We start from the raw sequence: 228924 nt of genomic DNA on the forward strand, positions 1-228924 counted from the left end.
CACCGGGATCCCGGTGAAGATCGAGTGCACGTCGGTACTCCGCGCGTCGGGCGACGTCACCGTCCTGGATGTCGCCGGAGCGGTGCAGGTCAAGATTCCGCTCGTCGGCGGGCAGATCGAGTCCCTCGTCAGGAAGCTGGTCGGCGACATGGTCGGACAGGACCGCGACGCGATCGAGAAGTGGCTCGGCGACAGCTGACACTCACGTCCCGGACGCCGGGCCGTCGAGTTCGACGTCCAATGTGCGGGCGCCCGGCCCTGCCGTGCCCAGCCGGTCGTGGCTGTTGACGATCGCGCAACTCCCGAGCGAGAGGCACCCGCAGCCGATGCAGCCGGTCAGGTTGTCGCGGAGCCGGATCAGCTGCTCGATCCGCTGATCCAGATCCGCATGCCACCGCGTCGAGAGCTTCTCCCAGTCCTTCCGGTTCGGCGTCCGGCCCTCGGGAAGGGTCGCGAGGGCGTCCCGGATCTCGGCCAGCGGAATCCCGACCCGCTGGGCGATGCGGATGAACGCGACCCGCCGCAACGTGTCCCTGCGGTAGCGACGCTGATTGCCGGACGTCCGCCTGCTGGTGATCAGCCCCTCGCGCTCGTAGAAGTGCAACGCCGACACCGCCACGCCACTGCGCTCCGACAGCTGCCCCGGCGTCAGTTCCTTGGCTCTCCATTCGGGCATCTCCACGACAGGCAACCTTTCCGCGGTTACCTGAACAATACTCGAGGTCAGTCGCGGCGGAGATGTCCGTGCAGGTGGTGCGTGAGCGGAGTCAGGTCATGCGCCATCCACAGGTCGTACGTGAGGTCGCCGCCGCGCACCGACAACTGTCGCCGGATGCTGTGCACCGGTTTCGCGTCCGGGGACGCGCTCAGCACCACCATCGACAATTCGATGGTCCCCTCCCGGACCTGACCACGGTGGATCTCGGTGAATCCGGTCGGCTGGGCCACGAGCAGTTCCGCCTCGTCCTCGCCGACGAGCCGCAGAAACCCGGACTCCGAGTGCAACGGCCGACCGCTGCCCGCCTCCCTCGTCCGAGACCGGTACGCCAGGAACGGTTTACCGGTGGGAGCGAATTCGATCTCCTCGGTGTACGCGAAGTCGTCGATCGTCGGGTACGCGCCCTCGCCCTCGCCGCGCCACAGACCGGCGAACGGTGCCAGGGCGGAAGGAACGTACGGAAGTGGCGGCGTGTTCGCAGACGAACTCGCCGCCGCATCCGAGTGCGCCGGCGAGAGAGTCGAGTTCTCGTCCATGAGATACCTCCGCCGTTTCACGGTACTCGCCTGCGGCGCCGAGGGACACGGGCGGCGACGGAGTGTTTGAGCGTGCCTGCCGGGCCCGCCGGCATTACCGTCTAGACATGAACGCGTCCGGTTCTGCACCGCTGGGGGCCAACTCCGAAGTCGGGCAGCTGCGTGCCGTCCTCCTGCACCGGCCCGGGGACGAACTGAAGCGGCTCACGCCCCGCAACAACGACCAACTGCTCTTCGACGGACTGCCCTGGGTCGACCGCGCGCAGGAAGAGCACGACGCGTTCGCGGACCTCCTGCGCAGCCGCGGTGTCGAGGTCCTGCTGCTGTCCGACCTGCTCACCGAGACGCTCGGCGCCAGCGGCGCCGCCCGCATACAGGGCATCGGCGCGGCCGTCGACGCCCGCAAACTCGGGCACACCCTGGCCCAGGAATTGGCCGCACACCTCCGCGGTGTCCCGGCCCCCGACCTGTCCACCATCCTCACCGCGGGCATGACCTTCGACGAACTTCCCGTCGCCGCCAACACGGCGTCGCTGGTCCGGCGCATGCACCACGGCGGCGACTTCGTCATCGACCCGCTGCCCAACCTGCTGTTCACCCGGGACTCGTCGTTCTGGATCGGACCCCGCGTCGCGATCACGTCCCTCGCCCTGCCCGCCCGCGTCCGCGAAACGTCCCTCACCGACATCATCTACGCCCACCACCCGCGTTTCCGCGGCGCCCGGCGCGCCTACGAATCCCACACGGCCCCCGTCGAAGGCGGCGACGTCCTGCTCCTCGCACCGGGAGTCGTCGCCGTCGGGGTGGGGGAGCGCACTACACCGGCAGGCGCCGAGGCGTTGGCGCGCAGCGTCTTCGAGGACGAACTGGCGCACACCGTGCTGGTGGTGCCCATCGCGCAGGCCCGGGCGTCGATGCACCTCGACACCGTGTGCACGATGGTCGACCACGACGCCGTCGTGATGTACCCGATCATCCAGGACACGCTGTCGGCGTTCACCATTCACCGCGAAGACAAGGGTGTGTCGATCCGCGGAGCCGATCCGTTCCTGACCGCCGCCGCCGAGGCCATGGGCATCGGCAAGCTGCGCGTCATCGACACCGGACTCGACAACGTCACCGCCGAACGCGAACAGTGGGACGACGGAAACAACACGCTCGCACTCGCACCAGGCGTCGTCGTCGCATACGAACGGAACGTCGAGACCAACGCCCGGCTCGAGGCGTCGGGCATTGAGGTACTGCGGATCGCCGGTTCCGAACTCGGCTCCGGCCGCGGCGGGCCCCGCTGCATGTCCTGTCCGGTTGCTCGCGACCCGCTATAGGCGCCCGGAGGGCCTAGAGGACCTCGCGGACCTTCTCGGCAGGGCGGGCGAGGACGGTGCCCTTGTCCGTCACGACGATGGGTCGCTCGATGAGGATGGGGTTGTCCACCATCGCTTCCAGCAGTTCGTCCTCGGATGCTTCGGCGAGCCCGAGTTCCTTGAAGACAGTCTCCTTCGTGCGTATCGCCTCGCTCGGCTTCAGCCCGGCGTCGTCGAGAAGTTTGCGCAACCCGTCCCGTGAGGGCGGGGTCTCGAGGTACTTCACGACGGTCGGCTCGATGCCCGCGTCACGGATCAGTCCGAGGACGGTGCGGGACGTGTTGCATCGCTGGTTGTGGTAGATGGTCGCGGTGTTCGCCATACCCGACATTCTGCACCGGGGAACAAACCCGCCCGCAGGGAGCGCTGAACCAGGGGTAGTAACTCGTGAATAGTCGACGAAAGAGGGAGATCGATCATGGCCGAGCACAGGGACGCAACTCCGCGGCGCATCGTCATCGCGGGTGGACACGGGAAGATCGCCCGTCACCTCATCAAGATTCTCACCGCACGCGGTGATCGCGCGGTCGCGCTGATCCGCAACCCCGATCACGAGCACGACGTGGCGGCGCTCGGCGCCGAACCGGTGGTGATCGATCTGGAGACGGCGAGCCCGGACGACGTGGCGAAGACGCTCGTCGGTGCGGACGCCGCGGTGTTCGCCGCGGGCGCAGGCCCGGGCAGCGGTATCGCACGCAAGGACACCGTCGATCGCGGGGCCGCGGTTCTCCTCGCGGACGCCGCCGAGAAGGCGGGAACGCGGCGATTCGTCCAGATCAGTTCGTTCGGGGCGGGGGAGCCGATCCCCGAGGGCACCGACGAGGTGTTCGCGGCCTACCTCGTCGCGAAGACGGCCGCCGAGGAAGACCTGCGCGCCCGCACCCACCTCGATTGGACGATTCTCCGTCCGGGCGGTCTGCTCGACGACGACCCGACGGGTCACGTCACGCTCACCGCGCCTCCTCTCGAGCCCGGCACCGTCCCGCGCGCCGACGTGGCCGCAGTGGTCGCGGCGCTCCTGGACCACCCGGAGACTGCCAAGAAGACGCTGATGCTGACATCCGGCCCGACGCCGATCGAGGAGGCCGTCGCCGCGGTGTAAGCATTGCGGCGCCGCAACCGCGCAACTACGGTCTGATACAACGCGTGGAACAACGGAGGTGGCGCCGGCCGTGGACATCGACATCGATCCGGATTCGTCGACCGCCCCGTTCGATCAGTTGCGATTGCAGATCATCGAGCAGGTGCGCAGTGGGCAGCTGATCGCGGGAACCAAGATTCCCACGGTCCGCGCACTCGCCGTCGAGGTGGGTCTGGCTCCGAACACGGTGGCCAAGGCGTACCGGGAACTCGGCGAGCAGGGTGTCATCGAAACCCGTGGCAAGCAGGGCACGTTCATCGCGAGCGGCGGCGACCCCATTCGCGCCGGGGCCGAGAAGGCCGCAACACGGTATGTGCAGGACCTGCGGAAGCTGGGGGTGTCCGACGAGGAGATCCTCGGCTTCGTGCAGTCCGCTCTCCGCGGCGCCGAATGAGGACGGCGCCGCATCCAGAAGGTGTGACCCCAGAAAGGTAGACACTCGGTATGGCTTCCGCACTCTTCCGCGACCTCGCACTACTGATTGCCCGGATCGGACTCGGCGTCGTCTTCGTCGCGCACGGCTGGCAGAAGTTCTTCGACTACGGAGTGAAGGCCACACAGGCGTCGTTCGCAGACATGGGCGTCCCGCTTCCCGACATTTCGGCTGTTGCGGCCGCCACTATCGAACTCGCGGGTGGATTTGCTCTCATCGTGGGAGTGGCCACGCCGATCGCCGGAATCCTGCTGTTCCTCGACATGCTCGGAGCGCTGATTCTGGTACACGCGGACAAGGGCGTCTTCGTCGCGAACGGCGGGTACGAACTCGTTGTCGCACTCGGCGTCGGGTCACTTCTTCTCGCCGTGATCGGTGCCGGACGCCTCAGCATCGACGGGCTTCTCGGAAGAGGCTCGGGATGGGGAAAAACCGCAGCGTGACGATGCCGTAGGCTGGGTCTCGATTCGGTGTGAAGCGATGGGCTAGCTTGCTTTTACCATCGAAAATGACCAACGTAGTTGTTCATGGCAATGAATACTGATCTGCCTGATCAAGGTTCCGAGACCGCCGACGCGAGCGTCGGCGGAGGGCTCAAACGGGTCGGTGTTCGCACCGACCAAGTCGTGTTCTCCGCCGCTGCCGCCGCGGTCTCGGCAATCGTCGTCTGGGGGCTCGTGGCCCCCGACAATCTCGACTCCACGACCGGCAAGGCACTCGACTGGCTGGTCACCGACATGGGCTGGTTGTTCGTCCTGTCGGCGTCCGGATTCGTCCTCTTCTCACTGTGGCTCGCGTTCAGCAAGTTCGGTCACATCCCGCTCGGCAAGGACGGCGAGAAGCCCGAGTTCCGGACGGTCAGCTGGATCGCGATGATGTTCAGCGCCGGCATGGGCATCGGACTGATGTTCTTCGGTGTCGCCGAACCTCTCGCGCACTACGTGACACCCCCTCCGGGTTCCAACGGTGGCATCGGAACTGCGATGGCCACCACCATGTTCCACTGGAGCCTGCACCCCTGGGCGATGTACGCGGTTGTCGGACTGTCGATCGCGTACGGCTCGTACCGCAAGGGTCGCAAGCAGCTGTTCAGCTCCGCCTTCATCCCGCTGCTCGGCCGTCGCGCCGAGGGGCCGATCGGCAAGTTCATCGACGTTCTCGCGATCTTCGCGACGCTGTTCGGCACCGCCGCTTCGCTGGGCCTCGGCGCACTGCAGATCGGGTCCGGTTTCCAGGTCGTCGGGTGGATGTCGGAGGTCAGCACGTTCCTGCTGGTCGCCATTGTCGCCCTGCTGACCCTCGCGTTCGTGGCATCCGCCGTGTCGGGTGTCGCGAAGGGAATTCAGTGGCTCTCCAACACCAACATGGTGCTCGCCGTCATCCTGGCCCTCTTCGTGTTCGTCGTGGGGCCGACGGTCCTGATCCTCAACCTGCTGCCCACCACGATCGGCGCCTACGCCGCGCAGCTCGCGCAGATGTCGGCCCGCACCGGAGCGTCGTCCGATCCGGCGACCGGCGAATGGTTGTCCTCGTGGACCATCTTCTACTGGGCGTGGTGGATCTCCTGGACCCCGTTCGTCGGCATGTTCCTGGCACGCATCAGCCGCGGCCGGACCATCCGCCAGTTCGTGGTCGGCGTGATCGTGGTGCCGAGCGCCGTGAGCCTCGTGTGGTTCGCGATCTTCGGTGGTGCCGGAATCAGCGAGCAGCGTGACGGAATCGACCTCGCCGGACAGGACACCCAGGAGGGTCAGCTGTTCGGCATGCTCAACCACCTGCCGCTCACCGGCATCACGACCGTCCTGGTGATGATCCTCGTCGGTATCTTCTTCGTCTCCGGGGCCGACGCCGCATCGATGGTGATGGGCACCCTGTCGCAGCGCGGTTCGCTGGAACCGCAGCGCTGGGTGGTCGTGTTCTGGGGTGTGCTCACCGGTGGCGTCGCCGCGCTCATCCTGTGGACCGGCGGCGACACCGCGCTGGACGGACTGCAGACGATGACGATCATCGCCGCGGCGCCGTTCGTCCTCGTGATGATCGGGTTGTGTTTCTCGCTCTACAAGGATCTGTCCCGCGACCAGATGATCGTCGACGGCCGGGAAATGCGGAGAGAGATGCGGAGAGTGGCGGCCAAACGTCGTCGCGACCGGATTTCGTCCCGCTAGAGAAACAGTCTGCGAGCCGCTCGGTGTCCCACGGGACCCGGGCGGCTCGACTCATTCCGGGGTCAGCGCCAGCTGGGATAATTCCGGGGTCAGCGCCAGCTGGGATAATTCCGCGGTCAGCGCCAGCTGGGGAGCCACAGTTGGTGCTGCCACGTGTCCGCGGTGATCGGGACGGCCGTGAGGATCGGCCACAACCAGATGAAGTTGGCGACCACGAGCCCCACATAGAGGCAGACGGCGAGCAGGCCCGTGGTGCGCCGTTCGAACGACGCCTTCGCGCTACCCAGGATGTCGCCGAGGACCAGCGCGAGACCCATCACCATGAACGGCGCCAGGGCCACCGCATAGAAGTAGTACATCTGGCGGTCCAGGGTGGTCAGCCACGGCAGGAACGCGGCGCCGTAGGCGGTGAGGACGGTGGCGTACCGCCAGTCCTTCCGCACCACGGTCTGCCACAGCGCCCACACGAGCATCGGCAGTGCCAGCCACCACATCGCGGGCGTCCCGATGAGCATCACGGCCTTGACGCAACTCGACGCTCCGCAGCCGGTGACGTGATCACCCTCGGCGAAGTAGTACAGCATCGGGCGCAGACCCATCGGCCACGTCCACGGCTTCGACTCCCACGGGTGATGATTGCCCGCCGAATTGGTGAGGCCTTCGTGGAACTCGAGGACGTTGCCGCTGTAGTACCACAGCGACCGGAGCGCGCCCGGCACGAACGACCAGGTGCCGCCCGTCCCGATCTCGTTGCCCACGGCATGCCGGTCCACACCCGTCTCGCTGGCGAACCACGCCCAGTAGCTGGCGAGGTACACGAACAGCGGCACGACGACCAGCGCGTACAGCGCCGGGCCCACATCGCGGACGCCGGCACCGAACCACGGTCGACGCACCCCGTAGGCGCGCCGGGCCGACACGTCGAATGCGACGCTGAGAAGCCCGAAGAACACGATGAAGTAGACGCCCGACCATTTGGTGCCGCACGCCAGACCCAGCATGATCCCGGCGCCGAACCGCCACCAGCGCACCCCGAGTCGCGGACCCCAGTCGCTGTCGCCGATCCGGCCCTCGTCGTACACGCGGGCCATTCGCTCACGGACCTGGTCGCGGTCCACCACCAGGCAGCCCAGAGCGGCGACCGCGAATACTGCCAGGAAGATGTCGAGCATGCCGAGCCGGGACGAGACGAACGTGACGCCGTCCGCGACCAGCAGGATCCCGGCGAGGCCGCCGATCAGAGTGGATCGGGTGAGCCGGCGGACGATGCGGATCACCAGCAGAACCATGATCGTGCCGGCCACGGCGGAGGCGAAACGCCAACCCCAGCCGTTGTAGCCGAAGATCGCCTCGCCCACCGCGATCAGCTGTTTGCCGATCGGCGGATGCACCACCAGTCCGTAACCGGGGTTGTCCTCGAGCCAGCCGCCGGTGAGCACCTGCCAGCCCTGCGGCGCGTAGTGCTTCTCGTCGAACACGGGAGTGCCCGCGTCGGTCGGGTAACCGAGCATCGTGAACCGGGTGATCGCCGCGATCGCCGTGACGAACAGGGTGACCACCCAGCCGCGGGCGCGGTCGACGGGACCGAAGTCGGGGGGCGGCACGAGGGGCGCCGGTCCGACCATGGACGGCTGTCGTGCGGAGGGCGTCGGTCGCTCGTCCGTCAGCATCGTCACGCCGCAATCGTAGGCTGTGGGTCATGACTGGTCGCCTAGTGCTCGCCGCAACACCGATGGGGGACGTGGGTGACGCCTCGCCGAGGCTGCGTACGGCGCTCGGGACGGCCGACGTCGTCGCCGCCGAGGACACCCGCCGCACCAAAGCTCTCGCCTCTGCTCTCGACGTGACGATCACCGGCAAGGTCGTCAGCTTCTACGACCAGGTCGAGACGGCCCGGCTGCCCGCCCTCGTCGCCGACGTCGCGTCCGGCAAGACCGTTCTCCTCGTCACCGACGCCGGCATGCCCTCCGTCAGCGACCCCGGGTACCGGCTGGTGTCGGCGTGCGTGGCCGAGGATCTGGCGGTGACGTGCCTGCCCGGACCGTCGGCGGTGACGACGGCGCTCGCGCTGTCCGGGTTGCCCGTCGAACGGTTCTGCTTCGACGGCTTCCCGCCCCGGAAGCAAGGCCAGCGCAAGACGTGGTTGCGGGCCCTGGTCGCCGAGCAACGCGCGTGTGTGTTCTTCGAGGCACCGCACCGGCTCGCCGACTGCCTGGCAGACGCGGTCGAGGTGCTCGGCGGAACCCGCCGCGCCGCCGTCTGCCGGGAACTGACCAAGACGTACGAGGAGGTTCGCCGCGGCACCCTCGCCGAACTCGCCGAGTGGGCCGCCGACGGTGTCCGCGGCGAGATCACGGTGGTGGTGGAAGGCGCCACTCTCGTCGCGTCCGACCCCGCCGACCTCGTCGACGAGGTGGAGCGACTCGTCGCGGACGGCACCCGGCTCAAGGATGCGTGCGCGCTCGTCGCCACCACCGGCGTGTCGAAGCGGGAACTCTACGAGACGGTGCTGGCCTCCCGGAAGGACTAGGTGCCCTCCGGCGAGCGCTACCGCCGGAGGGCACGCTCTCCGGGAGCCAGCGACGCGTCGTCGGCGGCGGCCTGTCCGGCGTACCAGCCGTTGGCGTCGACAGCCCTGCCGCGCGCCTTCTTGGTACGCGGAAACAGACGGTCGAACTCGGCGTCGACGGCCTCGGATTTGGTGGCCAGAATCGGCAGCAGATCGTCGACAGCGATCGACGCCTCGTCGGCGGCCTCGGCCGTGGCCCGGCTGTCGGCGTCGCGCAACCGCTGGCCGATGCGGCTGGCGAAGCCCGCGAGGAAACCCTTCCGGAACGACGTGGTGCGTGAACCACTGCGACTGTCGGCGTCCGCGAATTGCATTGCGCGCGTTGCCTGCACGAGCAGCGAGGTGAACAGCATGTCTACCTGTTGCAGGTCGAGGGGGGTTCCGACCACGGTCGCGATGGCGAGAGAGCTGAACCACACGGTGCGTACCCGGTTGGAGTCACCGATCTCGGTGAGGAGGTGCACCTTCTCCTTGACATACGGATTCTCCAGGTGGATGCGGCGACTGTGCACCGCCGTGTTGCCCACCCCGTTCTGGGTGTGGAGGAGAGCGGCGTTGATCGCGTAACGCGTCATCAACTCCTGCGCCTTCGCGGTGAAGATCTCGGCCTCCTCCGCGAAATCGGTGGCCTCGGCCTTTGCGAGCAGCCCGCGGATCCTGTTGAGCACCTTCGCGTCGGCCTCGGTCTCGCCCGGCACGGCCGCGGCCGGGTCGGCGACCCGCACGACGGGCCACGTCGACGGCGGGGGAGCGAGCACCGTCCAGCCGGGCAGATTCGTCCACGTCAGTGACAGGTCGGTGAGCTGGTAGACGGAGTGGTACGGGTCTTCGAACAGCAGTCCGGCGGCCAGCGCCCGAACGTCGGGACCGTCGACCGGAACCCGCCCGGCCAGGTGCGACGCACCGGGGTACTGCTCGCCGATGGTGCGGAGTTGCTCCACCCAGTCCCGCGGCGCCCGGTGCGCGGCCCGCGTGCGCTCCGCCTCGTGCAGCACCAGGGCCGCCGCCAGCGCCGCGTCGGACGGCTCCTTCGATCTCCGCGCAAGATGCACGACGTCGGCGGGCTGCCACCCACGCTCGTACGCGGCCGACAACTCACCCATCAGGGTGTGGACCGCCGCGGCGGCCTGGGGGCTCACTTCGTCGTCGAACACGCGCGCTCCGTTCCCGAATCCACCGTGATGAGATCGAATGTATGTTCTATTCGGCGTCATGGGGAGAGTGTGCATGCGGGGTCCGACAAGAACGGACCCCGCACGGATCAGTCCTCCACGTAACGCGGGAACACGCCCGACGGCGCCGGCAACGGGGTGCCCGCCACGATGCGTGTCGAGAGGTCGCTGAACTGCCGGGCATCGGCCTTCTGGCCCAGGAGGTCGAGGATCTTCTCCGCGGCGTCCGGCATCACCGGCTGCACGAGGATGCCGACGATCCGCACCACCTCGAGCGTCACGTACAGCACCGTCGCCATCCGCTCCGGATCCGTCTTCCGCAGAACCCACGGCTCCTGCTTGGAGAAGTACCGGTTGGTCTCGCCGAGAACCGACCAGATCGCCTCCAGCGCGAGATGCAGTGCCTGGACGTCGTATTCGGCGCGAACCCGCCCGAGCAGCGCATCCGCCTGCGCGAGCATCGCCGTGTCGTCCTCGGTCAGCTCGCCGGGGGTCGGGACCTGGGCGTCGCAGTTCTTCGCGACCATCGACAGCGACCGCTGCGCGAGGTTGCCGAGCTCGTTCGCCAGGTCGGCGTTGATCCGGGTGACGATGGCCTCGTGGCTGTAGCTGCCGTCCTGGCCGTAGGAGATTTCGCGGAGCAGGAAGAAGCGCACGGCGTCGAGGCCGTACTGCTCCACCATGGCGACGGGGTCGACGACGTTGCCGACCGACTTCGACATCTTCTCGCCCTTGTTGTAGAGGAATCCATGCACGAAGACGCGCTTCGGCAGTTCGATTCCCGCCGACATCAGGAACGCCGGCCAGTACACGGTGTGGAACCGGGTGATGTCCTTGCCGATGATGTGCAGGTTCGCCGGCCAGAACTTGCCGAACTGCTCGGAGTCGGTGTCCGGGTATCCGGCGCCGGTCAGGTAGTTGGTGAGCGCGTCCACCCACACGTACATCACGTGCTCGGGATGGTCGGGGACCGGAACGCCCCAGTCGAACGTCGTGCGGGAGATCGACAGGTCCTTCAGTCCGCCCTTGACGAAGCTGACGATCTCGTTGCGGCGAGTCGCGGGTGCGATGAAGTCGGGATTCTCCTCGTACAGCCGGAGCAGCTTGTCCTGGTACTCGGACAGCTTGAAGAAGTACGTGGACTCCTCCGTCCACTCGACCGGGGTGCCCGTCTCGGTGGACAGGCGTGAACCGTCGTCCTGCAGGGTGGTCTCGGCCTCGGTGTAGAACGCCTCGTCGCGGACCGAGTACCAGCCCGAGTACGTGTCGAGGTAGATGTCGCCGTTGTCGAGCATCCTCCGCCAGATCGCCTTGCTGGCTTCTTCGTGATCGGCATCCGTGGTGCGGATGAACCGGTCGAAGGAGATGTTCAACGTCTTGTCCATGGCCTCGAACACGTCCGAGTTCCGCGCGGCGAGCTCACGGACGTCGATGCCTTCCTTGGCCGCCGTCTGCTGCATCTTCAGGCCGTGCTCGTCGGTTCCCGTCATGAAGTAGACGTCGAACCCGTCCAGACGCTTGAAGCGTGCGAGGGCGTCCGAGGAGATGTACTCGTAGGCGTGGCCGATGTGCGGGACGCCGTTCGGGTACGCGATCGCCGTCGTCAGATAGAAAGGTGGCCGCGAGGCGGTGGAATCAGCAGCATTCATGGTGCGACCACTCTATCTGCGCGCCGCCGTTTCGTGACGCGCAGATTCGGGTTCTAGGCCTGCCCGGCGCCGTCCTCGTCGGTGACGGTGCGTGACTCGTACGCCGCGCGGGCCGACTTGTTCGTGGACCTGACCTGGTCGGGGACCATGCGGCGGATCGCGAAGTCGCGGGCGAACTGCGGAAAGACGGTGACCAGGCGCGCAAGCGGGCCGACGTACCGGGGGATGGTGACCTCGAACCGGGGGCGGTGGATCACCGCGACGACGGTCTTCGCGACGTCGGCCGGCGTCAGCAGTTTTGCCGCGCCCGTCGCCGTGCCGGCCGCGAGTTCGGTGTCGACGACAGCGGGCATGATCACCGAGATCTGCACGCCCGACCCGCGGAGTTCCTCGCGGACACCGGTCAGGTAACCGAGCACGCCGTGTTTCGTCGCGGCATACGTCGACTCGCCGGGGGGTGCGACCTTCGACGCCAGCGACGCCACCGTGACGATCTGGCCGCGGCCGCGCGCACGCATCGCCGGCGCCGCCAGTCTCACCCCGCGGATGACGCCGTGCAGGTTCACGGCGAGCTGCCGATCCGTCGCGGACTCGGGTTCCTCGTCGAACCTGCCGACCCACATCACGCCCGCGTTGTTGACGAGTACGTCGATCAGGCCCCAGTGGTCCTCGACGGCCGTGAGGAATGCCGCGAACGACGCGGTGTCGGTGACGTCCAGCTCGAGACCCTCCACCGTCCCGCCCGCCCGGCCGAGTTCGTCCGCCGTCCTGCGGGCGGCGGCGCCGTCGACGTCGCCGATCGCGACCCGGGCGCCGGCCAGTGCCAGCTGTCGGGCGACCTCCCTCCCGATTCCCCTCGCGCCACCGGTCACCGCGATCACGCGGCCGTTCATCGAGCTCGAAGTCATGGACACGGCTCCCTCCCCGTCCGGGAGAAAGTACCGCATGTGACACGTGCGGCGGCGGCGTCGACAATGTCCGCATGAGCAAAGACCGTCCCGCCCCGGAAGCCCCCGCGCCGCTGTTCCCGCTCGTCGACTCGCACACCCACCTCGACGCGTGTGGTGCCTCGGACGCCGCGAGCGTCACGGCGATCGTCGACCGGGCCGCCGCGGTCGGGGTGGAGCGGGTGGTCACGGTGGCCGACGACCTGGCGGCCGCGCAGTTCGCCGTCGATGCGGCCCACTGGGATCCCCGCGTCTACGCGGCCGTGGCCATCCACCCCACCCGGGCGAACGTGCTCGACGACGCGACCCGGGCGGAGATCGAGCGACTTGCCGGTGATCCTCGGGTGGTCGCGGTGGGAGAGACGGGACTCGACTTCTACTGGCCCGGGAAACTCGACGGCTGCGCCACGGTCCCCGAGCAGACCGAGGGCTTCCGCTGGCACATCGACCTCGCGAAGCGGCTCGGCAAGACGCTGATGATCCACAACCGGGAGGCCGATCAGGCGCTGCTGCAGGTGCTGCGTGAGGAGGGTGCGCCGGAGACGGTGATCTTTCACTGCTTCTCCTCGGACGCCGAGATGGCGCGCGAGTGCGTCGACGCCGGTTACGTCCTCAGCTTCTCCGGCACCGTCAGCTTCAAGAACGCGAAGGCCCTGCGGGAAGCGGCCCCGCTGGTGCCATCGGATCAGTTGATCGTCGAGACGGATGCGCCGTTCCTCACTCCGCACCCGTTCCGGGGCGCTCCCAACGAGCCGTACTGCCTCCCGTACACGGTCCGGGCGCTCGCCGAGATCCGTGGCGAGGATCCGGACGACCTGGCGAAGGCGTCCACCGCGACCGCCGAGCGCGTGTACGGCCTCCGGCCCGTGAGTGGTTGACGAGTCCCTGGACTCGTCAACCACTCACGGGGCCGAAGGCCCTATGTTGAAGTTTCAAGTTAGAGAACTTAGGATCGCTGCTTGTTCAACTAACGGTCGTCCCGGTCGCGCGGGGACACCACGATGAAAGGCACATCCATGAACAACCCCGCAGTTCGAAGCCTGGGAATCCTCGTCGCCCGCGTGGGCATCGGCGTCATCTTCCTCGCCCACGGCTGGCAGAAGGCCTTCACCAACGGACTCGACGGCACGACCGCCGGCTTCGAGGCCATGGGAGTTCCGCTTCCCGGCGTCTCGGCGTTCCTCGCGACGTGGATCGAGCTGATCGGCGGAATCGCGCTCATCGTCGGGGCGGCCGTCCCGATCTTCGGCATCCTGCTCTTCCTCGACATGGTCGGCGCCTTCTTCCTCGTGCACGTCGACAAGGGAATCTTCGCCAGCGAGGGCGGCTACGAGCTGGTGCTGGCTCTGGGAGTCGGCTCGCTGCTGCTCGCCGTCGTCGGATCGGGCCGGTTCGGCGTCGACGGACTGCTCGGCCACAAGGTTCCGTGGGTTGCGAAGGAACGCGCCACCGTCTGACCCCATGTAAGTGGCGAAGCGTGCCCCGGCACGCTTCGCCACTCACGTGTCAGAGGACCTTGTTCAGGAAGTCCTGGGTGCGGGACTGCTGCGGGTCGCCGAAGATCTGCTCCGGAGTGCCCTCCTCCACCACGTAACCGTCGGCCATGAAGATCACCCGGTCGGACACCTCGCGGGCGAAGCCCATCTCGTGCGTGACCACGACCATCGTCATGCCACCCTTCGCGAGGTCGCGCAGAACCTGCAGCACCTCGCCCACCATCTCGGGGTCCAGGGCGCTGGTCGCCTCGTCGAACAGCATGATGTCCGGGTTCATCGCCAGGGCCCGCGCGATCGCGACGCGCTGCTTCTGCCCACCGGACAGGTTCGCCGGCTTCGCGTCCGCCTTCTCCGCCAACCCGACCTGCTCGAGCAGCCGGACCGCCGTCGCCCGCGCCTCCTCCTTGGAGGCCCGCTTGGTCTGCACGGGCGCGAGCATCACGTTCTCGATCGCCGTCATATGCGGGAACAAGTTGAAGTGCTGGAAGACCATGCCGATGTGCTGACGCACCCGGTCGATGTCGATCTTCTTGTCGCTCACGTCGAACCCGTCGACCACGACCTTGCCGTCCGTGATGTCCTCGAGCCGGTTGAGGCAGCGCAGGAACGTGCTCTTGCCGGAGCCCGACGGCCCGATCACGCAGACCACTTCACCGCTCGCGATGTCGACGTCGAGGCCCTTGAGGACCTCGTTGTCGCCGAACGACTTCTTCAGACCCTTCACCCGGATCTTCGGGTCGGCGGTCTCGGCCTTGTTCTCTGTCACCGGTGTCTCGGTCACTTGTTGATCCTCTTCTCGAGCCGGTTCGACAGCTTCGTCAACGCCATGATGATGATGAAATACATCACGCCGATGATCAGCCACATGTTGAAGGACTGGAAGTTGCGGGCGATGATGATCCGCCCGGTCTGAGTGAGCTCGGCGAGCCCGATCACGGACAGGATCGACGTGTCCTTCAGCGTGATCACGAACTGGTTGATGTACGACGGGATCATCGTCCGCACGGCCTGCGGCATCACGACCTTCTGCATCGACTTCAGGTAGCTGATGCCGAGGCTCCGCGACGCTTCCATCTGGCCCTTGTCGACGGACAGGATGCCGCCGCGCACGATCTCGGCCATGTACGCGCCGGCGTTGAGGCTCAGCGTGATGATGCCCGCCGTGAACGCCGACATCTGGAAGTCCAGGGCCGCCGGGATGCCGAAGTAGATGAAGAACGCCTGCACCAGCAGCGGGGTGCCGCGGAACACGTCGACGTAGGTGGTGCCGATGCCGCGCAGGACGATGTTGGTCGACACCCGGAACAGGCCGAAGATCGCGCCGAGGACGAGCGCGATGGCGATCGATACCACGGTCAGGACGATCGTGAGCCACAGGCCCTCTAGCAGCAGCGGGTAGGTGCTCTTGATCAGGCCCAGGATCGAGTTGTCGTCGTCGGATGCGTCCGAGTTGAGGTAGGTGTCGAGGATCTCGTCGTACTGGCCGCTGGCCTTCAGGTTGGCGAGCCCGGTGTTGAATTCCTGCAGGAGCTGCGCGTTCTGGCCCTTCGCGACGGCGAACCCGTAGCTGGCGCCGGGGACCTTGTCGGTGACCGTCTTGAACCCGTTGCCCTGCTTGATGCCGTAGGCGAGGACGGGGTAGTCCTCGAACACGGCCGCCGAGTTACCCGTGCGGACCTCGTCGAACATGCTCGACGAGTCGGCGAAGTACTTGGTGGTGAATCCGTACTGGTCCTTGATGGACTCCGCGTACGTGGCGCCCTCGGTGCCGTTCTTGACCGCGACGGATTTGCCGCGCAGGTCCTCGTACGAGGTGACCGAGTCGTTGCTCTCGAGCACGCCCATCTGGACGCCCGACTCGAAGTACGGATCGGAGAAGTCGAACGTCGCCTTGCGGGCGTCGGTGATCGACATGCCGGCGATCATGCCGTTGGCCTGACCGCCCGTGACCGCCTGGAGTGCGGCGTCGAATCCGACGGCGTTGACCTGGTAGGTGAACCCCTGGTCCTCGGCGATGGCGGCGAGGAGATCCATGTCGATTCCGACGAGCTTGCCGCTCTCGTCCTGGAACTCGAACGGGGCGAACGTGATGTCGGTGGCGATGGTGTAGTTGTTGCCCGGTGCGGGCTCTTGTGCGCCGGCAAGGCCGGGCGCGACGAGTGTGACGAGCAGCGTCAGCGCGGCGATCACCGCGGGCACTCTCGGACGTCTGACGAGTCTCAGAAGTCGATCGGATCTGCTGCGCACGGAACCCCAGCTTTCTCAGTCAGTAGTGCCCGGTCGCTTCCGGGCTTCTTGGTGCATGTCGCAAGATACTGCGTTTCGCACGTGGTCCGGACCAGAAGCGATCCTTCGCGGTGAAGTGAAAACTGTCCCCGATCTCAACCTTTTCGTGATCTCGCACGCAGGTCGTAGCGGCAAAGTTGCCAGACCATCGCCGATTCGTTACCGTACCGTGATCAAACCTTCGCCAGCCTTGGGAATTCATGTGTCGCCTTTAGCCAGAATCAACAACGCCAAATCGCCCCTTCTCTACGTAGTCGTCGCGGCACTGCTCGCGACGCTCGTCGTGGGCGGTGCGCTGGCAGTGGCGCGGCACAAGACCATCACGCTCGACGTCGACGGCGAGACCATCTCGCTCGGGACGATGGCCTCCGACGTCGGCGGCGCGCTCGACGACGCCGGGTACGCCGTCAGCGAGCGTGACGCGGTCGCTCCCGCGGCCGACGCGTCGCTCTCCGACGGCGACACCGTGGTGCTGCGGCGTGCTCGTGAGATCGACCTCACGGTCGACGGGCAGCCGAAGACCGTGTGGACCACCGCCCTCACCGTCGACGACGCACTGAAGCAGTTCGAACTCGCCGACGACGTCCACGTCTCGGCGTCTCGCGCCGAGCGCCTGCCGCTGGAAGGTACCGCGCTCGAGGTCGTCAACGCCAAGCTCGTCAAGGTCGCCGATGGCGGCGCACCGCTCACGGACGTCCGACTGGCAGCCCCCACCGTGGGTGAGCTCCTCGCGGCCAACGGCGCCCCGCTCGAGCAGGCCGACACCGTCGTTCCGCCCGCCGACGCCCCCGTCGTCGAAGGCGCCGAGATCCACGTGACCCGCGATCGCACCGAGACGCGCACCGAGACGCTGCCCATCGCGCCTCCCGAGAACCGCGTCGAGGATCCCGCGCTCGACAAGGGCAAGACCGTCGTCGCGAACCCCGGAGTTCCCGGCGAGCGCACCGTCACCGCATCCGTGAAGACCGTCAACGGTGTCGAGGCCGGACGCCAGGAGCTCAGCTCTCAGGTGCTCCGCGAGCCCGCGCCGGCACTGGTCAAGGTCGGTGTGAAGGAACTCGCCATCTCCAACGCCTCCACCTGGGATTCGATCGCGCACTGCGAGGCCACCGGCAACTGGGCCATCAACACCGGCAACGGGTTCTTCGGCGGACTGCAGTTCACCCAGAGCACCTGGGAGGCGTTCGGCGGCAGCCAGTACGCCGCCCGCGCCGACCTCGCATCCCGCGAACAGCAGATCTCCGTCGCCGAGAAGGTCCAGGCGGCACAGGGCTGGGGCGCATGGCCCGCCTGCACCAGCAAGCTCGGACTCCGCTGACGGTCTGAAGTAAAGGAACACGATGTCGCCCTTCGCGAAGATCAACTCGGCTCGCTCGCCGCTGCTCTACACCGTGGTGGCCCTGCTTCTCGCCACACTGATCGCAGGCGGAGTGATGGCCGTGGTCCGGCACAAGACCGTCACACTCGACGTGGACGGCGAGAAGATCTCGCTGAGCACCATGACCACGAGCGTCGACGCCGCCCTGTCCGACGCCGGGTACTCGATCAACGACCGCGACGCCGTGGCACCGGAACGTGACGCGAGCCTGTCCGACGGGGACACCGTGGTGCTGCGCCGCGCGCGTGAAGTGACGCTGACGGTGGACGGTCAGCCCAAGACGGTGTGGACTACCGCGCTCACCGTCGAGGACGCGCTGAAGCAATTCGAACTCGGCGAGGACGTCCACGTGTCCGCGTCCCGTTCGCAGCGACTTCCGCTCGACGGTGCAGCGCTCGAGGTGCTCAATCCGCTCGTCGTCACGCTCGCCGACGGCGCGCTCCCGGTTACCGATGTGCGCATGGCCGCGCCGACGGTCGGGGAGTTCCTCGCCGCGCACGGCGCGCCGCTCGAGCAGGCCGACACCGTCGTCCCGGCCGCGGACACCCCGCTGACCGAGGGCATGGCCGTGACCGTCACCCGCGACCGCACCGAGACGAAGGTCGAGACGTTGCCGCTGGCTCCGGAGGAGCAGCGCATCGAGGACCCGACGATGAACAAGAGTCGCACCGTGCTCGAGAATCCGGGCGTGCCCGGCGTCCAGGACATCACGTTCGCGGTCAACACCGTCAACGGCAGGGAAGTCGGACGCAACCAGGTGTCCGCGACGGTCACGACGCCGGCGCAGCCGAAGGTGATCCGCGTCGGCGCGAAGCCGGGTACCGAGGTGCCGCCCGTCGAGAACGGTTCGGTCTGGGACGCGCTCGCGCAGTGCGAGGCCACCGGTAACTGGGCCATCAACACCGGCAACGGATTCTTCGGCGGCGTCCAGTTCGACCAGAACACGTGGGAGCGTCAGGGCGGCCTCAAGTATGCGCCGCGTGCCGACCTCGCCACCCGCGAGGAGCAGATCGCCGTCGCGTCGCAGACGCAGAAGACGCAGGGCTGGGGAGCGTGGCCGTCGTGCTCGGGCAGGCTCGGCGTGCGTTAAAGTTCGGCTGGTGTCCGAAGCCGAAGTACCCCCCGTCGCTCGAGGTCAGGCCGCACTGCTCGGCCCCGCCGAGGTGCGTGCGCTAGCCGAGGAGTTCGGCGTGCGCCCCACCAAGCAGCTGGGGCAGAACTTCGTGCACGACGCGAACACGGTCCGCCGCATCGTCGCCACCGCGGGCGTGGGACGCGAGGACACCGTCCTCGAGGTCGGGCCGGGGCTCGGTTCGCTCACGTTGGCGCTGCTCGATGTCGTCGACAAGGTGATCGCCGTCGAGATCGACCCCAACCTCGCGGCGCGACTCCCGGTCACGGTCGCCGACCGGGCTCCGGAACTCGCGGACCGGCTGACCGTGGTCGGCGCGGACGCGATGCGGGTCAAGCCGTCCGAGATCCCCGGTGAGCCCACGGCTCTCGTCGCGAATCTGCCGTACAACGTTGCGGTGCCGGTGCTGCTGCACCTGTTCTCCGAACTTCCCAGTCTCCGAACCGCTCTGGTGATGGTGCAGGCCGAGGTCGCCGACCGGCTGGCGGCGTCCCCGGGCAGCAAGATCTACGGTGTGCCGAGCGTGAAGGCCAATTTCTTCGGCGCCGTGCGGCGCGCGGGCGCCGTCGGGCGCGCGGTGTTCTGGCCCGTGCCGAAGGTCGAGTCGGGTCTCGTGCGCATTGATCGGTACGCCGAACCGCCGTGGCCCGTCGACGACGCACACCGCCGCCGTGTGTTCGCCGTCATCGATGCGGCTTTCGCTCAGCGCCGCAAGACTTTACGCGCCGCGCTCGGCGGTTGGGCCGGTTCACCCGCGGAGGCGGAGCGGCGACTGCTCGAGGCCGGCATCGCACCGTCCGCCCGCGGTGAGACCCTCGACGCGGCGGCCTTCGTGCGTCTCGCCGCCACCCAGCCGTGAGTACTTATTAACCGCGGGACGTTGATAAGTACTCACAGGGGGGTATCCCACGGTCATCGGCATCCCGCCGTTTTCGACGGTGCAGGGTCAGGCGTGGCCGGTTCCGGGACGACCGGGGTCGGCGCTCGTCCGCTGGAATGCCTACGCGGGGCTGACAGTGGGCGCCGGACGGGATCGTGGCACCCGTTGCGCCCGGTGTGTACGCCAATTTCATCCCCTGACCTGCGCGAGTTCGGCCCGGGGGAGACAACCGGCCGGATGTGTGGTTCACTATTGGAGGTCGTAAGTTTTGTGTTTGTGTTTCCCACGCTCGCAAATCGATGGTTGCGAGCGTTTGGACGTCCTCCACAGGAATTGTCATAGACGGTCGTGTTCAATGACCCAGGTAACCGAGCCGGTTGCTTGAAGAAGTTACTGTGTTAGAGGAGATTTACATGGCAGAGGGCATCGTGAAGTGGTTCAACTCCGAGAAGGGGTTCGGCTTCATCGCCCCCGAGGATGGCAGCGCTGACGTGTTCGTCCATTACTCGGAGATTCAGAGCGGCGGCTTCCGCACGCTCGAGGAGAATCAGCGCGTTTCGTTCGAGATCGGCCAGGGCAACAAGGGCCCGCAGGCCACCGGCGTCACCCTGATCTGAGAACGGCCATGACTTCCCGGTTCGCCGGGACATGACGTTCGAGCAAGGCCCCACTCGTCAGAGTGGGGCCTTGACTCGTTTCCGACCGGCTACGCCGACCGCAGGTGAGCGGCCTGATACCCGAGATTCATGGCGCAGACCAGCCAGAGTTGCAGTGCGGAATTCTCCGACGGACCGAACAGCCCGATCACCGCAGCGGCTCCGAGCGCCGCGGCGACGAAGAACGTGGCCGTGCCGAGCGCCCGCCGGGGCCTCGACGTGAAGATCACCACACCCGTCACGAAGAGCGCCCACAGTGTGGTGGCGAGGATGGTCGCGGTGACGAACCAAGCCGTCGAGTACCTGCTCGGCCACGTCCACGGCTGGGTTCCGTTGTCGAGGGTGCACACGAACGCCAGCGAGAACGCCATAGTCACCACCGTCGCGCCCGCGAGCGCCAGATGGCCCCCGACGAGCACCTTCCCGACTGTTCCCGTCCCCGCAGGCGCCCGCGCGCGCCCCTCCTCGACAATCGTGTGCTGCATCCCCGACTACCCCGCCCTTTCTGTCGTCACCTGGTTGGACGCCGCGCAGGAGCGTTCGGTTCCCACAGATTTTCGGTCCGCGGTGACGGCTGAACGGCGTCTCGGTCAGGCGTTACCGTAGCGGTCGGCGAAGAGGCGGTGGCGCTCACCCACCCGCCGGCACTCTTCGCGCAGCTCAGGAGGGTCGAGGACGGTGAAGTCGACGCCGAATGCGCTGAGCCAGTTGGCTATCGACGGCACGGAGTCGCCGCCGAGCGCGACCGCGCATCGTCCGTCGGGCATTTCTTCGAGGGTTCCCCAGTCTTCGTGCACCAGGGTCGCCATCTCGTCGATCGACGCGTGCAGCAGCACCCGTGCGCGGATCCGGGTGACGGCGCGGTTGATGCCGCGTGCGACGAATTCGGCGGCGCCGCCGGGCGGTAGTTCGCGGGGCGCGAACCGCGGTCCTGTCGGGATCTTGGGTGTCAGGCGATCCATGCGGAACGACCGCCAGTCGGCGCGCGTGAGGTCCCAGGCGACGAGGTACCAGCGCAGCCCGGATCGGACGAGACGGTACGGCTCCACTTCACGCCGGCTCTCGGTGCCGTCGTGGGTGCGGTAGTCGAACCGGAGTCGCTCGTGGTTGTGGCACACGGAGGCGACGGCGGACAGGATCTGCGCGTCGACGGCGCTCTTCGCGGGCTCGCGGTGGACCACGTCGACCTGCAGCGCCTCGAGGCGGTGCCGCAGACGGGACGGCATCACCTGCCGGAGTTTGGTGAGCGCTCGCATCGACGCCTCCCCGATGCCCACCACGGACCCGGTCGCACCGGATTGCAGGCCGAGTGCGACGGCCAGGACTTCCTCGTCGTCGAGGAGCAGGGGCGGCATTTCCGCGCCCGCGCCGAGTTGGTAGCCACCGCCCACCCCGACCGTCGCGTCGACGGGGTACCCGAGGTCGCGGAGTTTCTCCACGTCTCGCCGGACCGTGCGTGGGGTGATGCCGAGCCGGTCGGCGAGTTCTGCCCCGGACCAGTCCTTTCGGGTCTGGAGCAGCGACAGTAGCCGGAGGAGTCGTGCCGAAGTTTCCCGCATGCGTCCCAGAATGCCATCGATAGAGGACATCTTCGGTCCTCTATCGACTGCGGGTAACGGTAAGTAACGATTTTCCCACCAGCCCCACGAGTGTCACTACACTGGCGCCGACGCTCCACGGACCATCGCATGTGTACTTCGTGAAAATCCGACGGAAAGGTCTCAGCGTGACGCAGTTTCGTGTTCGGCCCATTTCTTCAGCAGTCAGGGCGCTGCTCGCCACCGTCATGACCACCGCCTTCTGCCTGGCTCTGGCGGTCTCGACCACCGCGACGGCATCCGCCTCGGCCGCCGACCTCTTCAACAGCGCGCAGGGCAGATTCGCCGCGGGTGACACCCGTGGCGCCCTGGCGGACATCGGTGGCGCCGTCGCCGGCGAACCCGGCGACACCAATGCGCTGGCGTTGCAGGCCATCTACGCCGACGCCGCGGGCGACCTGGTCACCCGGGAGACCGCGCTCGCCCGGCTCGGCGCGATGGACGGTGGGATGCGCGCCGGCGTCGACGGGATGCTGAACGCGATCAGAATTGCGTCGTTCACGCCCCCGAACCCACTTCCGGCCATCCAGGGTCCGTCCACCGCGATCATCGTCCTCGGTTACGGACTGCTACCCGACGGCGCGATGCGACCGGAATTGATCAACCGCCTGCAGGCCGCGCTCGTCCAGTCGTGGGCCTCGCCGATGTCGCCGATCATCGTCACCGGCGGCAACCCGCAGAACGGCATCACCGAGGCGGCCGCGATGCAGGGATGGTTGCAGTCGCACGGTGTCCCGGCGCAACGCATCCACCCCGAGCATCGTGCCGGATCGACGGTGGGCAACGCGCTCAACTCCGTTCCGCTCGCGCGCTCGCTCGGCGCGGGGGGTGCGATCATCGTGACGTCGGCCAACCACATCCGCAGGGCAACGGTCGATTTCAACGTCGCCGGACTGCCGGTGGTCGGGGCGATGAGCGCGATCACCAGTGCCGGTCAGCTGATCGCCGAAGTCATGCCGCTGACCAAGGACCAGCAACTCGGCATGTACCGCGACGCGATCAGGGTCTTCGGCATTCCCGCCGGCTACTGACGCGACTCGTACTCGGCCACGACCGGCGGCTGCGCGACGGGATCCGCGCCGCCGGGGCTGAGCCTTCCGTTTACGGCGTCCTGCATCTTCTGCTTGTCGAGCTGGCCTTCCCAGTTCGAGACGACGAACGTGGCGACACAGTTGCCGAGGAGGTTCACGAACACCCGCATCGAGTCCATGATCCGGTCGGCGCCGAGCAGCACCGCTACCGCCGCGACGGGGAAGATTCCGAGCGCGGTCGCGGTCGCCGACAGCGCGAGGAACGACGACCCGGGTACGCCTGCCATGCCTTTCGACGTGAGGAGCAGGATGAACAGCGCGCCGAGCTGGTCGGCGACGGACAGGTCGTGGCCGGTGGCCTGGGCGAGGAACAGTGTCGAGATGGACAGGTAGATCGCGGCCCCGTCGAGGTTGAACGAGTATCCGGTCGGCACCACGAGCCCGGTCGCGGCCTGTGAGTTCCCGGCGCCGACGAGCTTGGTCATGATGCGGGGAAGCACTGCCTCGGACGATGCGGTTCCCAGCGCGAGACCGAACTCCTCCTTGGTGTAGCGGATGAACGTGAAGATGTTCAGTCCCACGGCGACCTTCGCGATCAGCGCGAGGACGAGGACGAACAGCGCTCCGGCGAGGTAGCAGCAGGCGATGAGCTTGGCGAAGCTGCCGAGTGTGGAGATTCCGTACTGGCCGATGATGAACGCCATCGCGCCGAACGCGCCGATCGGGGCGAGCCGCATGATCCAGCCGATGATCATGAAGATGATGTGGCTGAGGTGGTCGACGAATTCGAGGACCATCGGGGAACCGTGCTCGCCGTACTTGGCCAGCGCGATGCCGAAGAGCACCGCGAAGAAGAGGACCTGCAGAAGTATGTTGTCGGCGAACGCGCCCACCACACTGGTGGGGACGATGTCCATGAGGAATTCGACGGCGCCGGGGAGTTCGCCACCGCCTGTCTTCTCCGAGATCTGCTCGGTGCCGTCGACGAGGGTGGCCGGGTCGATGTCGAATCCGGCGCCGGGCTTGACGATGTTGCCCATGACCAGTCCGAAGAGCAGCGCGAACCCGGTGACGGCGGTGAAGTAGATCAGTGCCTTCACGCCGATGCGTCCGACGGCCTTGACGTCGCCCACCTTGGCGATTCCCGTGACGACCACCGTGAAGATCAACGGCGCAATGAGCATCTTGATCAGCTTGACGAACGTGTCGCCGATCGGTTTGAGCTCCGACCCTACCGTCGGCCACAACCAGCCGAGAGTGATGCCGCCGACGATTCCGACGAGAAGCTGGACGAACAGGTTGGTGTACCAGGGCGATCGCGTCCCGGTTGTCGACACGTCGCCGCCGGGTGGGGGATGGGCGTCAGTGGAGATGGCCATTGGGGGAACGCTAGGAAGGTGCTGTGACGGGTTCGTGTCACGAATGTTTCCGCGGTGAGAACGGCGGCCGTTCCGGGCGTGGGCGGTGCCACACTGCAGTTCGTGGCAGTATTGCGACGCACCGACCGCAGGAGGACATATGCGCTTGTCGCCCCACGAGCAGGAGCGTCTGCTCCTGAGCTACGCCGCGGAACTCGCGCGCAGGCGCCGGCAACGCGGCCTCGTGTTGAACCATCCGGAGGCGGTGGCCCTCATCACGGATCACATCCTGGAGGGGGCCCGCGACGGCCGGTCGGTGGCGGAGTTGATGGTGTCCGGTCGTGAGGTGCTCACCCGGTCCGACGTGATGGAAGGCGTCCCGGAGATGCTGCACGACGTGCAGGTGGAGGCCACGTTCCCGGACGGAACCAAGCTCGTCACCGTCCACGATCCGATTGCGTAGGGGTGACCGTGATTCCAGGTGAAGTCGTGTGCGCCGAGGGCGTGATCGAGCTCAACGAGGGTTCTCCCCGCACCGAACTCGAGGTGGTCAACACCGGTGACCGCCCGGTCCAGGTCGGGAGTCACGTTCATTTCCCGCAGTCCAATCACGCCCTGCAGTTCGACCGTTCCGCCGCCCACGGGCTGCGGCTGGACATTCCCGCCGGCACCGCGGTGCGCTTCGAACCGGGTATCGCGCAGACGATTTCACTCGTCCCCCTGCGCGGGACCCGTGAGGTGCACGGGCTGAGCCTCACTCCTCCCGGAAAGCTGGACGCGTCATGACCGAACTCAGCCGCGCACGTTACGCCGAGCTGTTCGGTCCCACGACCGGTGACCGCATCCGGCTCGCCGACACCGACCTTCTGATCGAGATCACCGAGGACCGCAGCGGTGGGCCGGGGCTGGCCGGCGACGAGGCGGTGTTCGGTGGCGGAAAAGTGTTGCGCGAGTCCATGGGTCAGGGTCGCGCGACCCGCGCCGAGGGTGCCCCCGACACGGTGATCACCGGCGTGGTGGTCGTCGACCATTGGGGAATCATCAAAGCGGACGTCGGTATTCGGGACGGACGCATCGTCGCGCTCGGCAAGGCAGGCAACCCCGACACGATGTCGGGGGTCCACCCCGATCTGGTGGTGGGTCCGTCCACCGAGATCATCGCCGGGAACGGCAAGATCCTGACGGCAGGCGGTATCGACTGCCACGTGCACTTCATCTGCCCGCAGATCATGGACGAGGCGCTGGGTGGCGGCATCACGACGATGATCGGCGGCGGCACCGGCCCCGCCGAGGGCAGCAAGGCCACCACCGTCACCCCTGGTTCGTGGCACACCGCCCGGATGCTGGAGGCACTCGACGGCTGGCCGATGAACATCGCGCTGCTCGGCAAGGGCAACACGGTCAGCTCCGAGTCGATGTGGGAGCAGTTGCGCGGCGGCGTCTCCGGGTTCAAGCTGCACGAGGACTGGGGTTCGACTCCGGCCGCCATCGACGCGTGCCTCACCGTCGCGGACGCCGCAGGAGTGCAGGTGGCCCTCCACTCGGATACGTTGAACGAGGCCGGTTTCGTCGAGGATACTCTCGCGGCCATCGCCGGACGGGCGATCCACGCCTATCACACGGAGGGGGCGGGCGGCGGCCACGCGCCGGACATCATCACGGTGGCCGCGCACGCGAACGTTCTGCCGAGTTCGACCAATCCGACCCGGCCACACACGGTCAACACACTCGACGAGCATCTCGACATGCTCATGGTGTGCCATCATCTGAGCCCGAAGATCCCGGAGGATCTGGCGTTCGCGGAGAGCCGCATCCGGCCCTCCACCATCGCGGCGGAGGATCTGCTCCACGACCTCGGCGCCATCTCCATGATCGGCAGCGACTCGCAGGCGATGGGACGCATCGGCGAGGTCGTGTTGCGCACGTGGCAGACGGCGCACGTGATGAAACGCAGACGGGGATTCCTGGCCGGCGACAACGGCGCCGACAATCAGCGCGTCCAGCGGTACGTGGCGAAGTACACGATCTGCCCTGCCGTCGCGCACGGGTTGGAAGCCGAGATCGGATCGGTCGAGGTCGGCAAGCTTGCCGACCTGGTGCTGTGGGATCCGGCCTTCTTCGGCGTCCGGCCGCACGCGGTGATCAAGGGCGGGATGATCGCGTGGGCTGCGATGGGTGATGCCAACGCGTCCATACCGACTCCGCAACCGGTGCTTCCGCGTCCGATGTTCGGGGCGGCGCCCAAGGCTGCGGCCGCCACGTCCGTGCACTTCGTCGCTCCGCATGCCCTCGAGGACGGACTGGCCGATCGGCTGGACCTGAGCCGTCGACTGGTGCCGGTCGCGAACGTGCGGTCGCGGGGCAAGTCGGACATGCCCCGCAACGACGCGCAGCCGCGGATCGAGGTGGACCCGGACACGTTCACGGTCCGCATCGACGGCGACGTGTGGGAAGAGCAACCGGCGGCGGAACTGCCGATGGCCCAGCGATACTTCCTGTTCTGATGCGCCTCGCTCACCTGATGTCTCTCGCCGACTCGCGGCTGCCCACGGGCGGCCACGTGCATTCGGGCGGCATCGAGGAGGCCGTCGCCAGCGGTGTCGTCCGCGACGTCGCCACGATGGAGGCGTTCCTGCGTCGCCGGATACGGACCGCCGGGCTCGTCGGGGGATCGATCACCGCGGCGGTGTGCGCCGGCCGGCTCAACGCCGAACACGCCGACGCCGAGATGGATGCGCGCACCCCGTCCCCGGCGGCGCGGTCGTCGTCGCGGGCGCAGGGGAGAGGTCTGCTGCGGCTGGCCCGCACCACGTGGCCGGGGCACGACTGGTCGCCGCTGGGCACACGCCCGCACCTGCCCGTGGTGTCGGGGGTGGTCGGATCCGTCACCGCGGTCGAACCGCGGGAGGCGGCGCTGGTCGTCGTGTACACCACCATGACCGGGTCCGCGATCGCCGCGCAGCGTCTGCTCGCTCTCGATCCCGCGCAGGTCGCCGCGTGCACGTTCGCACTGTCCGACCTGTGCGACGACGTCGCAGGCCGGTGCGTGACCGGACTGTCCAGCGTGTCCGACCCCTTCATGGATGTCGTCGCCGAGCGGCACGTTCTGCGGAATCGCCCCCTGTTCGTGTCGTGACACTCAGCTGTATCCCAGTAAGGAGAGATCAACCATGCCACCGCATTTCATCGATGGTGAACCCCACGACCACCAGCACGACCGTCCCCGGCGGGTCCGGGTGGCGGGGGAGCCGGTCCGGATCGGGATCGGTGGGCCCGTCGGATCGGGCAAGACGGCGCTCGTCGCCGCGCTGTGCAGGCAACTGCGCGAGGAGTTGTCGCTGGCCGTGCTCACCAATGACATCTACACCACCGAGGACGCGGACTTCCTGCGACGCCACGCCGTGCTGCCGGACGAGCGGATCGCCGCCGTGCAGACCGGTGGGTGCCCCCACACGGCGATCCGCGACGACATCACCGCCAACCTCGACGCCATCGACGACCTGATCGCGGCCAACCCCCCGCTCGATCTGATCCTGGTGGAGTCCGGTGGCGACAACCTCACCGCGACGTTCTCCTCGGGCCTGATCGACGTGCAGATCTTCGTCGTCGACGTCGCGGGTGGTGACAAGGTTCCCCGCAAGGGTGGCCCCGGTGTGACGTTCTCGGATCTCCTCGTCATCAACAAGACCGACCTCGCACCCATGGTCGGAGCCGATCTCGGGGTGATGCGCCGTGACGCCGAGCGGGTCCGCGAGGGACGGCCCACGGCGTTGATCTCGTTGACGGAGGACCCGTCGTCCGGACCGGCTCTGGAGTGGGTGCGCGAGCAGGTGCGCACCCTCGCCGACGTGCACCAGTAGTGCGCACCGAACTGACGATCGTCGCGTCCCCCGACCGCAGTCCGCGGATCTCCGCGGTCGGGGGACTGGCGGCGCGGATCACCGGCCGCGACACGGTCCACGTGATCGGCACCGCCGCGACCCCGCTCGGCGGCGATCACTGGGAGATCACCGTCCGGGTCCTGCCGGGTGCCCGGCTGACGCTGCGCAGCGTCGCCGCGTCGCTTGCCTTGCCCGGCCGGGGTCGTGTGCTGTCCACTGCGCAGTGGTCGGTGGAGGTCGCGGACGACGCCGTGCTCGACTGCGCGCTCGAACCCACGGTGATCGCGGGCGGCGCGGAGCATCGCGTCGAGACGACGGTGTCCCTCACCGAGTCGTCGACGTTGCTGCTGCGTGAGCGGGTGCAGATCGGCCGGGCGGGGGAGAGCGCGGGACGCTGGGTCGGGGTCACCAACGCCGACCTCGGCGCCCTGCCGTTGCTCCGTCACCAGCTGGAACTCGGCGTCGGCACCGTTTCGCACGACGTTCTGGACGGCCCCGCGGCCGTCACGAGTGAACTGCGGTACCCGGACGACCGGGTCGCGGACGTCACCGGTGACATCCGGTCGGCGCGGACCCGTCTGCCCCTCGCCCGCGGCGGCAGCCTCACCACCCGGCTCGGCCCGCGCCTGTGACGCGGTGAGCGGCAAAGTGCGTGATGGTGCGCATTTCCGCACCCGTACCGGGAGCGCCTAAGCTCTACCCTTGTGCTTTCCGTCGTTCCTCGCCCCGTCGTAGTCAGGGCCCCGTCCAAGGTCAATCTGCATCTGGCCGTCGGGGACTTGCGTGACGACGGCTATCACGAGCTGAACACGGTGTTCCAGGCGCTCTCGCTCAGCGACACGGTGTCGGTGGCCCCCGCGGAGACGCTGTCGGTGACGGTCCGCGGTGAGGACGCCCGCGTCGTGCCGACCGACAGCAGCAACCTCGTGTGGCAGGCCGCCGAGATGCTCGCGGCCGAGTCGGGGCGGCGCCCGGACGTCGAGATCGCCATCGACAAGGGCATCCCGGTGGCCGGGGGCATGGCCGGCGGCAGCGCGGACGCCGCGGCGACGCTGGTCGGGCTGAACGCGCTGTGGCAACTCGACCTGTCGCGGGAGGAACTCGACGGGTTCGCCGCGAAGCTCGGCAGCGACGTTCCGTTCTCCCTCCACGGTGGCACCGCGGTCGGCACGGGACGCGGCGAGCGACTTCTGCCGGTGCTCTCCCGCAGCACGTTCCACTGGGTGCTCGCGCTCGCGAAGGTCGGCTTGAGCACACCGACCGTGTTCCGGGAGCTGGACCGGTTGCGTGCCGACGGGAATCCGCCGCGACTCGGCGGACCCGAAGACCTGATGCACGCGCTAACGACGGGCGACGCCGCGACGCTGGCCCCGTTGCTGGGCAACGATTTGCAGTCGGCCGCGCTGTCGCTGAATCCGGGCCTGCGGCGGACGCTGCGAGCCGGGGTCGCGGCGGGCGCACTGGCCGGAATCGTCTCCGGGTCCGGTCCGACCTGTGCCTTTCTTTGTGCTGAAGCGGATGCCGCGGTCCGGGTCAGCGCAGAACTCGCAGGTGCGGGGGTGTGTCGCACGGTGCGGGTCGCCAGCGGACCCGTACCGGGCGCCCGAATAATCAACGACGCGGCGGAGGGATCGCACTGATGGCGAATCTGATCAATCTCGAGCAGGTATCGAAGTCCTTCGGCATCAAGCCGCTGCTCGATTCGGTATCGCTCGGAGTACAGGAAGGCGAACGCATCGGCGTCGTCGGCCTCAACGGTGGTGGCAAGACCACCTTGCTCGAGGTGCTGGCCGGCGTGGAGGCGCCCGATTCCGGGCGTGTCAGCCGGGTCGGCGGCCTGCGCATGGCGGTCGTGACCCAGCGTGGCGTACTGCCGCCTGGCTCGAGCGTCGGCGACGTGGTGCTCGGACCGCTCGGGGTGGCCGACCACGAGTGGGCGGGCGACGCCCGCATCCGGTCGATCCTGGCCGGCATCGGCATCGACAACCTGGGGCTCGAGGTGTCGGTCGACGGGCTGTCCGGTGGTGAGCGGCGACGCGTCGCACTGGCCGCCGCGCTCGTCCAGGACCTCGACCTGCTGGTGCTCGACGAGCCGACCAACCACCTCGACGTCGAAGGTGTGCAGTGGCTGGCGGAACATCTCGTCGGCCGTCGCAGCGCGCTGGTGGTCGTGACCCACGACCGGTGGTTCCTCGACACCGTAGCCAACCGCACGTGGGAAGTGGTGGGCGGCAAGGTCGAAAGCTACGAGGGCGGATACAACGACTGGATCTTCGCCCGCGCGGAGCGTTCCCGGCAGGCCGACGCGTCCGAGGAACGTCGCCGCAACCTCGCCCGCAAGGAACTGGCCTGGCTGCGGCGCGGTGCACCCGCCCGCACGTCCAAGCCCAAGTACCGGATCGAGGCCGCCGAGGCGTTGATCGCGGACGTCCCACCGCCCCGCGACAACGTCGCGCTGGCGTCGTTCGCGCAGCGCCGGCTCGGCAAGGTCGTCATCGAACTCGAGGATGCGCGCCTGGAGACGCCGGACGGCCGGGTGCTCGTCGACGACCTCACGTGGCGGTTGGCGCCGGGGGAGCGGGTCGGCCTGGTCGGCGTCAACGGCTCCGGCAAGACGACCCTCCTGCGCACGCTCGCCGGGGAGATCTCGCCGGCGTCGGGCAAGCGCATCCAGGGACAGACGGTGCACATCGGCTGGCTTCGTCAGGAACTCGACGATCTGCCGACGAACATGCGGGTGCTCGAAGCAGTCAAGGACGTCGCCGAGCGGATCACGTTGGGCGACAAGGAGGTGTCGGCCGGGCAGCTCGCCGAACGGCTGGGCTTCACGCCGGCGCGGCAGCGGACACCGGTCGGTGACCTGTCCGGTGGCGAGCGTCGCCGGCTGCAGCTGACCCGTGTGCTGATGTCGGAGCCGAACGTACTGCTGCTCGACGAGCCGACCAACGACCTCGACATCGACACGCTGCAGCAACTCGAGGACATCCTCGACGGCTGGGCGGGCACGATGGTCGTCATCAGCCACGACCGGTACCTGATCGAACGCATCTGTGACTCCACGTGGGCGTTGTTCGGCGACGGTAAGCTGACCAACCTGCCTGGTGGGATCGAGGACTACCTGCGTCGCCGGGCGAAGATGGTCGACACCGGTGCGCCGTCGGTGGCGTCGACGGCAACCGGTGCGTCGGCCCCCAAGCAGGTGCGGGACGGGGCCGCCGAACGCGCCGCGCGCAAGGAATTGTCGCGTCTCGAGCGGGCCGTGGCGAAGCTGGACGACCGGGAACGGAAGCTGCACGAGAAGCTGGCGGAGGCGGCCACCGATCCGGACAAGCTGCAGAAGCTCGACACCGAACTCAGGCAGGTCGTCGCGGAGAAGGAAGCCACCGAGGAACAGTGGATGGCGCTGGCCGCCGAACTGGATTAGCGTCCCCGGCCGGTCAGAACCGCAGCGACAGGATGCCGTCGCGGTCCGTGACGTCAACGGACCGCCCGATCACCGACCGCGCCGGGGTCTGCGCGAACGCGGACAGTGCGAGCGCCTCCTCGGAGCCGGTGTGTCCGGCCAGGCGCCGGCCGTCGGGGGTGTGCGCGACGACGAAGCCGGTCGCGGGGGCGCCGTCCCGCCCGTGCTCCACCGTGGATGTGACGATGTCGGCTCGTCCTTCGTAGCTGGTGACGAGTTCCGGCGCCTCCGACGCGAGCTGCACCGGCTCCGGATCGCCGACGTATCCACCCGGGTGCGGGGCGCCTGCCAGCAACACGACGTGCTGGTACGTCAGATAGCCGCCGTTGCCGTGGACCAGGGCCGGTCCCGCGCCTTCCCGAAGTCGGCGGGTGACCTCGGCGATCGAGTGCAGGGTGTAGCTGTTGAGGGGACCGCCGAAGAACGAGTGGCCGCCCGTCACGCTCGGCACGATGCTTTCGGGCAGGCCGAGCGTGCGGGTGAGTAGCTTCGGTACCACCGGGAAGCAGCTGTACGCGTCGACGATGTCGAGTGCCGAGGCGTCGATCGATGCCCGCGACAGTGCCCGGTGCACCGCGTTCGTCATCGCCGCGGACGTGCCGAAACCGTTGCGGCTCAGTACGTCCACGGGGTCGGCGGCTCCCGCGCCGCCCCACAGGTACACCGTGCGCTCCTCCGGAACGCCGTGGTCCCGCGCGACGGCCAGCGAGCACACCAGCACCGCGGCGGCCTGATCGACGAACGGCATGGCGTTGAGCATCAACGGGTACGGCTCGCACACCATCCGGTTGCCCGGACCCACCGTGGCGATCTCCTGAACGGAGTACACCTCTGACGTCCACGACGCCGGGTTCTTCGCCGCCAGTTCGGAGAACGCCGAATACATCCGGGCCGACTCGGCCAGCGACTGATCGGGTCCCACACCCGACTCGTGCGCCACCCGGTTCTCGAACAACGGGTACACCCGGGTCGGAACGATCAGGCCGGCGCGCTGCATCGCGGGACTCCCGAGATCCGCCGGGTCGAACGCGGGGGGACCGCCCGGCGCCGACGCCCAGCCCAGTGACGCGGGATCGGTGCCCGACTTCCGGAGCGCCGTCATGGTCGCCTGCGCCTCGCCTCCGACGAGGAGCGCCGCCGACGACCGGCCCGCGGCGATGTCGTCGCCGATGCGGTCGAGGAACGCCGCGGGCCAGTGGCCGCCGATCGGGGACGTGCTCGATCGTGGTGACGGCAGATTCAACCGGGCGGCCAGCAGTCCGGGGAGGTCGTCGTACGACCAGCTGACGGTCTTCACCGCATGGATAGCGTCGATCCGGGAGCCCAGGGTCGCGGAGCCGCTGTCGGCGAGAGCGGCACGCGCGGCGTCGGTGATCAGGTCGAGCGGTTCACGCGGGGCTGCCGGATCGCCTGCTCGGCCGGAGCGGATGTCGCCGACTCCGACGATCACCGGTATGCGGGTCGGATCCATGGATTCCCCTCTCGCGTGACCACATCAGCGTCACCATAGCGCCGGACGAGATACCTGTGGATCCGGGGTCACAGCAATCCTGACCAGATTCCGAAAGATTTTGTGTAGCAGCCGAATTGGAATGCCGATGCTCGGGGGTGCGAAATCTTCGGGCCCGCGGAGCCCGGCGGTCCCGGGCCTCGTCAGGTGAGGGTAGCCTAAGGCAGTGTGACTGGTGTGCGGGTGCGCAGGCCATGCAGTCATTTCGTAACCGTTTCGTGTCCCGGATCACGGCCTGAATATGCATGATCCGGGCAAAACGGGGGAAACCAAGGCGAACCTGCAGATTATCCGACTAATCTGCAGTCCAGGGCTTGCATGTTCGCTGCACAGGAGGCGGGGGTCATGGATCTCGAAGCAATCAAACAGATCGAGCAGCTCAAGCACCGTTACTCACGTGCTCTCGACACGAAGTCGTGGGTGGAGTTCGCCGACACGATGGTCCCGGACGTCACGGCGACGTACAGCGAATACCTCACGTTCGATTCCCGTGACTCGTTCGTGTCCTTCCTCGAGAACACTCTCGGGACCCACGTCATCACCGAGCATCAGTGCGGCCAACCCGAGATCACCGTCACCGGTGACACCGCGGTAGGGGTGTGGTTTCTCGCGGACACCACGCTGATTCCCGAGGACGGCATGCTGCTGCGCGGGTCTGCCTATTATCACGATCGTTATCTTCGGTGCCCCGACGGCAACTGGCGGATCACGCACACCGGCTACGAACGCACCTGGGAATCGGTTGCGGCGCTCTCCGACTTCCCGAGCTTCCGGCTCACCTCCAACAAGTGGGCGATGTTGCAACCTCCGGCGTCAGCCTGAGGGAGCACACTGGGACTCGACGCACCGCGGACACTGGGAGGTGACGATGGCTCCGGACGTCCCTGTTCCCGGCGCGCTGCCGTACCTGACCGTGCGGCGGGGTGTCGAGGCGATCGAGTGGTATTCCAAGGTATTCGGCGCCGAGGTGGTGGGTGAGCCGATCGTCATGGACGACGGCCGGGTCGGTCATGCGGAACTGCGGTTGCCGACCGGCATGATCTATCTCGCCGAGGAATTCCCCGAGATGGGCCTGACCGCGCCGGAATCCGGTTCGACGTCGGTGAGTCTGATGTTGTCCGTCGATGACCCCGATGCCGTCCTGGTGGGTGCCCGCGACGCCGGCGGCACGGTGGAGCGGTGGATCTCGGAGGGGCACGGACACCGCAACGCGACACTCATCGATCCGTTCGGCCACCGTTGGATGCTGGTGGGGCCGACCGATCCGGCCGCGTCGGCCTGAGGGTCCGGGCGCAGCTACTGTCGGCGCATGCCGACAACACCCGACCGATCGTCGTTTCCGGACACCCGCGCATGGATTCGCGCCCTGCCCGCACTCGGCGGCGAGACACCTCCGCCCGTCGACGCGCTTCCGGATGCGCCGACCACACTGTTTCTCGACTGGATCACGCAGGCTGCGGCGGCCGGTGTTCCGGAACCGCACGCGGCTGCGTTGTCGACCGTCGATGCCGACGGCAATCCTGACGCGCGTTTCCTGCTCCTCAAGGACGTCACGGAGCAGGGCTTCTGGTTCTCGGGTGACACTCGCTCACCGAAGGGTCGTGAACTTGCTACGAATGCCGTTGCGGCACTGTCGTTCTACTGGCGCGAACAGGGTCGGCAGGTGCGGGTGCGCGGTTCCGTCGTCGAGGGCGATCCGGCACTGTCCGCCCGCGACTTCCGCGAACGGTCGGTCACCGCGCGGGCCGTGGCAGCCGCCAGTCGTCAGAGCGAGGTCCTGGACGATCCCGCCGACTACGAACGGGCCGTCGCGGCGGCGGTGGCCCGCATCGAGGCCGACCCCGACTTCGTGTCGGGCACCTGGCGGGCATGGTGCATCGTCCCCGACAGTGTCGAGTTCTGGCAGGCGGACGCCGGGCGCAGGCACGTGCGCCAGCTCTACCGCCGCGAGTCCGGCCGGTGGATCCGCGAGGTGCTGTGGCCCTGACCGCGCCCGGCGGCGGGGTCAGCGTGCGGTCGCGGACGGCGAGCGCAGGTCGACGACGATCGACTGGCCGTTCAGCTTCGCGTGGATCTCGGGGCGCTCGAACCCGGCCGCGACGAGGTACTCGCCGAGCAGCGCCAGCAGTTCGTCGGCGTCCACCGTGGGATCGGCGGAGTGACTGCTCGCCGAAGCCTGGTGCTCCTCGAGCAGTTCGGTGTGTGCAAGACGGCCCGCGACTCGCACGGCTGCCACTCCCATCGCGTTGCGTCGCATGACGGTGCGTCCACGAGGTGCGGGCGACGCCGTCGTGTCGGAGGCCTCGGCCGGCTGCTCGGTGCTGTGCGAACCCGAGCTGCGCGTCGGCAGCGGGAAGGTGAACTTCTCGGCGGAGCTGGCCGTGGACTTGCCGTTGCCATTGCTGCCGGTCAGCCCGCCCGTGCTCGGTTCGGCGAAGGGGGACTCCGACGCCGAACCCGTGCCGGCGGAGCCGTTGCTGCCCGATCCGTTGGTGGAAATGCCGTTCTCCATCGTGTCGCTTCCTGCTCGTGGCCAAACGGGTACCGCGCAAAGCCCGTCAGTGTGCTCGATTCGACCTGAAAGCTACCAGGAGGGTCCGGCGGGCCGCACACCTCTACGGCTCACCGGACCCCCTCGGCCCTCAATTCCCGGGCCCAGGCGGACGCGTGCTTCGTGAGCACGCCGGCGATCCGCTCCAGCTCACCCGGGTACGACGCGACCTCGGCGGGCATGGACACGCTGAGGGTGTCGGTGGCGGGGATCCGGTAGGGCACGACGGTCGCGATACACACCACGCCGACCGTCCCCTGTTCCCGTTCCAGGCCCACCCGCGGTTGCGCACCTCGCCCAGTTCGGTGACGAGTCGTCGATGTCGGGGGATCGCCCCGGTGATGTGGTGCGCCGGGTCCGCCGCAGCCTGCCCACCGTGACACCGCAGATGGAGGTGACTCCGAAACAGCATGTTCCTGCACCACGAGCGTCGGTGTGGGACACGGTCAAACCCGCACCACCGCACGGTGATACAGGTAGCCGTGACACACATCCATCTCAACTATCCGTTGCGCCAGTGGCGGAGAGTGTGAGATCTATGTAGACGCTGTAGTAGAAGACGCTAGTCGGCGGCGGCCACGAGCGGCTCGAGCGTGAGGTCGGGCAGCTCCTTCTGGATGTACTGCAGGCGCCACTTGTCGCTGACCAGAGCGAGCATCACCCCGTCCGAGCGGGTGAACACCTCGACGCCGCGCTGACGGTTCAGCTCGTCGGCCGACTCGGCGTCGGTGCGCCGCGCCAACGCGTAGCCCAGGGGTTCCATCCGGGCCTCGACGTTGAACTCGGCCTTCATCCGCGCCGCGACCACCTCGAACTGCATCGGGCCGACGGCCGCCATGACCGGGGAGGCGTCGCCACGCAGGTCGTTGCGGAGGATCTGCACGACACCCTCGGAATCGAGCTGATCCACGGCCCGCCGGAACTGCTTGTACTTGCCCGCGCTCTCGGCCCGCAGGATGGAGAAGTGCTCCGGCGCGAACGACGGGATCGGCGGGAACTCCACCTTCTTCTCGAAGAACAGGGTGTGGCCGGGGGCGAGCGCGGTGGCGTTGACCAGTCCGACCACGTCGCCGGGGTACGCCGATTCCACGGTCGAACGCTCGCGACCGAACACGGTCTGCGCGTACTTCGTCGTGAACGGTTTGCCGGTCTGGGCGTGGGTGACCACCATGCCGCGCTCGAACACGCCCGACACGATGCGCATGAACGCCAGCCGGTCGCGGTGCGCGGTGTCCATGCCTGCCTGGACCTTGAAGACGACCGCGCTGAACGGGTCGGTGACCTCGCGAGGGGCGCCGGCGACGTCCTCCCGGGCGCGCGGCGGCGGCGCCAGCTCGACCAGCGTGTCGAGGATCTGGCGGACACCAAAGTTGAGCATCGCCGACGCGAAGATCACCGGCGACGTCTGGCCGCCGAGGAACAGCTCCTGGTCGTGGTCCTGACCGGTGGCCGACAGCAGCTCGCTCTCCTCCGCGGCGGTCTCCCATTCGGAGCCCTCCTTCGCGAGAGCGGCGTCGGCATCCATGACCTCTTCGGGGGCGATCTTCGCGCCACCCGCGGTACGCGTGAACCGGATGTACTCCCGCGGGGCACCGTCCTCGCCGCGCCGCAGCAGGCCCCGGAAGTCGCCGGCGATCCCGACGGGCCAGTACAGGGGAGTGGGGGTGAGACCGATGCGTTCCTGGATCTCGTCGAGAAGCTCGAGCGGCGTCTGGCCCGGCCGGTCCCACTTGTTGATGACCGTGATCACCGGGATTCCGCGGTGACGGCACACCTGGAACAGCTTCAGCGTCTGCGGTTCGAGACCCTTCGCGGCGTCGATCAGCATGACGGCGGCGTCCACCGCCGTCAGGACGCGGTACGTGTCCTCCGAGAAGTCGGAGTGACCGGGAGTGTCCACCAGGTTGATCACGTTGTCGACCGGCTCGTCCGCCGACGCCTCGGTGGAGCGGTAGTTGAACTGCAGGGCAGTGGAGCTGACCGAGATGCCGCGGGCCTTCTCCATCTCCATCCAGTCGGACACCGTCGACTTGCGGCCCGCCTTGCCGTGGACCGCGCCCGCTTCGGAGATGACCTTCGCGTGGAGCGCGAGAGCCTCCGTCAGCGTCGACTTACCGGCGTCGGGATGCGAGATCACGGCGAACGTGCGGCGGCGCGACGCCTCCGCCCGGACACCCTTCTCGGATTTCCCCTCCGGTGAGCCGGATGTGGCGACAGGCGCCGCCTCGGCTGGAATGGTGTCGGCCGAGTCGGACGGGGTAGTCAACGAAGAACCTCTCGGGGGACGGGGTGCGTGCAGGAAGACCGTGTGGCCGCATACCAGGTTACTCGGGTACCGAACACGAACTCGCAGCACAGTCACATCCAGGGAGGAGTAACGATCGGAGGCCGGTGAGGGATTTATATGGGTGAGTCGTCGGGGCGCTCCGGAGTTCACCGTTTCTGCGTTCGGACACCCGTATGTGCAGGAGGAAGACTGTGAGCAAGTTCACCGACGAGATGTACGCGACCGCGGCGAGCAGCACCCGTGGCCTCAACACGGGTGAGCCCGACGCGCCGCTGCGGCAGCCGTGGGGCGAGATCCACAAGGCCGCGCGCCGCATGGCGGGTGCGCTCGCCGAGGCAGGTATCGGTCACGGCGACGCCATCGGCATCCTCGCCGGTCAGCCCGTCGACATCGCACCCTCCTGCCAGGGCACCTGGATGCGCGGGGCGTCCGTCACCATGCTGCATCAGCCGACGCCGCGCACCGACCTGGCCGTGTGGGCCAAGGACACCGAGACCGTCATCAACATGATTCAGGCGAAAGCCGTCATCCTCGGTGCGCCGTTCGACGCCGCCAAGCCGCTGCTGGAGGAGCGTGGCATCACCGTGGTGACGGTGGCCGAGCTGAACGAGGGCACGGAGACCGACCCGGTCGAGACGTTCGAGAGCGACATCGCACTGCAGCAGCTCACGTCCGGTTCCACCGGTTCGCCCAAGGCCGTGCAGGTCACGCACGAGAACTTCTACACCAACGCCTACGCCATGATCGACCGGATCAAGTTCTCCATCGAGGACGACGTGATGATCAGCTGGCTGCCCCTGTTCCACGACATGGGGATGGTCGGGTTCCTCAGCGTTCCGATGCAGGTCGGCGCGGAGGTCGTGAGCATCACCCCGATGGACTTCCTCCGCACGCCGCTGCTGTGGGCGGAGCTGATGGGCAAGTACAAGGGCACGGTGACCGCCGCCCCCAATTTCGCGTACTCGTTGCTCGCCCGCCGCCTCAAGCAGGCGGAGGACGGCGCCGTCGACCTCAGCACCGTCCGGTACATGTGGAACGGTGCCGAGCCCGTCGACCCCGAGACGATGAACAAGCTCGCCGAGGCGGGCGCCCGCTTCGGCCTGAACCCGTCGGCACTCGCACCCGTCTACGGCATGGCCGAGACCACCCTCGCCGTCTCCATTCCGGATCCGGATCAGGGCCAGGTCCTCGACCTCGTCGACCCGGATCTCCTCGAGGCGATGCAGCGTGCCGTCCCGTCGAGCAAGCCGAACGCGCGTGCCCTCGCCACCCTCGGAAAGATGGTGCCGAACCTCGAGGGTCGCGTCGTCGACAGCGAGGGTGAGCTGCTCCCGACCCGCGGCGTCGGCATCATCGAGGTCCGCGGCAAGGCGGTCACACCCGGTTACATCACGGTCGACGGGCACAAGCCCGCGCAGGACGCGGACGGCTGGCTGAACACCGGCGACGTCGGCTACTTCACCGAAGAGGGCCTCGTCGTCGTGTGCGGTCGCGTCAAGGACGTCATCATCATGGGCGGCCGCAACATCTACCCGACCGATATCGAGCGGGCCGCGGGCACCGTCGCCGGCGTGCGTCCCGGCAACGCGGTGGCCGTGCGCCTCGACGCGGGGCAGAAGCGGGAAAGTTTCGCCGTCGCGGTGGAGACCAACGACTACCAGGACCCCGAAGTGGTCAAGCGCATCGAGCACGAGGTAGTGCACGCCGTGTTCTCCGAGGTCGGTGTGCGGCCCCGCACCGTCGCCGTCCTCGGCCCCGGCAGCATTCCCAAGACGTCGTCGGGCAAACTCCGCCGCGCCACGTCGGCGAATCTGGTCAGCTAGGCGCTTCGCGCCCGTGCGTGGTTGGAGAGTCCAGAGACTCGTTAACCACTCACGGGCGCGAAGCGCCTAATGCAGGCGGTTCTGCGCGGCCTCGAGCCCGACGCGCAGGACCAGTTCGACGGCGTCGGCCGACTCTTCGCAGACCAGGTCGAGTTCCTTGCGTTCCACCGAGGAGAATGGCTTCAGCACGTACGACGCCGGATCCATCCGTCCGGGGGGACGGCCGATCCCGACGCGGGTGCGCAGATAGTCCTTGGTGCCGAGCGCGCTCGAGATGGACCGCAGTCCGTTGTGTCCGCCCTCGCCGCCGCCCTGCTTGAGGCGAATGGTCCCGAAGTCGAGGTCGAGTTCGTCGTGGATGACCACGATGTTGCCCGGATCGACGGAGAAGAACCGGGCCAGGCCGGCAACGGCGGAACCGGACAGGTTCATGAACGACCGGGGCTTGGCGAGGATCGTCGGACGGCCCTCGAATCGGCCCTGGACGATCTCGGCGCCGCTCTTCTTGTGCGCGCTGAACTTGCCACCCATGCGAGCGGACAGCACGCCGGCCACCATGAAGCCGACGTTGTGCCGGGTCTTCTCGTACTGCGGTCCTGGGTTGCCCAGGCCCACCACCAGAGCGGTGTCTTCACTCACCGACAGGGTCCTTCCATGCGTGAGGGGGTCGTGTCAGACGACAGCGGCGCGTCACCCCGGGACAATCCGGGACGACGCGCCGCCGACATCAGTGCGGTTGCGAGAGGATCAGCTCTCGGCGCCCTCTTCGGCCGGAGCCTCGGCCTCGGCCGCGGCCTCGCCGGTCTCCTCTTCGAGGTCGGCAGCGGTCGGGGCTGCGACGACGTTGACGATGAGCAGTTCCTCGTCGGCCTGCAGGGTGGAACCCTTGGGCAGCTCGAGCTGGTTGGCCAGGATCTGGGTGCCGACCTCGAGGCCCTCGACCGAGACCTCGATCTGCTCGGGGATGTGCAGCGCGTCGGCCTCGAGGGAGATGGTGGCGGCGTCCTGCGCGACCAGGGTGCCGGCAGCGGCCTCACCGGTGACGACGACGGGAACGTCGACGGTGACCTTCTCGCCCTTCTTGATGACGAGGAGGTCGGCGTGCTCGATGTAGTTGCGGATCGGGTGAACCACGACCGACTTGGTGAGCGCGACCTGCTCCTTGCCCTCGATGTCGAGGGTCAGGATGGCGTTGGTGCCGTGCGCGCGCAGGATGGCGGCGAAGTCGCGGGAGGGGACGTTCAGGTGGCGGGGGTCCTCACCGTGGCCGTACAGGACTGCGGGGACCTGGCCGTCGCGGCGCGCGCGGCGGGCGGCGCCCTTGCCGAACTCGGTGCGCACGGCGGCTACGAGGCGATTTTCGTCAGACATGGTGAAACGGCTCCTACAACTCACGGTGGTAACTGGCGGGCGGTTCGAGTCGACGAGGGACGAACACGCGACGGCCAGGAGCGAAACGCTCGAGCAGAGCCGTCGCCGCGTCGATCACGGTGAGCCAGCCAATTGGAACTTCTGGTTCACCCTCGCCGAGACAACTTATGGAACTCTACCGGATGGCCCGCTGACCTGCTAATCGGGTGTCCTCGGGAGGCTGCGCGGCGCCGAGGTGAGGTCGGTGCAATCCGATGCAACCCTGCCGCACCGTCCTTGTGACCCGTATCACAGAGGTATCGAACTTCTCGATTGCCGACGACGGAGGACACCATGACCGCCACACTCGACGCACCCGTCGACACCAACATCCCGCAGCCGGGTGACATCGCCCGGCGCTGGCTGGCCGGATTCGGTGCCACCCTCGAACGAGGCGACGCGCGCGGGGCCGCCCAGCACTTCCTGGTCGATGGTTGGTGGCGCGACCTGCTGTCGTTCACCTGGGATCTGCACACCACACACGGTCGCGCGGACATCGAGTCGCGCCTCGCGGATTCGGTTCCGGTGCACGAGCCGCGCCACCTCGTCCTGTCACCCGCGCACCCCGCCGAGGCGGTGGCTGATCCGGAGGGCGACTGGATACAGGCCTTCTTCACATTCGAGACGACCCTGGCCCGCAGCCGCGGTTTCGTTCGGCTGAGGCGCGACGACGACGGAGAGTGGCGCGCCTGGACGTTGATCAGCGCGATGGAGGAGATCAAGGGCCACGAGGAGAAGAAGGGGCATCGGCGGGTTCAGGGCACGAATCACGGCGCCCACCGCGGCAAGATCAACTGGCTCGACCGGCGAACCGCCAAGGGCGAGTTCGAGACCGAGCAGCCGGCCGTCGTGATCGTCGGCGCCGGCCAGGGTGGTCTCGCCCTCGCCGCCCGTCTGGGGCAGCTCGGAGTCGACACCCTGCTGGTGGAGCGAAACGACCGGATCGGTGACAGCTGGCGAAAGCGCTACCACTCGCTGGTCCTGCACGACCCGGTCTGGTACGACCACCTGCCGTACCTGAACTTCCCCGACCACTGGCCGGTGTTCACGCCCAAGGACAAGCTCGCGAACTGGTTCGAGTTCTACGCCGACGCAATGGAACTCAACGTGTGGACGGGAACCGAGTTCACCGGCGGCAGCTATGACGACGCCACCGGCGAATGGACCGTGACCGTCGCCCGCGACGACGGCTCCACCCGCACGCTGCACCCCCGGCACGTCGTCCTCGCCACGGGAATGAGTGGGGTGCCGAACATTCCGCGGATCGCTGGTGCCGACACGTTCGAGGGAACCATCGAGCATTCGAGCTGGTTCGTCGGCGGCCGGGAGATGCAGGGCAAGAAGGCCCTCGTCGTCGGCTGCTGCAACTCGGGCCACGACATCGCCCAGGAACTCAACGAGCAGGGTGCGGACGTGACCATCCTGCAGCGCTCGTCCACGTATGTGATGAGCAGCAAGCACGGCATCCCCGGACTGTTCGGCGGCGTGTACGAGGAGGGCGGGCCCGCGGTGCAGGACGCCGACCTGATCTTCGCGTCGCTGCCGTACCCGTTGCTCGCGGGAATTCACGCCGGGGCGACGGAGGCCATCGCCGAGAAGGACGCGGAGATGCTCGACGGTCTGCGGAAGGCCGGATTCAAGGTCGATTTCGGCGAGGACGGCAGTGGCCTGTTCATGAAGTACCTGCGACGCGGCGGCGGCTACTACATCGACGTCGGCGCATCCGAGCTGATCGCGAGCGGCGAGGTGTCGGTGAAGCAGGGAACCGAGATCGATCACTTCACCCCGGACGGGGTCGTGTTCGCCGACGGCACCGAGATGCCGGTGGACGTGGTGGTTCTCGCGACCGGATACAAGAACATGCGTGAGAGCGCCCGCAAGTTCCTCGGCGACGCGGTCGCGGACCGCTGCCAGGACGTCTGGGGCCTCGACGCCGAGGGCGAGCTGCGCACGGTGTGGCGCCGGTCCGGTCATCCGGGTTTCTGGTTCATGGCAGGCAACCTGCATCAGTCCCGGCATTACTCGAAGTATCTGGCCTTCCAGATCAAGGCCCAGGAGGAAGGGTTGCAGCCGATCCGATGACGGACAGTGGTGTGGCTCACAACGCCGGGGGTAGCCTCGGCGTTGTGAGCGCTGAACGTCCGACCGCAGACCGGCTGACCGCAGTGGCAAGCGGTGTGGATCTGCCGCGACATGCCCGGCTGCTCAGCCAGGTGCACGACGCCGTGCTGTCCGGGCAGCAGCCGCCCGCCCTTCCACGGGACGTGGTGGCGCGGTCGTGGTCCCGTCTGCAGGCCGGCGGTGTCAGCCCGGACCACTGCGCGGACGTGGAGCCCGCCGACTTCTCCGAGATCGAGGCGCGGCGCACCCGGACGGCGCTGCGAACCGTGCTCCCGGAACTGCGCAGCACGTTGACGCAGGTCGCGGACGATGCGAACTTCATCGTGGTCATCGCCGACGCCGACGGTGTCCTGTTGTGGCGGGAAGGTTCCCGCGGGGTCCGGAAAGCGGCTGATGCCCTGGGGTTCACAGAGGGTGCGCGCTGGGCGGAGCAGGCGGTCGGCACCAACGCGATCGGCACGGCGCTGATCGAAGATGCTGCGGTGCAACTGTTCTCGGCCGAGCACTATGCCCCCTCGCATCACGGCTGGTCGTGCACCGGGTCGCCGGTTCACGATCCGCGCACCGGTGAGATTCTCGGCGTGGTCGACATCAGTGGGTCGGCGATGTCGATCCACCCGACCACGGTCGCGCTCGTCCGCACCGCGGTGCGTCTGGCCGAGGCGACGCTGTGGCGTGAGCACACGGCGCAACTGGACAAGCTGCGCGGCAGGGCGGCACCGTTGCTGGCGTCGGCGGGCGGTCCGGCGCTGGTCGTCGACAAGCACGGGTGGGTCGCGGAGTCGAGTGGCATCGCGGCCCCGGAGCGGGTCTCGCCGCCGAGCCTGGACCGGCCACTGCTCGTCCCGGGGCTCGGGCTGTGCGTACCCGAACCGCTCGGCGACGGCTGGCTGGTGCGCAGGCGCGTCGACGGGACGGCCATCGAACTGGAACTCGACCTCGGCGACGCACCGCACGTGACGGTCCGGGGCGACGTCAACTGGACGCGGGCCCTCTCGCCCCGGCACGCCCAGATCCTGCGGGTGCTGTCGGTCGCGGGACCGGCGGGCGTCGACGCCGCCTCGCTCAGCGAATCGTTGTTCGGCGACCGCGACCACGTGGTGGCGGTCCGCGCCGAGGTCTCGCGTCTGCGCAAGAGTCTCGGCGCGGTCCTGAGCACCCAGCCGTACCGATTCGCGGCCGGCGTGACGGTCCGGCTCGTCGGGTAGGCCCGGTCAGGCCTGCTTCGCGGCACTGATGCCGGCGCGGCGGCCGTAGAAGCTGCCGTCGCCGAGCGAGGTGCCGCTGGCGTAGCCGCCCGCGCACACGCCGGACGTGCACCGTCCCGCCGCGAAGAGGCCGGGGATCGGTTCGCCGGAGACGTGCAGTACCTCGGAGTTCACGGTCGTCCGCAGGCCGCCGAGAGTGAAACCGAGGGTGAACCCGCGCAGGTCGAGTGCCGCGACGGGGGTGCCGATCGGCTTCACCCACTCGGACTTCTTGTGCAGCAGCGGGTCCGATCCTTCGGCGGCGTGCTTGTTGTACACCTCGACGGTCGACTGCAGTGCGCCGGCGGGTAGGCCCATGTCGGATTCGAGTTCCTCGACAGTCTCCGCCGCCCACTTCGGCTGGACGCGCAGGAACGGCGTGGCCGTGGTGGCGGCCGCGCCTTCCTCGTACGACGCCTCGTCAATGATGAGGAATGCCTGGTTGTCCTGGTGGAACAGGGTCATCTGGCCGATCCGCCCGGAGTAGGTGTCCTCCGGAACGTAGCGCTGCCCCCGGCCGTTGACGAGGATGCCGCGGACGATCAACTGGGGGTCGCAGACGAACGCGACCTCGGTGGCGTCCATGTGGGCGAGATCGGCGCCGAGGGCCTGCGCCATGAGGATCGACCGTCCGTCGTGCTCCTCGATGGCGGCACCGGGGCGGCCGATGAGTCGCGGCGCGTGGGCCTCGATCATCTTGTCGTTGTAGGCGAAGCTGCCGGTGGCGAGGACGACGCCGCGGCGCGCCCGGACCGCCACCTCCTTGCCGTACTGCTTGGCGACGATCCCGACGACGCGACCGGTGTCGTCCGTGACGAGAGTCTGGACGCGCATGTCGTATTCGGCTCGGACCCCGAGCTTTTCGGCGGTCTCGACGAGCGGCTTCATCAGCATGTAGCCGCCGCCCTTCTCGCCGGTCCTCTTGCCGTCCATCTGCGGAACGTGGCCGCGCGGTGCGGGGGTCGCGATCTCGTTGAAAGGCGCCGCGTTCTCGCCGCCGGAGTACATGAGTCCGTCGTCGAACGGGGGTTCCCATCCGGGTTCGCCCCAGAAGCTCTCCTTGAACGGGACACCGCAGTCGACGAGCCAGTTGTAGTGCTCGACGCTGCCTTCGCAGTAGTCGGTGATCTTCTCCTCGTCGGCGCCCGGGCCGAGCGCCGCCATCATGAACGTCTTCATGTTTTCGGGGGAGTCGTCGAACCCGCACGCCTTCTGTAGCGGCGTTCCTCCGCCGAGGTAGATGAAGCCGCCGGCGAGAGCGGCGGCACCGCCCCAGCCACTGGTGCGTTCGAGGACCAGGACGTCGGCGCCGGCGCGCGCGGCCTCGATGGAGGCGGCCACACCGGCGATGCCGTAACCGGCGACCACGACGTCGGCCTCGTAGTCCCACTCGGTGACCGTTGTTGCGGACCGGGGGCGGATCGGTGTGGCGTCGACCATGGGTGGAAGTCCTCTCGGGCGGTCACGGGTGTGGTGTGACGTGGGTTACCCTCAAACTGTAACCTGTTACAAAACCCGAATCGGTGGATCTCCCGGTCAGTGGGACGTCGCGTCCGGAGGTCGGCGAGCGCCCGCAGCCCGCGCCTCCTCGCCGGACAGCAGTCGCGCCGTGGCCTGCGCCTGCGGGCCCGTCGGCTTGCCGGACCACGTGCACGGACGGATCCGGACGTCGGGGAAAGTGCGCAGCCGCGTGTGCTCGGCCGCCCGGCCCGGGGGGAGTTCGCGCTTACTGCGCTAGTTCGCGAGCGTCCGCACCTCCGCGAGGAACCGGTCGAGGTCGTCCGGGGAGCAGAAATAGTGCGGCGATGCCCGCACCACGGCGTCCAGTCCGCGGGCGCTCATGTCCAGCAGTGTCGATCCGCGCAGGCTGGCTGTGACGGTGACGTTGCGGGCAGCCAGCTGTTTCCGGACGTCGCCGGGATCGAACCCGTCGACGGTGAACGAGACGATTCCGCAGCGGCGGGCGCCGAGGTCGCGCACGGTGACACCGGGGATCGCCGCGAGCCCCGACCGGAGGTGCTCGGCCCCGGCCGCAACGGCCTCCTCGACCTCGGCCACACCGAGGTCGAGGAGATAGTCGGCCGCCACCCCGAGTCCGAGGCGTGCGGCGACGTCGCATTCCCAGAATTCGAACCGGCTGGCATCGGTGGCGAGCCGGTACGCATCGGCCGCGGTCCACTCCGCGCTGTGCAGGTCGAGGGCGGCCGGCTCGAGGGTCGCGGCCAGTTCCGGCCGGACGTACAGGAAGCCGGTGCCCCGAGGTGCACGAAGCCATTTGCGGCCCGTGGCCGAGAGTGCGTCGACGCCCAGCTCGCTCACGTCGAGGGCGATCTGGCCGACGGACTGACACGCGTCGAGCAGCACCAGCGCGCCGTGCGAGTGTGCCAGCTCCGTCACCTCACGGACGGGATTGACCAGGCCGCCGTTGGTGGGCACGTGCACGAGGGACACGAGACGGACCCGGTCGTCGAGAAGCGTTTCGAGGGCGGCGACGTCGATCTGGCCTGCGGGGTCGCTGGGGATCACGTCGACCGTCGCGCCCACGGATCGGGCCCGCTGCAGGACGGCGATGGCGTTGCTGGCGTACTCGACCTCCGAGATCAGCACACGGTCCCCGGCCTCGAGCGGAACGGCATGGAAGAAGTCGTTCCAGGCGGTGGTGGCGCTGTCCACCAGGGCGATGCTGTCGGCGCTCGCCCCGATCAGCCGGCCAAGGGACGACTTCACGGCGGCGAGGTCGTCGGCCCGTTCGGCGGCCGCGACGTAGCCGCCCACGTCGGCCTCCCGGCGCAGGTGCGCGAACACGGCGTCCAGGACCGGGGTCGGCGGAAGCGAGGAGCCCGCGCTGTCGAGGAACACCTTGTCGAGGCAGCCCGGGGTGTCCCGTCGCGCCTGCTCGAGGTCGAGCATGTCCGATACCTCCCTTTTCGCGGTGACTGGACTCGAACGTACCCGTGCAGGTTCCTCGAAAAGTATGCCGATGGGGCGTGCATCGACGGCCGAGGCGCTCTAATGTCGATAACGACGTTCAGGCGGCGCCCGAAGGGGAGGGTCGAATGGCTACTGCAGTTCAGTCCGTCGAGGCAACGTGTTTCACGTCGCGGCCGGCGGCGGAGGCGTACCTGGGTGGTGTCTGCTTCAAACTGGGGCCACCGCAGCTGATCGGCGCGGAATTGGAGTGGCTGACCGCGCAATTGCCGGAATACGTGCGACCCGACCTCGCCGCTCTCGCCGAAGCTCTCGGGCCGCACACCCCCAGAACCATCGATCCTACTTCTCCTGCTCAGCCCCTTCCCGGTGGCAGCGCCGTCACGGTCGAACCCGGCGGACAGATCGAACTGTCCAGCGCCCCCTATTACTCCGCACGCGAATTGTGCGACTATCTCGCCGCCGATCAGGCGGTTCTCACGGACCTGTTGTCTTCCCGATCGATCCTCATGTCGTCCGAGGCCGCGGACACCCGCCGGCCCGCGCAACGTCTCCTCCAATCGCCGCGCTACTGCGCCATGGAATCCCGTTTCACCGGCATCGGGCCCTTCGGGAAGCTGATGATGTGCAACACCGCCGCAACGCAGATCAGCGTGGACGCCGGGGCCGATCCGGTTGCGGTGGAGAAGCGGTGGCACCTGCTTCATGCCATCGGTCCCGCATTGATCGCGGCCTTCGCGTGTTCGCCGCGGCTCTACGGGGTACCCGACGGGCAATGGGCGTCGCAGCGGATGCGAACGTGGCTCGAACTCGATTCGCCGCGCACCATCGGAACCCCGCACGTCGCGGACTATGCGGGGTGGGTGCTGGACGTGCCGTTGCTGTGCATCCGCAACGACGGAACGGACTGGACAGCGCCCGACGGTGCAACTTTCGCGGACTGGGTCGAGGGCGCACTGGACGACGTGATCGGTCGCCCGACGCCCGCCGACCTCGACTACCACCTCACCACCCTGTTTCCGCCCGTGCGCGCGGCCGGTCATCTCGAGGTGCGGTACCTCGACGCGCAACCGGGCGACCAGTGGCGGGTTCCCATCGCGGCGATCGACGCGCTGCTGTCGGGCCCGGGCGCCATGGCCGAGGCGCTCGACGCGGCGCTGCCCACCGCCGAACGCTGGCGGGACGCGGCCGAGTTCGGCCTGGCCGAACTCGAACTGCGCGCTGCGGCAACAGCTCTGCTGTCGCTGGCGGCGGCCTACTCGCCCGACCCTGAATTCGTCAGACTGCTCGATGCCGCCGCCGAACGATGTTGCCGGGGCCAGGCACCGAGCGAGGAACGCTGATGGGTACCCGCGAGAAGATCGAGACGGTGTTGACGCGGGCACGGGAGCGCACCGCGGGGTTGACGGACTGTGTGGACGGGGAGGACCTCGTTGCACAGCATTCCCCGTTGATGAGCCCGCTCGTGTGGGATCTCGCGCACATCGGCAATCAGGAAGAGCTGTGGCTCGTGCGGGACGTCGGAGGCCGGGAACCGGTCCGCCGCGACATCGACGAGTTGTACGACGCATTCAAACATTCGAGGAACTCCAGGCCGTCCCTGCCGCTGCTGAACCCGGACGAGGCCAGGGAATACGTACGTACCGTTCGAGACAAGTCGTGGGATGTTCTCGACCGCAGCACGTTCCGGGGCCGGCCGCTCGAGGAGAACGGATTCGCGTTCGGCATGATCGCGCAGCACGAGCAGCAGCATGCCGAAACGATGCTCGCCACCCATCAACTGCGCACCGGCCCGGCTGTGCTGGCCGCGGAGAGCGCACCGCGTGTCGGCGGGGCGATCGACGAGGACGAAGTGGTCATTCCCTCCGGCGAATTCACGATGGGAACGTCGGACGATCCGTGGGCGCTCGACAACGAGAGGTCCGCGCACCGCGTGCACGTTCCGGCGTTCGTGATCGACGCCGTCCCCGTCACCAACGGCCGCTACCTCGAGTTCATGGACGACGGAGGTTACGCGCGGCCCGAGTTTTGGAGTGAGCGGGGATGGGCGCACCGCCTCGAAGCCGGGTTGGATGCTCCCCAGTTCTGGGAGAACGACGGCTGCGGAACCTGGTGGCGACGGAGGTTCGGGGTGACCGAGCCGATCCATCTCCAGGAACCGGTCGTGCACGTCTGCTACTTCGAGGCCGAGGCGTTCGCACGCTGGGACGGCAAGAGACTTCCGACCGAAGCCGAATGGGAGAAGGCCGCGCGGTGGGATCCGTTCACCGGCCGGTCGCGCCGATTCCCCTGGGGCGACGCCGAACCCGACTCCTCGCTCGCCAACCTCGGGCAACGTCACCTCGGTCCCGCGGTGGTCGGGGCCTATCCGTCGGGGGCATCCCCGCTCGGCGTCCATCAGCTGATCGGCGACGTGTGGGAGTGGACGTCGTCGCCGTTCGAGCCCTATCCCGGGTTCTCGGCGTTTCCGTACCGCGAGTACTCGGAGGTGTTCTACGGCGGCGACTACCGCGTGCTGCGCGGCGGTTCGTTCGGCACAGATCCGGTAGCGTGCCGTGGGACGTTCCGCAACTGGGACCACCCGATCCGGAGGCAGATCTTCTCCGGATTCCGCTGTGCTCGGGACCTTCCGGGGGACGACCGCTGAGATGTGCCGACACCTGGGCTATCTGGGACCGGAACAGTCGGTGGGCGACCTCTTGAGTCGCGGCGAGAACTCGCTCCTGCGCCAGTCCTACGCGCCACGCGACATGAGAGGTGGCGGGACCGTCAACGCCGACGGATTCGGTGTGGGCTGGTGGGGATCGGGCGGTTTCTCCCGCTACCGCAGTGCCCAGCCGCTCTGGTCCGACCCCGTCGTGCGAGAGACGTTGCCGAACATCCGCTCCCGCGCCGTGGTGGCCGCCGCACGGTCGGCGACGGTCGGGATGCCCGTGCAACACACGGCCTGTGCGCCGTTCTCCGACGAGACCTGGGCCTTCAGCCACAACGGGGTGGTCCGCGGGTGGCCGGAGTCGCTTGGCGCGCTCGCCGCGGAGCTCCCCGTGAACGATCTGCTGCAACTCGAGGCACCGACCGACTCGGCCGCGTTGTGGCTGCTCCTACGCCGGGCGCTCGGCGAGCAGGACCCCGAGAAGGCGATGAGTGCGCTCGTACAGGACGTCGTCGCTGCGGCGCCGAACTCGCGATTGAATCTGCTGCTGGGCAACGGCAGTGAACTGTGGGCCACCACCTGGCATCACTCGCTGTCGGCGCTCGTCGACGACGAGCGGGCCATCGTGATGTCCGAACCCTACGACGACAACCCCGCATGGCAATCGATTCCGGACCGTCACTTCGTCAGCGCACGTCCCGGACACCTGATCGTCACCCCGCTCGAGATGGGAGCACGATGACCACCACACCGACCCTCGAGGTGTACCTGCAACCCGAGCAGCTGAAGGCCGCTCTGCGCAAGGACGCCACCGTCGGGCTCACGTCGAACCCGAAATGGCTGCCTCCCAAATACTTCTACGACGCCCGCGGGAGCGAGCTGTTCGAGCAGATCACCGCGTTGCCCGAATACTTCCCGACGCGTACGGAACGGGAACTGCTCAGACGATATTCGGGGGAGATCGCCGAGGTCACGGCGCCGGAGATTCTCGTGGAACTCGGATCCGGGTCGTCGGAGAAGACACGGCTCCTGCTGGGCGCCGCTACGCGGCACGGAAGTCTCCATACGTACGTACCGCAGGACGTGTCGGTGTCCGCTCTCGAGGGTGCGGCAGAGCAGATCGGCGTGGAGTTCCCGCATCTGACCGTGCGCGGCGTCGTCAGCGACTTCACCGAGTCGCTGCACCACCTTCCACGCGGTGGCCGCCGCACGATCGCGTTCCTCGGGGGAACCCTCGGGAACATGGTGCCGGCCGAGCGGGCGGAGTTCCTCTCCGGAATCGCCGACGTCCTCGAACCGGGGGAGCACCTCCTCCTCGGTGTCGGACTGGTGATCGATCCCGCCGTCCTCGTCCCCGCATACGACGACGCCGCCGGGGTGACGGCCCAGTTCAACCGCAACGTCCTGCAGGTACTCAACACGCAGCTCGACGCCGACTTCCCGGTGGACGAGTTCCGGCACGTCGCGCTGTGGGACGCCGACAACGAGTGGATCGAGATGCGGCTCGAGGCCGAGCGTGCGATGTCGATCCGCGTGGGCGAGCTGGATCTGGACGTGGAGTTCACCGCGGGTGAGCAGCTGCGGACGGAGATCTCGGCCAAGTTCACCCTCGACGGGATCCGACGGGAGCTGGCGGAGGCGGGATTCGACGTTGAACGCACCTGGACCGATCCCGACGACCGCTTCGCGCTGGTGTGCGCCGCGCGGAACTGACCGGCAAGATCAACTTCGGGCACGATCGCGCTTATAGTGACCGCGTAGTGCGCAATCGACCCGAGGAGAACTTGTGCGTCCTTCGAAGCTCGCTGTCCTCGCTCTCGCCACCGCGTCCGTGATCGGACTCCCCGCCGCACAGGTCTCCGCTCAGCCGCTGCCCTTCCCGTTCGACACGGGAAGCCTCGGTTCGGGTAGCGACGGCCCGGGAATTCCCACGGAGGACACCCTTCCGGCGCTGACGGTCACTCCGGTTCTCGACGGGCTCGACCATCCGTGGGACGCGGTGCAGGCCCCGGACGGCGCCGTCCTCACCGGTCAACGGTCGGGCGGGTTCTTCGTCCGGCGTGCGAACGGAAGCACCGGCCCGGTCACCGCCGATCTCTCGGACCTGTACGCGCAGTCCGAGACCGGGTTGATGGGTATCGCCCTCGCGAGCAATTTCGCGAACACGCGCACCCTGTACACGTGCCAGGGATTCCAGGGAGGTGGCGTCACCGACATCCGGATCCAGTCGTGGACCGTCGACGCCGGCTGGACGACGCTGACCCGCGGTTCCGCAATTCTGACCGGAATCCCCGTCAACGAGGGACGTCACGGCGGTTGCCGGATACTGACGGCCGCCGACGGCACCCTGTTCATCGGCACCGGCGACACGGCGCAGCCGACCGTGTCACAGGATCCGAACTCGCTGGGCGGCAAGACCCTCCACATCAATACGGACGGCACCCCCGCGGCCGGAAATCCGGACCCGGCGAGCCCCGTCTACACCCTGGGGCACCGGAACGCGCAGGGTCTCGCGCAGCAGCCCGGCACGGGCCGCATCTACGCCGTGGACCAGGGAACGACCCGCGACGACGAGGTGAACCTCCTGGTCGCGGGAGGGAATTACGGCTACAAGCCCGATCGGATCCCCGGCATCTACGACGAATCCGTGCCGATGACGGATCCGTCGCGCGTCCCCGGAGCTGTTGCCGCGGCGTGGAGTTCGGGCAGCACGACCCTCGCAACCGGAAGTGCCGCCTTCGTGACCGGCCCCGGCTGGGGACCGTGGGACGGCGCACTCGTCATGGGCGGCCTCAAGACGAAGCAACTGATCTTCCTGCGTCTCGCCGCGGACGGGCAGTCGGTGACGGCGCAGACGTTCGGCCTGCAGAACCAGTACGGTCGACTCCGGTCGGTCACCCCGACCGCCGACGGTTCGCTGCTCGTCACCACGGACAACGGTTCCACCGACCAGGTTCTCCGCGTCACCCCGCACGGCTGACCTTCACACGTCAGAACCACGCGAGGGTCCGGCAGGGGCCGCCGGATCCTCCTGCGTGGGTGGGGGCGCCGACCATGACGGTTGCGCCGGACGGCGGAATCTGTGACAGATTCGCGAGAGCTTCCACCGCGTACTTCCCGGCGCCGAGTGCCGCGAGATGCGCTCCGTACGTGGTGCTACGCCCCGCGTCGACACTGAGGGTGTCCGATCCCAACGCGACGATGTCGCGTTCCCGGACGAGGAACTCGACGGCGTCCGGGTCGAATCCGGGTGTGTGCTGCACACCCGTGGTGTCCTGATTGGTGAACGTCGCGGGCTGAGCGGCGCGGCTGTCCCATCCCGAGTTCATCGCCACCATGCAGCGGTCGGGGAGTGGACCGTGATCGGACTCCCAGTCGAGGAGGTCCTGCCGGGTGAGCAGCGTGTCGTTGTCGGCTCGGGCCCGCACCGAAATGTCCACGACGGCGAGCGGTACCACCAGGTCGCGGGGCGGAATCTGTTCGACGGTGAGGCCGTTCACGCTCGCATGCGCCGGCGCGTCGACGTGCGTGCCGGTGTGCTCGTCGTAGCGGAGTTCGTTCTTGTAGAACACACTGGGAGCGCCGATTGCGACGGAGCCGAGCAGAATCGGAGCGCCACCGATCCGCGCCACCGCTCGCATCGCGAACTGCTGGGCGTCGGGCCACACGGGAAAGCTGGGAGTGAGCACATGGGTGAGGTCGACGATCGACGCCTCCGATGTCGGGGCAGCTGATGCCGTCGCCGGTGCGACCGCTGCCGCCAGTGCTGCCGCGCCCACCGCTCCGAACAACGACCGTCGACTCATCGGGGCGCCGCGTTTCTCGATGGTTCCGTAGACGTGAGTCATGATACGGGGCGAGCACATACGCGGCTCCTTCGCTGGTCGGTCGCGGTTCGCTACATCATAAGGTTCGCCGCGCCGGTATCTCGGAGTGCGCACGTGCGACGTGGTCGATCGATACAGTCGAAGAGCCGGAACATGATTCCACGACGTGACGAAGGGTTGACCATGGCAACGAGGACCAGACGTCTCGGCACGATCGTCGGCACCTGCGCCGCAGCGGTGGCGCTCACCACCGCGTCCGCCGGTATCGCCGCCGCTGTACCGGATCCGGTGTCGGTGACCACGACGGCGTTCCAGGTCCCGTTCACCGGGGTCATCGGTGACCCGTTTCCCTTCGCCACGGTGTCGCTCGCCGCATCCACCGGCGCGAGTCCGGGACCGGGCGTCGCGCGGCTGTCGGCGACGAGCATGTGCCCGGCGTTCACCCCGGGAGCGAACTGCACGACGTACACCTCCGCCACCACGGTGCGGTGGCTCAATCTCAGCACGGGGGCGACCGGAACAGTGACCGTTCCGTCGGGCAGTTTCGGAATGCCGGGCAGAGAACCGGTCGTCGACGTGCCCACAGGGTCGGGGCACGTGACGGCGACCGTCCTCGGCGAATCCTTGGCGACGATCGTTCCGGGCCTGGGGTACTTCTTCGTCCCCTGAGCGTCCTCGCGGATCCCCGCGCTGCTCCGCCCCGCACGAACGGGACGCTCGTTGCGTCAGATCGAACGAGCGTCCCGTTCGTTCAGTGGGACAGTTGCTTCCGGATCTCCTCGGCAGCGCGCGCCCCGGAGGAGATTGCGCCGTCGATGTAGCCGTTCCAGATGCTCGCGGTCTCCGAGCCCGCCCAGTGGATGCGGTCCGCGGGAGCACGCCAGCCGTCGTGCCCGTGTGCGAACCACGTTCCGGGGGTAGGGCTCGCCGCGTATCCTCCTCGCGCCCACACGTCTTGCGGCCAGATCTTCTCGGTGTAGTCGATCGGTGACGCGGCGCGGTCGCCGAAGAGTTCGACGAGAGTCTCGATGATCGCGGCTCGGCGGTCGTCGTCGGAGAGCGCCGACCAGGACCGCTGGCGGTCACCGTAGACGAAGCACACGAGCACACCGTGTTCGGCATCTGCGGGGGAGTTGTCGAACACGACGCCGACGGCGCGGTCGCCGTAGATCGTGGCCTGGCCGGACAGTCCGTCGGCGCGCCAGAACGGGGTGTCGAAGACGGCGTGCACCTTCGCGACGTCGCCCATCGGGCTGCGTTCGACCCATCGTGTGCGCGAGACCGGCAGCGGGGGAGTGAACGTGACTCGCTGGGTGGCCGACGGCGGCAGTGCCATGACGACGGTGTCGGCGAGAATCGTTCCCCGAGTGGTCTCGATCCGAACGCCGTCGCTGGTGTGCTCGACGTGGCGCACAGCCGTATCCATGTGGACCCGGTCGCCGAGATGATCTGCGACGGCCAGCGCCGTCGACTGTGCTCCGTCCCTGAATCGGCGCTCCTGCGCGCAACCCTCGGTTTCCATCAGCTGGTCGAATCCGCCGGCCGATGCGACGTAGAACAGCAGATGGAACAGCGACAGATCGCGGGGCTCGATCGACCACACCCCCTCGACGGCGAGCGCGAGTCGCCGACGGGCGTCTTCGTTCGCGACGGTCCGCTCGAAGTAGGAGTGGACGGTCTCGCTGTCCCACCCCTCGATGTCCGGAGTGGCCGTGGGATCGTCGAGGTCGACGGTCCGCGCGAGTTCGTCGATGCGATCGGCGGCAGCCAGATATTCGGCCATGCCGGGGCCGTCGACGGGACCGGCACCGGTGTACCGCCGCTGCACACCGTCGGGCCACAGTTCGAGGTGCTCGCCCGTGTTGTACGTGGGGAAGGTCGGGCAGGCGAAGCGTTCGGCGAGGGCGAGCAGATGTTTCTGGGTGGGGCCGACCCACTGCCCGCCGTGGTCGACGACCACACCGTCCCTCGTCCGTTCGGAGCACACCCTTCCGCCGACGCGGCCGGATCCCTCGAGGATCACGGTGTCGATGCCGTCGTCGTGCAGCGAGAGTGCGGCGGACAGGCCTGCGTATCCCGCGCCGACGACGACGGTCCGAACGCGGGCCGGTAGTGCAGTCGGGTGATCCTTCGTGTTCGTCATGACGAGCATCCTGTTCTTGATTGGCTCGCCAGTCAATACTCAATTCCGCTTTCCTGCGGGAGGATTCGAGGGTTGACACGATGTGACCCGTGCCACAAACTATTGATAACTGGCCCACCAATCAGAAATGGGGATCGCGTGGACGACGCATTCGAACAGGAACTCGAGAGACGACTACTCCTCCTGGAATCCCCCGACGGTGGCGGGATGATCCTGCCCGACCTTCCGTGGCGGGACGTCGCGGCGGCGATCGCCGGGATCGTCGTCACGATCACCGTCATGTCGTGGTGGGCGTACTGATGCTGGACGGGCAGCGGCTGGACCGCACCACGGAACCGGGAAGTGCCGGCGGTACCGGCGACGACGGCACGGACGCCACGATGAACGAACTGCCGTTGTTGCCGGCGGAGCGGATCTGGGGCTTCTGGGACTACTCGGCGGTCAACATCGGCTTGGCCGTGGCCACCTGGGCGTTTCTGCAGGGCGCCGCCGTCGCGTACTACGTCGGCGCGGTACAGGCGATCGCCAGCATCGTCATCGGCTACGCGATCAGCGTCTTCCTCGTCTCGCTCGCGCCATGCCTGCCGTCGGCGAAGTACGGCATCGAGCAGTTCGTCGGACTGCGCAGCGTATTCGGCAGCAACGGCGCCCGAATCGTGATGGTCGTGATGTCCACGCTCTTCGCGGCGGCGTGGTCGGCTGTCCTGGCCATCATGTTCGGGCACGGCCTGGTGAACGTCATCGACAACGTCTTCGGGGTCGAGATCTCCCAGACCGGTGCGGCAGTGAGCCTGTTGGGGCTGGTGGCGGTGGTCCTGTCCTGGCTCGTGCTTGCCCGGGGACCGGTCTCGGTCGAGTCCGTGTGCCGGGTGATCGCACCCGTCCTCGTCCTCATCATCGTCGGAATTCTCGTCATGGTGTTCACCAAGCGATCCTGGTCCGAGTTGGCCAGTCTCCCGCCGCTCGACCCGGAGAGCGATCCGCACACCAGTTTCATGGTCGCGATCGAACTGAACATCGCCGGCGGGTTCGCGTGGTGGCCGAACGTCGGAAACCTGGCGCGGCTCACCCGGGGCCCGCGTGCGGCGTTCTGGCCGAACTGGCTCGGACTCTTCGCCGCGTCCGTGGCCGCGGCGGTCGTCGGTGTCTTCGCGGCGCTGGCGCTGAACCTCGAAGATCCGACGGAGTGGATGATCCCGCTCGCCGGCGTCGTGCTGGGCGTCCTGGCCCTGATCGTCATCGGCCTCGCCAACGTCACCGCCATCCTCTCCCAGGGATACGCCTCCATGGTGGCGCTCAAAGGCGGTGGCGGGAAGCTGCTCCGCGGCACGCCCTGGCCCGTACTGGTGGCATTCATCCTCGGACCCGCGGCGATCCTCGTCTTCTTCCCCTCGGCCGTCTACGACAACTACGGTCGCTTCCTGTCCTGGGGTGCGATCCTCGTGGCACCGCTGTGCGCAGTGCAGATAGTCGACTTCTTCCTGTTGCGGCGGGGTGTCCTGCGGATCCGCGACCTGTACCTGCCCAGTGCGTGCTCCTGCTACGGGTACTGGGGTGGTGTCAACGCCTTCGCGTTCGCCTCCGTGGCTGCCGGCGCGGCCACGTACGCACTGCTGCTCAATCCGGTCACCTACATCCCGTCCGCGATCTTTCCGTACACCACCGCGTCGATTCCGGCGTTCCTCGTCGCAGGCACGCTCCACGCCGTGTTGACCAAGACGTTCGTGCAGCCGCTCGGACTCGGCGGCTACGACCGTCGGCCCCGCGTCGCCGCCGGTGCCGAAAGGTGAAAGCTATGACGTCACAGCTCTTTCCCCACCTGTTCTCCCCGCTCCGCATCGGGAACGTGACGCTCGCGAACCGTATCGTGTCCTCCGGGCACGACACCGTTCTCGTGCAGCAGGGGAAGGTGACCGCCGAACTGGTCGCCTACCACGAAGCCCGCGCCGCCGGTGGTGCCGGCATGATCGTGGTCCAGGTCGCAGGTGTTCACGAGACCGCCCGCTACACGTCCCACGTGCTGATGGCGACGGACGACGACTGCATCCCGGGGTACCGGCGCATCGCCGACGTCTGTCACCGCCACGAGTGTGTCGTCGTCGGGCAGATCTTCCATCCCGGCCGGGAGATCCTGGAGTCGCAGGACGGGTCCACTCCCGTCGCGCTGGCACCGTCCGCCGTGCCGAGTGAACGCTTCCACGTGATGCCGAGAGCGATGACGGCGGGCGAGATCGACGCGGTCGTGCAGGGGTACGGCGACGCTGCACGGAGACTGCAGCGCGCCGGACTCGACGGCGTCGAGATCGTCGCGAGCCACGGCTATCTACCGGCGCAGTTCCTCAACCCCCGCACCAACCTCCGCACGGACGAGTACGGCGGGTCGGCGGAGAATCGCCAGCGGTTCCTCCGTGCCGCACTCGCGGCCGTCCGTGCGGCGGTCGGCCGCGACTTCGTGGTCGGGATGAGGATTTCCGGCGACGAGATGGGCAGCGACGGACTGCGGCCGGACGAATCGCAGGCGGTGTGCGCGTCGCTGGACGCGGACAGACTGCTCGATTACGTCAGTGTGTGCGCCGGGAGTTCGTCGAGTCTGTCGGGCGCGGTGCACATCGCCGCCCCGATGACCGAGTCCGCCGCCTACACCGCTCCGCTGGCCGCGGCCGTCAAATCGGTGGTCCGGGTTCCGGTGATCGTGGCGGGCAGGATCAATCAACCGCACGAGGGAGACGCGGTGATCGCGCAGGGGCAGGCCGACGCGTGCGCGATGACCCGCGCCCTCATCTGCGACCCCGCGATGCCGGCGAAAGCCGAACGCAGCGAAGTCGATTCGATTCGCGCGTGCATCGGCTGCAATCAGGCGTGCATGGGGCATTTCCAGCGAGGGTGCGCGATCTCGTGCATCCAGCATCCGGAGACCGGCCGCGAAGTGCGCTTCGGAACTCTGCAGATCACACGCCGGCCGAAGAGCGTCATGGTGATCGGCGGCGGACCAGGTGGGCTGAAAGCGGCCGCGGTGGCCGCGGAACGTGGGCACCGGGTGACCCTGTACGAGGCGGCATCCCGGGTGGGAGGCCAGGTGCTGCTGGCCGAACTGCTACCGGGCAGGAGCGAGTTCGGTGGCGCCGTGACCAACCTGGAGGGGGAGGCGCGCCGGGCGGGTGTGCGGTTCGTGACCGGAACGACGGTCGACCCCGGACTGGTCAGGTCGGAGCAACCCGACGAGCTGATCGTCGCGACCGGTGGGAGGCCGTTCCGCCCCGGGATCGAGACCCTCGACGAGCCTCATATGGTGGAGGCGTGGGACGTGATCCGCGGGCACACATTCCCCGCAGGCAGGGTCCTCGTCGCCGATTGGCGCGGCGACTGGATCGGGCTGGGTGTCGCGAACCACCTCGCCCGGCTCGGCCACCGCGTCACGCTCGCGGTCACCGGATACGCTGCGGGCGAACACCTCCAGCAGTACGTGCGGAACGCGATGGTGGCCGCGGCGGTGGAGGCGAAGGTCGAGATCCTGCCCAACGTCCGCTTGCGCGGCGCGGACGACGACACGGCCTATCTGCAGCACACGCTCACCGAACGGCCCGTGCTGGTCGACGGTGTCAGCGCAGTCGTTCTCGCCCAGGGACACGCGTCGGTCACCGACCTGCTGGAGGTCGACGGGTTCCCGCGGGAGCGGATCCATGCCGTCGGCGACTGCTTGTCGCCGCGCACCGTGGAAGAAGCTGTGCTGGAAGGGCTCACCGTCGCATCGGCGCTCTGACGGTTACTTCGTGGTGCGTTTGCGGGCGGACGACGCGACCCGGTGCTTGTCGACGGTGATGGCGTCGATGAAGTCGTCGCACACCGCCCGCATCCGCGTCGGAGTCATCAGGGTGGAGCCGGTGAGCACCTGGATCGCGAGGCCGTCGAGAAGGCCGAGGAGCATGTCGGTGGCGGCCCCGGGATCCTTCACCCGCAGAGCGCCCTGCTCGACACCTGCCTCGACGGTCTCCCGAACCACCCCGCGCCACTCTCCGTACACGGTGTCGTTGAGCTCTTGGAGTTCGACGTTGCCGAGTGCGGACGCCCACAGCTCCACCCACACCCGCCAGGCCGTGATCGTCTCCGGCCCGGCGGGCAGATACGACTCCACGAGCCGGTGGAGCCGCACGAGCGGGACGTCGCTCTTCTCCATGATCCATCGCCGTCGTTCCAGCGAGTGCTCGAAGTTGAACTGGAACGCCGCATGCAGCAGCGCATCCTTGGAATCGAAGTAGTAGTGGATCGTCCCGTTGCTCACCCCGGCCCGTGTCGCGACGTCGGCGATCCGGACTGCGCGGAAGCCGAGTTCGGCGATGGCTTCACACGTCGCTTGAAGGATCTGTTCTCGACGTTCCGCTTCAACGCTGGGGCGTGGCATCGCGCTCTCAACTCCTAGGATGTGACGTCTCGTCTACAGAGACCGTAGTCGAGAGTTCGGCCGAACCAGCGTAGCCGTCACCCCTGCTGCGTTGCCCTGCTGTTCTCACGGATGTGCAGGAGGGTCGGGCGATCCGCGTCGAAGGCCGCCGTGATCGCGTCCGTCAGCGCCGCGGGGGACTCGACGGCTCGTCCGTGACATCCCATCGCCCGCGCCACGGCGGGGAAGTCGATGCCGCCGAGCGCGACCGAGTGGACGGTGTCGCCGCGGTCCGCCATCTCGTTGCGGATCTCGCCGTAACCGCCGTTGTCGACGACGACGATGGGCAGCGGCAATCGGAGCTGTGCCGCAGTCGCGAGCTCGGGAAGCGTGAACATCACCCCGCCGTCCCCGAGGATCGCCAGGATCCGCGCGTCCGGGTCGGCGACTGACGCGCCGATCGCAGCGGGCAGACCGTATCCCAGCGTTCCCTGTCCCGTCGGGTACAGGAATCCGCCGGGGCGGTGCACGGTGAGGTTCGACAGCGCACCGTAATAGCAGGCCATCGTGCTGTCCCCGGCGATCACCGTGGATTCGTCGACGACCGGTGCGATGGCGGCCATCATGTCCAGCCACGGAGCGCCCTCGGCGGCGGCATCGGCACGCAGCCCCCGTCGGAGCGACGCGGCCCGCTCGCAGGCGCCGGGATCCTCGCGCATCTTCGTGACGTCGAGCAATTGCGACACCGTGGTCCCGGCATCACCCAGCAGGCGGATGGCGGGATCGGCGTTCGTGGTCATCGACGTCGGGTCGACGTCGATGCGAATCAGCTTGTGGTCCAGTTCGACCGGGCCGTACCAGAAGTCGGAGGGTGCGAACTCCGTCCCGATCGCGAGAACGCAGTCGGCGGCCTCGAGCACGGCGCGGACCGACGGATGGTGAACGCCGGCTCCCACCGACAGAGGGTGGTCCTCGTCGAGGACTCCCTTCCCGTTGGTCGTCGTGACCACGGGAGCGGACAGACGTTCGGCGAGGGCGCGGACCTGCGGTGCCGCCGAGCGGGCCCCGCCGCCCACGATCAGCACGGGAGACTGTGCGGCGGCGAGACGCTGTGCCGCGTCGGTCACCGCGTGCAGGGGAGCGGCGAGCGGAGCGGACCGGACCGGTGCCACGATCCGGACGTCGGCTTCCGCGTCGAGGATGTCGACGGGGATCTCGATGTGCACCGGTCGTGGTCTGCCGGAGCTCATGGCGGCGAAAGCGTAGGTGATCGCGCGGGGGATCTCGGCGACGCTGGTGACCCGGTGGCTGTAGGACACGATCGCCTCGAGCGCGGCCTGCTGGTTCTTCACCTCGTGGAGGTAGCCGTTTCCCCTCCCCGGGTGGGTGAGCGGCAGGGCCGGTGAGATGAAGAGAACCGGGACCGAATCCGACCACGCCTGCGCCGCCGCGGCAGCGGCATTGAGGATGGCGGGGCCGGTGGTGGTCAGGCACACGCCGGGTTTGCCCGTCACGCGGGCATATCCGTCGGCGGCGTAACCGGCCCCCTGCTCGTGCCGGGTCAGGACGGAGCGGATCGGCGAGTCGGCCAAGGCGGCGTAGACGGCGAGGTTGTGGGTGCCCGGAATTCCGAAGACCGTGTCGACTCCGTGTGCGGCGAGAGCCGCGACGAGTGCCTGGCCGCCGTTCTGGCTTGTCATCGATGCCCTCCCATGGGCTGTGCGTGTTCGTGTGCGGATGGTGCGCGGGTACCCGGACGGGTGCGGGGCGAAGGCGTCTCTCCGCCCCGCACCCGCGGGGATCAGTCCAGGTTCCGGGAAATGACGAGCTTCATGATGTCGGACGTGCCTTCCTCGATCTCCTCCAGTTTCACGTCGCGCATCCACTGCTCGACGGGGTACTCGCGGGAATAGCCCCAACCGCCGAGCGTCTGCACCGCGGCGTGCGTGACGAACATGGCGGTTTCGGACGCCGTCAGTTTCGCCATGGCGGCGATGCCCCGGGCGTTGCCGCCGCTGTCGATGATGCGGGCGGCGTGATGGACCAGCAGCCGGGCGGATTCGATCCGCGTCGCCATGTCTGCCAGCCGGAATGCGACGGCCTGATGCTCGATGATCGGCACCCCGAACTGCTTCCGTGTCTTGGCGTAGTCGAGGGCGTACTCGTAGGCGGCGCGCGCAGCGCCGACGGCGGCCGCCCCGAGGACGACCCGGGAGATGTCGAAAGTGCCCATCAGACCGTAGAAACCCTGTCCTTCCTCGCCGAGACGATTCTCCTCGGGGACGAACACGTTGTCGAAGAAGATCTCCCGGCACACGATGGCGCGCTGTCCCATCTTCTTCATCGGCTCACCGAAGGTCATTCCCTCGGCGCCCTTCTCGAGGAGGAACGCGGAGACGCCACCGGACCGCTGCGTGCGGTCGGTCTTGGCGAACACGACGTAGAACTGGGCGGCGCCGGCGTTGGAGATCCACGCCTTCTGCCCGCTCAGCCGGTAGCCGCCGTCGACACGCTCGGCCGTGGTGACGATCGACGCCGCATCCGAGCCGGATCCCGGTTCGGTGGTGGCCAGCGAGGTCATCGGAGCTTTCGGACCGGTGAGGGGGCCGAGCCACTGCTTCTTCTGTTCCTCGGTGCCGAGGACCATGATCGGATCGGAGAAGAAGCCGTTGGAGCACAAGAGGTTTCCGATGCCGGGGTCGCCCCAGCACAGTTCCTCCTGCACCAGGCACTGGGTGAAGACGTCGCCCATGCCGCCTCCGCCGAACTCCTCGGGGATCATGAAGTCGGTGATGCCGACCGCGGCGGCCTTGGCGAAGATGTCGACGGGCGTCACGACATCCGCCTCGTCGACCTCCCGGCCGCGGGGCCGGATCTCCTTCTGCGCGAAGTCCCGGCACAGCTCTATGATCTGCTTCTGCTCGTCGGTCAGGGGCCAGGCGGGGATGTTGGTGGTGGTCATATCTCGGTTCCTTCGCTTCGAATACGGTTGTGTCGGTGCGGGACTGGGGCGTGTGGGGTGCGTCGGGTCAGTGCTGCACCGCCGTCAGCTCGGTGAACTCCTCGACGCCGAACCGGCCGAGCTCCCGGCCCAGGCCGGAGGACTTCCAGCCGCCGAACGGGGCCTCGGGGTTGAACGGGGCGCCGTTGATGTCGACCTGACCGGTGTCCATCCGGGCCGCGACGCCCAGTGCGCGTTCCGGGTCGGCCGACCACACGGCGCCGCCGAGCCCGTAGTCGCTGTCGTTGGCGAGCCGGATAGCGTCCTCGTCGCCGTCGTGCGGAAGGACGACCAGCACCGGCCCGAAGATCTCGTCACGCACGATCGGGTCGTGCGGTCCGACTTCGGCGAGCACCGTCGGCCGCAGGTAGTGGCCCGTTTCCAGGCCGGCGGGCACACCGGAACCTCCCGCTGCCAGGCGGGCCCCGCCGGCGACCGCCGCGTCGACCGCCTCCGCGATCGAGCGTCGCTGCGCAGCCGAGATCACCGGGCCGAGTTGCGTCGCGCGATCCCGGGGATCACCCACGCGCAACGTGTCGGCGTGGTCGGCGGCGAGTTCGACCGCCTCCTCGTACCGTGCGCGCGGCACGAGCAGGCGAGTCCACGCGCTGCACGTCTGACCCGAGTTGAGCATGGCGGCGTCGACGGTCGCGGTGACCGCCGCCGGCAGTGGGGCATCGCCGAGCACCACGGAGGCCGATTTGCCGCCGAGTTCGAGGCACGCGCGTTTCAGGGATTCGGCGGCGGCGTGCGCGACGCCCCTGCCGACGGCGGTGGAGCCGGTGAAGGACACCACGTCGACCCCGGGATGCGCGGCCAGCGCGGCCCCTACCGTTCGACCGCTGCCCGGAACCAGGTTCAGGACCCCGGGCGGAACGCCGGCATCGAGTGCGGCGTCGGCGAACAGGTAGGTGGACAGCGGAGTGAGTTCGGCCGGCTTGACGACGGTGGTGCATCCCGCCGCGAGAGCCGCTCCCACCTTGGCTGCGAGCTGGTAGAAGGGGTAGTTCCACGGCGTGATGCAGGCGACGACACCCGCGGGACGGCGCAGCAGCACCGTCCGGCCCAGCCGTTCCCGGAACGGAAGGTCCCTCGCGAGCCGCGCATACGATGCGAGGATCTCGATACCGAGGTCGATGTGCGCTTCCTCGGCCACGGTCACCGGGGCTCCCACTTCCGCGACGGTGGTGTCGACGAGGAGCTGCCTCCGCGCGCGCAGGTGGGTGCACAGGTCGTCGAGGATGTCGGCGCGATCCCCGGGAGCGCCTGCACCCCAAGCTGTTCCGGCGGAACGTGCCTCCGCGACGGCGGCATCGACGTGGTCGGCTCCGGCCGACGCCGACCGGCCGATCACGGCCTCGGTGGCCGGGTCGTGCACCTGCGTGCAGTCGGTGACGGGAATCCAGTCCCCGCCGACGAGGATCGAGCTGCGGTCCCAGGTGGTGTGAATCGTGGTGGTCATCGGGCCGCCGCTTGCGAATCCGTGTACACGGACTTGCCGAGCCATTGGCCGCCGTCGGTGACGAGGACCTCGCCGGTGATGTAGCCGGAGCGGTCGCTGAGCAAGAAGGCCGCGGATTCGGCGACTTCCTCCGGCGTCGTGAATCGAGCAGCCGGGACACTCGACAGCACGCGGGCGCGATCCTGCTCGGTGGGCCACAGGGCCGCCCCGGCTCCCTCGGTTTCGGTCGGTCCCGGTGCGATGCAGTTGATCCGGACGCCGCGTCCGCCCCATTCCACGGCCAGCGTGCGCGTCATCGCGACGACACCCGCCTTGGCTGCCGCACTGTGGACGGTGCCGGGATGACCGTGCCACGCGTAGCTGGCGATGGTGTTGAGGATGGTGCCGCGACCGGTCGCCAGCATGTGGCGGCCCGCTGCGCGGGTGCAGTAGAACGTGCCGTTCAGGACGATGTCCACGACGGCCTTCCACCCGCCCGGCGAGAGGTCCTCGCTGGGAACCACGAAGTTGCCTGCGGCGTTGTTGACGAGGGCGTCGAGGCGGCCGTAGCGATCGACCACCCCGTCGATTGCGGCGTCCACGGCGTCGGAATCCCGCACGTCGCACACCACTGCCTGGGCTTTCCCGCCGACCCCCTCGGCCGCCCGGACGGTGTCCTCGAGCGTGTTCTGCCTGCGGCCGAAGACGACGACGGTGCCGCCCGCGGCCGCCCACCGCATCGCGACGGCGCGCCCGATTCCGGAGCCGCCACCCGTGACGACGGCGACGCGGCCTTCGAATTCGTCGGCGGTGTTCGGGACGAGGCCGGGGGAGTGGGTGTCGGTCATCGCATGGTTCTCCTGTGCTGTCTCGGGATGTGGACTCACGGGGCGGGGGCCGGTTCGGCGGCCACGACGAGCGCGTCGACGGTGAGCGCTCCGTCCGGGGCGACGCGGACCGGATTCAATTCGATCTCGGCGATGTCGGGCCGTTCCGCGATCAACCGGGACACCCGTGTGATCACGTCGACCACGCCGTCGACGGACACCGCGGGGCGTCCCCGCCACCCGCGGAGAAGCGGCATGCAGCGGAGGCGTTCGAGCATCGCGAGGGCATCGCCGGGTCCGACCGGGGCAGATTCGAGACAGATGTCCTGGAGCACTTCGGTTTCGGTTCCGCCGGCGCCCACTACGATCACCGGACCGAGGTCGGGATCACGGCGCGCGCCGACCAGGATCTCCACGGTGCCCGCCCGGGTGTCCTGCTCCTCGAGCACGTAGTCGCCGTCGCCGAGCCGTGAGTGCATGTCCTCGAAGGTGCGCGCCAGCTGTTCGGGACCGTCGATGCCGACCGCGACGCCGCCCGCCTCGCTCTTGTGCTCGAGCCAACTCGCCTTGAGGACGAACGGGGCCCGCAAACGGCCGGCCAGTTCGACCGCCTCCTCGTGGGTGTGCACGACTCCGCCGTCGGGGAAGGCGACTCCGAGTTCGGTGAGGAGTTCGCGCGCGGCCCAGTATCCGGGCCGGAGTCCGTCCCGCGGAACGGGCTCGGAGAGGGCGTGGTTCGACGGTTGCGGCGGTCGCAGGCGGGACAGCCCGGACAGGGCGCGGACCGCGGAGTCGACCGTGTCGAACACGGGGACGCCGTGCCGCCACAACGCCTGTGCGGTGCTCGATTCCGGAGCCATGGTGTGGACGACGACGGGTTTGCCGGTCTCCGCGGACGCCCGGCCGATCCGTTCGGCCACGGCCGCTTCGTGTTCGGCGAGAGTGGGAGCGTCCCGCGCGTAGCAGCCGAAATACCCGGTGAGCACCACGGCGTCCGACTCGTCGGCACGGAGGAGACGGCCGACGACGCTCGCGTAACTTCCCAGATCTTGCTCGCCCGCCCCGGCGAGGTCCACCGGGTTGTTGCTGGCTGCACCGGCCGGCAGTTGCAGGGCAACGGATTCGGCGAGCGCCGGGGAGAAGTCGGGAACGGTCAATGCGCTCGCGCTCGTCACGTCCGCGGCGATCGCGCACTGCCCGCCGCTGTCGCCGACGATGGCGACGCGGTTGCCGGCAGGAACGGTGGTGGAGAGGAATGCCCGGGCGACGGTGATCAACTCGTCGGGGCTGCTCACGCGGAGCACTCCCGCTGCGCGGCACGCGGCGTCGACGACGTCTAGGGCAGAGGTGAGCGAGCCCGTGTGGGAACGCGCCAGACGCGTGCTCGCGGCGCTGGCGCCGACCGTCAGCAGCAGGGTCGGTCGTCCGGTGTCGCGCAGGGCGCGCAACGTCCGGAACAGGGATTCACCGTCGCTGAAGCTTTCGAGGTACAGGGCGATCACGCGCGTCGGGTCGTGGCCGCCGAGCTCGGCGAGCAGTTCGGCGGCGGTGACGTCGGACTGGTTACCGATGGAGACGAACCGGGAGACGCCCACACCGTGCCGGGCGCCGAGCGCGGCGAGTTCGGAGCCGAGTTGCCCGCTCTGCGAGATGATCGCGAGCGGCCCGGGTGTGAACCGTCCCCATGCCAGCGAGAGGTCGGTGGCGCTGTCGTAGATGCCGAGACTGTTGGTGCCGACGAGTCGCGCTCCGGCACTGCGGATCCGGGCCGCGAGTTCGGCTTCGCCGGGGACGCCCGCGGTGACGCCGAGGAATCCGCGGACGCCGAGTGTGAGGGCCTCGTCCACCACGTCCGAGACGAACGGCGCCGGCACGCAGAGCGCCACGAGGTCGGGGACCTCGGGGAGGGCAGACAGGTTCGGGTGGCACGGGTGTTCGAGGAGGGTGTCGGTTCTCCTGTTGACCAGATGAACTCGGCGGCGGTGTTCGCCCATCAGGGCGCCGCTCGCCAGCCAGTAACCCCACTTCGCGGGATCGGCGGAGGCGCCGACGACGGCTACCGAGGCAGGGTCGGAGAAGGCGCTCAGGTGTGTGACGGACTCGGCCACCACAGTGGTCATAGGGGACTCTCCTCGATCTCGTGTTGCTGTCGATCGGAAAATAGATAACTGGCGCATCAGTCAATTTAGATTGTGGCGGCACTCACAGGGGCTGTCAACCCACTCGTCGCGGTCGCGGCGGGTGCCGCTCGGGAGGCGATGCGCTCTTGACATCGAGTGTGATCGCCCTCACGATGATTCATAACTGGCCCACCAGCCAACTATTCGACACCCTCTGTCCTGTCATCCGCGAGGAGCGTTCATGAAGACTGTGCACGATGGATCGACCACGGAGGACACGATGATGTCCTCGGCGGAAAGCACCGACGCCGAGGCACAGCTGCCGCGCGGAATCCTCCCGACGTGGGCAGTGTTCGGAGTGTCGCTCGGCATCCTGGCGCCCGCATCCACGCTGGCCCTCGCGATCGGTGTCGTCGTCACGATCGCAGGCAACCTCAGCTGGATCACCTGGGCCGTGACCTCGGTGCTGGTCCTCGGGTTCGCCGGGGGCATCGGCTGGCTGGCCAAACGCTTCACCACCACCGGCGGAACGTACGGACTCGCGGCTCGCGCGGCAGGCAAGCCGGCCGGATTCTTCGTGATGGTCACCCACCTCGCGTCGTCACTCGTCGCGGGACCCGCGTGCGTGATCGGCTCGGCGATCTACCTCGACGCATTCCTCCAGAAGGTGGGTCTGCCTGCGAGCACGTGGACGCTCGGCATCTGCGCCGGGGCCGTCGCAGTCGCCGTGACCGCCCTGAACCTTCGTGAAGTGAAGCTGTCCGCGAAGCTGCTGCTGGTGATCGAATTCTTCACGGTGGCAGTGATCGTCGTGCTCCTGATCGTGGTTCTCGCGAATTCGGACACCGGTCCGATCGACAGTAGGCAGTTCGACTTCCACGGCTTCAGTGCCACAGCGATTCTCGCGACCGCGGGCTTCTCCGTGTTCTCCCTCGCCGGATTCGACCACGCCGCCACCTTGGGGCGGGAGGCGCGTCATCCCAAGCGGGCCATCAGCTTCGCCGTCGTCGGGTCGGTCCTGGCCTGCGGGGTGCTCTACATCGTCGCCACCTACATCATCGTGCTCGGCTTCCGCGGGGTGCCGATCGACAACATGAACGCACCCCTCGACACCCTCGCCGAGCACAACGGCGTCGGGTGGCTCGGCTACCTGATCGACATCGGTGTCGCCATCAGCTTCTTCGGATCCACGCTCGGAGTCATGGCAGGCACCAGCCGGACCGTGTACACCCTGGCCCGCGACGGTCTGCTGCCCGCTCGCCTCGGCAAGGTCAGTGCCCGCCACGGCACCCCCGTCGGTGCGGTGACGACCCTCGGCGTCATCTACCTCGTGGCCGGGCTCCTCGGCGTGGTGGTGACGGCGGCGGAGACGTCGTACGGCCTGCTCGGGACGTACGCCGGCTACATGCTGATCGCCGCCTACGGACTCACCGCACTGGCGGCCGGCTATTGCGCGGTCCGGTCGCGGTCGCTGCGCCTGGGCATCGGACTCGCAACCGTCCTCGCCGCGATCGGGTCCGTGCTCGTCTACTGGTACAGCTTCAACCCGTTCCCGTCCGGGGCGCGGGGCGTGGTCGCGTGGATCTTCTTCGCGACCGTGCTCGGCTACATCGCCCTGTACTGCTACCTGCGGCTCCGCAAGCCGCTCGTCTTCGCGCGGATCGGTGAGTCCGACCGGAAGACAACCCTCGAAGTCGATGCCGACGAGCAGGCGGGCGCGGTGCGCTGACGGTCACCTCCCCGGTGGCAGGTGTCAGGCGCATCCGGAGTCGTGCTCGGCGAGTGCCGGTGCGACGAACTGCTCGAGCATCGTGCGTTCGTCGGTGTCGTCGACGCCAGGGACGGTGAGCAGGGAGACGATGATCCGGACGAGCCACCGTGCCTTCCGGGACGTCTCCTCGCCGGAGAACCCCGCCTGCCCCAGGAAGGCGGAGCCCAGCGATTCGATGACGTCCGACGAGTGCGCGATCTGCGCGGCGAGGCCGGAGTCGCCGAGCTGGAACCAGGCGGCCAGAGTCGGGTCGGCGCGCACCAGCCGGATCGCGGCCAGCATCGCCTCCACGATCACATCCTTCGGATCACCGGCCGCGGACACCTCCTCCGCGACCAGCGCGCCGATGCGCCGGGCCTCGCGGTGAACGAACGCCAGCTGCAGCGACTGCCTGCTGTCGAAGTAGCGGTACAACGTGGCCCGGGAACATCCGGCCGCCCGGGCGACCTCGGCCATCCCGACGGCCGCGATGCCGTTCTCGACATACAGCTGGGCCGCGACGTCGAGGATCCGCTCGGCGGCGAGGCGGGGGCGTTCGTCCCGCATCCAGTCGGCGGTCATGCTTCACGCACCCGGAACGGGACGCTCGTCGGGCGGCGCACGTAATTGCCGTCCGCATAGACGACGGCGTCGATGTCGACGGTGAAATCGGGGCAGCGCGCCAGCAGTTCCTCGAGCGCGATCCGCGCCTGCATCCGTGCCGCGGCCGCACCGAGGCAGTGGTGGGCCCCATGGCTGAAGGTGAGGATCTGCTTCGGACTGCGACGCACGTCCAGGACCTCGGCATCCGGTCCGAACCGGCGCGGATCGCGGTTAGCGGAGCCGTACAGCAGGAGTACCTTCCGTCCCTCGGGAACGACGGTGCCTTCGATCTCGACGTCGCGGGTCACCGTGCGAGCGAGGCCCTGGACGGGGGCGGTGAGCCGGAGCAATTCCTCGACGGCGTCACGAACGAGCTCCGGATGTTCGATCAGGTCGCGTCGCTGATCCCGGTGCTCGGTGAGCAACTGGACTGCGCCGCCGAGCATCCCGGTGGTGGTGTCGTTGCCGCCGGTGACCATCGTGAACGCGAAACCGAGGATGGATAGCAGCCCGGTGATGTCGCCGTCGGCTCCCATCCCGCCCGCGACGAGGTGCGAGATCGTGTCGTCTCCGGGGTCGGTGCGCCGCCGCTCGATCAGTCCGGTGAAGTAGCCCATCAGTTCGGTGACCGCACCCGTCGCCTGCAGCGTGTCGCCCTGCGCATTGGCCGCGACGATGGCCTCGGTCCACCCGTCGAACTGCGCCCGGTCCTCGTCGGGGACACCGAGGTAGTGGGCAACGACCATGCTCGGCAGCGGCTTGAACAGTTCCTTCACCACATCGCCCGCACCTGCCTCCCGCAGTCGTTCGATGCGCTCCACCACGAACGCCCGGACGTTCGGCTCGACGGCGGTGACCTGCCGTGGGGTGAATCCCTTCGACACGAGACGGCGGAACGCGGTGTGGTCGGGCGGGTCGAGCATCACCAGCGGCGGATTGTCCTGCAGGCCGATCTTCTCCAGCTCGCCGTATGTCGTGGTGAGGCCGGCGGCGGAGGAGAACGTCTCGGGGTCCCGGGCCGCCGCGTAGACGTCGGCGTGCCGGGACAACACCCAGTAGTCGTTGCCGGGTGCGTCCTCGGGGACGACGTGATGGACGGGGTCGTGGTCGCGCAGGCCTGCGTACATCTGCCACGGGGCACGCCACGACTGTCCGGACCTCGGTACGAACGAAACGCTCGACACATGTGCGGTCATGTATCGATAGTGAGACACATTGCCCATTGTGTCAATGGTGCGGATGCGGCCTCTCTAGCCGAACAGGGCGAACGCCACGACAGCGAGGATCAGGACGAGTACCGGTGTGAGGATGAGCAGCAACCCGAACAGTCCGGGATTCTTCACCGGCCGATGGTCGATCGCGCCCTTGCTGAAACTGCTGAACGGCGACGCGTAGTACACCGGGGGAGCCGGGTGGTACCGGTTGTCGACGGTGATCTGCGCCCTGCCCTGCTCCCAGATCCACGGGACCGAGATCTGGATGTGGTGCACGCCCGGCGGTGCCGGAATTTCGTTGTGTCCCCATCGAAGCGGCACGGGATGGCCGTTGATGCGGGCATTAGGGGTCACCAGCATCGGGCCCATCGGCGGCTTCTTCGCGTCGATGACGAGCGCGGTGGGTGAGGAGGCGGGCTGCATGAAGGGCGAGAGTATCACCCGGACGCAGCCCGAAAAGTACGGCCTACTGGCCGGCCGCGATCCGGGCCTTCTCCAGCGCCGCGAGGGTGCGGAGCACGGTGGCACGCTGCTTCTCGAGGTCGCTGATTCGAGCACGCGCGGCGAGGCCGGCGGGCTCGCCGATCAGGTTCATCTGGGCGTCGATGGCCGAGAGCTGATCGAGCAGGCCCGTGACGCGCGATTCGAGTGCGGCGACGTCGACGGCATCGGTGCGCACCGGTGCCACCGGCGGGGTGGCCGACGTGCGGGACGCACTCGGGCGGGTCGACGCGGAGGCCGACGACGTTCCGGAATGAGCGGTGCTGCGCGGCTCCGACACCACACTGGCCGCCCGGGGGCGCAGGGCCTTGCGGACGGCCGCCGGGTCCGGGAGTTCCGCAAGCTTCATCTCGTTGAGTTCGCGGCGGGCGTCGCGGGCGTTGACCCGGTGCTCACGCTCTTCGTCGTCGTCCGACTGCAATGTTCCGCCGAGCGGCCGCAGACCGTACATGCCCAGGAAGCGGCGGGCCTCGTCGATGACCGATTCCTTCTCGCGGCAAGTGCCACAGCGAGGTTCGTTACGGAACATCTCGACGGCGTTGTCGTCTCCGCACCACACGCACGCCCCCGGCGACCAACGCCGGACGTTTCGAATTGCAGCGATATCGATAGGGCCGGAGAGAGTCTGCGCGTCGATCACGACGAGCCACAGTAGGGGATTTCGGGCGTGCGGGTCACATCGCCGTAAGTACGACCTGCGGTTCTGCGCCCGAGCGTGACGAAGATCATGCCGAGGCGCGCAAACTGCTCCGCAAACGCTGTGTGCCACACGTGTTTTCCCGACCGGTAAGTTTCATTCTCCGGCACCGATGACGGTGGTCAGCCACTCGACGAGCGGCCGCATCGAACGCCAGGCGATGCGCACTTCGTCAGCGGCGCGGGGAGTTTCGATCCAGTCGGGGGAGAGGTAGCTCCGGCTGGCCGTGAGCGACCTGTGACGCATCAGGTCCAGCCGCGGGTGGTCCTCGGCGACGCCGCGAGGACGGGTCTTGAGTGTGTCGCCGCCGATCTCGAATCCCGACGACCGGACCTTCTTCACGAGCCGGACGAGTTCGCGGCCCTTGCGGTCGTCGTCGACGGCGTCACGGAAACGCCCGACCTGGAGCGGGGTATGCGAATAGAAGCCGCCCGCGACGAACAGTCCGGCGGCATCGATCTGCACGTAGTAGCCCACGCCGGGACGGGTCTCGACGAATCCGCCCTGATGGGTCTTGTAGGGCGTCTTGTCCTTCGAGAACCGGACATCGCGGTAGGGGCGAAACACCTTGCCCGCGCCGAACTCCGATTCGAGTTCCGCGAGCAGGGCGGTCATGGGTGCGCGCACGGAGTCGTCGTAGACGGATTTGTGCGCGGTCCAGAAGCTCTTGCTGTTGTCTGCCTCGAGGTCCTCGTAGAAGTCGAGAGCAGCGGTGGGGATCCCGGTGAACACAGGGAAAGGCTACGCCTGTGAGTGGTTGGCGAGTCTCTGGACTCGTCAACCACTCACAGGCGCGGAGCTCCTAGGCGTTGCCGTTGAACAGCGACGTGACCGAGCCGTTCTCGAAAACTTCCTTGATGGTGCGAGCAAGCAGCGGCGCGATGGACAGCACCGTGAGGGTCGGGAACTTCTTCGACTCGTCGATCGGGAGCGTGTTGGTGACGATGACTTCCTTGGCACCACACGCGGCGAGACGCTCGGCCGCCGGATCGGACAGGACACCGTGGGTGGCGGCGATGATCACGTCGCCCGCGCCGGCCTCCTTGAGGATCTTCACGGCGCCGGCGATGGTTCCACCGGTGTCGATCATGTCGTCGATCAGGATGCAGGTGTGGCCTTCGACGTCACCGACGACGCGGTTGGACTTCACCTGGTTGGGCACCAGCGGGTCGCGCGTCTTGTGGATGAATGCCAGCGGCGCGCCACCGAGGGTGTCGGCCCACTTCTCGGCGACCCGGACGCGACCGGAGTCGGGGGAGACGACGGCGATGTTGTCGGTGCCGTAGTTGCCGCGGATGTACTCGGCGAGCTGACCCTGGGCGTGCATGTGGTCGACGGGGCCGTCGAAGAAGCCCTGGATCTGGTCGGTGTGGAGATCGACCGTGATGATGCGGTCGGCGCCTGCCGTCTTGAGGAGGTCGGCGATCAGGCGAGCCGAGATGGGCTCACGGCCGCGGTGCTTCTTGTCCTGGCGTGCGTACGGGTAGAACGGCAGGATCGCGGTGATGCGCTTGGCCGATCCGCGCTTGAGCGCGTCGATCATGATCAGCTGTTCCATCACCCACGTGTTCAGCGGGGCCGGGTGGCTCTGCAGCACGAAGGCGTCGGAGCCGCGGACCGACTCCTCGAAACGGACGAAGATCTCGCCGTTCGCGAAGTCACGGGCAGTCTGCGGGGTGACCCGCACGTCGAGTTCCTTTGCTACCTGTTCGGCCAGCTCCGGATGCGCGCGACCAGAAAAAAGCATGAGGTTCTTCTGGTTGTCGATCCAATTCGCGGTCACTGCTCTATGCCATCCTTTAAATCTTGCTTCTCGGTTTCGTGCAGATCTGAACTGTGGTGCAGTCCCGCGGCGGCTGCCGCCTCGGCGGCGGCGGTACCGGGGCGATTTCGTTGCACCCAGCCGTCAATATTGCGCTGCTTCCCGCCGGAGACCGCGAGTGCCCCCGGTGGAACGTCGAAACGCAGCACCGTGCCGGCGCCGGTGTAAGCACCGTCACCGACCTGTACCGGAGCGACGAACATGGTGTCCGATCCGGTCCGGACGTGTGACCCCACCACCGTACGGCTCTTGGCGACGCCGTCGTAATTGACGAACACGCTCGACGCACCGATGTTGCTGTACTCGCCGATCGTGGCGTCGCCCACGTAGGTCAGGTGAGGAACTTTGGTGTGCGCCCCGATGTCGGCGTTCTTCGTCTCGACGAAGGCGCCGAGCTTGCCGGACGCACCGAGGACGGTGCCGGGACGCAGGTAGGAGAACGGCCCGACGGTGGCGCCCGCGCCGATCGTCGATTCCGAGCCGTGGGTACGCACCACGCTGGCGCCTTCGCCGACCGTCACGTCGGTGAGGGTGGTGTCGGGACCGATCACGGCGTCCTCGCCGACGGCGGTGGTGCCGAGCAGTTGCACTCCCGGATGGATGGTGACGTCGCGAGCGAGTGTGACGCCGACGTCGATCCAGGTGGTCGACGGATCGACGACGGTGACCCCGGCCCGCATCCAGTTCTCGACGGTGCGGCGATTGAGTTCGGCAGCCAGCCTCGACAGCTGGACGCGATCGTTGGCGCCTGCGACCTTCGCGGAGTCGGCCAGGTGGGCGGCGAAAACGGGTGCGCCGGCCTCGCGGGCGATCTTGACGACGTCGGTCAGGTACAGCTCGCCCTGCGCGTTGTTCGCATTGAGCTGCCCGAGCGCGGAGCGCAGGAACTCGGCGTCGAACGCGTACACGCCGGCGTTGACCTCGGTGATGGCCGCCTGCTCCTCGGTGGCGTCGGCCTCTTCCACGATCTCGGCGATCTCACCGTCGTGGGGCAGTCTGACGATCCGCCCGTAGCCGCGGGGCTCGGGAGCGGTGAACGTCAGCACGGTGACCGCCGAGGGGGTCGGCTCGCTGTGGTGCTCGTCGACGAGAGCGTGCAGGGTGCGGCCGTCGAGCAGCGGGACGTCCGCGGCGGTGACCAGCACGGTCCCGCGGAAGTCGGCGGGCAGGGCGGACAGGCCGCATTCGACGGCGTGTCCGGTGCCGTTCTGCTCGTCCTGGACGGCGATCGCGATCGGGCGGCCCAGTTCGGCCTCGAGGGCGCTGACGGCGACCCCGACGCGTTCCTTGTCGTGCCCGACGACGGTGACGAGGTGCGTCGGATCGACCTCGGCGGCGGCGTACAGGGAGTGCGCCAGCATCGTGCGTCCGCCCAGAGTGTGCAACACCTTGGGGGTCTTCGACCGCATCCGAGTTCCCGCGCCGGCGGCGAGGACGACCACGGCGGTCTGCACTGGCATGAAGCTCCCTCTGAGTCGTTCCGCTCTTGCTGTTCTCGACAGCTCCACCTGCAGGAATGTGCTCCGCAGGCTCCGCTCCGCCGCCAGGACTCGAACCTGAACTATCTGAACCAAAATCAGAGGTGCTGCCATTACACTACGGCGGATTGCCACGCACACGGGGTGTCGCGCCCGTTTGCGCGAGAGAATCCTCGCATGCCGACCCGCCGCCCGTCGAACCGCTGCGGAAATTTGTCTCGATCGTCCCGATAGAGTGGGTGCTACCTGCAGTGTTTCCGCGCTGCCCGCGGCACTTCGTCGTCGCGAGTGTCAGGAAAGGAAGGTGCCTCGGTGCCCCGACCCACGGAGTTGGACGCGACCCCCGAGAGGGCGGTCCGCACCCGGATGACCGGTACGCAACGGCGGGAGCAGTTGATCGAGATCGGCCGTGCCCTGTTTGCCGAGCGAGGGTACGAGGCGACGTCGATCGAGGAGATCGCACAGCGGGCCCACGTCTCCAAGCCTGTCGTCTACGAACACTTCGGCGGCAAGGAGGGCCTCTATGCCGTCGTCGTGGATCGGGAGATGTCGCGACTGCTGGAGATGGTGACGTCCTCGCTGAAGCAGAATCGCTCCCGGGTCCGGGTCGAGCGGGTGGCGCTTGCGCTGCTCACCTATGTGGAGGAGCACACCGACGGGTTCCGCATCCTCGTCCGCGACTCTCCGGTGGCGGCACCGGACGGTACGTACTCGAGCCTGCTGAACGAGGCCATCGGTCAGGTCGGGCACATCCTGGCCGGCGACTTCTCGCGGCGTGGTTTCAATCCCGATCTGGCCCTGCTGTACGCGCAGGCGCTGGTCGGGATGGTGTCCACCACCGCCACGTGGTGGCTGGACGAGCGGACGCCGCCGAAGGAGGTCGTCGCCGCGCATCTCGTCAACCTGTGCTGGAACGGGTTGACCAATCTCGAGGCGGATCCGCAGCTGGGCACCGATCGGCCCCGTACGACACCTCAGTGAACGTGTTCTCGTTTCCCGACTCGCGGTTCAACTTCACTAGGGCTGCGCCTGTCAAGTGCTAGGGTTCGCTGGAGTTTGCGCGCCCCGTCGGGGGGGTTGTTCGGGAGGCAGTCGATGGCGAGACAGGTTCGAGCAGAGGTAACTCGGGCGTCGGTCCTCATGGCGGCGGCCGACGTATTCTTACGTCTCGGTTACGCCAACGCGGGTCTCAACGAAATCATCGAGCAGTCCGGTGTGACCAAAGGTGCGTTGTACTTCCACTTCAGTTCCAAGGACGACCTGGCGCGCGGCGTCATCGACGAGGGGCAGATCCGTCTGACCGCCGGAATGACGTCCGTCAGCGACGGGCCGACGCCGGCTCTGGAAGCGCTCGTCGCCCTGTCCTACGTGGCGATCGAGGCGGCGAGTTCCGATCCGATCGTCGCGGCCATGCTGCGACTGCAGCACGAGATCGGCGACTACCAGGGGACGCACGGCAACGTGGTGGCCTCATGGCAGCAGGGCTTCGAGCGACTCGTCGCACGTGCGGTCGAGGAGGGCGACATCCTCACGGAAGACGACGTCTCCGCGGGAACTCTGTCCACGTTCCTGCTCGGGTCGCTGCTCGGTGCCCACGTGGTCGCGACCGCGACCGGCGCCTTCGACGATCTTCCGCGTCGCATGGAACGGGTCTGGTACTTCATTCTTCCCGGACTGGTCGAGCCGTCGAAGCTCGTGTACTTCCGCCAGTTCGCCTCGCGGCGCTTGCTGCGCTGAGCGATCCCTGCGGCTGCACGATCAGTCCGATGTATCGGTCCGGCGGGGTGCCGCATAACGGCGCAGAGCAGGGGCGACGGGGCGGCCACGGAGAAATCCGGCCACGCCACCGGATTCGATTGCCCTACTGTAGATTTCGAGAGCGCGATGGATCACTTCCAGAGTGAGGTCGACGTCGGCCGAGCGGTGCGCCGCAGACGTGACAAACGATTGGCACAGAACGCCACCTGACAAGAGTTCTTGCAGGAAGAGCGTCCGGAATTCCTGTGATGGCTGATAGTTCAGGTCACGCGTGACGAAAATCAGGCATGAAGGCCGGCCTATCACCTGGACGTAATCCGCAATCCCCATATCTGCAGCGGTTGCGCCGACTCCTTCGGCGATGCGCCTGCCGGACTGCTCCATGCGCGAAATCGGATCCTCGGTGGCGTAGGCGTGTACGACTGCGCGGAAAGCCGCGAGCGCTCCGCACTCGGGTCCGTGGGTCGTGGACAGGAGGAAGACCCGGTCGTGGTCCGTGTTCAGCCCGCCGAACTCCATGTACTCGCGTTTGCCCGCCAGGGCTGAAATCGGGAAGCCGTTACCCATCGCCTTACCCCAGCACGACAAGTCGGGTGTGACCGCGTACTCCGTTTGTGCGCCGCCTTGTGACCATCGGAATCCTGTGATCATCTCGTCGAAGATGAGAAGGGCTCCGCGCTCGTCGCAGAGCGACCGAACGGCGTCGAGGTATCCGGGTGTCGGCTCAGCTGTAGCGGTGGCTGCCTCCATGACAACACAGGCCACCCGGTGTGGATTCTCGTCGAACACCGAGACAAGTGAATTGAGGTCATTGAATCGGAAGCTGCGTGTCTTGGCGGCGACATCGGAGGGAACACCGCTGTTCATTGCGGTTGTGCCGATGAACCAGTCGTCCACGGAGAAGAACGGTTGATTGCAGACCGCCACCAGCTCGCGTCCCGTCACAGCTCGGGCGAGGCGGACCGCCGCAGTGGTGGCGTCGGACCCGTTCTTGGCAAACTTCACCATGTCTGCACCGGGAACGAGTTGGAGAAAGTCCTCGGCCGCGTGCAATTCGAGTTCCGTCGGACGGCTGAAGTTCGTACCACGGGAGATGGCCGCACACACGGCGTCGACCACGGGGGCGTACCCGTGTCCCAGTGTCACGGACCGGAGACCCATGCCGTATTCGACGAAACTGTTCCCGTCCACATCCCATACGCGGGCTCCCTTCCCGCCGACAAGTACCGGCGCCATGTAATCCGGGTACTGGTCGGGACCGCGCGCATAGGTATGCGCTCCGCCCGGCACAAGTTTGTTCAGCCGTGCCTGCAGCTCGTTCGAGCGAGAAAAGGAGCGACTGACCGCGTCGTCCTCGAGGGGCATGGCGACCTCCATGGCTCGGAGATGCATCGCGACGCAATTGTGTCACCTGGTCGGTCGACTGTTGTGCTGAACGGGAGAAACCGGTCGACGACACGCCGGATGTGGATGTCGAGGTCGGGGAGCGGACCGTGGTGTGGAGGAAAGGGTTGCGGTATCGTCGAATCGACCTCTACCTGTCCCTTTCGGACTGGGCTGACATAGTGTGCTACCCGCTCGGGGGTCGCTGCCGTCCTCTCGCGAATGAGTGTCCGAAGGGGCCGATATGGAGAATCGCGAGTCCCGCGCAACGCCGACCGGCGGATCGAGCATCCGTGTTCTTCTGGAAAACGGCGAGTACTGGCTGAACAACAAGGGTGACCTGGCGATTCTCAACGTCACGGTGCGCAGGATTGCAGAGCGATGGCCCAACGCCACAATCGGTGTCCTCACCAGCAGATCGTCGCTGTTGAAGGCCTATGAGCCGAACGCGGAGCCGATTCGGTATCAGCAAGGCGGCGATTGGCCGAGACGGCGTGGTTGGGGAGGGCTGGCCGGCCGTTTCGGTCCCGAGGCGGCGGGACCCTTCCTCGAGGGGTGGGAAGCCGCGGCGGCCGCACCCGCGTCTCTCGTGCGGCGGGCACGTCGGGTCGTCCTTCGCGGGAGCGGGGGTAAAGGTACGAACGGTGAGTCCGGCGCGATGACAACGAATTCGGAACGGTTGCTACTGAGTCGTGACGGTGGGCGGCTGCCGAATGCCATCGACGGCGCATCTTTGGTGCTCGCGATCGGCGGTGGGTACCTTACCGATATCGATCGGTTCCAGACCGAGCGCACACTCGATTTACTCGAGTATGCAACGAATCATCGAATCCCTACCGCGATGGTCGGGCAGGGGATAGGCCCGATTCACGATCCCGCGCTGCTGGAACAGGCCGCTCGAGTGCTTCCGCAGGTCGATTTCATCGCGCTTCGCGAAGGACGGCGGGGCCCTGAACTATTGCATTCTCTCGGTGTTCCGGCCGAACGTGTCGTAGTTACCGGTGACGACGCGGTGGAACTCGGTTACTCGACTCGGCGCGGGGACCTCGGCACGGACATCGGCGTGTGTCTCAGAGTTGCGGATTACTCTCCGGTCGGAGCCGAGGTGCAGGAAGTGTTGGGTCGCGTCGTTCGGGACGTGGCCGCCGAATCCGGTGCTCGACTGGTTCCGCTGATCGTGTCCGAGTACGACGCCGAAGACCGTCGCTCGACGATGCCACTCCTCACCGGGTTCCCCGCCGTTGTACCGCCCCTAGGTCGTTTCGCCAGTGCGCAATCACTCTCGCGGCGGATCGCCCGATGCCGGATAATCGTCACGGGTGCTTACCACGTAGCGGTCTTCGCCCTGTCTCAAGGAATTCCTGTTGTCGGGCTGTCGACCTCACGGTATTACAACGACAAGTTCGAGGGCTTGGCCGCGATGTTCGAAGCCGGAGTCGAGTTGGTAAGGCTCGACGGGGAAGAGGTCGACGACCGACTTCGCTGCGCGATGCGCAGCACATGGTCGCGCGCTCCGGAACTGAGGGCTGGATTGCTGGGTCGGGCGGTAAGCCAGATCGAAGCGAGCAGAGCCGCTTTCGACCGTGCCGCGCAGCTTGTCAAGGGTGACATCACGACGCGGTCGAATTCGAATCCCGGGCCGACTTGGCCGCCCACATCGTCGACGTGATTGCCCACAGGTCGTGATCCTTGCGTCGACCGCCGACGTCGAGATAACTCGTCATCGTGCCCTCTCGCTGCATCCCGACCTGTCGTACGAGCCGGGTGGCAGGCTGGTTGTCGACGCATACCGGAGCAGTGACCCGGCGCAATCCGAGTATGTCGAACACATACTGCGCGAGGAGGTTCGCAGCTGCCAGCGCGATGCCCTGTCCTGCGAGAGTGGAATCGATCCACACGCCGACCTCTGCGCTCTGCGCTCCACAGTCGATGTGCTCGACGTTGAACTGACCGGCGAATCGGCCTTCAACCTCTATTACCAGCGGCAATGCGCGGCCTGCGCGGGCCTCCTTGCGCATGTGTAGAAGTTCGTCTATCCAGGCGCCCTCGGTGTGGCGCCGAGACCAGGATTTCGAAGACGACACCCAGAACGGCTCGATCAGATGCTGATCCCGTATCCGCAGGGTTTGCCACGCCGAGGCGTCCGAAAGCCTGGGCGAGCGAAGAGCAACGCGATGCTCGGCAGCCATCACAGGGCCAAGCCGGATTCCAGCGCTGGGTACACGGTGCGATCCGATCCGATGCCTGAGGGGCCTCGAATAAAGCTTGCCAGCCGCGACGAGGACCACCAATGATCGTGGAGGCTTCATGCTTTCACCTCTGGCCAGCAAGCCTGACTGAAGCAGTCGATCTGCCACGCCAGACGACGACGGTGGAGAGCTTGGAGTAAGCCTACCCGAACCGAGGTCCCGAAAACATGGGGGACGGCAGAGAAGGCGAACCTGGATAGGTGTCGCGACCTGCAGGAATGCGACTTTCGCTGAAGCCGGGCTGGTATTGTCGGCGGTGTTGGTCGACGGGTCGCCCGCGCAGATCCGAAAGGAAGGTGTGTAGCGTGACTCCCTCCGCCGCAGGCAACGCCCGACGGGATTCTCGATGACCTCTCCCCGCGTCGCGCTCGTTCATGAGCGATTTACCGAAGTCGCCGGTTCGGAGCATGTTGTCGAACAATTGTCAGCACAATGGCCGGATGCGCGCGTGCATGTGCCGATCGCGCGTCCGACGGGGATCCCCTCGGGACTGCGGAGGGCGCCGGAGACCACTTGGCTCAATCAGTTGTATCGACTCGGTGGTGAGCGGTCCTATGCGCCACTGATGCCGTTGATGCCGAATGCCTTCCGACGAATGGATATCGGAAATGCTGCCGCGGTGATCATCAGTCATCACGCATTTGCGACCCAAGCCGTTTTCGCGACTTCCGCCGCCACAATCGCCTATGTGCACAGCCCGGCCCGCTGGGCATGGGACAAATCACTCCGTGAGGGTGAAGCAGGCGGGAGAGCGGGCGCTGCCGCATTGATGATGCTCGCGTCGACAGCGCGACGTGCCGAGCTTGCTGCGGCTCCGTTGTTGAATCAATTGGTGGCGAATTCGACGACCGTTGCGCAGCGCATCAAACAGTGGTGGGGCCGCGATGCGGTTGTGGTTCATCCGCCTGTCGACACCGATGCATTCACGCCTGACCCCGCTACCCGCCGCGATAATTTCTTCTTGGTCGCAGGGCGCCTCGTGCCCTACAAGAGGCCCGACCTGGCAATTCTCGCCGCGAACGCCGCGGGGGTGCCCCTCGTGGTTACGGGGGACGGCCGCAGCCTCGAGTATTGCCGCAGTATTGCGGGTCCCACGGTTGTCTTCCTGGGGCATGTATCGCATGCGCAGCTGTTAGAGCTGCTGCGCCGAACTCGTGCGCTACTCATGCCTGGCGTAGAAGATTTCGGAATAGTCCCGGTGGAGGCCATGGCCTGCGGAACGCCGGTGATTGCGCTCGGCAGAGGTGGTGCAGTCGACAGCGTGGTGCCGCATGTTACGGGCCAATTCGTCTCCGGCGTTCTCGACGAAGAGATAGTGGCTGGTTTCGTGACCTCGATGCGCGCGTTCGACGGCTCGATCTATGACGCGGCTGCAATCCGTCAACACGCCGAGCTGTTTTCTCGTAGCATCTTTCGGCGCAGAATGCAGCAAGTTGTCGATGGCGTGCTGGCATTGTGACCGAGTTACACCGTGATTGGTATTTCAACACCCTCGATCGGTGAAGGCATTGAGGTATCCGGCGGATTGGCGGATGTACATTCCTGCCCAGAAGGGCAGCCCGGACGGGGTAGGGCTTGCGACCATTGTCACTTCGCCGTCGAAGCACTTTTCGACGATGTACCTCGCCCGAGAGATGTGGGGCGTGAATGTCACGACGATGATGTGATGCCACCCTTGCTGGGCGGCGCGGCGCCCAATCTCCTGGGCTTCTCCCTTTGTCGTCCACGGATCGGGCTCGAAGCAACTCACCACGAAGTCGAAGTGGCTATGGCAGTACTTGTCCATCGTCCTGTCGCCACTCCCGACGGAGTTCGAGATGACGAGTTGTGGTGCGTATCCGCGCTCGGCCAATTCGACGCCGATGTCGAAACGCTCGTACGGAGTCCCACCGAGAACCACAATGGCATCCGCTGTTCTCAACGGGTCGATCTGCGGACGTACGTAGACAGGCCAGCCCGCCGCCGTAATCGCGGCAGCAGTGGTGAAGAGGATGATGATCATCCAGAGTGCACGCTTGAACAGGGCCGGTGCCTTTGGAGAATGCGCACATTCAGGTTGTCGGCCCGACCGTGATTCGGGGTCGCGAGGCGAGCGGCGCATGCCTAGCCAGTCGGTCGGCGCCTACCGAGCGGGGCGGTCTTCACGCTGCCATCGGTCGAGACCGTCAGTCTCCAGTAGTTGTCGGCCGAATCCTTCAGCACGACTCCACTGTCGGCTCGGTCGACGAGCCACTCTCCGGTCGGCAGAACCGCGGAAAGTACTTCACCATCGGGGGATTGCGCCTGCAGGAGGTCAGCACTGTCAATGCCTGCGCGAGTAATCACGGTTCCTACGAAGGTAACTCCACTTACCTGCCCGCGACCAGTCACGCTCCACCCTTCAGGAAACGATTTCGGATCGATGTCGGAAGTTGTGCTGGAGAGCAGATTGACAGCGGTGCCGTCCGGACACCCCTCGGGATCGACGCGGACTTCGATTGCCGGGCGCTGGATATCCGAATCGAACTGGACGTTGGCAAGGTAGGGCTGTCGGCAATACACCATGTCCATACACACCGAGCGTGCTGCGACCTTGCAGTTGACCAGGCCGAACTGTGCAGGCCCACCACGATCGCGATTCCCGATCGACAGGGCGATGTCGGCGCCCTCGAACCATACATTTGTCAACCACCAATCGTTTGCCGCTCCGTCGATCAACACGTGCTTGTCCGTAGTGTTCGGATCGGTGTCGGATACGAATTCGACGTTGACCATTGACAGCCCGGCACTATGATCATTTCCCGTCCCCAGGACTCCGACGTAATTGCTCGTAAACTTCGAGGAGGTGACGTAGTTCTGAATGCATCTGGTCGTGAGCCCGATTCCGAAGTTGTTGACATCGCAATTGATGAACGCAGTGCCACCCGTGTTCTGGTCGAGTATGACCCCTCGCTGCTGTGCAAACTCGGGATAGTTGCTACTGACGTGTCCGCCGCGGAATACGACGGAATCGAACGAGCATCTGAAGCATTCGGACAGGGACACCGCCGCGCCGGTTGCGCCGGTCACGTAGATCCCCAGGCGCTTGAAACTCACCCGATGCTTTCCTCGAAGTGTGATCAATGGTCCGTCCCCGGCGTAACCGATGGTCGTGACGTCGCTGCCGTCCCCGATGACAGCGGCGTAGTCGGGCAGGTCAGGCCATGCAGTGACGCGGTAAGCACCGGCGGGCAGGTAGAGAACCAGGGGGCCCTCGCCGACCGCACAAGCGGTGGCGATCGCCGTCGTGTCGTCGGCCTTGCCATCGCCGACAGCCCCGAAATCCCGGACGTTGCGCGCGGAGGGGACATCGGAGACGTGTGGCGAGGTGAACTCGACAGTCGGTTCCTCGGCTGATGACGTACACGCGGCAGCCGCCAGTGGTAGTGCTGCAGCGACACCCAGTGAACGAGCCAGCAACCGCCGCCGATTCAGGACATCGTCTGTCACCGGTCCGCCTCGAGTGTGTCTGCCGTTGCATCGAGGACGATCGCGGGTTCCTCCTTCTGCGGTTCCGTGCCGGTGTTCCATGTTCGGATTGGTCCGCTGTTCTGCCGGCGGAAGATCTTGCGGAGCCAGTTGGCGTGCTTCTTCGATATTGCTACGGCTCCGATCAGCCGGGATCCACCTTGATCGAACGTCGCCAGTGCGCCGAGTACCTGCGGCGACGTGGATCTTCCCATTTCGACGACAGCGACTGTGCCGTCGCAACGCCCGGAGAGCGTCAATGCGTCGGCGGCAGATCCGACCGGGGCGGCGTCGATGACGACGTAGTCGAAGTCGAAACGGAGTGCGGATACGATCTGGGTGAGGCGCTCGGATGCGAGCAGATCACTGGTTCGATCGTCGACAGATCCGATGGCCAGCACGCTGATCCCGGAGTCAGCGCATGTAGACAACTCGTCGACGGGGGACGAAGTCGTGCGCAGGAGGTCTGCGAGGCCCGAGTCGGACACGGGAAGATGGTTGGAGATGCCACCTCCCGTGGTATCGGCATCGATCAACACGACCCGCCGACCGCTGTCTGCGAATGCCTTCGCGAGCATGACCGAGACATCCGGTTGTGAACGTGCCGAGAGACTTGTGAGCAACACTGTCATCCCGCTGTCGCCACCACCCGCCTGGATCAATCGAGTGCGCAGTCGCCGAGCCTCCCCGATGGCACCGGGTTCCCCGACATCGAGAATGGCGAGAACGGGGATCGGCAGAATTTCACCGAGCTCATGCGATGTCCGGATCGTGCGGTCCATGCGGTCCTTCACAAGCGCCGCCAGACAACCGAGCGCCAATCCGGCGAGCAGGCCGATACCGAGCAGCCGCCGCGAGTTGGGTCCATTGATCGCGACGGGATCTGTGGCCGGATCGACGACCGAAACTCTTGCAGCAGGAGCCGCGTCGGTCTGGATGGTCTCCAATTCGTCTACCAGTCTTCGAAACTGAGCTACCACGGCGTCGGTCAACATGACGGCACCCTCGGCCGTCGAATCGGTGACCGTGACGTCCAGCAGCGCGGTGGCCGGGGGGAATGAGGCCGAGATCTTGCCCTGCAGCTCGCCGGCAGACATCGGCAACCCGAGTTGGTCGACGACGCGTTGAGCGACGTTGGAACTCGCGGCGAGGTTTACGTATGACGTCACTCGCTGCTGGGCGGCTAGACCACCCTGGTAGACGTCGTTCACCGACGTTCCGGTTGCCATCGTCACATACAGTCGGCTGGTCGATTGATATGTGGTCGGTTGCATGGAGCTGTAGCCGACGGCGCCCGCCACACAGAGAATTGTGATCGCCGAGATGAGAATCCAGCGGCGGCGAGCTATGTGCAAATAATCGATCAATCGCATGTCCTTCAACCTTTCGACCCCGCCGCGTCGACGAGTGTGTGTGGCGGCTCTTGCGGGTTCTGTTTCGACGACGCTTCAGTGCGCCTTCGGTATTCTCCGGCGAGCAGGTAGACAATCCAGACGAGAATGGCCACCTGAAGTGACTTTCCGAGGAGGTCGATTCTGCCCAGAATTCCCCGCTCGAAGGAGACGGGAGCTTCGCGCGTTCTCGGTGGACCGACCGTGGAGGGCGGGGTGATCGCCGACTGCGCGGGCCGGGCGATCGGCGAGATCGGCAGGCCAGTCCAATCTTTCGACCCCGCCGCGTCGACGAGTGCGTGTGGCGGTTTCTGCGGCTTCCGTTTCGACGAGGCTTCAGTGCGCCTTCGGTACTCTCCGACGAGCAGATAGACAATCCAGACCAGAATGGCCACCTGAAGTGACTTTCCGATGAGTTCCATGCTGCCCAGAATTCCTCGCTCGAAGAAGACGGGTACCTCGATCAGCATGAGACCCATAGAGATCGGAATGATGTGCCGTGAATGCAGCGCACGTACACCCGCCAGCACCAGTACGAAGGTGAAGACCACGCCGAGGACGACTCCGGGATACCCGCCGACTACGAAACCCTCGTTGATGTTTCCCTCTGCCAGTGAGACGGACACCCTGGTCATGTCGACAGACGACCCGCGAACTTCGATTGCCCACGCGGTCCCGGACTGGAACTTCGCGGTCCCGAGGAGCTGTTCCGGCACCATGCTGATGAGCGCATGGTGTGCGACGTCCGACAAGGTGAGCCAAGGCCGTCCGCCGAGGTAGTAGCTGTCCGTCGCAGCCTCGAGGAGATCGAATCTGCGCAGGATGCTGAGGAATGGCTGCATGGCTACGGGATAGTTCGCATCAAGCATCTCGGACTGTGCTCGCGCGAGAGCGGAAGCCTTGATGGCCTGCAACCAGCCGAACGCGGCTATTCCCAGAACCGAGATCGCCGCGATCGCGGCGACCTTGACCCTGGACCATCCGGTGAGAGCGAAGCGCACCGCAATCGCGAGCGCGGCGCCCATGATCGGTGTCTTCGATTCGATTGCGACGGTCCACATCAACTCCATGACGGTCAGCGCACCGATCACCGCGAGAGCAACTCTGCGATTGGCCGGTCGGTAGAAGACGATCAACCCCAGGGCACCGATTACCGCCATCAGCGTCACGAAGCTGAGTAGCGGGTTCGGGCTTTGTGTTTGGCCCGCGGAGGCGGTGGAACCTGCTGCGTACGATACAACTCGCCCGAGAACACCGATTGCGTAGATGGTCCACAGTGTGGGAATCAGATTCCCGTCGTCGGCGGATCGCACGGAATTCCTTGCGGCACGGTCACGTCCTGCGCGATGCCGGCTCCAGACCGCGTAGGCCACAACGACGATCGCGTACACCCACAGGCCGAACGCAACGGGCCGCAGCACCATCGCGATCCCGTGGTCGTAGCCGATTGTGACCAGTCGTGGATCGGCGATGCTGTCACCGAACCGTGGTTGAGGTCGCACCCATAGGAGGACCATCGGACGCGCAACGTAGGACAGGCTCCAGTACGCCGCCTGCGCGACGAGGAAGACGCGTGCGATACCGTGAACGTACGCAGCGGCGACGACTATTGTCGCCAGTGCGCCTATGACGAGCAGTATCTCGAAGTCGGGGTTGCTCATAATTCGCGTTCCGATACTCGATGGTCAGCAGATTTCATCGACGATCTCTCGGGCACGATCCACATATCTGTGCCTACCCTCCACGATCCGCCGGAAACCCGACTCTGCAATCTTCTCTGCCTGCCCGGGACTCATCACGCACCATTCCAGGATCTCGTCCAACTCGTTCTCGTTCGAAAACAGGAGACATTCCGTGCCCTCCTCCAGAAGTTCCGCATGTTCGCTCGTCCTCTCGCCCACGAAGAGTCCGCCGGACGCGGGCACTTCAAAAGTTCTGCAGGTATGTGTGTCCCGGTTGTCGGAGTTGAGCAGAACGAGGTTCGCCGTCACGGACGCGATTTCCGAGGCGAAATGCTCTCCGTACACCGGACCCGCGACTTCGGCACTGGTGACCCGCAACTCGGGCACACGGCACCAGCCGGGCCCGCGAACGAGCAAATTCTTGCCGTACTTTCGTGCCAGTGAGATCAAGCGATCGCGACGGTCGGGACGGCAGGCTCCGATGAAGCCGACGACGTATCGTCGGGAGTCTCGTCGTGCCGAGAGGTGGTGCCACGCAGGGTCATATGCGCTGAGCACGAACTTGACGGCGCGCGCACCACGTTCGAGTAGCTCAGGGACGTTGTGGCGCTTGGTCGTGACGACGAGGTCCCATTCGCTCTCCAGTTCCAGGTAGCCGGGCGATGTGTTGTAGGGGTTGGAGGTGTCGTCGGGGCTGTAGTGAACATGGAACTGCGCCGGGACGTCGAGGAGACGCCGTTGGTCGAGGAAGACGGCCTTGAATCCGAACACCATGTCGGGTTTGAATTCGGCAGCGATGGCATCGATGCGCGATTGAACGGCTTCGATACTCCAGCGCGCCCGCCGGTGAGTGGCCTTCGCGTAGATCCACGGGGGTGACATCCGCGGAGGAAGTGACACCGACGTCGAGTCGACGACGACAACGTCGTGTCCCGCCTGCCGGAACCCGTTGGCGAGCGATCGAGCGTTGCTTCCGACCCAGTCGTCGCCGACATACAGGATCTTCATAGCCGATTCTCCTTGTGAACCAGCGCGACCTCTGTGGCGGTGCCGCCGGCATTGCGTTCTTTTCGCTCGCGACCGGCGAGTCGCCGCATCCGGACGACGTACCACAGCGCCACGGAGAACTCGCAGCACAATGTGCCGTAGACGAGGGCCCACACCGATTGTGTCAGTGCAGCGACGAGTAGTGACGCGGCTGCGACGAAGGTTCCGATGGTTGCGCCGATCAAGACGCCGCTCGTGTCCTGCTTGACGGGTAGGACCGCGGTGGTGACAAATGACGTCAAGGCGGTCGCGGGCAGTATGAGCACCTCGACTCGCAGGAGCGGAATGGCCTCGGAAAAATCGCTTCCGAAGACGAGGTTGATCAGGGCCGGCGCCGCAATCCATACCGCGACCGTCGCAACTCCGGCCGCGCAAAGACATACGATAAGCGCCTGGGTTGCGCGTCGCCAGAACTGATCGTCGGTGCTGTGGCGGGCCATGCGTGGCAGTAGCGCAAAGCCTATTGGATCGAGCAAGGACTGTATGGCTCGCACCAGCCGATCTCCGGCAGAATACAGGCCGATGGACACCGCGTCGAGCACCGAGGAGTACACCGCAACAGCGCCCTGCCCGTAGCTTGCTACGAGCAGACGTGAGGTGAGGACGGGTGCTCCCATTCGGAGAATTGTCGTCACCTCGCGTGGACGACATGGGCGGCCGAACTTCTTGAGAGAGTCCCTCCAGGTCAGTGCGACGGTCAGTGTGGACGACACGAGTAAGCAGAGGATGGCGACAGAGGGATGGGGCAGGCGCGGGAGCAACGACATCAGGAGTGCGAGGTACGCGATTCGGCCGACGCCCTGATATGCCATCGACGCTCCGAATCGGCCTTGCCCTATGAGAACCCAGTCTTCGGAGATGGACCAGAAGCCGCCGGCGAACAACCCGAGCAGAATCATGTGAAGGTGGATATCGACGCCGTAGACGAGGCTGGCGAGTAAGGCGGCACCTATGGTCCCGAGAATTGCCGCACGGATTACGAGATAGTTTCCGCGGAGCTGATTGATGTCTGCGCTGTGGACCATCGCGGCGAGAAACTGGGTGATCCCGAGATCGACGAGCAGGGATCCGATGAAGTAGGAAGACATTCCGATCGCGAGAAGCCCGAGTCCTTCGGTTCCGAGAACTCGCGCTATCAACGGAAGCGTTACCACCGTGATCACATACTGGCCGTACTTCCCGAAGCTCACGAAAGCGATGTCACGCACGACAGTGACGATGTGGTTTTCTCGTCGGTCGTCAGCCATGCGCTGCTCGCTTACGTTCCGGCGTGGCAGACACGGTGTCGAGAAATGACGCTATATCGCGAGCGGACTCGGCAATATCGAAATAAGTTGCGCGTCGTCGGCCCGCTGCCGAAAGACGTCGACGAAGCTCACGATCGCCGATCAATGTATTCAGCGCCGCTGTCAGTTGCTCCTGATCACCGCCGTCGACGAGTAACCCGTTGATCCCCGACTCGACGATCTCGGTCGGGCCGCCTGGGCCCGAGGCGATTACCGCGCAGCCCGCGTTCATCCCCTCCACAACGACCTGACCGAACGGTTCCGGGATGACGGAACAGTGCACCAGAATGTCTGCATGCCGCATGTAGGCGTCAGGGTGGTCGACGTGTCCCGTAAAGATCACTGGAAGGTCGAGTTCGTGTCCGAGACGCTCCAGGCTTTCACGAAAAGCTTCCTCGCCGAAGAATGTCCCTCCGACGAGATAGACGCACTGAGGTCGAACAGTCGTATCGGCCAGCGCGCGCAGGAAAACGTCCTGCCCTTTCCAGGGCGTCAAGCGCCCAACGGCGACGACAACAGTTTCGGATGGGCGACGTTGGCTCACGTGATCGGGAAGCCTGCTCGGTTCGACGCCGGGGTAGGCGACGAGCGTTGCCCTGTGCCAGGCGAACAGCGTACTCATCGTCGATCTGCTGTTGGCGATGTAGCCTCGGCTGAACACCCAGCCGAGCCCGCGAACTACGCTGGCGAGGAGACCCCCGAAGTATTCGGCGGATATCCGGTCGTGCACCTGCCATACAAGTGGGATCCCGGCGCGTCGCGCAGCGACTGCGCCGATGACCAATGCCTTGGTACTTTCTGCGACGAGAACTGTCGCCCCTGTCGCCCTCGCGGTCGCACCGGCCGACCATCCGATCTTGGCGAGTCCGAAGAATCCCAGGATCAGTCGGCGCAAGCTCCTGCTTCGGACGGTCACGGCGCGGCTGTCGAAAGTGTTTGGCAAAATGATGGTTTCCAGACCGGCCTCGCGCATGCGATCGACGACTGGCCCGCCCTGAGCACAGGCCACCGAGACATCGACGCGTCGCCCCGTGTCGCCTGATCCGTTGTCGCGAAGAGCGATTGCCAATCGAAGTGTCGCCAACTCGGCACCAGAGGGTGCGGCTGTGTGTGTGATGAACAGGGCCTTGGTCATGAGACCAGTTCCTCGTACATCGAGATGTGTTGCTGCGAGGCGGCGTCCCAGGAGAACGATTCGGCGTGAGTGCGACACTGCCCGGGACCGGGCATGTGTCCGTCCAGAGCCCGGACGATGCGCTCTCCGAGCGCATCGGCGTCGCCGGGGGGAACGATCAAGGAAGGGTCGAGTTCCTGCACGGAGTCAGGTAATCCGCCGCACTCGGTCACGATCGGGGCGCGCCCGGCGGCCAGGGATTCCAGCGCAATGAGCCCGAACCCTTCCAACGCAACGGATGGCACGACGGTCAGAGCCGCCTGCCCGTACAACTGAGCCAGTCGTCCGTCGGTGGCAGTTCCCTCGAATGTGATCGAGTCCAGGTAGCCAGCCTCGGCAGCTTGTCCTCGGAGGGCCGATTCTTCGGTACCTGTACCGACTATCACCAGGCGGGCGTCGGGATGGGCAGCGATGACGGCTCGCCACGACCGGAGCAGAACATGGATACCCATCCTCCGCTCGAGGCGTCGAACACAGAGGATGGTGCATGACGCCGAGGGAGAGTCCGATGGGCGAAAGCGGGCGAGATCGACACCAGGAGGAATAACCCTGATCTTGCGTTCCGGAACCCGATAGCACTCGACGAGCAGATTCCGGAAGTGCTTGGACAGCACGACGAAGCGGTCTGCGCCGGCGTAGCGGAGCCGTTCGATCCAGTACTTCGACCGCGCAGTGATCTCACTGGCCCCAACGATGCGACTTTCGGCTGCCCAGGGCCCGTGAAAGTGGACAACGAGGGGATGTTTGCCATGCGCGCCGATCGCCGAGCGCCCATATAGGCAGAAATGGCGGTCGATGACCGCGTCCGGCGGTAGAGCGCTGGTGTCGCGAAAAGCGGTATATGCGCGGCGCAGTGTCGATGCACCGACCGGGCCCCACGAATGCCCGCCCTGTTCGGGCTTACCGAACGCTGCAGCGGAAACATCGACGCCCGGGCGTTCATTCAGTGTGGAATACAGGTCGGTGAAGTATCGGTTCAATCCACCATGTCCCGACGTGAACCACTCCGCCCCCGTCATATGGAGCCGCAGAGACCGAGTGTTGTCGAGTTGTGGACTACCCACCGTAAAGTTCATGTCGCGCCGGCTGTCGTTGCTATTGCGCTGTCACGCCGGTCCATTCGGTACCGGATTACTAAACTCTACATTGCTGTGCACGGACGCGCGATGTCGTTGCCGGACTTTCGCAATGCTCGTTCGGCCCGATGTCTCGAGCCGCTCCGCGTGATAGAATCGAAGGCAGTCCTGTCACCAGGAAGCATTGGTGCACAACGAGATCATGATTGTCGCTCGCGTCGAGGGTTTGGTGGAGAATAGCGATGGCTGCTGCCACGGTTTCCGTCTGCGTTCCGGCATACAACGCCGCCAGCACTCTCGAAGAGACGGTGCGATCGGTCCTCGACCAGGACGTCGAAATCGATCTGGTAATTCTCGACAATGCGAGCGAAGACGCCACACAATCTATTGCGCGCTCGTTCAGCGACCCACGGGTGCGAGTCTTTTGCAACGACGTAGTTCTGCCGATCGGCGCCAACTGGAACAGGGTAGTGGGATTCTCGACCGGCCGATTGGTGAAGGTCGTCTGTGCGGACGATGTCCTGATGCCCGGATCGCTCGAAATGCAAATTCGTGTAATGGACGATCCGGCAATAGCTCTCAGCTCCGCCAAGTTCGACGTGATCGACGAGGGTGGGGCGCTGCGTGAGTCGCGATTGGGGATTCCCGGCTTGGAGGGGCTCCATACTCCGCGCACTCTGATGAGGACAATTGTCCGACGAGGGCCGGCCGACTTCGGACCGACAGCGGCCGCGATGTTCAGGCGAGAGCATTTTGATCGTGTGGGCGGATTCCGCGGTGATCTCGTTTTCCCCATGGACGTTGATCTGTTCGCGCGAGTGACAGCCTTCGGGATGTTCTTCGGGATGTCCGAGCTCGTGGCTGCGTGGCGGGACTCCACGTTCAACATGTGCAGTCGGACATCGACGGTCAGCAAGTTGTCGGATATGCTTCGCTTCCATCACCGAATTGCTCGTGACTATCCCGAGTTCGTCTGTCCTGCAGATGTTCTTGCTGGTGATATGCGGCTGATGAGAGCGGCGGTTCAGCGGCTCGCCGTGCGATCCCGCACCGTTGTGGCGCGAAGGACTCGGTTGCAAGTCGACTGCTGAGTCGCCCTGGGTGCCGTAGCCATGGGTGCCGTACTGTGTGCCCACTTTCCGGCGGAATTTCGCCATTGCACATCTGTCGCTGGCTACTTTCCTCCGAGTTTGATCACCGCCACTGCCGTCAGGAGTAGTACCTTGACATCGAACCACATGCTCCAATTCTCGATGTAGTAGTTGTCGAAGCGGGTGCGATTCCCGATCGACGTGTCGCCGCGTAGGCCGTTGACTGCGGCCCATCCCGTTATTCCCGTCGGTACGCGGTGGCGCGCTGCATAATTGGGAACCGTGGCCCGGAACTTGTCGACGAAGTGGGGACGTTCAGGCCTCGGACCGACGAGTGTCATGTCTCCCCGAATTACATTCCACAGTTGCGGCAATTCGTCGAGCGAGGTCGCTCGTAGGATCCGACCGAGGCGCCCGATCCTGGCGTCATGTGCAATGCACCAGTGGGTAGCGGATTCGTGGTCGCTTGCCGGGTTCATTGTTCGGAACTTGAGAAGTTCGAATATCCGGTCGTCCAAGCCGACTCGCTTCTGTCTGAACAACACCGGTGCCGATCGGTCCGAAAAATACACCGCGACGGCGATCGCGAGAAGTGTCGGGGCCAACGCTACAAGCATCGCCGCGCTGAGGACTCGGCCCATCCATAACTTCACCCGCCACAGGAACGATCGGTGTGCCGCTCGCCGAAACTTCTTCAGTGGGACGGCACCGATGTGTTCCATGTCGCCGGTGACCGCCGTGAGCTCCCACAGTCGGGGAACTGCGAATATTTCGCAGTCGATGCGGTCGCATTCACGCAACGCGTGGATGATCGCGCCGTCGACGGCGTGGGGAAAGGCGAGTACCGCCGTGTCGATGTGGTGGGTCGTAAGGTACTCACACAGGTTCCCTCGCAGTGGGGTGATCGGTACGTTCCCATTGTGCGCGGTCTCGGCGAGTAGGGAGTCGTCGAGAAGTCCGATCAACTGCAGTCCACATGACGGCTCAGCGACCATACTGTTCGCCAGTATCTTCGCGACAGGTCCTCCACCGATGATCACCGTTCGACGACCACCGCGGAGCCTCCGTCTGAAGTAGCGTTCGACCGCGTTGGTGGCGTTGCGGGACAGTACGAGGGCAAAGAGGGTTACTGCTGCCAGCTTGACGGCGCCCACCAATGTGCCGTTCGGGGTCAAGATCACTGCCGTGCCCATTGCTGCCAGTGTGCTTGCGAGTGCAAGTCGGGGCAGGGTGTCGAGTACTGAGAGCGTCAGGTGGGGGTGGTACGCACCTGTGAGCGCCAGGATCGCCACAATTATCGCTGCGAACTGCGCGGGACGATCGATCCGTGTCACTGAACAGACGATCGACAGCACGATGAAGTCGGTCGCGATCGGTAACAGGTAGGTTCGTGCACGCTTGCTCGACAAGGGTCGGCTGGGAGCCGGCAGCGAATCCGGAACGATGTCTGCGGAGTGGCGGACCGCGCGCGTCAGGGTAGGTCGTGGATACAAGGGTCCGATTCGCAATATCCGACGGGTGCTGGTGGTCATGGCTGTACTTCATCTCGGTTGCTGGCGGTTGAACGCGAATCGAGCAGGCCGTCTCGGGCCATCTGCGTGCCCGCGTATGTATCAGGGTGTCTCGGCGCCGGGTGCTCCCGACTCCGAGGTCCGACGAGCGCTGGAGCCGGGACGCGTTGCGTCTCAGATGGCAGGACCCACCGTCCGGAGAGTTCCGGATAGCGCTGCGACACTTCGGGAAGTAGATCCGGCAGCGTGAGCGCAACCTTGTCCGGCTGAGCGCGAAGTAGTTGCTCAGGCGAAATGATCGGCACATCGGTGCCGGGCATTCGCCGCCCTTGTTTGGCGGTGGATGCGTCGGCTACGGCCGCGACAAGGCCTCGGTCGACGCCCGCGTGGGCGAACAGTGGTACGGCCCGAGATGCGGCGCCATAGGCAAACACTCGACAATGCCGCTGTGACATCGCTGTCAGCCAGTCGCGAAAGGCTGTCGCATTCGTGTCCGCGGCGAGTTGCAAGGATTGCACGGTGACGGGGTTCGTGACTCCGATCATGCGCTCATCGGCGAGTATGCGATGAACACGGGGTGTCGGGGGTGCGCACGGCGAACGGCGTGCGGCGGCCAAGACCGTGCCGCCATAGAGGTCGAAGACCCAGGCGTGTGTGAGGTGTAGTCCTTCGTCGGTCAGTAACCGGCGCAGTGAGGTCAAGGAATAGTATGCGAAATGACCGTGCCGGAGTGCCGTCCACTGCTGATGCTTCACAATCGTAGTGAGAGAATGAAATTGGATGAGCAGGGTGCCGTCTGGGTCGAGTGCCGCTGCCCGCGCCGACAAGGCCACCCGCTGGTCGGGTTCGTGCATCATCCCGAAGCAATCGATCACCACAGAGGCTGTCCGGCGGTCTGTCGCGACACGGAACCCCCGCGAGGTGAGCAGTGGTAACCATGTTCCGCCGTGTGGGCTGCCGAACTCGGTGACGGTGTCGCCCGTGAGGTATCCGGCATCGGCGACGGCACGGACAGCTGTGCATGCTTGCGTTCTCAAAGCCTCTGGTTCGACGCCACGTGGCTCCTCCGGAACGGTGTCGTCGTCGACGAGCTGAGCAAGGCCGCACTCTCGACACAACGCCATTGTCAGGCGGTGCGCCGATTCGGCCGCGGTGATCGGACTACCGACAGGAGGGAAGAAGTCGGCCGCGGGCATCGAACCGAGATCGAGTACCCGATCGAACACGGCAACCCCACAGCCCCGACAGGCCATCATGTCGGAACCTCGGTGCGATGGAATCGGTGACCGACCCGGCCCTTGTGCGCAAGAATTGCAGCGTGCATGTTGAAACCACCGAATTGACGGATGTCCGGGTATTCCGGCCCGTGCCCTATCGCGACGACAGAGGTCTCTTCACGCGTACGTTCGAGGCCGGCCAGTTCGATGAACATATGAGCGAGACCGGAATTCTGGCCGCTGATTTCCTGCAGGATTCGCAGTCCCGGTCGTGGCGCGGCGTGGTGCGGGGCATGCATGGACGCGCAAATCCCGGTGAGGCGAAACTTGTCCGGTGTGCTCATGGCGCAATTTACGACGTCCTGGTCGATATCCGCAGGGGGTCGCCGACGTTCGGGCAGAAGGAGGCATTCCGACTCGACGACGTGGACTTCGCGCATCTTTATGTCCCGCCCGGATTCCTGCACGGATTCCAGGCACTCACCGAGGTCGCGGATGTGTGCTATCGAATCGATCGTGAGCACGATCCGACGGCTGACATCGCGGTGGCCCACGACGACCCGTCTCTTGCGATAACGTGGCCGCTTCCGGTCTCGCTGATCAGTGACCGCGACGCCGCGGCGGGGAGTTGGACGGCCTTGCTCGAACGGTTGTGATGGTTTCTGGGAGTTCGCGTCATTCATGGCCGGCCCCAACTCGCTGGAACCGCAGGGACTCATCGAGTTCACCGGCGCGCTCGAGTTGCTGAAGATGGGCGAGTCGGGTGAAGCGCTGCGTGAAGAGCACGTCCGTGAGGCCCCAGCGGGTACACCGGTCGTACAATTCGGCCGCTCCGTCGACGATGCTCCATCGCGGCACGAAGTCTTCGAATGCCGTGCGGATGGCCGAGAAGTCGACGCGGTAGGACCGCGGGTCCGCGCCGGTCTCTCCCGTAATCAGCACTTGTGAGCCGGGGACCGCCGCGGCGGCGGCCTCGGCGATCTGTGCCACCGTCACATTGTTGGTCTCGGTCCCGACGTTATAGGCGGCGCAGTGGATCCGATCGACCGGCGCGGTGAGTGCACACGCGAACGCGGTGGCGATGTCCTGGGCATGTACCAGCGGGCGCCACGGCGTGCCGTCCGACGAGACTCGCACTGTGCCCGTCAGCATCGCGATACCGACCAGGTTGTTGAGGACGATGTCGGCGCGGAGCCGGGGGGAGAATCCGAAGGCGGTCGCGTTGCGCAGGAAAACCGGAGAGAACCCGGAGTCGGCGAGTTCGGCTACGTCTTCCTCGACGCGCACCTTGCTCTCGGCGTATGGCGTGAGTGGACGCAGTGGTGCGGACTCCGTCACCAACTCGTTACCGGCCGAACCGTATACGGAGCATGTCGAGGCATACAAAAATCGCCGCACACCGGCTTGCTTCGCCAGGCGAGCCAGCCGGACGGACGCGCGATGGTTGATTTCGTACGTGATGTCCGGCGCGAGAGACCCCAGCGGGTCGTTCGACAGGGCAGCGAGGTGAATTACGGCATCGAAGCCGCACAGATGCTGCTCTGTCACGTCCCGCAGGTCTACCCGGAAAGAGGGAGGGTCGGCGGGTGCAGGACCGAGTACGCATCCGGCGAAGAGTCCGGAATCGAGACCCACGACGTCGTGCCCGCGCGTCTGCAATACCGGAACCATGACCGAGCCCAGGTATCCCTGGTGGCCGGTAAGGAGCACTCGCATGTCAGGTCCTTCCGAATCGGATGGTTGCCTTTTCGAGGACGAACGCCTCCGCGTGGGGTTGTCTGCACTGCACACCCCGCAGCCGTGACAGCCCGAGGAAGGAGTCTTCGTCGAACCAATCGTGGTTGGTTTGGGAGGGGTAGTGCTTCAGCAGTATCCGCGCCTTTTCCGTCGCCACAGCGCGGGTGAGCGGGTGGTAGATCGACGGCCGAGGTGTGTCGGTTTCCCACTTGAGGATTTCGTACCCCAGGATCAGGTGGTCACGGAACACCGTCGGAACCAGCTCCGCCAACATACGGTGGTCCTGGTGTGCGTCGGCTCGGTGCGGAGCGAATACCACATCGGGATGACAATCGCGCCCGAACGCCTCGACTGCCTTCTTGATCGGCTCCCAATATGCCGGTGCGTACCCGTCCGGAACGTCGAGAACCGTGAGCTCGAGGTCGGCGGCGGGACACAATGCCGCCAACGCATGACGCTCCTCTATTTCGCGCCGGGCGTCGGCGCCGGCCAGCACGAGCGCCCGGACGCGAAGGCCGGGAGTGCTGGAAGCAACTGTGAGAAGGGTGCCTCCGAGCCCGATCGCAACGTCGTCACAGTGCGCACCGAGCACCGCTACTTCGCGCAGCCCTCGTGTGTCGAGGCTGATCATCACGCGCTGTGTGCGGGCTGCGACGGCTCCCACACCATCCACGGATGGATGCCTTGCGAGTAGTTCGAATCGAGTTCGGCGCGCTCCTTGAAGGTGTCCGCCGGCTTCCAGAATCCCTCATGGCGATACCCGAACAAGCGGCCTTCACCGGCAAGGCGTTCACACACATCAGCCACGAGATCGCCGCCAGGGGGAAGAAGATCGAAGATCTCCCGGCTGAGGACGAAGTATCCGCCGTTCTCCCAGATGGGCAGCCGGCTGACCGGGATGATCTCCTTGACTTCGCCATTCTCGGCCACGTTGACGCAGTGGAACGAGGACTGGGGCGTGACGACGAGCATGGATGCAGCCGCGCCCGACTCGTGGAACTTCGTGATGACATCGTCGAGGGGGGCGTCGGTGAGTACGTCTGCATAGTTCGCGAGAAAGTACTCGTCTTCGCCGAGGTGCCGTCGAACACGTCGCAGACGCTCGCCGATCGCGGACTCCAGACCAGTATCGACGAACGTGATCGACCAGTCGCTGATGTCGGAGTTCAGCAGCTCGATCTTGCTCGCGCGCAAAACGAAGTCGTTGGATTCCGCTTCGCGGTAGTCGAGGAAGTAGTCTTTGATGGCCTCCGCACCGTACCCGAGGCACAGAATGAACTCCGTGTGGCCGAAATGAGCGTAGTAGTGCATGACATGCCATAGCAGCGGACGTGGTCCGACCATCTGCATGGGTTTCGGGATCACGTCGTTGTGGTCGTTGCGCATGCGTAGGCCGTATCCGCCGCAGAACAGGACAACTTTCATGTCGTGAGCCTCCTTGCCACGCTCTCGGGTTGGAATGTCGCTCTGTGCAGGGAGGGGAGCGGGTACACGAGCTCTCCGCCCCACTCGGTGATGTAGTGCAGTTGTTCGGTCAGCTCCGTCTCGAGGTTCCACGGCAGCGCGAGGACGACGTCCGGCCGATCCTTCTCGATCTGCCGGGGATCGAGAATCGGGATCCGGGTGCCCGGCGTGTACCGGCCGTGCTTGTACGGATTACGGTCGACCGTGTATTCGAGTAGGTCGGGGCGAATTCCGCAGTAGTTCAGCAGGGTGTTTCCCTTGCCGGGAGCGCCGTAGCCGACGACGGTCCTGTTCTGGGCTCGGCAGTCGAGGAGGAACCCGAGCAGTTCTTGTCGAGCAACTCTCGCCTGAGTTTCGAGTCGGCTGTATCCGTCGACGGTGTGCAGTCCGGCGTCTTCTTCCGCCTTCAATACGTCGGTGACGCGCGGGGTGGGCACCTCGCCGGCAGTGCCGGGACGTGCCCAGATCCGGATCGAGCCGCCGTGTGTCTCCAGAAGTTCCACATCGACGACCGAGAGGCCGGCCGTGGCAAGCGCACGCATGGCGGAGAGGAGCGTGTAGTACTGAAAGTGCTCGTGATAGACCGTGTCGAATTGCCCGAGGACGATCAGATTCAGGGCGTGGTGCACCTCGATACTCAGCTGGCCGTCGTCGGCGACGAGGGTACGCAGCGCGCGAGTGAACCCGCGGAGGTCGGGGATGTGCGCATACACGTTGTTCGCAACCACGAGGTCTGCCGGACCGTGCTCGGCGCGGATGTCGGCGGCGAGTTCCTCGTCGAGAAATGCGGTGAGAGTGGGAACACCTCGTTCACGTGCGGCCGCGCCGACGTTGTGCGACGGTTCGATTCCGACGCAGCGGATCCCGGCGTCGACCGCGTGCTGCAGCAGGTAACCGTCATTACTCGCGACCTCGACGATCAATGATCTCGAGTCGAGGCCGAGCCGCGTCACCGAGGAGCCGACGAACTGCCGTGCGTGTTCCACCCATGAATCCGAGTAGGAGGAGTAGTAGGCATAGTCGGTGAAAGTGTCCTCCGGGGAGATCAGGGCCGGAACCTGAAGTAGGAGGCAGTCCTCGCAGATGCGCAGGTGCAGCGGATAGTTCGTCTCGGGGGCGTCCAGGCCTTGCTCGGTCAAGAAGAGCTCGCACGGCGGCGTCGCCCCCAGATCCAGGACGCTTCGCAAGCGATCGGAGTCGCACAGTCGGCAGCGCACGGGCAGTCTCCCCTCGTCATCGAGACCTGGAGGTCGCTCTGTGTGTTAGTTGCGTCACACCCAAGGTCTCGATCCGTCCAATAAACCACACTCCAAGTCGTCTTGCAAGGCCTGAAACCAACTTCAAGTATGTTAATCCTCGGGAATAATGGCTGGTTGCCCTTTTGTTTGACGTCTCGCGGAGACTTGATCAAATAAGTGATGACTTAGCCATGTAGGTTTTTCGCGACTAAGGACGCAGACCGCGGATCCTGGACGAGGTATGGTGATATCTCGTCCTCCGAATTAAAGGCGGGCGAGCAATAATTGCCATTGAAGCCAATGTGCCGATGACATCGGAGGGTGCCCGATGCCGTTCGTCATAGTCGAACGCGAAGAGACACTGGTCGCCGGACTGGCCGTCCGCAGTCCGAAGAGGGCGCTGGGAAAAGCGCGCGACAAGGACCTCGAAAAGACGTGGTCGACCCTTCTCGCGCAAAACGTGGACAGGCCGTTGGCTTCTGCGTATGTCGACCACGCTCCCGAGATCAACTCGTATTACACGCAAATCGTGGGCTACGAGTGCTCTTCGATCGATCAGGTCGGACGCGGGCATCTGGTATCGCGGATTCCTGCGGGGACCTATGCGAAGTTCTCCTCCGTGGGAACCTTCCCCGACCTCTTCGACGCGCTCTGGGGGCAGATTCGTGATGCGGAGGAATCGCGGCAGATTCAACGCTCCTACACCGGTGACTTCGAGTTCTACCCGCACGCCTTCGGGATCGATTTGTATGTGGCGATAGTGCCACCCGCCACGAGGTAGGGGCCACAATGAGTTTCGAGATCGTCAAGCGTGAGTCCGCCGACTTCGGCGGGCTGGTTCTGCCGCGCATGGAGCTGGGTTCGTCGGCGCACGCGAGCGATCTGATGAAGTTCACTCGGGAGCGCGTCCAGCAGCGTGGTGTCGAGGAACTGACCACCGTTTACGTCGCCGTCCCGGATCTGGGGTGGACCGCGGTGATCGGATACCGGTGCATCGATGTCGGTCATCTCGAGATCGGTGACGTGCTGGTGCGTGTCCCGGCCGGCTTTTTCGCCAAGTTCACACCTGACGGGCGGTCATCCGACCCGATCGAAGACGTGTGGATTCAGGCCGAGCTGGCTGAGAAGGAAGGGCGCATCGAGCGCGCCTACGCGGAGGAGATCGAGGTCTTCCGCGCGCCGAACAGCGTTGAGCTGTTCATTTCCCTCGCCTAATTCCGGGTCGCCAATTACCGACCTGAAGTTTGTTTTTGGGCCCATTCATGGCATCACAGGTGACAAATCTGGTGTAAACGCGGAAAATAGGTAGCCGCGGGGCTGTGACCGGGTTCGTCTGTCCAGTTCTTGGGGTCTTTACGTAACCCGTGAGTCCCCGGAATTGCCGCACCGACGCCCGATGGGAATACCAATGTCTGTTGAACAGCTGACGAATCCGCAGATAGACGTCTGGTCGACGGAGACCATACTCGATCGAACTCTGAGTGTGTGGGATCCGCGGTCGGAGTGTCGCTTCGTCGTCGCCCGGCCCTCCGACGAGCCGACGCTCTGGGAAGAGTATCTCGAGGGAGCACTCGCCGGCTATCGCAAGTACGGCGCCGAGAAGGCGCTCGAGTACCAGCGGATTCAGGCCGGCGACACCACCGCACTGTTCTTCGTCGCCATCGCACCGGACGGTTCGGTCGCAGCCGGCGTCCGCGCCCAGGGTCCGTATCTTGTCGCTGATCAGGCGCATGCGATCACGGAATGGGGAACAGATCCCGGAGCTCCCGCCGTCCGCCGGATGATCGAGGACCGGCTTCCGTTCGGTGTCGTGGAAGCGAAGGGCGCGTGGGTGGCGGACACGGCCGCCAGGCGGGGTGAACTCGTCGGCGCATTGGGTCGCATAGCCACCTTCTCGATGGATCTGCTCGACGTCCAGTTCATGCTTGCGACCGCCGCATCCCACGTCCTGGACACGTGGCGAACCACCGGTGGCGTGGTGGCCGACCACATTGCTCCCGTGCCCTATCCGGATGACCGCTACGAGACGCGGCTGATGTGGTGGGATCGGAGTAGGCGCAGGGGCCGCGCCGAATCCATGCAGCTGGCCCAACTGTTACTCACGACGTCCCGACCGACGCCGTCGGCAGGCATCGCGACGGGGACGGGAGGAAACGTCGTCCGGCCGATGCGGAGCGTCTCGTGAACGAATCCCGCGGTGACTACACCGCCCTGCTGCTCGACGAGGACCACTCCGAGGACGCGGCGGTACTCGACCGCCTCCGCCGCGACCCCGCGGTGGTCTTCGTCGACCGGCTCGGCCAACAGATCGACAGCCTCCGTTCTCTCGTGCCCACACCGGGACCCGGCGTGCTGGACGAGACTCCGGTGTGGGCGTACTACTCGTGGCGACGGACCGTGGTGCGTCTGCTCGGCCCCGCATCGTTCCGGCTGCTGCGGCTGGACCGGAATCGGAACAAGATCACCGCGCAGGAACAGGAACGCCTCAGAGACGTGACCGTGGGGATCGTCGGTCTGAGCGTCGGTCACGCGGTCGCGTTGGCTCTCACGCTGGAAGGTGCGTGTGGCGGTCTGCGGCTCGCGGACTTCGACACCCTCGAACTGTCCAACCTGAACCGGGTTCCCGGAACGGTTCTCGATCTCGGTGTGAACAAGTCCGTGGTCGCTGCCCGCCGTATCGCGGAGATCGACCCTTACGTCACGGTGACGTTGTGGGAGGACGGTCTCGACGTCGGGTCGGTGGCCGAATTCCTGGACGGCACGGACGTGGTGATCGACGAATGCGATTCCCTGGACGTGAAGGTATCCCTGCGGCGGGAGGCCCGCCGCAGGGGATTGCCGGTGCTGATGGCGACCAGTGACCGGGGGTTGCTGGACGTCGAGCGATACGACCTCGAACCCGATCGGCCCGTCTTCCACGGAGTGATCGGCGACGTCGACGTGGAGTCGCTGGCGGGGCTCGGCTCGCGGGACAAGATTCCGCTCGTCCTTCGGATTCTCGACGCCGGACAGCTGTCGGCGACGATGGCGGCGTCGTTGGTGGAGGTGGACGAAACCATCTCCACGTGGCCTCAGCTCGGGGGCGAGGTGCTGCTCGGCGGTGCGCAGGTCGCGGCGGCGGTGCGGCGCATCGGGCTCGGACAGCCGCTCGCATCGGGTCGGTGCCGCATGGATCTGGACGAGCGTCTCGATTCCCTCGCCGATCCACCGCCACCGCACGACCTGCCGGAGGAGCCCGAAGATCGTGCGGTGCCCGCAGCAGTCTCGGACGACGCCGTCGACGCCGTCGTGCATGCCGCGTCCCGCGCGCCGTCCGGCGGCAACGTCCAGCCGTGGACGATCGCGGCGGACAACACGAGGCTGACCATTTCAGTGGCCCCTGAGTACACGACGGCCATGGACGTCGGTTACCGCGGCAGTTGTGTCGCGGTCGGCGCCGCGCTGCACAACGCCCGGATCGCCGCGTCGGCCGCCGGACTGCTCGGCGCCGTGACGGTCCACGACGGCGATGCCGGACTTCCCGCCGCCACGATGACGTTCGGCAGCGGGAACGACCGGGAACTCACCGACCGCTACGAACACATGCTCGACCGGACCACCAACCGCAGGCTGGGCGTGCCCCAGCCGTTGGACGACACGCAGGCGGGACTTCTCGCGGAGGCGGTCTCGCGCGAGGGCGCACGCCTCTGCCTGGTGACCGACCGGGACGACATCTCGACGATCGGCGCCATTCTGGCGGAGTCGGACCGAATCCGATTCCTCACGCCGACCCTGCACCGCGAGATGATCGGCGAGTTGCGGTGGCCGCCGCTGGATTCGGTCGAGACCGGCATCGACGTTCGTGCACTGGAACTCGATTCGGCGGAACTGTCGACCCTCGCGCTGCTGCGGAGACCCGAGGTAATGGAACGACTCGGCGCACTGGACGAGGGACGCGCGCTGGGCAAGTCCACCGCGGACCGTGTGGCGTCGAGCTCGGCTGTCGCGGTCGTCGCCATACCGGGCAGCACCCCTCGGGACTACGTGCGCGGCGGTGAGGCGACCGAGAGCGTGTGGATCCACGCCCAGGCGCTCGGGCTCGCCGTCCAGCCGATTTCACCTGTGTTTCTCTACGGTGTGGAAAGTGCGGAACTCGAACAAGTCTCACCACGGTATGCGGCACCATTGGAGAGGCTGCGGGAGGAACTGTTCGACGTCGTCGGTGCGAAGGCGGGTGAAGCGCTCGCCATGGTGTTACGGCTCAGCCATGCGCCGGGCCCGTCGGTTCGGAGCGAGCGGCTCGCCGACCGGGTTCGCAGGCGGATATCGTAAGGACAGGAGGGCCCGTGAACACCGAGAAGCAAACCGAAAAGCTCGAGACCCTGGTGACGACCGTGGCGTCCCGGCTCACGCCTGTCGATGCGGTCTCGTTCAAGCCCGTGGCCACCCGCGTGTTGCAGGATCTCGTGGAGCACTTCGAGGTCGACACCAGCTTCCTCCGGTTCACAGACCACGAGATCGCGGCGACGGTCCTGGTCGCGGAATACCCGCTCCGGCCCTTCATCCCAGACCCCGACCCGCTCGGCATCGTCTACTTCAAGGACGCCGACTCGACGTTCGCCCAGATCGAGCACCAGAAGGAAGTGGCCATCTTCCGGCCGGAGGTGTCCGGTCCGGATTACAACGAGCGGGTTCGCGAGGCGTCCGGGGTGCCGCAGGTGTCGCTCGCAGCCGTTCCGCTGCTGTCCGGTGACACGACGACGGGCACGCTCGGATTCATCAAGTTCGGCGACCGCGACTGGACGCCGCCGGAGCTCGACGTCCTCAAGGCGATCGCCGCCCTGCTCGCCCAGGTTCAGGCGCGCATCGTCGTCGAGGAGCAGTTGCGCTACTCGGCCGACCACGATTCCCTCACCGGTCTCAGCAACCGGCGCGCGCTCTACCACCACCTGGACACTCGTCTCGCCGAGTCCGAAGCCGGGCCGGTCGCGATCCTGTTCCTCGACCTGGACCGGTTGAAGCCTCTCAACGACTTCTTCGGTCACGGAGCCGGTGACGGATTCATCTCGACGATCGCGGACCGGCTCAGATCGACCAGCCAGACCGACGACCTCGTTTCCCGGCTGGGCGGCGATGAATTCGTGCTCGTGCTCGGCGGATCGGTGGGGCTGGAGGAGGCGGAGGTGCGGGCGCAGCACATCCGCGACGTCGTGACCGAGCGGGTGCGTCTCGGCCGCGAGGTGGTCAGCCGCAGCGTCAGTATCGGCGTCGCGGTCGGAATTCCGGGCAAGGCCACCACCAGTTCGCTCCTCAGCCAGGCCGACCAGGCCGTCATGGTCGCGAAGACCAAGGGTGGGAACGCGATCAGCGTCTTCACCGACGAGATGCAGGAGGAGAGCGAGAAACGCAACATGATCGAGCTCAGTCTGCGTGCGGCCATCGCGGACGAGTCGCTGTTCCTCGAGTACCAGCCCGAGGTCGATTTGCGGACCGGCCGGATCATCGGGGTGGAGGCCCTGGTGCGGTGGAATCACCCGCTGCTCGGGTTGCTGCAGCCGGCGTCGTTCATCGACGTCGCCGAGGCGACGAATGTTGCGGGGGAGCTCGGGCGCTGGGTGATCCGGAAGGCCTGCCGGCAGTGGGCCGACTGGCGGTCGCAGGTGCCCGAGCTGGATCTGGATCTTCGCGTCAACGTCTCGCCGGGGCAGTTGGCCGGTCTGGATTTTCTCGACGTCGTCGCGAACGCGTTGACGGAATTCGACCTTCGGAAGGGCGCGCTGTGCCTGGAGATCACCGAGAACGCAGTGCTCAGTGATCTGACCTGGACGCGTGAAGCGCTCGAAGGTTTGCACGCGATGGACGTGGAGGTCGCGATCGACGACTTCGGCACCGGGTTCAGCTCCCTCAGCCACCTCAAGGCGCTGCCGGTGGGGACGCTGAAGATCGACAAAGGTTTCGTGATGAACCTGGATACCAACCCCGAGGATCGGGCGATCGTGAAGTCCATCATCGGTCTCGCCGAATCGTTCGGCCTGGAGCTGGTCGCGGAGGGCGTCGAGAACGTCGAGTCGGCCCGGCAACTCCTCGACATGGGATGCCATCGGGCGCAGGGCTTCCTGTTCAGCCGGCCGGTCTCGGCGGAGAAGATCGGTAAGTTGCTGGCGGCCGGAGCCATCGAGGTCGGGCTGTAGCTCGACTACCAGCCCGGTGCGTCGGTGAGTTCCAGACGAGTCGCGTGCGTCGGAGTTGCTGCTTGATCGCGTTGCCAGGACAGCGTTACAGACCCAGGGTATGTTTATGCCCACACCGCAGTACCTCTTGTCTTGAATTGCCGGTGTGCGGTAACTTCTCGAAGGGTTTGCTGGAGAGTCGCTGAGGGCGACTGTCGAAGACTGGAGCAGGGGGATCGATGTCTGGTGGTTCTGTCTTGTCGATCCCCGAATCCCGTATCGGGTGCGACGTGATGACGGTCGGGCACGTGCGAAGCAGCGTCGAGCGGTTCGGCGACCGCTACCTGACGAGAATCTTCACACCCCACGAACTGGAAACCTGCGAAGGACCTGCGCGGGCCCAACGGCTGGCCGCCCGGTTCGCGGCCAAGGAGGCCGTGGTCAAGGTGTTGCGACCCGGGGACGTCGCCTTGCCGTGGCAGTCCATCGAGATCCGGCGCGAGAGCTGGGGCGGATGCGGAGTGCGCCTGTCCGGCAACGCATCGGACCTCGCCGAGCGGCAGGGGCTCGGTGGATTCGACGTTTCGATCTCGCACGAGGCCGACGTCGCGATCGCGATGGTCACCGCGTCCCGGCTCGGCACCCCACCCCATCACCAAGGAGAACGCCACCCATGAGCGAGCAGACCATCCGCAAGGTTCTCGGCGACCACGCCCGGCTGTCCGTCGATGCCGCGAGCATCGCCGTCGGCGCCGATCTCTACGAACTGGGTTTGACGTCGCACGCGAGCGTCAACGTCATGCTGGCGCTGGAGGATTCGTTCGACGTCGAGTTCCCCGACGAGCTGCTGCGCAAGAGCACGTTCGCGAGTGTGGATTCCATTCGGGGCGCACTCGTCGAACTCGGAGTGGCATGAGCATCGCCCTGGGGAGCGACACCGGGATCGAGTCCGCGCAGTCGTGGGGACCGGCGGCGCGAGCCGAGAGGGTCGTGGCCGAGGTGGCTGCGCGCTGGGCCGTCGACGTCGATCGGGACGCGCGTTTTCCGCAGGAAGCGATCGACGCGCTCCGGGACCAGCGGTTGCTCTCGTGTGCCGTTCCCCCGGAACTGGGTGGCGAAGGCGCGACGCTTCGCGAACTGTGCACGATCGCCCGGACCCTCGGGCGCCACTGCGCCGCGACGGCGATGGTGTTCGCGATGCACCAGACCCAGATCCTCTCGCTCGTACGACATCCGGGTGGCGACGGCGTTTCCGGCGTCCTGCGTGACGTGGTCGCCGGGCAGTTCCTGCTGGCATCGGCCACGACGGAACTGGGCATCGGGGGCGACGTCCGGCGCAGCACGTGCGCGGTGGAGCAGTCCGGCGGGGTGGTGACGCTGGTCAAGAATGCCCCCGTGATCTCCTACGGCGAGTACGCCGACGCGATCCTCGCGACCGCGCGGCGCACCCCCGACAGCCCGCCGAGCGACCAGGTGCTCGTCGTCTGCCGGCGTGCCGACGTGACGCTCGAGCGCACCGGTGACTGGAACACGCTGGGACTGCGCGGAACCTGCAGTCCCGGATTCGTGCTGCGTGCCACCACGACACCCGATCTCGTCGTCGCCGATCCCTATGCGGAGATCTCGGCGGCGACGATGCTCCCGGTGTCGCACTCGGTGTGGTCGGCCGTGTGGCTCGGCATCGCCGACGCGGCGGTGGAGAAGGCGCGGCGGTGCGTGCGAGCGGCCGCGCGTAAGCAGCCGGGCGTGGCCTCGCCCGCGGCATCGCGTCTCGCCGAGGCGGCCGCTGTGCACCAGCAGTTCTCGGACATCGTGTTCGCGGCGGCCCGCCGGTTCGACGACGCCGATGCGGCGCCCCCCGGTTCGCCGGAGGCCGAAATCGCGGGTGGAGTGGGCTATTCGCTGGCGATGAACAACCTGAAGGTGACGGCGTCGACGCTGGTTGTCGACCTGGTCGGCAGAGCCCTGCTGATCTGCGGGATCGCCGGCTACCGGGAAGACACGGAGTACTCGCTCGGCCGGCACCTGCGCGATGCGCACGGAGCGGCCGTCATGGTCAACAACGATCGAATCATGGCTAACTCGGCGCAGATGGCCACGGCATACCGGGGGACGATATGAGTACGGATACAGCAGTGGAACGGGAAGAGACGAGCGAACTCGAGCGGGCCCGGCGTGCCTTCCGGGCGGAACTGCTGGACGCCGGACTCCTGGTGGACACGTCCGTCGCCGGCCTATACGGACGGTCGGGGTTGTTCGAGGACATCGTCGACGGCATCGACGCGGTCGTGCGAGCAGCAGGGCCGGGCGCGTCCGCTGCCCGATTCCGGTTTCCTCCGGTGTTCCCGCGCACCAGTTTCGAGCGCACCGACTACATCGCGTCGTTCCCCAACCTGACCGGGGCGATCAACACGTTCACCGGCACCAACGCCGAGCACGCCCAACTGCTGGCGGCGCGAGCCGACGGTGAGAGCTGGGACAAGTGGCTCGAACCGACCGATACGGTGCTGGTGTCGGCGGCGTGCCACCCCGCGTACCCGATGTTCACGGGTGTGTTGCCGGACGGCGGTGCGCTGCTCGACGTGTACGGCTACTGCTTCCGGCACGAGCCGGCGTTCGATCCCGCCCGCATGCAGGCGTTCCGGATGCACGAGTTCGTGCAGATCGGCACGGCGGACCAGGCCGCGACCCACCGTGATTCGTGGATCGAGCGCGGGCTCGAGGTGCTGTCCGACCTGTGGCTGGACGCCACGCCGGTGGTCGCCAATGACCCGTTCTTCGGCAGGGTCGGACGCATGCTCGCCGCCAACCAGCGCGAGGAGAACCTCAAGACCGAGCTCACGGTGCGCCTGTACGGCGATCTCGACGAGGGGACCGCCGTCGTCTCGTGCAACTGCCATCAGGACCACTTCGGTGTCACGTTCGACATCGCCACCGCGGACGGCGGCGTCGCCCACAGTGCGTGCGTGGGATTCGGGATGGAACGCATCGCGCTCGCGATGCTGCGGACCCACGGCATGGACCCGTCGCGCTGGCCGAGTGCGGTGAAATCCCGGATGTCGCTGTGATGTCCCGGCTGATCGACATCTCGCCGGACGGATACGAGCCGCACTCCATCCACTCCGACGAGCGGACGTGGACCGAGACCAACTGCTACCTCGACCTGTGGGTGGAGGTGCTCCACTCGCTCGGGCTCGATCCGGTGCCCGCCGCCGCGTGCGCGTTCGGCGCCCGGTTCGACGGATCACAGTGGACGTTCCTGAAGTTCAAGCCGGAGGATCTGTTCGCGCTGTACGGGATCGACGTGGGGGAGATGAACGTCTGGCGCCGGGTCCTCGACCACGTCGAGGACAACCTCGCTGCGGGAATGCTGTCGACCGTCGAGGTGGATGCGCACTGGCTCCCGGACACGGTGGGCACCGGGTACCGCGAGAGTCACACCAAGACGACGATCGTCGCGAACTACATCGACCGGGAGGCCGGTGCGCTCGAGTATTTCCACAACAGCGGGTATCACCGGTTGGCCGGTGACGACTTTCGCGGGTTGTTCGGGCTCGACGTCGCCGGGTCGGTGACCTTCACCCCCTACGTGGAGCAGGTCCGGTTCGACGGGGACCCGGGGTACCGTCCGGCGCGCTTCGAGGCGGTGCTGCGTCATCATCTCGCCACCCGGCCGGACGGGAATCCGGTGCGCGAACTCGGCGAACGAGTGGTCGCCGACGTGCCCTGGATCCGCGACGCCGGCATCGACACGTTCCACCTGTGGACGTTCGGGGTGTTGCGGCAGTGCGGTGCCACCGCGGAACTGGCCGCCGACGTCTGCGAGTACCTCGAGCGCAACGGGTTCGCGGGGGCAGCGGCGTTCGCGCCGGGCTTCCGGGCGGTGGCGCAGGGCGCGAAGAGCGTGCAGTTCCAGATGGCGCGGGCCGCTCGCGGACGCAGTGTCGACCCGTCGGCGCAACTCGACGGCATGGCCGAGGCGTGGGAACGGTCGGTGGGTGGCGTGGCGCGAATGGTCGGACGCGCGTAATGGATCTTCTCGCCGGCGCGCGGTGGCGTTGCGTGGCAACGGAACCGGGCTCGGTCACCGATCCGTCGGGCCTGGCTTGTGTGCCGGGTCCGTGGTATCCCGCGCAGGTGCCGGGTACCGCGGCAGGCGCGATCCGGGCGACCCACGGCGTTGCGGCGGCGCGGGCGACGAAGACCGATGCGGTGGACTGGTGGTTCGTCACCGACGTGTCCGGCGGCGGCCCGGGGCCGTGGCGGCTCGAGTTCGACGGCCTCGCCTCGCACGCGCAGGTGTGGGCCGGCGAGGACCTCGTCCTGTCTTCGGAGTCGATGTTCGTGCCTGCCTCGGTCGAACTCGCCTCCCGCCCCGGCACGGTCACGCTGGCGATCCGGTTTCCGTCGCTCGATGCCGCGCTCCGCCGCCGGCGGCCACGCGGACGCTGGCGGTCGTCGCTGGTGAGCGCGCAGGGCCTGCGCTGGGTTCGCACGAGCCTGCTCGGCCGCGCCCCGGTCTTCGGTGGTGTGCCGGCCCCGGTGGGTCCGTGGCGGGCGGTGCGACTGCGCGACCGCGCCGCGCCTGTCCTGTCGGACCGTCACGTGGTCACCGCCGTCGAGGACTGCACGGGCGTGCTGGACCTCGCCGTGCGTGTGCATCGTTCGGCCGGAGCTGCCCCCGTCGTGCGGCTCGGCGACCTCACCGTGGACGCGGAAATCGTGGACTTTGGGCGGGGCGCGCAGGAGATCCGCGCCCACGTGCGCGTCCCCGACGTCCGGTTGTGGTGGCCCCACACCCACGGCGCCCCCGCGACGTATCCGCTGAGCATCGTCCTGGGGGAGCACGTCGTCGACCTGGGTGCGGTCGGATTCCGCACGGTGCGCGCGGCGTGCGGCGACGGCGGATTCCGGCTGTCGGTCAACGGCGTCGACGTGTACTGCCGCGGCGCCGTCTGGACGCCCGTGGATCCGGTGGGGCTGGGCGGCCGGGATCAGGCTCGGGCCACCCTCGAGCGGGTGGTCGAGGCCGGCCTGAACATGGTCCGCGTGCCGGGCACGACGGTGTACGAGGACGCCGCGTTCTGGGACGACTGTGCCGAACTCGGTGTCATGGTGTGGCAGGACGTCATGCTGTCGACGTTCGACCCGCCCGACGACCAGCCGTTCCTGGACCTGCTGACCGCCGAGGTCGAGTCGGTGCTGCGGCCGCTGTCCGGGAACCCCGCGCTCACCATGTTCAGTGGAGGCAGCGAGACCGAACAGCAACCGGCGATGCTCGGACTTCCGTGGTCGCACATGACGGCGGTGCACGACGTGATTCCGGCGGTGGTCGGTCGGACGGCGCCGGGGTTGGTGCGGGTGTCGTCGTCACCGACCTCGCCGCCGGGCGACGACGCGCTCGCGACCCATGTGGGGACGGGTATCGCGCACTACTTCGGGGTCGGGGGATATCGGCTTCCGCTGTCCGACGTCCGCCAGGCCCGGGTGCGGTTCGCCGCCGAATGCCTCGCGTTCTCGATCCCCCCGTCGGACGCGGCGATCGAGGCCGAATTCGGCAGCCTCGCGGTCGCGGGCCACCACCCACGGTGGAAGGCGGCCGTGCCGCGGGACAACGGGGCCCCCTGGGACTTCGAGGACGTCCGCGATCACTACGTGCGGACGCTGTTCGGCGAGGAGCCGTCGACGGTCCGGTGGAGCGACCCCCAGCGGTACCTCGCCCTCGGCCGGGCCGCCGTCTGCGAGGCGTTCGCGGCGACACTGGGATACTGGCGGCGGCCCGATTCGGGATGCGACGGCGCGCTGGTGCTCGCGCTCCGCGACCTCGAACCCGGCGCCGGGTGGGGGCTGCTCGACTCCGACGGCAGGCCGAAGGCGCCGTGGTTCGTGATGCGGCGGATGTCGCTGCCGGTCGCAGTCCTCCTCGCCGAGGACGGATTGGACGGCCTGCGGATCGACGCGGTCAACGACTCCGACCACGAGGTCGTGGGGGAGTTGCGGGTGCAGGTGCACACCCGCACGGGTGCCCGGGCGTTCGACGTCACCGAACCGGTGACCGTCGCCGCGCACGCGGCCCGCCGGTGGTCGCTCGACACGGTGCTCGGGCGTTTCACCGACGCGACCCACGTCTACCGCTTCGGTCCCCGCGGCTACGAGAGCGTGACCGTCCTTCTGTCGAGTGAGGACGGTGTCGTCGCCGAGTCCGTTCACCTCGTCGGCGGACCGGCGCGCGCCCTCGAACGGACCGTCGGCCTGACGGCGGTGGCGCGGCAGACGGCGTCCGGCGACTGGGTCGTCGACGTCGGTACCGACGGCGCTGCGCAGTACGTCCACCTCGAACTCCGCGGCTTCGAACCGGAGGACTCCTGGTTCCATCTGCCGCCGGGCGGAGCACGGACGTGCCGGTGCGCAGGACCGGGACAGCGGACGCGGTGACCGGGCACGTGCGGGCGCTGAACTCGATGACCGTCGCACCGGTCGTGCAGGCCTCCACCTGATACGGACCCCGGTCCGTCCGTGTGCGATATCGACTAGGCTGGCTCAGTCCGCAACTGGCCGCTCGTCCCGGCCCGAGCTGTTCGCCGGCAGTTCGTCATCACTGCTCAGGAGTGCGTCGTTGTCTTCCCCGCTCATCGCTGCCGAGCCCTCGTCCGACACCCCGCTCGCCGGTCTGGCGAAGATCGCGCTGGGCGACGCAGTCATCGCGCAGGTGACCGAGGCTCTCGGACGCCATCACCTCGACATCGTCGCGCCCGGACCCGCCCGGCCGTTCGTGGCCGCGGCCCTCGCCGAGCGCACCCATCTGCTGCTGGTCACCGCGACCGGCCGCGAGGCCGACGACCTCACCGCCGAACTGCGGGAGATGATCGGCGACGCCGTCGCGCAGTTCCCGTCGTGGGAGACGCTGCCGCACGAACGGCTGTCGCCGAGCGCCGACACGGTCGGTCGCCGGGTGGAGGTGCTCCGCAGACTCGCGCGGCCGGACGACCGCTCGTACGGGGCGCCGCTCCAGGTCATCGTCACCACCGTCCGGTCGCTGGTGCAGCCCATGGCGCCGGGACTCGGTGAGATCGAACCCGTCACGCTGCGCGTGGGCGTCGAGCACGACTTCGACGGGCTGATCCAGCGGCTCGTCGAAATGGCGTACACGCGCGTCGACATGGTGGGCAAGCGCGGCGAGTTCGCCGTCCGCGGCGGCATCCTGGACCTGTTCTCGCCCACCGCGGATCATCCCGTGCGCGTCGAGTTCTGGGGCGACGAGGTCACCGAACTGCGCGCGTTCTCCGTCGCGGACCAGAGGTCGCTGCCCGAACTCGACATCGACGCGGTGATCGCCCCGCCGTGCCGCGAACTGCTCCTCACCGAGGACGTCCGCGACCGGGCCGCGCAGCTCGCGGTCGACAACCAGGCCGACGCCGCGCTCGTCGAGATGCTCGACAAGATGTCGGCCGGCATCCCGGTGGAAGGCATGGAGGCACTGCTGCCCGTGCTGCGGCCGGGGCAACTGCAGTTGCTCACCGACGTGCTGCCCGAGAGCGCACACGTGCTGCTGTGCGATCCGGAGAAGATCCGGACGCGCGCCACCGACCTGGTGCGCACCGGTCAGGAGTTCCTCGAGGCGTCGTGGACGGCGGCCTCGATCGGCGGCGCCGCCCCGCTCGACACCTCGGTGCTGAGGGGTGACGGAATCGATCTCGGCGCCTCCGCCTACCGCTCGCTCAGCCAGGTCCGTGAATCCGCGGAGGCCAGGGGCCTGCCGTGGTGGACGCTGAGCCCGCTCGCGTCGGGCAACGGCGAGGAACTGGAGCTGGCGGTCACGCCGGCACCGCAGGTCCGTGGGTCCGACGACCTGCTGTCGGAACTGTTCGTGAGTCTGCGCGCCCACGTCACCACCGGCGGGCGCGCCGTCATCGTGGTCGCGGGCGCCGGCACCGCGCATCGCGTGCTCGAGCGTCTGCGCGAGGCCGAGGTGCCCGCGGCTGAACTCGCGCCCGGCACCGAGCCCCCGCGGGGCCAGGTCGGGGTGCTGCGCGGTTCGCTCCACGACGGCCTGGTCTTCCCCGGCGACGACTCCACTGCCGGACTCGTCATCGTCACGGAGGCCGATCTCACCGGCAACCGGGTGGCCGCGGTCGGCGACGGCAAGAGGCTGCCGGCGAAGCGCCGCAACCAGGTGGACCCGCTGGCCCTGACCGCCGGGGACATGGTGGTGCACGACCAGCACGGCATCGGACGATTCGTCGAGATGGTCGAACGCACCATCGGCGGCGCCCGCCGCGAGTACCTGGTGATCGAGTACGCCGCCAGCAAGCGCGGACACCCGGGCGACCGTCTGTTCGTTCCGATGGAGTCGCTCGACCAGTTGTCGCGGTACGTCGGCGGCGAGTTGCCCGCGCTCAGCAAGCTCGGCGGTTCCGACTGGGCCAACACCAAACGCAAGGCGCGCAAGGCGGTTCGTGAGATCGCCGGTGAGCTCGTCCAGCTGTACGCGGCGCGGCAGGCCGCACCCGGACATGCGTTCGGCCCGGACACCCCGTGGCAGAAGGAGATGGAGGACGCGTTCGCGTTCACCGAGACCCACGACCAGCTGACGGTCATCAGCGAGGTCAAGGCCGACATGGAGAAGGCGGTCCCGATGGACCGCGTCGTCATCGGGGACGTCGGCTACGGCAAGACCGAGATCGCGGTGCGGGCGGCGTTCAAGGCGGTGCAGGACGGCAAGCAGGTGGCCGTCCTGGTGCCGACGACGCTGCTCGCTCAGCAGCACCTGCAGACGTTCACCGAGCGCATGGCCGCGTTCCCGGTGACGGTGCGCGGGCTCTCCCGCTTCACGGATGCGGGAGACTCCAAGGAGACCATCGCCGGCATGGCCGACGGCGAGATCGACGTCGTGGTCGGCACGCACCGGCTGCTGCAGACCGGGATCCGGTGGAAGGACCTGGGCCTCGTCATCGTCGACGAGGAACAGCGCTTCGGTGTGGAACACAAGGAGCACATCAAGGCCCTGCGCACCCACGTGGACGTTCTCACGATGTCGGCCACGCCGATCCCGCGAACGCTGGAGATGAGCATGGCGGGCATCCGCGAGATGTCCACGATCCTCACGCCGCCGGAGGAACGGCACCCCATCCTCACCTACGTCGGCGCGTACGCCGACAAGCAGGTGGCGGCGGCCATCCGACGGGAACTGCTCCGCGACGGGCAGGTGTTCTACGTCCACAACCGGGTCAGCTCGATCGACAAGTCGGCCCAGCGGATCCGCGAACTCGTCCCCGAGGCGCGGGTCGTGGTGGCACACGGGCAGATGAACGAGGACACCCTGGAACGGACCGTGCAGGGCTTCTGGGAACGCGACTACGACGTGCTGGTGTGTACCACCATCATCGAGACGGGTCTCGACATCTCCAACGCCAACACGCTCATCGTCGAACGCGCCGATTCCCTCGGCCTGTCGCAGCTGCACCAGTTGCGCGGGCGCGTCGGGCGGAGCCGGGAACGCGGCTACGCGTACTTCCTGTACCCGCCGGAGAAGCCGCTCACCGAGACTGCCTACGACCGCCTCGCGACCATCTCACAGAACTCCGACCTCGGTGCCGGCATGGCGGTCGCGATGAAGGACCTCGAGATCCGCGGCGCCGGAAACGTGCTGGGCGCCGAGCAGTCCGGTCACGTCGCGGGTGTCGGGTTCGACCTGTACGTGCGGCTGGTAGGGGAGGCGGTCGAGGCGTTCCGGGCGGCGGCCGACGGCAGGCCGATCACGACGGAGGACGCCCCGAAGGAGGTCCGTATCGACCTGCCCGTCGACGCGCACATCCCTCCCGACTACGTCACCAGCGACCGCCTCCGGCTCGAGGGCTACCGCAAGCTCGCGGCGGCCACCGAACTCGACGGCATCACGGCCGTGGTCGACGAACTCGCCGACCGGTACGGACCGCTGCCCGAAGAGGTCCGCCGACTGGTCTCGGTGGCCAAGCTGCGCCTGCTGGCCCGCGAGTACGGACTCGAGGAGATCGCCGTGGTCGGGACGCAGCTGAAGATCGCACCGATGGCCCTGCCCGACTCGAAGCAGTTGCGCCTCAAGCGGATCTACCCGAGCGCCCAGTACCGTGCCACCACCGGAATGGTGCAGCTGCCGCTGCCCCGGGCGGGGTCGGGCGGAATCGGCGCGGAGCGGGTGCGTGACGTGGAGTTGTTGCAGTACATCGCCGACTTCGTGGTCGCGCTGGACGGCAAGGCCGCCGGGTCCGTGGTGATGGAGGCCTGACCCGATGACGGTGGTCCTGCTCGACCCGTTGCGGCCGACGACGATCCCGATGGAGGCCGTCGGGGTGGTCGGTGACGGGGTGGAGTTCACCGACGAGGTACCCCAGGGCGTGCGGACCCTGCTGACCGAAGCACCCGGGGCCGCCGTCCTCGTCAGTACCGACCCCGACCACCCCACCGTGCGCGAGTGGGTCGCATCGGGGTCACGCGTCATCGCGGCACCGAAGGTCCCGGGCGACAACCTCGTCGAGGCCGCCGAGGTGATGGACCGACTGTGGAGTTACGGCGGCTGGGAAGTGACGCAGACGCACCGCACCCTGTCGCACTACCTCGTCGAGGAGACGTACGAGGTTCTCGACGCGATCGAGTCGTCCGAACGCGCTGACCTGCGTGAAGAACTCGGAGACCTGCTGCTGCAGGTCCTGTTCCACTCACGCATCGCCTCGGCGTCGGGCCATTTCGACGTCGACGACGTGGCCGCGACCCTGGTGGCCAAACTCGTCCACCGCAGTCCCCACCTCGGGGAGGACGTCGTCGGACCGATCGACATCGCGGAGCAGGAACGGGCATGGGAGATCCGGAAGGCGGCGGAGAAGGCGCGGAGTTCCTGCCTCGACGGCGTCGCGATGAGTCAGCCCGCGGCGTCCCTCGCGGCGAAGGTGATCGCCCGCGCGAGCAAGGCCGGCCTGCCGCCGGAGCTCGTGCCCGTGGAGATCGAGTCCGGTCTGGTAGCCGAGGCGGAAGCCGAGACGAGACTCCGGGCTGCGACGCACGCGTTCATCACCCGGATCCGGGCAGCCGAGAATGGGGCGCGTGCACAGGGCAAGTCCGCGCTCGGAGCAGCGGACTGGGCGTGTCACTGGCCGTCGTGAGAACGACCGGTCCGCGCGACCGCTCCGGTTTGCCGAAATGTAACTGAGTTGTAAGTCACTCCGCGTTAACTGGTGCACAAGAAACAAACTTGAGATAGGTTTATCCCTGCAAAGAAGACTGATAGTCGAAAACATTGATGTTTTCTGAACTGCGGGGGTTCGAACGGTCTCTGCTTCCTTTGCACGCTGCACGTGGTGAGGACATCACTCCAGACACGGGGTGGTCAGTGCTCGCATGGGACGACTGTGATGCTGCCGGGCCATTCGCCCGACGAGGAAAGACGGACAAATGAGCCTCTACACGCCTGATCGCCTGGAACCCTCCGACGGTACCGACGTCGTGGGCGTCGACCAACGCAAAGGCGAAGATAACGGTCGCAACGACGGGGACGGGTCGCAGCGGCCGACGGTCACGGTCGTCGTGCCTGCCATGAACGAAGCCAAGAACCTCCCGCACGTTGCCGCGCGGATGCCGGCCGACATCGACGAGATCGTCTTCGTCGACGGACATTCCGTCGACGACACGGTCGAGGTGGCCAGGAGTCTCTGGCCCGACGCCACGGTCGTGACACAAAGCCGAAAAGGCAAGGGCAATGCCTTGGCCTGCGGTTTCCTCGCCTCCACGTCGGACATCATCGTCATGATCGACGCCGACGGATCCACGGACCCGGCCGAGATCCCGCTGTTCGTCGGGGCACTCGTGGCAGGCGCGGACTTCGCGAAGGGAACGCGCTTCGCCGCCGGCGGCGGAAGCTCGGACATCACGTTCAGCAGGAAGCTCGGAAACAAGGCGTTGAACGCAATCGTCAACCTCAAGTTCGGGGCGTCGTTCAGCGATTTGTGCTACGGCTACAACGCATTCTGGCGTCACCACGTCCCGGTGATGGCGCTGCCATCGGTCGACGCGACAGAGGCGCAGTGGGGCGACGGCTTCGAGATCGAGACGCTCATCAACGTGCGAGTCGCCAACGCGGGTCTGAAGATCACCGAGGTCCCGAGTTTCGAACAGGACCGCATCCACGGCGAGAGCAATCTCAACGCGGTACGTGACGGGCTCCGGGTGCTGCGCACCATCAGGAGCGAACAGCGCACCCCCGCAGCGGACGTGTCCCCGGCCCCCGTCTCGCGAGGCTGAGCAACCATGACGGTGTCCACCCTCGTGTCCTGCTCCGTCGTGATCTGCGCCTACACCACCGAACGGTGGACCGACCTGTGCGCCGCAGTCGACTCGGTGCTCACCCAGAACGTGCCCGTGCTCGAGGTGCTGGTGGTGATCGACCACTCCGAGGAACTGTTCTCGCGTGCCGAACGGCACTTCGCCGGGCAGACCCGGGTGACCGTGCTGCGTAACTCCGGGTCGAAGGGGCTCTCCGGAGCCCGCAACACGGGCGTGCGCGCGGCCCGCGGTGACGTGATCGCGTTCCTCGACGACGATGCGCGCGCCGAACCCGACTGGTATCGCGTGTCCGCCGCCCACTATTCCGACCCCGACGTGCTCGGCGTGGGGGGATTCGCCAGTCCCGTGTGGCCCGCGGACCGCCCCGTGTGGATGCCCGCCGAGTTCGACTGGGTGGTCGGCTGCAGCTACGTCGGCCAGCCGACACGTATCGAGCCGGTGCGGAACTTCATCGGCTGCAACATGTCTCTGCGGCGCACGGTGTTCGACGCCGTCGACGGGTTCAGCGACGGGATCGGCCGGGTCGGGAAGACACCGGTCGGGTGCGAGGAGACCGAACTCTGCATCCGGATCCGCGCCCACCAGCCCTGTGCGCAGCTGCTGTTCGACCCCGCGATGAGGGTGGCGCACCGCGTCTGCGACGACCGCACCACGTTCCGCTACTTCCTCTCGCGCTGCTTCCACGAGGGCGTGTCGAAAGCCCTGGTCGCCGATCTCGTCGGGGCCGGCGACGCGCTCAGCAGCGAGCGGGCGTACACCGCACGCGTTCTCCCGCGAGCTGTCGTCACGGGGATCGCATCCCCGCGGCACGGCGGGCTGGCCCGGGCCGGTGCCGTGGTCGCGGGGCTCACGGCGACCACTGCCGGCTACGTCCGCGGTCTCGTCGGTCTGCGATCGAAGCGGGTGACGGCATGACCGGAACACTCGATCGCCGGATCGACCTCGTGCCTGCTCTCGTGAGCGATCACGCGCCGACGTGGGACGGGGCCGTCTGGGTCGGCGAACTACGCGGACCCGTGCAAGACGACACCGAATACCGGCTGGAGCGCGCCGAGGGGTATCGGCGTGCCCGGCTGCTCGTGCGAGAAGACCGCACCCTGCTGGGATTCGTCGAGATGGACATCGAGGACGGCCGACTCGAGGCCGGTGCACTGCAGCGTGCACTGGACGGGCTGCTGCCGGAAGCGGTGGCCGAAAGCATCGCCACCACCGACGCATCCGGCCCCTCCGTCACCGTGGTGGTCTGCACCCGGGATCGGGTCGACAGCCTGAAGGTCGCCCTCGAATCGATCCTGTCGCTCGACCATTCCGACTACGAGGTGATCGTGGTCGACAACGCATCCCGCACCGATGCCACGCGGCGGTACGTCGCCGAACTCGGTGACCCCCGTGTGCGCGTCGTGACCGAGCCCCGCCCGGGCCTGTCCCGGGCGCGCAATGCGGGCGTTCGCGCGGCGAACACGGAGATCGTCGCGTTCACCGACGACGACGTCGTCGTCGACCCGCACTGGCTCACCGAACTCGTCGCCGGCTTCGGCGCCGGGAAGGCAGTGGGGTGCGTGTGCGGAATCGTCCCGAGCGGGGAGATCCGCACACCCGCGCAGGCGTACTTCGATCAGCGGGTGGGATGGGCGAGTTCCTGTGTCCCACGGTTGTTCGACCTCGCGCACCCACCCGCCGACGTGCCGCTCTTCCCGTTCCAGGTAGGCGTCTACGGGACCGGTGCGAATTTCGCGGTCGATCGGCAGGCCGTGTTCGCGCTGGGGGGTTTCGACGAGGCGCTCGGGGCGGGAGCCCCCACCGACGGTGGCGAAGACCTCGACATGTTCTTCCGTGTGCTGCACTCCGGGCGGCAGCTGGCGTACCGGCCCGGGGCGGTCGTGTGGCATCGGCACCGGGCGGACAACGAGGCGCTCGCCGTCCAGGCGCGCGGCTACGGCCTCGGGCTCGGCGCGTGGCTGGCGAAGATCGCCGTCGACCCCCGCACCGCCTGGCTCGCAGTGCGCATCGCCGTGCGGCAGGCGCCGGCGTTTCTTCGTCTGTCGCGGAAGATGTCCCGCGTCGCCACCCCTCCGGACGGTCTCGCCGACGACCTTCCCGTGGGGATCGGGGCCACCGAACTGCGGTCCATCGCGCGTGGCCCGCTCGCCTATCTGAAGGCCCGCGTGGAGGGCCGGGATCCGGCGCCGATGAGAGGGATGACCCATGAGCGCCCATCCTGATCTCGCCGGCCGCACCGACCGCACCCGGTTCGCCACCTGGTTCGGACCGGCGGACGCGCCGCTGTTCGGCGTCGTCGACCTTCCTGTCGACGGCCGCTGCCGCGGTGCCGTCGTCCTGTGCCCGCCGATCGGCAAGGAACAGGTCGACTCGTATCGCGGAATGGTGTACCTCGCCCAGCAATTGCGGGCTCGGGGGCTTCTGGTGTTGCGGTTCGACTACCGCGGCACCGGTGACTCGCCGGGCGCCCAGGACGAGTCCGACGCGGTCGCGGGGTGGCTCGACAGCATCCGGACGGCCGTCGACTTCGTGCGCAGCTGCGGCATCACCGACATCGGGCTGGTCGGCCTCCGGGTCGGCGCCCTGCTCGCCGCGCAGGTCGCCGTGACGTGCGGTCCGGTGCGGGCGGTGACCCTGTGGGATCCGGTGGTGCGCGGCCGCGCCTACCTGCGCAAGCAGACTGCGCTCCACCAGCTGGTGGTCGGTCCCGAGGACGCGGACGATCCGCGGGTCACCCTCATCGGTGCGGTGCTCGCACCGGCCGCGGCTACGGCCCTGTCGGCGATGAGTCTGCGAGCCGCCACTCCGCCGCCGGGCGCGAAGGTTCTGATGGCGTTGCGGGACAGCGAGGTCGATTCCGTCGGGATGCGTGAGGCCGTCGCGGCCTGGAACGCCGAGCACTTCACGGTTCACGACTACGAATCGTTTCTCGAGCCGGCGGACTTCGTGGTCCGGCTCCCGTTCGGCGACATCGACCGGATCGCCGACTGGATGTCCGCGTCCTTCGGCAACCACCACACCGGTGCCACACTCGATCTCCGCGCCACCGCCGTCGTGGATCGGACCGTCGACGGCAGGCAGGTCATCGAGACTCTGGGCTTCGAGGGAGCGTCCGAACTCTTCACGATCCGCACGTCCGTCGCGACCGAGCGGGACGCGGCGCACACCCCTGCGGCGCCGACGGTGATCTTCCACGGCACCGCCGGCGAGCACCGCGTCGGGCCCGTCCGGCTGTGGGCCGAGACTGCCCGCGAACTCGCGGCCCACGGGATCGTCAGCGTTCGCTTCGATCGCCGCGGCACCGGTGACACCGGCACGGTGCAGCACGGCGAATCCACCACCATCTATACGGACGAATCCCGGGACGACGCCGTCGACATCATCTCCGTCAGCGGTGCGCAGCCCGAATCGGCTGTGCTCGTGGGCATGTGTTCGGGGGCGTGGAACTCGAGTTACGCCGCCCTCCGGCGTCCGGTCCGGGCGGTGGTCCTGGTCAACATGGCGGACTGGACCATTACCCGTAAAGCCTTCGTGAAGCAGTCGACGATGGACGCCGGCCAGGGTTCCCTGACGGGTGCCGCGCTCGCGCTACTCCACCGGTACGCGGCGACGTCGAAAAAGTACCTGCGGGTGTGGATGCCGTACCGCGGCTGGTTGTGGCTGGGCCGGGCCGGGTTGCTGCAGGTGCCGGAGGTCATGCTCGCTCCGCTGAACGACCGTGGCGTGCACACCACCGTCCTCCTCTCACCGATCGACTACGCCGCATTCGTCGAGAACCAGGGAGAACGCAGCCTTCGCCGGCTCCGGCGCGCCGGCTGGAACGGACGCCTGGTGACGTACCCGTCCGGCGATCACTCGCTGTACAGCACCGCCCTGCGGGACAGGGTCCTGCGGGACGTCCTCGCCACCGCGCTCGGTGAATTGACCGTGGACAGCGTCGACGACGCCCGTGACGATTCCCGGCCGGAATTGGTCGGGTAATCATGGGATCCCCGACAGCGACGCAGTCGCACCTACGCGCGAAGCACCGTGCCGAGCAGGCACCGCGATCCGCGGGGCGGAATCTGCAGCTCAACTCGATGGCACTGATGCTGTCGAGTGTCGTCACCGGTGTACTCGGCCTCACCTTCTGGGGTGCGGCCGCGCGATTGTTCCCCGCCGATCAGGTGGGCGTGGCGTCCGCACTCATCTCGACGGCGATCATGCTGTCGACGCTGTCGAATCTCAGCCTGGGCTCGATGTTCGAGCGCTTCCTCCCCGTGGCGGGCCACCGCGCGGGACCGTTGCTGGTCAAGGGTTTCGCCGCGGTGGCCACGCTGGCCTTCGTGTCGGCCGTCGGGCTCATCGTCCTCGGTCCGCGGGACACGCTGTTCGAGAACAACCTGGAAATCGCGATCTATCCGGTGTTCGTCGTCGTGCTCGCGCTCTTCGCCCTGCAGGACCAGACCGTCTCCGGGCTGGGCGTGGCCCGCTGGGCGGCGTCGAAGAACGTCTTCCACGCGCTGGCCAAACTCCTCGCGGTCGTGGTGCTCGCGGCGTCGGGGTCGGCGCTCGCCATCGTCGCGTCCTGGGGGGTCACCGCGGCGATCGCCGTTGCGGTCGTGTTGACGTCGATGGGCCTGCGCATTCGGTCCGACCCTCGGTACCGGCAGGTACCCGCGCTGCCGTCCAACAAGGAACTCGGTGTGTACTTCGGCTCCTCGTACGGCATTTCGGCGCTGGGGGCCATCGCCCCGCTCGTCGTCCCGCTGATCGTCGTCACCCGGGTCGGCACCGCGGCGAACGCCTACTTCGCAGTGACGTGGTCGATCGTCAGCGCCCTCTACATCATGGTGAACCTCATGGTGGGTCCGTTCGTCGCCGAGGCCGCCGCGCATCCGGACAAGATCGTCAGCCTGTCCCGCCGGTTCGTTCGCACCATTGCCGCGGTCGCGGTGGTAGGCGGATTCGGGCTGGCCTTCGTCGCGCCGGCGGCGCTCGGATTCATCGGCGACGAATACCGGGCGCAAGGAACTCCTCTGCTCCATCTCGCCGCGGTATTCGTGCCTCTCACGGTCATCGGCGCCGTCTACGACGGTCTCGCGCGGGTGTACCGCCGGCTGACCCTCGCCGTCGTCACCCAGTGCCTGGCCACGGTGGTCATCATCGTCGGCAGCCTGGTCTTCAGCGCGTCGGTCGGCGTCGCGGGGGTGGGCTGGGCGTATCTCGCCGCGGAGACGCTCACCGCCGTGATCCTCGCCGGACCGCTCATCTCCTGGCTCCGCCGACTCCAGAACCGCTCCAAGTGGGAGCGGTGGCTGGCGAAGAAGAGCGTGAACCAGCAACCGATGTGGCAGGTGTCCGATGTCGACGCATAGAGCCAGTTCCCGCGACCTGATGCGCAGCGGGAGCCGGATGATCACCGCGATCGGTCCTGTCCGACTGCCGAGCATCGGCGAGATCCGCGACACGCTGACGCAGCTCGCGCACGCGGGCGGACGGCACACCCCGATCGGCCTCGTCCCGACCACCGAGTCACGCCGGTGGCAGCACCGACCGCAGGACTTCCTCGGGCAGGTACGGGATCTCGGACCCTGTACCCGGGAGGAGGTGCCGCAGCTGCTGACCCGGCTGGCACGGTCGGGTGCGTCCGCGTACTCGCTGAACGTCGCGGTCGCGGGCGATTTCCTCCTGCTCGACATCTCCCACGGACTCGGCGACGGCAGGCTCGCGCTGTCTCTCGTCCGTGCCGTTGCCGGTGGACGCATGGGGACGCCGGTTCCGGAATGGGCGCGGACACGCGACAGCGCTCTACCGCTCGCGTGCGCCCTGGTCCGGACCTTCGCGTCGTCCCCCACGCGTGTCGTGAGGCTCCTCGAATCCCGTCGCGCTGCCGCACACGGTTCCGGATCCGCCGAGGTGGTCGTGCCGTGGCACGGCGCGCCCACCGCGGTCATCGCGTCGACAGCGTCGGACACCACCGCGGAACTGCGTCGCTGGCGGGATCGGGAAATGCCCCAGGCATCGGTGTCGTCGTTGCTGTTCGCGGCCGTCTCGCGCGCGATGCGCAGTCGTGGTCTGGCGATCGACGACGAGGTCGACGTCCTCTTCGACTGCCGCCGGTACCTCCCGGAGGCCGCGACGGTGAACGGCAATTTCGCTGCCCTGGTGCGGTTCTCACTGTCGGACCCGGGTGATGCCGCCGAGATGAGTGCGGCGATCGCGCAGGCCACGGCGTCGGGCCGGCCGCTCGCCTCGCTCGCACTCAGCACCGCCACGTTCCGCAGGCGGGTGCGCACCGGTGTTGCGCACGCGCGGGCCACTCACGTCGCCGCGGACCCCCGGGCGAGGCTCGTGTACTCCGACATGGGACAGGCCGCACTGCTGGCCGATCTCGACTGGACCGACGGGCCCGGCCGGCGTCTCGTCACCGCGCTGAGCGAACCGGCCGACCCTGCGTCGATCGTCTTCACCGCGGTGCGCCACGGTCCCGACCTGGACGTGTCGGCGTCGCTGCACGACAACGTCTTCGACCCCGAACTCGTCCGCAGCGCCCTCGCGGACGCACTGTGCGACCCACTGTCTCTACTGTCTCGAAGGATCTTCTGACCATGCCCTCACACGTCCTCGAGACCTCGAAGCGCGCTCCGCTGTACCTCACCGTTGCCGTACTGCAGTTCTTCGTCGTCGAATTCCTCGTCGCCGGCACGTGGCGCGGTCACTACAGCTACTCCGCCAACTTCGTCAGCGACCTCGGCGTCCCGTTCTGCGGCACGGACGGAAACGCGCCGTGCAGCAAGACATCCCTGCTGATGGACGCGTCGTTCGTGGTGACCGGACTGGCCTACCTGGTGGCCGCCGTCCTGTGGCACCGCATCGAACGGGTGCTGCCGCCGGCCCCCGTCGTCTTCCTGGTGGTGGCCGGGATCGGCGGAGTAGTGGTCGGTCTCGCGCCGTCGAACACGCATTGGGAAGTGCATTCGCTCGGCGCCACGCTCTTCCTGATCTTCGGCAGTCTCTTCACGCTCACGACGGCACTCACCGTCCGGCCTCAGATATCCGGACCGGCAACGTACGTCGCCCTCGCACTGGGGGTGCTCGGACTGGTGGGGTACTTCTGCTTCACCTACTCCTGGGACCTCGGTCTCGGCGTGGGTGGTATCGAACGGGTTGCGGCCTACTCGGCGATCCTCGGGTTCGTCGTGTGCGTCCACCTCGTGACACAGCTGCAGTCGGTCCGACGTTCGGCTGTCGGCCCGGTCGGAGACGGTGCCGGTGCATAGGCAGCTGAACCGTCCACGCAGGACCCGCGCCGTGTCCGCGGCGACGGTGTTCCTCGCGCTCGTCTGCATCGGCGCCACCGGGTGGTACGCGTCGAGCGATGTCGCCCAGGCATCGAGGAAGGGCGAGTCGGTGCTCATGTTCGACGATTTCGTCGGGCCCGCCGGAACCTCGCCCGACCCCCGCTACTGGGGACACGCGGTCGGGGGAGGCGGCTGGGGTAACGACGAGGCGCAGGTGTACACGGACGATCCCGCCAATTCCAGGCTCGACGGCGAGGGCAACCTCGTGATCGAAGCCCGTCCCGACGGATCGGGGTACACGTCCGCCCGGCTTGTCACCCTCGACCGCTTCGCATTCCAGTACGGACGGGCCGAGGCCCGCATCAAGCTGCCGAGCGGACAGGGCCTGCACCCGGCGTTCTGGTTGATGGGCACGGACGTCAACCGTGTGGGCTGGCCGCAGTCGGGGGAGATCGACGTGATCGAGACGATCAACGACGCGTCGTTCTATCACAGTGCGCTGCACGGCCCGTCCGCGGACGGCACCCCGTGGGAGGTGAAAGCCGAAGGCAGCGGAAACATGTCGGACGATTTCCACGACTATTGGGTGGAGCGGTCGCCGGACCGGATCACGTTCGGCATCGACGACGCGGTGACGGGCGAGTTCTCGCGTGCCGACCTGGACCCGGGGCAGGAGTGGGTGTTCGACAAACCGTTCTCCCTGTTGCTGAATGTCGCCGTCGGTGGACGGTGGCCGGGCGACGTCGGAGCCGACACGACGTTTCCCGCGGCGATGCTCGTCGACTGGGTGAGGGTCACCGATGAGTGATCTCCTCACTGTGGAGCGCCTCGACACGAGGGCTCCGGAGCTGCCCCGGTACTACGACGTCGCCGCGCTGGCCTCGGCGGTCGCGGGACTGACGTCCCTGGCGCCGCTTCCGTCGTCGGTGAGTGCGGTGCTGCTGACGGTGTTCGTGTTGATCGGACCGGGGCTCGCGATCGTGACGTGGTTGCGGATACCGCTTGTCGCAGCCGTCGCGGCCGTCCCCGTTCTCGGGTTGTCCGTGGTGACTGCGGCCACGACCGTCCTGGCCTGGTTCTACCGATGGCCCGCGACGGGTCTGCTGCTGGTGATGGTCCTGGCCGTCGTTGCGTCCGCGCTGCGGCACCGCTGGCAGGACACCGGCGCCGAGCCGGTTCGCGCGGTGACCGTGCAGCAGATGTCGTTCCGTCTGTCGCAATGGTGGCACGCCGCCCGCCGGAACCGGCCGCTGATCCTCGTTGCCGTGGCCCTTGCCGCGTGGGTGGTGGTGCTCTTCGGTCTCGGCTCCACCGCGTATTCACAGTTCGGTCTGCTGTTCGTCGGAAGCGGTCCCGGCCTCGTGGTGTGCGCCCTGATGATCCTCGGCGCGTTCGTCTGGGCTCTTCGCGAGAGGGCTGTCGGGACCGCTGCCGTTGCCGTGCTCGGCGTGATCGCGGTGGAACGGCTCACCCCGACCCTCGTCACCGACGTTCCCATCTACGGGTGGACGTACAAGCACCTCGGCGTGGTCGACTACATCCAGCAGTTCCAGACTCTGCCGCCGAAGGGCGTCGACATCTACGGCGAGTGGCCGGGCTTCTTCACCGCATTCGCGTGGTTCGGCGACATCACGTCCGTGGACATGATGTCGATCGCCCACTGGTTCGCGCCGGTGATCCACGTACTGCTGGCCGTCGTGATCGCCGTGATCGCCCGGCTCCTCGGGTTCGGCATGCGGGTGGCACTGACGGCCGCGTTGGTGGCGGAACTCGCCAACTGGGTGGGGCAGGACTACTTCTCGCCGCAGGCCGTCGCCCTCGTCATGGCACTGGGTGCGGTGGCCCTGCTCGTGGTGTCGACGGAGCACCGCTCCGCGGCGTACCTGTCGATCCTCGTGTTCGCAGCCCTGGTGCCCACCCATCAGCTGACCCCGTACTGGCTGTTCGGCGTGACGGTTGCATTGGCGGTGACGCGGAAGATCCGCCCGTGGTGGCTCCCCGTTCCCTACTTCGCGATCCTCGTCGCCTATCTCGTTCCCCGGCTGGACATCGTTGCACCGTACGGGCTGCTGTCCGGTTTCAACCCGGTCGACAACGCCGCCAGCAACGTGACCGCCGTCGGCACGTTCGGGAAGATCTTCACCTCCGCCGTGTGCCGATCCCTGTCCGCGGGCATCGTCCTGCTCGCCGTGGTCTGCGCGATCCTCCTTTGGCGTCGCAAGCGTTCCGCCTGGGTCGGGACCGTCATGGCGTTCAGTTCGTTCGCGCTGCTGGCCGGTCAGAGCTACGGCGGTGAGGCGATCTTCCGGGTCTATCTCTACGCCGTGCCCGGGTGCGCGATTCTCATCGCGCCGATCCTCGTGGACGCTCTCACGATCAGGTTCCGGTCCGGAGTGCTTCGCCGAGTCGTCCCGGTCGGACTCGCGAGCGGACTGGCCTACGTGACGTTCGCGGGCCTGCAAGGCTATTTCGGGTTGTGGTCGCTCGTCATCGGATATCAGTCCCAGGTGACGTTCGCGGAGGACATCCTCGCGAACGAGAAGCCGCCGGCGACGGTCATGTCCCTCTATCCCGCCGGTCTTCCCACTCGGATCAGCGCCGACTACATCAAGTTCGCCGTCGTCGACAAGGATTTCGATCAACCCTTGCTGGCCTTGCCCCCGGCCGTGCTGGAGGGCTTCCCCCGCGGCGGCCAGATCGAGATGCTCACCGCGGATGCGGCGGAACGCGACGGCGACACGTATCTCGTGTTCAACACGCAGGGCACTGCCGCCATCCGCTACTACGGTTATCTACCCGACGGATCCGTCGAGAACTTCGAGGACCAGATGCGGTCCAGCCCCGACTGGTCCGTGTACGCGCAGGACGACAACAGCACGATCTTCCGTTACACGGGGCCGCGCCGGTAACGGCCACGTCGCGTATTCGGTCACGACCGGTCACGGCGACGCCTAGCATCGGCACATGCAGCGGACGCGCTCGGCCCTGTTCGAGATTGCGTTGACGTGCTCGGTGGCGCTGTGCGCGCTGTCCCTCACCCCGGTTGTTGCCGCCGCCGCGTCCGGCGGTGGAGGCCTCCGGACCGCCTACCCCGGATACGCCGTGATCGGCAGCGACGAATTCGACGGACCTGCAAACGCGGCACCCAATCCACTGTTCTGGGGCTACGACCTCGGAGGCGGTGGGTGGGGCAACAACGAGAAGCAGGTGTACACCGACTCCCGCCAGAATTCGCGACTCGACGGCAACGGTCGTCTCGTCGTCGAGGCCCGCAGAAACGGTGGCGGGTTCACGTCGGCGCGGCTCGTGACGCGTGGAAGGTTCGAATTCACGTACGGGGTGATCGAGGCCCGGATTCAGGTACCGTCCGGCCCGGGAATCCATCCCGCGTTCTGGACGCTCGGGAGCAACATCACCAGCGTCGGGTGGCCTGCCTGCGGGGAGATCGACATCCTCGAGGTGATCGGGGACGGTTCCCGATACCACGCGGGAGTGCACGGCCCGACCGTCGGCGGCGGGCACTGGGAACGCTCGACGAACGGCACGATCGGTGCGAACCTCAGCGCGGGTTTCCACGACTACGCCCTGATCAAAGCACCGGGCCGCATCTCGGTGGGCATCGACGGGAACATCGTCGGCACGGTCACCACCGCGGACCTGCGACCCGAGGAACGCTGGGTGTTCGACGCCCCGGCGTACCTGCTGTTCGATGTGGCCGTCGGCGGGAACTGGCCCGGCCCGGTCACGTCGTCGACACGCTTTCCCGCCACCATGCTGGTGGACTGGGTGAGGTTCTCCCAGTGACGTCCGGGACGCGCGAGTTTCGGGTGTGAATAGAATCAGGTTCATGGCCGTGTCGACCTCAGAGTGCCGCTGCGGTCATCCATTCGCCGCTCACGAGCATTACCGCAAGGGCACGTCCTGTGCAGTGTGCGACTGTCCGCGGTTTCGGCGGCCACTTCCCCGGTTGATCCGGAAACTCGTCGGCCGCTGACCGCGATCGCGCACGGTAGCGTGCAGATCCGGGCACAGTCGACGAGTACTGCCTTACGGGCAGCCACGGAAACATACTATGGGTATCTTTTTGGACTATATTTCAGCATGTACGTCGTGCAAAGATGGACATCTGGATACTTCAAATCCCTTTAATTGACGACGGCAGGCGGCAGTTCGGGTGGTGGCGATGGGACATCGGTCAGCCGAGCGGGTGGGGACGTCGTCGAGTGCCGAGGCCGTGTGGAAAGGCGGTCTGTGGGCGATCGCGGTCGCATTCATCGTTCCGTCGCTGCTGTTCGCGCTGGGTTCGTGGTGGGGATGGGATGGAGCGTTTACGACGATCGTGATTGCCGACGTGAGTCTGCTGGTGTTCGTGGTTCTCGCCACCGCGTGTGCCGCCTGGGCTGCCTGGGTAGGGCGGGGCGCGGTGCGCCATAGCTGGTCGGCGTTGGCAGGTGGGCTGGCGGCCTGGTCGGTCGGTCAAGCCATCTGGTGCTACCACGTGGTGGGCCAGCGAAGTGATCAGATACCGTTCCCCTCCGCGGCGGCTGCGGCATATCTGTTGTTCCCGGTCGGCGCATGCGCGGCGCTGTTGTTGTTCCCGGCCGGTGACAGCGGACAGTCCCGTACCCGGCTGATTCTGGACGGAATCATCGTGGCCGGTTCACTGTTCGTGGTGTCCTGGGTAAGCGTGCTCGGCAGCGTGTACCGCGCGAGAAGCGACACACCGGTCAGCCTCGTGTTGTCCCTCGCCTATCCTGTCGCCGACCTGGTGATTGCGACGATGGCGATTGTGGTTCTGACCCGAGCGCGGGCGGGGGAACGCCTGACCCTGGGACTGCTGTGCATCGGGATCATTCTCATGGCGTTGTCGGCCAGCGCGGTCTCCTACCTGACCGCGCTGGGCACCTATCACAACGGCGGTGTCACCGACCTGGGCTGGGTGGCAGCCTTCGTCTCGATTGGGCTGGCGGCGCTGTCGAGCACCCGCACACCGTCGCCCGAACCGGTCCCGGTGCAGATTCCGTCCCGAGCACGGTTGTGGCTGCCGTACGTTCCGTTGTTGCTGGCCGTTGCGGTCGGCCTGCAGCGAGAGCTGCCCAGCCTGGGCTCCGGCCCGATTCCCGCCGCGATTTTGGTCCTGGTATTCACCTTGTTGGCACGGCAGTTCATCGTGTTGGCCGAGAACCGGCGGCTGTTGCTCACCGTGGCCCGACAGGCCTTTCGCGACCGACTGACCGGACTGGCGAACCGTGCGTTGTTTCTCGACCGACTCGACCAGGCACTGCAGCGCCAACGACGGGAACTGACACCGATCGTGGTGCTGTGTGTGGACCTCGACGATTTCAAGACAGTCAACGACAGCCTCGGCCATCCCGCAGGGGACGAGCTGTTGATCCGCGTTGCCGAACGGCTCACCGGGTGCGTGCGGAGCACCGACACCGTCGCCCGGCTCGGAGGTGACGAGTTCGCGGCACTGGTCGAAGGGAGCGTCGAGGATGCTCTGTCGGCCGCAGATCGGGTGCTCGAGGCATTCATCCCGCCGTTCGTCATCGATGGTGTCGCGCTCTCCATCCGTCCCAGCATCGGACTGACCATTGCCACATCCGAGGTCCCCGACGCGACGACCGAGAGCCTGCTCAAACAGGCAGATTTGGCAATGTACGTGGCCAAACGCTGCGGCGGGGGCTGCCTTCGCAGTTTCATGCCGAATCCGGCCGGCTTCGACGAGATCGACGGGCGAACCCACGCCGACCACCCCACCCTCCGAACCATCGACACCGGGCCCGGGGAGATCGAGAACCTGCCGCGAGCCGTGGAATCCGTAGAGGAGCAGGCTCTCTCGGGGTGGGGCGACGCGACCGGACTGTTGTCGGCACACAGCCGAACGCGGCCGTTTCGGACCGGCTGGGTGTCGCCACCCGGTCGGTCACGGCGCGGTGTGATTGCGGCGCTCGGGCTTCTGCTGATCGGTGCGGTTCTGTACGGGATCTCGATCGCGGCAGGGGATCAGGCAGGCTGGATCGTGCTGCGCGAGGTGCTCTACGACGGATTGACGCTGTCGGTCGGCGTCGTGGTCGCCGCTCGCGCGTGGTGGGTGCCGGCCGAGCGGCAGGCATGGTGGCTGATCGCGCTGGGGCTGACGAGCTGGTGCGTGGGCGATGTGGTGGCGATGTCGTGGGTGCCCGATGGACAGTCCCCATCGCTGGCCGATCCGCTGAAGTTGGCGTTCTACCCACTCGTCTACATCGGGCTGGTGTTGCTCCTCCGCGCGCGAGCGCGGCGATTACCGGCCGAGATCTGGTTGGATGCCATCACCGCCGGTTTGACCTTGGCGGCGCTGGCAGCGGCCCTCGCATTCGGTCCGATCGAGTCGGTGGCGAGCGGATCGCCCGCAGCGGTGATCGTCGGGTTGGCATACCCGGTGGGAGACGTGCTGCTCCTGGCGCTCGCGGTCGGAGCGCTTGCGGTGCTGGGTTGGCGTGCCGAGCAGCGGTGGGTGCTGCTGGTCGCGGGGTTCATGCTGTTCGCGGTGGCCGACACTGTCTATCTGTTTCGCAATGCCGACGGTTACGTCGAGGGCACGTGGATCGATGCGCTCCCGCACGTCGCGGTGTTGCTGGTGGCCATGGCCAGTTGGCGGGCCCCCGGCCCGCGGCGATCCGATCAGCGCCCCGGGCTGGCTATCTGGGTTCCCCCACTGGTGTGCACCGCCGCGGCGGTGGGCCTTCTGGTGCTCGACCACGATGCGCGGCTGTCGCGGCTCGCGGTGGTTCTGGCCGCGCTCAGCCTGCTCGCGGTCGCCGCCCGATTCGCAGTGACGTTCCGTGAAGTAGTCGTCCTGGCCGACAGCCACCGCGAGGCGAGGACCGACGACCTCACGAACCTGGCAAATCGGCGGGCAATCACGGCCGCTCTGGCGGCCGAGTACTTCGACCACGTGGCACAGCCGGCCGGGCAACCCCGACGTCCGGGTCCCGGCGTGCTGCTGATGGATCTGGACCGGTTCAACGAGATCAATGATTCCTTCGGACGGTATGTGGGCGATCAGTTGCTGCGCCAGGTCGCGGATCGGCTGGCCCGGTCGGTGCGGCCGGGCGATCTGCCGGCCCGCATCGGCGGAGACGCGTTCGCGGTCCTACTCCCGTCAGGGATCGATCTTGCGGAAGCCTGTGCGCTGGCTGATCGTCTGCTCGAAGTGTTACGCGAGCCGTTTGACCTCGACGAGGTCACCGTTCACGTCGAGGCGAGCATCGGGATCGCCCTCTGCCCGCAACATTGCGCCAACCCCCAGGACTTGCTGCAGCGCGCGGGAGTGGCGATGTATCGGGCCAAGTGCGACCGCCGCGCGCTCGAGGTGTACGACGCCGCCGAGAACCAGCGCAGCATGGAGGAGCGGCAGACCATCGACGAGCTGCGGACGGCGATCGCTGGTGGTCAGCTCACGTGTTACTACCAACCGAAGGTCAGTACATGCGACGGCCGGGTGCACGGCGTCGAGGCTCTCGTTCGGTGGGAGCATCCCCTCCGCGGTTTACTCCTGCCCGATCAATTCCTTCCTCAGGCCGAACAGTCCGGACTGATGCGTCCACTGACAGCGAGAGTGCTGGAGCTTGCGCTGGGTCAGGCGAGGAGCTGGCTCGATCGTGGTATATCGCTGACCGTCGCAGTGAACCTGTCGGTCACGAATCTGCTCGACGCAGACCTGGTTGCCGAGATCGACCGACTCCTGGACGACCTTCGGTTACCCGCCGACACGTTGATCCTCGAGATCACCGAAAGCGTGCTGATGACCGACTACAGGCGCGCCAGAAGGGTGGTCGAGGCGCTGCAGGGTCTGGGAATCGGATTGTCGATCGACGACTACGGCACCGGCTGGTCCTCCCTTGCCTATCTGCAGGACCTCGCCGTCGATGAGCTGAAGCTCGACCGGATCTTTGTCGCCCGCCTCGCCAGCGACCCTCGATCCGTCGCGATCGTCCGATCGACCGTGGAGCTCGCACACAGCCTGGGTGCGTCTCTGGTCGCCGAAGGCGTCGAAGACGAAGACACCCTGAAGGCCTTGCGTCGATACGGCTGCGACGTCACCCAGGGGCACTACCACGGCCGTCCGCTGCCCCCCGACCAGCTCGACCTTCGGTTGCTCGGCCGGCACCGTTGATGCACATGCGGTGTCACGTGCGCGGGATCGGGAGGCGCTACGTGAACAGTCCCTGACCCCAGTACTGCCCCTCGGCGAGGCCGGGCGGGCAGGCGAAGAGGGCGGACCCGACGTGCTGGATGTACTCGTTCATCGCATCGTTCCGGGACAGGTTGAGTTGCATCGGCACGAACTGTTCCTGCGGGTTGCGGCAGTAGGCGATGAAGAAGAGTCCGGCGTCGAGGTGGCCGAAACCGTCGGAGCCGTCGGTGAAGTTGTATCCGCGACGGAGGATCTGGATGCCGCCGAGTTCCTGAGCGGACGCCAGCCGCACGTGCGCGTCGACGTCGATCACCGGGTCGTGACCCTTCTTGGAATCGAGGTCGAGTTCGTCGAATTCCGCCTTGCCGCTCAGCGGGGCGCCGGTGCCCTTGGACCGTCCGATCACTCGTTCCTGCTCGCCGAGCACGGTGCGGTCCCACTGCTCGATGAGCATGCGGATCCGCCGCGCCACGAGGTATGCGCCGCCGCCCATCCACGCCTGGTCGTCGCCGGACGCCACCCACACGTGCTGATCGAGGATGCTGGGTTCCTCGGCCTTGATGTTGTTCGTTCCGTCCTTGAACCCGAACAGGTTTCGCGGTGTGTCCTGGGTGGTCGACGTCGACGAGGTGCGGCCGAACCCCAGTTGCGACCACCGGACCGAGGCCGTCCCGAACGCGACGCGCGCCAGGTTGCGGATGGCGTGCACGGCCACCTGCGGGTCGTTGGCGCACGCCTGGATCGCGATGTCGCCACCGCTGCGCGCCGGGTCCAGGTTGTCCGCCCGGAAGTGCGGAAGGTCGACGAGCGCGGCGGGCTTCTTGGACGCGAACCCGAACCGGTCGTCGAACAGTGAGGGCCCGAACCCGATGGTGAGCGTCAGCTGGGACGCCGGAAGGCCGAGCGCCTCACCGGTGTCGCTGGGCGGGACGTAGGCGCCGTCGCCGATGGCACCGTCCGGGGTGGCCTCCTCGCCGGCGGTCATCCGCGCGGCCATCTCGGTCCACTTCTTCAGGAGTGCTTCGAGTTCCTCACGGGACTTCGTGGTGACGTCGAACGCCACGAAGTGCATCCGGTCCTGCGCCGGCGTCACGATGCCTGCCTGGTGTTCACCCCGGAAGGCGACGACGTCGGCGTGCGAGAGTGGCGGTTCGGCGGCGGTGGCGCGCCCGACCAGTGCACCGGCGCCGGCGAGGGCGGCTCCCGCCCCGACGGCGCCGAACAGACGTCGTCGGGACATGCCCTTGCGCTCGTCCACCGAGGTGGTCGTGTCGGTCGTACCGGTTGGATCAGTCATGATCATGCGCCTGCTACCACGCCCTGAACCTGGCTGACCTCGGCCGAGAGGGCGTCGATCTTGCGCGACAGTTCCTGGCGCTGTTGTTCGTTGACAGTGTCGTAGAAGACGAACCCGTCGCCCTGGCGGTACTGAGCGAGTTCGGCATCGAGGTCCGCGAAACGCTGGGTGATGTTCGCGGACAGTTCGGGATTGCGTTCGTCGATGATCGGCTGCAGTGCGGCGACCGCGGCCTGCGAGCCGTCGACGTTGGCCTGGAAGTCCCACAGGTCGGTGTGCGAGAAGATGTCTTCCTCACCGGTGATCTTCGACGTCGAGATCTCGTCGAGCAGCCCCTGCGCGTCGCCGGCGATCTTGGTGGGGTCGATCGTGTAGTCCTCGGCGTTCACCTGGTCGGCGAGGTACTGGACGTCGACGACGAGTTGGTCGGCGATCGCGTTGGTGTCGGGCTGGGGACCGGTGACCCACAGATCCTTCTCGAGCCGGTGGAAGCCCGTCCATTCCTGCCCGGGTTCGAGGTCGGCCTCCCGCAGGTCGAGCTTGGGGTCGAGTTCGCCGAAGCTCTCCGCCTCGGGCTCGATGCGCTCGTAGTAGGTGCGGGAGGCGGGGAAGAGGGCCTTGGCCTGCTCGACGTTGCCCACCTTGACGGCGTCGACGAACTGCTGCGTCGTGTCCTGCAGCGCGACGACCTGGCTGCGGATGTAGCGGCGGTAGCCGTCGGCGGCCTCGGCGAGTTGCCCGCTCTCGTCGGATGCGCTCATCGAGTCGCCGGTGACGGTGAAGTCCTGACGGATGCCGTTGCCGACCATGCCGGGCTTGCACGCGAGCTGGTAGGTGCCTGCGTCGGGCAGCGACACGATGAGCTGGCGGGTGAGCCCGGGACCGATGTTCTCGACCTCACCCATCGCCCGGTCGCCCTCCGCGTACACGTAGAACTCGGTGACCTTGCTGCCGTTGTTCGTGACCTGGAACGTGTTGTTCCCGGTGGTCCCGGAGTCGGCACTGACGTCACACGTGTCGTCGCTCGCGGTGACGGTGATGTCGTCCGTGCTCGCGGTCGACTTCTCGGTGCAGCCTGCGAGCGCCAGCGGCAGCAGAGCGACCGAGGCGAGGGCGAAGGTGGTGCGGCGCGGGGTCTTCATGGGCGGAAGTTGCCTTTCACGAAACGGTCTCGTCGGGGGTGGGAGTGGCAGTGCGCTCGGGTGCCGCATCAGCTGCAGGTGCAGCGGGGGCCGGTGTGGGTGCGGAGACGGGCCGGAGGAACAGGAACAGGACCACGACGACGTACACGACCCAGGCGACGGCCTGGAGGACGGTCGGGTCGGGCCGGAAGTTGAAGATCCCCGCCATGACGGTGCCGTACCAGCTGGACGCGTCGTAGCCGCCGGAGATGTCGAAGGCGAGTGCCGAACCGCCGGGCAGGACTCCGCCGATCTGCAGGGCATGGATGCCGTACCCGAGGATTCCGGCGGCGACGATGATCAGGAAGATGCCGGTGTACTTGAAGAATTTCGCGAAGTCGAGCCGGACGGCGCCGAAGTACAGCAGGACCGTGAGGACCGCGGCGGCGACGATGCCGAGCAGCAGGCCGACGAGGGGCCAGGCGCTGCCCGCCGTGTTCTCCGCGTACCCGACCATGAGGAGCGCGGTCTCCACGCCTTCGCGGCCGACGGCGAAGAAGGCGAGGGTGAGCACCGCGACGGGACCGGCGACCAGAGCTTTCTCCATGCCCGCCTTGAGGTCGTGGGAGATGGTCCGCGCAGCCTTGCGCATCCACAGCACCATGACGGTGACGATCGCGACCGCGACGAGAGACGCGACGCCGGCGATGATCTCCGCGGTGAGCCCGGTGACGGTGGACGTTCCGTAGTGGATGACGAGGAAGATCGCCGCCACCATCGCCACGGCGATGCCGACGCCGAGCCAGACCCACTTGAGTGCGTCCTTGCGTTCCGCTTTCACGAGGAACGCGGCCAGGATCATGACGACGATGCCCGCCTCGAGGCCCTCGCGCAGGCCGATCAATCCACTGCCGAACAGTTGTGTGGCGATCGACGGCGCGGTCCCTGCGGCGAGGACGGACATGCAGACTCCTGGGCGAGGCGAGGTCGAGCCGAGTGGTCCGCAAGGTTGGGTAGGCAACCTTGCGATAGGCAAGGCGAACCTTAGGCCTGTGGAAAACATACACCGCGCCTCCTTGTCCGAAGAACCCCTCACCAGCACTTTTACAACCCTTTACCTTTGGTGTGTTGTCACGCCGTGACCCGGCTCGGTGTGGGAGCGGTCTCGGGTGGCCGGGATCGACGAGTTTCGTGTGGATGATGGAGACGTGAACCGATATCCCGTGCGTCCGAAACGTCGTTCCCGATGGCCCGGACCGCTGTTCGCTCTTCTCGCGGCGACGGTTGTCGTGGTTCTCGCCTACGGCGCGTGCTCGCGGGACCAGCAACCGAGGATCGCGATACCGGAAGGCATCCCACCCGGGCCGGGGGCGGCGACCCCACCGATCGACATCAACGCGCCGGGACGTTCGGCGGATCAACTGCACGGATGGTCCGCCGAACTGGCCGACTCGATCGGCGTCGGGAGTATCGCGCTCGAGGCGTACGGCTATGCGGCGACAGTGATGGCCGAGACGAAGCCGGAATGCGGGATCGGGTGGACCACCCTCGCCGGAATCGCGAGCGTGGAGAGCCGGCACGGCACCCACGCCGGTTCGACGGTCGGGCCCACTGGTCAGGTGACCCCCGAGATCCGGGGCATCCCCCTCGACGGGGGCCCTGGTGTCGCCGAAATCCCCGACACCGACGGCGGGGCGATGGACGGCGATCCGGTGCACGACCGCGCGATGGGACCCCTGCAGTTCATTCCCGAGACCTGGAAGCGGTGGGGGGTCGACGCCAACGGTGACGGCGTGGCCGACGCCGACAACATCGACGACGCGGCGCTGACCGCCGCCCGCTACCTCTGCGAGCGGGGCGGCGACCTCACCGCTGCGGAGGGCTGGCAGTCGGCGCTGATGGCCTACAACCTCTCGGGGGAGTACCTCACGCTGGTACGCGACCGGGCGTCCGCCTACTCGGTCGGGGTGCGCCCGTAATCCTTCCGCCGCCGGTTCGTGACGTGATCGACGCCACATCGAAAGGTGTCGCGCGGGCGGATCGCCCGGCCGCGGGGCGCGCCATCCCCCGCCGGTTTCGGTGTGCCGTTACGCTGTGTGCTGGCACGATCTGGTGTCCCTGGCACGATCGGATCGGTCGGTGCACAGTGCGAAGCCCATATAAGGAGAATCAGCAAGTGTCCATCATTGAGCAGGTCGGAGCCCGTGAGATCCTCGATTCCCGTGGTAACCCCACGGTGGAGGTCGAGGTGCTGCTCGACGACGGAAGTTTCGCTCGCGCCGCGGTTCCGTCGGGCGCATCGACTGGTGAGCACGAGGCCGTCGAATTGCGTGACGGCGGCGACCGGTATGGCGGCAAGGGTGTCGAGAAGGCCGTCGAGGCCGTCCTGAGCGAGATCGCTCCGGCCATCATCGGGATCGACGCCACCGAGCAGCGGACCGTGGACCAGGCCCTGCTGGACGCGGACGGCACCCCGGACAAGTCGCGTCTGGGCGCCAACGCGCTCCTGGGTGCGTCCCTGGCGGTGGCCCGCGCGGCCGCCGAGTCGTCGGGTCTGGATCTCTTCCGTTACGTCGGTGGCCCCAACGCCCACGTCCTTCCTGTCCCGATGATGAACATCCTCAACGGTGGCGCGCACGCCGACACCGGTGTCGACGTCCAGGAGTTCATGGTCGCCCCGATCGGTGCCGCCACGTTCAAGGAGTCGCTGCGCTGGGGCGCCGAGGTGTACCACGCCCTCAAGTCGGTGCTGAAGGAGAAGGGCCTGGCCACCGGTCTCGGTGACGAGGGCGGCTTCGCCCCCGACGTCGCGGGCACCAAGGAAGCACTGGACCTGATCAGCGTCGCCATCGGCAAGACGGGCCTGGTCCTGGGCACCGACGTGGCACTGGCACTCGACGTCGCCGCCACCGAGTTCTACACCGACGGCACCGGTTACAAGTTCGAGGGCAGCAACCGGACCGCGGCCGAGATGTCGGCGTTCTACGCCGAGCTGGTCGACGCCTACCCGATCGTGTCCATCGAGGACCCGCTGGACGAGGACGACTGGGACGGCTGGGTCGCCCTGACCGATCAGATCGGTAACAAGGTCCAGCTCGTCGGTGACGACCTGTTCGTCACCAACCCGGAGCGTCTGGAAGAGGGCATCGTCAAGGGCGCCGCGAACGCGCTGCTGGTAAAGGTCAACCAGATCGGCACGCTGACCGAGACCCTCGACGCCGTCGATCTCGCGCACCGCAACGGCTACAAGACGATGATGAGCCACCGGTCCGGTGAGACCGAGGACACCACCATCGCCGACCTCGCCGTCGCCGTGGGCAGCGGTCAGATCAAGACCGGTGCCCCCGCCCGCAGCGAGCGCGTCGCCAAGTACAACCAGCTGCTGCGCATCGAGGAGAACCTGGGCGACGCCGCCCGCTACGCCGGCGAGGTCGCCTTCCCGCGGTTCGCGTTCGAAGGCTGACGTTCGACAGTCGAGTAAGGGGTGTTGGGGTAGGTGGCACAGCGCGGCAGGCCGCGGTCGTCCGGAGCAAGTCCGGGCGGCCGGGGCTCCGGGCGTGGTGAACGGGCCCGCGGAAACCGGGCGGACGGCACTCCCGGCGGAGCGCGGCGCCCCCGCACCACCAAGTCGACGACGCCGGGGCAGGCCGACGGCAAACCGGACGCCGTCGACGGCGCCGACACCGGCAAGGTGCTCCCCGGTCGCGCCCGCCCGAGACGGGTGGGCGCGACCGGGGCCGCCCGCGCAATTCGCTCCGAGCACACGATCCTCGGACTGTCGACGGGCAAGGCGCTCGTCCTCGTCATGGTCGTGCTGCTTCTCGCGCTCACCCTCGCGGTTCCGCTGCGCAACTACCTCACCCAGCGTGGGGAAGCGGATCGTATTGCGGCGGAACAGGTTCAGCTCGAGAAGGATCTGCAGGAACTGCGGATACTCGAGGAGCGATACTCCGACCCCGCCTACATCGAGGCGCAGGCACGCGGCCGGCTCCGGTGGGTGAAGCCCGGCGACACCCCGTTCCAGGTGCAGTTGCCCGGCGACTACAAGGAACCGGAGAAGCCGGAGGAGAAGGACGCCGAGATGGCAGGCCCCTGGTACTCCGACCTGTGGAAGACCATTTCAGAACCGCCGGCAGCGCCCGAGGTGCAGCCGGCACCGGCTCCGGCGCCCCCCGTGGTGCCGCCGCCCGTACCGCCAGAACCAGGAGAACCCACCGGGTGACCACTTCGTCCGACCCGTCCAGCCCCGTGCCGCAGGAAGACCTCGACGCCGTCGCCGCCCAGCTGGGCCGCGAACCGCGTGGAGTGCTCGAGATCGCGTACCGCAGTCCCGACGGCACGCCCGGCGTCGTGAAGACCGCGCCCAAACTTCCGGACGGAACACCGTTTCCGACGCTGTACTACCTGACCGATCCGCGACTGACCGCGGAAGCCAGCCGGCAGGAGTCCGCCGGGGTCATGCGTGAAATGACCGAGCGTCTCGGACAGGATCCGGAGCTCGCGGCTGCGTACCTGCGCGCCCACGAGTCGTATCTCGCCGAGCGCGACGCCATCGAGCCCCTCGGAACGGACTTCACCGGCGGCGGAATGCCCGAGCGCGTCAAATGCCTGCACGTGCTGATGGCCCACTCGTTGGCGAAGGGGCCGGGCGTCAACCCGCTGGGCGACGAATCGGTGGCACTGGCCGCGTCCGCGGCAGGCGGAAAGCTGAGGGGCACCGCGATTCCCGCGGACTGGCCCGGCATCGACGACGTCGAAAGTCCGGAGCAGTGACGCGCGTCGCCGCCGTCGACTGCGGCACGAACTCCATCCGTCTGCTCGTCGCCGACGTCGACGAGCAGGGCGCACTGCACGACGTGTGTCGCGAGATGCGCGTCGTCCGGCTGGGACAGGGCGTGGACGCCACCGGGCGCCTGGCGCCCGAGGCCATCGAACGCACCCGAATCGCGTTGAGCGAGTATGCCGGAATGATCGCGGACGCCGGCGCCACAGCCATCCGCATGGTGGCCACGTCCGCCACCCGCGACGCGTCCAACCGGGAAGACTTCTTCTCGATGACCCGCGAGGTGCTGGGCGCCGTCATCCCCGGCGCCGGAGCCGAGGTCATCACCGGCGACGAGGAAGCACGGTTGTCGTTCAACGGAGCAGTCGGGGAACTCGATCCGTCGCAGGGACCGTTCGTGGTCGTGGACCTCGGCGGCGGTTCCACCGAAGTGGTCCTGGGCGACGAATCCGGCGTCCACGCCGCCTTCTCCACCGACATCGGGTGCGTGCGCATCACGGAGCGCTGCCTCCACGACGATCCGCCGACCCCCGCACAGGTCGAGGAGGCCCGCGCGTTCGCACAGGAGCGCCTGGGCGAGGCGTTCGCGCGTGTCCCCGTCGAACAGGCCCACACCTGGGTGGGCGTCGCCGGAACGATGACCACCATCGCCGCACTCGCCAAAGAACTGCCCGAATACGACGCCGAGCAGGTGCATCTCTCCCGCATACCGATGCCCCGGCTGCGGGAGGTCTGCGACTCGCTGATCGCCATGACCCACACCGAACGGGCCGCGCTCGGCCCGATGCACCCGGGGCGGGTCGACGTCATCGGCGGCGGCGCGATCGTGACCCTCACACTGGCCGACGCATTCGAGAAGAAGGCCGGCATCGACCAACTCGTCGTCAGCGAACACGACATCCTCGACGGAATCGCATTGTCGATCGCCTGAGTTAGGGTGATCTGCGCGCGGTCGCCGAGCGACACCCTCGGCGACCGGTAGCCCCTATAGCCCAATTGGCAGAGGCAGCGGACTTAAAATCCGCACAGTGTCGGTTCGAGTCCGACTGGGGGCACCACTGTCCGGGCGTGCTTGGGCGGATCAGGACGTTCGGACGAGTTCCGCCCGCATCTGGGTGAACAGGAACAGTCCGGGGCGTCCGGAGATCTGCTCGTACTCGCGCACGACGTCGTCCATGAACTCCGGCACGGCTGCGTCGTCGAGGTGCGTGGTCCAGTCGGTGGATCCGACGGTGCACCACCGCGCGAATTCCTCCCGGGAACCGAAATCCCATTCGACATCGCGCACGACGAGGTCGGTGGTGTCGAGTCCTGCCGCCCTCGCGACGTCGCGGAACTTCTGCGGTTGGATGTGGATGAACGGCGCCGTGAAGTCGGCGAAGAACTCCGCCCACCGTGGGCGCGCCGAGATGGCCATCATCACGTCCTCGACACTGGTCCGCGGGCTGGCGCACACCATCTGGATGATCACACGTCCGCTGTTCACGACGCTGCGGGCGATTCCGGCCAATGCCACCTGCAGGTCGGGGACCCAGTGCAGCGCGTTGAACGACACCGCGACGTCGAACTCGCCGTCGAACGGGAGGGCGCGTGCGTCGGCGATACGGAACTCGGCGCGGGTGCCGTCCGGCAAGACTCTGGATTGGGCCTTCGCGATCATCCGCGGCGATGCGTCCACTCCGACCACCGAACCGCCGGGAAGGCGCTCCGCGATTCGGAGCGTGACGAATCCGTCGCCGCATCCCACGTCGAGCACCCGTTCATTGCCCGCGAGGGCGAGTTCCGCGATCGACTCCTCCGCGACGGCGCGCTGGAGGGCGCCGACGTCGGCGTAGCCTTCGCCGTCCCAATCGACCATGACGGCCGGGCCCGGCCTACCTCAGGCGCCCTGGTGGTGCGGGCTCGAGTGTGCGCCGCCCCCGGCCCGCGCGATGGACGCGCGGACGCGGGCAGTGGCCTGCCAGATCTGGGTGCTGTCGTGGACGCTGATGACCGGTATGCCCTGCTCACGGGCGTGCTGAACGGTCAGTGCGTCCTGGGGTGAGCCGACCCCGTCGAGGACGTCCTCGGTGACGATCGCGCAGAGCGCGGGGCCGTCCATCTTCCGGACGGGCTCGAGTCCGTGGACCACCATCCACTGCTTGACCATCGCCCAGTGCGACACCTCTTTGTACCGCGTGGGGTTGCCGATGAAGAGAACCCGACGGGAGCGGCGGGCGCGAGCGATATCGATGTGCGTGACGGTAGCCATGGCGGAGGGTTCCTGTCCGTTGCGGGATTCCGTACTGTCAATCCCCACTCGGAGCCGTTTCGTTACGCACCGGTCCAAGAAGTTCGCCATTCCCGCGTACGTGAGTGAGAAAGAGTGCTCGAACACGCTTTGCCGGTCACGTACGTACGGTCCGTCAGCTGCCGAACGGACTGCCGGACGAGCCTCCGCCGCCCGGTCCCGACGTCTCGGTGACGGTGACGACGGTGGGTTCGACGGTGCCGTTGGTCAGCGGCGGGATGCTTCCCCACTGTTCGAACGACGGCACGCTCGAGCAGGACCATTGCACCGCGTACTCGCCGGGGTCGAGGGTGGCCCTGAGCTCGCCGTCGTCTCCGCCCATCACGGTGGCCGGGCCCACGGTGGCGGCCGAAACGGTTCCGTCGACGGACCGGACGTTCATCACGCACACCACTGCCCCGGGGGCGGCGTACCGGACGTCCATCACCACGACATTCCCGTCGACGCCGATACCGACCGTGAGGTCTTCGGGTGCCGCGGACGCGGTGGGGGCGGCGAGCAGACTCGCGCCGGCGACAGCGGCGGCGATACCTACGGTTCGTGCAATCGTGACCTTCATTGGTGCATCCTTCCGGACTTCTCGGTTGCCGGGTGATATGAGGCAGGAGCCACCCGGGAGTATCGCACCTCGAACCCTCATCTGCTGGGATGTGGAAGGTGGAACACTGCTGGTCTGGGAGTTCGGCGTGTCGATCCGACACCCGGTGCATCGAAGGAGACGGCGAAGTGCTCGGACGGAAGAACTACACGAAGGAAGAGATCGATCACGCCGAGGCGTCCGTCGCGGAGCAGGTCGCCGCGTACACGTCGCTGACGGGGGCGATTGCGGGCGAGGTCACGGGCAAGAAGGTCTTCGCCGCACTCGAGGACTTCGAGTCACTGTTCTTCGACAACATGGTCCTGGTGCTGGACCGCTACTTCGTCCACCGGATCCGGGCGGTGACGGGCAAGGACGGGAACCCGCTCAACGAAGTCGAGATCGTCGCCGACTCGTTGATGAACAACGACGGTGTCCTGCGCGGCATCAGCGTCCTGAAGTATGTCTCCGGCCAGTCCGTTCTGAAGCTCGAGATCGGCGACCGGATCCGTGTGAGCGCCGACGACTTCGAGCGGCTGTCGGCGGCGTTCTTCGCGGAACTGCGGTCGCGGTTCCTGGCATGAGCGTGTGGTTCACGTCCGATCTGCACCTTCGTCACGCACGGCTGGTGGAGATCCGGGGCTTCGACTCGGAGATCGATGCGCACGACGAATCCATCCTCGACGCGTTGGGCGCCGCCGTCGGGAGCGGCGATCAACTCTGGATACTCGGCGACATCACCGTCGGAGGTAAGACCGCCGAGGACTGGGCGCTGCGCGCACTGGGCGAGTTCGCACGGAAGCGGAACGTCGAACTGCATCTGATCCCCGGCAATCACGACTCGTGTCACCCGATGGCGAACCGCAACAGTCACATCCGGCAACGGGTGTTCCTGGAGACGTTCGCGTCGGTGCAGTTGTTCGCGCGGCGGAAGATCGCGAGCGAGACCGTCCTGCTCTCGCATTTCCCGTACGTCGGCGACCACACCGCGGAGGACCGGGGCGTGAAGTACCGGCTGCAGGACGAGGGAGAGTGGTTGCTGCACGGGCATACTCACCAGGACGGCGTGCTCGATCCGTCCGTGCATCCGCGGCAGATCCACGTGGGCTGGGACAGTTGGCGCAAGCCCGTGCACGTCGACGAGATCGCGGAGATCATCGAGTCGGGCGCGTCGATTCGGTGACCGGTGTGGCGTCGGCACGGTATCGGCCGGGCGTCGATCCGTGCGCGTTCTTGAACAGCCGGGAGAAGTGGGCGGCGTCGGCGAAACCCCAGCGGGCACCGATGGCCGAGACGGGTAGGTCGCGGTAACTGGGGTCGGCGAGATCGCGTCGGCACTGCTCGAGGCGGCGGCGTCGAATCCATCCGCTGACCGTGTCGCCGTCGGCTTCGAACATTTTCTGCAGGTGCCGCACCGAGATGTGATGCGCGGCGGCGATCGAGTGCAGATCCAGGTCCCGGTCGGCGAGCCGCTCGTCGATGAAGGCGGTGACCCTGGCGAGCAATGCGTCCCCGCGCGACTGCGGGAGCACCCCGCCGGCGAGGTGAAGTTGCTCGGCGAACGCGGCCGCGACCAGATCGAGGACGGCATCGCCGAGGTGCACCGCGACGGTGGGTGAGGCGTCGGCGATCTGTTCGCCGAGCCCGCGCAACAGCGGGGTGACGACGGCGCCGAGGCCCTGCCCGCCTGGCACTCGGCGTGCGGTGAGCTGGGCGACGCCGTCGGGCGGAACACGGAGGAGGTGCCGGGGGAACATCACGACCAGCATCCGGAACCGGTCGTCGAACGACAGCTGATACGGCCGGGTCGTGTCGTAGATCGCGAAGTCGCCGGGCGTGAGAGCGGTTTCGCGGCCGTCCTGGCTCAGGACGCAATTCCCGCGCACCTGCAGTCCGAGTTTGAAGTAGTCGGGGTTCGCGGCGCGGATGGTCCGGGGCGTTCGCCGAATGACGTGCGGGGCGGCCGTGACCTCGCTGATCCGAACCGCGCCGACCGTCACGCCGCGGACGACGCCACGGAAGTCGTCGTGGTCTGCCGACGTCATCTCGAGGGGGACGAACGCGTCGCTCACCGCCTCGCGGAACTCGTCGAACGAGACGAGGCGCTGTGCCGCCGGACGAATGACACTGCTCGCGGCCACCATCTGTCTCAATTGCGTTTGACGGCTTCGCGGGCGGCGGTGCCCGACGCCAGCTTCTCCAGCAACCCGATCAGGACGAGCCGTTCCGACGGTGTCAGCGTCTCGGTCCACGTCTGCTCGCGTTTGTTGTGCGCCGAGTACGTGCTGACGATGGCGTCGTGTCCGGCGTCGGTCAGCTCGAGGTCGACCGCCCGGCGGTCGCCGGCGGACGGTCGCCGCGTCACGAGACCGTCGCGCTCGAGCGTGTTCACCAGCGCCGACACGGCAGACCTGCTCATCCCGGACAGCGAGGCCACCCGCTTGGCTTCGCACGGTCCGGCGAGCCACAACACGAACAGCACGCGGAATCCGGGCCAGCTCCACCCGCTGGGCCGGTGGACCGTCGACTCGAGGTCGTAGACGAGGGCACTGGTCACGCGGTGCAGTGCGAGAACCAGCCGCATCGACACCGGATCGACCTCGGGCAGTTCGTCGACGGTCTTGCCCACCGCGAAGTCCACGAAGGACAGGAAGTCCAGGTTGCTCTGGTCGGTCGTCTCCTCGGGCATGACCACAGGTTAGCGGCCGAATGGGTGTAATCAAAGCCTTGACAAATGGCGCCCGTGAGTACTTGTTAACGTCGGGCGGTTAATAAGTACTCACAGGCCGCGCGCGGCATTGCCTGCGTCGACGGGCAGGACGATACCGCTGATGTGTGCGCTGCCCTCGGCGGCGAGGAACAGCACGACCCGGGTGATCTCGGCGGCGTCCAGCCACGCCACGGGCTGGGCGTGCAGGCTGCGGAACACCGGTTCCACGTCCTCCGCTGCGGGCGCCTCGAGGTCGGGTCGCATCATCCGGTAGAGGGCGTCATTGTGAATCATCGGTGTCGAGATATTGCCCGGCGCAATCGCATTCACCGTGATGCCTTGCGGGGCGAGGTCGAGCGCCGCGCTCTTGGTGAGCCCGATGACGCCCCACTTCGACGCCGCGTACGCGGCCATGTTGGTGTTGCCGGCCCGGCCGAGCATCGACGAGATGGTGATGATCCGGCCGTATCCCCGCCGGATCATGCCGGGCGCCACCGCTCCCACGGTGTTGAAGACGCCGGTGAGGTTGGAACCGATCGCCTCCGACCACTGCTCCTGCGTGAGCGACTGCACCGGGGCGGCCACCGAGACGCCGGCATTCGCGACCGCGACGTCGATCCGCCCGAACTCGGACTCCGCCTCCGCGATCAGTGCGTCCATCGCCGCCCGGTCGGCGGTGTCCGCCTCGGCGGTGATGCACCGGCGACCGGTGGCGCGCACCAGCTCCGCGGTCTCGCCGAGGTCGGCGGCGGTGGCCAGGGGATAGTTCACCGCCGGGCTGTCCTCGCAGCGGTCGCACAGAACTATGTCTGCTCCGCGCTCGGCCAGTGCGACCGCGTGGCTGCGGCCCTGGCCTCGGGCGCCGCCGGTGATCAGGGCGACCCGGCCTTCGAAGTCTTCCATCGTCGTTCTCCTGTCCGGGGCGGATCAGCGCAGCTTGATGCTGCCGCCGTCCGCCATCAGTGTCTGTCCGGTCATGTACCGCGAATCTTCGGACGCGAGGAACACCGCTACGGGCGCGATATCGGTCTCGGGATCGCCGATCCGCTGGAGCGGAACCTTCGCCACGGACGCGGCGGCACGGTCGGGGAATCGTTCCTGCCAGGCGAGGACGCCCTCGGTCGCGGCGAACGGGCAGATCACGTTCACCCGGATCTGGTCGGCAGCCCACTCGTTGGCCGCCACCCGGCTGACGCCGCGGATCGCTTCCTTCGCCGCGGCGTACGACGTCTGGGTGGGCATGCCGTCGAGCCCGGACCCGGACGCGAAGTTGATCACCGACCCGTTCGACGCCTTCAACTGCTCGTAGCAGGCCTGCATGAGGTGCACGACCGGATAGAACCCGGTCCGAAATGAGAGGTCGAACATCTCCTGGGTGTGGTCGATCAGCAGTGCCTGCCGCGAGGCGTGGGCGTTGTTGACCAGGACGTCCACGGATCCGAACGCGGCGACGGCGGCGTCCCGGATCTGCTCCGCGGACTCGCGCCGGGAGATGTCGGTGTTCAGGAAGCGAGCGGACGATCCCAGTTCCAGCTCGAGGTCCTTGCCGCGTTCGTCGTCGATGTCGACGAACAGGACGTTGGCGCCCTCACGGACGAACACCGTCGTCACGGCCCGGCCGATGCCTCCGGCGCCGCCCGTCACGATCGCCGTCTTTCCGTGCAACCTCATCGTGTGCTCCTTCTGCGGGTGTGGCTCAGACATCGGCGGTGTCGCCGGTCGCCAGCGCGACGTTCTCCAGTTCGGCGACGCTGAACGCGGCATAGTTCTCGTACGGTCCGCGGCCGGCGAAATAGGGTGTGAGACGATCCTCGAGCTCCTCGGGTGAGAACGCGGAACCCGCTGCGTCGAAGCGGTTCTCGACCTTCGGCGCCGCCATCAGCGCGACCATCTTGCCGTACACGACGAACACCTGCCCGTTGATCTCCTCGGAGGCGGGGGAGGCCAGGTAGTGGACGAGGGTGGCGACCCGTTCGGGGGACAGGGGGTCGAGTCCCGCGTCGGCCGTGTTCTCGCCGAACGCGTCGGCGGTCATGGCCGTCCTGGCGCGCGGGCAGATCGCGTTGGCGCGCACCCCGTAACGCGACAGGCCCTGTGCCGTCGACAGTGTGAGCGCGGTGATCCCGGCCTTCGCGGCCGAGTAGTTGGGCTGGCCCGCCGATCCGAACAGGAACGCCTCGGACGACGTGTTGACGACCCGCCCGTACACGGGGCCTCCGGCGGCCTTGCTCGCCTCGCGCCAGTGCACGGCGGCGGCGCGCGAGGTGGCGGCGTGCCCTTTGAGATGGACGCGGATGACGTCGTCCCAGTCGGTTTCGGAGAGGTTGAAAATCATCTTGTCGCGCAGGATTCCGGCGTTGTTGACGAGGATGTCCATCGATCCGAACGTGCGGACGGCCTCGTGCACGAGGCGTTCGCCCAGCGCCCAGTCGGAGACGTCGCCGGTCACGGCGGTGGCGCGGCCGCCGGCCGCCGCGATCTCCGCGGCCACCTCGTGTGCGCCCTCGCCCATGTCGTTGACGACGACTGCCGCGCCTGCGGCGGCGAGTGCGAGGGCTTCGGCCCGGCCGAGGCCTGCGCCTGCGCCGGTGACGACGGCGGTGCGTCCGGCGAGACTGAGTGATTCCGTCATGGGAACTCCTGATTGCGAGAAGAAGTAGATTTCATTCTAGTTGTATCGCACGAACTACTGCTCAGTCACCAGTAGGGCGCGATCTGATGGAGGAATGTTTTCTAGTTTTCCTGCCGATTAGGCATCGACGACACCGGCTGCGGGCAGGTCTCGGTGAGTGGGAACTGTGGTCGACGTCACTGGACGGCATGCCAGGTTGGGCGTGCTGATCCTCTCGAATCCCCCGGAGCCACATATGCATAACATGCCCCTGTCCCCAGGTGAGGCGGAGCGCGCACCGCTCTCACGCGGGAAGGCGTTCGCCCTGCTGGCCTTGATCATCCTTCTGGTCGAAGTCATCCCGCTCGCCTACAACTTCGTCACCCCGGCGCTGCCGGAGATCGCGAAACACTTCGGCACCGCGAACGTCGGCTGGGTGATCACGATCGTCACCCTGATGCTCGCCGCCTCGACTCCGCTCGTCGGCAAACTCGGCGACATCTACGGCAAGAAGCGGATGATGCTCGTGTCCGCCGCGGTTTTCGGAGTCGGTTCACTACTCGGCGCGCTGGCCCCCAACTTCGAACTCTTCCTCGTGGGCCGCGGCTTGCAGGGTGCGGGCATGGCGATCCTCGTGCTCGCCTACGGCTTGATCCGAGACATCCTGCCCCCGTCGATCATTCCCGTGGCCGTGGGATTCGTCGCCACCGGAATGGGGGCCAGCACCATCCTCGGCCCGATCATCGGCGGTTACCTCATCGACCACTTCGGCTACACCGGCGTGTTCTGGGCGCAACTCCTCCACGTGGCGGTCGTCGGAATCGCGGTCGCGATCTTCGTTCCCGAGACCACGCTGCGGACGCGATCGAAGCTGGATGTGCTCGGCGCGGCCATCCTCGGCCTCGGCGCCTTCGTGCTGCTGTTCGGTATCGGCAAGGCCACCGCGTGGGGTTACACGGCCCCGCAGACATTGCTGTGCGTTGGCGGCGGGCTCGCCATCCTCGCCGGCTGGCTGCTCTACGAACGCACGCCGAAGGAACCGCTCATCGACCTGCAGATGCTGAAGCACGGACCCGTCGCGAAAACATTGGCCGCCAGCGGTTTCGTCCAGTTCGTCCTGGTCAGCCATTCGATGCTCATCCCGATGTTCGTGATGACCGATCCCGACCTCGGTCTCGGTTACGGATTCGGAGTCACCGCACTCGCCGTCGCCATCTACACCGTCCCCACGGGCGTCGTGTCGATGATCGCGGGCCCGGTCGGCGGATACTTCACCCGCCGCATCGGCCCGGCACCGGTTCTGGTGTTCGGCGGCGCGTCCCTCGCACTCGGATCGTTCCTGCTCGCCACCCTGCACCACTCGACGGTCCAGATGATGTTCGGGCAGTTGGTGATCGGCCTCGGGCTCGGTTCCGCGTCGGCGACGCTGCCGAACCTCATCATGCGCACCGTGCCCGCGCAGACACAGGGGATCGCAGGCGGGATGCTGAACCTGTCCGGCTCGCTGGGCAGTGCGATCGGCAGTCAGGTGATGATCGCCATCGTCGCGATCCCCGGTGTTGTCCTGGTGGGCCGCGCCGCGCAGTACTCGGAGAAGGGCTTCGTCTACGCCTTCTTCACCCTCGCCGTCGCCGGAATGCTGGCCGCGGTGATGGGACTTCTCCTCATCCGCAACAAGATCGAGCGTCCGGTCGACGTGGCGTCGCCGAAGTCGGAGATGGTCGCCTGACAGTTTCCTTGCCGGACCACGAGGCCCGCAGCATCTGCGGGCCTCGTGTCGGTGTGGCAGTCCAAGTGTTCAGGCGCGCACACCCGCCGCCAGCAGGATGCGCGCCTCCTCGCGACCGTCGAGCAACCGATTGACGCGCCGGGTCACCTTCCACTCGCCGTCGATCTTGGCGAGCTCCCACCGGTTGGCGGTGATCCGGTGGACGCGGAATCCGTTTTCGTCGTGAATGATCAACTGCGACTTGCACGTGGCCACCGCGGTGTCACCGTCGACGCGCACGTGCCCGGGCTCGAGCATGTGCGCGCAGCCGCCGCCGATCCAGCCCTGATGCGCCTGCGACTGCACCATTGCCGTGATGGCCGCATGCCCGCGCATCACCCCGGTGTCGACGTCGTACACACCGTCCTCGGTCCACAGACGCGCGACCGCGTCGGCCGAACCGCTGTCGATGGCGGGACCGTAGGCTGTCATCAGCTCGAGGATGGCGAGCTTGTCTTCGAGCGCGGTGACGCGTTCGGCAAGTGCGCGGACGAGGTCTTCGGTGCCGGTCATGGACGGATCCTGTCTTCGGTTGGGGTGCGGAAGGAGAGGCCGAGTTCGTCGCCCAGCTGCCGGAGGGCCTCCAGTTGCTCGCAGTAGTGGGCTGCACTCGTGGACGCGAGGGTGGCGCTGACGACGGTGGTGCCGGCGTCGCGTCGTCGTTCGAGGGCACGGGTCACGGTGTCGCGCGAGCCGATCGGGTCGAGGGGCGCGCCCGCGCTGAGGACCACGTCGAAAGCGTCGGGGAGGTAGACCTTGGTGAGCAGCGTGCACAATTCGTCGAGCGAGAGACCGAACGGCACCCACCCGTCGCCGAGCGTCACCGCGCGGCGCAGGGACCGCAGTGTCCGTCCCCCGATCCACAGCGGGACCCGTGGCTGGACGGCGTGCGGTTCGACGACGACGCCGTCGAAGTCGTAGAACGTGCCGTGGTACTCGGGCCGAGGTTGCGACAGCGACGCACGGAGCGCCGCGAGGGCGTCGTCGGCGCGGGCGCCCCGGTCGTCGAAATGGGCGCCGAGCAGGTCGAATTCCTCGCGCAGGCTGCCCACGCCCAGCCCGAGGACGAGGCGGCCGCCGCTGACGACGTCGAGCGTGCCGTAGCGCTTCGCGATCTCGAGGGGGTGGTGATAGCCGAGCACCAAGACCTGGGTGGCGAGGCGGATGCCGGTGGTGTGGGCGGCGAGGAACCCGAGGGTCGCGAGCGGGTCCCAGTACGTACCGCCGCGCTCGATCGCGACGTCGGTGGGGACGGCGACGTGCTCGCTGCAGGTGAGGTGGTGGTAGCCGAGGCGGTCGGCCGTGCCGGCGATCGCGGTCAACTCCGCGATGCCGGCGCCGAGTTCCCAGTCCGCGCGGACCGCGGGGTGCGCGATGACGATGGGTGGCGCGATTCCTATGTGCATCAGGTGGTTACTCCGCTGTCGGGGGTCGGTCTGTCGTCACCGTTGTAGTGGAGGTGCCCGCGGGTCGCGCGGGCATTCCCGCTGACCGGACGCGGCGATTGTCCGATTTCTTCCCCGCGGCGGGCACGGCTGGTACATTTTAAGAATTCATTTCAATTTTTGTCGGGCGTATGCGTGTGACCAGGATATTTGGAGGCGTCGATGACTGTCGTCGATTCGGATGATGCACTGTCGGTACCCGCTGCGAAGAAGGATCTGCCACCGTCGATGGTCGAGCGGATGACGCTGATCCTCGACGCGTTCGACGGCCGCACGTCACGCCTGACCCTCGAGGAGGTCGCGTGCCGCACCCGGCTACCGCGGTCCACGGTGCACCGCATCCTCGACCAGCTGGTTCGCCTCGACTGGGTCGACCACGCCAGCTTCGGCTACTGCCTCGGACGGCGCGCGATGGGTCTCGGCGGCGGCGACAACGGGCACAGCCAGGTCCGGGCCGCGGCGGCCCCGCTGCTGCACGACCTGCACATGCAGACCGGAATGGTGGTGCACCTGGCCGTGCTGGACGGCGCGGAGAGCGTGTACCTGGACAAGGTGGGCGGACGGATGGCCGCAAGCCTGCCGTCGCGGGTGGGTGGGCGCGTGCCCGCCTACACGACGGCGGGCGGCAAGGCGATGCTGGCGTGGGTCGACCCGGAGGAGGTCGACGGCATGTACGGGCCGCGGCTCAACCGGAGCACGGACCGCACGATCACCGAACTGTCCACACTGCACCAGGAGCTCAACCGGATCCGGCAGCGCCGCGGCCTCGCGTTCGAGCGAGGGGAGGCGGTGCGCGGAATCGGGTGCGTCGGTGTCGCGGTCCGCAGCGCCGACGGGCCGGTGGCCGGCATCTCGCTGTGCGGCGACGCGCGGACCGTCCAACTCGAACGCGTCGCCCCGCTCGTCGTCGACGCCGCCCGGGAAGTCACCCGGACGCTCCACCCCGAACTGGGAACACCCCGTCGCGGCCGCCGGACCCCGGAGATCCCGGACAGCTCGTGGTCGACCGAGACGCTGGACCAGCTCCTCGCGGTGCAGTCCGGTCAATGGCTGTAGCGCCCGTGCGCGCGTAAGGAGTCTCTGGACTCGTTACGCGCGCACGGGTCGCGGAGCGGCGTCGAGGCCGAACCCGCCCCGGAAGAACACCATCGGCCGCTCCTCGCACACCGATTCGAGTTCCCGGACCCGTCCGATCACGACGTCGTGGTCGCCGGCGGTGTGCACCGACTGCACGTCCGCGTGCACGCGCACGAGGACCCCCGGCAGTGACGGCGTCGACCACCGCGACGGCTCCCAGGCGAGCCCGTCGAACTTGGTGCCCCGGCTCGAGCCGAACCGGAAACAGAGGTCCGTCTGGTCCTCGCGCAGCACGTTGATCGTGAAACGCCGCGACCGCCGGATGCGCGGCCATGCCCGCCCGCGGTGATCGGCGCAGAACAGGATCAACGGCGGCTCCAGGGACACCGACGCGAACGACTGACACGTGAAACCCACCGGACCCTCGGTGTCGAGGCCGGTCACCACCGTCACTCCGCTGGCGAATTGGCCGAGGGCACGGCGCATCTCGTCCGGTGACGGTGCGTCCGAGCGTGTCCCGGACTGGGCGCCGGCCGGTTCGGTTGCCATCAGACCGCCTCCGATTGCTGTTCCGTCGCCGACCCGTTCGACGATCGTCCCCGAGGCTAGGGACGGTGCCGAACGGTCACGAGATGCCGTCTCGGTCAGTGGAAATCCCCGGCCGATGCCTGCGCGAGCAGGGCGATGTCTCGCTGACCGGGATCGCTTCTGTCCGAGCCGGGAGCGCGCTGGCAACGTGACCGACCATGACGACTGACTCGAGTTACGAGGGCACCCTGAAGGAGCTGAAGACCGACCTCGGCGTGCTTCGCTACCACGAGGCCGGCGACGGCCCGCCTCTTCTGCTGCTGCACGGCTCCGGCCCCGGCGTGACGGGGTGGCGCAACTTCCGCGGCAACCTCGGCGTCTTCGCCGAGCACTTCCGCACCTTCGTCCTGGAGTTCCCGGGATTCGGGGTCAGCGACGACTTCGGCGGCCATCCGATGCTCACAGCAGGCGACGCGGTGCTCCGCTTCCTCGACGGGCTCGGGCTCGACGAGGTGGCGATGCTCGGAAACTCGATGGGCGGCATCGTCGCCACCCAGTTCGCCATCGCGCACCCCGACCGGGTCGGCAAGCTGATCACCATCGGCGGCATCGGCAGGAACCTCTTCAGCCCCGGCCCCGGTGAGGGCATCAACCTCCTGATGGAGTTCACGGACGACCCCACCCGGGAACGACTGATCGCGTGGCTGCACTCGATGGTGTTCGACCCCGCGATGGTCACCGAGGAACTGATCGAGGAACGCTGGACGCAGGCCACCGATCCCGAGACTCTCGCCAGCGCCCGCAAGATGTACAGCAAGGCGGCGTTCGAGGCCGGAGCCCGGGCCGCACTCGAATCCGACGCGGCCCCGTACTGGGCTCAGCTGCACAAGGTGAAGGCACCGACACTGCTCACGTGGGGTCGCGACGACCGAGTCAGCCCGCTGGACATGGCGATCATCCCGATGCGGTCGATTCCCCGGGCGGAACTGCACGTGTTCCCGAACTGCGGGCACTGGGCGATGATCGAACAGAAGACGGCGTTCGAGAGTGCCGTCCTCGCCTTCCTGCTCCGCAAGGACGGCAGCGGACGATGAGCGGCACCGAAGAAACCTTCGACACCACAGTCGATTTCCTCGTCGTCGGCAGCGGTGGCGGCGGCATGGCCGCGGCGATCACCGCCGCCGACCGGGGAATCGACACTCTCGTCATCGACAAGGGCGCCACGTTCGGCGGATCCACCGCCATCTCCGGGGGCGGCATCTGGATTCCCAACGCCCCGACGCTGCGGGAGAAGGGCGTGATCGACTCACGGGAGTCGATCCGCCGCTACCTCGACATCATCACCGAGGGCACGGTTCCCGCCGACCGGCTCGACGCGTTCGTCGACAAGGGCCCCGAGCTGATGGAACTGCTCGACCGCAGCCCGCACATGAAGCTCTACTGGGTGAAGGGCTACTCCGACTACCACCCGGAGTACGACGGCGGCCGACCGCTCGGGCGCACCATCGAATGCACGCCGTTCGACACCCGGGCGCTGAAAGAGGACGAGCAGTACCAGCGTCCGAACAGCATGAAGGGCCCGCTCGGACTGTGGGTCACGTCCAAGGACTACCACGACCTCGCCATGGTCAAGCGCACCTGGAAGGGCCGCAAGGCATCCCTCGTCGCGGCGTGGCGGGTGGCGTCCAACGTGATCCGCCGACGCCACATGGCCACCGGCGGCCGGGCACTCGTGGCGCGGATGCGGATGGTCCTCAAGGACGCCGGAGTGCCGCTGTGGCTGAAGACGTCGATGACGGAACTGATCGTCGACGGCACAGGAGCAGTCGTCGGTGTTCTCGCCCAACGCGACGGACGGACGGTCCGGATCGGGGCGCGTCGCGGCGTGCTGCTCGCGACCGGCGGATTCGACCACAACCAGGACATGCGCGCGAAATACCTGCCCAAGCACGGCGTCCCGGACGTCAGTGCCGGTGCCAGGGAGAACACCGGCGACGGCATCGTCGCCGGCCAGAAGCTCGGCGCGGCGGTCGACCTCATGGACGACGCCTGGTGGATGCCGTCGGTGTTCCACCCGATGGGCGCCGTGATCCCGCTCGTCTCGGAACGGTGCATTCCGCCGTCGGTGATCGTCGACGGTCGCGGCGAACGCTTCACCAACGAGTCGTCGCCGTACGTGAACTTCGTGCACGACCAGCTCGACGGCGGTCACGTCCCGGCGTGGTTCGTGATGGACGGCAAGGCGAAGTCGCGGTATCCGTTCGCGCAGGTTCTGCCGGGTGTGCCGTTCCCGCAGGGGTTCTACGATTCCGGAGTCGTGCACAAGGCGGACACGCTGCGCGACCTCGCCGATGCGATCGGCGTCAAGGCCGACACCCTGGTTGCGACCATCGACCGGTTCAACGGCTTCGCCCGCACCGGCAAGGACGAGGACTTCGGCCGCGGCGACAGCGCGTACGACCGGTACTACGGCGACCCGACGATGAAGAATCCGTGCCTCGACGAGATCGTCCAGGGACCGTTCTACGCAATCCGATGCGAGGCAGGCGACCTGGGCACCAAGGGCGGCCTCGTCACCGACGCCGACGCACGGGTGCTCCGCGAGGACGGCTCCGTCATCGACGGCCTGTACGCCACCGGCAACACGTCGGCGTCGGTGATGGGCAACGAATACGCCGGCGCGGGCGCGACCATCGGTCCCGCCATGGTGTTCGGCTACATCGCCGCGCTGCACGTCGCCGACGTGAGTCGCGAAGCGTCCCGGACCACGCGAGCGCACTCACGTGCGGGAGAGGTGGCGTGATGCTGAGCGATGCGCAGCGACTGTCCGCCGCCCACCTGCTGCGGAACGCCGAACAGGACCGTGCGCCGATCGACCCGTTGACCACCGTGTTCCCGGGCATCGACGTGGTCGACGCCTACGAGATCGCGCTGATCAACATCCGGGCGCGGCGGGAGGCGGGCGAGACGGTGTACGGCCACAAGGTCGGGCTGTCGTCCGAGGTCATGCAGAAGATGATGGGCGTGGACGAGCCCGACTACGGACATCTGCTGTCGAGCATGGTGTACACCGAGGGGACGCCGATCGACACCGCCCGGTTCTGCTATCCGCGCATCGAGGTGGAGATCGGTTACGTCCTCGGCGAGACCCTGCCGGGGGAGGGGTGCACCGAAGAGGACGTGCTGGCGGCCACCGAATACATCGTTCCCAGCATCGAACTGATCGACTCCCGAATCACGGACTGGAAGATCGGCCTCGCCGACACGATCGCCGACAACGCGTCCTCGGCAGGCGTGATCCTCGGCGCCGGACGGGGGGAGCCGGCGAACGTCGACATCGGCGGGATCTCCGCCGTGCTGTTCCAGGGCGAGGAGGAGATCGCGCGGGGTGAGGCGTCGGCGGTGCTCGGCAATCCCACGAAGGCCGTGGCCTGGCTGGCCCGGAAGGTCGCGAGCTTCGGAGTGCGACTCGAGGCCGGGCACGTGATCCTTCCCGGCTCGTGCACCCGCGCGATCGACGCCCGGCCCGGTGACGTGTTCCGCGCCGATTTCAGTGACATCGGTTCCGTATCAGTAGAATTCAAGTGAAGGCGACAACTGTGACCAAGGCTCTCGCCGCGATCGTCGGATCCGGCAACATCGGCACCGACCTGCTGTACAAGCTCCTCCGCTCGGAGATCATCGAGCCCCGCTGGATGATCGGCGTCGACCCCGACAGCGAGGGACTGAAGCGCGCCGCGGACCGGGGTGTGATCGCCAGCGCCGAAGGCGTCGACTGGCTGCTCGCCCAGGACGAGCGCCCCGACATCGTCTTCGAGGCCACGTCCGCCTACGTGCACCGGGCGAACGCCCCCCGCTACCGGGAACTTGGCATCCAGGCCGTCGACCTCACCCCCGCCGCGCTCGGACCCGCCGTCGTGCCCGCCGTGAACATGGGCGAGCACCGGACCGCGCCGAACGTCAACCTCATCACGTGCGGCGGCCAGGCGACCATCCCGATGGTGTACGCCGTCTCCCGGATCACCGAGGTGGCGTACGCCGAGATCGTCGCCAGTGTGGCGTCGCCGTCCGCAGGCCCGGGCACCCGCGCGAACATCGACGAATTCACGATCACCACGAGCCGGGGCATCGAGACGATCGGCGGGGCGAAGAAGGGCAAGGCGATCATCATCCTGAACCCGGCCGAACCGCCGATGTTCATGAAGGACACCGTGTTCTGCTCCATTCCCGCCGACGCCGACCGGGACGCGATCACCGCGTCCATCCACGACGTCGCGGCGTCCGTGCAGGCGTACGTCCCCGGCTACCGACTGCGCGCCGAACCGCAGTTCGACGACCCGACGCCGATCAGCGGTGGCCTCGCCCGGGTCGGCATCTTCCTCGAGGTCGAGGGCGCGGGCGACTTCCTGCCGCCCTACTCCGGCAACCTCGACATCATGACCGCCGCCGCCACCAAGGTCGGCGAGAGTTTCGCGACGCAGATCCTCGGCGCGAGCGTCTGACGCGTCCGCCCCATTCACTCTTCGAAGGAATACCGATGCCTTACAGTGCCGATCTCGACATCCGGGTGACGGACTCGTCCCTGCGCGACGGGTCCCACGCCAAGCGACACCAGTTCACCGTCGAACACGTCCGCTCGATCGTCGGGGCACTCGACGCCGCCGGGGTCCCGGTCATCGAGGTCACCCACGGCGACGGACTCGGCGGTTCCTCGTTCAACTACGGCTTCAGCCACACCCCGGAGCAGGAACTGATCAAGGCCGCGGTGGAGACGGCGGAGCGGGCCAGGATCGCGTTCCTCATGCTCCCCGGACTGGGGGTCCAGTCCGACATCCGCGAGGCCGCGGACAACGGCGCGAGCATCTGCCGCATCGCCACGCACTGCACCGAAGCCGACATCTCCGTGCAGCATTTCGGTCTCGCCCGCGAACTCGGGCTGGAGACGGTCGGCTTCCTGATGATGTCGCACAGTCAGCCGCCGGAGGTTCTCGCGAAGCAGGCCCGGATCATGGCCGACGCCGGCTGCCAGTGCGTGTACGTGGTGGACTCGGCCGGGGCGCTGATCCTGAACGCCGTCAGCGACCGCGTGTCCGCCCTGGTGGCCGAACTCGGCGACGACGCGCAGGTCGGCTTCCACGGGCACGAGAACCTCGGGCTCGGTGTCGCCAACTCGGTGCTCGCCGTCGAGGCCGGCGCCCTGCAGATCGACGGCTCCACCCGGCGGTTCGGTGCGGGCGCGGGCAACACCCCGGTCGAGGCGTTCGCCGCCGTGACCGAGAAGCTCGGAATCCGCACCGGCATCGACACTCTGAAGATCATCGACGCGGCCGAGGACGTCGTCCGTCCGATCATGGACGGCGACTGCCAGCTCGACCGGCTGTCGCTGATGATGGGCTACGCGGGTGTCTACTCCAGCTTCCTCAAGCACGCCGATTCCCACGCCCGCCGGTACGGGGTGTCCGGTGCGGAGATCCTCATCGAAGCCGGCCGACGCAAGCTGGTCGGCGGCCAGGAGGACCAGCTGATCGAGATCGCCCTCGGCCTCGCAGACCGGGGCCCCGCGGGTTCCGCAGTCGCCGAGAAGAAGTCCGCCTAGGCGTTTCGCCGGGTACCGACACCAGAAAGCCGAGATCATCATGGGCCAGGTTCTTGACAGGATCGAACAGTACGCGGACGAGATCCGAGCGGAAGGCGCCGAAGGCGACAAGCTGATGCGCCTGTCCGACACCTCCGCGAAACGGTTGCGCGACTCCGGAGTGATACGGATGCTCCAGCCCACGGAGTACGGCGGCTACGAATCGCATCCGCGCGAGTTCGCCGAGACCGCAATGGGCATCGGCGCCATCGACGGGGCCGCGGGCTGGGTGAGCGGCATCGTCGGCGTCCACCCGTGGGAACTGGCGTTCTTCGACCGCACGGCCCAGGACGAGGTGTGGGGCGAGGACTCCGACATGTGGATGGCCTCGCCGTACGCCCCGATGGGGGTGGCCGTGCCCACCGACGGCGGCTACGTCCTCAACGGCCGGTGGTCGTTCTCCTCGGGCACCGACCACTGCGGGTGGATCATGATCGGCGCCGCGGTCGGCGACCGGGACGGCAACCGGGTGATGCCCCCGCAGATCCTGCACGTGCTGCTGCCACGCTCGGACTACGACATCGACCAGGACAGCTGGAACGTCGTCGGATTGCGCGGCACCGGGTCCAAGGACCTGATCGTCAAGGATGCGTTCATTCCTCAGCACCGGACGTTGCAGGCCGACAAGGTCTTCGACGGGTCCGCGCCGAAGGAGTTCGGCCGCACCCAGACGCTGTACAACTTCCCGTTCTCGTGCATCTTCCCGCTCGGCATCACGTCGTCGCTGATCGGCATCGCCGAGGGCGCCCTGGCCTGCCACCTGAACGCGCAGCGTGAACGTGTCACCGTGTCGGGCACCGCGATCAAGGACGATCCGTACGTGCTGTTCGCGATCGGCGAGGCGGCGGCGGAGATCGCGGCGTCGCGCGCGGCGATCCTCGAGACGGTCGATCGGTTCTGGGACATGACCGAGAAGGGCCAGGACGTCTCGTTCGAACTCCGCTCCATCGGCCGGCGCACGCAGACGGCCGCGGCCTGGCGGGCAGTGCGCGCCGTGGACGAGATCTTCGCGCGATCCGGTGGCGGTGCGCTCCAACTGAAGACACCCCTGCAGCGCTTCTGGCGGGATGCCCACGCCGGCCTCTCCCACGCCATCCATGTGCCGGGTTCGATCTTCCACTCCTCGGCGCTGACTCAGCTCGGCGGGGAACCTCAGGGCATCCACCGGTCGATGATCTAGGCGCTCCGCACCCGTGAGTGGTTAAGGAGTGCAGGGACTCGTCAACCACGCACGGGCGGCGGAGCCGCCTCCAGGAAAGGACGTTCACATGACCGACATTCGAGGGCTCGGCTATCTCAGGATCCAGACGAAGGACGTGCCACGCTGGCGTGGGCTGGTGGTGGACGGGCTGGGCATGGCCGAGGGTTCCGGCCCCGAGCCCGACGGCCTGTACCTGCGCGTCGACGAGCGGCGGTCGCGGCTGATCGTCCTCCCGGGCGACACCGACAAGGCGCTCGCGGTGGGGTGGGAGGTGCGCGACCAGTTCGCCCTCCAGCGGGTGCGTGAGCAGGTGGAGAAGGCGGGTGTCACGGTCGACGTCTTGTCCGAGGAGGAGTCGCGGTACCGCGACGCCGAGCAGGTGATCGCGTTCGACGATCCGTCCGGCACACGGGTGGAGGTGTTCTTCGGACCCGTGCTCGACCACAGTCCGGTCGTCACCCCGCACGGCGGGCGGTTCGTCACCGGCGCACAGGGCCTGGGGCACGTGGTCCTCCCGACCCCGGCGTTCGAGGAGGCCTACACGTTCTACACCGAGGTGCTGGGCTTCCTGCCCCGCGGGGCGATCCGGCTCGGACCGGCCGACGCCCCGGGACCGGCCCGCCGCGTGCGGTTCATGGGTGTCAATCAGCGCCATCACAGCCTCGCGTTGTGCCCTGCGCCGCACAGCGGCGAACCCGGGATGGTGCATCTGATGACGGAGGTCGACACGCTCGACGCCGTCGGGCAGGCACTCGACCGGCTCGGCAAGCTCGGCTTCTCCATCTCGTCGACCCTCGGTCGCCACACCAACGACCGCATGGTGTCGTTCTACGTGCGTGCCCCCGGCGGCTGGGACCTCGAGTTCGGGACGGAGGGCGTGCTCGTCGACGAGAAGCATTACACCGCCGAGGAAATTACGGCCGACAGCTACTGGGGTCACGACTGGTCGGGTTCCGAGCCGCTGGCGGCGTTCTCATGACGTTGTCGCGTGCCCGGATCGGAGCGGTGGCGGCGCTCGTCCTCCTCGGTGGAAGTGCCTGTTCCACTGCGACTTCCGAGACGGCGGCGGATCCGGCCGCACTCCGGCCGGGACAGCTGCTGTCGTCCCGCGCAGTCGCGGACGGTCCGGCACTGCCGAGCGCCGCGCGGAACGAGGTGATCACCTACGCGTCGCAGGACGGCAACGGCGACCCCGTCGTGGTGTCGGGCACCGTATCGATTCCCCGCACGCCGGCACCCGAGGGCGGATATCCGGTGATCAGCTGGGCGCACGGCACGACCGGCGTCGCCGACGCCTGCGCCCCGTCCGCGGATTTCGCCGGCGGCCCAGCCCACGGCTATCTCTCCGGGGTGAACGCGTCCCTCGACGACTGGGTCGCCAGGGGATATGCGGTGGTGAGCACGGACTACCAGGGTCTGGGCACGCCGGGCATCCACCCGTACGTCAACGGTGACACGGAGACGAACGCCGTCGTGGACATCGTCCGCGCCGCCCGGGCGATGGATCCGGCGGTCGGCTCGACGTGGTTCGTGATCGGCCACAGTCAGGGTGGGCAGGCGGCGTTGTTCACCGCCGCGCAGGGCGGGGAGCGCGCCCCGGAACTGCACCTCGGTGGTGCCGTGGCGATCGCCCCGGGCAACGGGCTCGACCAGACGCCGCAGTACTTCCGCTCCGGTGTTCCGGGTATCGAAGCGGCCGAGGCGTTCCTCCCGCTGATCCTCCTCGGAGCCCAGGCAGCGGATCCTGCCATCGACCCGTCGGCGTTGCTGACGGAGCAGGCGCAATCGCTGTTGACGGTGGCGCGGACCGGGTGCATCGACGACATCCGGAAGGTCCCGCCCGTGCCCGCCGATCAGGTCTTCCGTCCCGACGCCGACCTGGGACCGCTCACCGAGTATTTGGCACGCCAGGAGCCGTCGAGGGTCCACGTGCAGGTTCCGACGCTGGTCGCGCAGAGTTCCGGCGACCTGGTGGTGAGCAAGCCGTCGACGGATCTGATGGTGAAGACGTTGCAGGACAACGGGAACGAACTGACCTATCGGACGTACGAGGGTGTGGACCATCGCGGGACGATCGGCGTGTCGCAGAAGGACGCGCAGGAGTTCGTCGCCGGGATCCTCGCTCGCTGAGGACGCCGGGACCTCGACCCGACTACACAACCATCAACAGAGCGTTGACAACAGACTGTTGATGGCGTGTGGTGGTCGGGTGACCACCGGCAGGTCCACCAGGACTTCCTGCGCACAACGTTGCCGTGGCGGACGCGTGCACCGCCTGGCAGCTGGCCGAGATGGGTTTCGGCGAGACGACCGTGACCTTCGACGAGACGATCACCCGGCTGGCGACCGCGGCCGACGCCCTGGCCGAATTCGAGGCGCCCCTGGTCGCGGGCATGGACCGGTTCGCCGGCTATCACCGGCGGTTCGCCGGTGCCCTCGAGCGAGCGGGCACCGATCCGGCCTGGATCACGGCAACCGACCGCGACTCCTGCCACCGCGCCTGGTTCGAGTTCCACGAGGACCTCATCGCTTCCCTCGGCCTGGCCCGATGACAGGCCTAGTCTCGAATTATGGGCCTACGACTGCGAGACAGCATCGGACGTCAGTTGCGCGAGCTTCGCTACGAGCCGACGGCGAAGCGGATCCGTGCGGTGCTGAACGGGACCACGGTGGTCGACAGTGACCGTGCGGTCCTGGTCTGGGAACCGCGGCGCGTCGTTCCCACGTACGCGGTGCCGGCGGAGGACATCGACGCGGAGTTGTCGCCGGAGCCAACGGATTCGGTGCCGGTCGAGGGCGCCGGCGACGTCGGTTTCGCCCTGCCGGACGTGACGACGATGCCGGTACTCGATCCGCGGGTGCCGTTCTCGGTGCACAGCACGGAGGGCGAACCCGTCGTGCTCCGTACCGCCGGCGCGGAGTACGCCGTGGGGTTCCGGCCCGGAGACGAGGGCCTGACCGGGTACGTGGTTCTCGATTTCGACGGCTTCGACCGCTGGCTCGAGGAGGACGACGAGATCGTCGGTCATCCGCACGACCCGTTCCAGCGCATCGACGTTCGCCGCACGTCCCGCCATATTCGGGTGATGCTGGGCGACACCCTCCTCGCCCACACTCGGCGGGCGAAAATGCTGTTCGAAACACTACTTCCGGTCCGCTACTACCTGCCGCCCGGCGACGTCGTCGCGGAGCTGCAACCGAGTGCGACGACGTCGTACTGCGCCTACAAGGGCGAGGCCGCCTACCGGTCCGCGGTCACCGCCGGCGGAGTGCTTCACGACATCGCGTGGCGATACGACGAGCCCCTCGTCGACGCATCGGAAGTTCGGGGACTCGTGGCGTTCTTCGACGAGCGGCTCGATCTGGTCGTCGACGGTGTGGCCCGGCCTCGGCCGGTGACCCCCTGGTCCTAGTACTTCTCGCGGGTGCCGGTGTCTGCGCGGCCGAGGACGATCTCGAGCGCCCGGGCCTCGTGGGCGTGCCCGAGCAATTCGTATCCGACGACCGTGACGACCGGTGCCAGCATCACCACGATCAGACACCACGCCATCGACACGCCTTGCGCGGCCAGCACCAGTGCGAGCGCGATCGTGGCCGCGGTCAGGACGAGGAGCAGGATGTGGAACGGGTCGGGCACCCGCAGCAGATACGTGTACAGCGCGTAGACGCCCGCGAGGAAGATCGCGACGGGCGCGGCGACGGAGAGCACCGTCGCCGTCGCGCCGATGTGGGAGGCGTGTTCGATGTAGTACGCGGCCACGTGTAGTCCGGCCCCCACCGCGGCCAGCGACGCGAAGAGCGCGATGTGGCTGTAACCCCAGACGAACGACCGGCTGCGGTACACCGCGAGCACCTCGGCCGACGGCAGGGTGTAGTACACCCACCACAGTCCGAACGTGAGCCCGATGCCGGCGACCGCGACGAGTATCGCGTCGAGCGTCCAGCCCTGGTGTTCGACCACCGCGGACAGTGATGCCACGGTGCCGATCACACCTTCGCCGAGGGTGATGATCACGAGCAGGCCGTGACGCTCGACGATGTGGTGTGCGTGCCAGGGTGTTCCGCCCTTGTACCGTTCGGCGATGACGGGGCTGGTCAGCTCGACGAGGATGAGTATCGCGCCGAGGCCGAACGCGTACTCGACGGTGAGGGGCGCGATCACCGATGCGACCCAGCCGATCTGCGCGAGGACGAGCATCGTGGCATACGTCAGTGACGCGGAACGGTGCTCGGGGTCGTGTTTGGCTGCGCGCAGCCATTGGAACACCATGGCGATGCGCATGACGATGTACCCGGACACCATCACGGAATTGTCGAGTTCGACCCCGCGGTCGATGGACGCGAACATCGGAGGCATGCCCAGCGCCAGGATGATGACGCCGATCATCTGGATCATGGTGGTGACCCGGTAGATCCAGTCGTCGGTGTCGTAGGCCGACGCGAACCAGGAGAAGTTGATCCACGCCCAGATGATCGAGAACATCGCGAACGCGAATCCCGCGAGTCCGGCGGCGACGTGTCCTTCGGCGACGAGGTGCGCGAACTGATCGCCGGCGACGCCGAACGCGACGACGAACGTCAGGTCGAACAGCAGCTCCAGCGGCGTTGCCGCACGGTGTTCCTCGTGCGGATCACGCCCGACCATCTTCTGGACACGGTGGGCGAGCCTTCTGCTGTTCGGTGCCGGTTGTCCGGGCGTGTTCACGGCGGTCCGCTACGGAGTTCCCTGGTCTGCCTGCACCACGAGGTCCGCGACCGCGCCGGGCTGGGACACCAGGACGGCGTGCGACGCCGAAACTTCCGTGATCCGGGCTCCCGCGCGCGTCGCCATGAACCGCTCCGCGGCCGCCGGAATCACGCGATCGTTCTGCGCGACCATGGCCCAGCTGGGTGTCGACGCCCACGACGGATCGGCGGTCGGCTCGAGGTTCGCGACGAGCGCAGCCGACTTCTGGTGCGCGATCATGCCTGCGACGGTGGCGTCCGAGACGTCCTGGGCGAACACCTCGTGGAAGCGGCCGGGATCGATGTAACCGTCGAGGTTTCTCCCGGCGATTCCGGTGGGATCGTTCTCGACAACCTTCACCTGCAGCACCGGTGGGAGCAGCTGGCTGCCGGGAAACCGGATCGGGTCGAGGTTCAGCATGACGGGCTCGCCCTGCGCCGGGGCGAAGGCCGCCACGTAGACGAGGGCCTCGACGTTCGGCGAATGCACGTTGGTGATGACCGCGCCGCCGTAGGAGTGACCGACGAGCACCACCGGTCCCGGGATGTCCGCGAGCACCTTCTCGATGGCGGCGGAGTCGTACGCCGGTCCGCGCAACGGGTTGTCCGGGACCACGACTTCGTACCCTCGGCCGCGCAGTTCCGCGGCCACCGCATCCCAGCTGGTGGTGTCGGCGAACGCACCGTGGACCAGCACCACTGTCGGCAGGTCCTGGGCGACGGCCGGTCCGGCCCCCACGATGAGCGTTCCGGCAGCCGCGATCGCGCACGCGGCAACGGCGGTTCGTAGTCGAAGAAGTCGCATCACTCGTCTCCCGAGTCAGGAAAGAACACAGTGGGTAGGGGTGAAGGGGCCTGCGCGCCAGGTGTAGTCGTGCGACGACAGGCACCGTCATACGAGAGCAACGCCGTGGCCTGGCCCTTCGTCGCTGAGATTACTCGCCCGCAGCGCGGTCGGCATCATTTCGGCTAGCGTGATCGGAGGGGGACTTTTCGCTCGTGTGTGCACGCTCCGCTCTCGTCAGGAGGAATCCCCGTGGATCTCGCGTTGGGCGGCACCGTCGCCGTGGTCACCGGAGCCAGCAAAGGTATCGGGCTCGCCATCACCCGGGCGCTCGCCGCGGAAGGCGCGTTCGTGGTGGCGGGGGCGCGTTCGCCCGGCCCCGAACTGGAAGAACTCGTCCGCAGCGGAACGGTGGAGGCGGTGAGCGTCGACCTGTCGACCCCCACCGGCCCGGGTGAACTCGTCGCCGCCGCCACTGCTCGGGGCAGTCTCGGCGTCGTCGTCAACAATGTCGGCGCCGCCCACCCGAGACTGACCGGTTTCCTCGACGTGACCGACGAAGACTGGATCACGACGATGAATCTCAACCTGATGTCGGCGGTGCGGACGATCCGCGCCGCTCTGCCGACGATGATCGCGGCGGGCCGGGGAAGTATCGTGACCACGAGTTCGGTCAACAGTTTCCTGCCCGACCCCACCGTCATCGACTACTGCGCGTCCAAGGCCGCGCTCACCAACTTCTCGAAGGCTCTGTCGAAAGAGGTGGGACCGTTGGGTATTCGGGTGAATACCGTCAGTCCCGGTCCCGTGTCGACCGCCCTGTGGCTCGGCGACGACGGGGTCGCCGCCACGGTGGCGCGCGCCGCAGGCGGCGACCCGGAGGCAGTGGCGGAGCGTGCCGCGACGCAGGCGGTCACGGGCCGGTTCACCCGTCCGGAGGAGGTGGCGGATCTCGTCGTGTTCCTCGCGAGCGACCGGGCGGGCAATGTGACGGGGTCCGATTTCGTGATCGACGGCGGGCTCGTCACCACCCTCTGACGTTCGAGTCTAACGGCGGCCCAGAAGTTTCCGCATTCCCTCGGCAGCCCCGCGCACCAGGGTGTCGCGGGGGAAACCGCTACGCTTGCGGGCCGCGTCGTAGTTGCCGCCCGCCACCCAGACCGGCCCGTCGGCGATGTGTGCGAGCCCCTCACGGGCAACGTCTTCGGGTTCGGCGACGTTCATTCCGGGAAGATCGAAGTTCAGGCCCGCCCGGACCATCGCAGGCGTGCGGGTGACGCCGAGGACCAGTTCGACCACGTGGACGCCGAACGGTGCGAGTTCGAGCCAGAGGCTTTCCGCGAAGATCCGGCCGAACGCCTTGGATGCGGCGTAGATGCTCTGGTCTTCCGAACCCAGGTACCCGGCCAGCGAACCGACCAGCACGATGCCGCCGCGGCCGCGGTCCTTCATCCTCGCACCGAAATGCTGCGACAGGTGCAGCTGAGAGGTGATGTTCAGGTCGATGACGCGGTGGAAGCCGGCGAGGTCTCCGCTGACGAACTCGTGTCCGTAACTGTTGGCTCCGGCGTTGAAGATCATCAACCCGACCTCGACGTCGTCGGTGGCCGTGCGGATCCGGTCGAGGGCGTCCGGATCGAGAAGATCGAGCGCGAGTGTGCGCACCAGGACGCCGTGGGCACGGACCTTGGCCGCGGTCTCCTCGAGCGGCCCGGGTTTGCGGGCGATCAGCACGAGGTTGATCGCCGCGCGGCCCAGCTCCTCGGCGAAACTCGCGCCCACACCCTCGGAGCCGCCTGCGATCACGGCCCACGGCCCGTAGCGCTCGGTGTCGATCATGTTGTGTCCTTCCGGAAATCGTTCAGTGGGCGGCGACGGGCGTCGGGACGGGGTCGGGATCGCGCACCGGGACGGCACCCTCTTCCGCGGCTCGGGTGATCGACGCCGTCAGCGCCGCGCATTCTTTACGGGGAGCGCCAGGGCGCCCCGGTCCCGCACTGCCGATCTCGCGGCACCGGGCTCGGGCTGCGTCGTCCCACTGAACGGAAGTGTGTTCCCAGCTGTTCTTCCGGACCAGGACGCTCGCGCCGCACTCAGTGCACTGCAGCGGTTGCATCGGCTTCGCGCGCCTTTCGTGCGAGGTTCTCTTCCACTTCCCGCTTCCACGACTCGACCGGCCGGGTGGTGTCGAGTTCGAACTCGAACCGCTCGGTCATTTGCGGGGTCACCGCATCGACGTCGACGTAGAACTGCTCGTACCACCGTCGCAGCTGGTAGACCGGGCCGTCCTCCTCACACAGGAGCGGATTCTCGATGCGGGTCTTGTTCTTCCAGATCTCGATGTCCTGCTCGAAACCCTTCGCGATGAACGTGCCGAAACTCTTCGCCATCTCGGTGGCCGCCTCGCCGTCGAGTTCCTTCGACTTCTTGACGATGATGCCGTACTGCAGCACGAACTTGTCGGCGCTGACGGGGTAGTGGCAGTTGATCAGCACGGAGTCGACATCGTGCGTCTCGTAGCGGTACGTCAGGTCGTCGACCATGAACGAAGGTCCGAAATACGTAGCATCCGAGCGACTTCCGAGCATGCGGGGCTGTCCCGACGCGTGCGGGCGCATGTCGTCGCGGGCCTGGCCGCGCATGAACTGGCTGGCGACGTGGCCCTCGAAGACGTTCTTGAAGTAGGTGGGGAACGAGTAGTGCACGTAGAAGAAGTGCGCCATGTCGACGATGTTGTCGACCACCTCGCGGCAGTTGGTGTCGACCGTGGTCCGGTACCAGACCCAGTCCGTCCACTCGTCGTCGAGTGCGCCGTCGATGCGGGGAATCGTGACGTCCACGGGCGGCGGATTGCCCTCCGGATCGTTCCACACGAACAGCATCCCGTCCTGGTCGAGCGCGTGCCACGACCGGGTCCGGGCGAGCGGCGGAACCCGGCGTGCGTACGGAATCTTCTTGCACCGGCCGTTGCTTCCCCACCGCCAGTCGTGGAACGGGCACGCCACCTCGTCGCCTTTGACCGTGCCCTGGCTGAGGTCGCCGCCCATGTGCCTGCAGTAGCCGTCGAGCACGGTGAGATCGCCCGCACTGTCGGCGAAGACGACGAGCTTGGTCCCGAACGCTTGCACGGAATGGGGCTTGCCGTCCCGGAATGCCTCGGACAATCCGATGCAGTGCCATCCACGGGCGAATCGGGTGGGCGCTGCGCCCGCGTCGATTTCGCGTACCTCGACTGTCTCGGACTGTTGGGTGGTCACGATGCGTCCCGTCCTCTCCTGGGCTTGTGCGGTGCCCTGCACGCTAAGTGAGCGTGGACGGCGCGCATCGCGTTGTCCCACTGGACGGGACCGGGCGGTGAGGCGGTGTTTCCCGTTGAGCGAGACGCACATCCACACGCGGGTGTGATCGCCCTACCCTCCGACAGATGACGAACGAGGTCCTGGGATCGGTCCGCGGCCTGCTGCCGATGATCGCGGAACGCGCGGACAAGGTCGACGAGTCGCGGCGGGTGTCCGAACAGGTGATCCGTGAGCTCGGCGACGCCGGAATGTTCAAGATGCTGCAGCCCAGGCGGTACGGCGGCACGGAAAGCAATCCGGTGCACTTCTACGAGGTGGTGCGCGCCGTGTCCGGTGTGTGCGGTTCGACGGGTTGGCTGGCGTCCGTGCTCGGTGTGCACCCGTGGCACCTGGCGCTGTTCGACGACCGGGCGCAGCGGGACGTGTGGGGCCACGACGATTCGGTACTCGTGTCGTCCGCCTACGCACCCGTCGGGCGGCTCGTTCCGGTCGAGGGCGGTTACCGGCTGACAGGGGACTGGCATTTCTCCTCGGGCTGCGAGCACGCGTCGTGGGCGCTGCTCGGCGCGATGGTGGTCGGGACCGCGGGCCGCCCGGTCGATTTCATGACCGCGCTGGTGCCGCGGTCGGACTACCGCATCCACGACGTGTGGGACGTGGTGGGGATGCGCGGCACCGCCAGCAACGAGATCAGCGCCGAGGACGTGTTCGTTCCCGACTACCGGATCAAGAGGAACTACGAGACGGCGCAACTGCGCGGACCCGGGCAGAAGGTGAACCGGGGACCGTTGTACCGGCTGCCGTTCGCCACGCTCTTCACCACCACCGTCGCGGCGCCGGGGGTCGGTGTCGTCGCGGGGTGCTACGAACGCTACTTGACGTTCATGCGGGAACGAGTGCGGCTCAGCCTCGGTGGCGGCCGATTCGTCGACGACCAGTTCGCCCAGGTCGCGGTGGCCCGGGCGTCGTCCGAGATCGACGCCGCGATACTGCAGATGGATCGCAACGTGCGTGAACTGTGGGAACTGGCCGAGGCCGGGGAGGAACTCCCCATGGGTCTGCGTCTGCGGGTGCGCCGCGATCAGGTTCGCGCCACCGAGCGAGCCCTCGACGCGATCGACCTGCTGTTCAAGACCGCCGGCGGGAGTTCGCTGTCGCGCGGCAACGCGATCGAACGGTCGTGGCGCGACGCCCACGCGGGCAGCGTGCACGTGGCCAACGAGCCCGAACGCGCCCTCGCCCTGTTCGGCAGGGGCGCGTTCGGGCTCCCGGTGGAGGACAACCTCGTGTAGTCAGCTCCGCATGTGCTGAACTGCCCGGTAGGAGAAGACCATCGCGGTGCCGAGCGGCACTCCGGGACCGGGATAGAACCGGCCGCTGAGCGATGCGCTGGTGTTGCCCGCCGCATACAGTCCGTCGATGGGTGTGCCGTCGGCGCGCAGGACGCGGGCGTCGGCGTCGGTCCGGACCCCGCCCTTGGTGCCGAGGTCGCTGAGCACGATGCGGGCCGCGTGGAACGGGCCCTGCGACACCGGGCTCAGTGCCGGGTTCGGTGGCGCGTCCGCACCCGTGCCCGGAGGGCAGAAGAAGTTGTCGTACGGGTCCTCTCCCCGGTGGAAGGCCTCGTCGACGCCGTGCTTGGCGAAGTCGTTGAACTGTTCGACGGTGCGGCGCAGAGCGTCTGCGGGGACGCCGATCTTCTCCGCGAGTTCCTCGATCGTGTCGGCCGAGACCCAGGTGCCCGCCGCGTGATGCTTCTCGGCGGAGATGTGCGGAATGGAGATGGCAGGCAGCACGGGCCCGCCCTCCTTCGAGTCGAACACGAGATACGAACTGCGGCTTCCGTGCTCGATCATCGCTCGACCGAACTGGTCGTACGGCAGGGACTCGTTGAGGTACCGCTCTCCGGACGTGTCGACGAGAATGCCGCCGCGCACACCCACCATGAAAGCGCCGGAGCCGTCCGGAAGCTCGACCCCGGGGCACCACCACGCCTCGTCGAGGAGTGCGGTGTCGGCACCGATGTCCACCGCCGCCCGCAGGAGGTCACCGGTGTTCGCGCCGCGCGGGCCCATGCTCCAGTCCGCCTTGCCCGGCGTTCCGTTCTCGGTGCGCAGGGCCGCGTTGCCCTCGATCCCGCCGGCCGCGAGCAGCACGCCGCGCGTCGCCCGGATCCGGACGGTCTCACCGGCGGCGTTCGTCGCCAGGGCGCCGACCACCCGGCCGTCCTCGACGACCAGCGAGCGCGCGGCGGTCTCGGTGCGCAGTTCCGCGTGCCCGGTGCCGTGCAGCGCCATGAGAAGGCGCCCGATCAGGGCGCGGCCGCCGTTCAGTGTGCCCTCCGGATGCGGTTCCCCGGCCCGGTCGACGTCGGCCTCGGGCCGGATGACCTCACGCAGGTCCCCGACCTCGTCGCTCGGCAGGTCGAGCGGGTTGATCGCGCGACCGTAGTCCATCCGGCCGGGCGCCTTGTAGTAGTCGGGGAACGCGCGCCACTCGAACTCGATGTGGGGATCGCGTTCGAGGAGGTCGACGACCTCGGGCGCGGTGGCGACGTACGCCTCCTGACGGTCGATCTCCTCGTCACCGACCACTGCGCGCAGGTACGTGCGCGCCTTGTCCGTGGAGTCGCCGATGCCGGCGCGCTCCTGCACGGCGGTGCCCGGCAACCACACCGCGGCGCCGGAGTACGCGGACGTGCCGCCGAACAGTGGGGTCTTCTCGAGGACGAGGGTGCGCAAACCCTGCGAAGCGGCCGTGTAGGCGCCGGTCAGCGCGCCGCCCCCCGAACCGACCACCAGCACGTCGCACTCGGTTGTCCAGTCCTGCATCGTCGTTTCCTCCGTTGATGGTCTGTGGAGACTGGCGGTCCAGTCGTGGGGTTCACGCAATCGCATCCGGGCGGCCTGCGGCATGCGCGGTCCCACTCACCGGACGAAATTCGATGCTTTCCCGATCCAATGCGAGAATCGACACCGGATCCGGGGCTGTGTGCGGAGTAAAGGGGGATCGAGGGTGCCGAGAATCGCCGAAGTGCGGGACGCTGCCGAACCGAGTTCGGAGGAACAGCGGGCCCGCCACGTCCGCATGCTCGAGGCCGCGATCGAACTGGCCACCGAGAAGGAACTCGCCCGGGTCCAGATGCACGAGGTGGCCAAACGCGCCGGCGTCGCGATCGGGACGCTGTACCGGTATTTTCCGTCGAAGACGCATCTGTTCGTCGCCGTGATGGTCGACCAGATCGACCGGATGGGTGTCGGGTTCAAGAAGAGCGCGCCCCCCGGCGAATCGCCGCAGGATGCGGTGTACAACGTGCTCGTCCGCGCCACCCGCGGTCTGCTGCGACGGCCCGCACTGTCCACCGCGATGATCCAATCCACGAGCACCGCCAACGTCGCGTCCGTGCCGGACGCGGGGAAGGTCGACCGGGCATTCCGGCAGATCATGCTGGACGCCGCCGGGATCGAACATCCGACGGAGGAAGACCTCACGGCACTGCGTCTGCTGGTGCAGTTGTGGTTCGGTGTCATCCAGTCCTGCCTCAACGGCCGGGTCTCGATTCCCGATGCCGAGTCCGACATTCGTAGGGCGTGTGACCTGCTGCTGGTCAATCTGTCGCATCGCTGACAGCTCGCCGGCGTAGGGCCGTCTCGCCGTCGAGATCGAAATGAAATTCATTCCTGACCTCTGAGCTGCGCGGAGAACTATTTCGCACGGCAAAGGGCATTGATGTCTCCTCAAAAATAGAATACATTTCAAAAATGAGCCGCGGACGCGTCCGCGAGCCAGAAGAACCCAAGGAGCGGAACATGGGCAACGCCGTCATCGTCGACGCGGCACGGACACCGATCGGGCGCCGGCGCGGGGCACTGTCCGGACTACACCCCGCCGAACTGCTCGGCGCCGCACAGCGGGGTGTCCTCGAACGCGCCGGGGTCGCCCCGGCGGACATCGGCCAGATCGTCGGCGGATGCGTCACCCAGGCCGGTGAGCAGTCCAACAACGTGACCCGGCAGGCATGGCTGCACGCGGGACTGCCGTACACGACGGCGGCCACGTCGCTCGACTGCGCCTGCGGGTCTTCCCAGCAGGCCGTGCACGTCGTGGCGGGTCTCATCGCGTCCGGCCAGATCTCCGCCGGAATCGGGTGCGGTGTCGAGGCGATGAGCCGGGTGTTCCTCGGCCAGGCCGTCACACCGGAGACCGGCAACCCGTACCCCGACGACTGGTCGATCGACATGGGCGACCAGTTCACGTCCGCCCAGCGCATCGCCGACCTGCGCGGACTCGGGCGCGGCGACGTCGACGCGTTCGGGCTCGAGTCGCAACGACGCGCCGCCCAGGCCTGGGCGGACGGACGGTTCGACTGCGAGATCGTTCCCGTCACCGCTCCCGTCGTGGACAAATCCGGCACGCCCACCGGTGAACTCGCGGTGGTCACCCGGGACGGGGGACTGCGCGAGACGACGGCGGAGGCCCTGTCGGCCCTGAAGCCCGTGATCGACGGCCATATCCACACCGCGGGCAACTCGTCCCAGATCAGCGACGGCGCCGCCGCCGTCCTGCTCATGGACGGCGGCCGTGCCCGCGAACTCGGATTGCGGCCGCGCGCGAGGATCGTCGCGTCCGGCATGGTCGGCTCCGACCCGTACTTCCACCTCGACGGGCCGATCGAGTCGACGCGCATGGTCCTCGAACGCGCCGGAATGTCTTTGGACGACATCGATCTCGTCGAGATCAACGAGGCGTTCGCGTCCGTCGTGCTGTCGTGGGCGCAGGTGCACGGGGCCGACATGTCGAAGGTGAACGTCAACGGCGGCGCCATCGCCCTCGGACACCCGGTGGGCTCCACCGGGGCCCGGCTGATCACGACCGCCCTGCACGAACTGGAGCGCTCCGACACCTCCACCGCGCTGGTCACGATGTGCGCCGGTGGCGCACTGTCCACCGCAACCATCATCGAACGCATCTGACCCCGAACGATCGACGAGGCCGACATGACAATGGGATTGACCGAAGAAGAGCGCGACCTGCGCGACTCGGTGCGGGGCTGGGCCACGCGGACCGTGACCCCGGCCGTGCTCCGGGAGGCCGTCGAGGCCAAGACCGAGCAACGACCGCTGTTCTGGAAGTCGTTGGCGGACCTGGGCGTACTGGGACTCCACCTGCCCGAAGACGTGGGCGGGGCGGGGTGCGGGCTGGTGGAACTGGCAGTGGTCACCGAGGAACTCGGCCGGGTCCTGCTGCCCGGTCCCTTCCTCCCGACCGTGCTGCTCGGTGCCGTCCTGCACGAGTCCGGGCGCACGGGTGAGCTCTCCGGGGTGGCCGACGGTTCGACCCTCGGTGCGGTGGCCCTGCAGCCGGGCTCGCTGCGTCTCGTCCGGGACGGCGGAGTGGTGACACTGGACGGTGAGTCCGGGTACGTCCTCGGCGGGCAGGTGGGCGACCTGTTCCTGCTCGCGGCAACGGATGGCGACGAGACCGTCTACGTGGTGGTCGCCCGCGACCGGCTCGACGTGACCGACCTGCCCAGCCACGACGTGGTGCGCCGCAGCGCGACCGCGGCGGCGAATCGGCTGGCGATCGCCGAAGTCGATGTGCTGCAGATCGATTCGCAACGCGTTCGCGATCTGGCGGCCACCTTGTTCGCCGCCGAGGCGTCGGGTGTCGCCGACTGGGCCGTGACCACCGCCGCCGACTACGCCAACGTGCGCCATCAGTTCGGCCGCCCCATCGGCCAGTTCCAGGGGGTGAAGCACCGGGTGGCCCGCATGCTCTGCCTCGCGGAGCAGGCCCGTGTCTGCGCGTGGGACGCGGCCCGTGCGATGAATCCCGGAAGCAGTGCCAGGGCCGCGACGGCCGTGCCGCGCTGCAGTGCGCCGGAGGCATCACTCGCGGCCGCGGTCGCCGGGGCCACCGCACCCGACGCGGCGTTCGCCGTCACCAAGGACTGCATCCAGGTACTCGGGGGCATCGGGTATACCTGGGAACACGACGCCCACCTGTATCTGCGCCGGGCGCAGTCGCTGCGGATCCTGCTCGGGTCCACCGCATCGTGGCGGCGGCGCGTTGCCCGCGCGACCCTGGGCGGTGCCCGCCGGGTCCTCGGCATCGACCTTCCGTCGGACGCGGAGGACATCCGCGCCGACGTTGTCGCGGAACTCGCGCCCGCCGCCGCGATGGGCGAGGCGGAGCGCAGGACGTACCTGGCCGAGAAGGGTTACACCGCACCGCACCTCCCGACGCCGTGGGGCAGGGGAGCGGGTGCCGTGGAACAACTCGTGATCGCGGAGGAACTGCGCGCGGCCGCGCTGAAGCCCCACGACATGATCATCGGCAACTGGGTGGTGCCCACGCTCATCGCGCACGGCAGCGAAGAACAGTTGCAGCGCTTCGTGCCTCCGTCGCTGCGCGGCGACCTCGTCTGGTGCCAGCTGTTCTCCGAACCCGGCGCCGGATCGGACCTCGCCGGCCTGACCACCCGGGCCACCAAGGTGGATGGTGGCTGGGTGCTGCAGGGGCAGAAGGTGTGGACGTCGATGGCCCGTGACGCGGATTGGGGCATCTGCCTGGCCCGCACGGACGGCTCGGTGCCCAAACACAAGGGACTGTCGTACTTCCTGATCGACATGTCGGGCAGCGACGGTCTCGACATCCGGCCGCTGCGCGAGATCACCGGCGAGGCCCTGTTCAACGAGGTGTTCCTCGACGACGTGTTCGTCCCGGACGAACTCCTGGTGGGCGAACCGGGCGACGGCTGGAAGCTCGCCCGCACGACCCTCGCCAACGAACGGGTGTCGCTGTCGCACGACTCCTCGCTGGGCTCCGGCGGCGAGGCTCTGCTGACCCTGGCAGGCGAACTGCCCGGCGGCATCGACGAAGAGCAGCTGACCGTGCTCGGCAAGGTCCTGTGCGACGCACAGTCCGGCGGCCTGATGGGGTTGCGCACCACCCTGCGAACGATCGCGGGCGGGCAACCGGGTGCCGAGTCTTCGGTCGCGAAACTGCTCGGTGTCGAACACATCCAGCAGGTGTGGGAGGTGGCGATGGACTGGGCCGGACCGCGCGCCCTGCTCGGCGACCAGCCCCGCACGTCCGCTACGCAGATGTTCCTGAACTCGCAGTGCATGTCGATCGCGGGCGGCACCACCAACGTCCAGCTCAACATCATCGGCGAACGACTGCTGGGTCTGCCCCGCGACCCCGAGCCCGGAAAGGGAGCGTGACCTGACATGGCGATCGACGTGAAGGCCGCGCTGACCGCGGAACCGTCCGTACGCGACGTGTCGTGGACCGAGCGCGACGTGATTCTCTACCACCTCGGCCTCGGCGCCGGCGAGAACACTCATGACCCCGCGGAACTGCGCTGGGCGTACGAGAAGGACCTGCAGGTGCTGCCGACGTTCGCGCTCGTCGCGGGGCAGGGAATCTCGGCCGGCGACGCACCGGCGACCGGACTGAGCCTGCCCGGCATCGACGTCGACCTGCGCAGGATCCTGCACGGCGGACAGTCGCTCACCGTGCATGCGCCGATTCCTCCGTCGGGTGAGGCCCGGGTGTCCTCGCGGGTGGCCGACGTATGGGACAAGGGCAAGGCCGCCGTCATCGTGCTCGAACAGACGGCCACCGACTCGGGCGGGAACCCGTTGTGGACCACGGGGATGCAGATCTGGGCCCGCGATGAGGGCGGCTTCGGCGGCTCCCCGGGACCCGAGTCGGTGGCCACGGCGCCGGACCGCGCACCCGACAAGGTGCTCGTGTCGCGCACCGGGACGGCGCAGGCCCTGCTCTACCGGCTCAGCGGCGACCTCAACCCGCTGCACGCGGATCCCGACTTCGCGGCCGCGGCCGGGTTCGAAAGGCCGATCCTGCACGGGCTCGCGTCGTACGGTGTGGTGTGCAAGGCCGTCGTCGACGGGATGCTGGACGGCGATCCCACGCGCCTGCGCCACTACGCGGTGCGGTTCGCGGGCTCGCTGTACCCGGGCGAGACCGTCGAGACCGCGGTCTGGCACGACGGCGACCGGCTGACCCTGCGCGCGACGTGCCCCGACCGTGACGGGCAACCGGTGCTGACCCAGGCGACGATGGAGGTGAGCGGGTGAGCGTCGGTACACATCCCACATTCGAGAACAGCCCGTCGGGGACGGTGCTGACGTCACCGCCCGACGGTTCCGCCGTCGACCGGGCGACCGACGCCGCCCGGCGTGTGGTCGACGCGCTGCTGCGGACCGATCGCGGCAACGCCAACCTCGAGCGCGTCGCGGAAGAGCTGAACAGCATCGCCGGGCATCTCGAGGAACACGCGCCCGCCGTCGCCGAGCGGCTGATCGACATGTGGAACGGCGAAGGGGTCACCCGGCACGATCCCGTCACCGGACCCGAGAACGCGCTCGCGCCGCCCGTGGTCCTCGAGGGACTGTCCGACGGATCGGTCCGGGGCACCGTCACACTGACCATCCCGTACCAGGGGCCGCCGGGGCACGTCCACGGCGGCGTGTCCGCACTCCTGCTCGACCACGTCCTCGGCGTCGCCAACGCCTGGGGTGGAAAAGCCGGCATGACAGCGCAGTTGAGCACCCGCTACCACCGCCCGACGCCGCTGTTCGAACCGCTCACCCTCACTGGGAAGCTGATGTCGGTCGACGGACGCAAGATCACCACCGCCGGCGACATCCGGACCGCGGACGGCCAGGTGTGCGTGTCGGTCGAGGGACTGTTCGTCGACAAGACCGTGCCCCGCCCACGATGACCCCGATCAGGAGCAGAAAATGACGTCACCCGGCCGTTTCGAGAACAAGGTCGTCTTCGTCACCGGCGCGGCGCGTGGGCAGGCCGCGCCGAGGCCGTCCGGTTCGCGTCCGAGGGCGCCGACGTCATCGCGATCGACGCCTGCACCGAATTCGCGTCCACCGCCTATCCCGGCGCCACCCAGGACGACCTGGCCGAGACGGTCCGGCTCGTCGAGTCCACCGGGCGGCGGATCGTCTCCGCCACCGCGGACGTGCGCGATTTCGAGGGCCTCTCGCGGGCCCTCGCGGACGGCATCGAGCAGTTGGGCCGCCTCGACGTCGTGATCGCGAACGCGGGCATCTGCTCGGGTGCGTTGTCGTGGGAGATCACCGCCGAGCAGTGGCAGGAGACGGTCGACGTCAACCTCACGGGAACGTTCCACACCGCGAAGGCGGCGGTTCCGTATCTGATCGAGCAGGGTGAGGGCGGCGCCGTCGTTTTCACCAGTTCGGTGTCCGGGCTGAAGGGCACGCCGTTCACGGGGCACTACGTCGCCACCAAGCACGGCATCACCGGGCTCGCGAAGACGATGGCGAACGAACTCGGTGAGTACCGCATCCGCGTCAACACGGTGCACCCGGCGGGCGTGGACACCGGCATGAAGGTGCGTGACCTGCACCCGCTCATCGCCCGGTACGCGTCGACGCTCGGCTCCATCTACCAGAATTCGCTGCCCTACCGCATCACCCAGCCGGAGGACGTCGCCGCCGTCGTCGCGTGGGTGTGTTCCGACGAGGCGAAATACATCACCGGGGCGCAGATTCCAGTCGATCTCGGCAACCTCATCCGCTGAGGTACACCTCTCCTGCTCGCCGAATGTCACAGTGGTGCAGTTCGACTGTACCACTGTGACATTCGGCGTTCGGCCACCGGGGTCAGACGGTGATGTCCCGGCGGACCATCTTGCCGGTTGCGTTGCGGGGCAACAGGTCGGTGGTGATCCGCCAGCGGGTAGGGACCTTGAAATACGACAGGCGATCCGCGGCGTACTCGCGCAGTTCCGCCTCGGTGGCCGCGGCACCCGGTCGCAACACCACGACGGCCGCCACCTCCTGCCCCAGATCCTCGTGGGGCGTCCCGATCACCGCGCACTCGAGCACCTCCGGGTGCTCGTCGAGGCACTGCTCGATCTCGGTGGGATACACGTTCTCCCCGCCGCGCAGGATCAGATCCGAGCGACGTCCGGTCAGCCGCAGGCGACCGTTCTCGACGAGTCCGTAGTCGCCGGTCCGGAGCCACCGGCCCGGGGCGATCGCCGCGGCGGTGGCGGCCTCGTCCTCCCAGTAGCCGAGCATCACGAACGGGCTGCGCACACACACCTCACCCTCGACGCCGTCGGGCAGCCACTCCCCGTACGGGTCGCGGATCTCCATGCTCACCGTGATGATCGGACGGCCCAGAGTGCCGGGGAACTGTTCGAGTTCGGGGGCGGTGGCGACGGCGATCGCGGTACTGCACTCGGTGAGTCCGTAACTGTCCACGAGGGCGTTGCGCGCGAACGGCACCTTCTCGCGCAGCCGTTCCTTGAACGCGACCGACGACGGTGCGGACGCCAGCGAGAACGACGTGAGCGACGACAGGTCGTACTTGTCGAGGTCGTCGTGTTCGACCAGACGGGACGCCATCGTGGGTACCGCTCCCCAGTTGGTGACCCGTTCCCGCTCGACGAGGCGGAGCACGGCGTCCACGTCGAATCCGCCCTGGTGCATGACGACCGCGCCGCCCGTCGCAAGCCGCGGAATCACCAGATTGTGCAGGCTCGCGATGTGGAACAGGGGAGACGTCAGGAGGTAGCGAAGCGGACTCGGCACCGCCGGATCGACAGGGCGTCCACTGAACTCGCCGACCACCGCGTCGCTGAACCGGTGGTAGTCGACGACGGCCAGAATGTTGCGCTGAGAGTGCAGCGCTCCCTTGGGCCTGCCGCTCGTGCCGCTGGTGTAGAGGATGGCGGCGGGATCGTCCTCGTCGACGTCGGTGTGCGGCATCGGGGACCCTGCGTACCGCGCGAAGAGCGCAGGCAGATCCTCCTCCATCGTGAGGACCGGGAGGTCGGTGCCGACCGCGGCGAGTGTCTCCGCGCGCTTCGCGTCGGCGACCACCACGGTGGGGCGACTATGCGTCAGTCCGTACTCGACCTCCCGCGGAACCCACCAGCCGTTCAACCCTACGCTGATGGCGCCGAGCACCTGCGTGGCCCAGAACGCAACCACCCACTCGGGGGTGTTCGCGGCCAGGATCGCCACCCGGTCACCCTTCCGGACGCCGTAGTCCTCGCGCAGCGCCGTCGCCAGGGCCGCGACCGCGGCGGCGTGCTCGGTGTAGGACATGCGGCGATCGGCGGTCACGAGGTAGTCGCGGTCGCCCCACCGGAGCGACGTGGTGAGGAGCTCGCCCACCGACCGCCCACGGTTCTTCATCACCGGCATCCGGGTGCCGAGCACCGGCTCCTCGACGAGTTCGAACCGGCCACCGGGTCCGGTGAGGCGGGACATCACCTGATCCAGGTGCAACTGTGGATCTGTAGGGGCAGTCATCGGGGCGACCTTTCGTCCTCGGGCACTCGTACCGACACAAGATGGCACGCCGTGACGGGCGCCCGGACGTGGTTACCACTCAGCGAGACTGCCGCGATCCGTGACATCCCGGCGCCGTTACGTTCGACAGCGAATCGCAGCTGGAGGAACTCATATGACGATAGATCTCGACCCGCCCGCAGTGAAGGTCGATCCGCTCGCCCCGGCCAAACTCGGGCCGATCACCCTGCGCAATCGTGTGATCAAGGCAGCGACGTACGAGGGCCTGACCCCGAAGGGGCTGGTCACCGACGAGCTCATCGAATTCCATCGGCAGCCCGCCGCCGGAGGCGTGGGCATGACGACCGTCGCGTACTGCGCGGTCGCCGCGGATGGACGCACGTCGCCCGGCCAGATCCAATGGACCGACGAGACGATGCCGGGTCTGCGGAAGCTGACCGACGCCATCCACGCGGAGGGTGCCGCAGTGTCGGCGCAGATCGGCCACGCGGGACCGGTCGCGGCCGCGAAGTACATCGGATTCCCGGCCTTGGGCCCGTCCCGCGCGTTCCGGGTGACCACTCAGAACTTCTCCAAGCCGGCCTCCACGGCAGACATCGCCCGGATCGTCGAGGCTCACGCCAACGCGGCTCGCCGCGCGGTGGAGGCGGGGTTCGACGCCGTGGAGATCCATTTCGGCCACAACTACCTGATCAGCTCCTTTCTCAGCCCGAAGGTCAACAAGCGCACGGACCGGTACGGCGGATCGCTGGCGAACCGCGCCCGGTTCGCGCTCGAGACCGCCCGCGCCGTCCGCGACGCGGTGGGGGAGCGGATCGCGATCCTCGCCAAGCTGAACATGGACGACGGTGTGCCCGGGGGCTTCTGGGTGGACGAGGCCATCCAGGTGGCGCAGTGGCTCGAACAGGACGGTTCGCTGGACGCGCTCGAGCTCACCGCGGGCAGTTCGCTGCTGAACCCGATGTACCTGTTCAAGGGCGACGCGCCGCTCCGCGAGTTCGCCGCCGTCATGCCGCAGCCGACGAAACTGGGAATCCGGTTGGTCGGCAGGCACTTCCTGAAGGAATACCCCTACCGCGACGCCTACCTTCTCGAGGACGCCCGCCAGATCAGGGCCGCCGTGACGATGCCGCTCGTCCTCCTCGGCGGCATCACCGGCAAGGCGACCATGGACCTGGCGATGGCGGAAGGCTTCCAGTTCGTGGCCGTCGCACGGGCACTCCTGCGGGAACCCGACCTCGTCAACCGGATCACGGACGAGACCCACAACCCCGGTCTGTGCATTCACTGCAACAAGTGCATGACGGCGATCTACGGTGGCACCCACTGCGTGCTTCGCGTGCCGTGAGCGTGCATACCGCGTCGATAGGAGAGATGGAGTTGGAACGCACCACGATCGCCCGGATGCTGTTCGACCGGCTGGGCGACGACAGGCTGGGAGTGCGCACCCGGGAACAGGATTGGACCTGGGACGAGGTGGTGCGCGAGAGTGCGGCCCGCGGCGCCGTCGCGTCCTCGCTGCGGCGCGACGGACCGTTCCACGTCGGCGTCCTGCTCGAGAACACCCCCGAGTTCCTGTTCTGGCTGGGCGGCGCGGCGCTCGCAGGCGCCGCCGTCGTCGGCGTCAATCCGACCCGCCGCGGCGCGGAACTCGAGGCCGAGATCCGGTACGTCGACTGCCAGCTGATCGTCACGGACACCGCGGGGAAGGCGCAGCTCGCCGGTCTCGACCTCGGGCTGTCCGAGGACCGGTTTCTGCTCGTCGACGATCCGGCCTACACCGAACTCGTCGCGGCCCACGCCGTGGAGAGCCCGGCCGAGGATCCCGGAATCGACGCGTCGACGCTGTTCCTCCTGCTGTTCACGTCCGGCACCACCGGCACGTCGAAAGCGGTGCGGTGCAGCCAGGGCCGGCTCGCCCGGCTGGCGTACGCGAACACCGCCAAATACGGGCACGTGCGCGAGGACGTCGACTACTGCTGCATGCCGCTGTTCCACGGCAACGCGCTGATGGCGCTGTGGGCGCCCGCCCTCGCCAACGGCGCCACCGTCTGCCTGCCGCGCAAGTTCTCCGCCTCCGGATTCCTGCCCGACGTCCGGTTCTTCGGCGCCACGTTCTTCACCTACGTCGGCAAGGCGCTGGCGTACCTGATGGCCACACCCGAGCAACCCGACGACCGTGACAACACGCTCGTCCGCGGTTTCGGGACCGAGGCGTCCCCGGAGGACAAAACCGAATTCGTCCGCCGGTTCGGCGCCGAACTGTACGAAGGGTACGGCTCGAGCGAGGGCGCCGGTTCGGTGACGCTCGATCCCGACGCCCCCGAGGGTGCGCTCGGCAGACCCGCGAACGAGAACATCGTCATCGTCGACCCCGACACCCGCGTGGAGAAGGCCCGGGCGCGACTCGACGAGCACGGTCGCGTGCTCAACCCGGACGAGGCGATCGGCGAAATGGTCGACAAGGCAGGCGCGTCGCGGTTCGAGGGCTACTACAAGAACGAGGACGCGATCGCCGACCGTATCCGGCACGGCTGGTACTGGACGGGCGACCTCGGGTACGTCGACGAGGCCGGCTTCATCTACTTCGCCGGCCGGAAGGGTGACTGGATTCGGGTGGACGGGGAGAACACCTCGGCGTTGATGGTGGAGCGCATTCTGCGGCGCCACCCGAAAGTGGTCGCCACCGGCGTGTTCGCCGTCCCGGACCCGCGGTCGGGTGATCAGGTGATGGCGGCCGTCGAGGTGGCGGACCCCACCGATTTCGATCCGGCGGAGTTCGCAGCGTTCCTCGGTAACCAGGACGACCTCGGCACGAAGGCTGCACCGCGCTTCGTCCGGGTGTCGAGGGACCTGCCGGTGACGGGATCGAACAAGGTGCTCAAACGCACGCTGCAGGAACAGCGCTGGCGTTGCGACGATCCGGTCTTCCGGTGGGTGGGACGCGGTGTTCCCGAGTACCACGAGATGACCGACAGTGAGAAGGCCGTGCTGGAGCAGGAGTTCCACACGCACGGCCGGCAACGATTCCTGCACGTGTGACGGTGAGGGTGACATGAAACTGGGTGTGGTGGTTCCCGTCGAGCTGGGAGGGGCGGGCGAGCCCGAGTGGATACTCGAATTCGCGAGGGCCGCCGAATCACTCGGATTCGACGAGATCTCCGCGGTCGAGCATTCGGTCGTCATCGCGGACACGGCGAGTGCCTATCCGTACTCGCCCACCGGCAAGTCGCACCTGCCCGACGACTGCAGCCTGCCGGACCCGCTGGAACTGCTGTCGTTCGTCGCCGGCGCCACGACGACCCTCGGTCTCGCGACGGGCGTGCTGGTGCTGCCCAACCACCACCCGGTGGTGCTGGCGAAGCGTCTCGCCACCCTGGACCGACTGTCCGCTGGGCGTCTGCGCATCTGCCTCGGTCTCGGCTGGATGCGCGAGGAGATCGAGGCCTGCGGCGGCGACTTCGACCGGCGCGGCGCGATCGCCGACGAGGCGATCGCGGTGATGCGGGCGCTGTGGTCAGGTACCGCCGCGGTCGACTTCGCGGGCGAACACTTCTCCTTCCGCGGCGCCCAGAGCTGGCCCAAACCCCACCGGGATTCGGGAGTGCCGCTCTACATCGGCGGACACAGCCCGGCGGCCGCACGGCGGGCAGGGCGGCTCGGCGACGGGTTCCAGCCGCTCGGCCTGGCCGGTGACGACCTGGACCGGGCGATCGCCCGGATGCGGGCGGCGGCAGCGGACGCCGGCCGCGATCCCGCCGACGTCGACCTCGTGCTGGGTGCCACGCTGCCACGGCTCGACGAGGCCAAGCTCGACCGAAGCCGGGACCTGGGCGCGAATCGGCTCGTGCTGTCGGTGTCCCGGCACGCGCAGTCCCTCGGCCAGGTCATCGACGAGATGGCCGCCTGTTCGGCGCGGTTGGGCCTCAGTCCGGCACGGTGACCGGCACGTCCTCGCTGAAGTCGACGATCAGTTCGCGCCGGGAGAACTGCCAGCCTGTGTCGCCGAGCACGTACCGGTCGTGGTAGCGCAACGCGATCCGGTTGTCGCGGAATCCGTTTCGACCGGCATAGACGTGGTGCGCCGTGCAGTACGTCTCGCCCGACGCCGTCGACCCGCCCACGTCGATCACCTGCTGGTGAACGACGTGGCGGGTGGACTGCAGATGCGAGACCGCGTCCACGACGGCGGACGCGAGCACGTCACTGCCGCGGAGTTCCGTTGCCGCGCCGGTGCCCGTCAGCGCGGGCGGGAGGACGAACGTCGCGTCGGAGTCGAACAACGCCGCGAGCGTCGCCGCCTCGCGCCGGTCGACGGCCCGCGCATAGCGGGCGGTGAGTTCGGTGAGAGCGAATCCGGTGGCCATTCCACCATTCCAGCGGACACGCGGCATCGGCGACAGCCGCCTCCCGCTGACCGAGACATCGGCACCGAGGCGTGGGAGTGCTGATTAGCGTCCAGAACACACGTGGCGACAGCCACGCACAGGTTTGAGGAGAACGCCGATGGATGTGAGGGAATCGCCCGGGCAGCGGGAACTCCGGCGGGAGTTGCGAGCCTACTTCGCGGCGCTGCTGCCGGAGGAGACGCGGCGGATCGCGGGTGAGGAGGGTGTGGGCGGAGAGCACTTCCGCGACATCGTGCGGCTGCTGGGCAAGGACGGCTGGCTGGGTGTCGGCTGGCCGGTGGAGTACGGCGGGCAGGGACGGTCGATCGAAGACCAGTTCGTGTTCTTCGACGAGGTGCAGCGGGCCGGGTTGCCGTTCCCGTTCGTCACCGTCAACACCGTCGGCCCCACCTTGATGAAGTACGGCACCGAGGAGCAGAAGGCACGGTTCCTTCCCGGCATCCTTGCCGGCGACATCGTCTTCGCCATCGGCTACACCGAACCGGAAGCCGGCACCGACCTCGCCTCGCTGCAGACCCGCGCCGTGCGCGACGGGGACACCTGGGTGGTCGACGGCAACAAGATCTTCACCAGTGGCGCCAACACGGCCGACTACGTGTGGCTGGCGTGCCGCACCGATGCGGATGCGCCCAAACACAAGGGCATCTCGATCCTCATCGTTCCCACCGACGATCCCGGCTTCAGCTGGTCACCGATCCACACCGTGGGCGGGCTGACGGTCACGTCGACCTACTACAGCGGGATCCGGGTCGGCGATCAGGACGTCGTGGGCGACGTCGACGGCGGGTGGCAGCTGATCACCGCGCAGCTCAATCACGAACGCATCGGGCTCGCCGCGCTCGGCGGCCGCACGCTCGGACTGTGGCACCGGGTCCTCGACTGGGCCCGTCAGAACGGGGCACTCGACATCCCGTGGGTGCAGATGGACTTCGCGCGCACGCACGCGAAGCTCGAGGCGATGCGACTACTGAACTGGAAGATGACCGTCGCGGTCGCGCGGGATGCGTTGTCGGGGGCCGACGCCGGCGCCACCAAGACGTACGGCACCGAAACCCACGTCGACGTCTATCGCACGCTGCTCGGGATCCTCGGTGCCGCCGGCCGGTTGCGTCCGGGCTCGCCGGGCGCGATCCTCGCCGGCCAGATCGAACAGATCTCACGCCAAAGCGTGGTCAACACGTTCGGCGGCGGCGTCAACGAGGTGCTGCGCGACATGGTCGGCACCCTCGGCCTCGGACTCGCCCGCGAGAAGAGGGTGAAATGAGCGAACTCCTTACCCGCCTCCTCGCTTTCGAGGGACGGACGATCGTCCCGGCCACCTGGGGTCCCGACCCGGTGAACACTCCCATGATCAGGCACTGGGTCGAGGCGATGGGCGACACGAGCCCGGTCTACCTCGACGACGCCGCCGCGCGCGCCACCGGCCGCGGCGGCGCCGTCGCACCCGCCCAGATGCTGCAGGTGTGGACGATGCGCACATTCGCGGACAAGATGTCCGGCGCCGACCCGTCACCCGTCTGTACGGAACTGATCGCCACACTCGACGAGGCGGGATTCACGTCCGTCGTCGCCACCGATTCCGACCAGGAATTCTTCGCCGAACTGCGCCCCGGCGACCGGGTGAGCACGACCGAGGTGGTCGAGTCCGTCTCCGCGGAGAAGCAGACCGGTCTCGGCGCCGGACATTTCGTCACCACCCTCAAGACGTACCGCAACGGCGACGGCGAGATCGTCGGAACCCAGCGGTGGCGGACACTCCGATTCCGGCCCACCGAACGTCCGGCCCCGCGCCCGCTTCGCCCGCGGCCCGCGCTCAACGACGACAACGCCTTCTGGTTCGCGGCCGCACGTGAGCACCGCCTGGTCATCCAGCGGTGCGCGAGGTGCGGTGTGCTGCGGCACCCGACCGGACCGATGTGCGGGGAGTGCCGCTCCACCGAATGGGACACCGTCGACGCGTCGGGGCGGGGCACCGTCTACACGTTCGTCGTCAATCACCACCCGAAGATCGACGCGTTCGACTACCCACTGGTCGTCGCGGTGATCGAACTCGAGGAGGGCACCCGCCTGATCGCCAACATGACAGGCGTCGAACCCGAACACGTGCACATCGGAATGCCCGTGGAACTGGACTGGATCGACGCCGACCCGGAACTCACACTGCCCGCATTCCGGCCCGCAGCATCGGAGGAACACTGATGGATTTCACCTTCGGCGAGGAGCAGGAAGCGGTCCGCGGACTGGCCGCGGACGTATTCGCTGCCAAGTCGCGACCCGAGCGGATCAAGGACGTCGAATCGAGTGCCGACCGGATCGACCGGGAACTGTGGCGCGAACTGGCCACCACAGGGCTGCTCGGCATCGCCCTGCCCGAGAACCTCGGTGGCGGCGGCATGGGGCTCGCAGAACTGTGCGTCCTACTCGAGGAGCAGGGCCGGACCGTGGCGCCGGTTCCGCTGTGGCCGCACGTGCTCGGCGCACTCGCGATCGCCGAGTTCGGGACACCGGACCAACGTGCCGCCCTGGTCCCCGCGGCGGCCGACGGCAGCCTGATCCTCACGGTCGGGCTCGAGGAATTCGGACCGTACGTCGCGGGCGAACCGGCGACGACGGCACGCGAGGTGGACGGCCGGTGGCAGGTGCACGGCGCCAAGCCCGCGGTGCCCGTGGCGCACGTCGCCGAACGCCTCCTCGTCTCCGCGACCACCGACAGTGGTCCGGCGCTGTTCCTGGTGCACCCGGGGGCCGCGGGTGTGACGGCGCAGCAGGCGGAGTCGACCACCCACGAGATCTGCGCGAACGTCACGTTCGTCGCGGCCCCCGCGGAACCGGTCGGCCCGGCGGACGGTAGCGCGGTGCGGTGGCTGATCGAACGGGCGGAACTGGCGGTCGCCGCCCTGCAACTGGGCGTCGGGGAGGGCGCGGTGCGGCAGGCGGTCACCTACCTCAACGGACGCACCCAGTTCGGCCGCCCGCTCGCGACGTTCCAGGCCGTCACCCATCAGCTCGCGGACTGCTACATCGACCTCGAGGCCATGCGGGTGACGCTGTGGCAGGCCGTGTGGCTCGTCGCGAGCGGGGAAGATCCGGGAACCGCTGTGCTGGTCGCGAAATGGTGGGCGACCGACGGCGGGCAGCGGGTCGTCCACCGCACGCAGCACGTGCACGGCGGTATCGGCGTGGACACCGACTACCCGGTGCACCGGCACCTGTTGTGGGGCAAACAGCTCGCCGCCACCTTCGGCGGAGCCGGCTCCGACCTGGCACGTCTGGGCGCGCAGCTGGCGGCCGGGGTGGAGGTGGTCGCATGACCGCGACCGTCGGCGCGACGACCTACGACGCCGTCACGATCGGCGATCGACTGCCGGAGCTGGTGATTCCGCTGACCCGCACCCTGATCGTCGCCACCGCCCTCGCCACCCGCGACTTCCAGGACGTTCACCACGACCCGGCCCTCGCGCTGGAGAGGGGGTCGAAGGACGTGTTCATGAACATCCTCACCACCAACGGGCTGGTGGGGCGGTTCGTCACCGACTGGGCCGGACCGCACGCGTCGCTCCGCCGGATCGCGGTGCGGCTCGGTGCCCCCAACTACCCCGGCGACGCGATGGCCGTGACCGGTGAGGTGGTCGCGAAGGACGGCGGCCTCGTCACCGTGAACATCCGGGGCGCGAACAGCCTCGGTGATCACGCCACCGGAACCGTCGTCGTCGCCTGGCCTGCACGAGGAGACCTGTGACCAGCCCCCTGTCGGGCGCCGCCGCGATCGTCGGCATCGGCGCCACCGAATTCTCCAAGCACTCGGGACGAAGCGAACTGCAACTGGCGTGCGAGGCGATCGTCGCCGCACTCGCCGACGCGGGCATCGACCCGTCCGAGGTCGACGGACTGTCCACGTACACCGCCGAGACGAACGGGGAGGTGCTCGTCACCCGCAACACTGGCATCGGCGAGCTGAAGTTCTTCTCCCGCATCGGTTACGGCGGCGGCGCCGCGTGCGCCACGGTCCAGCAGGCGGCGATGGCCGTGGCCACCGGCATCGCGGACGTCGTCGTCTGCTACCGCGCGTTCAACGAACGGTCCGGTGTGCGTTACGGACTCGGGCAGCACGACCGCCCGATGGACAGCACCGCGGACCGGGCGGCGTACGCCTGGCTGACCCCGCAGGGACTGTCGACGCCCGCCCAGTGGGTGGCGATGTTCGCCCGCCGGTACATGCATCGGTACGGCGCCACGAGCGAGGACTTCGGCCGGGTCGCGGTCGTCGCACGCAAGCACGCCGCCGACAACCCCGCCGCCTGGTTCCACGGGCGGCCCATCACCCTCGACGATCACCAGAAGTCGCGGTGGATCGCCGAACCGCTGCACCTACTGGACTGCTGCCAGGAAACCGACGGCGGCCAGGCCCTCGTCGTCGTCTCCGCCCAACGTGCCAAGGACCTCCGCGCCACCCCGGCGATCGTCAAGGCCGCCGCGCAGGGCTCGGGCAAGGACCAGCACATGATGGCCAGTTACTACCGGCCCGACATCACCGGGATACCCGAGATGGGCCTCGTGGGCAGGCAACTCTACGGGCAGAGCGGTCTCGCGCCCGACGACATCTCGGCGGCGATCCTCTACGACCACTTCACCCCGCTCGTGCTCCCGCAACTCGAGGAACTCGGGTTCTGCGGCCCCGGCGAGGCGAAGGATTTCATCCGGGACGGCAACCTCGAGGTGGGCGGCCGACTCCCGGCGAACACCCACGGCGGCCAGATCGGCGAGGCATATCTGCACGGCGTCAACGGCATCGCCGAGGCGGTTCGCCTGATTCGGGGAACGTCGACCACACAACCGGACGGCATCGGCAACGTGCTGGTGACCGCGGGCACCGCCGTGCCCACCAGCGGCCTGATCCTGGGCAGAGAGGACTGATCATGACGACAACCGAGCGCACGACGGCAGGAGCGTGGCGAGGGGCCGACCTCGGCACCCGCACCGTGAGTTACGACGAGCGCGACGCCGTCCTGTACGCACTGTCGGTGGGTGCGCGGGCCACCGAACTGGACCTCGTCTTCGAGGAGCGTCTGCGGGTGCTGCCCACGTTCGCTCTCACCCTCGCCCAGTGGGCGCCGGACGAGCTGGGGTCGCGGGGCGCCTTCGACACGAAGACGGCGCTGCACGGATCGCAGGAACTGACGGTGCTCGCGCCGCTTCCGCGTCGCGGCGAGATCGCGTTGTCGGCGTCGGTCGGCGAGGTGTGGGACAAGGGTTCGGCGGCCGTGTTCGAGGTGCGCGTCGAGTCCGAGTTCTTCGTCGCCACCTGGTCGCTGTTCGCGCCCGGTGCCGGCGGTTTCGGCGGCGATCGCGGACCCGTGAAACCGGCTCGGCCCGAGGGTGAACCGGTCACGACGTCTGTGCTGCAGACCGCGGAGAACCAGGCCGCGCTGTACCGGCTGACCGGCGACCGGCACCACATCCACATCGACCCGGCGGCGGCCGAGCGGATCGGGCAGCCCCGGCCGATCATGCACGGGCTGTGCACCCTCGCCGCCAGCACGCTGGAACTCGCGCGGGCGCTGGACGTCCACCCGGCCGACCTCGTCCGGCTGGAGGGACGGTTCGCCGCACCGGTCTACCCGGGCGACGCGCCGTCGTTGCGGGCGTGGGGTGATGCGGGTGATGCGACGTTCGAACTCGTCCAGGACGACCGGCCGCTCATCGCAGGCGCCCGCGCCGCATTCGGCTGACCGGACGTTTCGTCCGTCGTCGCCGAATGTCACACCGGTGCAGTCGAACCGAACCGGTGTGACATACGGCGCGGAGGTCAGGAGTGGGTCGCGAGGTAACGCGCGGGGTATTCGCCGCCGCCGTGGACGGCGAGATCGGCACCGTTCACGTACGACGCCTGCGCGCTCGCCAGGAACAGGCACGCGTCCGCGATGTCGGACGGCACCGCCATCCGCCCCATCGGCAGGGTCCGGGTGACGGCGGCACCGCCGTCGTCACCGTAGACGGACGCCGCGCTCTCGGTGCGGATGAGGCCCGTGGTGATGTGGTTGATCCGGACCTTCGGAGCCCATTCGAGCGCAAGCGCTTTCGTGAGCACGAGCAGGCCGGCCTTCGCGGCGCTGTACGCGGCGGTGCCGGGTTGCGGATCGTGGGCGGACACACTGCCGATGTTGACGATGGCACCACCGTCGGACTGCTGCTGCATCACCGCGTTGGCGGCCTGGGCAACGGTGAAGGGCGCCAGCAGGTTCAGCGCGACGATCTTCTCGACGAAGCGCGGCGAGACGGTGGCCGCGTCGGCGTCGGGCGAACCGCCCGCATTGTTGACGAGGACGTCGAGGCGGCCGAACCGCGCGACGGCATCGTCGATCAGTGCGGCGGCGTCGGCGTGGTCGCGGACGTCGGTCGCGCGGAACACGGCGGTGCGCTCACCGTGCGCGGGCAGGGTGTCCGGTGCGCTCCGGCCGCACACGAGCACGTTCGCACCCGCGGCGAGAAACGATTCGGCGACGACGAAACCGATGCCCTTGGTTCCGCCGGTCACGACGACGGTGCGGCCACTGAAATCGAGAGGAGGGGGGATTGTCACGGGAGACCTTCGGAGTGAGGGAGCGCGAGGAGAACGGGCGCTCGAACGAGATCGGGTGAATCGGCACGAAGACCGAGAACAAGCAAATGCTCGGTTCGATAGTAGGGGAACGGGAGTGGACATGGGCAAACTCGACGGCAAGGTCGCGCTGATCACGGGTGCGGGACAGGGGATCGGGCAGGGCATCGCCCTGGCCCTCGCCCGGGAGGGCGCGGTGATCGCCGTCGCCGGACGGACCGAATCGAAACTGCACGGCACGTGCGAGCGACTCACCGAACTCGGCGCCCGCAGCGAACCGGTGGTGTGCGACGTCAGCAGGCGCGCGGACATCGCGTCCGCCGTCGAGCGGACCGTGGACGTGTTCGGCGGCGTCGACATCCTGGTCAACAACGCGAACGACTGCACACCGGGACCGATCCTGTCGGTGATCGACGAGGAGTACGAGCGGTCGTTCGCGACGGGACCGCTCGCGACGCTGCGCATGATGCAGTCGTGCCACCCGCACATGGTCTCGCGCGGTGGCGGCGTGATCGTCAACCTCGTCACGTCGGCGGCCGTGCGCTGGGACGCCAGCAACTACGGCGCCTACGGCTCGATCAAGGAGGGGATGCGTTCGCTGACCAGGTCGGCGGCGTGCGAGTGGGGCCGGGACGGCATCCGGGTGCTGTCCGTCGCCCCGCACGCCAAGAGCCCGGCCCTCGCGCGGTGGATGGAGCGGAACCCGGACGAGGCGGCGGAGTTCGTGGCGGGGATCCCGCTCGGACGCGTCGGCGACGCCGAAACCGACATCGGACGCGCCGTCGTGTTCCTGGTGAGCGACGACGCCGGCTACCTCACCGGGGCCACCATCCCCCTGGACGGCGGGCAGTCCCGTTGGGGGTGACGGCGGGCAGTCCCGTTGGGGGTGACGGTGATGATCCGGGTCCCGCACAGCGGGAAGGGCTGCGGCCGCCGCCGTCGATGTGCACTAGTTTCGGCAGGATCGAATTACCGTAGCGAGAGGGCACCGTCGCGATGACGACCGTTGAAACACCACGCAGTTCGCGATCAGTAGTGGTCACCGTGGCCGCTGTCGTGGAGGAGACGTCCGACGCCCGGTCGCTGGTGTTCGACGTCCCCGACGAGCGTCGGCACGAATTCGCCTACAAGCCCGGACAGTTCCTGACGTTGCGCATCCCGAGCGACCGGACGGGATCCGTCGCCCGGTGCTACTCGCTGGCCAGTTCGCCGTTCACCGACGACCTGCCGAAGGTGACGATCAAACGCGTCGCGGGCGGCTACGGTTCGCACTGGTTGTGCGACAACGTCGGCGTCGGCGACCGCATCGAGGTCCTGCCTCCCGCGGGCGTGTTCACTCCGGCCAGCCTGGACGAAGACCTGATCCTGTTCGCCGCGGGCAGCGGAATCACCCCGGTGATGTCGATCCTCAAGTCGGCGCTCAGCGTAGGCAACGGGAAAGTCGTTCTGGTGTACGCGAACCGGGACGAGAAGTCGGTCATCTTCGCCGACGAGTTGCGGGAACTCGCGGCCCGCCACGAACACCGGCTGACCGTCGTCCACTGGCTCGAGAGCGTGCAGGGCCTGCCGACACCGCGCCAGCTGGCGAATCTGTCCGACCGTTTCCGGGATCACCGCGCCTACCTGTGCGGACCGCGTCCGTTCATGGACGCGATCCACGAGTCGCTCGCACTGGCCGGCGTCCCGCGCGACCGGGTGCACGCCGAGGTGTTCACCTCCCTGTCCGGGGATCCGTTCGCGGACGTCGTGGTCGAGGAACTGCCGGACACGGAAGCGGGAACGTCGACGGTCGAGGTGCAACTCGACGGCGAAGCTCACAACCTGAGCTGGCCACGCCGGGCGACACTCGTCGACGTCATGCTCTCGAAGGGCCTCGACGTCCCCTATTCGTGTCGCGAGGGCGAATGCGGTTCCTGCGCATGCACGGTGGTCCAGGGAGAAGTGGACATGGACAACGCGTCGATCCTCGATCCCGAGGACATCGCGAGCGGCTACATCCTCGCGTGCCAGGCCCGCCCCGTCAGCGAGCACGTGCGGATCGAGTTCTGACCGACGCCGGCACTACTTCTCGGTCTGCGCGGCCGCGGCACGCGCATTGAGATCGGCGAGGCGGATCGGGTAACGGGGTGGGCGATCGACGATCACCTCGCGGGTGACGGTGAGGTCGCGGTCGACGTGGAGCAGTTCGCCCGACTGCATCGGCGTCCAGCCGGGATCCTCGTCCATCTGCTCGCTGGCGACGACCACCGCCGGATGCTCGGCGAGATGCTCGGACCTGGCACGGATCCGGCCGGGAGTGCTCGCGTGCTGGAGGTGGCGACCGCCGCTCGGACCGCCCGCGCGCCGCTCGAGGAAGAGCAGGTCGTGGGTGTCCGGGTAGCGCAGCGCCCACAGTTCGCCGGGTGTGGTCAGCAGGATGTTGAGCGCGTAGATCGGCACGGTGTCGGCCAGCCACCGGGCGGCCGAGGTGATGCCGGCGGTGACGTCGCCGCCGTTCCTGCCGATGTGACTGGTCACGAGGGCGAAGACGCGTTCGGAGTCGGTGTCTCCGTGAACGAGCGCGAGGTCGGGGCCCAGTTCCGCCTCGAGTTTCGGCAGGTCCTCGACCACGCCGTTGTGGGCGAACACCCGACCGTCCTGGGCGAACGGATGGGTGTTCTGGGGAAGCAGTTCACCCGTGGTCGCGAAACGGATGTGCGCGACGAACGTGGCCGAATACCGATGCTTCGCCTCCTGCGCGAACTCCGTGTCCTCGTACGCCGCGAGCGGTTGCTTCTCCACCACCGGAGTTCCGTCCTCCGCGAACGTGCCGAGTCCGGTGCCGTCCGGCTCGCGGTGACTCTGCTGCGCCAGGCTGTCCGGGGCGTCCAGCAGCCAGAACGACGCGCGGACGCGATGAGGGGCGGCGGACAACCCGAACAATCGGCACATGACTTCCCTCTCGGGTGGGGCGGATCAGCGGTAATCCGGGTTGGCGAAGTCGGGGCGGCAACCCGCGTCCCACTCCGAACGTTGATTTCCGTACACGGGGAACCCGCCGGCCTTCTTCAACATCGCGGCGACGTGCATCAGGTTGTACGTCATGAAGGTGGTGTTGCGGTTGGTGAAATCGTTCTCCGGGCCGCCCGACCCTTCGTCGAGATACGACGGGCCCGGGCCGGCCTCACCGATCCAACCGGCGTCTGCCTGCGGCGGGATCACGTATCCGAGATGCTGGAGGCTGTAGAGGATGTTCATCGCGCAATGCTTGACACCGTCCTCGTTGCCGGTGATCAGACACCCCCCGGCCCGCCCGTAGTAGGCGTACTGGCCGTCGTCGTTGAGAATCGACGAACAACCGTACAGTCGCTCGATCACCTGCTTCGTGACGGAACCGTTGTCGCCGAGCCAGATCGGACCGGCCAGGACCAGGATGTCGGCGTCCAGCACCCGCTGAAAAAGCTGGGGCCATTCGTCGCTCGGCCACCCGTGCTCGGTCATGTCCGGATACACACCGGTCGCGATGTCGTGGTCCACCGCCCGGATCTGGTCGACCGAGACCCCTTCCTGCTCCATCAGGCCGACACTGCGGTCGATCAGCCCCTGGGTGTTGCTCACCTCGGGAGACCGCTTCAGGGTGCAGTTGACGAACAGGGCGCGCAGACCGCTGAAACGGGGGGTCCCGTCCTGCGGCGACGGATCGGTCATCAGTCCTCCCACGAAAGAGTCCGGAAGTCCACGATATGCCGCGGCGACCCCTGTTCGTGGGCAGAACAGCCGCCCGGTCCGGGACGATCCCGGACCGGGCGGACCCGGGTGTTCTCAGCCCAGCGCGGAGATCGCCTTCGCGACGCCCTCGCCGTAGGCCGGGTCGCACTGGGTGCAGTTGTCGATGTGCCGCTGCACGACCTGCTGCGACGCGCCGTTGATGGCCCGCGCGGTGTTCTCGAACAACACCTGCTTCTGCTCGTCGCTCATGTTGTTGAACAACACGCGCGGCTGCGAGAAGTAGTCGTCGTCGTCCTCACGGAAGTTGAACCGGTCGGCGAACGCGCCCACGCCCTGCGCGGGATCGCGGTACCGGCTCTGCTCCTGCCACTTGCCGTAGCTGTTCGGTTCGTAGTGCAGGGTGCCACCGTTGTTGCCGTCGACCCGCATGGCACCGTCGCGGTGGAAGTTGCTCACCGGGCACCGGGCCGCATTGACCGGGATCTGGTAGTTGTTCACACCGAGGCGGTAGCGCTGCGCGTCACCGTAGGAGAACAACCGGCCCTGGAGCATCTTGTCCGGGGAGAAGCTGATGCCGGGCACGACGTGCGCCGGGTTGAACGCCGCCTGCTCGACCTCGGCGAAGTAGTTGTCGGGGTTGCGGTTGAGTTCCCATTCGCCGACCTCGATGAGCGGGTAGTCGGCCTTCGGCCACACCTTCGTCAGGTCGAACGGGTGGTAGGGGACCGTGTCGGCGTCGGCCTCGGGCATGATCTGCACGCACAGCTTCCACTTCGGGAAATTGCCGGCCTCGATGGCGTCGAAGAGGTCCCGCTGGTGGCTCTCGCGGTCGGCGCCGACCAGGGCCTCGGCCTCGGCGTCGGTGAGGTTTTCGACACCCTGCTGCACGCGGTGGTGGAACTTCACCCAGAAGCGTTCGCCCTCGGTGTTGATGAAACTGAAGGTGTGCGAACCGAATCCGTGCATGTGCCGGTACGACGAGGGGATGCCGCGGTCACTCATCACGATGGTGACCTGGTGCAGCGACTCGGGCAGCGACGTCCAGAAGTCCCAATTGTTGTCGGGGCTGCGGAGATTCGTTCGGGGGTCGCGCTTGACGGCGTGGTTGAGGTCGGGGAACTTCAGCGGGTCGCGGAAGAAGAAGACCGGGGTGTTGTTGCCGACGAGGTCCCAGTTGCCTTCCTCGGTATAGAACTTGACCGCGAAGCCGCGGATGTCGCGCTCGGCGTCGGCGGCGCCGCGCTCACCGGCGACGGTGGAGAAGCGGGCGAACAGCTCGGTCTTCTTGCCGACCTCGGAGAAGATCTTCGCGCTGGTGTACCGGGTGATGTCGTTCGTGACGGTGAACGTTCCGTACGCCCCGGAACCCTTGGCGTGCATGCGGCGTTCCGGAATGACCTCGCGGTCGAAATGTGCGAGCTTCTCGAGGAACCAGACGTCCTGCAGCAACTGCGGCCCGCGGGGCCCGGCGGTCACGACGTTCTGGTTGTCGGGGACGGGTGCGCCTACGGCCGTGGTGAGCTTGTCGCTGGTGTTCGCAGTGGTCTCTCGGCTCACAGTGGATCCCTTCGTTGCTGGCTGTTGCTCTGGGTTTTCTGGAACTGGCTGTCGGGCAGGAGGCTTCGCCGACGAGCGGTCGACGTGGCGGATCGAACCACACTCACGGCGTGCGACGTGGTGGTGGTCGCCTCCCGCCCTCGTGTGTGTTCACGGTCACACTGCACCACCGTTTCTTGAATTAGTCAAGAAAGCGCGGGCTAACTTTCGATCGGGGTCGCCGTCTCCAGCGCCGCAACCAGGAACTCTTCCGGAACATCCGGCCAGTCGGACTGCCAGCGGCCGGCCCGCCTGTCCTCGAGGAGGGCCGTCAGCGCGGGCACCATGCGCGGCCCGCCGTCGATCAGGTAGCGCACGAAGCCGATTCGTGCACACGTCGCGGCGATGGACGCCAGCACCGGCTTGGCCTCATCAACCCGGCCCGCCGCGACCAGGCATGCGACGAGCAGGCGACTGGCCTGCATGGCCGCCCTCGGCCGGCTCTCCCGTTCGACCCGGCGCACCCATTCCTCGGCGCGGCGACACGCGACGTCGGGCTCGACGGCCGACTGCTTCCGGATCTCGGTGGCGGCGTCGAGCTGCGCGACGATTTCGGCGAAACCGAAATCGGGTACCCGGGTCGCCTTCCCGTCACCGGCCGGCGGCTGAGGTGACGCGGGCAGGCCGAGCCGGACCCGTTCGTTCTCGACCCGGGCCCGCAGCCGCGGGAGTCCCAGCGACGCCGCCGCGGACGCACCCTCGTCGAGGTGGCGGGCAGCGGACGCGAGATCGCCACGACTTGCCTTCAGCCGCGCGCCCGTGACGAAGCGCGCGATCATGAAATCGACGATGCCACCCTCGGGTCCGAGCTCGTAACTCTCGTCGAGGAGTCGTTCGGCCTCGTCGAGATGGCCCAGTTCGTACATCAGCTCGCCGAGGAGTGCGCCTGCGAGTCGTGCGGCATGTGAATGGGTGCCTGCCAACTTCGTCGCGGTCTGCACGGCCAGCCGGAAGTTGTCCTCGGCCGCGGCGATGTCGAGTTGTTCCATCGCGGCGATGCCGGCGAAGCTGTACCCGTACATCCTGCTGAACGGTCCGACAGTCCGCTGGTGGTACCCGGTCGCCCAGTCCTGCAGTCGGCGTGCCTCCACGAAATCGAATTGGGCGATCGCGACGGCGGAGGCGAGATTCGACCCCGCCGAAACCACCCACGCGCGTAGGGTTTCCGGTCGGGCCAGGCATTCGGCGATGAGGTCGGGGACGCCGGCGATGCGATCGGACGACACCGCGATCACGGCGCGGACGATGTCGGCCTCCACGCGGATGTCCGCCTGCTCGGTGTCGTTCAGCGTCGAGGACTCGAGGGCCGACGCGACCAGCGACAGCGACCGCAGCGTCGGCGCCACCCGTTGCAGGAGGATGTTCGCCCACGCGACCGCGATCTGGATGCGGGGACTGGATTCGACCAGCGGCCGCGGCAACTTGTCGACGAGGCCGAGCAGCGCGATCATCCGCGAGTGCTCCACCAGGTACATGCCCTGCTCCTCGACCACCGCGACGGCCACGTCGCGATCGCCCGCCGCCAACGCGTGATCCACTGCGTCGCTGACGTAGTGGTGGTCGGCGAACCAGTGCGCGGCCGCACGGTGCAGGTCCGCGATGCGTGACGGATGATCGCGTTCGAGCCGCCGTCGGAGGTACTCGGCGAACAGGTGGTGGTACTCGAACCACTCCCTGTCCTCGTCGAGGCTGCGCAGGAACAGGTCGCGCGATTCGACCTGCTCGAGCAGGGCCTGACCGCGGGTCACGTTCGCCAGCACGCAGGCGAGGTCACCGCAGACCCGCTCGGTGACGGACGTGGCCAGCATGAAGTCGAGCAGCGCAGGCTCGAGGGTGCTCAGCACGTTCTCCGCCAGGTACTCCCCGATCGCGTGGTGGCGGCCCGACATGTGCCGGATGAGATCGCCGGGATCGGCGCGATCACGCAGCGACAGCGACGCCAGTTGCAGCGCCGCCACCCACCCGTCCGTGGTCTCCTCCAGCGCCTCCACGTCGGAATCCTCCAGGTGCAGTCCGCCGAGGTCGACCAAGAATCTCTGCGACTCGGTGATGTCGAAACGCAAAGCCACGGAATCGATTTCGACGAGTTCATCACGCACCCGCATCTTGGCCAGCGGAAGCCCCGCCTGGCTTCGGCTGCTGACCACCATCTGCAGGTGGTGGCAGCCGTTCTCCAGGATGAAGTCCATCGCGGCGATCGTGTCCGGCGACGTGACGCGATGCCAGTCGTCGATCATCACCACCACGTGACGCCTGCTGTCGTGGACCTGATTCACCAGCGAGGTCAGCACATACCGTTCCGCTTCGGCGCCGTTCTCGTCGAGCGCCTGCCCCAGCTCGTCCGCCAAGGTCGGATCGGCCCGGCGGATCGCCTCGACGAGGTGGGACAGGAACCACACGACGTTGTTGTCGTCGTTGTCCACCGTCAGCCAGGCGACCGCGGCGCCGTCCTCGATCAGCACGTCGCGCCACTGGGCCGCCACCGTGCTCTTCCCGAAGCCGGCGGGCGCGTGGATGAGCGTCAACCGCCTCCGTTGACCCATTCGGAGCAGATCCAGCAGACGGGTGCGCTCCACCAGGGACCGCATCGGGGTCGGCGGCCGGAAGCGGGCCGCGGCGCTCGGCGGGGTGGCACCCGACCGCCGGCGGTAGCTGCGACTGTGCCCGGATGTCGAGGACTGCGTGGTCGGTGTCGACGTGTGCTCGGTGCGCGGAAACTCGTCGGCCGCGGCGGGGAGCGCCATCTCGTCGACATCGAGCCCGTGCCTGCGCTCGATGTCGCGGAGTTCCTGCCCGAACTCCGCGGCCGAAGCCGGGCGGTCGGTCGGTTCCTCGGACATGGCGCGCTCGATGGCCGAGCACACGTCGTCGGGAATGTCCTCGCCCCGCAGGTCCGGAACGGGTTGAGTGGCGATGCGGAGGAACTGCGCGACGAGCCGCTCCCCGCTCCGCCGCTCGAACGCGGCATGCCCAGTGAGCAGGCAGAACAGGGCGGCGCCCAGGCTGTACACATCGGAAGCCGCGGACGGTGCGTCGCCCCGGAGGACCTCCGGCGCCGTGAACGCGGGCGAACCGGTGATCATGCTCGACGTGGTCTCGAACCCGCCCGTGACCCGCGCGATGCCGAAGTCCGTGAGCTGCGGCTCGCCGTACCCGGTGAGCAGGATGTTCGCCGGCTTCACGTCGCGGTGCAGCGTGCCGAGCCGGTGCGCCGTCTCCAGGGCGCCCGCCAGCTTCACGCCGACGCGCAGCGTTTCACTCCACGGCAGCGGCCCTTCACGGCGAATCCAGGCGTCGAGCGAATTGCGCGAGTGGTAGGGCATCACGATGTACGGCCTGCCGCTGCGCGTCACCCCGGACTGCAGGATGTCGACCACGTGCGGATGCCCCGACAATTTTCCCATCGCACGTTGTTCCCGCAGGAAGCGTTCGCGGTCCTCACCGTCCAGATCGGAGGACAGCACCTTGATCGCGACCGTGCGGTCGAGCGCGGTCTGGAGGCAGCGGTAGACGACCCCGAACCCTCCCCGGCCGATCTCGCGGGCGTCGTCGAATCCTTCCGACGACAGCTCCGCGACGATGTCGGTCACGACGATCCGCTTGGTAGCCTGCGGATCCGAGTCGGTCGGCCCGGAACTGCTTTCCGGGTGTCGTGGCACACTCAATGAAATCACCTTCTCGGTGCGCTGACGCCAGCATATCGCGGTCGCACGACACAGAGAGCGGTGTTCGAGAACGAGTAGACCCGAGGAGAATTCGACGGTGACGGATACCGGTATTGCGGCAGCGGACACGAGCCTGGCCGAGCAGACCCTGGCCCAGCTCCTCGACGCGCGGATCAGTTGCAGGGCTTACCTACCGACGCAGGTGCCGCGCGACGTGATCGAGCGGATCCTCGAGCTCGCCCAGCAGACACCGTCGTGGTGCAACACGCAGCCGTGGCAGGTCGCGATCACCGAGGGGGAGGGGACCGACCGGTTCCGTTCCGGGCTGGCGGAGTACGTCCGCACCCACCCGCAGGAGTCCGACTTCGAGTGGCCCCGCGAATACGTGGGCGAGCACAAGCAACGCCGCCGGGACTGTGCCATGCAGCTCTACGCCAGCGTCGGCATCGCCCCCGGAGACCGGGCCGCGTCCGCAGTGCAGACGATGAAGAACTTCGACCTGTTCGGCGCGCCGCACGTCGCGATCGTCACCACTCACGAAGCACTCGGCACCTACGGCGCCGTCGACTGCGGCCTGTATGTCGAGACGTTCCTCCTCGCCGCGCAGAGCCTCGGAGTCGCGTCCATCCCGCAGGCCGCCGTCGCCGGAAGTTCCCGGTTCATCCACGACTTCTTCTCGCTCGACGAGGACCGCCGGGTGGTCTGCGCGATCTCGTTCGGCTACCCCGACATGGAGAACCCCGTCAACGGATTCCGCACCCACCGGGAACCCGTCGCCAACGTCGCGCAGTGGGTGTCGCAGTAACGTGCTCGACTCCGAAGTGTTCGACCGGGACGCCCTGTTCGCCCGCCTCCGTCGCCGTCCCGACGTCGAGGCCCCCAACCTGACGGCCGTCGACGCCGCAGATCGGCTGATCCTCGACGAGGCCGCGGCGGCGCTGTCGGCGGCACCTGCCGGGACGCTCGCCGTGATCGGCGACCACTACGGTGCGCTCACCCTCGGCGCCGCGGCGGCGCACGGCGCCACCGGGATCCGCGTGCACCAGGACCTGCTGACCGGCGAACTGGCGCTCGCCGCCAACGCCGCGACGGTCGGGCTCGCCGACCGCTACCGGGCGTGCGCGCTCGGTGAGGAGCTCCTCGCGGGCGCGACGGTCGTGCTGATGCAGTTGCCGCGGAGCCTCGGCGAACTGACCGAGGTCGCCGAGGCGATCGCCCGTCACGCCGACCCGTCCGTCGTCGTCTACGCGGGCGGACGCAACAAGCACATCTCCACCGCCATGAACGACGTGCTCGGGCGTTCGTTCTCCGACGTCCGCGCGACCCTCGGCAGGCAGAAGTCACGGGTGCTGATCGCACGCGGCCCGGTGGAGGTAGCGCAGCAGACGTATCCCGTCACCGATCATCTCGCCGAGATCGGGCTGGACGTCGTCTCGTACGGGGCCGCGTTCGCCGGCCCCAAGCTGGACATCGGAACCCGGTACCTCCTCGACTTCCTTCCCCGCGTGAACCCCGGCGCGCGGGCCGCAGTCGACCTCGGGTGCGGAACGGGCATTCTCGCCGTCAGCCTCGCCCGGCTCCTCCCGGACGTGTCGGTGATCGCCACCGACCAGTCGTCGGCCGCGGTGGCATCGGCGGCCGCCACCGCCCGCGCCAACGGACTCGACGGACAGGTCAGCACGCTGCGCGACGACGCCATGTCCACCCTCGCCACCGACAGCCAGGACGTCGTCCTGTGCAACCCGCCGTTCCACGTCGGCGCGGCCGTCCACACCGGCGGCGCGTCGAAGATGTTCGCCGAAGCCGGACGGGTGCTCCGGCCCGGCGGCGAGCTGTGGACCGTGTACAACTCGCATCTCGGGTACCGGGGCCGATTGCAGCGGCTCGTCGGCCCGACGGACGTCGTCGGCCGGAATCCCAAATTCACCGTCACCCGATCGGTGGCCTGACCGCCACGCCGACCCGCCTCGTCTGGCGGGTGTCCCCACGGCACCGGTAGAGTCCGAATTGTCCGACCCGAAAGCGACGAACGGGAACTTGCGGTGGGTGCGGGACGTTCAACGTACAAGAAACCCGGATCCACCCGGCGAGCCACGAGAAGGGATGTGCACGGTGCGCACCACCAGTAACCCGGTGTTCCGCAACCTGCCCAAACAAGAGGGCAGCGGCGGATACGCCTCGTTCGGATCTACGACGGCCGGCGCAGCGCAGGTCACGCAGCAGTTCGGCCAGCCCCAGTACACGCAGGCCGAGCCCTACCGGACGGGCCCCGACTACCGTTCGATGACCATCGACGACGTCGTCACCAAGACGGGTGTCACGCTCGGCGTGCTCACGGTGTCGGCGATCATCTCCTACTTCCTGGTGAGCAACAACGCGAACCTCGCGAGCCCGTTGGTCATCGGCGGTGGCCTCGTCGGTCTCGTGCTGGTCCTGGTGGCCACGTTCGGCCGCAAGATGGACAACCCGGGCATCGTCCTCGCCTACGCGGTGGCGGAGGGCCTGTTCCTCGGCGCCCTGTCGTTCATGTTCACCGACATCACGTTCGGCGGAGTCGGCGGAGCGGCGCTCATCGGCCAGGCCGTACTCGGCACGTTCGGTGTGTTCTTCGGCATGCTCGTCGTCTACAAGACGGGCGCGATCCGAGTCACGCCCCGCCTGACCCGGATGATCATCGGTGCCCTCATCGGTGTCGTCGTCCTCGCCCTCGGCAACGTGATCGCCAGCTTCTTCACCGAAGGTGGCCTCGGCCTCCGCGACGGCGGTCCCGTGGCGATCATCTTCAGCCTCGTCTGCATCGGCATCGCCGCGTTCAGCTTCCTGCTGGATTTCGACGCCGCCGACCAGCTGATCCGCGCCCAGGCGCCGGCGAAGGCCGCATGGGGCGTCGCATTCGGACTCACCGTCACCCTCGTGTGGCTGTACGTCGAGATCCTGCGACTCCTGAGCTACTTCAACAGCGACTAGCAGTTCAACAGAGAAGGCCCCCGAGAGCATGCTCTCGGGGGCCTTCTGGCGCTTCGCACCCGTGCGTGGTCAGCGAGTCTCTGCACTCGTCAACCACTCACGGGCCCGGAGGGCCTAGCTCAGGCGCTCGAGGACCATCGCCATGCCCTGCCCGCCGCCGACGCACATGGTCTCGACCCCGAACGTCTTGTCCTGCTCGCGCAGGTTGTTGAGCAGGGTGTTGGTGATGCGGGCACCGGTCATGCCGAACGGGTGACCGAGGGCGATGGCGCCCCCGGAGATGTTCAGCTTGTCCTCGTCGATCTTCAGCTCGCGAGCCGATCCGAGAACCTGGACCGCGAAGGCCTCGTTGATCTCGAACAGGTCGATGTCGGAGATGGACTTGCCCGCGATCGCGAGGGCCTTCTTGACGGCCTCGATCGGGCCGAGGCCCATGATCTCGGGGGACAGTCCGGACACCCCGGTGGACACGATGCGGGCCAGCGGCGTCAGGCCGAGGGCCTTGGCCTTCGTGTCGGACATGATGACGAGCGCGGCGGCGCCGTCGTTGAGGGGGCACGCGTTGCCCGCGGTGACGGTGCCATCCGGGCGGAACACCGGCTTGAGCCCGCTGATGCCCTCGTAGGTGGTGCCGGCGCGGGGGCCGTCGTCGGCGGCCACGACGGTGCCGTCGGGGAGGGTGACCGGGGTGATCTCCCGCTCGAAGAAGCCGTTCTTGATGGCCTCCTCCGCGCGGTTCTGGGATCGGACGCCCCAGCGGTCCTGCTCCTCACGGGTGATGCCGGTGGCCGAGGCGACGTTCTCGGCGGTCTGACCCATCGCGATGTAGACGTCGGGAATCTGCTCGTCCTCGCGCGGGTCGGTCCAGGCGACGCCACCCTCGGCGAGCTTCGCGGTACGCGCCTCGGCGTCGGCGAACCTCGGGTTCTTGGTGTTCGGCAGGCCGTCGGCGTTGCCGGTGACGAAGCTGGACACCGACTCGACACCGGCGGAGATGAACACGTCGCCCTCGCCGGCCTTGATCGCGTGCAGTGCCATGCGGGTGGTCTGCAGCGAAGAGGAACAGTAGCGGTTGACGGTGACGCCGGGCAGGAAGTCGTAGCCCAGTTCCACCGCGACGACGCGGGCGATGTTGAACCCCGACTGGCCGGCGGGCTGACCGCAGCCGAGGAGCAGGTCGTCGATCTCGGTGGGATCGAGTTCGGGGATCTTTGCCAGCGCCGCGGCCACCATCTGAGTCGTCAGATCATCCGGGCGGATGGTCTTGAGCGAGCCCTTCATGGCTCGGCCGATCGGTGAGCGTACTGCGGAGACGATGACTGCCTCGGGCATGAAAACTCCTTTGTCAACTGCGGGGGTCTGCACTGTGTTGCAGACCACCCGTTCTGTGGCCTTCCCGACAACTTACGTTGCCGGGCGGCACCGGGGGCATCGCCATCTCACTCAGCGACCCGTCGCGTCCGGGACGCGGACGCCTCCTCGATCGCGAGGAGTTCGTCGAGACGGGCAGGCGAGCGTCGCCGGGCAGTGCGTCGCCACAGGAAACGGTTGAGCGAGGCGGTCATTCGGGTCGACAGCTTGCGTGATTCCGCGGCCTCCGACACCTCGGGCAGGTCGGGCAGGGGGCCGCCGTGCCACATGCCCAGAGCAGTCGCGAGAACGGGCACGATCTGGATCGCCGCCAATTCGTAGCCCGCCGCGGACGGGTGGAAGTGGTCGGAGGAGAACATCCGGTCGGGCGCCGCGAGGAACTCGGGTGCCAGCAGGTCGGCCAACGCCACCGGGTGGCCGCCCGCCGCGCTGGTCGCGGCCGCCTGCGCCCGGGCCAGGCGCAACCCCCACGTCCGCACGACGGTCCGCAGCGGTTGGGGGATCGCGGTCACCACCCCGAGGTCGGGGCACGTTCCGACGACGACCGCGCAGTCGTGGGCGCGGAGCCGTTCCACCGCCTCCCCGAGTCTGCGCGCCGACGCCCGAATCGAGTTCTTCGATGTGACGTCGTTGGCTCCGACCAGGATCACCGCGGCGTCCGGCGGCGGTCCGGCCACGAACATCGCGTCCACCTGCCCGCTGAGTCCGCGGGACGTGGCGCCGCCGATGGCCTTGGTGCTCAGCCGGATCCGCTTGCCGGTCTCGTCGGCGAGGCGCCTCGCGATCTGCACGCCGGGCACTTCATCCGCCGACAGACATCCCACCCCGGCGGCCGTGGAGTCGCCGAAGATCATCAGATGGACGTCGTACGGGGTGGTTCGCAGCCAGCGTTCGGGGACGGCGGCGCCGGGGGAGTAGACGCCGTCGGCCTCCGGCGGCTTGGCGACGTTGTGCCCGATCACACCGCGGGCCGCCGTCGCCTGTGACATCAGATAGGAGTACGCCGCCCACGACAGCGTGCCTGCGCTCGAACCTGCCACGACAGCCGCCGCGCCGGCCTTCACTCCGGTCTGCCAGGTCCTCTTGGGCACTGGTCTCACCTTTCCGCTACCTGGTGCTCGTCTCACGGGTTCCAGCGGACTGCGTCCGCACCAATCTAGTCGGATCAGGGCCCCCGTGCCGGACGTCTGTGAGCATCGGATCAGGGCATCTGGGAGCATGGAGGCATGCGCATCGCGGAACACGTCGTCGACCTGATCGGCAACACCCCTCTCGTCAAGCTCTCTTCTGTCATCGGTGAGAACCACGGGACCGTTGCAGCCAAGATCGAATACCTCAACCCGGGTGGAAGCTCGAAGGACCGCATCGCGGTCAAGATGATCGACGCCGCGGAGGCGTCCGGTGAGCTGAAGCCGGGCGGGACCATCGTCGAGCCCACGTCCGGCAACACCGGGATCGGCCTCGCCCTGGTCGCACAGAAGCGCGGATACAAGTGCGTGTTCGTCTGCCCCGACAAGGTCAGCGAAGACAAGCGGAACGTCCTCAAGGCCTACGGCGCCGAGGTCGTGGTGTGCCCGACCGCGGTCGCGCCCGAGCACCCGGACAGCTACTACAGCGTCTCCGACCGGCTCGCACGCGAACTTCCCGGCGGCTGGAAGCCCAACCAGTACTCCAACCCCGGCGGCCCGCAGAGCCACTACGAGACCACCGGCCCCGAGATCTGGGCCGACACCGACGGCAAGATCACCCACTTCGTGGCGGGCGTCGGCACCGGCGGCACCATCACCGGCACCGGGCGCTATCTCAAGGAGGTGTCCGGCGGCAAGGTCAAGGTCATCGGCGCCGACCCCGAGGGTTCCGTGTACTCGGGTGGCACCGGCCGTCCGTACCTGGTCGAGGGCGTGGGCGAGGACTTCTGGCCGAGCGCCTACGACCCGTCCATCCCCGACGAGATCATCGCCGTGTCCGACGCCGACTCCTTCGAGATGACCCGACGTCTCGCCCGCGAAGAGGGCCTGCTGGTCGGTGGCTCCTGCGGCATGGCCGTCGTCGCCGCACTCGAGGTGGCCAAGCGCGAGGGCCCCGACGCCGTCATCGTCGTCCTGCTGCCCGACGGTGGTCGCGGATACCTGTCGAAGATCTTCAACGACAAGTGGATGGCGTCCTACGGATTCCTCCGCACCCCGCTCGACGGCAAGCCCGACGAGAAGACCGTCGGCGACGTGCTGCGCGGCAAGTCCGGCGAACTCCCGGACCTCGTCCACACCCACCCGTCCGAGACGCTGCGCGACGCCATCGAGATCCTCCGCGAGTACGGGGTGTCCCAGATGCCCGTCGTCGGCGCGGAGCCGCCCGTCATGGCCGGTGAAGTGGCGGGCAGCGTCACCGAGCGCGACCTGCTCAGTGCCGTGTTCGAGGGCCGCGCGCACCTCGCCGACCCGGTGGAGAAGCACATGAGCAAGCCGTTCCCGCTCATCGGTTCCGGTGAGCCCGTGTCGGCCGCCACCAAGGCGCTCGGCGACACCGACGCGCTCATGGTCGTCGACGACGGCAAGCCCGCCGGGGTCATCACCCGCCACGACCTTCTCGGTTTCCTCAGCGCCGGTTCCTAGACGACACTGGTCCCCGCTGCGCACGGAACGTACCGTGCACAGCGGGGTACCGGCGCGGTGTCCGTGAGGGGGAATCACAGTGGGTGTTCGTCTGCGTCGTGTTCTGGTGGTCCCGGCCGTCCTGCTCGGGTTCGCCGCCGCCGGGTGCGGGAACAGCATCGAGGGTGCCGCGGTCGCACAGTCGGGATCGTCGGACGTCGACTCGGTGTCCTCGGGCACGTCGCCTTCCGGGGCGTCCGCGGACTGCACCGCGCTGACGAAGGCACTCGACCTGGTGTCGGACCGGCCGCATCTCACCGAGGCCGTCCTGCCCGGATCGACCGATCCGACGTGCTCGTGGTCCAAGGGGCCGACCAACGTCATGAGCACCATCACCGCGTCGGTCAAGCCGCAGGTGACGGATCCTGCCGTCCTCGTCGAGATGCGGAACGGAACCAACGTCGTCCCCGACCCCCGGTCCGCCGAGTTCGGCGGGGTGGTCCTCGACGTCGTAGCCATGGCGCTGCTCACCCCGGAACACAGCATCATCGTCAACGCGCTCGACCCCTCCGTCAGCGACGCGACCAAGCTCGACGTCGCGTTCGCGATCGCGGAGTATCTGGAGAATTAGGTCCCCACTAGGCTGGGGGCCATGAGTGAGCAGCGCAGCAAAGCGGACAACATCAGCTGGCAGGGGTTCTCCACCAAGGCCGTGCACGCAGGATTCGACCCGGACCCGCAGACGGGCGCCGTCAACGTCCCGATCTACGCGAGTTCGACGTTCGCGCAGGACGGCGTCGGCGGCATGCGAAACGGATTCGAATACGCCCGCACCGGCAACCCCACCCGACGACCGCTCGAGGCCAACCTCGCCGCCCTCGAGTCGGGCACGTACGGTCGCGCCTTCGGCTCGGGCATGGCCGCCACCGACTGCCTGCTCCGTGCCGCGCTCCGCCCCGGCGACCACCTCGTCATCCCGAACGACGCCTACGGCGGAACGTTCCGCCTGATCGACAAGGTCTTCACCCAGTGGGGCATCGAGTACACGCCCGCCGCGGTGTCCGACGTGGACGCCGTCCGGGCAGCCATCCGCCCCAACACCAAGCTCGTGTGGGTCGAGACGCCCACCAACCCGCTCCTCAACATCGGTGACATCGAGGCACTGTCCGACGTCGCGCACGAGGCAGGAGCGAAGATCGTCGTCGACAACACGTTCGCCTCGCCGTACCTGCAGCAGCCGCTGCAGCTCGGCGCCGACGTCGCGCTGCACTCGACCACCAAGTACATCGGCGGACACTCCGACGTCGTCGGTGGCGCACTCGTCACCAACGACGAGGAGCTCGACACGGCGTTCGCGTTCCTGCAGAACGGTGCGGGCGCGGTCCCCGGACCCTTCGACGCGTTCCTCACGCTCCGCGGCATCAAGACCCTCTCCCTGCGCATGGAGCGGCACAGCGACAACGCCGAGAAGGTCGTCGAACTGCTCACCGGGCACCCCGCGGTGTCCCAGGTCATCTACCCCGGACTCGAGTCGCATCCCGGCCACAAGGTCGCGGAGAAGCAGATGCGCCGCTTCGGCGGCATGATCTCGGTCCGCCTCGCAGGCGGCAAGCAGGCTGCGCTGGACTTCTGCTCGCGCACCGAGATCTTCACGCTGGCCGAGTCGCTCGGCGGTGTCGAGTCGCTGATCGAGCACCCGGGCGCCATGACCCACGCCTCGACCGCCGGTTCGCTGCTCGAGGTCCCGGACGACCTGGTGCGCCTGTCCGTCGGCATCGAGGATGCCGCCGACCTCGTTGGCGACATCGAGCAGGCACTGAAGTAGCAGGCGGCTTCGCCGCCCGTGCGTGGTTGACGAGTCTCTGGACTCGTCAACCACGCACGGGGCGCGGAGCGCCCTATGCTGGCCCGCGTGGAGCCTGTCACGCTGGATCAGATCAGAGCAGCTCGTAAGCTGCTGGACCCCGTCATGCGCCGGACGCCGGTGATCGCGTCCCGGGCGCTGTCGGAACGATGCGGGCACGTCGTGTCGTTGAAGTGCGAAAACTTACAGCGCACAGGGTCTTTCAAACCGCGCGGTGCGTACAATCGGATCGCGAACCTGTCGGTCGCCGAACGGGCCTGCGGGGTGGTGGCGGCCAGCGCGGGCAATCACGCGCAGGGCGTGGCCTGGGCGGCCACGGAACTGGGTATCCCGTCCACCGTGTTCATGCCAACCGGCGCACCCCTTCCGAAACTCGTCGCTACCAAGGCGTACGGCGCCACCGTCCACCTCACGGGCGACACGGTGGACGACGCGCTCGTCGCCGCGAAGGAGTTCGCGAACGAGACCGGCGCCGTCCTCATCCACCCGTTCGATCACGTCGACATCGTCGCCGGACAGGGGACCGTGGGGCTCGAGATCCTCGAGCAGGAACCCGACGTCGGCACGCTCGTCGTCCCGACCGGTGGCGGTGGACTGATCGCGGGTATCGCCGCGGCGGTGAAGGCCACCCGGCCCGACGTGCGGATCGTCGGCGTCCAGGCCGAGCAGGCGGCCGCCTGGCCGCGTTCGCTGGCGGAGGGCCGCCCGATACCGCTGGAGACCATGTCGACCATGGCCGACGGCATTGCGGTCGGCCGGCCCGGCGACGTTCCGTTCGCGCACGTCGGCTCGCAGGTCGACGCCATCGTCACGGTCAGCGAGGACGCCCTGTCCCGGGCGCTGCTGCTGTGCCTCGAACGCGCGAAGCTCATCGTGGAGCCTGCGGGCGCGGCCGCGGTGGCCGCGTTGATCAGCTGCTCGACGGACGAGCTGGGACTCACCGGGAAGGTGTGCGCGGTGCTGTCGGGTGGCAACATCGACCCGTTGCTGCTCACCCATGTCGTCAATCACGGTCTCCGGGCTGCCGGACGGTATCTCGGTGTGCACGTGACCATTCCGGACCGACCGGGTGGTCTGGTCAGTCTCCTCGGCGTGATCAGCGGCAACGGCGCCAGCGTCGTGGACGTCGTCCACTCCCGCACCGGTGGCGCGCTCGCGCTCGACGAGGTGGAGGTGTTCCTCACCGTCGAGACCCGTGGTCCCGGACACCGGCAGGATCTCCTTGACGCCCTGCGCGACGCCCAGTACACGATTCGGCTGCAGGAGTAGCCAGGGCTAGCTCGGCCACCCGCCCAGGGTGATCACCCGGAACTCCTGATCCACCAGCCGGGCAGGCAGCTCGAGGTTGGTGAGCCAGTCGATCGCACCGCCGCCCATACCGACCGCGGCCGTGCTCGACGCGTGCGCGGTGGTGCACGACCCGGCCACCACGGACACGGTCCGCCACAACGAGATCGAGTCGGGGTGCAGGGGCTTGACGGTGCTGGCGGTCGCGACGGCCGCACCCGACGGGATCGACACCTGGCACGTGGGGTCGCCCGGCAGGTCCTGGACCTGAACCTGCCAGCCGCCCGGTGGTGTGGTCCCGGCGGTGGCGATGTCTCCGCCGAGCGCGACCAGGACACCGCACCCGAGCAGTTCCGCCGTCGTCGACGCGCAGTGGTCGGCGGAACTCGCCCGCGCGGTGGCCGTCAGGTCGAGTTCCACCCCGGCGGGGAGCGTGACCTCGGTGCCGTCGACGGTGATCGACCGCCACGACTGGGGTGCGGGGGCCGACGCCGTGGGGTCGAGTGCGCCCTCCGTGGTCCGCGCCGCGGCGAGGGCGTCGGTGAGGAATCGCGCGAACATCGGTGTGACCGTGTTTCGGCCTTCGTCGAGCGAGCGGATCTCGGCGTCCGCGCGGTCGCGGTTGACGGCGGCATCGGTGGCCGCGAGGTAACCGCGGATCAGGTTCGACGCCGAGTTCAGGGCGTCGGGGTCGGTGACGACGATGCGTGCGTGCACACCCCAGGTGGACCATTCGGTTGCGCTGCGTGCGCGGGTCATGTGGTGGTTCTCCGGTCGCGCGATGTCAGGAACCGCTGGAGACGGCGTCCGGTGCGCCGAATCCGGCCGAGACGAGGGGCGCGGCCACCGTCGAATCGGGGGTTGCGGGGTCCGCCGCCGCCGCCATGCCACCGCCGGCGACCAGTCCGGCGATTCCGGCTGCCGCCAGGACGCGGCGAACGGGAAGCAGGCGGGAAATCCGTCGGTCTTCACTCATGCCGACCAGCTTCCCCGAAGAACCTTAGAACAACCTGGGAAGAATCTGTCTGTCCTCGCCGAGTGCGCACGAGTGCAGTGCACTCCCGGCGTGTCGCATGCAGTTGTGCGCAGTCGCGCCCGACAGCCGTCGGTGCACGAGGTGGAGGAGGTCCGGCCGGGTGAGGGTCTGACACTGCGGGACCTGCGCACCGGTGACCTGCACGCGATCAGGGAACGAACCGCGAGCCGGCAATTGCACGTCGGGAATCCGATCTGCGCCCGCGTCGTCCCTGCGGGTGACACGTGGCAGATCTTCGGAGGAATCGAGCCGATCGCGCCGGCTCACCGCGCGCCACTCCTCGAGATGTTGGACGACGAGACCACGGATCCGGCCGACCTGGTCGTGATCCTCAGCGAACGTTTCGTGCCGGTGCGTGGGTGACCGAGGCGACGTGATTCGCCCGGTGCCGCGCTCCCGCAGGTCACGGTAGGAGACGGATCAATCCCGCAGAATCGCCTCGCACCTGCTGTGCCCCGTCGTAACGTGAACTCACTCGGTTAGGTGCACCGAGGAGGAGGAGCGCACGTATGTCAGTTGATGCAGCGGCGATCATCGTGGCGATCACCACCGCAGCGGGGGCCATCGTTCAGGGAGCGGACATACCGCAGCCGGTGAAAGATCAAGCAGCCGAAGCAATTCAGGTGGTCGAGCAGGCCTCACCCGACGTTCAGAAACAAGTTGACGAAGCGATATCGACCCTCCCGGAACCGGCCCGCGTGCAGGCCGAGCAGATGGTGGCCCAGGCCTCGGATGTGGTGAAGCAGGCAACCGACCCCTACATTCCATCGCCGCCCGCCGTCGAGGCGGCGCCGCCGCCCGCCCCGGTTCCCCCACTGGCACTCCCGGACCCTCCACTCGACCAGCCCCCCGCGATGAGCGCCCCCGACGTCGGCACGGCGATCGGGGGCCTCGCCGCTCTGCCCGGGGTTCCGGCCCTGATCAGCGGACTCGGATCGCTGATCCCGTCCGTCCCCGCCGGCTTCCCCGGTGTCTCGCTCGCGCCGGTCGGCGCCATCGCCGTCTTCGCGCCGTGGATACGGAAGGCCGGGTCGCTGTGCGAGGGCATCAAGCCGCCGACACTGGCGGCCCTGTACTCCGTCGAGAACGGTTTCCGTTACGGCGCGAACTCGCCGGTGTCCCGGGCAGGGGCCCGCGGTCCCGGCCAGTTCATGCCCCCTGCCTGGGCCAAATATGGCAAGGACGCGGACGGCGACGGCAAGGTCGACATCAACGGCGTCGCCGACCCGATGATGGCGTCCGGTCAGATGCTGTGCGACCTGTTCGGGCAGATCGAGGGCTGGAAGAAGGAGGGTGTGGTCAAGGGTGACACCCTCGACCTCACGATCGCCGCCTACAACGCCGGTGCGGGTGCGGTCCGTACCGCCGGTGGCATGCCCGCCGGCAAGTTCGACTACGAGCACGAAACGCAGCCGTACGTCGCGCGGATCCGATCGCTGGAGGAGTCGTTCGCACGGATGCTGTCGCCGTTCTTCTACGGTGCGGCCGCCGGTGACACGAGCCGGGTCGTCGAGGCGGCCATGCGGTTCATCGGGCTGCCGTACGTGTGGGGCGGCGGCAACATCAACGGACCGTCCGGCGGCGGTTTCGACTGCTCCGGACTGACCTCGTTCGCCGTGTACGCCGCAACCGGCGTCAAACTGCCCCGTACGTCGGAAACGCAGTGGAATGTGGGTGTGGAGGTGCCGCTGTCGCAGGCCAGGCCCGGAGACCTGCTGTTCGGCAACTGGCAGTCGGGCGGGCCGGGACACGTCGCGATCTACGTCGGCAACGGCCAGATGCTGCACGCCCCGACGACGGGTGACGTGGTGCGCATCGGTCCCGTGTTCGCCGACATGAAGGCCCGCAGGGTCTTCTGATCCCGATCCCGGGCGTCACAGCAGAAAACTCCGGCCCGGGCACTGGGCCCGGACCGGAGTTTTCGGCGGTGGATCCGAGATCAGCTGTGGTACGGCTCCGCGCTGACGAGCGTCACCTTCATGCTGCTGCCGTTGGGCAGCGTGTATTCGCGGGTTTCGCCGACCTTCGCCTCGAGCAGTGCGCCACCCAACGGGGAGTTGGGGGAGTAGACCTCGAGTTTGTTGTCGCGTGCACCCTCTTCGCGGGTGGCGATCAGGAACGTTTCGGTGTCCTTCTCGTCGCCGTCGTAGTACACCTTCACCACGGAACCGGGCAGTGCGACACCGGACTGGGTGGGCGCTTCGCCGACCTTCGCGCTGTTCAGGAGTTCCTGAAGCTGGCGGATGCGTGCCTCCTGCTGACCCTGCTCTTCGCGGGCCGCGTGGTAGCCACCGTTCTCCTTCAGATCGCCCTCTTCGCGACGCTCGTTGATCTCGGCGGCGATGACCGGACGATTGGCAATGAGCTGGTCGAGTTCGCTCTTGAGCCTGTCATGTGACTCCTGGGTCAGCCAGGTCACCTGGGTCTCGGTCATCTCGATCACTCCCTCGTAGTTGGAGCCGCCGGGCTCCCTCGACAGACCACTGCAACAGCAGTGATCAACGGCTCGGCAGAATTCGACGGCCGGGGCCGTTCGATTTCCGCCTTGCCGCCAATGCAGCAATACACGGTTCCAAACCGGAACCGTGTACCAGGCGATTCTAGCACGATCGGGGAGCGCAAACCCCGAATAACCCGAACGGTCGCTCGGGTGCGCCGGTGTCAGCCGCGGGTCAGATAGGCGGGAACGTCCAGGCTGCAGCCGTAGATGTCGCCCATCGCGGGCGGGCGGGACGTGTAGACGGGGGCGGTGACTTTCACCGTCTGGTCTTCCCCGCCGGCGATGTAGACCTCGCGCCGGCCGGTCTCGGAACCGTCCTTGGACCGGGAGCGGACGATGCAGACCGCCGCCTGTGACGGATCCTCCCGGGTGACGGTGAACGTGATGTCCAGCTGCGAATCACTCACCAGATCGAACGACGTGGCCTCACTGTCGATCTCGGAGACGGCGAACTTGTCGTAGGCGACGAACGCCACGATCACACCGACGACCACGACCGCCGCGGACAGCGCCCACACGAGCCAGCGCTTCGGGCGCGCAGGCTTTGCCGCGGCTGTGTATCGGCCCGGGGGAAGCGTTCTCGTCATTTCTCAACTCTCGTACCGCTCCGGTTCCACGTAACTCACAGCACTCGAGCGGGGGCACGGCTGCAAGCGGAACTCTCGGGTGGAACTATAGAGGACGTGCGTCAGTGCGCCGTCAGCGATGGCGGAGGGCGAGAGCGCGCGACACGGACAAGCCGGCAACGGCTACTGGCGAAGTTGAGGTGAACGAATACGTGAGCGGATTCCGGCTCATGGCCGTCCATGCCCATCCCGACGACGAGTCGAGCAAGGGTGCCGCGACAACGGCCCGTTACGCCGCAGAGGGCAACGAAGTGAAGGTCGTGACGTTGACCGGGGGTGAACGTGGCGACATCCTCAACCCCGCGATGGACGTCCCCGGGGTGCGTGACCGCATCCACGAGGTCCGCATCGAGGAGATGGCCGAGGCCGCGCGCATCCTCGGAGTCCAGCACCAGTGGCTGGGATTCGTCGACTCGGGTCTGCCCGAGGGCGACCCGAAGCCGCCGCTTCCGGAGGGCTGCTTCGCGCTCGTTCCGCTCGAGGAGTCGACCGAGGCCCTGGTGCGGGTGATCCGCGAGTTCCGTCCGCACGTCATGACCACGTACGACGAGAACGGCGGCTACCCGCACCCCGATCACATCCGCTGCCACGAGGTGTCGATGGCCGCGTACGAGGCCGCTGCCGACCCGGAGCGGTTCCCCGACGCCGGGGAACCGTGGAAGGTGCAGAAGGTCTACTACTCGCACGGCTTCATCCGGAAGCGTCTCCTGCAGTTCCAGGAGGAGTACGACCGCCGCGGCGAAGAGTTCCCGATGGCCGAGTGGCTCAAGAAGTGGAAGACCGAGCAGGGCGACCTGATGGCACGCGTCACCACCCAGATCACGTGCGGCGACTACTTCCCGCAGCGTGACGACGCGCTGCGGGCCCATGCGACGCAGATCGACCCGAACGGCTCGTTCTTCGCGGTTCCGCTCGAAATCCAGCAGAAGATCTGGCCGACCGAGGAATTCGAACTCGCCAAGACCCGGGTCACCACCTCCATCCCGGAGAACGACCTGTTCGCGGGCATCACCGAGGACGGACAGCCGTGAATGCGTTGACCGTGAACCTGTTGGCCGGCACGGCGGACGTCCTGGCGCAGACGCCGAGCACCCCGTCGGGTCCGGAGTTCGGCAAGGCGTCGCCCATCGGCCTCGTCGTCATTCTCGCGCTGCTCGCGGGTGTGGTGCTGCTGGTGCGTTCGATGAACAAGAAGCTCAAGAACCTGCCCGAGACGTTCGAGCCGGAGCATCCCGAACCGGACCAGGAAGTGGACGAGGGCACCGACCGCGGCGCGATCCACGGTGGCGGGGCGAGCAGCACCGAACCGCCGAAGCCCACGGACACCCCACCCAACCTGCAGAAGTAGTCGAACAGGAGCTGGAGATGGACCCACGCGCACAGAACACACTCGGTGGGTCCACCAGCCCCTATCTGCGACAGCACGCCGACAACCCTGTGCACTGGCAGCAGTGGGGTCCGGAGGCGACCGAGTGGGCGCGCGAGCGGGACGTCCCGATCCTGTTGTCGATCGGATACTCGGCGTGCCACTGGTGCCATGTGATGGCCCACGAGTCCTTCGAGGACGAGGCGGTGGCGTCGCTGATGAACGAGCATTTCGTGTGCGTCAAGGTCGACCGCGAGGAGCGCCCGGACCTCGATGCCGTGTACATGAACGCCACGGTCGCGATGACCGGCCAGGGTGGCTGGCCGATGACGTGCTTCCTCACTCCCGACGGCGCCCCGTTCTACTGCGGCACCTACTACCCGGCCGCGCCGCGTGGTGGGATGCCGTCGTTCACCCAGCTGCTGGGAGCCATCGCCGACACGTGGCGGGACCGCCGCGGTGACGTCGACGACGCGGCCGCCTCGGTGGTCGCCGAACTGCGCCGGGGAGCCGGTGGCATCCCCGAGGGGGATGTCCAGGTGGATGCGGCCCTGCTGGACGCGGCTGCCGGAGCCGTGCTGCGCGACGAGGACGCCGACCGCGGCGGGTTCGGGGGAGCCCCCAAGTTTCCGCCGTCCGCGCTGATGGAAGGCCTGCTGCGCACGTACGAGCGATCCGGTGCCGAGGAGGTGCTCGGCGTCGTGGCGCGGACGGCGTCGGCGATGGCGCGCGGCGGCATCTACGACCAGCTCGGCGGCGGTTTCGCCCGGTATTCGGTCGACGCCGCGTGGGTGGTGCCGCACTTCGAGAAGATGCTCTACGACAACGCCCAGCTGCTGCGCGCGTATGCGCACCTGGGCCGGCGCACGGGCTCGGACCTGGCCGTCCGTGTCACCGAGGAGACCGTCGAGTTCCTGCTGCGCGATCTGCGCACCGACAACGGGTCGTTCGCGTCCGCCCTCGACGCCGACACCGAGGGTGTCGAGGGACTCACGTACGTGTGGACCCCCGCGCAGCTCGTCGAGGTCCTCGGTCCCGAGGACGGGGAGTGGGCGGCCCGGGTGTTCGCGGTCACCGCCGACGGGACGTTCGAGGCCGGCACGTCCGTCCTGCAGCTTCCCCGCGATCCGGACGACTGGGACCGTTGGAGCCGGATCCGGGGCACGCTGCTCGCGCAGCGTGCGACGCGGCCGCAGCCGGGACGCGACGACAAGGTGGTCACCGCCTGGAACGGTCTCACGATCACCGCGCTCGCCGAGGCCGGTGCCGGGCTCGGCAGGCCGGAGTGGGTGGCCGCGGCCGCCGACTGCGCGCGTGCGGTGCTGGGATTGCACGTCGTCGACGGGCGCCTGCGGAGGGCGTCCCTGGGCACGTCGGTGGGCGAATCGGCCGGGGTGCTCGAGGACTACGCCTGCCTGGCGACGGGCCTCCTCGCGTTGTATCAGGCGACCGGCGACAGCGAGTGGCTGACGCATGCACAGGCGCTGCTGGACCGCGCCCTGATCCATTTCGCCGACTACGAGCGGCCGGGAAGCTGGTTCGACACCGCCGACGACGCCGAGTCCCTGGTGACCCGTCCCCGGGACCCGGTCGACGGTGCAACGCCGTCCGGTGCGTCGTGTCTGGTCGAGGCGCTGCTCACCGCGGCTGCGGTGGCCGACGGGGAGGCGTCGGGACGGTACGCGACCGCCGCCGCCGAATCGCTCGACCGGGTGGCACTGCTGCTGGAGCGCGCACCGCGATCGGCCGGGCACTGGCTCGCCGTGGCGGAGGCGTCGGTGCGCGGCCCGATCCAGGTGGCCGTCGCAACCGACGGCGATTCCGTCCTGCTCCGGGAGGCGCGCAGACTCGCTCCCGGTGGTGCCGTCGTGGTCGGCGGCGAACCGGACTCGTCACCGCTGCTCGCCGACCGGCCGCTGGTCGGCGGCGCGTCCGCGGCGTACGTGTGCCGCGGGTTCGTGTGCGACCGCCCGGTATCGACGGTCGCAGACCTGGGTGCCGCGTTGAGCCGGTAGCCGGCCTACCGGAACACCACCAGCCACACGGCGATGTAGTGGCACAGGGCGGCGATGACGGTGGCGGCATGGAAGAACTCGTGATGCCCGAACGTGGTCGGCCAGGGGTTGGGCCACTTGGTGGCGTAGAGGATCGCGCCGACCGAGTAGAGGATGCCGCCGATCAGCAGCAGCACCATCGGGACGACGCCGACCTCGTGCGTCAGTTCGGGCGCGACGGGCACGATGGCCCAGCCGAGCAGCAGGTAGAGCGGCACCCCGACCCAGCGCGGTGCCGTCGGCCACAGCATTTTCAGTGCGACCCCGGCGAGCGCCCCCGCCCACACGACGATCAGCAGCGTCCGGCCCGTGTCGGGCGGAAGTCCCAGCACCGCGAACGGGGTGTAGCTGCCGGCGATGAACAGGAAGATCATCGAGTGGTCCGCGCGCTTCATCCAGGTGCGGGCCGAGACGGTGTTCCAGTGGATGCGGTGGTAGGTGGCGCTGACCCCGAACACACCACACACCGTGAGGCTGTAGACGGCGGTGGCGAGCGCCGCTTCCCCGGACACCTGGGTGCCGGAGAGTGTGACGAGGACGATGCCGGCTATCACGGAGACGCCGAACGCCCACAGGTGGATCCACCCTCGCAGTCGGGGCTTGACGGGCAATTCGTCGAGGCCGAAAGCGGTCACTGAACACCTCTTCTCGCTGTGCGTGGCACTAACCTACGCAACCGTAGGTTAGCTTGTGGTGAGAGCGTACCCGTCGGTAGCAGGAAGTCGTGCGCTGTGTGACGGCCGTCGCGGATCACCTTCGGCTGCGGCGTAGTCTTGCGTGTCATGGTGATCTCCAGGTGAGTGCGCGAGGACTGCTGTACAGCATCTACGAGCGTCGGCTACTCAAGCGGCTCGACGGTCTACAGCACCCTCGGCACATAGCCGTGATGTGCGACGGCAACCGGCGGTGGGCCCGGGAAAACGGCTTCGAGGACGTCAGTCACGGCCACCGCATGGGCGCACTGAAGATCTCCGAGATGCTCGGCTGGTGCGACGCCGCGGGCATCGAGATGGCCACCATCTACCTGCTGTCCACCGAGAACCTGCGCCGCGACCCGGGGGAACTCGACACCCTGCTCGAGATCATCACGGACGTCGTCGAGGAGATCTCCGGCCCCGACAAGAACTGGAGCGTCAAGATCGTCGGCGCCCTCGACCTCCTGCCCGCCGAACAGTCGCGGCGTCTGCGCGACGCGGCCGCCGGGACCGAGGGACGCACCGGCACCCACGTCAACGTCGCGATCGGCTACGGCGGCCGCCAGGAGATCGCCGATGCCGTGCAGTCGCTGCTGAGTGAGAAACTCCTCGCGGGACTGTCGGGCGACGACCTCGTGAAATCGATCACAATCGACGGTATCGACGGGCACCTCTACACGTCCGGCCAGCCCGACCCCGACCTCGTAATCCGCACGTCGGGGGAGCAGCGGCTGTCGGGGTTCCTGCTGTGGCAGAGCGCCTACTCCGAGATCTGGTTCACGGAGGCGTACTGGCCCGAGTTCCGCCGCGTCGACTTCCTCCGCGCGCTCCGCGACTACGCCGCCCGGCACCGCCGCTTCGGCGTCTGACGTGAGCGGCGAAGCGTGCCGGAACACACGTCGCCACTCACCTACAGCTTCCGCAGCCGCAGCCGGTTGATCGAATGATTGGCGTCCTTGCGCAGCACGAGCGTGGCACGCGGACGCGTCGGCAGGATGTTCTCCACGAGGTTCGGCCGGTTGATGTTGTGCCAGATCTCCTGAGCGGCAGCCGTCGCGTCCCGGTCGGACAATCCGGCGTAGTGGTGGAAGTGCGCGTCGGGGTCGGAGAACGACGTCTTCCGCAGCGCGAGAAAACGCTGGATGTACCAGTTCTCGATGTCCTCGATGCGGGCGTCGACGTAGATCGAGAAGTCGAACAGGTCCGACACCATCAGCCGCGGTCCGGTCTGCAGCACGTTGAGACCCTCGATGATGAGGATGTCGGGCTGCCGGATCAGGTGGTACTGGCCCGGGATGATGTCGTACGAGATGTGTGAATAGACCGGTGCGGCCACTTCCTCGGCCCCCGACTTCACCTCGGTGACGAACCGCAGCAGCTTCCGGCGGTCGTAACTCTCGGGAAAGCCCTTGCGGTGCATGATCCCACGGCGGTTCAGTTCGGCCGTCGGATACAGGAAGCCGTCAGTCGTCACCAGGTCGACGCGCGGGTGGTGCTCCCACCGCGCAAGGAGGGCCTGGAGGACACGGGCCGTGGTGGATTTGCCGACCGCCACACTGCCGGCGACGCCGATCACGAACGGCACCTGCTGGTCGGGGTGCTTCTCGCCGAGGAACGTCGCGGTCGCGGCGAACAGTCGCTGCCTGGCCGCGACCTGGAGGTGGATGAGACGCGACAGCGGCAGGTACACCTCCGCGACCTCTTCGAGGTCGATCTGCTCGCCGAGGCCGCGCAGTCCGTACAGCTCTTCCTCGGTCAGGACTAGTGGCGTCGACTTACGCAGTGTGCGCCACTGCTTCCGGTCGAATTCGACGTACGGACTGGACTCGCTCGTCCGCGCCATCAGTTCCGCTCACACTCGGGTACACGGGGGAGTGAGCGGTCCATGCCCAGAATCTCTGCCGTCGTCGTTGCGCTGGCGAGTAGCGGTTGCATAGTCGGATTGTGCTTGGTGCCACAGGCTGCGCTGTCGGCGGGTCGGGAAGACGCGTCTGCGACTAAGGTCGGACGGCATGGAATCCGTTTCGTTCGTACGCGAATACTTGCTGCTCGGGCTGGGTTTCGACCGGCTGGAGGAAGGATTCGTCGACGCGTATACCGGCGATCCCGCACTACGCAGGCAGGTGGAGAACGCGCCGAAGCCCGATCCGCGCGACCTCGCGCGCACGGCGGCGACCCTCCGCGCGGAATTGCCGTCGGCCGGATTGTCCGAGGAGCGGACCCGGTTCCTCGACGTCCATCTCCGCGCCCTCGAATGCTCGGGGCGAAAGTTCGCGGGCGACGACGTCGGCTTCGTCGACGAGGTCGAGGCGTACTTCGACGTCCGCATCGAACGCGGCGACGAGGAGCAGTACCGGGAGGCGCACAGGAAGATGGACGCCGTGCTGCCCGGAACGGGGCCGCTCGCCGAACGCATCCAGGCCCACCGTGCGAAGGACGAGATCCCCGCGGACCGGTTGCAGGAATGTGTCGACGCCTTCTCGAGTGCCCTGCGCGACCTCGTGCGGGAGCATTACGCACTGCCCGACTCGGAGGTCGTGGAGTACGAGGTGGTGGGCGACAAGCCGTGGTCGGGGTTCAACTATTACCTCGGCGACTACCGGTCCCGGGTCGCGATCAACTCCGACCTGAAGCAGCACATGTCGAACCTGCCGCGGCTGATCGCGCACGAGTCGTACCCCGGCCACCACACCGAGCACTGTCGCAAGGAAGCCGGACTTGTCGGGTCGGGACAACTCGAGCAGACGTTGTTCGTCGTCAACACCCCGCAGTGCCTGATGGCCGAGGGCCTCGCGGACCTCGCGCTCGAATCGATCGTCGGGTCCGACTGGGGGCTGTGGGCGCAGGCAATCTACGCCGACCTGGGCCTGCGATTCGACGGTGAGCAGGCGCAACGCCTGTCCGGCGCGTCCGGGCAGCTGCTCGGTGTGCGGCAGGACGCGGCGATGATGCTGCACGACGAGGGTCGCAGCCACGACGACGTCGCGGCGTTCCTGCAGCGATGGAGTCTGTCGACCCCCGAGCGGGCACGGCAGTCGCTGCGGTTCCTGTCGTCGCCTCTGTGGCGGGCGTACACCAGCACCTATGTGGAGGGATACCGGCTGCTCGGTGGCTGGCTGGCCGAGGTACCCGTCGGTGCGGAGCGGTCGGAGCGGTTCCGTCGACTGCTCGACGAGCCGCTCGTGCCCAGCGTCCTGCGCGCCGGTGAGGGGTACCTCACCGCGGGCGGTTAGGAAGTCCTCACGGGTACTTCGTAGACTGGGAGCATTCGTTTCCGCATCCAGCTTGGAGATCCCTCGATGACCGCTGTGCCCGGTACCGACGTCAACACGGCCCCCCTCGCCGAACTCGACCCCGAAGTCGCCCAGGCCATGGCAGGTGAGCTGGCCCGTCAGCGCGACACGCTGGAGATGATCGCGTCGGAGAACTTCGTTCCCCGCGCGGTCCTCCAGGCGCAGGGCAGCGTCCTCACCAACAAGTACGCCGAGGGATACCCGGGACGCCGCTACTACGGCGGCTGCGAGCACGTCGACGTCGTCGAGGATCTCGCCCGTAACCGCGCCAAGGAACTGTTCGGCGCCGACTTCGCGAACGTCCAGCCGCACTCCGGCGCGCAGGCCAACGCGGCGGTCCTGATGGCCCTGATGAACCCGGGTGAGAAGCTCCTCGGCCTCGACCTGGCGCACGGCGGTCACCTCACGCACGGCATGAAGCTGAACTTCTCCGGCAAGCTCTACGACGTCGAGTCGTACGGGGTCAGCAAGGAAGACCACCGCATCGACATGGACGAGGTCCGCAAGATCGCCGTCGCCGCGCAGCCGAAGGTCATCGTCGCCGGCTGGTCCGCCTACCCGCGTCACGAGGACTTCGCCGCGTTCCGGTCGATCGCCGACGAGGTCGGCGCGTACCTGTGGGTCGACATGGCGCACTTCGCCGGCCTGGTCGCGGCCGGCCTGCACCCGTCGCCCGTGCCCTACGCCGACGTCGTGTCCAGCACCGTCCACAAGACGCTCGGCGGGCCGCGCTCCGGCCTGATCCTCGCCAAGCAGGAATGGGCGAAGAAGCTCAACTCCGCCGTCTTCCCCGGCCAGCAGGGCGGGCCGCTGATGCACGCCATCGCCGCCAAGGCCGTCTCCCTGAAGATCGCGGGCACCGAGGAGTTCAAGGACCGTCAGCAGCGCACCCTGACCGGCGCGAAGATCCTCGCCGAGCGTCTGACCGGCGCGGATGTCGCCGACAAGGGCGTCAGCGTCCTCACCGGCGGCACCGACGTCCACCTCGTGCTCGTCGACCTGCGCAACTCGCAGCTCGACGGCCAGCAGGGTGAGGACCTTCTTCACGAGGTCGGCATCACCGTCAACCGCAACGCGGTGCCGTTCGACCCGCGCCCGCCGATGGTCACGTCCGGCCTCCGGATCGGTACCGCGGCGCTCGCATCGCGTGGATTCGGGGACGAGCAGTTCACCGAGGTCGCCGACATCATCGGCACCGCACTCGCCGGATCGTCCGACGTCGAGACGCTGAAGTCCCGCGTGTCGAAGCTCGCCGCCGACTTCCCGCTGTACGAGGGTCTCGAGGACTGGCGCCTGATCTAGGCGGCTCCGCCGCCCGTGCGTGGCCTGCGAGTGCAAGGACTCGTTAACCGCGCACGGGCGCCGCAGGCGCCTCCGCGTAACTTGATGTTCACCGACACGCCCGCCGCTCGCACGGCCGTCCGGCGTGTTTGGCAGTACCGTCGGGGGTAACAGGCAGCGGGGAAGTTGCTTGTACGGGAGGTCCTGATCGTGGCTGACACACTCAGTGCGAGGGGGCCGGCGCCCGGCCCTCGTGTGGTGACACACCAGGGACGGACCGGTCCAGCGAACCGAGTTTGCGTGGGTGCCACGCAGACCTAGGAGCCAACGTGACTGCTTCACGCTCCGTCTCAGCCCGCGTCGGACGTTCGTCCGCCGCCCCCAGGAAATCGTCGGATTCTGCAGTTCGTACATTCGTACTCGACACCTCCGTACTGCTGTCCGACCCCTGGGCCGTCACCAGGTTCGCCGAGCATCGTGTGGTGCTTCCCCTCGTCGTGATCAGCGAGCTCGAAGGGAAGCGGCACCACCACGAGTTGGGATGGTTCGCAAGAGAATCGCTGCGCATGCTCGACGACCTCCGGCTGGAATACGGTCGTCTCGACCAGCCCGTGCCGATCGGCACCGAGGGCGGCACCTTGCAGGTCGAGCTGAACCACACCGACCCGTCGGTTCTCCCGGTCGGATTCCGCACGGACAGTAACGATTCGAGGATTTTGGCCTGCGCCCTGAACCTCGAGGCCGAGGGCGGTGACGTCGTCCTGGTCAGCAAGGACATCCCGATGCGTGTGAAGGCCGGTGCGGTGGGTCTTCCCGCCGACGAGTACCACGCCCACGACGTCGTTCCGTCCGGTTGGACGGGTATGACCGAACTGGATGTGGCGTCCTCGTCGATCGACGAACTGTTCTCCGAGGGCGTCGTCGACCTGGAGGAAGCTCGGGAGTTTCCGTGCCACACGGGTATTCGGCTGCTGGGCGGTTCGTCGAGCGCACTGGGCCGCGTGAACGCCGACAAGCGGGTGCAGTTGGTGCGGGGGGAGCGTGAGGCATTCGGTCTGCACGGACGTTCGGCCGAGCAGCGGATCGCCCTGGACATCCTGCTGGACGACAGTGTGGGCATCGTGTCGCTGGGCGGCAAGGCGGGCACCGGCAAGTCGGCGCTGGCGTTGACGGCGGGGCTGGAGGCGGTGCTCGAGCGCCGTACCCAGCGGAAAGTCGTTGTCTTCCGGCCGCTCTACGCGGTGGGCGGGCAGGAACTCGGCTACCTGCCGGGTAGTGAGAGCGAGAAGATGGGCCCGTGGGCCCAGGCGGTCTTCGACACTCTCGACGGCCTTGCCAGCACCGAGGTGATGGACGAGGTGATCAGTCGCGGCATGCTGGAAGTGTTGCCACTCACGCATATTCGCGGACGGTCATTGCACGATTCGTTCGTGATCGTGGACGAGGCGCAGTCGCTGGAACGCAATGTGCTGCTCACGGTGCTGTCCCGGCTCGGCACCGGCTCCCGGGTTATCCTCACCCACGACGTCGCGCAGCGCGACAACCTGAGGGTCGGACGTCATGACGGTGTGGCCGCGGTGATCGAGAAGCTCAAGGGGCATCCGCTGTTCGCGCACATCACGTTGACGCGCAGTGAGCGTTCGCCGATCGCGGCGCTCGTGACGGAGATGCTGGAGGAGTTCGGTCCGACGCCGTAGGCGCCTGCCCCGCAGCGTGATCCGCCCGATGCCGCACGATCCGTGCGGCATCGGGCGGACACTTCAGAAGGCGCGCACGATCCCTTTGAGCGTGCCCCACAGGAAGTCCCGGCTGCTGAAGTAGTCGCGCCAGACGGCGATCTTGCCGTCCTTCATCTCGAACGTGCCGCACACCCAGAATTCGCTGCGCAGCCGCTTGTAGATCAGGACGTCCGTGCGTTCGGTCAGCACGGCCGTACCGTCGCCGGCGATGTGGTGCAGGCGCACGTCGAATCCGACACCGGGGCGGCTCATTCCGCGGAGTATCCGCATGACGGCGCCGAGGCCGCGGATCTTGGGCAGCGACACGTTGTGCCACACGATGTCCTGGTGCAGATACTGCTGCGCGGCGTCCGGGTCGCCTGCGACGAGTGCGTCCAGGAATGCCCGGACCACCTGGACATCTGCCGTGTCCGTTCGAGCGGTTCCCGTGGGTGCGTGCGAGTTCGTGCTCATGATCTTCTTCCCGTCGATGTGTCGGCTCAGCGGACGAATGTACCCCGGCCTTCCGTGTCGTAGAACTCGAGTGTGACGTTGTTGCCGGCGAACGTCGCCTTCGAGATGGTTCCAGGTGGGGCGTTCTCACCGCGGGGTGTGAAGGTGAAGGTGTCGCCGTCCCAGTGGGTGAGTGGGAAGGTCTGCCCGGCGGGCCCGAGTTGGAGCGTCAGCGCACCGTTGCTCTCGGTGACGACGGCGGGGCCCCAATACGGGTTGCCGTAGGTGCCGGCGTAGGTCGGGAGGGGTTGCGGCGGTGCTGGGTTCGCGGGGGCCGTCTGGCCGACGAGACTACCCTCGGGCTCGTCCATCGGCGCGATCGCCTGCCGGTACAACGACCTCCAGTCCTCACGGATCTCCCCGAACTGGACGAGGTCGGCGAACTCGGCGGTGAGGGACTCGGGAATGCCGATGGGCGACCCGTTGGTCAGCGCGACGATGGCGACGTCGGCGGACGGTATCGCGACGAAGTTCGTCGCCACCCCGAGCTGGAACCCGCCGGAGTGGCTGAGGGAGACCCGCCCTGCCGGGGTGGTCGACACGTTGAACCCGTACCCGTACGACCCCGGACGGCTGTCCATCGACCGCGGTGGGCTGGACACCATCTGAGGACTGACCGCGGGGAGCAGCGCCTCGGGTGACACGATCTCCTTGCCCTCGAACGTTCCGTCGGCCAGCAGCATCGCCAGCCATTTGCCCATATCGTTGACGGAGGAGCTCACCCCGCCTGCAGGGGACTGGGCGTCGGGGTCGCGTACCGCGTCGGCGACGTACTTGCCGTCGACGAGCTGGTGCGCGACTGCGCGGTCGCTGCGTGCCTGATAGTCGGCGAATCGCGAACTCGTGGAGGACATCCCGAGCGGCCGGTAGATCGTCTGCTCGGACAGCGTGGCCCAATCTGTCCCGGACGCCGCCGCGACGGCCTCCGCCGCCGCGGTCAGGCCGAAGTTGGTGTACTCGTAGGTGATCCGGAACGGGTTCAGCGGTTCGAGCCGGAGCTTGTCGAGCACCTGCTGCTGGTTGTAACCCAGGTCCTCGAGCAGATCGCCGGCGTGGTCGGGCAGCCCCGATCGGTGCGAGTACAGATCGCCCACCGTGACGTGCTCGGTGACCCATGGGTCGGCGAGCGCGAAACCGGGCGACTTGGACACCACGGGAGTGTCCCAGCCGACGACGCCGGCATCGACCTGATGCGCCACCACCGTGGACCCCACCGATTTCGACATCGACGCCAGCTGGAACACGGTGTCGGCGTCCACCTTCTGATCGGTGCCCGCCTCGCGCACGCCGAACCCCTTCGCGTACACGGTCTGCCCACCGTGGACGACGGCGATCGCCATACCCGGCAGCCCGGAACTCTCCATCAACTCGTTCGCCAGTTCGTCGAGACGGCCCACGGCGTCGTCGATCTGACCGTCGGGGATGTCGACGCCCGCGACCGTCCCCGGGTTCGGCGGCTGCGACGACTCCGAGGTGGGGCTCGCGTCGGAACCGGCGTCGTCGGAGCCGGAGCCGCAACCCGTCACGAGTGACCCGCCGAGCGCGAGAGCCGACAGAAGTATCGTCAGGTTCCGCTGTCTGCGCATGGGTGATCCTCTGCTCGGGCCCGGGGTAACCGTGAACTGCCAGCGTAACGACTGCAAGCCCATGACCAGGCTGTTTTCGTCACAACGCCGCCGTTGTTCCCGTCGAATTCACCAGTGGTCG

General features: G+C 67.6%; 208 protein-coding genes, 2 tRNA genes and 3 pseudogenes (1 of these 213 only partly in view). 123 read left to right on the top strand and 90 right to left on the bottom strand.

Annotated features, from left to right (window positions below; translation table 11 throughout):
• Window positions 1-199, top strand: partial view of a DUF2505 domain-containing protein gene (locus RHA1_RS27575; protein ID WP_009478907.1) — the end only. 296 nt of this gene lie to the left of the window's left edge; the window shows 199 of its 495 coding nt (coding positions 297-495); the start codon falls outside the window, past its left edge; it ends in the stop codon at window positions 197-199.
• A gap of 3 nt (window positions 200-202) precedes the next feature.
• Here the strand turns inward: RHA1_RS27575 and soxR are convergent, their stop codons facing one another.
• Together soxR and RHA1_RS27585 are read right to left on the bottom strand one after the other, a co-directional pair.
• Entirely contained in the window at window positions 203-682 is a 480-nt protein-coding gene (soxR, locus tag RHA1_RS27580) for a redox-sensitive transcriptional activator SoxR (RefSeq protein WP_011597792.1), read from the bottom strand.
• A 41-nt stretch (window positions 683-723) separates the two neighbouring features.
• Window positions 724-1254 (bottom strand): nitrobindin family protein, encoded by a 531-nt coding sequence (locus tag RHA1_RS27585; RefSeq protein WP_009478909.1) that lies wholly within the window; start codon window positions 1252-1254, stop codon window positions 724-726.
• Window positions 1255-1361: 107 nt separating this feature from the next.
• Here RHA1_RS27585 and arcA point away from each other — a divergent pair, with 107 nt between their 5' ends.
• Window positions 1362-2579, top strand: coding sequence for an arginine deiminase (gene arcA / locus RHA1_RS27590; protein WP_009478910.1), 1218 nt, complete (start codon window positions 1362-1364; stop codon window positions 2577-2579).
• 13 nt (window positions 2580-2592) lie between these two features.
• On the opposite strand, the gene arsC is transcribed toward arcA, so the two are convergent.
• Window positions 2593-2940, bottom strand: coding sequence for an arsenate reductase (glutaredoxin) (gene arsC, locus RHA1_RS27595; protein ID WP_491731724.1), 348 nt, complete (start codon window positions 2938-2940; stop codon window positions 2593-2595).
• A 96-nt stretch (window positions 2941-3036) separates the two neighbouring features.
• On the opposite strand from arsC, the gene RHA1_RS27600 reads away from it, so the two are divergent.
• From RHA1_RS27600 to RHA1_RS27615, 4 genes are all read left to right on the top strand, one after another.
• Complete coding sequence (locus RHA1_RS27600; RefSeq protein ID WP_009478912.1) at window positions 3037-3720, top strand: NAD(P)H-binding protein; 684 nt, start codon at window positions 3037-3039, stop codon at window positions 3718-3720.
• Between the two features lie 58 nt (window positions 3721-3778).
• Complete coding sequence (locus RHA1_RS27605; RefSeq protein WP_016883479.1) at window positions 3779-4153, top strand: GntR family transcriptional regulator; 375 nt, start codon at window positions 3779-3781, stop codon at window positions 4151-4153.
• A 50-nt stretch (window positions 4154-4203) separates the two neighbouring features.
• A complete protein-coding gene (locus RHA1_RS27610) occupies window positions 4204-4635 on the top strand; it encodes a DoxX family protein (RefSeq protein WP_011597793.1) in 432 nt (143 codons plus the stop codon).
• Between the two features lie 90 nt (window positions 4636-4725).
• Complete coding sequence (locus tag RHA1_RS27615) at window positions 4726-6357, top strand: BCCT family transporter (RefSeq protein ID WP_371113087.1); 1632 nt, start codon at window positions 4726-4728, stop codon at window positions 6355-6357.
• A gap of 116 nt (window positions 6358-6473) precedes the next feature.
• Here RHA1_RS27615 and RHA1_RS27620 read toward each other — a convergent pair whose 3' ends face one another.
• Entirely contained in the window at window positions 6474-7982 is a 1509-nt protein-coding gene (locus RHA1_RS27620) for a dolichyl-phosphate-mannose--protein mannosyltransferase (RefSeq protein ID WP_041812488.1), read from the bottom strand.
• Between the two features lie 74 nt (window positions 7983-8056).
• On the opposite strand from RHA1_RS27620, the gene rsmI reads away from it, so the two are divergent.
• Window positions 8057-8887: a 16S rRNA (cytidine(1402)-2'-O)-methyltransferase gene (rsmI, locus tag RHA1_RS27625; RefSeq protein WP_011597796.1), complete on the top strand. Its 831-nt coding sequence runs from the start codon at window positions 8057-8059 to the stop codon at window positions 8885-8887.
• Between the two features lie 17 nt (window positions 8888-8904).
• On the opposite strand, the gene RHA1_RS27630 is transcribed toward rsmI, so the two are convergent.
• Genes RHA1_RS27630 through RHA1_RS27640 form a run of 3 tightly spaced genes read right to left on the bottom strand, consistent with a single transcriptional unit; the run spans window position 8905 to window position 12694 of the window.
• The gene (locus RHA1_RS27630) at window positions 8905-10140 is read right to left on the bottom strand and encodes a DUF2786 domain-containing protein (RefSeq protein ID WP_050787398.1); all 1236 of its coding nucleotides are present in this window, start codon (window positions 10138-10140) and stop codon (window positions 8905-8907) included.
• A 47-nt stretch (window positions 10141-10187) separates the two neighbouring features.
• Complete coding sequence (gene metG, locus RHA1_RS27635) at window positions 10188-11747, bottom strand: methionine--tRNA ligase (RefSeq protein ID WP_009478919.1); 1560 nt, start codon at window positions 11745-11747, stop codon at window positions 10188-10190.
• A gap of 53 nt (window positions 11748-11800) precedes the next feature.
• A complete protein-coding gene (locus tag RHA1_RS27640) occupies window positions 11801-12694 on the bottom strand; it encodes an SDR family oxidoreductase (protein ID WP_050787399.1) in 894 nt (297 codons plus the stop codon).
• A 35-nt stretch (window positions 12695-12729) separates the two neighbouring features.
• Between RHA1_RS27640 and RHA1_RS27645 the strand changes: the two genes are divergently transcribed.
• Window positions 12730-13572, top strand: coding sequence for a TatD family hydrolase (locus tag RHA1_RS27645; RefSeq protein ID WP_005255429.1), 843 nt, complete (start codon window positions 12730-12732; stop codon window positions 13570-13572).
• A 138-nt stretch (window positions 13573-13710) separates the two neighbouring features.
• Window positions 13711-14151, top strand: coding sequence for a DoxX family protein (locus RHA1_RS27650; RefSeq protein WP_050787400.1), 441 nt, complete (start codon window positions 13711-13713; stop codon window positions 14149-14151).
• A gap of 49 nt (window positions 14152-14200) precedes the next feature.
• On the opposite strand, the gene RHA1_RS27655 is transcribed toward RHA1_RS27650, so the two are convergent.
• Together RHA1_RS27655 and RHA1_RS27660 are read right to left on the bottom strand one after the other, a co-directional pair.
• Window positions 14201-14971: an amino acid ABC transporter ATP-binding protein gene (locus tag RHA1_RS27655; protein ID WP_009478922.1), complete on the bottom strand. Its 771-nt coding sequence runs from the start codon at window positions 14969-14971 to the stop codon at window positions 14201-14203.
• Window positions 14968-16437, bottom strand: a complete 1470-nt coding sequence (locus tag RHA1_RS27660) for an amino acid ABC transporter substrate-binding protein/permease (RefSeq protein ID WP_011597801.1) — start codon at window positions 16435-16437, stop codon at window positions 14968-14970. Before RHA1_RS27660 ends, RHA1_RS27655 begins: the two co-directional genes overlap by 4 nt.
• Window positions 16438-16678: 241 nt before the next feature.
• Between RHA1_RS27660 and RHA1_RS27665 the strand changes: the two genes are divergently transcribed.
• The 4 genes from RHA1_RS27665 to RHA1_RS27680 all read left to right on the top strand — a co-directional run bounded on the left by RHA1_RS27665 (window position 16679) and on the right by RHA1_RS27680 (window position 20483).
• Entirely contained in the window at window positions 16679-17794 is a 1116-nt protein-coding gene (locus RHA1_RS27665; RefSeq protein WP_011597802.1) for a resuscitation-promoting factor, read from the top strand.
• 22 nt (window positions 17795-17816) lie between these two features.
• Window positions 17817-18944 (top strand): resuscitation-promoting factor, encoded by a 1128-nt coding sequence (locus RHA1_RS27670; protein ID WP_011597803.1) that lies wholly within the window; start codon window positions 17817-17819, stop codon window positions 18942-18944.
• A 10-nt stretch (window positions 18945-18954) separates the two neighbouring features.
• Entirely contained in the window at window positions 18955-19845 is an 891-nt protein-coding gene (gene rsmA / locus RHA1_RS27675) for a 16S rRNA (adenine(1518)-N(6)/adenine(1519)-N(6))-dimethyltransferase RsmA (protein WP_011597804.1), read from the top strand.
• 434 nt (window positions 19846-20279) lie between these two features.
• Window positions 20280-20483 (top strand): cold-shock protein, encoded by a 204-nt coding sequence (locus RHA1_RS27680; protein WP_005255446.1) that lies wholly within the window; start codon window positions 20280-20282, stop codon window positions 20481-20483.
• An 89-nt stretch (window positions 20484-20572) separates the two neighbouring features.
• On the opposite strand, the gene RHA1_RS27685 is transcribed toward RHA1_RS27680, so the two are convergent.
• Together RHA1_RS27685 and RHA1_RS27690 are read right to left on the bottom strand one after the other, a co-directional pair.
• Entirely contained in the window at window positions 20573-21007 is a 435-nt protein-coding gene (locus RHA1_RS27685; RefSeq protein ID WP_011597806.1) for a hypothetical protein, read from the bottom strand.
• Window positions 21008-21112: 105 nt separating this feature from the next.
• On the bottom strand, window positions 21113-22081 hold the full coding sequence (locus RHA1_RS27690; RefSeq protein WP_029539518.1) for a helix-turn-helix transcriptional regulator: 969 nt from the start codon (window positions 22079-22081) through the stop codon (window positions 21113-21115).
• A gap of 227 nt (window positions 22082-22308) precedes the next feature.
• Here RHA1_RS27690 and RHA1_RS27695 point away from each other — a divergent pair, with 227 nt between their 5' ends.
• A complete protein-coding gene (locus RHA1_RS27695; protein ID WP_029539517.1) occupies window positions 22309-23151 on the top strand; it encodes an ElyC/SanA/YdcF family protein in 843 nt (280 codons plus the stop codon).
• Here the strand turns inward: RHA1_RS27695 and dctA are convergent.
• The gene (gene dctA, locus RHA1_RS27700) at window positions 23145-24530 is read right to left on the bottom strand and encodes a C4-dicarboxylate transporter DctA (RefSeq protein ID WP_011597808.1); all 1386 of its coding nucleotides are present in this window, start codon (window positions 24528-24530) and stop codon (window positions 23145-23147) included. The genes RHA1_RS27695 and dctA overlap by 7 nt on opposite strands.
• Window positions 24531-24669: 139 nt before the next feature.
• Here dctA and RHA1_RS27705 point away from each other — a divergent pair, with 139 nt between their 5' ends.
• From RHA1_RS27705 to RHA1_RS27740, 8 genes are all read left to right on the top strand, one after another.
• Entirely contained in the window at window positions 24670-24972 is a 303-nt protein-coding gene (locus tag RHA1_RS27705; RefSeq protein WP_005238744.1) for an urease subunit gamma, read from the top strand.
• 8 nt (window positions 24973-24980) lie between these two features.
• Window positions 24981-25295, top strand: coding sequence for an urease subunit beta (locus RHA1_RS27710; RefSeq protein ID WP_011597809.1), 315 nt, complete (start codon window positions 24981-24983; stop codon window positions 25293-25295).
• Window positions 25292-27013 carry an urease subunit alpha gene (locus RHA1_RS27715; protein WP_011597810.1) on the top strand — a complete coding sequence of 574 codons (1722 nt, stop codon included), beginning with the start codon at window positions 25292-25294 and terminating at the stop codon, window positions 27011-27013. Before RHA1_RS27710 ends, RHA1_RS27715 begins: the two co-directional genes overlap by 4 nt.
• Window positions 27010-27645: an urease accessory protein UreF gene (locus tag RHA1_RS27720; RefSeq protein WP_423816278.1), complete on the top strand. Its 636-nt coding sequence runs from the start codon at window positions 27010-27012 to the stop codon at window positions 27643-27645. Before RHA1_RS27715 ends, RHA1_RS27720 begins: the two co-directional genes overlap by 4 nt.
• A gap of 34 nt (window positions 27646-27679) precedes the next feature.
• Window positions 27680-28369, top strand: coding sequence for an urease accessory protein UreG (gene ureG / locus RHA1_RS27725; RefSeq protein ID WP_009478935.1), 690 nt, complete (start codon window positions 27680-27682; stop codon window positions 28367-28369).
• Complete coding sequence (locus tag RHA1_RS27730; protein WP_011597812.1) at window positions 28369-29022, top strand: urease accessory protein UreD; 654 nt, start codon at window positions 28369-28371, stop codon at window positions 29020-29022. The genes ureG and RHA1_RS27730 overlap by 1 nt, the downstream gene beginning before the upstream one ends.
• 72 nt (window positions 29023-29094) lie before the next feature.
• On the top strand, window positions 29095-30030 hold the full coding sequence (locus RHA1_RS27735) for a 4-(cytidine 5'-diphospho)-2-C-methyl-D-erythritol kinase (RefSeq protein ID WP_011597813.1): 936 nt from the start codon (window positions 29095-29097) through the stop codon (window positions 30028-30030).
• Entirely contained in the window at window positions 30030-31814 is a 1785-nt protein-coding gene (locus RHA1_RS27740; protein WP_011597814.1) for an ABC-F family ATP-binding cassette domain-containing protein, read from the top strand. Before RHA1_RS27735 ends, RHA1_RS27740 begins: the two co-directional genes overlap by 1 nt.
• Before the next feature lie 13 nt (window positions 31815-31827).
• Here the strand turns inward: RHA1_RS27740 and RHA1_RS27745 are convergent, their stop codons facing one another.
• A complete protein-coding gene (locus tag RHA1_RS27745; protein WP_011597815.1) occupies window positions 31828-33324 on the bottom strand; it encodes an acetyl-CoA acetyltransferase in 1497 nt (498 codons plus the stop codon).
• Window positions 33325-33708: 384 nt separating this feature from the next.
• Here RHA1_RS27745 and RHA1_RS27750 point away from each other — a divergent pair, with 384 nt between their 5' ends.
• From RHA1_RS27750 to RHA1_RS27760, 3 genes are read left to right on the top strand one after another with little or no spacing between them, the layout of a single operon-like run.
• Complete coding sequence (locus RHA1_RS27750) at window positions 33709-34185, top strand: nuclear transport factor 2 family protein (RefSeq protein WP_009478940.1); 477 nt, start codon at window positions 33709-33711, stop codon at window positions 34183-34185.
• A gap of 46 nt (window positions 34186-34231) precedes the next feature.
• Window positions 34232-34645 carry a VOC family protein gene (locus tag RHA1_RS27755; protein WP_009478941.1) on the top strand — a complete coding sequence of 138 codons (414 nt, stop codon included), beginning with the start codon at window positions 34232-34234 and terminating at the stop codon, window positions 34643-34645.
• Between the two features lie 27 nt (window positions 34646-34672).
• A complete protein-coding gene (locus RHA1_RS27760; RefSeq protein WP_011597816.1) occupies window positions 34673-35350 on the top strand; it encodes a pyridoxine/pyridoxamine 5'-phosphate oxidase in 678 nt (225 codons plus the stop codon).
• Window positions 35351-35368: 18 nt separating this feature from the next.
• On the opposite strand, the gene RHA1_RS27765 is transcribed toward RHA1_RS27760, so the two are convergent.
• The 3 genes from RHA1_RS27765 to RHA1_RS27775 form a co-directional block, all read right to left on the bottom strand.
• Window positions 35369-35875 (bottom strand): hypothetical protein, encoded by a 507-nt coding sequence (locus tag RHA1_RS27765; RefSeq protein WP_011597817.1) that lies wholly within the window; start codon window positions 35873-35875, stop codon window positions 35369-35371.
• A gap of 110 nt (window positions 35876-35985) precedes the next feature.
• Window positions 35986-36192 carry a hypothetical protein gene (locus RHA1_RS27770; RefSeq protein ID WP_011597818.1) on the bottom strand — a complete coding sequence of 69 codons (207 nt, stop codon included), beginning with the start codon at window positions 36190-36192 and terminating at the stop codon, window positions 35986-35988.
• 284 nt (window positions 36193-36476) lie between these two features.
• Complete coding sequence (locus RHA1_RS27775) at window positions 36477-38180, bottom strand: peptide chain release factor 3 (RefSeq protein WP_029539515.1); 1704 nt, start codon at window positions 38178-38180, stop codon at window positions 36477-36479.
• A gap of 212 nt (window positions 38181-38392) precedes the next feature.
• On the opposite strand from RHA1_RS27775, the gene RHA1_RS27780 reads away from it, so the two are divergent.
• Window positions 38393-40024, top strand: a complete 1632-nt coding sequence (locus RHA1_RS27780) for a fatty acyl-AMP ligase (RefSeq protein WP_050787401.1) — start codon at window positions 38393-38395, stop codon at window positions 40022-40024.
• A 66-nt stretch (window positions 40025-40090) separates the two neighbouring features.
• Here the strand turns inward: RHA1_RS27780 and pth are convergent, their stop codons facing one another.
• Both pth and RHA1_RS27790 read right to left on the bottom strand, forming a co-directional pair.
• Window positions 40091-40663 carry an aminoacyl-tRNA hydrolase gene (pth, locus tag RHA1_RS27785; RefSeq protein WP_011597821.1) on the bottom strand — a complete coding sequence of 191 codons (573 nt, stop codon included), beginning with the start codon at window positions 40661-40663 and terminating at the stop codon, window positions 40091-40093.
• Window positions 40664-40771: 108 nt separating this feature from the next.
• Window positions 40772-41395 carry a 50S ribosomal protein L25/general stress protein Ctc gene (locus tag RHA1_RS27790; protein WP_009478948.1) on the bottom strand — a complete coding sequence of 208 codons (624 nt, stop codon included), beginning with the start codon at window positions 41393-41395 and terminating at the stop codon, window positions 40772-40774.
• Between the two features lie 333 nt (window positions 41396-41728).
• Between RHA1_RS27790 and RHA1_RS27800 the strand changes: the two genes are divergently transcribed.
• Both RHA1_RS27800 and RHA1_RS27805 read left to right on the top strand, forming a co-directional pair.
• Window positions 41729-43516, top strand: coding sequence for a flavin-containing monooxygenase (locus RHA1_RS27800; protein ID WP_011597822.1), 1788 nt, complete (start codon window positions 41729-41731; stop codon window positions 43514-43516).
• On the top strand, window positions 43513-44763 hold the full coding sequence (locus RHA1_RS27805) for a GAF domain-containing protein (protein WP_050787402.1): 1251 nt from the start codon (window positions 43513-43515) through the stop codon (window positions 44761-44763). The genes RHA1_RS27800 and RHA1_RS27805 overlap by 4 nt, the downstream gene beginning before the upstream one ends.
• 6 nt (window positions 44764-44769) lie before the next feature.
• Here the strand turns inward: RHA1_RS27805 and RHA1_RS27810 are convergent, their stop codons facing one another.
• The 3 genes and pseudogenes from RHA1_RS27810 to RHA1_RS27815 form a co-directional block, all read right to left on the bottom strand.
• Window positions 44770-46242 (bottom strand): FAD-dependent oxidoreductase, encoded by a 1473-nt coding sequence (locus RHA1_RS27810; RefSeq protein WP_011597824.1) that lies wholly within the window; start codon window positions 46240-46242, stop codon window positions 44770-44772.
• Window positions 46243-46368: 126 nt separating this feature from the next.
• Window positions 46369-46515, bottom strand: a pseudogene (locus RHA1_RS52055) (PPOX class F420-dependent oxidoreductase); the annotation flags it as partial.
• Between the two features lie 21 nt (window positions 46516-46536).
• Window positions 46537-47712, bottom strand: a complete 1176-nt coding sequence (locus RHA1_RS27815) for an aminotransferase class V-fold PLP-dependent enzyme (protein WP_011597825.1) — start codon at window positions 47710-47712, stop codon at window positions 46537-46539.
• A 146-nt stretch (window positions 47713-47858) separates the two neighbouring features.
• Between RHA1_RS27815 and egtA the strand changes: the two genes are divergently transcribed.
• The 5 genes from egtA to RHA1_RS27840 all read left to right on the top strand — a co-directional run bounded on the left by egtA (window position 47859) and on the right by RHA1_RS27840 (window position 53363).
• Window positions 47859-49073: an ergothioneine biosynthesis glutamate--cysteine ligase EgtA gene (egtA, locus tag RHA1_RS27820; RefSeq protein WP_011597826.1), complete on the top strand. Its 1215-nt coding sequence runs from the start codon at window positions 47859-47861 to the stop codon at window positions 49071-49073.
• Window positions 49073-50377 carry an ergothioneine biosynthesis protein EgtB gene (gene egtB / locus RHA1_RS27825; protein WP_011597827.1) on the top strand — a complete coding sequence of 435 codons (1305 nt, stop codon included), beginning with the start codon at window positions 49073-49075 and terminating at the stop codon, window positions 50375-50377. Before egtA ends, egtB begins: the two co-directional genes overlap by 1 nt.
• 1 nt (window position 50378) lies before the next feature.
• Window positions 50379-51125: an ergothioneine biosynthesis protein EgtC gene (gene egtC, locus RHA1_RS27830; RefSeq protein ID WP_011597828.1), complete on the top strand. Its 747-nt coding sequence runs from the start codon at window positions 50379-50381 to the stop codon at window positions 51123-51125.
• Complete coding sequence (egtD, locus tag RHA1_RS27835) at window positions 51122-52096, top strand: L-histidine N(alpha)-methyltransferase (protein ID WP_011597829.1); 975 nt, start codon at window positions 51122-51124, stop codon at window positions 52094-52096. The genes egtC and egtD overlap by 4 nt, the downstream gene beginning before the upstream one ends.
• A gap of 73 nt (window positions 52097-52169) precedes the next feature.
• Window positions 52170-53363, top strand: a complete 1194-nt coding sequence (locus RHA1_RS27840; RefSeq protein ID WP_011597830.1) for a PQQ-dependent sugar dehydrogenase — start codon at window positions 52170-52172, stop codon at window positions 53361-53363.
• Between the two features lie 10 nt (window positions 53364-53373).
• Here the strand turns inward: RHA1_RS27840 and RHA1_RS27845 are convergent, their stop codons facing one another.
• The gene (locus RHA1_RS27845; RefSeq protein WP_011597831.1) at window positions 53374-54249 is read right to left on the bottom strand and encodes a cyclase family protein; all 876 of its coding nucleotides are present in this window, start codon (window positions 54247-54249) and stop codon (window positions 53374-53376) included.
• A gap of 144 nt (window positions 54250-54393) precedes the next feature.
• Between RHA1_RS27845 and RHA1_RS27850 the strand changes: the two genes are divergently transcribed.
• The gene (locus RHA1_RS27850) at window positions 54394-54879 is read left to right on the top strand and encodes a hypothetical protein (protein WP_011597832.1); all 486 of its coding nucleotides are present in this window, start codon (window positions 54394-54396) and stop codon (window positions 54877-54879) included.
• 82 nt (window positions 54880-54961) lie between these two features.
• Here the strand turns inward: RHA1_RS27850 and RHA1_RS27855 are convergent, their stop codons facing one another.
• Window positions 54962-56362 carry a flavin monoamine oxidase family protein gene (locus RHA1_RS27855; RefSeq protein ID WP_041812128.1) on the bottom strand — a complete coding sequence of 467 codons (1401 nt, stop codon included), beginning with the start codon at window positions 56360-56362 and terminating at the stop codon, window positions 54962-54964.
• A gap of 129 nt (window positions 56363-56491) precedes the next feature.
• On the opposite strand from RHA1_RS27855, the gene RHA1_RS50640 reads away from it, so the two are divergent.
• The 3 genes from RHA1_RS50640 to RHA1_RS27870 are packed head-to-tail and all read left to right on the top strand — an operon-like array spanning window position 56492 to window position 60113.
• Complete coding sequence (locus RHA1_RS50640) at window positions 56492-56653, top strand: hypothetical protein (protein ID WP_016883453.1); 162 nt, start codon at window positions 56492-56494, stop codon at window positions 56651-56653.
• Window positions 56653-58143, top strand: coding sequence for a cytosine permease (locus RHA1_RS27865; RefSeq protein ID WP_011597835.1), 1491 nt, complete (start codon window positions 56653-56655; stop codon window positions 58141-58143). Before RHA1_RS50640 ends, RHA1_RS27865 begins: the two co-directional genes overlap by 1 nt.
• A 5-nt stretch (window positions 58144-58148) precedes the next feature.
• On the top strand, window positions 58149-60113 hold the full coding sequence (locus tag RHA1_RS27870; RefSeq protein WP_011597836.1) for an oxidoreductase: 1965 nt from the start codon (window positions 58149-58151) through the stop codon (window positions 60111-60113).
• Between the two features lie 3 nt (window positions 60114-60116).
• On the opposite strand, the gene RHA1_RS27875 is transcribed toward RHA1_RS27870, so the two are convergent.
• The 6 genes from RHA1_RS27875 to RHA1_RS27900 form a co-directional block, all read right to left on the bottom strand.
• Window positions 60117-60752 (bottom strand): TetR/AcrR family transcriptional regulator, encoded by a 636-nt coding sequence (locus tag RHA1_RS27875; protein WP_011597837.1) that lies wholly within the window; start codon window positions 60750-60752, stop codon window positions 60117-60119.
• Window positions 60753-60829: 77 nt separating this feature from the next.
• Window positions 60830-62431, bottom strand: coding sequence for a thiamine pyrophosphate-binding protein (locus tag RHA1_RS27880; protein ID WP_011597838.1), 1602 nt, complete (start codon window positions 62429-62431; stop codon window positions 60830-60832).
• A 101-nt stretch (window positions 62432-62532) separates the two neighbouring features.
• The gene (locus RHA1_RS27885) at window positions 62533-63693 is read right to left on the bottom strand and encodes an acyl-CoA dehydrogenase family protein (RefSeq protein WP_011597839.1); all 1161 of its coding nucleotides are present in this window, start codon (window positions 63691-63693) and stop codon (window positions 62533-62535) included.
• A gap of 67 nt (window positions 63694-63760) precedes the next feature.
• Window positions 63761-65194: an aldehyde dehydrogenase family protein gene (locus RHA1_RS27890; RefSeq protein ID WP_011597840.1), complete on the bottom strand. Its 1434-nt coding sequence runs from the start codon at window positions 65192-65194 to the stop codon at window positions 63761-63763.
• Window positions 65191-66021 (bottom strand): SDR family oxidoreductase, encoded by an 831-nt coding sequence (locus RHA1_RS27895; RefSeq protein ID WP_041812131.1) that lies wholly within the window; start codon window positions 66019-66021, stop codon window positions 65191-65193. Before RHA1_RS27895 ends, RHA1_RS27890 begins: the two co-directional genes overlap by 4 nt.
• Before the next feature lie 35 nt (window positions 66022-66056).
• Window positions 66057-68120, bottom strand: coding sequence for an acetate--CoA ligase family protein (locus tag RHA1_RS27900; RefSeq protein ID WP_011597842.1), 2064 nt, complete (start codon window positions 68118-68120; stop codon window positions 66057-66059).
• 241 nt (window positions 68121-68361) lie between these two features.
• On the opposite strand from RHA1_RS27900, the gene RHA1_RS27905 reads away from it, so the two are divergent.
• Window positions 68362-69849, top strand: coding sequence for an APC family permease (locus RHA1_RS27905; RefSeq protein WP_011597843.1), 1488 nt, complete (start codon window positions 68362-68364; stop codon window positions 69847-69849).
• Window positions 69850-69873: 24 nt separating this feature from the next.
• On the opposite strand, the gene RHA1_RS27910 is transcribed toward RHA1_RS27905, so the two are convergent.
• From RHA1_RS27910 to RHA1_RS27945, 8 genes are all read right to left on the bottom strand, one after another.
• The gene (locus RHA1_RS27910) at window positions 69874-70452 is read right to left on the bottom strand and encodes a TetR/AcrR family transcriptional regulator (RefSeq protein WP_011597844.1); all 579 of its coding nucleotides are present in this window, start codon (window positions 70450-70452) and stop codon (window positions 69874-69876) included.
• A complete protein-coding gene (locus RHA1_RS27915) occupies window positions 70449-71669 on the bottom strand; it encodes a cytochrome P450 (RefSeq protein WP_050787403.1) in 1221 nt (406 codons plus the stop codon). The genes RHA1_RS27910 and RHA1_RS27915 overlap by 4 nt, the downstream gene beginning before the upstream one ends.
• A 54-nt stretch (window positions 71670-71723) precedes the next feature.
• Window positions 71724-72110 carry a hypothetical protein gene (locus RHA1_RS27920; RefSeq protein ID WP_009478964.1) on the bottom strand — a complete coding sequence of 129 codons (387 nt, stop codon included), beginning with the start codon at window positions 72108-72110 and terminating at the stop codon, window positions 71724-71726.
• 43 nt (window positions 72111-72153) lie between these two features.
• Window positions 72154-72828: a hypothetical protein gene (locus RHA1_RS27925; protein WP_009478965.1), complete on the bottom strand. Its 675-nt coding sequence runs from the start codon at window positions 72826-72828 to the stop codon at window positions 72154-72156.
• 153 nt (window positions 72829-72981) lie between these two features.
• A complete protein-coding gene (locus RHA1_RS27930; RefSeq protein WP_011597847.1) occupies window positions 72982-73617 on the bottom strand; it encodes a DUF2461 domain-containing protein in 636 nt (211 codons plus the stop codon).
• A gap of 70 nt (window positions 73618-73687) precedes the next feature.
• Window positions 73688-74668 carry a ribose-phosphate diphosphokinase gene (locus RHA1_RS27935; RefSeq protein ID WP_011597848.1) on the bottom strand — a complete coding sequence of 327 codons (981 nt, stop codon included), beginning with the start codon at window positions 74666-74668 and terminating at the stop codon, window positions 73688-73690.
• Window positions 74665-76167 (bottom strand): bifunctional UDP-N-acetylglucosamine diphosphorylase/glucosamine-1-phosphate N-acetyltransferase GlmU, encoded by a 1503-nt coding sequence (glmU, locus tag RHA1_RS27940; RefSeq protein WP_011597849.1) that lies wholly within the window; start codon window positions 76165-76167, stop codon window positions 74665-74667. Before glmU ends, RHA1_RS27935 begins: the two co-directional genes overlap by 4 nt.
• Before the next feature lie 75 nt (window positions 76168-76242).
• Window positions 76243-76313: transfer RNA gene (locus RHA1_RS27945), tRNA-Gln, on the bottom strand.
• 238 nt (window positions 76314-76551) lie between these two features.
• Between RHA1_RS27945 and RHA1_RS27950 the strand changes: the two genes are divergently transcribed.
• Both RHA1_RS27950 and RHA1_RS27955 read left to right on the top strand, forming a co-directional pair.
• The gene (locus RHA1_RS27950) at window positions 76552-77166 is read left to right on the top strand and encodes a TetR/AcrR family transcriptional regulator (protein WP_206031502.1); all 615 of its coding nucleotides are present in this window, start codon (window positions 76552-76554) and stop codon (window positions 77164-77166) included.
• A 114-nt stretch (window positions 77167-77280) separates the two neighbouring features.
• Window positions 77281-77922 carry a ScbR family autoregulator-binding transcription factor gene (locus RHA1_RS27955; protein WP_011597850.1) on the top strand — a complete coding sequence of 214 codons (642 nt, stop codon included), beginning with the start codon at window positions 77281-77283 and terminating at the stop codon, window positions 77920-77922.
• A gap of 21 nt (window positions 77923-77943) precedes the next feature.
• On the opposite strand, the gene RHA1_RS27960 is transcribed toward RHA1_RS27955, so the two are convergent.
• The gene (locus RHA1_RS27960) at window positions 77944-79320 is read right to left on the bottom strand and encodes a glutamate-1-semialdehyde 2,1-aminomutase (RefSeq protein ID WP_041812136.1); all 1377 of its coding nucleotides are present in this window, start codon (window positions 79318-79320) and stop codon (window positions 77944-77946) included.
• 250 nt (window positions 79321-79570) lie between these two features.
• Here RHA1_RS27960 and RHA1_RS27965 point away from each other — a divergent pair, with 250 nt between their 5' ends.
• A complete protein-coding gene (locus RHA1_RS27965; RefSeq protein WP_011597853.1) occupies window positions 79571-80995 on the top strand; it encodes a polysaccharide pyruvyl transferase family protein in 1425 nt (474 codons plus the stop codon).
• Here the strand turns inward: RHA1_RS27965 and RHA1_RS46440 are convergent.
• Window positions 80937-81635: a GNAT family N-acetyltransferase gene (locus tag RHA1_RS46440; RefSeq protein WP_011597854.1), complete on the bottom strand. Its 699-nt coding sequence runs from the start codon at window positions 81633-81635 to the stop codon at window positions 80937-80939. The genes RHA1_RS27965 and RHA1_RS46440 overlap by 59 nt on opposite strands.
• Window positions 81636-81921: 286 nt before the next feature.
• Here RHA1_RS46440 and RHA1_RS27975 point away from each other — a divergent pair, with 286 nt between their 5' ends.
• Window positions 81922-83034: a glycosyltransferase gene (locus tag RHA1_RS27975; protein ID WP_011597855.1), complete on the top strand. Its 1113-nt coding sequence runs from the start codon at window positions 81922-81924 to the stop codon at window positions 83032-83034.
• A gap of 24 nt (window positions 83035-83058) precedes the next feature.
• Here RHA1_RS27975 and RHA1_RS27980 read toward each other — a convergent pair whose 3' ends face one another.
• Genes RHA1_RS27980 through RHA1_RS28015 form a run of 8 tightly spaced genes read right to left on the bottom strand, consistent with a single transcriptional unit; the run spans window position 83059 to window position 92660 of the window.
• On the bottom strand, window positions 83059-83676 hold the full coding sequence (locus RHA1_RS27980; RefSeq protein WP_011597856.1) for a YdcF family protein: 618 nt from the start codon (window positions 83674-83676) through the stop codon (window positions 83059-83061).
• 2 nt (window positions 83677-83678) lie between these two features.
• On the bottom strand, window positions 83679-85043 hold the full coding sequence (locus RHA1_RS27985; protein ID WP_011597857.1) for a glycosyl hydrolase family 28-related protein: 1365 nt from the start codon (window positions 85041-85043) through the stop codon (window positions 83679-83681).
• Window positions 85040-86434, bottom strand: coding sequence for a tyrosine-protein kinase domain-containing protein (locus RHA1_RS27990; RefSeq protein WP_011597858.1), 1395 nt, complete (start codon window positions 86432-86434; stop codon window positions 85040-85042). The genes RHA1_RS27985 and RHA1_RS27990 overlap by 4 nt, the downstream gene beginning before the upstream one ends.
• Before the next feature lie 5 nt (window positions 86435-86439).
• Window positions 86440-88113, bottom strand: a complete 1674-nt coding sequence (locus tag RHA1_RS27995; RefSeq protein WP_011597859.1) for a hypothetical protein — start codon at window positions 88111-88113, stop codon at window positions 86440-86442.
• A 24-nt stretch (window positions 88114-88137) separates the two neighbouring features.
• On the bottom strand, window positions 88138-89142 hold the full coding sequence (locus tag RHA1_RS28000) for a CgeB family protein (RefSeq protein ID WP_011597860.1): 1005 nt from the start codon (window positions 89140-89142) through the stop codon (window positions 88138-88140).
• Window positions 89139-90428 (bottom strand): lipopolysaccharide biosynthesis protein, encoded by a 1290-nt coding sequence (locus RHA1_RS28005; protein ID WP_009478980.1) that lies wholly within the window; start codon window positions 90426-90428, stop codon window positions 89139-89141. Before RHA1_RS28005 ends, RHA1_RS28000 begins: the two co-directional genes overlap by 4 nt.
• On the bottom strand, window positions 90421-91602 hold the full coding sequence (locus tag RHA1_RS28010; protein ID WP_011597861.1) for a glycosyltransferase family 4 protein: 1182 nt from the start codon (window positions 91600-91602) through the stop codon (window positions 90421-90423). The genes RHA1_RS28005 and RHA1_RS28010 overlap by 8 nt, the downstream gene beginning before the upstream one ends.
• Window positions 91599-92660, bottom strand: coding sequence for a glycosyltransferase family 4 protein (locus tag RHA1_RS28015; RefSeq protein WP_050787404.1), 1062 nt, complete (start codon window positions 92658-92660; stop codon window positions 91599-91601). Before RHA1_RS28015 ends, RHA1_RS28010 begins: the two co-directional genes overlap by 4 nt.
• A 299-nt stretch (window positions 92661-92959) precedes the next feature.
• Between RHA1_RS28015 and RHA1_RS28020 the strand changes: the two genes are divergently transcribed.
• Window positions 92960-93808, top strand: a complete 849-nt coding sequence (locus tag RHA1_RS28020) for a glycosyltransferase family 2 protein (RefSeq protein ID WP_011597863.1) — start codon at window positions 92960-92962, stop codon at window positions 93806-93808.
• 83 nt (window positions 93809-93891) lie between these two features.
• On the opposite strand, the gene RHA1_RS28025 is transcribed toward RHA1_RS28020, so the two are convergent.
• Together RHA1_RS28025 and RHA1_RS46445 are read right to left on the bottom strand one after the other, a co-directional pair.
• On the bottom strand, window positions 93892-95340 hold the full coding sequence (locus tag RHA1_RS28025; protein ID WP_011597864.1) for a sugar transferase: 1449 nt from the start codon (window positions 95338-95340) through the stop codon (window positions 93892-93894).
• Complete coding sequence (locus RHA1_RS46445) at window positions 95337-96575, bottom strand: methyltransferase domain-containing protein (protein WP_011597865.1); 1239 nt, start codon at window positions 96573-96575, stop codon at window positions 95337-95339. The genes RHA1_RS28025 and RHA1_RS46445 overlap by 4 nt, the downstream gene beginning before the upstream one ends.
• 17 nt (window positions 96576-96592) lie before the next feature.
• Between RHA1_RS46445 and RHA1_RS28035 the strand changes: the two genes are divergently transcribed.
• Complete coding sequence (locus tag RHA1_RS28035) at window positions 96593-97192, top strand: dTDP-4-dehydrorhamnose 3,5-epimerase family protein (RefSeq protein WP_016883431.1); 600 nt, start codon at window positions 96593-96595, stop codon at window positions 97190-97192.
• Window positions 97193-97211: 19 nt separating this feature from the next.
• Here the strand turns inward: RHA1_RS28035 and RHA1_RS28040 are convergent, their stop codons facing one another.
• Genes RHA1_RS28040 through RHA1_RS28055 form a run of 4 tightly spaced genes read right to left on the bottom strand, consistent with a single transcriptional unit; the run spans window position 97212 to window position 100954 of the window.
• Window positions 97212-98252 carry an NAD-dependent epimerase/dehydratase family protein gene (locus RHA1_RS28040; protein ID WP_011597867.1) on the bottom strand — a complete coding sequence of 347 codons (1041 nt, stop codon included), beginning with the start codon at window positions 98250-98252 and terminating at the stop codon, window positions 97212-97214.
• Between the two features lies 1 nt (window position 98253).
• Window positions 98254-98904, bottom strand: coding sequence for a PIG-L deacetylase family protein (locus tag RHA1_RS28045; RefSeq protein WP_011597868.1), 651 nt, complete (start codon window positions 98902-98904; stop codon window positions 98254-98256).
• Window positions 98904-99698, bottom strand: a complete 795-nt coding sequence (locus RHA1_RS28050; RefSeq protein WP_009478988.1) for a glycosyltransferase family protein — start codon at window positions 99696-99698, stop codon at window positions 98904-98906. Before RHA1_RS28050 ends, RHA1_RS28045 begins: the two co-directional genes overlap by 1 nt.
• Window positions 99695-100954 carry a class I SAM-dependent methyltransferase gene (locus tag RHA1_RS28055; protein ID WP_011597869.1) on the bottom strand — a complete coding sequence of 420 codons (1260 nt, stop codon included), beginning with the start codon at window positions 100952-100954 and terminating at the stop codon, window positions 99695-99697. The genes RHA1_RS28050 and RHA1_RS28055 overlap by 4 nt, the downstream gene beginning before the upstream one ends.
• 349 nt (window positions 100955-101303) lie before the next feature.
• Between RHA1_RS28055 and RHA1_RS28060 the strand changes: the two genes are divergently transcribed.
• The 24 genes and pseudogenes from RHA1_RS28060 (at window position 101304) to RHA1_RS28175 (ending at window position 134877) form a co-directional block, all read left to right on the top strand.
• Window positions 101304-101756: a GyrI-like domain-containing protein gene (locus tag RHA1_RS28060; protein WP_009478990.1), complete on the top strand. Its 453-nt coding sequence runs from the start codon at window positions 101304-101306 to the stop codon at window positions 101754-101756.
• A gap of 8 nt (window positions 101757-101764) precedes the next feature.
• Window positions 101765-102190, top strand: coding sequence for a hypothetical protein (locus tag RHA1_RS28065; protein ID WP_011597870.1), 426 nt, complete (start codon window positions 101765-101767; stop codon window positions 102188-102190).
• A gap of 193 nt (window positions 102191-102383) precedes the next feature.
• Window positions 102384-103160 carry a hypothetical protein gene (locus RHA1_RS28070; RefSeq protein WP_009478992.1) on the top strand — a complete coding sequence of 259 codons (777 nt, stop codon included), beginning with the start codon at window positions 102384-102386 and terminating at the stop codon, window positions 103158-103160.
• Complete coding sequence (locus RHA1_RS28075; RefSeq protein ID WP_011597871.1) at window positions 103157-105286, top strand: Rv1355c family protein; 2130 nt, start codon at window positions 103157-103159, stop codon at window positions 105284-105286. The genes RHA1_RS28070 and RHA1_RS28075 overlap by 4 nt, the downstream gene beginning before the upstream one ends.
• Window positions 105287-105300: 14 nt before the next feature.
• Complete coding sequence (locus RHA1_RS28080) at window positions 105301-107145, top strand: putative bifunctional diguanylate cyclase/phosphodiesterase (protein WP_009478994.1); 1845 nt, start codon at window positions 105301-105303, stop codon at window positions 107143-107145.
• Window positions 107146-107363: 218 nt separating this feature from the next.
• On the top strand, window positions 107364-107801 hold the full coding sequence (gene acpS, locus RHA1_RS28085; protein ID WP_009478995.1) for a holo-ACP synthase: 438 nt from the start codon (window positions 107364-107366) through the stop codon (window positions 107799-107801).
• Window positions 107798-108040, top strand: a complete 243-nt coding sequence (locus RHA1_RS28090) for an acyl carrier protein (protein ID WP_009478996.1) — start codon at window positions 107798-107800, stop codon at window positions 108038-108040. Before acpS ends, RHA1_RS28090 begins: the two co-directional genes overlap by 4 nt.
• Window positions 108037-109245: an acyl-CoA dehydrogenase family protein gene (locus RHA1_RS28095; protein ID WP_011597872.1), complete on the top strand. Its 1209-nt coding sequence runs from the start codon at window positions 108037-108039 to the stop codon at window positions 109243-109245. Before RHA1_RS28090 ends, RHA1_RS28095 begins: the two co-directional genes overlap by 4 nt.
• Window positions 109242-110192 carry an amino acid--[acyl-carrier-protein] ligase gene (locus RHA1_RS28100; protein WP_011597873.1) on the top strand — a complete coding sequence of 317 codons (951 nt, stop codon included), beginning with the start codon at window positions 109242-109244 and terminating at the stop codon, window positions 110190-110192. Before RHA1_RS28095 ends, RHA1_RS28100 begins: the two co-directional genes overlap by 4 nt.
• Window positions 110192-111154 (top strand): DUF1839 family protein, encoded by a 963-nt coding sequence (locus RHA1_RS28105; RefSeq protein ID WP_041812139.1) that lies wholly within the window; start codon window positions 110192-110194, stop codon window positions 111152-111154. Before RHA1_RS28100 ends, RHA1_RS28105 begins: the two co-directional genes overlap by 1 nt.
• Window positions 111154-113621 (top strand): annotated as a pseudogene (locus RHA1_RS28110) (glycosyl hydrolase). The gene RHA1_RS28105 and the pseudogene RHA1_RS28110 overlap by 1 nt, the downstream one beginning before the upstream one ends.
• Window positions 113622-113740: 119 nt before the next feature.
• Window positions 113741-117388 (top strand): transcription-repair coupling factor, encoded by a 3648-nt coding sequence (gene mfd / locus RHA1_RS28115; protein ID WP_011597876.1) that lies wholly within the window; start codon window positions 113741-113743, stop codon window positions 117386-117388.
• A 4-nt stretch (window positions 117389-117392) separates the two neighbouring features.
• Window positions 117393-118259 (top strand): nucleoside triphosphate pyrophosphohydrolase, encoded by an 867-nt coding sequence (locus RHA1_RS28120; protein WP_011597877.1) that lies wholly within the window; start codon window positions 117393-117395, stop codon window positions 118257-118259.
• A gap of 289 nt (window positions 118260-118548) precedes the next feature.
• On the top strand, window positions 118549-119394 hold the full coding sequence (locus tag RHA1_RS28125) for a glycosyltransferase family 2 protein (protein WP_009479004.1): 846 nt from the start codon (window positions 118549-118551) through the stop codon (window positions 119392-119394).
• A gap of 6 nt (window positions 119395-119400) precedes the next feature.
• The gene (locus RHA1_RS28130) at window positions 119401-120351 is read left to right on the top strand and encodes a glycosyltransferase family 2 protein (protein ID WP_011597878.1); all 951 of its coding nucleotides are present in this window, start codon (window positions 119401-119403) and stop codon (window positions 120349-120351) included.
• Window positions 120348-121658, top strand: a complete 1311-nt coding sequence (locus RHA1_RS28135) for a glycosyltransferase (RefSeq protein WP_011597879.1) — start codon at window positions 120348-120350, stop codon at window positions 121656-121658. The genes RHA1_RS28130 and RHA1_RS28135 overlap by 4 nt, the downstream gene beginning before the upstream one ends.
• The gene (locus tag RHA1_RS28140; RefSeq protein WP_011597880.1) at window positions 121642-123417 is read left to right on the top strand and encodes an alpha/beta fold hydrolase; all 1776 of its coding nucleotides are present in this window, start codon (window positions 121642-121644) and stop codon (window positions 123415-123417) included. Before RHA1_RS28135 ends, RHA1_RS28140 begins: the two co-directional genes overlap by 17 nt.
• Before the next feature lie 2 nt (window positions 123418-123419).
• Window positions 123420-124793: a lipopolysaccharide biosynthesis protein gene (locus RHA1_RS28145; RefSeq protein ID WP_011597881.1), complete on the top strand. Its 1374-nt coding sequence runs from the start codon at window positions 123420-123422 to the stop codon at window positions 124791-124793.
• The gene (locus RHA1_RS28150; RefSeq protein WP_011597882.1) at window positions 124780-126024 is read left to right on the top strand and encodes a hypothetical protein; all 1245 of its coding nucleotides are present in this window, start codon (window positions 124780-124782) and stop codon (window positions 126022-126024) included. The genes RHA1_RS28145 and RHA1_RS28150 overlap by 14 nt, the downstream gene beginning before the upstream one ends.
• Before the next feature lie 2 nt (window positions 126025-126026).
• Window positions 126027-126698 (top strand): DUF998 domain-containing protein, encoded by a 672-nt coding sequence (locus RHA1_RS28155; protein ID WP_011597883.1) that lies wholly within the window; start codon window positions 126027-126029, stop codon window positions 126696-126698.
• Between the two features lie 31 nt (window positions 126699-126729).
• A complete protein-coding gene (locus RHA1_RS28160) occupies window positions 126730-127527 on the top strand; it encodes a glycoside hydrolase family 16 protein (protein WP_050787405.1) in 798 nt (265 codons plus the stop codon).
• Window positions 127520-129628, top strand: a complete 2109-nt coding sequence (locus tag RHA1_RS28165; RefSeq protein ID WP_011597885.1) for a hypothetical protein — start codon at window positions 127520-127522, stop codon at window positions 129626-129628. Before RHA1_RS28160 ends, RHA1_RS28165 begins: the two co-directional genes overlap by 8 nt.
• Before the next feature lie 55 nt (window positions 129629-129683).
• Window positions 129684-130523: a glycoside hydrolase family 16 protein gene (locus RHA1_RS28170; RefSeq protein ID WP_011597886.1), complete on the top strand. Its 840-nt coding sequence runs from the start codon at window positions 129684-129686 to the stop codon at window positions 130521-130523.
• A 379-nt stretch (window positions 130524-130902) separates the two neighbouring features.
• On the top strand, window positions 130903-134877 hold the full coding sequence (locus RHA1_RS28175) for a diguanylate cyclase domain-containing protein (protein WP_011597887.1): 3975 nt from the start codon (window positions 130903-130905) through the stop codon (window positions 134875-134877).
• Window positions 134878-134914: 37 nt separating this feature from the next.
• On the opposite strand, the gene efeB is transcribed toward RHA1_RS28175, so the two are convergent.
• From efeB to efeU, 3 genes are read right to left on the bottom strand one after another with little or no spacing between them, the layout of a single operon-like run.
• On the bottom strand, window positions 134915-136195 hold the full coding sequence (efeB, locus tag RHA1_RS28180) for an iron uptake transporter deferrochelatase/peroxidase subunit (RefSeq protein WP_193384938.1): 1281 nt from the start codon (window positions 136193-136195) through the stop codon (window positions 134915-134917).
• Between the two features lie 2 nt (window positions 136196-136197).
• Window positions 136198-137337 (bottom strand): iron uptake system protein EfeO, encoded by a 1140-nt coding sequence (gene efeO, locus RHA1_RS28185; protein WP_011597889.1) that lies wholly within the window; start codon window positions 137335-137337, stop codon window positions 136198-136200.
• A gap of 16 nt (window positions 137338-137353) precedes the next feature.
• The gene (gene efeU, locus RHA1_RS28190; RefSeq protein WP_029539508.1) at window positions 137354-138280 is read right to left on the bottom strand and encodes an iron uptake transporter permease EfeU; all 927 of its coding nucleotides are present in this window, start codon (window positions 138278-138280) and stop codon (window positions 137354-137356) included.
• Window positions 138281-138524: 244 nt separating this feature from the next.
• On the opposite strand from efeU, the gene RHA1_RS28195 reads away from it, so the two are divergent.
• The 6 genes from RHA1_RS28195 to RHA1_RS28220 all read left to right on the top strand — a co-directional run bounded on the left by RHA1_RS28195 (window position 138525) and on the right by RHA1_RS28220 (window position 143157).
• Window positions 138525-139295 (top strand): lytic transglycosylase domain-containing protein, encoded by a 771-nt coding sequence (locus RHA1_RS28195; RefSeq protein ID WP_029539507.1) that lies wholly within the window; start codon window positions 138525-138527, stop codon window positions 139293-139295.
• Between the two features lie 197 nt (window positions 139296-139492).
• Window positions 139493-140779 carry a phosphopyruvate hydratase gene (gene eno / locus RHA1_RS28200; protein ID WP_005238851.1) on the top strand — a complete coding sequence of 429 codons (1287 nt, stop codon included), beginning with the start codon at window positions 139493-139495 and terminating at the stop codon, window positions 140777-140779.
• A 33-nt stretch (window positions 140780-140812) separates the two neighbouring features.
• Entirely contained in the window at window positions 140813-141538 is a 726-nt protein-coding gene (locus tag RHA1_RS28205) for an FtsB family cell division protein (protein WP_011597892.1), read from the top strand.
• Window positions 141535-142089 carry a DUF501 domain-containing protein gene (locus tag RHA1_RS28210; protein ID WP_009479019.1) on the top strand — a complete coding sequence of 185 codons (555 nt, stop codon included), beginning with the start codon at window positions 141535-141537 and terminating at the stop codon, window positions 142087-142089. Before RHA1_RS28205 ends, RHA1_RS28210 begins: the two co-directional genes overlap by 4 nt.
• Complete coding sequence (locus RHA1_RS28215; protein ID WP_009479020.1) at window positions 142086-143030, top strand: Ppx/GppA phosphatase family protein; 945 nt, start codon at window positions 142086-142088, stop codon at window positions 143028-143030. Before RHA1_RS28210 ends, RHA1_RS28215 begins: the two co-directional genes overlap by 4 nt.
• Window positions 143031-143080: 50 nt before the next feature.
• Window positions 143081-143157 (top strand) — tRNA-Leu (locus tag RHA1_RS28220).
• 23 nt (window positions 143158-143180) lie between these two features.
• Here the strand turns inward: RHA1_RS28220 and RHA1_RS28225 are convergent.
• The 3 genes from RHA1_RS28225 to RHA1_RS28235 all read right to left on the bottom strand — a co-directional run bounded on the left by RHA1_RS28225 (window position 143181) and on the right by RHA1_RS28235 (window position 144948).
• Entirely contained in the window at window positions 143181-143957 is a 777-nt protein-coding gene (locus RHA1_RS28225) for a class I SAM-dependent methyltransferase (protein ID WP_011597893.1), read from the bottom strand.
• Between the two features lie 21 nt (window positions 143958-143978).
• Window positions 143979-144350: a hypothetical protein gene (locus RHA1_RS28230; protein ID WP_009479027.1), complete on the bottom strand. Its 372-nt coding sequence runs from the start codon at window positions 144348-144350 to the stop codon at window positions 143979-143981.
• A 154-nt stretch (window positions 144351-144504) separates the two neighbouring features.
• A complete protein-coding gene (locus RHA1_RS28235) occupies window positions 144505-144948 on the bottom strand; it encodes a hypothetical protein (protein ID WP_009479028.1) in 444 nt (147 codons plus the stop codon).
• A gap of 167 nt (window positions 144949-145115) precedes the next feature.
• Between RHA1_RS28235 and RHA1_RS28240 the strand changes: the two genes are divergently transcribed.
• Window positions 145116-145550 (top strand): hypothetical protein, encoded by a 435-nt coding sequence (locus RHA1_RS28240; protein ID WP_029539506.1) that lies wholly within the window; start codon window positions 145116-145118, stop codon window positions 145548-145550.
• Window positions 145547-146149 carry a metallophosphoesterase gene (locus tag RHA1_RS28245; protein WP_011597895.1) on the top strand — a complete coding sequence of 201 codons (603 nt, stop codon included), beginning with the start codon at window positions 145547-145549 and terminating at the stop codon, window positions 146147-146149. Before RHA1_RS28240 ends, RHA1_RS28245 begins: the two co-directional genes overlap by 4 nt.
• Here the strand turns inward: RHA1_RS28245 and RHA1_RS28250 are convergent.
• The 5 genes from RHA1_RS28250 to RHA1_RS28270 all read right to left on the bottom strand — a co-directional run bounded on the left by RHA1_RS28250 (window position 146121) and on the right by RHA1_RS28270 (window position 150308).
• On the bottom strand, window positions 146121-147110 hold the full coding sequence (locus tag RHA1_RS28250) for an AraC-like ligand-binding domain-containing protein (RefSeq protein ID WP_011597896.1): 990 nt from the start codon (window positions 147108-147110) through the stop codon (window positions 146121-146123). The two genes, RHA1_RS28245 and RHA1_RS28250, sit on opposite strands and share 29 nt — an antisense overlap.
• A 5-nt stretch (window positions 147111-147115) precedes the next feature.
• Window positions 147116-147655: a MarR family winged helix-turn-helix transcriptional regulator gene (locus RHA1_RS28255; protein WP_011597897.1), complete on the bottom strand. Its 540-nt coding sequence runs from the start codon at window positions 147653-147655 to the stop codon at window positions 147116-147118.
• A gap of 90 nt (window positions 147656-147745) precedes the next feature.
• Entirely contained in the window at window positions 147746-148579 is an 834-nt protein-coding gene (locus tag RHA1_RS28260; protein ID WP_011597898.1) for a mycofactocin-coupled SDR family oxidoreductase, read from the bottom strand.
• Window positions 148580-148603: 24 nt separating this feature from the next.
• Window positions 148604-149347 (bottom strand): SDR family NAD(P)-dependent oxidoreductase, encoded by a 744-nt coding sequence (locus RHA1_RS28265; protein ID WP_011597899.1) that lies wholly within the window; start codon window positions 149345-149347, stop codon window positions 148604-148606.
• 25 nt (window positions 149348-149372) lie between these two features.
• The gene (locus RHA1_RS28270; protein WP_011597900.1) at window positions 149373-150308 is read right to left on the bottom strand and encodes a 3-oxoacyl-ACP reductase; all 936 of its coding nucleotides are present in this window, start codon (window positions 150306-150308) and stop codon (window positions 149373-149375) included.
• 244 nt (window positions 150309-150552) lie between these two features.
• Here RHA1_RS28270 and RHA1_RS28275 point away from each other — a divergent pair, with 244 nt between their 5' ends.
• Window positions 150553-152016, top strand: coding sequence for an MFS transporter (locus RHA1_RS28275; protein ID WP_041812143.1), 1464 nt, complete (start codon window positions 150553-150555; stop codon window positions 152014-152016).
• 69 nt (window positions 152017-152085) lie between these two features.
• On the opposite strand, the gene RHA1_RS28280 is transcribed toward RHA1_RS28275, so the two are convergent.
• Entirely contained in the window at window positions 152086-152568 is a 483-nt protein-coding gene (locus RHA1_RS28280; protein WP_011597902.1) for a nuclear transport factor 2 family protein, read from the bottom strand.
• Window positions 152565-153461, bottom strand: coding sequence for a TIGR03619 family F420-dependent LLM class oxidoreductase (locus RHA1_RS28285; protein WP_011597903.1), 897 nt, complete (start codon window positions 153459-153461; stop codon window positions 152565-152567). Before RHA1_RS28285 ends, RHA1_RS28280 begins: the two co-directional genes overlap by 4 nt.
• A 201-nt stretch (window positions 153462-153662) precedes the next feature.
• On the opposite strand from RHA1_RS28285, the gene RHA1_RS28290 reads away from it, so the two are divergent.
• Entirely contained in the window at window positions 153663-154556 is an 894-nt protein-coding gene (locus RHA1_RS28290; protein WP_011597904.1) for an IclR family transcriptional regulator, read from the top strand.
• Window positions 154557-154589: 33 nt separating this feature from the next.
• Here RHA1_RS28290 and RHA1_RS28295 read toward each other — a convergent pair whose 3' ends face one another.
• Window positions 154590-155126 carry a flavin reductase family protein gene (locus RHA1_RS28295; protein ID WP_011597905.1) on the bottom strand — a complete coding sequence of 179 codons (537 nt, stop codon included), beginning with the start codon at window positions 155124-155126 and terminating at the stop codon, window positions 154590-154592.
• A gap of 197 nt (window positions 155127-155323) precedes the next feature.
• On the opposite strand from RHA1_RS28295, the gene RHA1_RS28300 reads away from it, so the two are divergent.
• From RHA1_RS28300 to RHA1_RS28345, 10 genes are all read left to right on the top strand, one after another.
• Window positions 155324-156199, top strand: coding sequence for an alpha/beta fold hydrolase (locus RHA1_RS28300; protein WP_009479043.1), 876 nt, complete (start codon window positions 155324-155326; stop codon window positions 156197-156199).
• A complete protein-coding gene (locus tag RHA1_RS28305; RefSeq protein WP_011597906.1) occupies window positions 156196-157908 on the top strand; it encodes an FAD-binding protein in 1713 nt (570 codons plus the stop codon). The genes RHA1_RS28300 and RHA1_RS28305 overlap by 4 nt, the downstream gene beginning before the upstream one ends.
• Window positions 157908-158693, top strand: coding sequence for a 2-keto-4-pentenoate hydratase (locus RHA1_RS28310; RefSeq protein WP_011597907.1), 786 nt, complete (start codon window positions 157908-157910; stop codon window positions 158691-158693). Before RHA1_RS28305 ends, RHA1_RS28310 begins: the two co-directional genes overlap by 1 nt.
• A gap of 11 nt (window positions 158694-158704) precedes the next feature.
• Complete coding sequence (locus RHA1_RS28315; protein ID WP_011597908.1) at window positions 158705-159607, top strand: acetaldehyde dehydrogenase (acetylating); 903 nt, start codon at window positions 158705-158707, stop codon at window positions 159605-159607.
• A 35-nt stretch (window positions 159608-159642) separates the two neighbouring features.
• Complete coding sequence (gene dmpG, locus RHA1_RS28320) at window positions 159643-160701, top strand: 4-hydroxy-2-oxovalerate aldolase (RefSeq protein ID WP_011597909.1); 1059 nt, start codon at window positions 159643-159645, stop codon at window positions 160699-160701.
• Window positions 160702-160741: 40 nt separating this feature from the next.
• The gene (locus RHA1_RS28325; RefSeq protein WP_009479048.1) at window positions 160742-161920 is read left to right on the top strand and encodes an acyl-CoA dehydrogenase family protein; all 1179 of its coding nucleotides are present in this window, start codon (window positions 160742-160744) and stop codon (window positions 161918-161920) included.
• 88 nt (window positions 161921-162008) lie between these two features.
• Window positions 162009-162920, top strand: coding sequence for a biphenyl-2,3-diol 1,2-dioxygenase (gene bphC / locus RHA1_RS28330; RefSeq protein WP_011597910.1), 912 nt, complete (start codon window positions 162009-162011; stop codon window positions 162918-162920).
• On the top strand, window positions 162917-164071 hold the full coding sequence (locus tag RHA1_RS28335) for an alpha/beta hydrolase family protein (RefSeq protein ID WP_011597911.1): 1155 nt from the start codon (window positions 162917-162919) through the stop codon (window positions 164069-164071). Before bphC ends, RHA1_RS28335 begins: the two co-directional genes overlap by 4 nt.
• A 125-nt stretch (window positions 164072-164196) precedes the next feature.
• Window positions 164197-164493: a hypothetical protein gene (locus RHA1_RS28340; protein ID WP_011597912.1), complete on the top strand. Its 297-nt coding sequence runs from the start codon at window positions 164197-164199 to the stop codon at window positions 164491-164493.
• Window positions 164494-164511: 18 nt separating this feature from the next.
• The gene (locus RHA1_RS28345) at window positions 164512-165354 is read left to right on the top strand and encodes a DUF427 domain-containing protein (protein ID WP_011597913.1); all 843 of its coding nucleotides are present in this window, start codon (window positions 164512-164514) and stop codon (window positions 165352-165354) included.
• Here the strand turns inward: RHA1_RS28345 and RHA1_RS28350 are convergent.
• Both RHA1_RS28350 and RHA1_RS28355 read right to left on the bottom strand, forming a co-directional pair.
• Window positions 165351-166586, bottom strand: coding sequence for a low temperature requirement protein A (locus RHA1_RS28350; RefSeq protein WP_011597914.1), 1236 nt, complete (start codon window positions 166584-166586; stop codon window positions 165351-165353). The two genes, RHA1_RS28345 and RHA1_RS28350, sit on opposite strands and share 4 nt — an antisense overlap.
• 69 nt (window positions 166587-166655) lie before the next feature.
• Complete coding sequence (locus RHA1_RS28355; RefSeq protein ID WP_011597915.1) at window positions 166656-167471, bottom strand: alpha/beta hydrolase; 816 nt, start codon at window positions 167469-167471, stop codon at window positions 166656-166658.
• A gap of 231 nt (window positions 167472-167702) precedes the next feature.
• Here RHA1_RS28355 and RHA1_RS28360 point away from each other — a divergent pair, with 231 nt between their 5' ends.
• Window positions 167703-168488 (top strand): SDR family NAD(P)-dependent oxidoreductase, encoded by a 786-nt coding sequence (locus RHA1_RS28360; RefSeq protein ID WP_009479055.1) that lies wholly within the window; start codon window positions 167703-167705, stop codon window positions 168486-168488.
• Window positions 168489-168497: 9 nt separating this feature from the next.
• Here the strand turns inward: RHA1_RS28360 and RHA1_RS28365 are convergent, their stop codons facing one another.
• From RHA1_RS28365 to RHA1_RS28370, 3 genes are read right to left on the bottom strand one after another with little or no spacing between them, the layout of a single operon-like run.
• Entirely contained in the window at window positions 168498-169289 is a 792-nt protein-coding gene (locus RHA1_RS28365) for an SDR family NAD(P)-dependent oxidoreductase (RefSeq protein ID WP_011597916.1), read from the bottom strand.
• Window positions 169290-169311: 22 nt separating this feature from the next.
• Window positions 169312-169566, bottom strand: coding sequence for a hypothetical protein (locus tag RHA1_RS52060; protein ID WP_081437477.1), 255 nt, complete (start codon window positions 169564-169566; stop codon window positions 169312-169314).
• Entirely contained in the window at window positions 169544-170707 is a 1164-nt protein-coding gene (locus RHA1_RS28370; protein ID WP_050787406.1) for a 3-ketosteroid-9-alpha-monooxygenase, oxygenase component, read from the bottom strand. Before RHA1_RS28370 ends, RHA1_RS52060 begins: the two co-directional genes overlap by 23 nt.
• Window positions 170708-170874: 167 nt before the next feature.
• Between RHA1_RS28370 and hsaA the strand changes: the two genes are divergently transcribed.
• Window positions 170875-172041 carry a 3-hydroxy-9,10-secoandrosta-1,3,5(10)-triene-9,17-dione monooxygenase oxygenase subunit gene (gene hsaA, locus RHA1_RS28375; RefSeq protein WP_011597918.1) on the top strand — a complete coding sequence of 389 codons (1167 nt, stop codon included), beginning with the start codon at window positions 170875-170877 and terminating at the stop codon, window positions 172039-172041.
• Here the strand turns inward: hsaA and RHA1_RS28380 are convergent, their stop codons facing one another.
• Window positions 172042-173580, bottom strand: coding sequence for an FAD-dependent oxidoreductase (locus RHA1_RS28380; RefSeq protein ID WP_011597919.1), 1539 nt, complete (start codon window positions 173578-173580; stop codon window positions 172042-172044).
• Window positions 173581-173764: 184 nt separating this feature from the next.
• Here RHA1_RS28380 and RHA1_RS28385 point away from each other — a divergent pair, with 184 nt between their 5' ends.
• The 6 genes and pseudogenes from RHA1_RS28385 to RHA1_RS28410 all read left to right on the top strand — a co-directional run bounded on the left by RHA1_RS28385 (window position 173765) and on the right by RHA1_RS28410 (window position 180335).
• Window positions 173765-174376 (top strand): TetR/AcrR family transcriptional regulator, encoded by a 612-nt coding sequence (locus RHA1_RS28385; RefSeq protein WP_011597920.1) that lies wholly within the window; start codon window positions 173765-173767, stop codon window positions 174374-174376.
• Between the two features lie 182 nt (window positions 174377-174558).
• Window positions 174559-175722: a steroid 3-ketoacyl-CoA thiolase gene (locus RHA1_RS28390; protein WP_009479064.1), complete on the top strand. Its 1164-nt coding sequence runs from the start codon at window positions 174559-174561 to the stop codon at window positions 175720-175722.
• A gap of 24 nt (window positions 175723-175746) precedes the next feature.
• Window positions 175747-177975, top strand: a complete 2229-nt coding sequence (locus RHA1_RS28395; protein ID WP_011597921.1) for an acyl-CoA dehydrogenase family protein — start codon at window positions 175747-175749, stop codon at window positions 177973-177975.
• A gap of 6 nt (window positions 177976-177981) precedes the next feature.
• Entirely contained in the window at window positions 177982-178854 is an 873-nt protein-coding gene (locus tag RHA1_RS28400) for a MaoC/PaaZ C-terminal domain-containing protein (RefSeq protein ID WP_009479066.1), read from the top strand.
• Window positions 178851-179501 carry a PaaI family thioesterase gene (locus tag RHA1_RS28405; RefSeq protein ID WP_011597922.1) on the top strand — a complete coding sequence of 217 codons (651 nt, stop codon included), beginning with the start codon at window positions 178851-178853 and terminating at the stop codon, window positions 179499-179501. Before RHA1_RS28400 ends, RHA1_RS28405 begins: the two co-directional genes overlap by 4 nt.
• Before the next feature lie 19 nt (window positions 179502-179520).
• Window positions 179521-180335, top strand: a pseudogene (locus tag RHA1_RS28410) (mycofactocin-coupled SDR family oxidoreductase).
• 82 nt (window positions 180336-180417) lie between these two features.
• Here RHA1_RS28410 and casG read toward each other — a convergent pair.
• The gene (gene casG, locus RHA1_RS28415; protein WP_011597924.1) at window positions 180418-182079 is read right to left on the bottom strand and encodes a steroid-24-oyl-CoA synthetase; all 1662 of its coding nucleotides are present in this window, start codon (window positions 182077-182079) and stop codon (window positions 180418-180420) included.
• Between the two features lie 154 nt (window positions 182080-182233).
• Between casG and RHA1_RS28420 the strand changes: the two genes are divergently transcribed.
• Genes RHA1_RS28420 through RHA1_RS28430 form a run of 3 tightly spaced genes read left to right on the top strand, consistent with a single transcriptional unit; the run spans window position 182234 to window position 186022 of the window.
• The gene (locus RHA1_RS28420; protein WP_011597925.1) at window positions 182234-183427 is read left to right on the top strand and encodes an NADH:flavin oxidoreductase; all 1194 of its coding nucleotides are present in this window, start codon (window positions 182234-182236) and stop codon (window positions 183425-183427) included.
• A 26-nt stretch (window positions 183428-183453) separates the two neighbouring features.
• Complete coding sequence (casI, locus tag RHA1_RS28425) at window positions 183454-185121, top strand: steroid-22-oyl-CoA synthetase (RefSeq protein WP_011597926.1); 1668 nt, start codon at window positions 183454-183456, stop codon at window positions 185119-185121.
• Window positions 185122-185134: 13 nt separating this feature from the next.
• Window positions 185135-186022, top strand: a complete 888-nt coding sequence (locus tag RHA1_RS28430) for an LLM class F420-dependent oxidoreductase (RefSeq protein ID WP_011597927.1) — start codon at window positions 185135-185137, stop codon at window positions 186020-186022.
• Here RHA1_RS28430 and RHA1_RS28435 read toward each other — a convergent pair.
• Entirely contained in the window at window positions 186006-186446 is a 441-nt protein-coding gene (locus RHA1_RS28435; protein WP_041812149.1) for a nuclear transport factor 2 family protein, read from the bottom strand. The genes RHA1_RS28430 and RHA1_RS28435 overlap by 17 nt on opposite strands.
• Window positions 186447-186585: 139 nt before the next feature.
• Between RHA1_RS28435 and RHA1_RS28440 the strand changes: the two genes are divergently transcribed.
• The 6 genes from RHA1_RS28440 to RHA1_RS28465 are packed head-to-tail and all read left to right on the top strand — an operon-like array spanning window position 186586 to window position 192217.
• Complete coding sequence (locus RHA1_RS28440; RefSeq protein ID WP_011597929.1) at window positions 186586-187752, top strand: acyl-CoA dehydrogenase family protein; 1167 nt, start codon at window positions 186586-186588, stop codon at window positions 187750-187752.
• Entirely contained in the window at window positions 187749-188687 is a 939-nt protein-coding gene (locus RHA1_RS28445) for a bifunctional MaoC family dehydratase N-terminal/OB-fold nucleic acid binding domain-containing protein (RefSeq protein ID WP_011597930.1), read from the top strand. The genes RHA1_RS28440 and RHA1_RS28445 overlap by 4 nt, the downstream gene beginning before the upstream one ends.
• Window positions 188687-189799 (top strand): acyl-CoA dehydrogenase family protein, encoded by a 1113-nt coding sequence (locus RHA1_RS28450; protein ID WP_011597931.1) that lies wholly within the window; start codon window positions 188687-188689, stop codon window positions 189797-189799. The genes RHA1_RS28445 and RHA1_RS28450 overlap by 1 nt, the downstream gene beginning before the upstream one ends.
• Window positions 189796-190227, top strand: a complete 432-nt coding sequence (locus tag RHA1_RS28455; protein ID WP_011597932.1) for a MaoC family dehydratase — start codon at window positions 189796-189798, stop codon at window positions 190225-190227. Before RHA1_RS28450 ends, RHA1_RS28455 begins: the two co-directional genes overlap by 4 nt.
• A complete protein-coding gene (locus tag RHA1_RS28460) occupies window positions 190224-191402 on the top strand; it encodes a lipid-transfer protein (protein ID WP_011597933.1) in 1179 nt (392 codons plus the stop codon). Before RHA1_RS28455 ends, RHA1_RS28460 begins: the two co-directional genes overlap by 4 nt.
• A gap of 2 nt (window positions 191403-191404) precedes the next feature.
• Window positions 191405-192217 (top strand): MaoC/PaaZ C-terminal domain-containing protein, encoded by an 813-nt coding sequence (locus tag RHA1_RS28465; RefSeq protein ID WP_011597934.1) that lies wholly within the window; start codon window positions 191405-191407, stop codon window positions 192215-192217.
• A gap of 77 nt (window positions 192218-192294) precedes the next feature.
• On the opposite strand, the gene RHA1_RS28470 is transcribed toward RHA1_RS28465, so the two are convergent.
• On the bottom strand, window positions 192295-193068 hold the full coding sequence (locus RHA1_RS28470) for an SDR family oxidoreductase (RefSeq protein ID WP_011597935.1): 774 nt from the start codon (window positions 193066-193068) through the stop codon (window positions 192295-192297).
• Window positions 193069-193189: 121 nt separating this feature from the next.
• Between RHA1_RS28470 and RHA1_RS28475 the strand changes: the two genes are divergently transcribed.
• Both RHA1_RS28475 and RHA1_RS28480 read left to right on the top strand, forming a co-directional pair.
• Entirely contained in the window at window positions 193190-193951 is a 762-nt protein-coding gene (locus tag RHA1_RS28475; protein ID WP_011597936.1) for an SDR family NAD(P)-dependent oxidoreductase, read from the top strand.
• A 131-nt stretch (window positions 193952-194082) separates the two neighbouring features.
• Window positions 194083-195135 (top strand): ferredoxin--NADP reductase, encoded by a 1053-nt coding sequence (locus RHA1_RS28480; RefSeq protein WP_011597937.1) that lies wholly within the window; start codon window positions 194083-194085, stop codon window positions 195133-195135.
• Between the two features lie 12 nt (window positions 195136-195147).
• Here RHA1_RS28480 and RHA1_RS28485 read toward each other — a convergent pair whose 3' ends face one another.
• From RHA1_RS28485 to RHA1_RS28500, 4 genes are all read right to left on the bottom strand, one after another.
• Window positions 195148-196017 (bottom strand): class II glutamine amidotransferase, encoded by an 870-nt coding sequence (locus tag RHA1_RS28485; protein ID WP_009479083.1) that lies wholly within the window; start codon window positions 196015-196017, stop codon window positions 195148-195150.
• A 24-nt stretch (window positions 196018-196041) separates the two neighbouring features.
• On the bottom strand, window positions 196042-196773 hold the full coding sequence (locus tag RHA1_RS28490) for a flavodoxin family protein (protein WP_011597938.1): 732 nt from the start codon (window positions 196771-196773) through the stop codon (window positions 196042-196044).
• Between the two features lie 114 nt (window positions 196774-196887).
• The gene (locus tag RHA1_RS28495; protein WP_011597939.1) at window positions 196888-198351 is read right to left on the bottom strand and encodes a catalase; all 1464 of its coding nucleotides are present in this window, start codon (window positions 198349-198351) and stop codon (window positions 196888-196890) included.
• A gap of 200 nt (window positions 198352-198551) precedes the next feature.
• Window positions 198552-202049: a serine/threonine-protein kinase gene (locus RHA1_RS28500; protein ID WP_011597940.1), complete on the bottom strand. Its 3498-nt coding sequence runs from the start codon at window positions 202047-202049 to the stop codon at window positions 198552-198554.
• A 103-nt stretch (window positions 202050-202152) separates the two neighbouring features.
• Here RHA1_RS28500 and RHA1_RS28505 point away from each other — a divergent pair, with 103 nt between their 5' ends.
• From RHA1_RS28505 to RHA1_RS28515, 3 genes are all read left to right on the top strand, one after another.
• Window positions 202153-202860, top strand: coding sequence for a nitroreductase (locus RHA1_RS28505; RefSeq protein ID WP_011597941.1), 708 nt, complete (start codon window positions 202153-202155; stop codon window positions 202858-202860).
• A gap of 1 nt (window position 202861) precedes the next feature.
• On the top strand, window positions 202862-204004 hold the full coding sequence (locus RHA1_RS28510; RefSeq protein WP_011597942.1) for a class I SAM-dependent methyltransferase: 1143 nt from the start codon (window positions 202862-202864) through the stop codon (window positions 204002-204004).
• A 163-nt stretch (window positions 204005-204167) separates the two neighbouring features.
• On the top strand, window positions 204168-205022 hold the full coding sequence (locus RHA1_RS28515; RefSeq protein WP_029539503.1) for a Bax inhibitor-1/YccA family protein: 855 nt from the start codon (window positions 204168-204170) through the stop codon (window positions 205020-205022).
• 114 nt (window positions 205023-205136) lie between these two features.
• Here RHA1_RS28515 and RHA1_RS28520 read toward each other — a convergent pair whose 3' ends face one another.
• Both RHA1_RS28520 and RHA1_RS28525 read right to left on the bottom strand, forming a co-directional pair.
• On the bottom strand, window positions 205137-206354 hold the full coding sequence (locus RHA1_RS28520) for an acetyl-CoA C-acetyltransferase (protein ID WP_009479090.1): 1218 nt from the start codon (window positions 206352-206354) through the stop codon (window positions 205137-205139).
• Window positions 206355-206461: 107 nt separating this feature from the next.
• Window positions 206462-207484, bottom strand: a complete 1023-nt coding sequence (locus RHA1_RS28525; protein ID WP_009479091.1) for an SGNH/GDSL hydrolase family protein — start codon at window positions 207482-207484, stop codon at window positions 206462-206464.
• A gap of 135 nt (window positions 207485-207619) precedes the next feature.
• On the opposite strand from RHA1_RS28525, the gene RHA1_RS28530 reads away from it, so the two are divergent.
• The 4 genes from RHA1_RS28530 to ilvA all read left to right on the top strand — a co-directional run bounded on the left by RHA1_RS28530 (window position 207620) and on the right by ilvA (window position 212117).
• On the top strand, window positions 207620-209005 hold the full coding sequence (locus RHA1_RS28530; protein WP_005255744.1) for a cystathionine beta-synthase: 1386 nt from the start codon (window positions 207620-207622) through the stop codon (window positions 209003-209005).
• A 79-nt stretch (window positions 209006-209084) separates the two neighbouring features.
• A complete protein-coding gene (locus RHA1_RS28535) occupies window positions 209085-209615 on the top strand; it encodes a hypothetical protein (RefSeq protein ID WP_011597944.1) in 531 nt (176 codons plus the stop codon).
• Window positions 209616-209636: 21 nt separating this feature from the next.
• Window positions 209637-210809 (top strand): cystathionine gamma-synthase, encoded by a 1173-nt coding sequence (locus RHA1_RS28540; RefSeq protein WP_009479093.1) that lies wholly within the window; start codon window positions 209637-209639, stop codon window positions 210807-210809.
• Window positions 210810-210884: 75 nt separating this feature from the next.
• Window positions 210885-212117, top strand: a complete 1233-nt coding sequence (gene ilvA / locus RHA1_RS28545) for a threonine ammonia-lyase (RefSeq protein ID WP_011597945.1) — start codon at window positions 210885-210887, stop codon at window positions 212115-212117.
• A 6-nt stretch (window positions 212118-212123) separates the two neighbouring features.
• Here the strand turns inward: ilvA and RHA1_RS28550 are convergent, their stop codons facing one another.
• On the bottom strand, window positions 212124-212894 hold the full coding sequence (locus tag RHA1_RS28550) for an FAD:protein FMN transferase (RefSeq protein WP_011597946.1): 771 nt from the start codon (window positions 212892-212894) through the stop codon (window positions 212124-212126).
• A 25-nt stretch (window positions 212895-212919) separates the two neighbouring features.
• On the bottom strand, window positions 212920-213111 hold the full coding sequence (locus tag RHA1_RS44705; protein ID WP_009479096.1) for a hypothetical protein: 192 nt from the start codon (window positions 213109-213111) through the stop codon (window positions 212920-212922).
• 90 nt (window positions 213112-213201) lie between these two features.
• On the opposite strand from RHA1_RS44705, the gene RHA1_RS44710 reads away from it, so the two are divergent.
• Window positions 213202-213534, top strand: coding sequence for a nucleic acid-binding protein (locus RHA1_RS44710; protein WP_237726969.1), 333 nt, complete (start codon window positions 213202-213204; stop codon window positions 213532-213534).
• Window positions 213535-213680: 146 nt separating this feature from the next.
• Window positions 213681-215030 (top strand): C40 family peptidase, encoded by a 1350-nt coding sequence (locus tag RHA1_RS28560; RefSeq protein ID WP_011597948.1) that lies wholly within the window; start codon window positions 213681-213683, stop codon window positions 215028-215030.
• Window positions 215031-215110: 80 nt separating this feature from the next.
• On the opposite strand, the gene greA is transcribed toward RHA1_RS28560, so the two are convergent.
• Together greA and RHA1_RS28570 are read right to left on the bottom strand one after the other, a co-directional pair.
• Window positions 215111-215605: a transcription elongation factor GreA gene (gene greA / locus RHA1_RS28565; protein WP_005238978.1), complete on the bottom strand. Its 495-nt coding sequence runs from the start codon at window positions 215603-215605 to the stop codon at window positions 215111-215113.
• Window positions 215606-215832: 227 nt separating this feature from the next.
• Complete coding sequence (locus tag RHA1_RS28570) at window positions 215833-216258, bottom strand: DUF4307 domain-containing protein (RefSeq protein WP_011597949.1); 426 nt, start codon at window positions 216256-216258, stop codon at window positions 215833-215835.
• A gap of 191 nt (window positions 216259-216449) precedes the next feature.
• Here RHA1_RS28570 and mca point away from each other — a divergent pair, with 191 nt between their 5' ends.
• Genes mca through RHA1_RS28585 form a run of 3 tightly spaced genes read left to right on the top strand, consistent with a single transcriptional unit; the run spans window position 216450 to window position 219678 of the window.
• Window positions 216450-217328: a mycothiol conjugate amidase Mca gene (gene mca, locus RHA1_RS28575; protein ID WP_011597950.1), complete on the top strand. Its 879-nt coding sequence runs from the start codon at window positions 216450-216452 to the stop codon at window positions 217326-217328.
• Complete coding sequence (locus tag RHA1_RS28580) at window positions 217325-217645, top strand: hypothetical protein (protein ID WP_009479102.1); 321 nt, start codon at window positions 217325-217327, stop codon at window positions 217643-217645. The genes mca and RHA1_RS28580 overlap by 4 nt, the downstream gene beginning before the upstream one ends.
• A 17-nt stretch (window positions 217646-217662) precedes the next feature.
• A complete protein-coding gene (locus tag RHA1_RS28585) occupies window positions 217663-219678 on the top strand; it encodes a thioredoxin domain-containing protein (RefSeq protein ID WP_011597951.1) in 2016 nt (671 codons plus the stop codon).
• A 5-nt stretch (window positions 219679-219683) separates the two neighbouring features.
• On the opposite strand, the gene trhA is transcribed toward RHA1_RS28585, so the two are convergent.
• The gene (gene trhA / locus RHA1_RS28590) at window positions 219684-220352 is read right to left on the bottom strand and encodes a PAQR family membrane homeostasis protein TrhA (protein ID WP_009479104.1); all 669 of its coding nucleotides are present in this window, start codon (window positions 220350-220352) and stop codon (window positions 219684-219686) included.
• Between the two features lie 161 nt (window positions 220353-220513).
• Between trhA and RHA1_RS28595 the strand changes: the two genes are divergently transcribed.
• The gene (locus RHA1_RS28595) at window positions 220514-221281 is read left to right on the top strand and encodes an isoprenyl transferase (RefSeq protein ID WP_009479105.1); all 768 of its coding nucleotides are present in this window, start codon (window positions 220514-220516) and stop codon (window positions 221279-221281) included.
• Window positions 221282-221322: 41 nt separating this feature from the next.
• Here RHA1_RS28595 and coaA read toward each other — a convergent pair whose 3' ends face one another.
• Window positions 221323-222255 (bottom strand): type I pantothenate kinase, encoded by a 933-nt coding sequence (gene coaA, locus RHA1_RS28600; protein ID WP_009479106.1) that lies wholly within the window; start codon window positions 222253-222255, stop codon window positions 221323-221325.
• Window positions 222256-222424: 169 nt separating this feature from the next.
• Between coaA and RHA1_RS28605 the strand changes: the two genes are divergently transcribed.
• The 3 genes from RHA1_RS28605 (at window position 222425) to phoH2 (ending at window position 226683) form a co-directional block, all read left to right on the top strand.
• A complete protein-coding gene (locus tag RHA1_RS28605) occupies window positions 222425-223645 on the top strand; it encodes a hypothetical protein (RefSeq protein WP_011597953.1) in 1221 nt (406 codons plus the stop codon).
• 66 nt (window positions 223646-223711) lie between these two features.
• The gene (gene glyA, locus RHA1_RS28610) at window positions 223712-225007 is read left to right on the top strand and encodes a serine hydroxymethyltransferase (RefSeq protein ID WP_011597954.1); all 1296 of its coding nucleotides are present in this window, start codon (window positions 223712-223714) and stop codon (window positions 225005-225007) included.
• A gap of 308 nt (window positions 225008-225315) precedes the next feature.
• Complete coding sequence (gene phoH2 / locus RHA1_RS28615) at window positions 225316-226683, top strand: RNA 5'-3' helicase PhoH2 (protein ID WP_011597955.1); 1368 nt, start codon at window positions 225316-225318, stop codon at window positions 226681-226683.
• 63 nt (window positions 226684-226746) lie between these two features.
• Here phoH2 and RHA1_RS28620 read toward each other — a convergent pair whose 3' ends face one another.
• Both RHA1_RS28620 and RHA1_RS28625 read right to left on the bottom strand, forming a co-directional pair.
• Window positions 226747-227178 (bottom strand): limonene-1,2-epoxide hydrolase family protein, encoded by a 432-nt coding sequence (locus RHA1_RS28620; RefSeq protein ID WP_011597956.1) that lies wholly within the window; start codon window positions 227176-227178, stop codon window positions 226747-226749.
• Between the two features lie 26 nt (window positions 227179-227204).
• Window positions 227205-228803: a serine hydrolase gene (locus RHA1_RS28625; protein WP_009479111.1), complete on the bottom strand. Its 1599-nt coding sequence runs from the start codon at window positions 228801-228803 to the stop codon at window positions 227205-227207.
• Window positions 228804-228924 lie beyond the last annotated feature (121 nt).

This window comes from Rhodococcus jostii RHA1 (assembly GCF_000014565.1).
In the GTDB taxonomy this organism is placed as follows: domain Bacteria; phylum Actinomycetota; class Actinomycetes; order Mycobacteriales; family Mycobacteriaceae; genus Rhodococcus_F; species Rhodococcus_F jostii_A.

Excerpts from the sequence above, each read along its gene's own strand:
- RHA1_RS27585 (WP_009478909.1), bottom strand. The coding sequence starts at position 1,254 with ATGGACGAGAACTCGACTCTCTCGCCGGCGCACTCGGATGCGGCGGCG.
- arcA (WP_009478910.1), top strand. The coding sequence starts at position 1,362 with ATGAACGCGTCCGGTTCTGCACCGCTGGGGGCCAACTCCGAAGTCGGG.
- arsC (WP_491731724.1), bottom strand. The coding sequence starts at position 2,940 with ATGGCGAACACCGCGACCATCTACCACAACCAGCGATGCAACACGTCC.
- RHA1_RS27600 (WP_009478912.1), top strand. The coding sequence starts at position 3,037 with ATGGCCGAGCACAGGGACGCAACTCCGCGGCGCATCGTCATCGCGGGT.
- RHA1_RS27610 (WP_011597793.1), top strand. The coding sequence starts at position 4,204 with ATGGCTTCCGCACTCTTCCGCGACCTCGCACTACTGATTGCCCGGATC.
- RHA1_RS27615 (WP_371113087.1), top strand. The coding sequence starts at position 4,726 with ATGAATACTGATCTGCCTGATCAAGGTTCCGAGACCGCCGACGCGAGC.
- RHA1_RS27620 (WP_041812488.1), bottom strand. The coding sequence starts at position 7,982 with ATGGTCGGACCGGCGCCCCTCGTGCCGCCCCCCGACTTCGGTCCCGTC.
- rsmI (WP_011597796.1), top strand. The coding sequence starts at position 8,057 with ATGACTGGTCGCCTAGTGCTCGCCGCAACACCGATGGGGGACGTGGGT.
- RHA1_RS27630 (WP_050787398.1), bottom strand. The coding sequence starts at position 10,140 with ATGACGCCGAATAGAACATACATTCGATCTCATCACGGTGGATTCGGG.
- metG (WP_009478919.1), bottom strand. The coding sequence starts at position 11,747 with ATGAATGCTGCTGATTCCACCGCCTCGCGGCCACCTTTCTATCTGACG.
- RHA1_RS27640 (WP_050787399.1), bottom strand. The coding sequence starts at position 12,694 with ATGCGGTACTTTCTCCCGGACGGGGAGGGAGCCGTGTCCATGACTTCG.
- RHA1_RS27645 (WP_005255429.1), top strand. The coding sequence starts at position 12,730 with ATGAGCAAAGACCGTCCCGCCCCGGAAGCCCCCGCGCCGCTGTTCCCG.
- RHA1_RS27650 (WP_050787400.1), top strand. The coding sequence starts at position 13,711 with ATGAACAACCCCGCAGTTCGAAGCCTGGGAATCCTCGTCGCCCGCGTG.
- RHA1_RS27670 (WP_011597803.1), top strand. The coding sequence starts at position 17,817 with ATGTCGCCCTTCGCGAAGATCAACTCGGCTCGCTCGCCGCTGCTCTAC.
- RHA1_RS27680 (WP_005255446.1), top strand. The coding sequence starts at position 20,280 with ATGGCAGAGGGCATCGTGAAGTGGTTCAACTCCGAGAAGGGGTTCGGC.
- RHA1_RS27685 (WP_011597806.1), bottom strand. The coding sequence starts at position 21,007 with ATGCAGCACACGATTGTCGAGGAGGGGCGCGCGCGGGCGCCTGCGGGG.
- RHA1_RS27690 (WP_029539518.1), bottom strand. The coding sequence starts at position 22,081 with ATGCGGGAAACTTCGGCACGACTCCTCCGGCTACTGTCGCTGCTCCAG.
- RHA1_RS27695 (WP_029539517.1), top strand. The coding sequence starts at position 22,309 with ATGACCACCGCCTTCTGCCTGGCTCTGGCGGTCTCGACCACCGCGACG.
- dctA (WP_011597808.1), bottom strand. The coding sequence starts at position 24,530 with ATGGCCATCTCCACTGACGCCCATCCCCCACCCGGCGGCGACGTGTCG.
- RHA1_RS27705 (WP_005238744.1), top strand. The coding sequence starts at position 24,670 with ATGCGCTTGTCGCCCCACGAGCAGGAGCGTCTGCTCCTGAGCTACGCC.
- RHA1_RS27715 (WP_011597810.1), top strand. The coding sequence starts at position 25,292 with ATGACCGAACTCAGCCGCGCACGTTACGCCGAGCTGTTCGGTCCCACG.
- ureG (WP_009478935.1), top strand. The coding sequence starts at position 27,680 with ATGCCACCGCATTTCATCGATGGTGAACCCCACGACCACCAGCACGAC.
- RHA1_RS27740 (WP_011597814.1), top strand. The coding sequence starts at position 30,030 with ATGGCGAATCTGATCAATCTCGAGCAGGTATCGAAGTCCTTCGGCATC.
- RHA1_RS27745 (WP_011597815.1), bottom strand. The coding sequence starts at position 33,324 with ATGGATCCGACCCGCATACCGGTGATCGTCGGAGTCGGCGACATCCGC.
- RHA1_RS27750 (WP_009478940.1), top strand. The coding sequence starts at position 33,709 with ATGGATCTCGAAGCAATCAAACAGATCGAGCAGCTCAAGCACCGTTAC.
- RHA1_RS27755 (WP_009478941.1), top strand. The coding sequence starts at position 34,232 with ATGGCTCCGGACGTCCCTGTTCCCGGCGCGCTGCCGTACCTGACCGTG.
- RHA1_RS27760 (WP_011597816.1), top strand. The coding sequence starts at position 34,673 with ATGCCGACAACACCCGACCGATCGTCGTTTCCGGACACCCGCGCATGG.
- RHA1_RS27765 (WP_011597817.1), bottom strand. The coding sequence starts at position 35,875 with ATGGAGAACGGCATTTCCACCAACGGATCGGGCAGCAACGGCTCCGCC.
- RHA1_RS27790 (WP_009478948.1), bottom strand. The coding sequence starts at position 41,395 with ATGTCTGACGAAAATCGCCTCGTAGCCGCCGTGCGCACCGAGTTCGGC.
- RHA1_RS27800 (WP_011597822.1), top strand. The coding sequence starts at position 41,729 with ATGACCGCCACACTCGACGCACCCGTCGACACCAACATCCCGCAGCCG.
- RHA1_RS27805 (WP_050787402.1), top strand. The coding sequence starts at position 43,513 with ATGACGGACAGTGGTGTGGCTCACAACGCCGGGGGTAGCCTCGGCGTT.
- RHA1_RS27810 (WP_011597824.1), bottom strand. The coding sequence starts at position 46,242 with ATGGTCGACGCCACACCGATCCGCCCCCGGTCCGCAACAACGGTCACC.
- RHA1_RS27815 (WP_011597825.1), bottom strand. The coding sequence starts at position 47,712 with ATGCTCGACCTCGAGCAGGCGCGACGGGACACCCCGGGCTGCCTCGAC.
- egtA (WP_011597826.1), top strand. The coding sequence starts at position 47,859 with ATGGCTACTGCAGTTCAGTCCGTCGAGGCAACGTGTTTCACGTCGCGG.
- egtB (WP_011597827.1), top strand. The coding sequence starts at position 49,073 with ATGGGTACCCGCGAGAAGATCGAGACGGTGTTGACGCGGGCACGGGAG.
- egtC (WP_011597828.1), top strand. The coding sequence starts at position 50,379 with ATGTGCCGACACCTGGGCTATCTGGGACCGGAACAGTCGGTGGGCGAC.
- egtD (WP_011597829.1), top strand. The coding sequence starts at position 51,122 with ATGACCACCACACCGACCCTCGAGGTGTACCTGCAACCCGAGCAGCTG.
- RHA1_RS27845 (WP_011597831.1), bottom strand. The coding sequence starts at position 54,249 with ATGTGCTCGCCCCGTATCATGACTCACGTCTACGGAACCATCGAGAAA.
- RHA1_RS27850 (WP_011597832.1), top strand. The coding sequence starts at position 54,394 with ATGGCAACGAGGACCAGACGTCTCGGCACGATCGTCGGCACCTGCGCC.
- RHA1_RS27855 (WP_041812128.1), bottom strand. The coding sequence starts at position 56,362 with ATGCTCGTCATGACGAACACGAAGGATCACCCGACTGCACTACCGGCC.
- RHA1_RS27865 (WP_011597835.1), top strand. The coding sequence starts at position 56,653 with ATGCTGGACGGGCAGCGGCTGGACCGCACCACGGAACCGGGAAGTGCC.
- RHA1_RS27870 (WP_011597836.1), top strand. The coding sequence starts at position 58,149 with ATGACGTCACAGCTCTTTCCCCACCTGTTCTCCCCGCTCCGCATCGGG.
- RHA1_RS27875 (WP_011597837.1), bottom strand. The coding sequence starts at position 60,752 with ATGCCACGCCCCAGCGTTGAAGCGGAACGTCGAGAACAGATCCTTCAA.
- RHA1_RS27880 (WP_011597838.1), bottom strand. The coding sequence starts at position 62,431 with ATGACAAGCCAGAACGGCGGCCAGGCACTCGTCGCGGCTCTCGCCGCA.
- RHA1_RS27885 (WP_011597839.1), bottom strand. The coding sequence starts at position 63,693 with ATGACCACCACCAACATCCCCGCCTGGCCCCTGACCGACGAGCAGAAG.
- RHA1_RS27890 (WP_011597840.1), bottom strand. The coding sequence starts at position 65,194 with ATGACCACCACGATTCACACCACCTGGGACCGCAGCTCGATCCTCGTC.
- RHA1_RS27895 (WP_041812131.1), bottom strand. The coding sequence starts at position 66,021 with ATGACCGACACCCACTCCCCCGGCCTCGTCCCGAACACCGCCGACGAA.
- RHA1_RS27900 (WP_011597842.1), bottom strand. The coding sequence starts at position 68,120 with ATGACCACTGTGGTGGCCGAGTCCGTCACACACCTGAGCGCCTTCTCC.
- RHA1_RS27905 (WP_011597843.1), top strand. The coding sequence starts at position 68,362 with ATGAAGACTGTGCACGATGGATCGACCACGGAGGACACGATGATGTCC.
- RHA1_RS27910 (WP_011597844.1), bottom strand. The coding sequence starts at position 70,452 with ATGACCGCCGACTGGATGCGGGACGAACGCCCCCGCCTCGCCGCCGAG.
- RHA1_RS27915 (WP_050787403.1), bottom strand. The coding sequence starts at position 71,669 with ATGACCGCACATGTGTCGAGCGTTTCGTTCGTACCGAGGTCCGGACAG.
- RHA1_RS27920 (WP_009478964.1), bottom strand. The coding sequence starts at position 72,110 with ATGCAGCCCGCCTCCTCACCCACCGCGCTCGTCATCGACGCGAAGAAG.
- glmU (WP_011597849.1), bottom strand. The coding sequence starts at position 76,167 with ATGCCAGTGCAGACCGCCGTGGTCGTCCTCGCCGCCGGCGCGGGAACT.
- RHA1_RS27950 (WP_206031502.1), top strand. The coding sequence starts at position 76,552 with ATGACCGGTACGCAACGGCGGGAGCAGTTGATCGAGATCGGCCGTGCC.
- RHA1_RS27955 (WP_011597850.1), top strand. The coding sequence starts at position 77,281 with ATGGCGAGACAGGTTCGAGCAGAGGTAACTCGGGCGTCGGTCCTCATG.
- RHA1_RS27960 (WP_041812136.1), bottom strand. The coding sequence starts at position 79,320 with ATGGAGGTCGCCATGCCCCTCGAGGACGACGCGGTCAGTCGCTCCTTT.
- RHA1_RS27965 (WP_011597853.1), top strand. The coding sequence starts at position 79,571 with ATGGAGAATCGCGAGTCCCGCGCAACGCCGACCGGCGGATCGAGCATC.
- RHA1_RS46440 (WP_011597854.1), bottom strand. The coding sequence starts at position 81,635 with ATGAAGCCTCCACGATCATTGGTGGTCCTCGTCGCGGCTGGCAAGCTT.
- RHA1_RS27975 (WP_011597855.1), top strand. The coding sequence starts at position 81,922 with ATGACCTCTCCCCGCGTCGCGCTCGTTCATGAGCGATTTACCGAAGTC.
- RHA1_RS27980 (WP_011597856.1), bottom strand. The coding sequence starts at position 83,676 with ATGCGCCGCTCGCCTCGCGACCCCGAATCACGGTCGGGCCGACAACCT.
- RHA1_RS27990 (WP_011597858.1), bottom strand. The coding sequence starts at position 86,434 with ATGCGATTGATCGATTATTTGCACATAGCTCGCCGCCGCTGGATTCTC.
- RHA1_RS27995 (WP_011597859.1), bottom strand. The coding sequence starts at position 88,113 with ATGAGCAACCCCGACTTCGAGATACTGCTCGTCATAGGCGCACTGGCG.
- RHA1_RS28000 (WP_011597860.1), bottom strand. The coding sequence starts at position 89,142 with ATGAAGATCCTGTATGTCGGCGACGACTGGGTCGGAAGCAACGCTCGA.
- RHA1_RS28005 (WP_009478980.1), bottom strand. The coding sequence starts at position 90,428 with ATGGCTGACGACCGACGAGAAAACCACATCGTCACTGTCGTGCGTGAC.
- RHA1_RS28010 (WP_011597861.1), bottom strand. The coding sequence starts at position 91,602 with ATGACCAAGGCCCTGTTCATCACACACACAGCCGCACCCTCTGGTGCC.
- RHA1_RS28015 (WP_050787404.1), bottom strand. The coding sequence starts at position 92,660 with ATGACGGGGGCGGAGTGGTTCACGTCGGGACATGGTGGATTGAACCGA.
- RHA1_RS28020 (WP_011597863.1), top strand. The coding sequence starts at position 92,960 with ATGGCTGCTGCCACGGTTTCCGTCTGCGTTCCGGCATACAACGCCGCC.
- RHA1_RS28025 (WP_011597864.1), bottom strand. The coding sequence starts at position 95,340 with ATGACCACCAGCACCCGTCGGATATTGCGAATCGGACCCTTGTATCCA.
- RHA1_RS46445 (WP_011597865.1), bottom strand. The coding sequence starts at position 96,575 with ATGATGGCCTGTCGGGGCTGTGGGGTTGCCGTGTTCGATCGGGTACTC.
- RHA1_RS28035 (WP_016883431.1), top strand. The coding sequence starts at position 96,593 with ATGGAATCGGTGACCGACCCGGCCCTTGTGCGCAAGAATTGCAGCGTG.
- RHA1_RS28040 (WP_011597867.1), bottom strand. The coding sequence starts at position 98,252 with ATGCGAGTGCTCCTTACCGGCCACCAGGGATACCTGGGCTCGGTCATG.
- RHA1_RS28045 (WP_011597868.1), bottom strand. The coding sequence starts at position 98,904 with ATGATCAGCCTCGACACACGAGGGCTGCGCGAAGTAGCGGTGCTCGGT.
- RHA1_RS28050 (WP_009478988.1), bottom strand. The coding sequence starts at position 99,698 with ATGAAAGTTGTCCTGTTCTGCGGCGGATACGGCCTACGCATGCGCAAC.
- RHA1_RS28060 (WP_009478990.1), top strand. The coding sequence starts at position 101,304 with ATGCCGTTCGTCATAGTCGAACGCGAAGAGACACTGGTCGCCGGACTG.
- RHA1_RS28065 (WP_011597870.1), top strand. The coding sequence starts at position 101,765 with ATGAGTTTCGAGATCGTCAAGCGTGAGTCCGCCGACTTCGGCGGGCTG.
- RHA1_RS28070 (WP_009478992.1), top strand. The coding sequence starts at position 102,384 with ATGTCTGTTGAACAGCTGACGAATCCGCAGATAGACGTCTGGTCGACG.
- acpS (WP_009478995.1), top strand. The coding sequence starts at position 107,364 with ATGTCTGGTGGTTCTGTCTTGTCGATCCCCGAATCCCGTATCGGGTGC.
- RHA1_RS28090 (WP_009478996.1), top strand. The coding sequence starts at position 107,798 with ATGAGCGAGCAGACCATCCGCAAGGTTCTCGGCGACCACGCCCGGCTG.
- RHA1_RS28095 (WP_011597872.1), top strand. The coding sequence starts at position 108,037 with ATGAGCATCGCCCTGGGGAGCGACACCGGGATCGAGTCCGCGCAGTCG.
- RHA1_RS28100 (WP_011597873.1), top strand. The coding sequence starts at position 109,242 with ATGAGTACGGATACAGCAGTGGAACGGGAAGAGACGAGCGAACTCGAG.
- RHA1_RS28105 (WP_041812139.1), top strand. The coding sequence starts at position 110,192 with ATGTCCCGGCTGATCGACATCTCGCCGGACGGATACGAGCCGCACTCC.
- RHA1_RS28120 (WP_011597877.1), top strand. The coding sequence starts at position 117,393 with ATGACGGTGGTCCTGCTCGACCCGTTGCGGCCGACGACGATCCCGATG.
- RHA1_RS28125 (WP_009479004.1), top strand. The coding sequence starts at position 118,549 with ATGAGCCTCTACACGCCTGATCGCCTGGAACCCTCCGACGGTACCGAC.
- RHA1_RS28130 (WP_011597878.1), top strand. The coding sequence starts at position 119,401 with ATGACGGTGTCCACCCTCGTGTCCTGCTCCGTCGTGATCTGCGCCTAC.
- RHA1_RS28135 (WP_011597879.1), top strand. The coding sequence starts at position 120,348 with ATGACCGGAACACTCGATCGCCGGATCGACCTCGTGCCTGCTCTCGTG.
- RHA1_RS28140 (WP_011597880.1), top strand. The coding sequence starts at position 121,642 with ATGAGCGCCCATCCTGATCTCGCCGGCCGCACCGACCGCACCCGGTTC.
- RHA1_RS28145 (WP_011597881.1), top strand. The coding sequence starts at position 123,420 with ATGGGATCCCCGACAGCGACGCAGTCGCACCTACGCGCGAAGCACCGT.
- RHA1_RS28150 (WP_011597882.1), top strand. The coding sequence starts at position 124,780 with ATGTCGACGCATAGAGCCAGTTCCCGCGACCTGATGCGCAGCGGGAGC.
- RHA1_RS28155 (WP_011597883.1), top strand. The coding sequence starts at position 126,027 with ATGCCCTCACACGTCCTCGAGACCTCGAAGCGCGCTCCGCTGTACCTC.
- RHA1_RS28165 (WP_011597885.1), top strand. The coding sequence starts at position 127,520 with ATGAGTGATCTCCTCACTGTGGAGCGCCTCGACACGAGGGCTCCGGAG.
- RHA1_RS28170 (WP_011597886.1), top strand. The coding sequence starts at position 129,684 with ATGCAGCGGACGCGCTCGGCCCTGTTCGAGATTGCGTTGACGTGCTCG.
- RHA1_RS28175 (WP_011597887.1), top strand. The coding sequence starts at position 130,903 with ATGGGACATCGGTCAGCCGAGCGGGTGGGGACGTCGTCGAGTGCCGAG.
- efeB (WP_193384938.1), bottom strand. The coding sequence starts at position 136,195 with ATGACTGATCCAACCGGTACGACCGACACGACCACCTCGGTGGACGAG.
- efeO (WP_011597889.1), bottom strand. The coding sequence starts at position 137,337 with ATGAAGACCCCGCGCCGCACCACCTTCGCCCTCGCCTCGGTCGCTCTG.
- efeU (WP_029539508.1), bottom strand. The coding sequence starts at position 138,280 with ATGTCCGTCCTCGCCGCAGGGACCGCGCCGTCGATCGCCACACAACTG.
- RHA1_RS28225 (WP_011597893.1), bottom strand. The coding sequence starts at position 143,957 with ATGGTCGATTGGGACGGCGAAGGCTACGCCGACGTCGGCGCCCTCCAG.
- RHA1_RS28230 (WP_009479027.1), bottom strand. The coding sequence starts at position 144,350 with ATGGCTACCGTCACGCACATCGATATCGCTCGCGCCCGCCGCTCCCGT.
- RHA1_RS28235 (WP_009479028.1), bottom strand. The coding sequence starts at position 144,948 with ATGAAGGTCACGATTGCACGAACCGTAGGTATCGCCGCCGCTGTCGCC.
- RHA1_RS28245 (WP_011597895.1), top strand. The coding sequence starts at position 145,547 with ATGAGCGTGTGGTTCACGTCCGATCTGCACCTTCGTCACGCACGGCTG.
- RHA1_RS28250 (WP_011597896.1), bottom strand. The coding sequence starts at position 147,110 with ATGGTGGCCGCGAGCAGTGTCATTCGTCCGGCGGCACAGCGCCTCGTC.
- RHA1_RS28255 (WP_011597897.1), bottom strand. The coding sequence starts at position 147,655 with ATGCCCGAGGAGACGACCGACCAGAGCAACCTGGACTTCCTGTCCTTC.
- RHA1_RS28260 (WP_011597898.1), bottom strand. The coding sequence starts at position 148,579 with ATGGAAGACTTCGAAGGCCGGGTCGCCCTGATCACCGGCGGCGCCCGA.
- RHA1_RS28265 (WP_011597899.1), bottom strand. The coding sequence starts at position 149,347 with ATGAGGTTGCACGGAAAGACGGCGATCGTGACGGGCGGCGCCGGAGGC.
- RHA1_RS28270 (WP_011597900.1), bottom strand. The coding sequence starts at position 150,308 with ATGACGGAATCACTCAGTCTCGCCGGACGCACCGCCGTCGTCACCGGC.
- RHA1_RS28275 (WP_041812143.1), top strand. The coding sequence starts at position 150,553 with ATGCCCCTGTCCCCAGGTGAGGCGGAGCGCGCACCGCTCTCACGCGGG.
- RHA1_RS28280 (WP_011597902.1), bottom strand. The coding sequence starts at position 152,568 with ATGACCGGCACCGAAGACCTCGTCCGCGCACTTGCCGAACGCGTCACC.
- RHA1_RS28285 (WP_011597903.1), bottom strand. The coding sequence starts at position 153,461 with ATGCACATAGGAATCGCGCCACCCATCGTCATCGCGCACCCCGCGGTC.
- RHA1_RS28290 (WP_011597904.1), top strand. The coding sequence starts at position 153,663 with ATGACTGTCGTCGATTCGGATGATGCACTGTCGGTACCCGCTGCGAAG.
- RHA1_RS28295 (WP_011597905.1), bottom strand. The coding sequence starts at position 155,126 with ATGGCAACCGAACCGGCCGGCGCCCAGTCCGGGACACGCTCGGACGCA.
- RHA1_RS28300 (WP_009479043.1), top strand. The coding sequence starts at position 155,324 with ATGACGACTGACTCGAGTTACGAGGGCACCCTGAAGGAGCTGAAGACC.
- RHA1_RS28305 (WP_011597906.1), top strand. The coding sequence starts at position 156,196 with ATGAGCGGCACCGAAGAAACCTTCGACACCACAGTCGATTTCCTCGTC.
- RHA1_RS28310 (WP_011597907.1), top strand. The coding sequence starts at position 157,908 with ATGCTGAGCGATGCGCAGCGACTGTCCGCCGCCCACCTGCTGCGGAAC.
- dmpG (WP_011597909.1), top strand. The coding sequence starts at position 159,643 with ATGCCTTACAGTGCCGATCTCGACATCCGGGTGACGGACTCGTCCCTG.
- RHA1_RS28325 (WP_009479048.1), top strand. The coding sequence starts at position 160,742 with ATGGGCCAGGTTCTTGACAGGATCGAACAGTACGCGGACGAGATCCGA.
- bphC (WP_011597910.1), top strand. The coding sequence starts at position 162,009 with ATGACCGACATTCGAGGGCTCGGCTATCTCAGGATCCAGACGAAGGAC.
- RHA1_RS28335 (WP_011597911.1), top strand. The coding sequence starts at position 162,917 with ATGACGTTGTCGCGTGCCCGGATCGGAGCGGTGGCGGCGCTCGTCCTC.
- RHA1_RS28345 (WP_011597913.1), top strand. The coding sequence starts at position 164,512 with ATGGGCCTACGACTGCGAGACAGCATCGGACGTCAGTTGCGCGAGCTT.
- RHA1_RS28350 (WP_011597914.1), bottom strand. The coding sequence starts at position 166,586 with ATGGTCGGGCGTGATCCGCACGAGGAACACCGTGCGGCAACGCCGCTG.
- RHA1_RS28355 (WP_011597915.1), bottom strand. The coding sequence starts at position 167,471 with ATGCGACTTCTTCGACTACGAACCGCCGTTGCCGCGTGCGCGATCGCG.
- RHA1_RS28365 (WP_011597916.1), bottom strand. The coding sequence starts at position 169,289 with ATGATCGACACCGAGCGCTACGGGCCGTGGGCCGTGATCGCAGGCGGC.
- RHA1_RS52060 (WP_081437477.1), bottom strand. The coding sequence starts at position 169,566 with ATGCAACCGCTGCAGTGCACTGAGTGCGGCGCGAGCGTCCTGGTCCGG.
- hsaA (WP_011597918.1), top strand. The coding sequence starts at position 170,875 with ATGACGAACGAGGTCCTGGGATCGGTCCGCGGCCTGCTGCCGATGATC.
- RHA1_RS28380 (WP_011597919.1), bottom strand. The coding sequence starts at position 173,580 with ATGCAGGACTGGACAACCGAGTGCGACGTGCTGGTGGTCGGTTCGGGG.
- RHA1_RS28390 (WP_009479064.1), top strand. The coding sequence starts at position 174,559 with ATGGGCAACGCCGTCATCGTCGACGCGGCACGGACACCGATCGGGCGC.
- RHA1_RS28395 (WP_011597921.1), top strand. The coding sequence starts at position 175,747 with ATGACAATGGGATTGACCGAAGAAGAGCGCGACCTGCGCGACTCGGTG.
- RHA1_RS28400 (WP_009479066.1), top strand. The coding sequence starts at position 177,982 with ATGGCGATCGACGTGAAGGCCGCGCTGACCGCGGAACCGTCCGTACGC.
- casG (WP_011597924.1), bottom strand. The coding sequence starts at position 182,079 with ATGACTGCCCCTACAGATCCACAGTTGCACCTGGATCAGGTGATGTCC.
- RHA1_RS28420 (WP_011597925.1), top strand. The coding sequence starts at position 182,234 with ATGACGATAGATCTCGACCCGCCCGCAGTGAAGGTCGATCCGCTCGCC.
- casI (WP_011597926.1), top strand. The coding sequence starts at position 183,454 with ATGGAGTTGGAACGCACCACGATCGCCCGGATGCTGTTCGACCGGCTG.
- RHA1_RS28430 (WP_011597927.1), top strand. The coding sequence starts at position 185,135 with ATGAAACTGGGTGTGGTGGTTCCCGTCGAGCTGGGAGGGGCGGGCGAG.
- RHA1_RS28435 (WP_041812149.1), bottom strand. The coding sequence starts at position 186,446 with ATGGCCACCGGATTCGCTCTCACCGAACTCACCGCCCGCTATGCGCGG.
- RHA1_RS28440 (WP_011597929.1), top strand. The coding sequence starts at position 186,586 with ATGGATGTGAGGGAATCGCCCGGGCAGCGGGAACTCCGGCGGGAGTTG.
- RHA1_RS28445 (WP_011597930.1), top strand. The coding sequence starts at position 187,749 with ATGAGCGAACTCCTTACCCGCCTCCTCGCTTTCGAGGGACGGACGATC.
- RHA1_RS28450 (WP_011597931.1), top strand. The coding sequence starts at position 188,687 with ATGGATTTCACCTTCGGCGAGGAGCAGGAAGCGGTCCGCGGACTGGCC.
- RHA1_RS28455 (WP_011597932.1), top strand. The coding sequence starts at position 189,796 with ATGACCGCGACCGTCGGCGCGACGACCTACGACGCCGTCACGATCGGC.
- RHA1_RS28465 (WP_011597934.1), top strand. The coding sequence starts at position 191,405 with ATGACGACAACCGAGCGCACGACGGCAGGAGCGTGGCGAGGGGCCGAC.
- RHA1_RS28475 (WP_011597936.1), top strand. The coding sequence starts at position 193,190 with ATGGGCAAACTCGACGGCAAGGTCGCGCTGATCACGGGTGCGGGACAG.
- RHA1_RS28480 (WP_011597937.1), top strand. The coding sequence starts at position 194,083 with ATGACGACCGTTGAAACACCACGCAGTTCGCGATCAGTAGTGGTCACC.
- RHA1_RS28485 (WP_009479083.1), bottom strand. The coding sequence starts at position 196,017 with ATGTGCCGATTGTTCGGGTTGTCCGCCGCCCCTCATCGCGTCCGCGCG.
- RHA1_RS28490 (WP_011597938.1), bottom strand. The coding sequence starts at position 196,773 with ATGACCGATCCGTCGCCGCAGGACGGGACCCCCCGTTTCAGCGGTCTG.
- RHA1_RS28520 (WP_009479090.1), bottom strand. The coding sequence starts at position 206,354 with ATGCCCGAGGCAGTCATCGTCTCCGCAGTACGCTCACCGATCGGCCGA.
- RHA1_RS28530 (WP_005255744.1), top strand. The coding sequence starts at position 207,620 with ATGCGCATCGCGGAACACGTCGTCGACCTGATCGGCAACACCCCTCTC.
- RHA1_RS28540 (WP_009479093.1), top strand. The coding sequence starts at position 209,637 with ATGAGTGAGCAGCGCAGCAAAGCGGACAACATCAGCTGGCAGGGGTTC.
- ilvA (WP_011597945.1), top strand. The coding sequence starts at position 210,885 with ATGCTGGCCCGCGTGGAGCCTGTCACGCTGGATCAGATCAGAGCAGCT.
- RHA1_RS28550 (WP_011597946.1), bottom strand. The coding sequence starts at position 212,894 with ATGACCCGCGCACGCAGCGCAACCGAATGGTCCACCTGGGGTGTGCAC.
- RHA1_RS44705 (WP_009479096.1), bottom strand. The coding sequence starts at position 213,111 with ATGAGTGAAGACCGACGGATTTCCCGCCTGCTTCCCGTTCGCCGCGTC.
- RHA1_RS28560 (WP_011597948.1), top strand. The coding sequence starts at position 213,681 with ATGTCAGTTGATGCAGCGGCGATCATCGTGGCGATCACCACCGCAGCG.
- greA (WP_005238978.1), bottom strand. The coding sequence starts at position 215,605 with ATGACCGAGACCCAGGTGACCTGGCTGACCCAGGAGTCACATGACAGG.
- RHA1_RS28570 (WP_011597949.1), bottom strand. The coding sequence starts at position 216,258 with ATGACGAGAACGCTTCCCCCGGGCCGATACACAGCCGCGGCAAAGCCT.
- RHA1_RS28585 (WP_011597951.1), top strand. The coding sequence starts at position 217,663 with ATGGACCCACGCGCACAGAACACACTCGGTGGGTCCACCAGCCCCTAT.
- coaA (WP_009479106.1), bottom strand. The coding sequence starts at position 222,255 with ATGGCGCGGACGAGCGAGTCCAGTCCGTACGTCGAATTCGACCGGAAG.
- RHA1_RS28605 (WP_011597953.1), top strand. The coding sequence starts at position 222,425 with ATGGAATCCGTTTCGTTCGTACGCGAATACTTGCTGCTCGGGCTGGGT.
- glyA (WP_011597954.1), top strand. The coding sequence starts at position 223,712 with ATGACCGCTGTGCCCGGTACCGACGTCAACACGGCCCCCCTCGCCGAA.
- RHA1_RS28620 (WP_011597956.1), bottom strand. The coding sequence starts at position 227,178 with ATGAGCACGAACTCGCACGCACCCACGGGAACCGCTCGAACGGACACG.
- RHA1_RS28625 (WP_009479111.1), bottom strand. The coding sequence starts at position 228,803 with ATGCGCAGACAGCGGAACCTGACGATACTTCTGTCGGCTCTCGCGCTC.